General features: G+C 45.0%; 202 protein-coding genes, 4 tRNA genes and 2 pseudogenes. 76 read left to right on the forward strand and 132 right to left on the reverse strand.

What is annotated here, in order from left to right; translation table 11 throughout:
* A partial coding sequence (locus LJ740_RS01240; RefSeq protein WP_229527227.1) for a pirin family protein occupies positions 1 to 626 on the forward strand: 626 nt, incomplete at its 5' end.
* Between the two features lie 67 nt (positions 627 to 693).
* Here the strand turns inward: LJ740_RS01240 and LJ740_RS01245 are convergent.
* A complete protein-coding gene (locus LJ740_RS01245) occupies positions 694 to 1,305 on the reverse strand; it encodes a hypothetical protein (RefSeq protein ID WP_229527228.1) in 612 nt (203 codons plus the stop codon).
* A gap of 333 nt (positions 1,306 to 1,638) precedes the next feature.
* Between LJ740_RS01245 and LJ740_RS01250 the strand changes: the two genes are divergently transcribed.
* Genes LJ740_RS01250 through LJ740_RS01260 form a run of 3 tightly spaced genes read left to right on the forward strand, consistent with a single transcriptional unit; the run spans position 1,639 to position 3,896 of the window.
* On the forward strand, positions 1,639 to 2,448 hold the full coding sequence (locus LJ740_RS01250) for a DUF2189 domain-containing protein (RefSeq protein WP_229527229.1): 810 nt from the start codon (positions 1,639 to 1,641) through the stop codon (positions 2,446 to 2,448).
* On the forward strand, positions 2,441 to 3,268 hold the full coding sequence (locus LJ740_RS01255) for a glucosaminidase domain-containing protein (protein ID WP_229527230.1): 828 nt from the start codon (positions 2,441 to 2,443) through the stop codon (positions 3,266 to 3,268). Before LJ740_RS01250 ends, LJ740_RS01255 begins: the two co-directional genes overlap by 8 nt.
* Complete coding sequence (locus LJ740_RS01260; RefSeq protein ID WP_229527231.1) at positions 3,255 to 3,896, forward strand: DUF2987 domain-containing protein; 642 nt, start codon at positions 3,255 to 3,257, stop codon at positions 3,894 to 3,896. The genes LJ740_RS01255 and LJ740_RS01260 overlap by 14 nt, the downstream gene beginning before the upstream one ends.
* Positions 3,897 to 4,026: 130 nt before the next feature.
* Here the strand turns inward: LJ740_RS01260 and LJ740_RS01265 are convergent, their stop codons facing one another.
* From LJ740_RS01265 to LJ740_RS01280, 4 genes are all read right to left on the reverse strand, one after another.
* Complete coding sequence (locus LJ740_RS01265; protein ID WP_229527232.1) at positions 4,027 to 4,638, reverse strand: MlaC/ttg2D family ABC transporter substrate-binding protein; 612 nt, start codon at positions 4,636 to 4,638, stop codon at positions 4,027 to 4,029.
* 88 nt (positions 4,639 to 4,726) lie between these two features.
* Entirely contained in the window at positions 4,727 to 5,761 is a 1,035-nt protein-coding gene (locus LJ740_RS01270) for an alpha/beta hydrolase (protein ID WP_229527233.1), read from the reverse strand.
* A 164-nt stretch (positions 5,762 to 5,925) separates the two neighbouring features.
* Positions 5,926 to 9,009, reverse strand: a complete 3,084-nt coding sequence (locus tag LJ740_RS01275; protein WP_229527234.1) for an efflux RND transporter permease subunit — start codon at positions 9,007 to 9,009, stop codon at positions 5,926 to 5,928.
* A 2-nt stretch (positions 9,010 to 9,011) separates the two neighbouring features.
* On the reverse strand, positions 9,012 to 10,163 hold the full coding sequence (locus tag LJ740_RS01280; RefSeq protein WP_229527235.1) for an efflux RND transporter periplasmic adaptor subunit: 1,152 nt from the start codon (positions 10,161 to 10,163) through the stop codon (positions 9,012 to 9,014).
* 203 nt (positions 10,164 to 10,366) lie between these two features.
* Between LJ740_RS01280 and LJ740_RS01285 the strand changes: the two genes are divergently transcribed.
* The 6 genes from LJ740_RS01285 (at position 10,367) to LJ740_RS01310 (ending at position 16,287) form a co-directional block, all read left to right on the forward strand.
* Complete coding sequence (locus tag LJ740_RS01285) at positions 10,367 to 11,011, forward strand: MBL fold metallo-hydrolase (protein ID WP_229527236.1); 645 nt, start codon at positions 10,367 to 10,369, stop codon at positions 11,009 to 11,011.
* Between the two features lie 142 nt (positions 11,012 to 11,153).
* Entirely contained in the window at positions 11,154 to 12,194 is a 1,041-nt protein-coding gene (locus tag LJ740_RS01290) for an MBL fold metallo-hydrolase (RefSeq protein WP_229527237.1), read from the forward strand.
* An 83-nt stretch (positions 12,195 to 12,277) separates the two neighbouring features.
* Positions 12,278 to 13,084, forward strand: coding sequence for a MipA/OmpV family protein (locus tag LJ740_RS01295; RefSeq protein WP_229527238.1), 807 nt, complete (start codon positions 12,278 to 12,280; stop codon positions 13,082 to 13,084).
* 323 nt (positions 13,085 to 13,407) lie between these two features.
* Positions 13,408 to 14,259: a MipA/OmpV family protein gene (locus LJ740_RS01300; RefSeq protein WP_229527239.1), complete on the forward strand. Its 852-nt coding sequence runs from the start codon at positions 13,408 to 13,410 to the stop codon at positions 14,257 to 14,259.
* Positions 14,259 to 14,927, forward strand: coding sequence for a response regulator transcription factor (locus LJ740_RS01305; RefSeq protein WP_229527240.1), 669 nt, complete (start codon positions 14,259 to 14,261; stop codon positions 14,925 to 14,927). The genes LJ740_RS01300 and LJ740_RS01305 overlap by 1 nt, the downstream gene beginning before the upstream one ends.
* On the forward strand, positions 14,914 to 16,287 hold the full coding sequence (locus LJ740_RS01310) for a sensor histidine kinase (protein WP_229527241.1): 1,374 nt from the start codon (positions 14,914 to 14,916) through the stop codon (positions 16,285 to 16,287). Before LJ740_RS01305 ends, LJ740_RS01310 begins: the two co-directional genes overlap by 14 nt.
* A gap of 87 nt (positions 16,288 to 16,374) precedes the next feature.
* Here LJ740_RS01310 and ttcA read toward each other — a convergent pair whose 3' ends face one another.
* From ttcA to bfr (LJ740_RS01375), 13 genes are all read right to left on the reverse strand, one after another.
* Entirely contained in the window at positions 16,375 to 17,307 is a 933-nt protein-coding gene (ttcA, locus tag LJ740_RS01315; protein ID WP_229527242.1) for a tRNA 2-thiocytidine(32) synthetase TtcA, read from the reverse strand.
* Positions 17,308 to 17,419: 112 nt separating this feature from the next.
* A complete protein-coding gene (gene uspE / locus LJ740_RS01320) occupies positions 17,420 to 18,352 on the reverse strand; it encodes a universal stress protein UspE (RefSeq protein WP_229527243.1) in 933 nt (310 codons plus the stop codon).
* Between the two features lie 110 nt (positions 18,353 to 18,462).
* Complete coding sequence (gene fnr, locus LJ740_RS01325; protein WP_229527244.1) at positions 18,463 to 19,191, reverse strand: fumarate/nitrate reduction transcriptional regulator Fnr; 729 nt, start codon at positions 19,189 to 19,191, stop codon at positions 18,463 to 18,465.
* A gap of 35 nt (positions 19,192 to 19,226) precedes the next feature.
* Positions 19,227 to 19,889: a sulfite exporter TauE/SafE family protein gene (locus LJ740_RS01330; RefSeq protein ID WP_229527245.1), complete on the reverse strand. Its 663-nt coding sequence runs from the start codon at positions 19,887 to 19,889 to the stop codon at positions 19,227 to 19,229.
* A 7-nt stretch (positions 19,890 to 19,896) separates the two neighbouring features.
* Complete coding sequence (gene ccoS, locus LJ740_RS01335) at positions 19,897 to 20,082, reverse strand: cbb3-type cytochrome oxidase assembly protein CcoS (RefSeq protein WP_229527246.1); 186 nt, start codon at positions 20,080 to 20,082, stop codon at positions 19,897 to 19,899.
* 1 nt (position 20,083) lies between these two features.
* The gene (locus LJ740_RS01340; protein WP_229527247.1) at positions 20,084 to 22,486 is read right to left on the reverse strand and encodes a heavy metal translocating P-type ATPase; all 2,403 of its coding nucleotides are present in this window, start codon (positions 22,484 to 22,486) and stop codon (positions 20,084 to 20,086) included.
* Positions 22,486 to 22,965, reverse strand: coding sequence for a FixH family protein (locus LJ740_RS01345; RefSeq protein ID WP_229527248.1), 480 nt, complete (start codon positions 22,963 to 22,965; stop codon positions 22,486 to 22,488). The genes LJ740_RS01340 and LJ740_RS01345 overlap by 1 nt, the downstream gene beginning before the upstream one ends.
* A gap of 84 nt (positions 22,966 to 23,049) precedes the next feature.
* Positions 23,050 to 24,003 carry a cytochrome-c oxidase, cbb3-type subunit III gene (gene ccoP, locus LJ740_RS01350; RefSeq protein ID WP_229527249.1) on the reverse strand — a complete coding sequence of 318 codons (954 nt, stop codon included), beginning with the start codon at positions 24,001 to 24,003 and terminating at the stop codon, positions 23,050 to 23,052.
* Positions 23,996 to 24,181, reverse strand: a complete 186-nt coding sequence (locus LJ740_RS01355; protein WP_229527250.1) for a cbb3-type cytochrome oxidase subunit 3 — start codon at positions 24,179 to 24,181, stop codon at positions 23,996 to 23,998. Before LJ740_RS01355 ends, ccoP begins: the two co-directional genes overlap by 8 nt.
* Before the next feature lie 8 nt (positions 24,182 to 24,189).
* Entirely contained in the window at positions 24,190 to 24,795 is a 606-nt protein-coding gene (gene ccoO / locus LJ740_RS01360) for a cytochrome-c oxidase, cbb3-type subunit II (RefSeq protein WP_229527251.1), read from the reverse strand.
* Positions 24,796 to 24,804: 9 nt separating this feature from the next.
* Entirely contained in the window at positions 24,805 to 26,247 is a 1,443-nt protein-coding gene (gene ccoN / locus LJ740_RS01365) for a cytochrome-c oxidase, cbb3-type subunit I (protein WP_229527252.1), read from the reverse strand.
* A 643-nt stretch (positions 26,248 to 26,890) separates the two neighbouring features.
* Positions 26,891 to 27,358 carry a bacterioferritin gene (gene bfr / locus LJ740_RS01370; protein WP_229527253.1) on the reverse strand — a complete coding sequence of 156 codons (468 nt, stop codon included), beginning with the start codon at positions 27,356 to 27,358 and terminating at the stop codon, positions 26,891 to 26,893.
* On the reverse strand, positions 27,358 to 27,831 hold the full coding sequence (gene bfr, locus LJ740_RS01375) for a bacterioferritin (RefSeq protein ID WP_229527254.1): 474 nt from the start codon (positions 27,829 to 27,831) through the stop codon (positions 27,358 to 27,360). Before bfr (LJ740_RS01375) ends, bfr (LJ740_RS01370) begins: the two co-directional genes overlap by 1 nt.
* Before the next feature lie 251 nt (positions 27,832 to 28,082).
* Here bfr (LJ740_RS01375) and LJ740_RS01380 point away from each other — a divergent pair, with 251 nt between their 5' ends.
* Positions 28,083 to 28,664, forward strand: a complete 582-nt coding sequence (locus LJ740_RS01380) for a hypothetical protein (protein WP_229527255.1) — start codon at positions 28,083 to 28,085, stop codon at positions 28,662 to 28,664.
* Between the two features lie 14 nt (positions 28,665 to 28,678).
* On the opposite strand, the gene LJ740_RS01385 is transcribed toward LJ740_RS01380, so the two are convergent.
* The gene (locus LJ740_RS01385; protein ID WP_229527256.1) at positions 28,679 to 28,954 is read right to left on the reverse strand and encodes a DUF6150 family protein; all 276 of its coding nucleotides are present in this window, start codon (positions 28,952 to 28,954) and stop codon (positions 28,679 to 28,681) included.
* Between the two features lie 287 nt (positions 28,955 to 29,241).
* Here LJ740_RS01385 and LJ740_RS01390 point away from each other — a divergent pair, with 287 nt between their 5' ends.
* Positions 29,242 to 29,676: a hypothetical protein gene (locus LJ740_RS01390; protein ID WP_229527257.1), complete on the forward strand. Its 435-nt coding sequence runs from the start codon at positions 29,242 to 29,244 to the stop codon at positions 29,674 to 29,676.
* Positions 29,677 to 29,705: 29 nt separating this feature from the next.
* On the opposite strand, the gene LJ740_RS01395 is transcribed toward LJ740_RS01390, so the two are convergent.
* From LJ740_RS01395 to LJ740_RS01500, 22 genes are all read right to left on the reverse strand, one after another.
* On the reverse strand, positions 29,706 to 30,209 hold the full coding sequence (locus tag LJ740_RS01395) for a GNAT family N-acetyltransferase (protein ID WP_229527258.1): 504 nt from the start codon (positions 30,207 to 30,209) through the stop codon (positions 29,706 to 29,708).
* Positions 30,206 to 31,066: an esterase/lipase family protein gene (locus LJ740_RS01400; protein ID WP_229527259.1), complete on the reverse strand. Its 861-nt coding sequence runs from the start codon at positions 31,064 to 31,066 to the stop codon at positions 30,206 to 30,208. The genes LJ740_RS01395 and LJ740_RS01400 overlap by 4 nt, the downstream gene beginning before the upstream one ends.
* Before the next feature lie 15 nt (positions 31,067 to 31,081).
* Entirely contained in the window at positions 31,082 to 32,197 is a 1,116-nt protein-coding gene (gene tssA / locus LJ740_RS01405; RefSeq protein ID WP_229527260.1) for a type VI secretion system protein TssA, read from the reverse strand.
* A complete protein-coding gene (locus LJ740_RS01410) occupies positions 32,197 to 36,171 on the reverse strand; it encodes a type VI secretion system protein (RefSeq protein ID WP_229527261.1) in 3,975 nt (1,324 codons plus the stop codon). Before LJ740_RS01410 ends, tssA begins: the two co-directional genes overlap by 1 nt.
* 1 nt (position 36,172) lies before the next feature.
* A complete protein-coding gene (locus LJ740_RS01415; protein ID WP_229527262.1) occupies positions 36,173 to 36,961 on the reverse strand; it encodes a DotU family type IV/VI secretion system protein in 789 nt (262 codons plus the stop codon).
* A gap of 11 nt (positions 36,962 to 36,972) precedes the next feature.
* Positions 36,973 to 38,361: a type VI secretion system baseplate subunit TssK gene (gene tssK / locus LJ740_RS01420; protein WP_229527263.1), complete on the reverse strand. Its 1,389-nt coding sequence runs from the start codon at positions 38,359 to 38,361 to the stop codon at positions 36,973 to 36,975.
* A gap of 2 nt (positions 38,362 to 38,363) precedes the next feature.
* A complete protein-coding gene (locus LJ740_RS01425; protein ID WP_229527264.1) occupies positions 38,364 to 38,858 on the reverse strand; it encodes a hypothetical protein in 495 nt (164 codons plus the stop codon).
* On the reverse strand, positions 38,855 to 39,256 hold the full coding sequence (locus tag LJ740_RS01430; protein ID WP_229527265.1) for a DUF4150 domain-containing protein: 402 nt from the start codon (positions 39,254 to 39,256) through the stop codon (positions 38,855 to 38,857). Before LJ740_RS01430 ends, LJ740_RS01425 begins: the two co-directional genes overlap by 4 nt.
* Before the next feature lie 3 nt (positions 39,257 to 39,259).
* Complete coding sequence (locus LJ740_RS01435; RefSeq protein WP_229527266.1) at positions 39,260 to 39,817, reverse strand: DUF3540 domain-containing protein; 558 nt, start codon at positions 39,815 to 39,817, stop codon at positions 39,260 to 39,262.
* A 1-nt stretch (position 39,818) separates the two neighbouring features.
* Entirely contained in the window at positions 39,819 to 40,865 is a 1,047-nt protein-coding gene (locus LJ740_RS01440) for a pentapeptide repeat-containing protein (protein WP_229527267.1), read from the reverse strand.
* On the reverse strand, positions 40,843 to 43,461 hold the full coding sequence (locus LJ740_RS01445) for a DUF2169 family type VI secretion system accessory protein (RefSeq protein ID WP_229527268.1): 2,619 nt from the start codon (positions 43,459 to 43,461) through the stop codon (positions 40,843 to 40,845). The genes LJ740_RS01440 and LJ740_RS01445 overlap by 23 nt, the downstream gene beginning before the upstream one ends.
* Before the next feature lie 5 nt (positions 43,462 to 43,466).
* Entirely contained in the window at positions 43,467 to 46,265 is a 2,799-nt protein-coding gene (locus LJ740_RS01450) for a contractile injection system protein, VgrG/Pvc8 family (RefSeq protein ID WP_229527269.1), read from the reverse strand.
* Positions 46,262 to 47,278 carry a type VI secretion system baseplate subunit TssG gene (gene tssG, locus LJ740_RS01455; RefSeq protein ID WP_229527270.1) on the reverse strand — a complete coding sequence of 339 codons (1,017 nt, stop codon included), beginning with the start codon at positions 47,276 to 47,278 and terminating at the stop codon, positions 46,262 to 46,264. Before tssG ends, LJ740_RS01450 begins: the two co-directional genes overlap by 4 nt.
* Positions 47,242 to 49,071: a type VI secretion system baseplate subunit TssF gene (gene tssF / locus LJ740_RS01460; RefSeq protein ID WP_229527271.1), complete on the reverse strand. Its 1,830-nt coding sequence runs from the start codon at positions 49,069 to 49,071 to the stop codon at positions 47,242 to 47,244. Before tssF ends, tssG begins: the two co-directional genes overlap by 37 nt.
* Positions 49,071 to 49,487: a GPW/gp25 family protein gene (locus LJ740_RS01465; RefSeq protein WP_229527272.1), complete on the reverse strand. Its 417-nt coding sequence runs from the start codon at positions 49,485 to 49,487 to the stop codon at positions 49,071 to 49,073. Before LJ740_RS01465 ends, tssF begins: the two co-directional genes overlap by 1 nt.
* Positions 49,487 to 50,032, reverse strand: a complete 546-nt coding sequence (locus tag LJ740_RS01470) for an Hcp family type VI secretion system effector (protein WP_229527273.1) — start codon at positions 50,030 to 50,032, stop codon at positions 49,487 to 49,489. The genes LJ740_RS01465 and LJ740_RS01470 overlap by 1 nt, the downstream gene beginning before the upstream one ends.
* Positions 50,033 to 50,055: 23 nt before the next feature.
* Positions 50,056 to 52,149, reverse strand: coding sequence for a type VI secretion system contractile sheath large subunit (gene tssC / locus LJ740_RS01475; protein WP_229527274.1), 2,094 nt, complete (start codon positions 52,147 to 52,149; stop codon positions 50,056 to 50,058).
* Positions 52,150 to 52,195: 46 nt separating this feature from the next.
* Positions 52,196 to 52,435: a hypothetical protein gene (locus LJ740_RS01480; RefSeq protein WP_229527275.1), complete on the reverse strand. Its 240-nt coding sequence runs from the start codon at positions 52,433 to 52,435 to the stop codon at positions 52,196 to 52,198.
* A gap of 678 nt (positions 52,436 to 53,113) precedes the next feature.
* Entirely contained in the window at positions 53,114 to 54,436 is a 1,323-nt protein-coding gene (locus LJ740_RS01485; RefSeq protein ID WP_229527276.1) for a sigma 54-interacting transcriptional regulator, read from the reverse strand.
* Positions 54,437 to 54,691: 255 nt separating this feature from the next.
* Positions 54,692 to 55,354: a peroxiredoxin-like family protein gene (locus LJ740_RS01490; protein WP_229527277.1), complete on the reverse strand. Its 663-nt coding sequence runs from the start codon at positions 55,352 to 55,354 to the stop codon at positions 54,692 to 54,694.
* A 77-nt stretch (positions 55,355 to 55,431) separates the two neighbouring features.
* A complete protein-coding gene (locus LJ740_RS01495; protein ID WP_229527278.1) occupies positions 55,432 to 55,842 on the reverse strand; it encodes a hypothetical protein in 411 nt (136 codons plus the stop codon).
* Between the two features lie 237 nt (positions 55,843 to 56,079).
* Positions 56,080 to 57,213 carry an endonuclease/exonuclease/phosphatase family protein gene (locus LJ740_RS01500; RefSeq protein WP_229527279.1) on the reverse strand — a complete coding sequence of 378 codons (1,134 nt, stop codon included), beginning with the start codon at positions 57,211 to 57,213 and terminating at the stop codon, positions 56,080 to 56,082.
* A gap of 166 nt (positions 57,214 to 57,379) precedes the next feature.
* Between LJ740_RS01500 and LJ740_RS01505 the strand changes: the two genes are divergently transcribed.
* The 6 genes from LJ740_RS01505 (at position 57,380) to LJ740_RS01530 (ending at position 61,367) form a co-directional block, all read left to right on the forward strand.
* A complete protein-coding gene (locus LJ740_RS01505) occupies positions 57,380 to 57,793 on the forward strand; it encodes a putative RNA methyltransferase (protein WP_229527280.1) in 414 nt (137 codons plus the stop codon).
* Positions 57,762 to 58,250 (forward strand): methyltransferase domain-containing protein, encoded by a 489-nt coding sequence (locus LJ740_RS01510; RefSeq protein WP_229527281.1) that lies wholly within the window; start codon positions 57,762 to 57,764, stop codon positions 58,248 to 58,250. The genes LJ740_RS01505 and LJ740_RS01510 overlap by 32 nt, the downstream gene beginning before the upstream one ends.
* A 140-nt stretch (positions 58,251 to 58,390) precedes the next feature.
* Entirely contained in the window at positions 58,391 to 59,041 is a 651-nt protein-coding gene (locus LJ740_RS01515; RefSeq protein WP_229527282.1) for a YceH family protein, read from the forward strand.
* Between the two features lie 17 nt (positions 59,042 to 59,058).
* Entirely contained in the window at positions 59,059 to 59,475 is a 417-nt protein-coding gene (locus tag LJ740_RS01520) for a hypothetical protein (RefSeq protein ID WP_229527283.1), read from the forward strand.
* Between the two features lie 232 nt (positions 59,476 to 59,707).
* A complete protein-coding gene (locus LJ740_RS01525; protein WP_229527284.1) occupies positions 59,708 to 59,968 on the forward strand; it encodes a helix-turn-helix domain-containing protein in 261 nt (86 codons plus the stop codon).
* A 502-nt stretch (positions 59,969 to 60,470) separates the two neighbouring features.
* Positions 60,471 to 61,367 (forward strand): AraC family transcriptional regulator, encoded by an 897-nt coding sequence (locus LJ740_RS01530; protein WP_229527285.1) that lies wholly within the window; start codon positions 60,471 to 60,473, stop codon positions 61,365 to 61,367.
* Here the strand turns inward: LJ740_RS01530 and LJ740_RS01535 are convergent.
* Complete coding sequence (locus LJ740_RS01535; RefSeq protein WP_229527286.1) at positions 61,364 to 61,756, reverse strand: hypothetical protein; 393 nt, start codon at positions 61,754 to 61,756, stop codon at positions 61,364 to 61,366. The genes LJ740_RS01530 and LJ740_RS01535 overlap by 4 nt on opposite strands.
* Positions 61,757 to 61,887: 131 nt before the next feature.
* Here LJ740_RS01535 and LJ740_RS01540 point away from each other — a divergent pair, with 131 nt between their 5' ends.
* Together LJ740_RS01540 and LJ740_RS01545 are read left to right on the forward strand one after the other, a co-directional pair.
* A complete protein-coding gene (locus LJ740_RS01540; RefSeq protein WP_229527287.1) occupies positions 61,888 to 62,262 on the forward strand; it encodes a hypothetical protein in 375 nt (124 codons plus the stop codon).
* Between the two features lie 131 nt (positions 62,263 to 62,393).
* Positions 62,394 to 63,365: a hypothetical protein gene (locus LJ740_RS01545; protein ID WP_229527288.1), complete on the forward strand. Its 972-nt coding sequence runs from the start codon at positions 62,394 to 62,396 to the stop codon at positions 63,363 to 63,365.
* Between the two features lie 88 nt (positions 63,366 to 63,453).
* Here LJ740_RS01545 and LJ740_RS01550 read toward each other — a convergent pair whose 3' ends face one another.
* Both LJ740_RS01550 and LJ740_RS01555 read right to left on the reverse strand, forming a co-directional pair.
* Entirely contained in the window at positions 63,454 to 64,386 is a 933-nt protein-coding gene (locus LJ740_RS01550; RefSeq protein ID WP_229527289.1) for an aldose epimerase family protein, read from the reverse strand.
* A 168-nt stretch (positions 64,387 to 64,554) separates the two neighbouring features.
* Positions 64,555 to 66,396 carry an FAD-dependent oxidoreductase gene (locus LJ740_RS01555; RefSeq protein WP_229527290.1) on the reverse strand — a complete coding sequence of 614 codons (1,842 nt, stop codon included), beginning with the start codon at positions 66,394 to 66,396 and terminating at the stop codon, positions 64,555 to 64,557.
* Positions 66,397 to 66,503: 107 nt separating this feature from the next.
* On the opposite strand from LJ740_RS01555, the gene LJ740_RS01560 reads away from it, so the two are divergent.
* Positions 66,504 to 67,109 (forward strand): hypothetical protein, encoded by a 606-nt coding sequence (locus tag LJ740_RS01560; protein ID WP_229527291.1) that lies wholly within the window; start codon positions 66,504 to 66,506, stop codon positions 67,107 to 67,109.
* Positions 67,110 to 67,111: 2 nt separating this feature from the next.
* Here LJ740_RS01560 and LJ740_RS01565 read toward each other — a convergent pair whose 3' ends face one another.
* The gene (locus tag LJ740_RS01565; RefSeq protein WP_229527292.1) at positions 67,112 to 67,720 is read right to left on the reverse strand and encodes a MarC family protein; all 609 of its coding nucleotides are present in this window, start codon (positions 67,718 to 67,720) and stop codon (positions 67,112 to 67,114) included.
* A 232-nt stretch (positions 67,721 to 67,952) separates the two neighbouring features.
* Here LJ740_RS01565 and LJ740_RS01570 point away from each other — a divergent pair, with 232 nt between their 5' ends.
* Positions 67,953 to 68,330: a hypothetical protein gene (locus LJ740_RS01570; protein WP_229527293.1), complete on the forward strand. Its 378-nt coding sequence runs from the start codon at positions 67,953 to 67,955 to the stop codon at positions 68,328 to 68,330.
* Positions 68,331 to 68,517: 187 nt separating this feature from the next.
* The gene (locus LJ740_RS01575; RefSeq protein WP_229527294.1) at positions 68,518 to 70,365 is read left to right on the forward strand and encodes a methyl-accepting chemotaxis protein; all 1,848 of its coding nucleotides are present in this window, start codon (positions 68,518 to 68,520) and stop codon (positions 70,363 to 70,365) included.
* Between the two features lie 73 nt (positions 70,366 to 70,438).
* Here LJ740_RS01575 and gpmA read toward each other — a convergent pair whose 3' ends face one another.
* From gpmA to LJ740_RS01590, 3 genes and pseudogenes are all read right to left on the reverse strand, one after another.
* Entirely contained in the window at positions 70,439 to 71,185 is a 747-nt protein-coding gene (gene gpmA / locus LJ740_RS01580; protein WP_229527295.1) for a 2,3-diphosphoglycerate-dependent phosphoglycerate mutase, read from the reverse strand.
* A gap of 220 nt (positions 71,186 to 71,405) precedes the next feature.
* Entirely contained in the window at positions 71,406 to 71,699 is a 294-nt protein-coding gene (locus tag LJ740_RS01585) for a cation:proton antiporter regulatory subunit (RefSeq protein ID WP_377307058.1), read from the reverse strand.
* Between the two features lie 9 nt (positions 71,700 to 71,708).
* Positions 71,709 to 72,632: pseudogene (locus LJ740_RS01590) on the reverse strand (ATP-grasp domain-containing protein); the annotation flags it as partial.
* Positions 72,633 to 72,789: 157 nt separating this feature from the next.
* Between LJ740_RS01590 and ppk2 the strand changes: the two are divergent.
* On the forward strand, positions 72,790 to 73,557 hold the full coding sequence (gene ppk2 / locus LJ740_RS01595) for a polyphosphate kinase 2 (RefSeq protein ID WP_229527296.1): 768 nt from the start codon (positions 72,790 to 72,792) through the stop codon (positions 73,555 to 73,557).
* A 146-nt stretch (positions 73,558 to 73,703) separates the two neighbouring features.
* Here ppk2 and LJ740_RS01600 read toward each other — a convergent pair whose 3' ends face one another.
* Entirely contained in the window at positions 73,704 to 76,628 is a 2,925-nt protein-coding gene (locus LJ740_RS01600; protein ID WP_229527297.1) for a TonB-dependent receptor domain-containing protein, read from the reverse strand.
* Between the two features lie 543 nt (positions 76,629 to 77,171).
* Here LJ740_RS01600 and LJ740_RS01605 point away from each other — a divergent pair.
* The 5 genes from LJ740_RS01605 (at position 77,172) to LJ740_RS01625 (ending at position 81,178) form a co-directional block, all read left to right on the forward strand.
* Positions 77,172 to 78,272, forward strand: coding sequence for a sensor histidine kinase (locus LJ740_RS01605; RefSeq protein WP_229527298.1), 1,101 nt, complete (start codon positions 77,172 to 77,174; stop codon positions 78,270 to 78,272).
* The gene (locus tag LJ740_RS01610; protein ID WP_229527299.1) at positions 78,265 to 79,017 is read left to right on the forward strand and encodes a LytR/AlgR family response regulator transcription factor; all 753 of its coding nucleotides are present in this window, start codon (positions 78,265 to 78,267) and stop codon (positions 79,015 to 79,017) included. Before LJ740_RS01605 ends, LJ740_RS01610 begins: the two co-directional genes overlap by 8 nt.
* A gap of 219 nt (positions 79,018 to 79,236) precedes the next feature.
* Positions 79,237 to 79,743 (forward strand): hypothetical protein, encoded by a 507-nt coding sequence (locus LJ740_RS01615; RefSeq protein ID WP_229527300.1) that lies wholly within the window; start codon positions 79,237 to 79,239, stop codon positions 79,741 to 79,743.
* A gap of 34 nt (positions 79,744 to 79,777) precedes the next feature.
* Positions 79,778 to 80,596 carry a hypothetical protein gene (locus tag LJ740_RS01620; RefSeq protein WP_229527301.1) on the forward strand — a complete coding sequence of 273 codons (819 nt, stop codon included), beginning with the start codon at positions 79,778 to 79,780 and terminating at the stop codon, positions 80,594 to 80,596.
* A gap of 12 nt (positions 80,597 to 80,608) precedes the next feature.
* Positions 80,609 to 81,178, forward strand: a complete 570-nt coding sequence (locus LJ740_RS01625; protein WP_229527302.1) for a hypothetical protein — start codon at positions 80,609 to 80,611, stop codon at positions 81,176 to 81,178.
* A 12-nt stretch (positions 81,179 to 81,190) separates the two neighbouring features.
* Here the strand turns inward: LJ740_RS01625 and LJ740_RS01630 are convergent, their stop codons facing one another.
* Entirely contained in the window at positions 81,191 to 82,267 is a 1,077-nt protein-coding gene (locus LJ740_RS01630; RefSeq protein ID WP_229527303.1) for a hypothetical protein, read from the reverse strand.
* Positions 82,268 to 82,876: 609 nt separating this feature from the next.
* Between LJ740_RS01630 and LJ740_RS01635 the strand changes: the two genes are divergently transcribed.
* From LJ740_RS01635 to LJ740_RS01655, 5 genes are all read left to right on the forward strand, one after another.
* Positions 82,877 to 83,197, forward strand: a complete 321-nt coding sequence (locus LJ740_RS01635; RefSeq protein ID WP_229527304.1) for a hypothetical protein — start codon at positions 82,877 to 82,879, stop codon at positions 83,195 to 83,197.
* A gap of 59 nt (positions 83,198 to 83,256) precedes the next feature.
* Positions 83,257 to 83,481 carry a hypothetical protein gene (locus tag LJ740_RS01640; protein WP_229527305.1) on the forward strand — a complete coding sequence of 75 codons (225 nt, stop codon included), beginning with the start codon at positions 83,257 to 83,259 and terminating at the stop codon, positions 83,479 to 83,481.
* A gap of 126 nt (positions 83,482 to 83,607) precedes the next feature.
* Entirely contained in the window at positions 83,608 to 83,904 is a 297-nt protein-coding gene (locus LJ740_RS01645; protein WP_229527306.1) for a hypothetical protein, read from the forward strand.
* Between the two features lie 5 nt (positions 83,905 to 83,909).
* Positions 83,910 to 85,211, forward strand: a complete 1,302-nt coding sequence (locus LJ740_RS01650; protein WP_229527307.1) for a hypothetical protein — start codon at positions 83,910 to 83,912, stop codon at positions 85,209 to 85,211.
* Positions 85,208 to 86,008, forward strand: coding sequence for a tetratricopeptide repeat protein (locus LJ740_RS01655; protein WP_229527308.1), 801 nt, complete (start codon positions 85,208 to 85,210; stop codon positions 86,006 to 86,008). The genes LJ740_RS01650 and LJ740_RS01655 overlap by 4 nt, the downstream gene beginning before the upstream one ends.
* A 128-nt stretch (positions 86,009 to 86,136) precedes the next feature.
* Here the strand turns inward: LJ740_RS01655 and LJ740_RS01660 are convergent, their stop codons facing one another.
* From LJ740_RS01660 to LJ740_RS01675, 4 genes are all read right to left on the reverse strand, one after another.
* Entirely contained in the window at positions 86,137 to 86,742 is a 606-nt protein-coding gene (locus LJ740_RS01660; protein ID WP_229527309.1) for a hypothetical protein, read from the reverse strand.
* Positions 86,743 to 86,828: 86 nt separating this feature from the next.
* The gene (locus LJ740_RS01665) at positions 86,829 to 87,209 is read right to left on the reverse strand and encodes a hypothetical protein (protein ID WP_229527310.1); all 381 of its coding nucleotides are present in this window, start codon (positions 87,207 to 87,209) and stop codon (positions 86,829 to 86,831) included.
* Positions 87,210 to 87,266: 57 nt separating this feature from the next.
* Entirely contained in the window at positions 87,267 to 88,046 is a 780-nt protein-coding gene (locus LJ740_RS01670; protein WP_229527311.1) for a hypothetical protein, read from the reverse strand.
* A gap of 1,016 nt (positions 88,047 to 89,062) precedes the next feature.
* On the reverse strand, positions 89,063 to 89,494 hold the full coding sequence (locus LJ740_RS01675) for an acetyltransferase (RefSeq protein ID WP_229527312.1): 432 nt from the start codon (positions 89,492 to 89,494) through the stop codon (positions 89,063 to 89,065).
* 378 nt (positions 89,495 to 89,872) lie between these two features.
* On the opposite strand from LJ740_RS01675, the gene LJ740_RS01680 reads away from it, so the two are divergent.
* Positions 89,873 to 90,919 (forward strand): NAD(P)-dependent alcohol dehydrogenase, encoded by a 1,047-nt coding sequence (locus LJ740_RS01680; RefSeq protein ID WP_229527313.1) that lies wholly within the window; start codon positions 89,873 to 89,875, stop codon positions 90,917 to 90,919.
* A gap of 198 nt (positions 90,920 to 91,117) precedes the next feature.
* Here LJ740_RS01680 and LJ740_RS01685 read toward each other — a convergent pair whose 3' ends face one another.
* Positions 91,118 to 92,014 (reverse strand): HD domain-containing protein, encoded by an 897-nt coding sequence (locus tag LJ740_RS01685; protein ID WP_229527314.1) that lies wholly within the window; start codon positions 92,012 to 92,014, stop codon positions 91,118 to 91,120.
* A 289-nt stretch (positions 92,015 to 92,303) separates the two neighbouring features.
* Here LJ740_RS01685 and LJ740_RS01690 point away from each other — a divergent pair, with 289 nt between their 5' ends.
* The 3 genes from LJ740_RS01690 to LJ740_RS01700 all read left to right on the forward strand — a co-directional run bounded on the left by LJ740_RS01690 (position 92,304) and on the right by LJ740_RS01700 (position 102,105).
* Positions 92,304 to 97,448: a diguanylate cyclase gene (locus tag LJ740_RS01690; RefSeq protein ID WP_229527315.1), complete on the forward strand. Its 5,145-nt coding sequence runs from the start codon at positions 92,304 to 92,306 to the stop codon at positions 97,446 to 97,448.
* A 154-nt stretch (positions 97,449 to 97,602) separates the two neighbouring features.
* Positions 97,603 to 99,843 carry a TonB-dependent receptor gene (locus tag LJ740_RS01695; RefSeq protein WP_229527316.1) on the forward strand — a complete coding sequence of 747 codons (2,241 nt, stop codon included), beginning with the start codon at positions 97,603 to 97,605 and terminating at the stop codon, positions 99,841 to 99,843.
* 123 nt (positions 99,844 to 99,966) lie between these two features.
* A complete protein-coding gene (locus tag LJ740_RS01700) occupies positions 99,967 to 102,105 on the forward strand; it encodes a lipoxygenase family protein (RefSeq protein ID WP_229527317.1) in 2,139 nt (712 codons plus the stop codon).
* A 37-nt stretch (positions 102,106 to 102,142) separates the two neighbouring features.
* Here the strand turns inward: LJ740_RS01700 and LJ740_RS01705 are convergent, their stop codons facing one another.
* From LJ740_RS01705 to LJ740_RS01720, 4 genes are read right to left on the reverse strand one after another with little or no spacing between them, the layout of a single operon-like run.
* On the reverse strand, positions 102,143 to 103,015 hold the full coding sequence (locus LJ740_RS01705) for a substrate-binding periplasmic protein (protein WP_229527318.1): 873 nt from the start codon (positions 103,013 to 103,015) through the stop codon (positions 102,143 to 102,145).
* A 10-nt stretch (positions 103,016 to 103,025) separates the two neighbouring features.
* A complete protein-coding gene (locus LJ740_RS01710; protein ID WP_229527319.1) occupies positions 103,026 to 103,478 on the reverse strand; it encodes an SRPBCC family protein in 453 nt (150 codons plus the stop codon).
* A gap of 21 nt (positions 103,479 to 103,499) precedes the next feature.
* Positions 103,500 to 103,892 carry a hypothetical protein gene (locus tag LJ740_RS01715; protein WP_229527320.1) on the reverse strand — a complete coding sequence of 131 codons (393 nt, stop codon included), beginning with the start codon at positions 103,890 to 103,892 and terminating at the stop codon, positions 103,500 to 103,502.
* Positions 103,885 to 104,733, reverse strand: coding sequence for a mechanosensitive ion channel family protein (locus LJ740_RS01720; protein WP_229527321.1), 849 nt, complete (start codon positions 104,731 to 104,733; stop codon positions 103,885 to 103,887). Before LJ740_RS01720 ends, LJ740_RS01715 begins: the two co-directional genes overlap by 8 nt.
* A gap of 260 nt (positions 104,734 to 104,993) precedes the next feature.
* On the opposite strand from LJ740_RS01720, the gene LJ740_RS01725 reads away from it, so the two are divergent.
* On the forward strand, positions 104,994 to 105,683 hold the full coding sequence (locus tag LJ740_RS01725; RefSeq protein WP_229527322.1) for a PAS domain-containing protein: 690 nt from the start codon (positions 104,994 to 104,996) through the stop codon (positions 105,681 to 105,683).
* A gap of 195 nt (positions 105,684 to 105,878) precedes the next feature.
* Here LJ740_RS01725 and LJ740_RS01730 read toward each other — a convergent pair whose 3' ends face one another.
* The 5 genes and pseudogenes from LJ740_RS01730 to LJ740_RS01745 all read right to left on the reverse strand — a co-directional run bounded on the left by LJ740_RS01730 (position 105,879) and on the right by LJ740_RS01745 (position 110,354).
* On the reverse strand, positions 105,879 to 106,769 hold the full coding sequence (locus LJ740_RS01730; RefSeq protein ID WP_229527323.1) for a hypothetical protein: 891 nt from the start codon (positions 106,767 to 106,769) through the stop codon (positions 105,879 to 105,881).
* 461 nt (positions 106,770 to 107,230) lie between these two features.
* Entirely contained in the window at positions 107,231 to 107,527 is a 297-nt protein-coding gene (locus tag LJ740_RS01735) for a type II toxin-antitoxin system RelE/ParE family toxin (protein ID WP_229527324.1), read from the reverse strand.
* The gene (locus LJ740_RS01740; protein ID WP_229527325.1) at positions 107,520 to 107,771 is read right to left on the reverse strand and encodes a type II toxin-antitoxin system ParD family antitoxin; all 252 of its coding nucleotides are present in this window, start codon (positions 107,769 to 107,771) and stop codon (positions 107,520 to 107,522) included. Before LJ740_RS01740 ends, LJ740_RS01735 begins: the two co-directional genes overlap by 8 nt.
* Before the next feature lie 628 nt (positions 107,772 to 108,399).
* A pseudogene (locus LJ740_RS23410) lies at positions 108,400 to 109,134 on the reverse strand (abortive infection system antitoxin AbiGi family protein).
* Positions 109,135 to 109,664: 530 nt separating this feature from the next.
* Complete coding sequence (locus tag LJ740_RS01745; RefSeq protein ID WP_229527326.1) at positions 109,665 to 110,354, reverse strand: phospholipase D family protein; 690 nt, start codon at positions 110,352 to 110,354, stop codon at positions 109,665 to 109,667.
* A 616-nt stretch (positions 110,355 to 110,970) separates the two neighbouring features.
* Between LJ740_RS01745 and LJ740_RS01750 the strand changes: the two genes are divergently transcribed.
* Entirely contained in the window at positions 110,971 to 111,159 is a 189-nt protein-coding gene (locus LJ740_RS01750) for a hypothetical protein (RefSeq protein WP_229527327.1), read from the forward strand.
* A complete protein-coding gene (locus tag LJ740_RS01755) occupies positions 111,149 to 111,340 on the forward strand; it encodes a hypothetical protein (protein ID WP_229527328.1) in 192 nt (63 codons plus the stop codon). The genes LJ740_RS01750 and LJ740_RS01755 overlap by 11 nt, the downstream gene beginning before the upstream one ends.
* Here LJ740_RS01755 and LJ740_RS01760 read toward each other — a convergent pair whose 3' ends face one another.
* The 13 genes from LJ740_RS01760 to LJ740_RS01820 all read right to left on the reverse strand — a co-directional run bounded on the left by LJ740_RS01760 (position 111,341) and on the right by LJ740_RS01820 (position 118,041).
* Positions 111,341 to 112,510, reverse strand: coding sequence for a zonular occludens toxin domain-containing protein (locus LJ740_RS01760; RefSeq protein ID WP_229527329.1), 1,170 nt, complete (start codon positions 112,508 to 112,510; stop codon positions 111,341 to 111,343).
* On the reverse strand, positions 112,507 to 112,821 hold the full coding sequence (locus LJ740_RS01765) for a hypothetical protein (protein WP_229527330.1): 315 nt from the start codon (positions 112,819 to 112,821) through the stop codon (positions 112,507 to 112,509). The genes LJ740_RS01760 and LJ740_RS01765 overlap by 4 nt, the downstream gene beginning before the upstream one ends.
* A 4-nt stretch (positions 112,822 to 112,825) precedes the next feature.
* Positions 112,826 to 114,250 (reverse strand): hypothetical protein, encoded by a 1,425-nt coding sequence (locus LJ740_RS01770; RefSeq protein WP_229527331.1) that lies wholly within the window; start codon positions 114,248 to 114,250, stop codon positions 112,826 to 112,828.
* 79 nt (positions 114,251 to 114,329) lie between these two features.
* Positions 114,330 to 114,542: a major capsid protein gene (locus tag LJ740_RS01775; protein ID WP_229527332.1), complete on the reverse strand. Its 213-nt coding sequence runs from the start codon at positions 114,540 to 114,542 to the stop codon at positions 114,330 to 114,332.
* A 23-nt stretch (positions 114,543 to 114,565) separates the two neighbouring features.
* Positions 114,566 to 114,997, reverse strand: coding sequence for a hypothetical protein (locus LJ740_RS01780; protein ID WP_229527333.1), 432 nt, complete (start codon positions 114,995 to 114,997; stop codon positions 114,566 to 114,568).
* A complete protein-coding gene (locus tag LJ740_RS01785; protein ID WP_229527334.1) occupies positions 114,994 to 115,431 on the reverse strand; it encodes a hypothetical protein in 438 nt (145 codons plus the stop codon). The genes LJ740_RS01780 and LJ740_RS01785 overlap by 4 nt, the downstream gene beginning before the upstream one ends.
* Complete coding sequence (locus LJ740_RS01790; RefSeq protein WP_229527335.1) at positions 115,424 to 115,684, reverse strand: hypothetical protein; 261 nt, start codon at positions 115,682 to 115,684, stop codon at positions 115,424 to 115,426. The genes LJ740_RS01785 and LJ740_RS01790 overlap by 8 nt, the downstream gene beginning before the upstream one ends.
* Positions 115,684 to 115,929, reverse strand: a complete 246-nt coding sequence (locus LJ740_RS01795; protein ID WP_229527336.1) for a hypothetical protein — start codon at positions 115,927 to 115,929, stop codon at positions 115,684 to 115,686. The genes LJ740_RS01790 and LJ740_RS01795 overlap by 1 nt, the downstream gene beginning before the upstream one ends.
* A 2-nt stretch (positions 115,930 to 115,931) precedes the next feature.
* Entirely contained in the window at positions 115,932 to 116,201 is a 270-nt protein-coding gene (locus tag LJ740_RS01800; protein ID WP_229527337.1) for a hypothetical protein, read from the reverse strand.
* 2 nt (positions 116,202 to 116,203) lie between these two features.
* Complete coding sequence (locus tag LJ740_RS01805; RefSeq protein ID WP_229527338.1) at positions 116,204 to 116,536, reverse strand: hypothetical protein; 333 nt, start codon at positions 116,534 to 116,536, stop codon at positions 116,204 to 116,206.
* Positions 116,521 to 117,618 (reverse strand): replication initiation factor domain-containing protein, encoded by a 1,098-nt coding sequence (locus LJ740_RS01810; protein ID WP_229527339.1) that lies wholly within the window; start codon positions 117,616 to 117,618, stop codon positions 116,521 to 116,523. Before LJ740_RS01810 ends, LJ740_RS01805 begins: the two co-directional genes overlap by 16 nt.
* Positions 117,611 to 117,811 (reverse strand): hypothetical protein, encoded by a 201-nt coding sequence (locus LJ740_RS01815; protein ID WP_229527340.1) that lies wholly within the window; start codon positions 117,809 to 117,811, stop codon positions 117,611 to 117,613. The genes LJ740_RS01810 and LJ740_RS01815 overlap by 8 nt, the downstream gene beginning before the upstream one ends.
* Positions 117,808 to 118,041: a regulatory phage cox family protein gene (locus LJ740_RS01820; protein ID WP_229527341.1), complete on the reverse strand. Its 234-nt coding sequence runs from the start codon at positions 118,039 to 118,041 to the stop codon at positions 117,808 to 117,810. The genes LJ740_RS01815 and LJ740_RS01820 overlap by 4 nt, the downstream gene beginning before the upstream one ends.
* 110 nt (positions 118,042 to 118,151) lie before the next feature.
* On the opposite strand from LJ740_RS01820, the gene LJ740_RS01825 reads away from it, so the two are divergent.
* Positions 118,152 to 118,568 carry a helix-turn-helix domain-containing protein gene (locus LJ740_RS01825; RefSeq protein WP_229527342.1) on the forward strand — a complete coding sequence of 139 codons (417 nt, stop codon included), beginning with the start codon at positions 118,152 to 118,154 and terminating at the stop codon, positions 118,566 to 118,568.
* 660 nt (positions 118,569 to 119,228) lie between these two features.
* Here LJ740_RS01825 and LJ740_RS01830 read toward each other — a convergent pair.
* A complete protein-coding gene (locus LJ740_RS01830) occupies positions 119,229 to 119,402 on the reverse strand; it encodes a hypothetical protein (protein WP_229527343.1) in 174 nt (57 codons plus the stop codon).
* Between the two features lie 119 nt (positions 119,403 to 119,521).
* Here LJ740_RS01830 and LJ740_RS01835 point away from each other — a divergent pair, with 119 nt between their 5' ends.
* Positions 119,522 to 120,532, forward strand: a complete 1,011-nt coding sequence (locus LJ740_RS01835) for a phage integrase (RefSeq protein ID WP_229527344.1) — start codon at positions 119,522 to 119,524, stop codon at positions 120,530 to 120,532.
* Between the two features lie 87 nt (positions 120,533 to 120,619).
* Here the strand turns inward: LJ740_RS01835 and LJ740_RS01840 are convergent.
* The 7 genes from LJ740_RS01840 to LJ740_RS01870 all read right to left on the reverse strand — a co-directional run bounded on the left by LJ740_RS01840 (position 120,620) and on the right by LJ740_RS01870 (position 124,873).
* Positions 120,620 to 120,706, reverse strand: a tRNA-Leu gene (locus LJ740_RS01840).
* A gap of 42 nt (positions 120,707 to 120,748) precedes the next feature.
* Positions 120,749 to 120,822, reverse strand: a tRNA-Cys gene (locus LJ740_RS01845).
* Positions 120,823 to 120,828: 6 nt separating this feature from the next.
* Positions 120,829 to 120,904, reverse strand: a tRNA-Gly gene (locus LJ740_RS01850).
* A gap of 163 nt (positions 120,905 to 121,067) precedes the next feature.
* On the reverse strand, positions 121,068 to 121,622 hold the full coding sequence (gene pgsA / locus LJ740_RS01855; RefSeq protein WP_229527345.1) for a CDP-diacylglycerol--glycerol-3-phosphate 3-phosphatidyltransferase: 555 nt from the start codon (positions 121,620 to 121,622) through the stop codon (positions 121,068 to 121,070).
* A gap of 32 nt (positions 121,623 to 121,654) precedes the next feature.
* Entirely contained in the window at positions 121,655 to 123,502 is a 1,848-nt protein-coding gene (gene uvrC / locus LJ740_RS01860; protein ID WP_229527346.1) for an excinuclease ABC subunit UvrC, read from the reverse strand.
* A gap of 5 nt (positions 123,503 to 123,507) precedes the next feature.
* Positions 123,508 to 124,152, reverse strand: coding sequence for a UvrY/SirA/GacA family response regulator transcription factor (gene uvrY / locus LJ740_RS01865; protein ID WP_229527347.1), 645 nt, complete (start codon positions 124,150 to 124,152; stop codon positions 123,508 to 123,510).
* Between the two features lie 629 nt (positions 124,153 to 124,781).
* Positions 124,782 to 124,873 (reverse strand) — tRNA-Ser (locus LJ740_RS01870).
* A gap of 561 nt (positions 124,874 to 125,434) precedes the next feature.
* Between LJ740_RS01870 and LJ740_RS01875 the strand changes: the two genes are divergently transcribed.
* From LJ740_RS01875 to LJ740_RS01895, 5 genes are all read left to right on the forward strand, one after another.
* Entirely contained in the window at positions 125,435 to 126,103 is a 669-nt protein-coding gene (locus LJ740_RS01875; protein WP_229527348.1) for a Bax inhibitor-1/YccA family protein, read from the forward strand.
* Positions 126,104 to 126,187: 84 nt separating this feature from the next.
* Entirely contained in the window at positions 126,188 to 126,568 is a 381-nt protein-coding gene (gene tusD / locus LJ740_RS01880; RefSeq protein WP_229527349.1) for a sulfurtransferase complex subunit TusD, read from the forward strand.
* Position 126,569: 1 nt separating this feature from the next.
* Complete coding sequence (locus LJ740_RS01885) at positions 126,570 to 126,926, forward strand: DsrE family protein (RefSeq protein ID WP_229527350.1); 357 nt, start codon at positions 126,570 to 126,572, stop codon at positions 126,924 to 126,926.
* A complete protein-coding gene (locus LJ740_RS01890; protein WP_229527351.1) occupies positions 126,923 to 127,192 on the forward strand; it encodes a DsrH/TusB family sulfur relay protein in 270 nt (89 codons plus the stop codon). Before LJ740_RS01885 ends, LJ740_RS01890 begins: the two co-directional genes overlap by 4 nt.
* Before the next feature lie 11 nt (positions 127,193 to 127,203).
* The gene (locus LJ740_RS01895; RefSeq protein WP_229527352.1) at positions 127,204 to 127,542 is read left to right on the forward strand and encodes a TusE/DsrC/DsvC family sulfur relay protein; all 339 of its coding nucleotides are present in this window, start codon (positions 127,204 to 127,206) and stop codon (positions 127,540 to 127,542) included.
* Between the two features lies 1 nt (position 127,543).
* Here the strand turns inward: LJ740_RS01895 and LJ740_RS01900 are convergent, their stop codons facing one another.
* The 7 genes from LJ740_RS01900 to lrp form a co-directional block, all read right to left on the reverse strand.
* The gene (locus LJ740_RS01900) at positions 127,544 to 127,681 is read right to left on the reverse strand and encodes a hypothetical protein (protein ID WP_229527353.1); all 138 of its coding nucleotides are present in this window, start codon (positions 127,679 to 127,681) and stop codon (positions 127,544 to 127,546) included.
* Positions 127,682 to 127,730: 49 nt separating this feature from the next.
* Entirely contained in the window at positions 127,731 to 129,026 is a 1,296-nt protein-coding gene (gene serS, locus LJ740_RS01905; protein WP_229527354.1) for a serine--tRNA ligase, read from the reverse strand.
* A 9-nt stretch (positions 129,027 to 129,035) separates the two neighbouring features.
* Entirely contained in the window at positions 129,036 to 129,416 is a 381-nt protein-coding gene (gene crcB / locus LJ740_RS01910; RefSeq protein ID WP_229527355.1) for a fluoride efflux transporter CrcB, read from the reverse strand.
* A complete protein-coding gene (locus tag LJ740_RS01915) occupies positions 129,409 to 130,692 on the reverse strand; it encodes a replication-associated recombination protein A (RefSeq protein WP_229527356.1) in 1,284 nt (427 codons plus the stop codon). Before LJ740_RS01915 ends, crcB begins: the two co-directional genes overlap by 8 nt.
* A gap of 33 nt (positions 130,693 to 130,725) precedes the next feature.
* Positions 130,726 to 131,340, reverse strand: coding sequence for an outer membrane lipoprotein chaperone LolA (lolA, locus tag LJ740_RS01920; RefSeq protein ID WP_229527357.1), 615 nt, complete (start codon positions 131,338 to 131,340; stop codon positions 130,726 to 130,728).
* 3 nt (positions 131,341 to 131,343) lie between these two features.
* The gene (locus tag LJ740_RS01925; protein ID WP_229527358.1) at positions 131,344 to 133,890 is read right to left on the reverse strand and encodes a DNA translocase FtsK; all 2,547 of its coding nucleotides are present in this window, start codon (positions 133,888 to 133,890) and stop codon (positions 131,344 to 131,346) included.
* 62 nt (positions 133,891 to 133,952) lie between these two features.
* A complete protein-coding gene (lrp, locus tag LJ740_RS01930; RefSeq protein ID WP_229527359.1) occupies positions 133,953 to 134,438 on the reverse strand; it encodes a leucine-responsive transcriptional regulator Lrp in 486 nt (161 codons plus the stop codon).
* 131 nt (positions 134,439 to 134,569) lie between these two features.
* Here lrp and ald point away from each other — a divergent pair, with 131 nt between their 5' ends.
* Positions 134,570 to 135,700: an alanine dehydrogenase gene (gene ald / locus LJ740_RS01935; protein WP_229527360.1), complete on the forward strand. Its 1,131-nt coding sequence runs from the start codon at positions 134,570 to 134,572 to the stop codon at positions 135,698 to 135,700.
* Between the two features lie 69 nt (positions 135,701 to 135,769).
* Here the strand turns inward: ald and LJ740_RS01940 are convergent, their stop codons facing one another.
* The 14 genes from LJ740_RS01940 to yceD form a co-directional block, all read right to left on the reverse strand.
* Positions 135,770 to 136,018, reverse strand: a complete 249-nt coding sequence (locus LJ740_RS01940) for an EF-hand domain-containing protein (RefSeq protein ID WP_229527361.1) — start codon at positions 136,016 to 136,018, stop codon at positions 135,770 to 135,772.
* Positions 136,019 to 136,111: 93 nt separating this feature from the next.
* Positions 136,112 to 137,098 carry an oxygen-dependent tRNA uridine(34) hydroxylase TrhO gene (trhO, locus tag LJ740_RS01945; RefSeq protein WP_229527362.1) on the reverse strand — a complete coding sequence of 329 codons (987 nt, stop codon included), beginning with the start codon at positions 137,096 to 137,098 and terminating at the stop codon, positions 136,112 to 136,114.
* A 122-nt stretch (positions 137,099 to 137,220) separates the two neighbouring features.
* The gene (locus tag LJ740_RS01950) at positions 137,221 to 137,994 is read right to left on the reverse strand and encodes a TatD family hydrolase (RefSeq protein ID WP_229527363.1); all 774 of its coding nucleotides are present in this window, start codon (positions 137,992 to 137,994) and stop codon (positions 137,221 to 137,223) included.
* 26 nt (positions 137,995 to 138,020) lie between these two features.
* A complete protein-coding gene (locus LJ740_RS01955; protein WP_229527364.1) occupies positions 138,021 to 138,902 on the reverse strand; it encodes a DNA polymerase III subunit in 882 nt (293 codons plus the stop codon).
* Position 138,903: 1 nt separating this feature from the next.
* Positions 138,904 to 139,896, reverse strand: a complete 993-nt coding sequence (gene mltG / locus LJ740_RS01960) for an endolytic transglycosylase MltG (protein ID WP_229527365.1) — start codon at positions 139,894 to 139,896, stop codon at positions 138,904 to 138,906.
* 4 nt (positions 139,897 to 139,900) lie between these two features.
* Positions 139,901 to 140,722 carry an aminodeoxychorismate lyase gene (gene pabC / locus LJ740_RS01965; protein WP_229527366.1) on the reverse strand — a complete coding sequence of 274 codons (822 nt, stop codon included), beginning with the start codon at positions 140,720 to 140,722 and terminating at the stop codon, positions 139,901 to 139,903.
* A gap of 48 nt (positions 140,723 to 140,770) precedes the next feature.
* Complete coding sequence (fabF, locus tag LJ740_RS01970) at positions 140,771 to 142,012, reverse strand: beta-ketoacyl-ACP synthase II (protein ID WP_229527367.1); 1,242 nt, start codon at positions 142,010 to 142,012, stop codon at positions 140,771 to 140,773.
* Between the two features lie 101 nt (positions 142,013 to 142,113).
* Positions 142,114 to 142,350, reverse strand: coding sequence for an acyl carrier protein (gene acpP / locus LJ740_RS01975; protein WP_229527368.1), 237 nt, complete (start codon positions 142,348 to 142,350; stop codon positions 142,114 to 142,116).
* 166 nt (positions 142,351 to 142,516) lie between these two features.
* Positions 142,517 to 143,254: a 3-oxoacyl-ACP reductase FabG gene (gene fabG, locus LJ740_RS01980; RefSeq protein ID WP_229527369.1), complete on the reverse strand. Its 738-nt coding sequence runs from the start codon at positions 143,252 to 143,254 to the stop codon at positions 142,517 to 142,519.
* Positions 143,255 to 143,278: 24 nt separating this feature from the next.
* A complete protein-coding gene (gene fabD / locus LJ740_RS01985) occupies positions 143,279 to 144,202 on the reverse strand; it encodes an ACP S-malonyltransferase (protein ID WP_229527370.1) in 924 nt (307 codons plus the stop codon).
* Positions 144,203 to 144,211: 9 nt separating this feature from the next.
* Positions 144,212 to 145,174 carry a beta-ketoacyl-ACP synthase III gene (locus LJ740_RS01990; protein WP_229527371.1) on the reverse strand — a complete coding sequence of 321 codons (963 nt, stop codon included), beginning with the start codon at positions 145,172 to 145,174 and terminating at the stop codon, positions 144,212 to 144,214.
* Complete coding sequence (gene plsX / locus LJ740_RS01995) at positions 145,175 to 146,203, reverse strand: phosphate acyltransferase PlsX (protein ID WP_229527372.1); 1,029 nt, start codon at positions 146,201 to 146,203, stop codon at positions 145,175 to 145,177.
* Between the two features lie 9 nt (positions 146,204 to 146,212).
* Positions 146,213 to 146,383 (reverse strand): 50S ribosomal protein L32, encoded by a 171-nt coding sequence (rpmF, locus tag LJ740_RS02000; protein WP_229527373.1) that lies wholly within the window; start codon positions 146,381 to 146,383, stop codon positions 146,213 to 146,215.
* Between the two features lie 3 nt (positions 146,384 to 146,386).
* The gene (gene yceD / locus LJ740_RS02005; protein ID WP_229527374.1) at positions 146,387 to 146,914 is read right to left on the reverse strand and encodes a 23S rRNA accumulation protein YceD; all 528 of its coding nucleotides are present in this window, start codon (positions 146,912 to 146,914) and stop codon (positions 146,387 to 146,389) included.
* A gap of 315 nt (positions 146,915 to 147,229) precedes the next feature.
* Between yceD and LJ740_RS02010 the strand changes: the two genes are divergently transcribed.
* The gene (locus LJ740_RS02010; protein WP_229527375.1) at positions 147,230 to 147,859 is read left to right on the forward strand and encodes a Maf family protein; all 630 of its coding nucleotides are present in this window, start codon (positions 147,230 to 147,232) and stop codon (positions 147,857 to 147,859) included.
* Between the two features lie 4 nt (positions 147,860 to 147,863).
* Here the strand turns inward: LJ740_RS02010 and LJ740_RS02015 are convergent, their stop codons facing one another.
* Together LJ740_RS02015 and rluC are read right to left on the reverse strand one after the other, a co-directional pair.
* On the reverse strand, positions 147,864 to 148,514 hold the full coding sequence (locus tag LJ740_RS02015; protein ID WP_229527376.1) for an HAD family hydrolase: 651 nt from the start codon (positions 148,512 to 148,514) through the stop codon (positions 147,864 to 147,866).
* Positions 148,504 to 149,457 (reverse strand): 23S rRNA pseudouridine(955/2504/2580) synthase RluC, encoded by a 954-nt coding sequence (gene rluC, locus LJ740_RS02020; protein WP_229527377.1) that lies wholly within the window; start codon positions 149,455 to 149,457, stop codon positions 148,504 to 148,506. Before rluC ends, LJ740_RS02015 begins: the two co-directional genes overlap by 11 nt.
* A 429-nt stretch (positions 149,458 to 149,886) precedes the next feature.
* Here rluC and rne point away from each other — a divergent pair, with 429 nt between their 5' ends.
* Positions 149,887 to 152,652, forward strand: coding sequence for a ribonuclease E (rne, locus tag LJ740_RS02025; protein ID WP_229527378.1), 2,766 nt, complete (start codon positions 149,887 to 149,889; stop codon positions 152,650 to 152,652).
* 90 nt (positions 152,653 to 152,742) lie between these two features.
* Here rne and pyrF read toward each other — a convergent pair whose 3' ends face one another.
* From pyrF to gyrA, 8 genes are all read right to left on the reverse strand, one after another.
* Entirely contained in the window at positions 152,743 to 153,435 is a 693-nt protein-coding gene (gene pyrF / locus LJ740_RS02030) for an orotidine-5'-phosphate decarboxylase (RefSeq protein ID WP_229527379.1), read from the reverse strand.
* Positions 153,436 to 154,608: a lipopolysaccharide assembly protein LapB gene (gene lapB, locus LJ740_RS02035; protein ID WP_229527380.1), complete on the reverse strand. Its 1,173-nt coding sequence runs from the start codon at positions 154,606 to 154,608 to the stop codon at positions 153,436 to 153,438.
* The gene (locus LJ740_RS02040) at positions 154,608 to 154,868 is read right to left on the reverse strand and encodes a lipopolysaccharide assembly protein LapA domain-containing protein (protein ID WP_229527381.1); all 261 of its coding nucleotides are present in this window, start codon (positions 154,866 to 154,868) and stop codon (positions 154,608 to 154,610) included. The genes lapB and LJ740_RS02040 overlap by 1 nt, the downstream gene beginning before the upstream one ends.
* Before the next feature lie 65 nt (positions 154,869 to 154,933).
* A complete protein-coding gene (gene ihfB / locus LJ740_RS02045; protein ID WP_267498149.1) occupies positions 154,934 to 155,254 on the reverse strand; it encodes an integration host factor subunit beta in 321 nt (106 codons plus the stop codon).
* 43 nt (positions 155,255 to 155,297) lie between these two features.
* Entirely contained in the window at positions 155,298 to 156,971 is a 1,674-nt protein-coding gene (gene rpsA / locus LJ740_RS02050) for a 30S ribosomal protein S1 (protein WP_229527383.1), read from the reverse strand.
* A 96-nt stretch (positions 156,972 to 157,067) separates the two neighbouring features.
* Positions 157,068 to 157,757, reverse strand: a complete 690-nt coding sequence (gene cmk, locus LJ740_RS02055; RefSeq protein WP_229527384.1) for a (d)CMP kinase — start codon at positions 157,755 to 157,757, stop codon at positions 157,068 to 157,070.
* Between the two features lie 153 nt (positions 157,758 to 157,910).
* Positions 157,911 to 159,191 carry a 3-phosphoshikimate 1-carboxyvinyltransferase gene (gene aroA, locus LJ740_RS02060; protein ID WP_229527385.1) on the reverse strand — a complete coding sequence of 427 codons (1,281 nt, stop codon included), beginning with the start codon at positions 159,189 to 159,191 and terminating at the stop codon, positions 157,911 to 157,913.
* Positions 159,192 to 159,193: 2 nt separating this feature from the next.
* Complete coding sequence (gene gyrA / locus LJ740_RS02065; protein WP_229527386.1) at positions 159,194 to 161,890, reverse strand: DNA topoisomerase (ATP-hydrolyzing) subunit A; 2,697 nt, start codon at positions 161,888 to 161,890, stop codon at positions 159,194 to 159,196.
* A 192-nt stretch (positions 161,891 to 162,082) separates the two neighbouring features.
* On the opposite strand from gyrA, the gene ubiG reads away from it, so the two are divergent.
* The 5 genes from ubiG (at position 162,083) to yfaE (ending at position 167,745) form a co-directional block, all read left to right on the forward strand.
* A complete protein-coding gene (gene ubiG / locus LJ740_RS02070; protein ID WP_229527387.1) occupies positions 162,083 to 162,838 on the forward strand; it encodes a bifunctional 2-polyprenyl-6-hydroxyphenol methylase/3-demethylubiquinol 3-O-methyltransferase UbiG in 756 nt (251 codons plus the stop codon).
* Complete coding sequence (locus LJ740_RS02075) at positions 162,835 to 163,500, forward strand: HAD family hydrolase (RefSeq protein WP_229527388.1); 666 nt, start codon at positions 162,835 to 162,837, stop codon at positions 163,498 to 163,500. Before ubiG ends, LJ740_RS02075 begins: the two co-directional genes overlap by 4 nt.
* Positions 163,501 to 163,933: 433 nt before the next feature.
* Positions 163,934 to 166,261, forward strand: coding sequence for a class 1a ribonucleoside-diphosphate reductase subunit alpha (gene nrdA, locus LJ740_RS02080; RefSeq protein WP_229527389.1), 2,328 nt, complete (start codon positions 163,934 to 163,936; stop codon positions 166,259 to 166,261).
* A gap of 68 nt (positions 166,262 to 166,329) precedes the next feature.
* Positions 166,330 to 167,460, forward strand: coding sequence for a class Ia ribonucleoside-diphosphate reductase subunit beta (gene nrdB, locus LJ740_RS02085; protein ID WP_229527390.1), 1,131 nt, complete (start codon positions 166,330 to 166,332; stop codon positions 167,458 to 167,460).
* A gap of 18 nt (positions 167,461 to 167,478) precedes the next feature.
* On the forward strand, positions 167,479 to 167,745 hold the full coding sequence (gene yfaE / locus LJ740_RS02090; RefSeq protein ID WP_229527391.1) for a class I ribonucleotide reductase maintenance protein YfaE: 267 nt from the start codon (positions 167,479 to 167,481) through the stop codon (positions 167,743 to 167,745).
* A 58-nt stretch (positions 167,746 to 167,803) separates the two neighbouring features.
* Here the strand turns inward: yfaE and purC are convergent, their stop codons facing one another.
* From purC to dapA, 3 genes are read right to left on the reverse strand one after another with little or no spacing between them, the layout of a single operon-like run.
* Positions 167,804 to 168,517: a phosphoribosylaminoimidazolesuccinocarboxamide synthase gene (gene purC / locus LJ740_RS02095; RefSeq protein ID WP_229527392.1), complete on the reverse strand. Its 714-nt coding sequence runs from the start codon at positions 168,515 to 168,517 to the stop codon at positions 167,804 to 167,806.
* A 17-nt stretch (positions 168,518 to 168,534) separates the two neighbouring features.
* Positions 168,535 to 169,647 (reverse strand): outer membrane protein assembly factor BamC, encoded by a 1,113-nt coding sequence (gene bamC, locus LJ740_RS02100; RefSeq protein WP_229527393.1) that lies wholly within the window; start codon positions 169,645 to 169,647, stop codon positions 168,535 to 168,537.
* On the reverse strand, positions 169,647 to 170,525 hold the full coding sequence (gene dapA, locus LJ740_RS02105) for a 4-hydroxy-tetrahydrodipicolinate synthase (protein ID WP_229527394.1): 879 nt from the start codon (positions 170,523 to 170,525) through the stop codon (positions 169,647 to 169,649). Before dapA ends, bamC begins: the two co-directional genes overlap by 1 nt.
* A gap of 116 nt (positions 170,526 to 170,641) precedes the next feature.
* Here dapA and LJ740_RS02110 point away from each other — a divergent pair, with 116 nt between their 5' ends.
* Positions 170,642 to 171,166: a glycine cleavage system protein R gene (locus tag LJ740_RS02110; protein WP_229527395.1), complete on the forward strand. Its 525-nt coding sequence runs from the start codon at positions 170,642 to 170,644 to the stop codon at positions 171,164 to 171,166.
* Positions 171,167 to 171,175: 9 nt separating this feature from the next.
* On the forward strand, positions 171,176 to 171,646 hold the full coding sequence (gene bcp / locus LJ740_RS02115; protein WP_229527396.1) for a thioredoxin-dependent thiol peroxidase: 471 nt from the start codon (positions 171,176 to 171,178) through the stop codon (positions 171,644 to 171,646).
* A 20-nt stretch (positions 171,647 to 171,666) separates the two neighbouring features.
* Here the strand turns inward: bcp and LJ740_RS02120 are convergent, their stop codons facing one another.
* Complete coding sequence (locus tag LJ740_RS02120) at positions 171,667 to 172,749, reverse strand: AI-2E family transporter (protein WP_229527397.1); 1,083 nt, start codon at positions 172,747 to 172,749, stop codon at positions 171,667 to 171,669.
* Between the two features lie 279 nt (positions 172,750 to 173,028).
* On the opposite strand from LJ740_RS02120, the gene LJ740_RS02125 reads away from it, so the two are divergent.
* Together LJ740_RS02125 and bepA are read left to right on the forward strand one after the other, a co-directional pair.
* Positions 173,029 to 173,613 carry a hypothetical protein gene (locus LJ740_RS02125; RefSeq protein WP_229527398.1) on the forward strand — a complete coding sequence of 195 codons (585 nt, stop codon included), beginning with the start codon at positions 173,029 to 173,031 and terminating at the stop codon, positions 173,611 to 173,613.
* A 72-nt stretch (positions 173,614 to 173,685) separates the two neighbouring features.
* The gene (gene bepA / locus LJ740_RS02130) at positions 173,686 to 175,128 is read left to right on the forward strand and encodes a beta-barrel assembly-enhancing protease (protein ID WP_229527399.1); all 1,443 of its coding nucleotides are present in this window, start codon (positions 173,686 to 173,688) and stop codon (positions 175,126 to 175,128) included.
* Here the strand turns inward: bepA and LJ740_RS02135 are convergent.
* A complete protein-coding gene (locus LJ740_RS02135) occupies positions 175,114 to 175,581 on the reverse strand; it encodes a TlpA family protein disulfide reductase (RefSeq protein WP_229527400.1) in 468 nt (155 codons plus the stop codon). The genes bepA and LJ740_RS02135 overlap by 15 nt on opposite strands.
* A gap of 61 nt (positions 175,582 to 175,642) precedes the next feature.
* Here LJ740_RS02135 and arsC point away from each other — a divergent pair, with 61 nt between their 5' ends.
* The 4 genes from arsC to LJ740_RS02155 are packed head-to-tail and all read left to right on the forward strand — an operon-like array spanning position 175,643 to position 178,915.
* A complete protein-coding gene (gene arsC, locus LJ740_RS02140) occupies positions 175,643 to 175,996 on the forward strand; it encodes an arsenate reductase (glutaredoxin) (protein WP_229527401.1) in 354 nt (117 codons plus the stop codon).
* A complete protein-coding gene (gene wrbA / locus LJ740_RS02145) occupies positions 175,996 to 176,562 on the forward strand; it encodes an NAD(P)H:quinone oxidoreductase (RefSeq protein ID WP_229527402.1) in 567 nt (188 codons plus the stop codon). The genes arsC and wrbA overlap by 1 nt, the downstream gene beginning before the upstream one ends.
* Positions 176,559 to 176,972 (forward strand): DUF2069 domain-containing protein, encoded by a 414-nt coding sequence (locus LJ740_RS02150; RefSeq protein WP_229527403.1) that lies wholly within the window; start codon positions 176,559 to 176,561, stop codon positions 176,970 to 176,972. Before wrbA ends, LJ740_RS02150 begins: the two co-directional genes overlap by 4 nt.
* Before the next feature lie 11 nt (positions 176,973 to 176,983).
* Entirely contained in the window at positions 176,984 to 178,915 is a 1,932-nt protein-coding gene (locus tag LJ740_RS02155) for a PKD domain-containing protein (protein ID WP_229527404.1), read from the forward strand.
* On the opposite strand, the gene hda is transcribed toward LJ740_RS02155, so the two are convergent.
* Entirely contained in the window at positions 178,908 to 179,621 is a 714-nt protein-coding gene (gene hda, locus LJ740_RS02160) for a DnaA regulatory inactivator Hda (protein ID WP_229527405.1), read from the reverse strand. The genes LJ740_RS02155 and hda overlap by 8 nt on opposite strands.
* Positions 179,609 to 180,643, reverse strand: a complete 1,035-nt coding sequence (locus LJ740_RS02165) for a DUF2066 domain-containing protein (RefSeq protein ID WP_324255583.1) — start codon at positions 180,641 to 180,643, stop codon at positions 179,609 to 179,611. Before LJ740_RS02165 ends, hda begins: the two co-directional genes overlap by 13 nt.
* A 229-nt stretch (positions 180,644 to 180,872) precedes the next feature.
* Here LJ740_RS02165 and purM point away from each other — a divergent pair, with 229 nt between their 5' ends.
* From purM to LJ740_RS02180, 3 genes are read left to right on the forward strand one after another with little or no spacing between them, the layout of a single operon-like run.
* Positions 180,873 to 181,907 (forward strand): phosphoribosylformylglycinamidine cyclo-ligase, encoded by a 1,035-nt coding sequence (purM, locus tag LJ740_RS02170; RefSeq protein ID WP_377307041.1) that lies wholly within the window; start codon positions 180,873 to 180,875, stop codon positions 181,905 to 181,907.
* Positions 181,908 to 181,917: 10 nt separating this feature from the next.
* Positions 181,918 to 182,559 (forward strand): phosphoribosylglycinamide formyltransferase, encoded by a 642-nt coding sequence (gene purN, locus LJ740_RS02175; protein ID WP_229527407.1) that lies wholly within the window; start codon positions 181,918 to 181,920, stop codon positions 182,557 to 182,559.
* On the forward strand, positions 182,549 to 183,331 hold the full coding sequence (locus tag LJ740_RS02180; protein ID WP_229527408.1) for a DUF3108 domain-containing protein: 783 nt from the start codon (positions 182,549 to 182,551) through the stop codon (positions 183,329 to 183,331). Before purN ends, LJ740_RS02180 begins: the two co-directional genes overlap by 11 nt.
* A 62-nt stretch (positions 183,332 to 183,393) precedes the next feature.
* Here the strand turns inward: LJ740_RS02180 and LJ740_RS02185 are convergent, their stop codons facing one another.
* Together LJ740_RS02185 and LJ740_RS02190 are read right to left on the reverse strand one after the other, a co-directional pair.
* Complete coding sequence (locus tag LJ740_RS02185) at positions 183,394 to 185,232, reverse strand: DUF885 domain-containing protein (protein ID WP_229527409.1); 1,839 nt, start codon at positions 185,230 to 185,232, stop codon at positions 183,394 to 183,396.
* Positions 185,233 to 185,382: 150 nt separating this feature from the next.
* On the reverse strand, positions 185,383 to 186,165 hold the full coding sequence (locus LJ740_RS02190) for a class II glutamine amidotransferase (protein ID WP_229527410.1): 783 nt from the start codon (positions 186,163 to 186,165) through the stop codon (positions 185,383 to 185,385).
* Positions 186,166 to 186,312: 147 nt separating this feature from the next.
* Here LJ740_RS02190 and fadE point away from each other — a divergent pair, with 147 nt between their 5' ends.
* The 5 genes from fadE to LJ740_RS02215 all read left to right on the forward strand — a co-directional run bounded on the left by fadE (position 186,313) and on the right by LJ740_RS02215 (position 196,311).
* On the forward strand, positions 186,313 to 188,769 hold the full coding sequence (fadE, locus tag LJ740_RS02195; RefSeq protein WP_229527411.1) for an acyl-CoA dehydrogenase FadE: 2,457 nt from the start codon (positions 186,313 to 186,315) through the stop codon (positions 188,767 to 188,769).
* Between the two features lie 191 nt (positions 188,770 to 188,960).
* Entirely contained in the window at positions 188,961 to 190,793 is a 1,833-nt protein-coding gene (locus LJ740_RS02200) for a two-component system response regulator (protein WP_229527412.1), read from the forward strand.
* 22 nt (positions 190,794 to 190,815) lie between these two features.
* Complete coding sequence (locus LJ740_RS02205; RefSeq protein WP_229527413.1) at positions 190,816 to 191,409, forward strand: PilZ domain-containing protein; 594 nt, start codon at positions 190,816 to 190,818, stop codon at positions 191,407 to 191,409.
* 13 nt (positions 191,410 to 191,422) lie between these two features.
* The gene (mfd, locus tag LJ740_RS02210; protein ID WP_229527414.1) at positions 191,423 to 194,902 is read left to right on the forward strand and encodes a transcription-repair coupling factor; all 3,480 of its coding nucleotides are present in this window, start codon (positions 191,423 to 191,425) and stop codon (positions 194,900 to 194,902) included.
* Positions 194,903 to 194,949: 47 nt separating this feature from the next.
* A complete protein-coding gene (locus LJ740_RS02215; RefSeq protein ID WP_229527415.1) occupies positions 194,950 to 196,311 on the forward strand; it encodes a CsiV family protein in 1,362 nt (453 codons plus the stop codon).
* A 13-nt stretch (positions 196,312 to 196,324) separates the two neighbouring features.
* Here the strand turns inward: LJ740_RS02215 and LJ740_RS02220 are convergent, their stop codons facing one another.
* Positions 196,325 to 197,704, reverse strand: coding sequence for an SLC13 family permease (locus LJ740_RS02220; protein ID WP_229527416.1), 1,380 nt, complete (start codon positions 197,702 to 197,704; stop codon positions 196,325 to 196,327).
* On the reverse strand, positions 197,694 to 198,701 hold the full coding sequence (gene nagZ / locus LJ740_RS02225; RefSeq protein ID WP_229527417.1) for a beta-N-acetylhexosaminidase: 1,008 nt from the start codon (positions 198,699 to 198,701) through the stop codon (positions 197,694 to 197,696). Before nagZ ends, LJ740_RS02220 begins: the two co-directional genes overlap by 11 nt.
* A 267-nt stretch (positions 198,702 to 198,968) precedes the next feature.
* Here nagZ and LJ740_RS02230 point away from each other — a divergent pair, with 267 nt between their 5' ends.
* Entirely contained in the window at positions 198,969 to 199,232 is a 264-nt protein-coding gene (locus LJ740_RS02230; RefSeq protein ID WP_229527418.1) for a GrxA family glutaredoxin, read from the forward strand.
* Between the two features lie 86 nt (positions 199,233 to 199,318).
* Here the strand turns inward: LJ740_RS02230 and LJ740_RS02235 are convergent, their stop codons facing one another.
* Together LJ740_RS02235 and LJ740_RS02240 are read right to left on the reverse strand one after the other, a co-directional pair.
* Positions 199,319 to 200,452 carry a DNA alkylation repair protein gene (locus tag LJ740_RS02235; RefSeq protein WP_229527419.1) on the reverse strand — a complete coding sequence of 378 codons (1,134 nt, stop codon included), beginning with the start codon at positions 200,450 to 200,452 and terminating at the stop codon, positions 199,319 to 199,321.
* A 57-nt stretch (positions 200,453 to 200,509) separates the two neighbouring features.
* Positions 200,510 to 201,136: a TetR/AcrR family transcriptional regulator gene (locus tag LJ740_RS02240; RefSeq protein ID WP_229527420.1), complete on the reverse strand. Its 627-nt coding sequence runs from the start codon at positions 201,134 to 201,136 to the stop codon at positions 200,510 to 200,512.
* A 212-nt stretch (positions 201,137 to 201,348) separates the two neighbouring features.
* Between LJ740_RS02240 and LJ740_RS02245 the strand changes: the two genes are divergently transcribed.
* Positions 201,349 to 203,181: a M2 family metallopeptidase gene (locus tag LJ740_RS02245; protein WP_229527421.1), complete on the forward strand. Its 1,833-nt coding sequence runs from the start codon at positions 201,349 to 201,351 to the stop codon at positions 203,179 to 203,181.
* A gap of 519 nt (positions 203,182 to 203,700) precedes the next feature.
* Here LJ740_RS02245 and LJ740_RS02250 read toward each other — a convergent pair.
* Both LJ740_RS02250 and LJ740_RS02255 read right to left on the reverse strand, forming a co-directional pair.
* Positions 203,701 to 205,026 carry an IS4 family transposase gene (locus tag LJ740_RS02250; RefSeq protein WP_229527422.1) on the reverse strand — a complete coding sequence of 442 codons (1,326 nt, stop codon included), beginning with the start codon at positions 205,024 to 205,026 and terminating at the stop codon, positions 203,701 to 203,703.
* Positions 205,027 to 205,143: 117 nt separating this feature from the next.
* Positions 205,144 to 207,750: a VolA/Pla-1 family phospholipase gene (locus LJ740_RS02255; RefSeq protein WP_229527423.1), complete on the reverse strand. Its 2,607-nt coding sequence runs from the start codon at positions 207,748 to 207,750 to the stop codon at positions 205,144 to 205,146.
* A 248-nt stretch (positions 207,751 to 207,998) separates the two neighbouring features.
* Here LJ740_RS02255 and LJ740_RS02260 point away from each other — a divergent pair, with 248 nt between their 5' ends.
* A complete protein-coding gene (locus LJ740_RS02260) occupies positions 207,999 to 208,742 on the forward strand; it encodes a YciK family oxidoreductase (protein WP_229527424.1) in 744 nt (247 codons plus the stop codon).
* A gap of 106 nt (positions 208,743 to 208,848) precedes the next feature.
* Here LJ740_RS02260 and glnS read toward each other — a convergent pair whose 3' ends face one another.
* Entirely contained in the window at positions 208,849 to 210,510 is a 1,662-nt protein-coding gene (gene glnS, locus LJ740_RS02265) for a glutamine--tRNA ligase (RefSeq protein ID WP_229527425.1), read from the reverse strand.
* 367 nt (positions 210,511 to 210,877) lie between these two features.
* Between glnS and LJ740_RS02270 the strand changes: the two genes are divergently transcribed.
* A partial coding sequence (locus LJ740_RS02270; protein ID WP_229527426.1) for a LacI family DNA-binding transcriptional regulator occupies positions 210,878 to 211,684 on the forward strand: 807 nt, incomplete at its 3' end.

Consider the following 211,684-nt stretch of genomic DNA (forward strand, 5'->3'; position numbering starts at 1 on the left):
GCTTTGAACACCAGGACCAGATGGGCAACAAAAAGGCAATCAAAGCCGGAGACGTGCAGTGGATGAGTACCGGTTATGGGGTAATCCACTCGGAGATGCCACTGGCAGATAGCAAAGAAGGTATGCACGGCTTTCAGATTTGGCTGAACATGCCGGCAAAGGACAAGTTACGTCCGGCCCGTTACCAGGACAGTAGCGACATCCCGGTTCCAGAATTTAGCCTGTCACAAGGGATAGTGAAAATACTGGCGGGACGTTGGCAACTGAATGGTGAAAGCTATGATAGTCCACTGGCAGATCTGGCGGCTGATAGTGCGATTGCAGATTTGCAACTTAAGCCAAACTCAGTGTTGAATATCGATGCCAAACAGGCCGGATTTTTGGGGGCTTATCTTTATCAGGGCAGTATTTGGGGAGCTACGGAAGGAGAATTTGTGAGCCTTAATGCCAGTCAAGTTAACAGCATTGAAACCGGTGAAGACGGTGCCGGGTTATTGCTTTTTAAAGGCAATCCTATCAAGGAGAAAATTGCGCACATGGGCCCCTTTGTCATGAATACTCAGGAAGAATTACGTCAGGCGGTCAGGGATTACCAACAAGGCAGATTTGGTACCATCAATCATTAGTCAGAAAAAGCCCCCTAAGAGGGGGCGAACTACGCTAAATCAGCGTATAACGGGAGAGAAATTACTATTATTCCTGAACGTTGATTTCACCCACACCCACTTCAATTTCAAGATCATATTCGCCTTTCCCGCGCCAGCGAATCGATTCGTTTACCAGATTCCGTTCCCGATCAATATTGTTAAACCCCCGCAAATCAACGTCACCCACGCCGGTTTCCAAATCAATCAGGCGGTAGTTGTCATTTTCTAAATCAATATCAACTTCACCAACTCCAACATCGATGGTTGCAGTTCTTTCAAAATCGTCAATTTCAACTTCACCAACGCCGAGGTCGATATCAAGGTGTATGTTTTTTGGGATGCGTACTGACCATTTTTGTACAACATCTTCCATGTCAATTTCTAATAAAACGGCGTTGTCCCGTTGATCAATGGTTAGTTCCACATCTTCCAAATCTGCAGAGCTAAACCAGTCGCTGTCGGCTTCTTTTACTTCTATGTCTAATTCCAGGGTGTCACCATTGTAGGTTTCGATGTTCAGGCTACCTACCGGTACGTCAAAATGGACTGTGCTCTCCGCCGTGAGTTTTATGCTTTGTTGCAAATTCACTTTGTCTTTTGCAAAGCTCGTTTGAGTGACCAATGTTGCGGCGATAATCAGGGCGATTTTAGTTTTCATTTATTTCTCCGATGTGGCGGTTCTGCTAGTACATTTCCAATGGCATAGCAGATTTGTTATTGCTCTATGAGTAACAGCGTTATTTGCGATTAACATTATTTTTAATAATGGCAATTACAGTGCCACGTTAAAAATATAGTAAAAACAACGGCTTATATTTATCTTTAGTTGATGGCTAGTTTTCACGGCCTATTAAATGGCGAATTTGACTAATTCTCTGCAAAAATTACCAATGCAAAAACTTGCGTTAAACCTTGTTACTTCAAACCTTCAATGCATTCCAAATACATGCTGGTATACTAGTCGCGTTTTAATTACTCAAGGTTTAAATCGTTGTCTGAAAATCAGTTTAAAAAGCCACAGGGAAAGTTGCAGTCAGCTCTTAATGGGGATTATCACTTTGATCTAAAACAAGTTTTGCGCAGTGGTTGGGAGTTGACGCAAATTGATAAAGCCTCCATGGTACAGGGAGTAATTATCATGATTGTGGTGGCCTTAATGGTTATGAGTGCCGGGCGGTATATTTCCGATTTAAAGGGCATCGATCCGAACGACCCTGGCTTCAGATTGGGATTGGATTTGCTTATGGTGATACTGATAACACCGTTAGCAGCAGGGTTAATGATGATGGGTATTAACGCCAGTGTTGGCGGAAAGAACAAGCTTTCAAATCTGTTTGAGTTTGTTAACCGCAGCCTGACTATTACGGTCACTGCTGTTATGACGGCAGCATTGGTTCAAATTGGTTTATTGCTGCTAATAGTGCCAGGATTGTATTTGATGGTGGCAACCGGATTTGCGATACCTTTGGTGTTGGAAAAGAAAATGTTACCTGCACGAGCTATATTTACTTCTATTAAAGTGGTAAATCATCAATGGTTGAGCTTCGTTAAGCTTTACGGCGTTTTCGCCGCCTTGTTTGTGTTGGTGATTATTACTTTTGGTATTGCCATCATTTGGGTTTCACCTTTTTACTACAATGTAAAAGGGATACTGTACAGAGATATCTTTGGTGTGGAAAACCAGCAAGCGGGAGAAACAGTGAAAGAATTCGAGGTAACTTCTAGTCCGGCTAATGTAGCAGCCCAGCGTGAAGTCAGATCGGACAGCCGCACCGGCCGGGACGAGCATTTCGATGCATAAATCGCTTCGAACCCGTTTGTGGACAGGTGGTGTGACCTTAATCGGCGTGGTGTCCTTTTTGTATCCTTTTTTTATCCCACCCAAAGTGCCGGTAGTAGAAACCAACCCTTTGCCGGTTGTCGCCGTTACCGTGCCAGATTTTAGCAAATTTAAAAATGTTACCGAAAAGAAAAGGGCATTTTTTGAATACCTGAGTCCGGAAGTTGACCGACAAAATGAAATCATCCTGTCACAACGCACATTAATCCTGGCCTTGTATAGCCAATGGCAAAGCCAGGGGCGCGTGACTCAGGCGCTCAGTGAAGCACAGCTTGACAGGTTAACTGCGCTGGCAAAAACCTACGGTGTGCAATTCAAAAAGTTAGATGACACTTTTTTTGAAAAATTATTGATTAAAGTGGATGTCATTCCCAAAGAACTGGTTCTGGTCCAGGCGGCGAATGAATCTGCCTGGGGAACATCGCGTTTTGCCCGCCAGGGCTTCAACTTTTTTGGTATGTGGTGCTACCGCAAAGGCTGCGGTTTTGTGCCGCGTCGCAGAGATGATGACATGAATCACGAAGTGGCTAAATATACTAACCTGGCGCAAGGGGTCGCTAAATATTTAAACACCCTGAACCGTCATTTTGCGTACCGTGATTTGCGCTACATTCGGGCGATATTACGGCAAACACAGCAACCTATTACCGCTGAGATGTTGGCCGAAGGACTTTTGCATTATTCCGAGCGAGGCCAGGCTTACGTCGAGGAACTACAGGCAATGATCAGAGTTAATCGCAAACATATTCATTCACAGGAAAGAAAAATTGAAAATAGTTAAATGGCTTACAGCAGTATGTGTGGCTTTTCCATTGTTAGCCGCACAGGCCGGAGAGTTGCATCTGGATTACAGTGATTTTTACAGCCATTTAAGAAAACTGGATGATGAAGAGTTACAACCGCTGCATTTTGCCTTTGGTTTTGTGAATGTGCAAAGCAAGGATCTGTGCCAGGTTCAGAGCGTTATGATCAATACTGACAAAATGGACATTCCGGTGGATGTGATGGCCAATAATCGTTTTGTGCTGCCCACTGAAAAAGCGTTAAAGTTGGCTAAAGCTAGGTTGTTTATCAAATTATCGGAACCCGAAAACCGCTGTGATTTATCGGTATTACTGGAAGCCAAACCAGCACTATTTCAGGACGGGGTGGATGCTGCGGAACTGGGCATGTTGATGGCCGCGTTTCAACGCTTTTTCGACAAAATGGGGAGCTTTTTGTCTTTTATGATGCCCTCAGCGACGGGGCTGCAAATTACCGTTGCTGACGATAGCCTTGTCCCCGAAGCCTTTAAAGCACTGAGTACCTTTAATAGTGGCCACTGGCATGTGGAGGCCGCGAGTCTGCCTAAGCTACCTAACGAAATTCGTTTAGAGGGTGTACAACGTATTACTGCATTAACCCAATAATGGCTACCCGAATGATTAAACAATTTTAAAATCGCCAATTTTGGCTCGCCGCATTATGCGTATGAGTCCTTGAACTAATTCAGGTTTTGCTAAAAAATCATGATTAGCGCAATTGGTGCTATTACCATAGCTAATGTTCACGGCTTATCATTACTTGCATCAGGCTGTCCAAACCTTCTTTTCGTAAAATAGGGGAAAATTGACTTTGAAGGCTGGAAATCATACTGATTCCTTCGGCGTTTATGTCATAAACATACCAGTGTTGCGATTTATTGTCTTTTCTGACACTAAATGCCAGTTTTGTGGTTTTGGTACCTTCTTTTAGCAACGCGCGAACAGTTACATACTTTTTGCCGGAGAAATCTTCATTCGTTTCAAATTCAATGTTTTGGTCATTATAAAAACGTAAAGCATTGGAAAACACAGAAGTTGAATAGTTTCGGAAAACTTCCATATATGCGGCTATTTTTTCTTTTTCATAATCTTTAAAGTGTTTACCAAGGACTTTTAGAGCTGCAAATTTGTAGTCGACATAAGGCAATAGTTCCTGTTCCACGATTTCATCGATCATACCCGGATTGGACTGAATATCTGCTCGTTGGTCTTTTATTCGCATAAAGGTCTGGTTTGCGACCTGGCTAATCATTGAGTATGGGTCAGTTTGATCTATGTCATTTGCTTGAGAATATGCATGCGTTGTGGCTAATATCATGCAAAAAAGATGGATAAGTGCCTTGTTCATGGGGGTCTCCTACAGTTGTTAGGGAGACAGCTTATCCGCCTTTAACTTACTCAAATCTTACGATGAGAATTAACAGTTACCCTCATACTTATTTATCGTTTAGCACTTCCAGTAATACCGAAGTTTGCCACTGAAAGTAAGGGTTGTAGGTAAGCCTGGCATGTACCTTGTCTTTCTCCTCATATCCCCATGCAGAGAACCAGACTTCAGCGCCGTTTTCACAGGCAAGCCTGGATTCACTATTCATACCGTTCAGGCAAATCCGTTGTGTTCCATTTCTTCCATACAGAGGATTTTCATGTGAAAACAGTAACCCCATATGGGAGAATTGACTAATACGTTCTTCGGGCAAGTTGTCGTCACGCACCAGTATCCTGTTTGGAGCAGAGATGTTTTCAGGTTCTTTGCCGTACCAGATTAGTCGACTCTTAGGATGCATAAAGCGATTCTGAAACGTTTTAAGCAGATAGTTTGTATCCAGCACAGAATCGTGTTCAGCAACGGCCATAAACACCGGTCTATCGTATTTGTGTTCCAGCAATCTTCTGGCATTGACACTTGTTCGATAGAATTGAGTGTAACCATTGGTTGGAACGTTCATGTACCTGATGGGCGTTTGCATCGGTATATTCTCCCCTGGTTCAATTATCCAGGGCATCACTTTTGACACCAATGGAGCCAGCCAGTCAAAGGGCATACTTTTAAAACCCGGCGAAAAAAATATTAATCCGGCAATTTCAGGGTGTTTGTAAGCGTAATCCAATACGATATTTGCGCCAGTAGAAAAACCTCCCAGAAATACATCCCCTTCAACATCTTCAGTTAGGCGTTTAGCTTGTTCATAAACTATTCTAATCCATTCTTCTGCGGTGACATTTAGCATGTCATAAGGGCTGGTGCCATGGCCCGGCAATAACACGGTTCGAACCAGGAAACCTTGTTCGGCAAGTTGCTTTCCCAAATCAGTGAAAGACCATGGGGAATCGCCTAAGCCATGAACGAACAAAATGCCCCGTTCAGGTTTTCCGTTTACACCGAGAGACTCAGGAGTCCATTGTTTCGGCGCATTCCACTGAAGTTCGGACTCTGTATCTACAAGTTGAAATTTGCGAGCTTCACGCATATAGGTCAGTGTCTCGTTCCGATATTCTTCAAAAGACTTTGGTTCAACCGATGTTTCGACTCTCTCTATTGTTGCACAAGCACAAAGTAAACAGATCGTGTTCATCATAATGAATTGGATGAATGCTTTTGCGTTTTTGCAATATGAAATGGGGTCCAAAAAATTCATGATGTTATTTCCGTCGTGCTCACATTTTCATTATGAGATTTACTGAATAGTGTCATTAAGCGCCTTTCCAGACTATTTACGTAGGTGAATACCACCGGTACAACAATCAGACTAAGGAAAGTAGAGGTAAGCAGACCGCCGATTACGGCCATCGCCATAGGACTTCGGAAACTGGAGTCTGCGCCGAATCCCAGGGCTATAGGCAACATACCGGCGATCATAGCGATGGTTGTCATTACAATTGGTCGTGCTCTTTTATGACAAGCATCGAACAGTGCTTCGTTTAATGACAGTTTTCTATCTTCGATACCTAAAACTGCATACTCCACCAACAATATAGAGTTCTTAGTTACGATACCCATCAGCATCACCAGGCCAATCATCGAAGGCACATTTAGCTCACTACCGGTAACAAGGAGTGCCAGAAATGCCCCCCCAATTGACAAGGGTATGGCAGAAAGGATGGTTACTGGTTGGAAAAAATCTTTAAAAAGCAGAACCAATACTGAATACACGCAGAATATACCGACCAATATTGCCATTCCAAAACCAAGTGCGAACTCTGCGGCAATCTCAGCATCACCATCTTGAATTAGCTCCACTGTAGAGGGCATATTTACAACACTTGGCAATTGCATAGTTTCTGCAAGCGCTTCGCTTAAAGGCATGCCGCCGCGGTCGGCACTTATGGTGATATATCGTTGCCGGTCATACCGTTCAATTTTAGTTGGGCCACTTTGTAGAGAAATATCAGCAATACTGGAAATTGGAATAAGGCCAAACGCACTGTGGACTCTCAGGTTCGATAACGCCTCGATACTTTCACGCTGAGTGGAAGGCATCCGGGTTCGAATATAGACTTGTCGATTGTCGAGGTTAAGCCTTGCAACCTGATTATCATAGTCACCATTCGTCGCTACTCGTATAACCTCTGCTAAATCCGAAGTTGTCACGCCAAGTTTTGCAGCGCGATTCATATCTGGTGTAACGACAATCTCACCACGTTCAAGGCTCGCGGTAGAGGTGATGTTGGAAAGTTGCTCAATTCCTCGTAACTCTCGCTCCAGTGCACGTGCACTAGCTTTTAACGCGTGTTCATTATCACTGGCCAGAATAATTTGCAGTTTTTCGCCCGGTCCACCACCACTCATACTAAATCGTGCTCCGGGGACATGAATGAGTGTTTTTCTAACCGCGTTTTCAATGTCTATTTGCCGGGGCCTTTGGCTTCTGGGTTGCAAAATCAGAGTTAGAGTACCGTTTCGCACATCACCTGCCTGCACTGTACCTGGACCGGCTTGTTGTGCTAATCCAACAGTGGTAAAAACGTCTTTAATATGCGGGATCTCATGCAACGCTGTGCGCACTTTTTCTGTCACGTTTAGGGTGTTAGCCAGTGTACTTCCCGGCGGCAGTTCAACATTAATAGAGGTATAACCACTGTCAGATGGGGGAACAAATCCTGACGGTAAAAAAGGGACCAGAGCCATTGAAGCAATGAAAAAAAGTGTGGCTCCGGCAAGCGTTGTGCGCCTGTGTATCAAACACCAATTTGCCACCAACAAATAGAAGCGCATTACTTTTCCATCTGATTGTGGTTGAGTCGGTTCGCTTTTCAACAAATGTACAGCCATCATAGGCGTCAGTAGTCGAGCGACCAACAATGATGTCAGGACGGCAATGACTGCCGTCCACCCAAATTGTCTGAACATCATACCTGGAATTCCAGACATCAAAGCAGTTGGCATGAACACAGCAACCAGACAAAGGGTGGTTGCAATGACAGCTAAAGCAATTTCATTTACTGCATCTTCAGCGGCTTGGCGAAGTGGTTTCCCCATATGGCGATGGCGTTCAATGTTTTCAACTTCGACAATTGCATCATCAACCAAAATGCCTATCACAACGGCAAGAGCAAGCAACGTGACAGTATTCAGTGAATAGCCCAATAATGCCATCGCCCCAAATGCAGGGAGAATGGACAGAGGTAACGCGGTGGCCGAAATTATTGTGGCCCGCCAGTCACGCAGGAAAAACCAGACCACGAGGATTGCCAAAAGTGCACCTTCATACAGCATGGTCATAGAGGCTTTATATTGCTCTGTGGTTTCATCTACAGATCCGGAAATGAACGTCAATTTGAAAGTTGGGTCATCCAACTGAAGCTGTGCCAGGGCTTTGCGCACGTTTTGTGCAATTTTAACCTCATCAAACCTTTTTGCACGATACACGCTAAACCCGACAACAGAATCGCCATTAAGCCGAGCTGTCTGAGTGCGCTCGGCGATACCATCAGATATCGTTGCGACTTGGTCCAGTCGCAAATGGCGCCCATCGTATAAAGTTACAGGCAATTCACGTAACTGTTGGGCTTGTTGAACGGTAGCGATAACTCTGACAGATTGTTCTTCTTCTCCGATTTGGGAGCGACCACCCGACAATTGTTGCTGTGCGTTTCGAAGGGCTCGGGAGATATCAGCTGCTGTTACGTTTAGACCAGCCATTCTTACTGGATCTAATTCAATCAATATTTCCCTGGTAACGCCACCAACTCTTTCGAACCTGCCAACACCAGATACAGACATAACGGTTTTAGCTAAAGTGTCATCTATAAACCAAGACAAGGCTTCTTCATCCAACCTAGAAGAAGACACTGCATAAGTGAGAACAGCACCACCAATACTCCTGCGCGCCGAAACGGTAGGTTCCTGAAGTTCTGTTGGCAAATTAGAGCGAACACTGTCGACTGCATTTTTTGTTTCAATAAGTGCATCAGACAGACTTTTTTCCAGTACGAACTCTACCTGAATAGAGATCGCACCATTGGTAATTGAGGTCCTTAAATGTCTTAGCCCACTGAGCGTAGCTAAAGAGTCTTCTACCTTTCTCGCTACCTCTGTCTCAAGCTGTGCTGGTGCGGCGCCTGGTTGAGTTAACGATACAGTAACCATCGGTAAATCGAGGTCTGGTAGGTTCTGAGTAGGTAGACTGTTAAATCCCCAGAAACCAGCAAAGGTCAGAAGAATAAATAACAGAATGGATGGGATTGGGTTTCGTATTGACCAGGTGGCAAAATTCATGTCTATTGCACCTCAACCATTTCTGCTTGTGAGACGATCCGAACAATATCGCCTTCAGAGAGAAAACCCGCACCTTCTACAACGATCTTTTCGACGTTTTTAAATGACGATATTATTTCTACATCACTATCTTTTCTTCGCCCTGTTTCTACAAAATGAAGCGAAACTTTAGTGATGTCTTTATCTTCGTTTATTGCTAGCACATAAGTGCGACCATCCCGAATTACGACGCTTTTAGCAGGTACTATTAAGGCTTCGCTCATTCCAAGCGATACATTCCCCGAAACAAACATCCCTGCGACCGCATTGCCATTTTCTGGTATATCAGCAAAAACAGTGGCCAGCCGTGTATTGCTATCAAAGTACGGTGATTTTTGTCGGATGATGGCACTTGTGGACGTGTTATCGGGCATTAGCAACGTTACACGTTGACCGGGTTTGATGAGGTTAAATTGCTCAGGAGTGACTTCTCCTCGCCATTCAAGTCGTTGTTTGCGGATCAATTGGAAGAGCTCCTGTCCGACAGAAATAGTAGCTCCCAGTGTTGCCGAACGGGAAGTGATAACCCCATCATCTGGCGCTATCACGTCTGTAAACTTTAGTTGCAACTGATTTTTTATCAGCTGAGCCTCTGAAACTTTTGCTTGAGTTTCGGCCTGCAGGAGATCTTGCTCACTGACAGCTTTACTATTTTTTAACGCTTTCAATCGAGTTAACTCCGCTTTGGCCTGCTCAAAACCAGCCACAAGCTCAGCCTGTTCAGCAAGTAGTAAGGAGCGGTCAAAACGGGCCAGTATTTGCCCTTTTTTGACTATGTCACCAATATTTACTGATACGTCCACGAGCTGATAACCACCGATTTGAGAGCTGATACTGGCGTTTTGCCATGGAGCAATGTCACCATAAATAGTTAGCGTGTTGGGCCATACCACAGTACGGGGTGTTGAAGTAGTTACTGTCATTGATGGAACTGTGTTTTGCGTTTTTTCATCTGCCACTAGTTGTCCGGTTGGCAGGATAAACAGCAATATTACAGGGCTTAAGATATGCAGCTTCAAATGGTGAAGATAGCACTTTAACTTTTCTATTCCCGGAAGCCCGGGGTTTTTAAGAGCAGCTGTACTTGATTTTAAAAATGATACTGTATTTGTCATTCATAGACTCAATAGTTAATCAGCCCAACTGAAAGCGGGCAAAATAGGTGGTTAAGACGTTGAGGCTATAATTGCAAAAGGAAACTTACTGCATTCTTACCCGTTCCTCACAGTAAGCTTTCCGTAAGTATTCTCTTTTAGGCTATGTGTTATCTGTTTAATTTAACTGGTGATCAGTAAAACAGCTCCTGTGGGAGAAGCGCATGCGATTTTTAAAAGAGGTCATTTATGCAATGACGCCATTGTTTGTTCCCTTTTTGCTGGCAGCAAGCGTACTGTGCTTAACAAAAACAGTTTTTTCAAAGGGGGCCGCAAGGTGCTACCCGTCGGGAAGTGAGCAGAGTATTGCATGCAATGGTGCGGTTCCTATATACACCAATAAAGTATGGCTGCTGTTATTTGAATCAAAACGAGAGGTATTTCACGAAGTTACATTAAGTACTATGGATAATAGTTTAATATTGCCTAACGATGATACCTATTTAGTTAAAGTAGGTGACGCTAATATTATTGTTAATCCCTATTTTCCAACAGACACCTTTGTTCAATATTCAGTGCTTAGCGGCCAAATAATCCAGGAGAAGAAGTCATTAGAGGATTTACCAGAAATAGACATCATTATTATAAGCGAGTGCTATTCTGATTATCTCGATAATGATTTTTTGAGTGAACTTAAGCGTCGTTATTCGCCCGTTATTATCACTCGAATAGGAAACGGAGACAGGATAAATACAAACGGATATTTTCCAATTTATGAACTCGCTCTATGGGAGGAAATTCAACTTGCAAATAATCTCTCAATATCCATTTCTCCCTCATATTATCCGCTTTTCCCGGATAAATTTTAATGGATATACGATGTTCACGCGTTAGCTCACCATTCTTAAAATCGTACCTGTAAGTTTTCAGTAAGAAATCTCAATCAATAATATAAATTGGTTCTGAAAAACTGTTGTGCAGAAAAGTTTTCAAAGAGTGGTTGAGGTTAAAGTGTTAAATAAAATTTGCAAAATATTTCTTCATATCTTTTGTTTAACGCCTTTAATCGGGTGTGACGGGAATGAGAGAAAGAGCCGTTCTGACCATTTTGATGGGAAAAAGTATTACAACCCGACACTTCAAAAGCAGTTTTCGCCGGGGCTATCTGATATATATCAAATGATGCGTGAAGGCAGACCTGATTGGCCAGATAGGATAGAGAACAAAGGCGTATCTCAGCTTGATGCTACTCTTGGGCCTGATGATTTCAGTTTGACCTTTGTTAACCACGCAACATTTCTGATCCAGTTTGCAGGGGTTAACGTCTTGACCGATCCGGTGTGGTCCGAGCGCGCAAGCCCGGTAAGTTGGATTGGACCTAAACGGGTTCGAAAGCCGGGAATCCCAATTAGCAAGTTGCCCAATATTGACCTCATTCTAATCAGCCATAATCACTATGATCATCTGGACATCAAAACTCTGAAGCTATTGAGCGATAAGTTTAACCCCGTGGTTGTCGTACCAATTGGAGATAAAAAGCTGCTTAATTCAGTCGGCATAAGAAACGTTAAGGAGCTTGATTGGTGGGAAAGTATTTCAATGGAAGAGGGGAGCACCATTACTTTTACCCCAACACAGCACTCGTCTGCCCGAGGTTTGTTTGATAGGGATAAAAGTCTTTGGGGAAGTTATTTCATTAAATACCGGCAAAGAAGCATTTATTTCGGGGGAGATGCTGGATATTCAAGCCACTTTTCGGAAACCCGAAAACGCTTAGGACCTCCAGATGTTGCTTTGCTGGGGATTGGTGCCTACGCCCCTCGATTTTTTATGAAGTCCATTCATATGGACCCTGCTGAAGCCGTGCTGGCGCATAAAGATCTTGGCGCAAATCAAAGTGTTGGAATGCATTTTGGTACTTTTCAACTTTCATCCGAATCGTTTGATCAGCCACTAAAAGAATTAGGTATTGCTCTGCTCGAACAAGGAGTGAAAGAAAGTGCCTTTACAACCTTACAGGATGGAGAGACGAGGCTGTTTTTAAACAATTGATATATTCGTACAATATCAATGATGTCGCGAGAATATTAGTTATATGGAAAATCAATCATCTAAATTTTTGTTAGAGAGGGCTGATGTTTAAAAAGACCTTAAGCCTGTTTTTTGCAATTTTGATAATTTCACCAGTATCCGCTGAACCTGTTTATGAGTTTGGTATCGGAGTAGCTGCGGCTAGTCTGCCCTCTTATCCAGGCTCTGATGACCAGGTTTATTATGCACTGCCGCTACCTTACTTCTATTATCAAGATGAATACATAACGGTGGATCGAGAAGGGCTAATCGGCAGTATTTTTGAGTTTGAACATTGGGGGTTAGATGTATCATTCTCTGGCGGAATACCAGTGAACAGCGATGATTCAACGGTGCGTGAAGGGATGCCTGATTTAGACTGGACATTAGAGGCTGGTCCAAAGCTAGAGTATTATTTTACAGATAAAGACAATACAGATGGCTACCTGCGCACCCACATTTATTTGCGCAAAGTCTTTGCTACTGACCTAAGTTACCTGTCGTCTGTAGGTAACCGTATGGGATTGGGATTTGAACATAAAAGGATAATTCTTGTATCAGACAATTTACCAATGACCTGGACTTCTCAACTCACCCTGAATTGGGCTGATGGGGGAGCTCAAGATTACTTTTATGGTGTTTCAAGTTTATATGCCAATGAAAATCGACCGGAGTACATTGGTCAGTCAGGCTATGCCAGTACGGAGCTTTCTGGAGGGATTACGGTAAACATAGAGCAATTAGTGATAGGGGCTTTTGTTCGTTATCAAAACTTTTCAGGCGCGGCTTCCGTTAACAGTGCTCTCCTTCAAGGTAATTCTAACTTCAGTTTTGGTATTGGTGTTATTTGGGTACTTGGTTCGAATAGATAACTTTTCAATATTGATGATAGATATTCATTACTGAGCGAGGTCAATGATTACGGCCAGTAGAGTAATGACGATAAAGGCAATAATTACAGCACTGGTTACTAATGTAAGATTTCGCCACTTGCTTTTCACTAGTAAAACTCTCCTTTATTACATTTATGCCATTGAGTAACAGTGTACAAACTGTCGGCTCTCGTTTGGGGCAAGGAATACTCTACTTGCAATAACTTTCAGGAAACTTACCGAAAAATTTTTAATACAGTAAGTTTCAGGTAAGTGAATACGCGTGAAGCTGCGGTTAACTTGTTTTATGTTGGTGAATATTAATGAATTTAATACCTTGCTTGAATCAATACCAAAAATTGTCTTTTGATGTCACAACAGGTGTCGTCATTCTTGGGCTAGTTATTTCTTGCAGCGTATCGTCGCAGCCGCTCCATCCATCGAATCAAGACGACAGCGCTAAACAGGTTGGTAGTCAGAATGGCTGGGGGGTAGGCCTGGCAGCTATCAGCAATCAGCAAAGTATTGAGGGCATCGACAGAGATACAATGCTAATACCAATCGTCACTTTCGAAAACGAATATGTACGTTGGTTTGGACCAAATATTGATATTAAACTGCCGGAGTTTAGGTTGAATGATGAACAACACCTGGAGTTTAGTTTAACTGGCGGGTTCGACTTTGGTGGATACGATGAAGATGAAGCCGAAGATACTCCAATTCTACAGGGAATGGAGGAACGTAAAGGAAGCTTTGCCATTGGAGCTGGCGTTAAATGGAATAATCCGTGGGTTGAAGTTGAGGCTAAATGGCTGACTGACATTTCAGGTGATAGAGAGGCTAACCGCGTCACCTTGAACTTTGAAAGAAACTGGATGTTTTATAATAAAATAATACTGTCACCCCATCTGGGAATTACCTGGTTAGATGACAACTTTGTAAATTTCCATTACGGTGTCAGAAGTAATGAGGTCAGAAGTGATCGCTTAGCCTACACAGGAGAAGCAACGGTGAATTTTGAATACGGTCTGCGCACCGCTTATTTGATCGACCAGAGTCATTCGGTAATGCTGGATTTCAGTGTAACCAGTTTGGGTAATGAAATAACTAATAGTCCTCTGGTAGATAGTTCAACAGAGAACAATTTATTAATTTTCTATATGTATAAATTCTAATGAGCCGTGTTTTATTGGTTGAAGACCATGAAAGGTTAGCGTCAATTATTGAAACGCAACTGTCTAAATCTGGAATAGCAGTAGATGTTTTCTTTCGCATTGATATGGCCTGGCAAGCATTGCAGCAGATCAGCTATCAAGTTTTGATTTTAGATAGAGGGTTACCGGATGGAGACGGATTGACATTGGTAAAACGAATTCGAAGCGCAAACATAAAAATCCCCTGTTTGATATTAACTGCCAGAGATGCTTTGCATGACCGCATCGAGGGGTTAGATACAGGTGCTGATGATTATTTAACAAAACCTTTTGCGATGGAAGAGCTGGTTGCAAGAGTCAGAGCTTTGTTAAGAAGGCCAGTGGAAAGCATCGCACTACAACCGCGTTTTAAAGACTTACAAATAAAACCTGATGAAGGTGTAATTTGCTGTGGTAATGAAAGTGTTTCATTGGCACCGGCTGAACTTCAGGTAATGTTATTGTTAATACAAAAAAAGGGAGACGTTGTACGGCGCAGTGCTCTGGAAGCAGCTGGTTGGGGGTTAAGTGATGCTGTAACACCCAATGCGTTAGATGTGGTGTTACACCGGTTGAGAAAAAAGCTTTTAGCGATAGACTCTGCGCTGGAAATTGTAAACATGAGAAGTCTTGGCTATGCGCTTAAATAAGAAAAAATGGCGTCAACGATTGAGTGCAAAAGTACTATTCGCCTTTGTGCTTGGGGTGGTACTGAGCATTGCATTGGTTGTAATGGTTATTCTTTGGCTGTCTTATTTTCATAAAAGCAGTTTGGCCATTCTCGATGTTTCTGATGTTGCTACTAAAATTGGGAAGACAATCCAGTTTAACAAATCAGGGTTACCTGTTGGACTGGATATTGCCGATGGTGAACTCAACTGGGTGTTTTCAAGTATGCCGCAGGATGTTGCCTACCGGGTATTAGACGATACCGGTAAAACGCAGTTATCGATGAACAGTTTGTGGGGTTCCGAGAACACCACCTCTACAACGCAAGCCGGGCACTTTTTCTCTGAGCATAACGGAATTTCTTATCATAATGTTATTGCTTCTGTGCTTAATGGTGACGCCACCTGGCACATTCAAATCACAGTTAGTGAGAGATTCTATTCTTTTGTACATACTGCCTTTGCTCTCCCGTTTATGATGATGGGCATTGTTGTATTTAGCATTGTTCTGTTTTTTATCTTTGGTACTTGTGCCTGGGTTATCATTGGATACACCTTAAAACCACTAAGGGAATTGTCTGAATCGGCGATTGATATTTCACCAAGTACGCTGGGAGCAAGGTTATCTCCGGACGGAATTCCACACGAAATTTTGCCGATGGTTGAGAGTTTTAACCGCGTTCTGGAAAGATTGGAACATGGCTTCCGAAATCAGCAGGAATTTATGGCACAGGCAGCCCACGAACTTAAGACACCATTAGCGTTAATTCGGGCCCAGATTGAACTGAAAGAACAGAGTGATGAGCGCGATATGCTGTTAAATGATGTTGAGCATATGACTCGGCATGTGCAGCAATTATTGATGCTTGCAGAAGTGAGCGAAGCACAAAATTACAAACCAGACAGCACAAATGTTGGTGATGTCATAAAAGAAGTCGTTGTTTATTTGCAGCCAATGATCAATAAGGCCGACGTAAGCGTGAATGTTGTCCAGACATCAACTGTTAGATGGCAGGCTGATAGTTCGGCATTATTTGTTTTGATAAAGAATCTTTTGGAAAATGCGATTCAACACGCTCCGAAGGGAACCGCTGTGGATATTTGTATCGAAACATCCCGGATAGCAATTCGTGACAGAGGCCCCGGTATTTTGAATGAACTCTTACCTCGGATATTTGAGCGTTTTTGGCGAGGTGAACACCGCCGAGACCATGGTGCCGGACTCGGGCTGGCAATTTGTAAGGAAATTGCACAGGCCCATGGTTGGAAAATAACGGCTCGTAATATTGAGCAAGGTCTGGTTTTTGAGTTGAACAACGACGTTATTGAAAGTAACGAATAATCTACTCTGTGGCACTATATATCAGTAATGCCCGGCAAATAAGTTTGGGATAAATATAAAAAACTATAGGGCTATCAGTCCAGTCCGTTACTCAACCAGCTGAATATTAACCGCGTTGTCGCTGTCCTCAGTTTCGCTGAAGTTGTCTTTAAACTCAGGAGTGTCGAAGGCAATATCGCCTTCTTCCGGGGCCTGGTCTGAGGTGGTGATACTCTGAAAGTCGTACAGGTTTGGATCGGCAAGATGTGATGGCGTGACATTCTGCAGAGCCCGAAACATATTTTCGATGCGGCCTGGATATTGTCTGGACCAGTCTTGTAACATACCTTTGATCATCTTGCGCTGCAGATTTTCCTGAGAACCACAGAGGTTGCAGGGAATGATTGGGAATTCCATTTTTTCTGCGTATCTGGCAATGTCTTTTTCGCTGGCATAGGCCAGTGGTCTGATTACAATATTTTTGCCGTCATCACTGACCAGTTTGGGCGGCATGGACTTCATTCGACCGCCATGGAACATGTTCAGCAACAAGGTTTCCAGCATGTCGTCTCTGTGATGACCTAAGGCTATTTTGGTTGCGCCTAACTCTTGTGCCGTGCGATACAAAATGCCGCGCCGTAAGCGGCTGCATAGCGAGCAGGTGGTTTTGCCTTCCGGAATTTTTTCCTTCACGATGGAGTAGGTGTCTTCATTGACTATTTTATAATCCACACCCAACTGGTCCAGATACGCAGGTAACACATGTTCGGGAAAGCCCGGTTGCTTTTGGTCCAGGTTAACTGCCACAATGTCAAAGTGGATTGGCGCAATATTTTTCAGAAAAAGCAGGATATCCAGTAAGGTATAGCTGTCTTTACCCCCTGACAGGCACACCATCACCTTGTCACCGTCTTCAATCATATTGAAGTCGGCGATGGCTTTACCAACACATCGACGCAAGCGCTTTTGTAATTTGTTAAAGCTGTATTGTTGTTTACTTTTGGTTAAGTGATTAACCGCGGTTGCTGCTTCTGCTGACATCTGTATTACTCTGAACCCGTTTGACTCAATAAAGCATCCAATATCGGTTTGCCCGGATATTAAATGGCGGCAGAGTATACATTAATTTTCTGTTTGTCGCATATTATTGCTGTCAGACTTTAACCGGTGATTCAAATCCCTCTGGCTTTAGAGCCAGTACATCACAATCCAGCATATCTATAACATGTTCTGCGGTATTGCCAATGAGTGCAGCAGATATTCCTTGTCGCCCTACAGTGCCAATGACAACCAGCTCCGCGTCCAGTTGTTTGGCAATGGCCGGGATCACATCTTCCGGTAATCCTTCCTTAACATGACAAAATTCAGCCCCAATTCCGGACTTTTCAGCGTGTTGCCGCATGTTGTCTTCATGGTGATTTTTAACCGATTGATTGTAGGTTTGCGGATCGAATTCAGGAATTTCGATGGCGATGTTTACCGGAGTGCCTGGATAGGAGTTGACCAGATGCACGTGTCCTTTGAGCAATCCTCCCATCTCAAGACTGGTGGCTGATATCCGATTGTTCAGGGAAATGTGTGCTTCGTCCTCGCTACCGACATTTACCGCGCCAATAATGGCCCCATTTTCAGGCCAGGCGTGATCCTTAACCAGTAATACCGATTTGGGTGATTTACGTAGCAGGTGCCAGTCAGTGGGGGTAAATATAACGGATTTTAGGGTATCGTGTTGTTGTGTGCCTTTGACAATCAGGTCGTAATTTTCTGCAATGGCTTCTACGATAATGCTTTCGTAGGGACGATTGTGCCAAACGACTTTGACATCCACGTGGATATCATGGGCATTGGGTTGTTGTTCAATTAATTGCACCAACCATTCAGTACGGTCATCTACCACTGCCTGGCGCATGATCTCGCGCTCTTCGACAGATAACATGGTGGTCATATCATAGGAAAAGTCGTAAATAGACAGAAAGGCAGTCACCTTACCATTACATTTATTGGCCAGTTCCAGTGCCCGGGCCAGTGATTTTTGCTGCTCTTCGGTTGGATCAACCACTGCTAAAATTTTATTAAAGCCACTCATAGCATTGTCCCAATTGGTGAAAAGAACATTATAAGTGTAAGAACAGCATCAAAGTTTTGCCAGTTTATCTATTGTTATAGATCAAAGAACCTGCAAAAAGAATTTGCCGGTTAGCGGCATTCGGGGGCAAAGGTTTTGCTCTTTTCTTCCAGAATTGCCGGGTTATTGATGTTGATTAGTTTGCCATCCACCGTTAAAACTCCTTCCTTGTTGAATTTTGACAATAGTCGCGAGATGGTTTCAACCGTTAACCCTAACAAATTGCCAATTTCACTGCGGGTCATGGTGAGCCTAAACTGATTGGCGGAAAACCCCCGTTGATTAAAGCGCAGCGACAGCGAATGTAAAAAGTAAGCTAAGCGCTCTTCAGCCGTGCGCTGATTGAGCAGCATAAACATCTGTTGATCTTGCTTAATTTCAGCGCTCATGAGCCGCATAAGTTGCTTTCTTAACGCGGGTAACTCATCAGACAGTTTATCCAGTGTGGCAAATGGGATCTCACAAACCATCGAGGTTTCCAACGCCTGAGTAACGGTTTGGTGGGCCTCTTCAGACATACTGTCGAAGCCAATAACTTCGCCGGGTAAATGAAATGCCGTAATCTGCTCTTCGCCGTTTTGGCTGATGGCATATGATTTAAATGAGCCGGAACGAACCGCGTAAAGCGCCTTCAGTTTGTCACCAGTTTCAAAAAGTCTTTCACCTTTTTGGATGGGTTTCTTGCGCTGGATGATGTCGTCCAGTTTATCCATTTCGTTGTTGCTTAAATTAAAGGGCAGGCACAACTGACTGAAGCTACAGTTTTGACAGTGAAGAGGATAACGAGCTTGACTTACCATTGAATAATACAATCCCTTTTCGCGCTGAATCGTTACTATAAATGATGGGACAGGGCTTGTGCAATGGTAAACGCCCCATAGCAAAGTAATGCGATAGCGATGATTTGCCGTACTCTGGGGGATTTGGTGAAGTTAAGCAGTTCATTACTGGAAAAGGCCAGTAATAAGGTTGCCGGTAGCGTGCCTAAGCCGAAGGCTGCCATCTGTAGCGCACTGGCAGTGGCACTACCGCTGGCGATACTCCAGGCCAACGTTGAATAAACCAGGCCACACGGTAACCAACCCCAGATTAACCCATAGGGCAGGGCGGATATCGGGTGTTTAAACGGCACAAATCGCCTGGCGAATGGCGATATTCTGCGCCAGAACAGGGCTCCGAATGATTCCAACCGGGTCAGCAGGCGCCACCAGTTACCGATATAAGCCCCCAGCAACAACAAAAAAACACCACTGATTAATTGCAATACCACCACACCACTGGCTATCTGGTGACTGAATATCTGGCCCAGTGCCCCGGCAATAAACCCTGCCAGGCTGTAACTGAATACCCTGCCCAGATTGTAGCTTAACGCATAGGGTAACAGCGGTTTTTCAGGCGGAATGGCGTAACTCAAGCCAGCAATAACCCCACCACACATTGCTCCGCAATGCACGCTCCCTGCAATCCCGATTAAAAACGCGGCAAATAGATCGTTCACGAGCAGACTATTTTTCGTTGGGTGGCTTAGGTTTAGCTTTGGAAGCGTCTTTTACGTCATCATCAAACAAGATACTGTGTCCATGACGCTCAAGGTCTTTGAACTGTTCGCTGCGTACCGCCCAAAAAAAGATTGCGATTGCGACAAGTACCAGAATGATAGCTAAAGGAATCAATACGTAAATAATGCTCATGTTACTTGTCTTTTTGTGTATTAATACGAAGCGAGTTAAAGGTCACAATTAGCGAACTTAGCGACATGCCGATGACCGCACCCCAGGGGGGAAGTAATCCACTGACTGCAAAAGGCAGTACCAGCAAATTGTAACCCAAAGCCCAGGCAAAGTTTTGCTTAATAATGCGTTGTGTTTTTAACGACACTTCCAGCAAGGTGTTAATCGCTAAAAAATTGTCTTTCAGCATGATAATGTCAGCGGCATTTTGGGCGAAATCACTGGCGCCATTCACCGCTACTGAGATATCTGCACCGGCCAGAACCGGTGCGTCATTGACCCCGTCACCCACCATTACAATGACTTCGCCTTTGGCTTGCAGGGTTTGCAGGTACGCCAGTTTCTGCACGGGCTTAACGCCATACTGATATTCCGGGATAGACAATTTATCCGCCAGAATAGCGACTTTTTGCTGGTTGTCACCGCTTAGTAAAACAGATCTGCCGCGATTTAATTGTCTGAAAAAGGGCTCGACTTGTTCTCTTAACGCGTCTTCCAGGTAAAACTCAGCTATCGGGATTTGTTCTCCGGTTAGTGTTACTTCGCACAGATAAACGTCGGCCTGCTGTACCTTAAAATTTGCTCCCGCAAAGTGACAATTACCGATGCGGTATCGCTTTTCGTGTAGCTCCCCTGCAATCCCTTCTCCCGGGAAAACTACGACCTCCTGACAGGGAAGGTTAGTGGCGCTGTCAAAGGCTTTAGCGATGGGGTGTTCTGAATAGGCTTCTATTGACGCGGCGACAGAGAGTACCTGTTCATCAGAGAGGTTACTGTGATTTTCCCAGCGCTGAACTTTGGGCTGGCCTCGGGTTAACGTACCGGTTTTATCAAAGGCAAATACGGTTACCTTGTTTAAGGTCTCTAACAGGTCGGTACGTTTGATCACCAGGCCGTTTTCATTGAGTTTGCTCATGGCTGCGGTGAAGGCGGTTGGGGTAGCCAGTCCAAGCGCACAGGGGCAGGTGGCAACTAATACCGAAACCGTAATCCACAGTGCGTCGGCCGGTGCTTTTTGATGCCAGTACAGGAAGGTAAGGGTGGCAATCAGGAGTACCAGGGTAACAAAACTTCCGGCGAGTTTGTCTGCCGCGATAGCAAATTTAGGTTTTTGTGAAAAAGCCAGTTCCTGTGCGCGACTGATCTGGTTAATGGCTGAATCTTTTAATGCTGTACTAACCGTGGCGATAATAGGCGCCGATAAATTTATCGTGCCGCCAAAAACGGGGGCATTAATGGTTTTACACACCGGTGCAGCTTCCCCTGTGAGAATCGCTTCGTCCAGCTCTGTGGTGCCCTGAGTAATGATGCCATCGACGGGCACAGTATCGCCAACTTTGATCTGAATTTGCTGTCCGGGCCTGATGGTTTTTGCCGGCACGTCCTGAATCTGGCCATCATCAGCGACGAGTCTGGCAAATTGAGGTAACTGACGACTGAGGTTATTGCCGGTAATTACCGCTTTTTGGCGGCCTTTGTGTTCGAAGTAGCGACCAATAAGCAATAAAAAGATAAACATGCAAATTGATTCGAAAAACACTTCTCCATGGTTATTGAAGGTTGCCCAGGCGCTGCTGGCCCAGGTTACTACAATGGCGATACTCACCGGCATGTCCATATTTAAGGTTTTTGCGCTCAGTCCATTTAACGCGCTGATGATAAAAACTGAGCCGGAGTAAAAAACCACAGGGGTACTTAAGATCAGACTTACCCAATGCAAAAACTGACGCGTCTCTGCATCCAGGTTCCCAAATACCCCAAAATACAGTCCAAATGCCAACATCATTACCTGCATGGTAAGCAGGCCGGCTAGTCCAAGTTTTTTAAGGAAGTTTTTGTTTTCCGTCTGGAAAATCGTTTCATGCTGGTCCGGTTGAAAGGGTCTGGCCCGATAGCCTATTTCAAAAAACAGGTTGAGTAGCTGGCTCAATGTCAGACTGTCTTTGTCCCAGCGTACTGAGGCGCGCCTGGCACTGACATCAACCCCTACCATTCGCACTGCCGGGTTGCTGTTTAGGCGCTTTTCAATAAGCCAGGCGCATGCCGGGCAATTTAACCCTTCGACGGTAAGTTGAACTTCTGCAAATTGATTGTTTTGGCTGATGTATTCGTCAGTGAGTTCTGGCAGGTCGTAAATTTGAATATCTTTGCGCAAACTATCCGGGAGAGCATCGGCCCTGGCCGCAGGTTCCGTGCGAAATTTATAATAGTCTTCCAACCCGGTAGCGACAACGGAACGTGCAACTTCGAGACAACCAGGACAACAAAATTGTCGCTGTTCATGCAAAACTTCAGTGCAAAACTGACTGTTGTCCGGGATTGTTTCGTTACAATGAAAACAATGGCCTGTTGCCACGTTGTACATTAAGGCTCCAGAATAATGTCAGAGGCAATTGGTAAAGACACGGTTTTTCTGATTTTCCACGACTCATCAAAAGGGGTCAGGGTAAGACGCCATTTGCCTTTTGTTTCATTGCGCAGTTCCCCTGAATAAACGCCTTCAGCGTTGCGGGTTAACATGACAAAAAAGTCCTTGTCTTGCAACGTGGCATGAAAAAAGTCCAGTTTTAATGCTGCAGCGTCCGGTGGCAATGCCTGTTGGAAAGTCACATAGATCCGGTTTTCTTGTAGTGTTAGCGCCGCAACGAGGTTGAGCTGTTTAGCCATACGCTTTTTACTGATGGATTGGTTTATCGCTTTCCCTTCTTTGTAGTAATCATCCGAGACCATGGAGTTTTCACTGGTGACAGCCAGATAGACGATGGTAAAACCAAGTACCATTGATATCGCCGGAATGGTGATTAAAAACCAGGGCCAGAATTGTTTGTACCACTTTTCAGCCATTTTTGTTTGCCTTGTAAATCGTCAATTGCGGTCATAAAAAAGCCCCGGGCTAAAAGCCGGGGCCTTGTTAATTATACCGTGCCTTTAAGGTTGATAAGACAGGCTGTAAACATAAGCTGCAACAACGTGAATCTTATCTTCACCTAAGCGTTCGTTGAACGCCGGCATAACGCCATTTCTGCCATAGGTTAAGGTTTCAGTTACTGCCCGATGACTACCGCCATACAACCAAATGTTGTCCGTCAGGTTAGGGGCTCCTAATGCCTGATTACCGGTGCCGTCCATGCCGTGACAGGCGGCACATACCGCAAAGCGTGCTTTACCTTTGTCTGCCAGGTCCTGATCGACACTTCTGCCACTCAGGCTTAGCGCATAAGCAACTACTTCTTCTATGCCTTTCTCGCCCATGGAATCAATCCAACCAGGCATGGCACCCTGACGTCCGTGGCGCAAGGTTTCTTTAATTTTTTCCGGAGTACCACCATACAACCAATCGTTGTCTGTCAGGTTAGGGAAGCCGGTTGATCCTCTGGCATCGGAACCGTGACACATGGCGCAATTCTGTAAAAACAGACGTTGTCCCACTTTTAACGCTTCCGGATCGTTAACCAGTTCTTCTATAGGACGGTCAGCAATCGCTTTAAAGACAGGATCAAATTTCTGAGCAGCGAATTCCAGTTCACGGTCGTACTGTACAATTTCACCCGCTTCTTTTGCGGCAATCACGGCGGCTCTGGATTCTTCTAAAGAGCGAATATCCTGGTGAGAGCTCTTCCAGCCAAGTAAACCCTGGAAGTTACCCAGACCCGGATAGAGTGCAAAATACACTAAAGCCCAGACGATAACTGCGTAGAACATGTAGGTCCACCAAACAGGTAACCCATTGTTGATTTCAAGGATGCCATCAAATTCATGATGCATATCATCGCCTTCTTCAACGCCGGTTTTGTTTTTTAAACACCAGCGTAATAACAGAAAACAACCCAGTATTGTGCCAAGTGAAATTACACTTACAAAAATACTCCAAAAGCTACTCATTGTCAGAAGACTCCCGATTTGTGCTTGATGATTTTTGTTTTGGCTCGTCGTCGAAAACTAAATTGGCCGCTTCATCAAACCCTGCTTTAGACTTTTTACTGTAAGCCCAAAGCACAATACCTATAAAAAATACAAATACCGCAACAGTGAATATACTGCCTATCGTACCGTAATCCATAATGTCACCTACTTAAGTGCTGTACCCAGTGACTGAAGATAAGCAATCAATGCTTGCATTTCAGTCTTGCCTTCGACCGCCTCCTGCGCACCGGCGATATCTTCGTCGGTATAAGGAACACCAAAGCCTTTGAAGATTTCCATCTTTCTGGCGGTGTGTTTACCATCAAGCAGGTTTTCATCTAACCACGGAAAAGCAGGCATATTGGATTCAGGTACGACGGCACGAGGGTCCATCAGGTGAGCATAGTGCCAGTCATCACTGTATCGTCCGCCAACACGAGCGAGATCAGGACCAGTACGTTTGGAACCCCACAGGAAAGGGTGTTCCCAGACAGATTCACCAGCAACTGAGTAGTGGCCGTAACGTTCTGTTTCAGAGCGAAACGGACGAATCATCTGACTATGACAGCCCACACAGCCTTCGCGAATATAGATGTCTCTGCCTTCCAGTTGCAATGCCGTGTAAGGCTTTAAACCATCTACGGGTTTCATAGTTTGTTGCTGAAACATCAAGGGAGTGATTTCAACCAGGGCACCAAAGGAAATGGCGACTAAAATAAATACGGCTAACAGGCCTGCATTTTTTTCTACGAGTTCATGTACGTTTTTCATCGGCACTCCTTACGCTGGCTGAGCTTCACTGGCAGCAGCATCTTGCGCTTCTGCTTTGTCTTCACTGGTGATGGTTTTATAGCAGTTGTATGCCATTAGCAGCATACCTGTCACTACGAAACAGCCACCCAGGAAGCGAATGAAGTAGAAGGGCATTGAGGCTTCAAGACTTTCTACAAAACTATAGGTCAGAGTACCGTCAGCGTTAACTGCGCGCCACATCAGGCCTTGCATTACACCAGAAATCCACATGGCAACGATGTAAAGCACCACGCCTACCGTTGCTAACCAGAAATGTACGTTAACCAAACGGATGCTGTACATACCAGGTTTATTAAACAGGATAGGGATCAAGTGGTACAAAGAACCGATAGATACCATGGCAACCCAGCCTAGCGCACCCGAGTGCACGTGACCGATTGTCCAGTCTGTGTAGTGAGAAAGAGCGTTAACCGTTTTAATGGCCATCATAGGTCCTTCGAAGGTAGACATACCGTAGAAAGACAAGGAAACAATCAGGAAGCGCAATACCGGATCAGAGCGAAGTTTATGCCACGCGCCTGACAGGGTCATAATACCGTTGATCATGCCACCCCAGGATGGAACAAACAGTACAACCGACATAACCATGCCCACTGACTGAGTCCAGTCAGGCAGTGCCGTGTAGTGCAGGTGGTGAGGACCAGCCCAGATATAAAGTGAGACCAGTGCCCAAAAGTGAATGACGGATAAACGGTAAGAATAAACCGGGCGTCCGGCTTGCTTTGGAACAAAGTAGTACATCATGCCCAGGAATCCGGCCGTCAGGAAGAATCCGACCGCATTGTGGCCGTACCACCATTGCATCATAGCATCTACGGCACCGCCATAGATGGAGTAAGACTTGGTTAATGAAACCGGAACCGCCAGGCTGTTGCCGATGTGCAGTACCGCAACCGTGATAATAAATGCACCAAAGAACCAGTTGGCAACATAAATATGAGACACTTTACGAATAATAACGGTGCCAAAAAAGTTAATAAGATAGGCAACCCATACCAGTGTAATGAGTATGTCGATGGGCCACTCCAGCTCGGCGTACTCTTTGGAAGACGTTAAACCCATCGGCAAGGTGATCACGGCTGACAATATAATGGCTTGCCAACCCCAAAACGTAAAGTTAGCTAACTTATCGCTAAATAGTCTAACTTGAGAGGTGCGCTGTACCACGTAATAAGACGTTGCGAACAGAGCACAACCACCGAAAGCGAAAATTACTGCATTAGTATGCAGAGGTCTTAATCGCGAAAAGGTCAGCCAGGGCGTGTCAAAATTCAATGCTGGCCAGATGAGCTGCGCGGCAATTAAAACGCCAACGCCCATACCAACGATACCCCAAATAATCGCCATAACAGCGAATTTGCGGACTACGTCGTAGTTATATTCAGAATGATCTCGGGTCATTTCACTCATTATTTACCATCTTCCACATGTGTTGAGTGTTAATTTCTACGCCTGCAACACCAGTTAAAACCAGTGTCCTCGATAACCATAGATAACTAATGTCAATTGTACAAATTATGCACATATTTGCCGAGTTTAAATGGTAGAGGATTTTCAGGCGGCCAAATGATAAGGGTTTTGGGCCCAAAAAGATAGTTTCATGGCCACTAACTTGATCTTGATCAATGAATCACTAATCTTACCTAACCTATTGATTACCTTTGTTAACTTTCTATTTACATTTGGCTGGATTTAGCCTCATTTTGATCCCGGTGGGGTTAATATTGACAGCAATTGATATTACTACGATGGCTATTTCAAATATTGATGTATATCAAATTTTACTGCCGCAGTTGGCAATGCATTTTGTTCCGGGCACAGTTACGGCAATAGATGATAGGAATCATCTGTGAAGGAGTGAATAAAAGCTTTATTGGAAACTGGCCGGGGGGTTGTAACTGCACTCTGCCAGTTTGCGGATCGGTTTTCTGATGGCTGTTATTGGTCAGGTTGACTGATTTAGATTTAATGAAATAGTTTTTTAGAAGCTTTGTCGGCAGGAACCAGAGAAAAACTGCAATTCGACCTGCAGTTTTTCTCTCGCAAATTCGTATTAAAGCTGACTCTGTAAATAATTCTGCAACCCAACTTTGTCGATCAGGCCAATCTGCTGTTCAAGCCAACGGGCGTGATCCATTTCAGTATCATCAATCAGTGTCTGCAACATATTGCGTGTCACAAAGTCTTGTTCCTGTTCGCATAAGGCCATAGTTTCTTTCAGCAATGCGTCAACCTGATATTCGATTTTCAAGTCGTTTTTTAACATCGAAGGAACGTCGGTGCCTACCAAAATAGGATCGCGCTTGGACATATCCGGTACACCTTCGAGGAACAGAATACGTTCGATCAACAGAGACGCATGTTGCTTTTCATCGTCAAACTCGTGATCAATTCGCTCATACAATTTGTTGAACCCCCAATCCTGATACATGCGGGAATGTATAAAGTATTGATCCATAGCGGTAAGTTCATTGGCTAACAGCCTGTTCAGGGCGTCGATTACATTTTGTTTGCCTTGCATTACGCTTCTCCTATTTGCGCCTGAAGATAGTTTTCCAGACCCATTTGACTAATTTGATATTGCTGAGCTTCGATCCAATCAATGTGTTCTTCTTCATATTCAAGGATTTCAGAAAGCAAATCACGAGATACAAAATCTTTGGCGGTTTCACACTCGGCTATGGCTTTTTTCAATAGCGGAATTTGTTGTGACTGAAAGCTAAGGTCACAGGACAGCATTTCTTCGCAATGCTCACCTATGAACAATTTGCCTAAATTTTGCAGGTTCGGCAGCCCTTCCAGAAACAGGATCCGCTCCATGAGTTTGTCTGCCTGTTTCATGTCTTTGATAGACTTCTTGTAGCAAACACCGTTTAGTTGCTCGAATCCCCAGTTTTTGTACATTCTGGCGTGCAGAAAATACTGATTGATAGACGTCAATTCTGCGGTAAGCACTTCATTTAACAGTGCTAAAATGTGTTTATCACCTTGCATCGTGGAATCACCTAAGCTTAAGTTGTTATCTAGTATAGTAGATATTGACTCAAAAACAAGTAAAAAACCTTATAAAACAAAGAGATAGTAATGTTAATGGTTCTTGTTTAGGCCTTTTTTCCTATTTGAATTATGGTCGTAATATTTGCATAAATTGGGCAATTTTCGCTGGATACGGGATTTTGTTTGCGCCTGTTCACACCTCAGGAGTACACTGCGATTCGAGTAAATAAATTAGCCACGTCTCAATCATGATTAAAAACATTATAATTGCCGCTTTGTTAATTGGCTTCGGTTATACCTTATCGGTGTTTTGGCCAATGGACCCGTCGTGGCAAGAGGAAGTAAAAGCCCCTTTTAAAGCTGATGGTTTAATTGGCGGTTCAATCGTAGGTGAATGGGTAGGGGTCGTGGATGAACCTGTCTCAACAGAGGCAACTGCGGCTGAAGAAGATAAGACGCAATATGCTACTCAACGCGACTTGTTGGTGAGCCCGATGGATGTGGATGTTACGTACACAGTGTTGTTAGGCGAATATCCCAATGAAGATGATGGTAACCGCCACCTGGCGTTAATCGGTATTACCGATGTTGCACCAACCTATATCCCATACAAAACTCCGTTGGGTAATAAAGCGTTATTACTTTTGCTGGGTAATTACAAAGATGAACACACCGCCCAGATTCAGGAAAAACAATGGGAGGCCGTGTATGATGTCAATCTTCAGGTTGTCAAAATGCCTGTGTTACCTGATCCCGAAGCCGAGGCAAAACAAAAACAAGCCGAAGAAACCGCTGAGGCGTTATCAAAAATCTTAAACCCGGATGCCTGAGTTACCCGGTTGTTTTAAATTTTACCCTTCAGTTTGTGATTAGTTTGCCAGCCCGCATCTGCCGGATTTTTCACAAAGCACACTTTCAGGGCAGAGCGGCCACTTTGCCCAAAATAAATGGTACTAGACGCGTCCGCTTCGTTGTCGGTGAGATACCAGCGTTCGTCAGACCAGGCCATACCAGGTGAACTGACAATAAACACACACAAATCGGCCTTGCCTTTTTCCTGAGTGATAGTCGCGATGATATTTGCTTCGCTTATATTAAATGTTTGTAATACTTTCGCCATGCACTGCTCACTATTTTGTGGTGAACATTCTATGGATTTGAGAACAAAAATCTATCTTTGATATCTGGAAATTTATTGCGCTAAAAACGGAATAAGTGTTTGCAAAACCGGCTGTTTATGCCTATGGTGAAACCTGAAGTGCAAGGAAACGCGATGGAACAGGCGAATTGCATGACATTCAAACGAATACGGATGGATTATTTGCATAAAGGATTGTGTTGTTCCCTTTTTCAATCAAATGCACATTAAAAAACGTTGCCAGAAACAGTTAGCTGTCAGAAAAATATATGAGATTCGGTGAACAAAGACTCGGAAGAAACCCGGTAAGATTGATAGGTGTTAACGCACCATTTCAACCTGCACTGCAGTTCGGTCGCGAATACGCAGCAAACGATGATCCCAGATTGCGTGCCAGTCAGTCTTGGGGAGGATCTGACATGGAAGGACGAAATGCGGCTGGTAATAGTATTAAAGAGCCACTGCCTACCCGGCAGCAAACGGCGCTGGCTCATCAATTGACGCCTCAGATGCAAAGTATGTTGCGCGGCGGCATGAGACCCATTCAGAATCGTGGCAGAAGCGCGCAAATTAAGCCTTCTGAGCTTCAATCTGTGCACCTGGGTGAGGCAATAGGGCAAAGCGAAAAACGCGCTTCTACCGTTGCTGTTGCGGCTAACCCCAATGGACCGTCAGGGCTGAGAAGAGTCGTTGGCGAAGTATAAAAGAAACGCTGTAAGGTGATTCAACAACTTTACTCTTCAACTGGCTGAATTTCCTTATACATATGAAACCAGTTTTCTCCATCAATATAACCCGATAGTTCCGCTAACAGAGTAAATCCGTTTTTCAGATAAAACTCATAAGTGTGTAAGGTACTTGTTTCCAACACCAGTGCTTTGCCGCCCATTTGTTGAGCCAGGTGCTCAGCCAGAGTAAGAATGCGTTTGCCAAGTCCAATGCCGCGCAGAGATTCGATGATAAAAAAAGAATAAATAGAGACGGCATTCCAGCGCCTTTGTAAGATTAGCCCGCCCACCAACTCATTGTGCTCAGCAAATACATTGATATAGCCTTCATATTCAATCGCATAATATCCCAGTAGATTGGATTCGTGCTGTGCGATGAGGGCTTCCAGAGGGTGGTTGCGTGGCCTGAGGGCTTTAAATCCTATATCGATGAGCAGTTGCCCCGAAGGGGCTTCGAATACTTCCTGATATTCACCAAAATACTGTTCCGAATTCTCCGGCTCGCTCATTTTTTGTGAAATACGACGTTTGAGGCTCTGTTATTTAAATTGCCATGAAACTTAGCCGTGCTGTTGTTGGCTCGCGCAGTACTGGTTTTGATCCGTTCACTGGATTTTGCATCCTGACCTAAAAGGTGATTGGTCAGTTTGCCAATCTTGGCGTCGTGCATATCTGAGTGCGCCTGTACGCTGGGTAACCAGGCGCCGGTTTCAACCCGGATATTGTTTTGCGGAGTGATGCTGTTCTTCACACTAAATTTATTATCGACAGACACCATATTGCCCGTTATGTGTTCATTGGCTCTCGCTGTCGTTACCTGAACGGCGTCTTTGTTGTCATAAATATTATGGATTTGGCCTCTGACTTTGTCCGCAGCGTTGGCAGACCAGGAGGTGTTTTTCCCCCCGCTGGACATTTGCGGGGTTCCTAACATCACAGCATTGCGAATACTGGGGGTACTTTTAGCGCCCAGTGCTTTACCCAGAACGTTACCACCATGACTATGGGCAATGGCGTTGACGTCATTGCTGGTTGAGCGGTTTATGGTAGGGCGGTTAACATCTTTCAGAAAAGCATTTAACTGTTTACCAGCTTCAACTCGCGATGCCTCTGTTTGACCACCGCTCCACTGAAAATTGGTACTGGCGGTATTGCGGGCCCGGGTGTTTTCTTTGTCAAAAGCTGAGCCGGTTTTAGTCCAGGCTTCACCACGGGCAAAGGTGCCATGAATATTAATATCAACGCCCCGTTGCCCTTGCGACTGACCGCGAAGATTAATCAGGTTGTTGACATTCTCACGGGCCAGTTGTTGATTGGTGGTGAGATTGGCCTTTCTGGCTGCGACAATGTCTTTTGCTGATGGCATAGTTGATTATTCCGGTTAGCGTCTTTGTGCCTGCTTAGGATCCAGTTCTAATCCCATGACTTCAAAGATGTTGAGTTGTCCCTGATACTGAATAAATAATTCCTGGTACAGCTCTGCGGTGTTCATTTGTCCCCATTCAATGGCTTTGTAAACCAGGTATGGAACAGGGCTGTGGGGATCGTCATGAGACAAATATTCTGCAGCTTCTGCCAGTTTGGCATAAGCTTCCTGACGATTGCGGATCGGTCCTCGACCAGACCCAGCGCTCATCATATCCGGAGACATATTGTTATCTTCGGATTCATCTTCATCAGAGGCCTGAGCGGCTTCCAGCCCGCGGTGTTTTACATGGCTATAAAGTGTGTCGTGAATATCTTCCAGCAAAGAGGTTAAGCCGGACAACGAAGGAGCATGTCGACCACACAAATCATCCAACGAGGCAGAAAACTGCTCCAGTGCCAGAATACCCAGTTTTAAATTGGTAAATACTTCTTTGTAAAACTCAATGGGGGTGGCGATGATAGAACTAACAATGGTCTGAGTTTGCAGTAAATCGTTTTGTAACTTTTTGCGCGTTTCTGCAGGCAGTTGTTCATGTTGAGCCGATAATTCCCAGTCAGACCAACTGTAATAGGCATCACCACGCGTCGCCGTAATGGACAACTGTTTAACAGTTGGCAATAACTTTTGATTGATCCAAATAATGAGGTTTGTTCGGTACTCCAGATCGTCGTCTTCGATTTCCGGGTACAAGGAGTCCCAGAAGGTTTCGCATAACTGCTGAATAAAGTAGATAATCGGACCGATGGCGGAAAAACCCCATTTATTGATTTGCGCCTCTAACAACCAAATGGCAATTTGCAAATCTTTACTTCGGGTTTCCAGTGTTTCTAATGCCAGGCGGCTCACCTCATCCCAATCGGCGGCTTTTAAATCATGTTCCCATTGCCCCATCGGCACCGAGGCATCGTCTGCGGTACGTGCGGATTTCAGCGACGCGTAAATACTGTGATGTTTTAGATATTCACCTGAAGGGTTGTCACCTGCAATAGGTTGCAACAGGGCATCTACAGGTACACCACACATTTGTCCGAATCTTTCTTGTAAAATACTATTGTGATCGGTACTCATCAGTTGCTTCCTTTTAACACTTGCGGTGCAAATTCTGGGAAATGCTCAGGAATGCTAAGCGCTATTTTTTGTTTGGATTCTGGATCTACACCATAAACGGTGAACCTGGCAAAAGCGCGCATGACATTAGGCTGAGGTGCCGGGTGTTGGCCCGATTTGGCTGACACACTGGCTTCAAATTTTAACAGTCTGGATTCTGCCACTAATGATTCGCTGTCGATTTCATTGGCTTTATAGGTATTAATAAAGCTCAATAAGCCCCAGATATCGTCAATCCGGTAATTGAGTTCGCCCTGACCACTGTTGCGTCCATCTATGGCAAAGCCGCGATAAGGGGACTGAGTCGCCCACTTTAATGACATCATGACCGGATCGTTGGGAGTCCAGAAAACCATAGTGCTGGTGCCAGGGAAACTGCTTTGATATGCCCCGGAAGCAAATGTCCAGGAAGACAGGTGTTCGGTGAACTGGGCATATTCATCCATCACGTTAAATTCAACTTCAATCTCGATACCAGATGAATCTTTGCCGGAAGCCAAAAGGATATTCTCGAACAGCAGCGCGGTGGCATCAAGTTCTTTGATAAAGTCTTGTGCGGCTTTATAGGCTTTGTCTTTCCAGGCCAATACTGCCATACGCTGTACCAGTCCATTGGCCAACGGCGAATATTGCTCCAGAAATTCCCGCATCACTTTTGGCGATACATTGCGCGCTTTGGCTTTGCGGGTAAAGGGGGCTTTATCCGCTAACAGCTCTGTAAACAACGCTGATATCTGGGCATATTCTTTTTTAATTTGGTCAGCCTTAAAGCTGTTGCAATGTTGAATGGCCCGGTTGATGATGTTTTTGTGGCCTAATGAGAAGGCATCGCTACCTTCCGGTACGACCATTTCAGCCGTTGTCGCAAAGCAATTGGACTGATCCACAACTGCTAATTGATTGCTCATGAACTGGTTTAATTGTTCCAGGCTATTTGAAGGATCTTTATTTTGTTGTTTATTTAGTTCAATCAGGGTGTTCTGCCATTTGCCAAACAATTCGTAATTAACATATTTACCTTTGGTGTTTAGCAGAAATACCACCAGCGGCTCTGCATATTCAAAGGCTATATTGTTGGCTCGCTCGGCCTGAGCCGAAAGATAATCTTGCAATTGACCATCGCCATTAATGCCAAACAAAACGGCGTTGTATTGGTGGGCGCTCCATTTGGGTTTCTGCAAGGGAGTAAATATTCGATTGTCGCGATAAAGCTTATCAACCCGCTCTAACAGCTTAAAAGCGTGATCCTGACTGAGTTTTAACAACCAGGCGTGACTTTCTTCAAATTCCAGTTTTTGGTAGGCCAGTAACAACGCCAAAATCGAATCCATGGATTTCCTGAAGTTGCCAACAGCGGCAGACAAATAGGCCTCCTGCTGGCTCACCGGTCGCAAAGACTCAGGACGGAACTCGGCGACTTCTTCTATCTGGGCCTGCAATACATGCCGGTTCATGGCAAACTGCAGCTGTTTCAGTGCAATACCTTGCGCAAAATAGGCCTGATTGTCTCGTACTTTTTTATTGGGAAGCCAAACACTTTGGTATTCGGTATTGGCAAACTGAACGTATTCGTCGTACAACTCAAGTGCGCGATTGAGCTGTTCGGTGGACCAGAAAAAGTCCTCGCCGCGATCTACATAATCGCTGCCAGCGACGACATCCATATAGCTCAACGCGTTGGTTTTTTCTACGGAAGCAAACAGTGCTTCGGCATTTTGGTTTAGGGTCATTGGATAGTCTGTATTGGCATAAATTTTCATATACAAACTTTGATTGTCGTTGTCCATGACTTGCGAAACTGCACTCTGACAGCTTTCTAAAAATTGTTTCGCTGCGCTTCGGTCCTGTCCGAAGTTATCACTGAGTGACAGCAAGGAATCATGGACTAACATGCATTCATTAGGGGAGGCATGAGAGGTAAGCCAATAGTTTTTAAGATGCGACAACCACTGATTGTACTGCTTTAAACTCTGGGCAAATTCAGGGATCTTGTTATACCAGCTAATGACTGTCGGCAAACTTTGCAACTGGGCGCTTAACTCAAAAAAGTCTTTTGGCGCTACCACCTCACGGGCAATTATGGCGATTTCCTGGTTCGCCAGCGCCATGATTTTGTTCCATTGCTCGGGGGTTTCTAAGGGTTTAATATCGCAAAAGGTATTAAATTCTATGTCATTGTTTTTGTTCGATATAGCTCGTATGTAGAGGGATGAGTGCTCGTAAAAACTATCGGGAAGTTTAGTGTCATACAGGTAGCCAACAATGTCAGTAATTTTTCGTTCGGTGTCCAGTGACGACTGATGATCATTGGTAATTAAATCACTTAGTTCGTCATATCGCGCATAGCCGACAGACAATTCATTCAGCCAGTTGGAAAAGTCCACAGACGAGCCAAGGTTTTGGATATTGTTGAGTTTGTCCTGAATTTTAGATTGCATTTTGCACTGAAAAGCAGGAAATACCACTTCGCCAAAAACATGCGACGAAAAGTAATCCATAATGCGGTCGTTAAAGGAGTTGTGCCAGGACAAAGGCATACTCAGGTAATTAATTTCACTGGCGTCCATGGAGCCTATGTGGTCCAGTACCCGGTTGACGTGGGTGAGGCCAGTTACTTCTTCAATTTTGGGCTCATTTTCGATTGCCCGCACTAAACCGGTGGTTTGTGCGTTTAACGCCATGGTGTCCATGACTAATAATGTGGTCAGCGCGCCAAACGTGATAATGGATGTATATTGATAGGCGCGCAATCGACTATTACTGGACAGCAGCTTGTTTTGAGGAGGGAAGGCCAGTCGGTTTTCTGCAAAGATCTTTTGTTCAAAAAGCTCCTGCAGGCAAATAAACTGTTTTTCAGTATCACCGGTATCGGCATTTCGCTGGGTATTTTGCCCGGTAAAATAGACACCGCGAAACATCAGCGGCATTTGTAATGCAGTACTGCCAAAAAGTTCATTACAGACAATCGTTAATGGCGCTTCAGTTGAATCCAGACTGTTGGCTAACAACAAAGCTTCAGTGGGTTTGTTTTTATCTAAAGCCTTATCGTGACTGATAATCGACATCTGTGCGCTGCGTATCTGATGCGATACTGCGGATATGGCTTCGGTGATCCAACTACTTTGGTAAGGTTGTGAATCATTATACGGGTTAGCCCAACCAAACTGTTGATTGATATAGCGCTTAACCCGATCCTGGGACCAAAACGCATCAAACCCCTGTAGTTTTTCAGCCCCGGTGACGACCAGGTAAACGGGCAGAATAAAACCGACTTTTTGCTGGGTTTGCCAGACAGATTGATAAATCTCTGTTGCCCAGTTCTCCAGCTCCAGCTTATCTAATTCAACAAACTTGCTGATGGGCAGTGTAATGATCACACCATCCAATGGGCGTTCCGGGCGGAACTGCTTTAATTCCGAGACAATTTGTGCGGTATTTTCATGGTGTACCACACACCCTTGCTGGAACAAGTACCAACTGTCGCTATCGTCTTTTTTCTGCAATAAGCGCTGTTCTTTCTTACCTAAAACGGACTCCAGTTCGCTCAACATGGCGCGATCCGGTGTGGTATCACCACCGCTAATCATCAGGTAGGTAGGGAGTTTATAGCGTTTTTCGTGACCGCCACTGAGTAGTTGTACAGCATTTACCAGGCCCCCAACAACGTTTACCTTAGGCTTTGCGACCTGGCCTTCTTTGCGCTCTTCTACGGCATCATCCGCCTTTTTCTTTAGGCGAAATAAATCGTCTCTTGAAAAGCTGATACGATTGAACCCACGAGGCAAAAAGGGAATGACAATCTTAATCTGTTTACCACTGGCAAGTATGATTAAGAACACAACAACAATAAGTAATATCAGTAACCAGATGAGGTTGTAGTCACCAAAGAACCCATCCAGTTTATTGAACATGCGCTTTAATTCATTTAAGTTCATGTTATTGATTACTCATCGTAATTACTGAGCTAAGTTCCTGACTTAAATCCATTGTCAGCACTCCCCAGATACCGGCGCCCAATGCCAGATAAATTATAAAGGCGAACAACGTAACCCGATGCCATTTCGACAAGGGTGCCAGTCGCGCGGCTTTGTCGTTGTTTCTGTTGTGTAAATAGGGCTGGTGAAACAGGTGTTTATGGGAAAGATCGACGCTGTTAAAGTCGGATATTTCTACCAGGGCATTCATCAGGTGTTCCAGCCGGGCCGTGTTATTGATCAGTTTGCCGCGAAATCCCTGCCAAAATACTGAGAGATAGATGTAGGCTAATTGTTTTAACTGCGGTGACAGGGTTTTGCCGGTGGCATCCGATTCAATCAGCTCCTCGACACGTTGCACCAGTTTGTGGCCGGCATTGCGACTTGAATACAAGGTTTTCTCTAATAACATGCCCAACCAGTCTGTTTGGTGTGGCCAGGCAACCATTCTCAGCAATTGGTCATCAATCAAGGCTACCAGCGCATATTGCGCCTGAACATAAATGATATATTGCCCTGATGAGGCGATAGTTTTTATCCGTTGCTCTTGCTCCGACAGGTACTCGGTGATTTCCCGGTGAACATAGCGCGGAACGTCTTTGATTTCTTTGCCTTCGCGATCTGACAGGCTGGTAGCTTCTTTAAAGTGTGCTTCAACATCAACACGCAACTGATTCCAGTACGCAAGGCTTTCCTCAAAGGCCCTGAGTATCAGTTGGTTTTGTTTAATTGATGCTGGTGACATGCTCATCTAGTTTTCCATTAACCCGATTTTCGCGGGATGAACCAGTTAATTACCGCAGGCTGGTGATCCGCAAGGGATTGGTCCGAGCCGCTGATCATCAATCTATGTTTAGGCGCGATAAATTCGCGATCCACTTTAATTTCAATAAAGAGCTCTTCATCTCCGGCTAACAGTTTAAGGTTTTTGAACTCTTTCACTGGGGTGCGGTCTGCGCCCAGGGTGCGCGATAACAACAGTAATTCCCAGTTGTTGTCGGTAGCAATCATGGCGTTGTCTAACCACTGTTTCAATTTGTCAGGGCTTGAGCCTGTGGCCTGTTTCAGTGACAGGTAAAAAATACCGTCCTCAGGTAATTGATCAATAGATACGGAGTATTCGTGGTCTTCATTGATTTCAAATGGAATACAGGTGAAGTCCAGCCTGATACTTTCGGTAATGTCTTTGATAAAGCTAAACAAGGCCTTAAAAGTACCGTCAATGTCATTGTGACGATATTCAGAGAATGACGGGGGCAGCAAATCAGGGTGAATGATGGCCATGTTGCCCGCTAAATTAACCAGAGCTAAATAAAGCTGTTGCGGATGTGTCATTTGACTATTTAGCAAAACTTCAACACCCGGCAGACAAGAGGTCAGGTAATGAATACGCTGTTTTTGTACCGCACTGACAATACTGTTCTGACCTTGTGTGTCAGTGAAGAAGTTGCGTAGCCCGGTAGCCTTTGTTCTGAGGTCACCTAACAGTGCTTCAATATCTTTGCCAATCTTCACCTGGTAGGGCGCATCGACTTTGGGAACATAAAGAACCGGCGGAGTGTAGTTTAAAATCTGAAAACTACCGTCGTAGGTTTTTTCCATCTTAAGAATCGGAAATGACCTAAAATTAGGGGATAACTGTGAATCCACTAAAAGTATTAAGCGGGTTCTCAAACGCACCAGATCGATTTTATTCTGGATATCGTTCTGGTCGATAACTTTGCCTTCATTAACGCTGTCGTAGCGTTTTAACTCGCTATCCACATCACTGGCGCAACCGTCGCTCAATGCCGGGATTGCAAGGTGCACATAAAACGGTTTTTGCGGTTCAATTTCCGGGATCTCTGATAACTGAATAGACAGTTGTTTTAACCCTTCGGATTCCATGGCTTGCTGTTGCGAAAGAGCGTGTTTCACCACAGTACCATCAGGCATAACGGCGTGAACTTTATTGACGATCAACTGATCGAACGTCACCGCGTCCTGGTCAATTTCTAATTCACATACCCCCCAATAAAAAGGGTTTGTGCGTTGCAACTGATGGAACATGGCCTGTTCCAGATAGATATTGTTCTGCTGAAAGTGTTGTGGGGAAAGTAACATTCCCTCAAACCACTGCACAGGATCCGGCATTACAGATATATTTTTCATTATTATTTATCCCCTGTAGAGCCGCCAGGTGCTGATGAAACCATGGTCATTTGCGCTTCGTCAAAAACTAACCACGGGGTCGCCACTTCTGTGAGGACTGCTTTGGCATTGGGATTATTTGGGTAAAAAGCGAATGCGAAAACGCCTTTTGCTAAATCGCTTCGCTCGGAAAACTGGTTCAGTAACTCGCTGTAACCTGGCACTATTTGCCTTTGGATAACATCCATATTAACGCCGTAACTGGCTATATAGCCTTGTTTCTCTTTAAACCATTGGTCAGAAGACGTGCTGGTGAGCAGGGTGACCAGGTTTTCATCATAAGCAAAAATGATATCTACAGACACCGCATACTTCATTGCAGAGCCTGTATTCACCTTGAGTCCAACACTTTCTACCTGATTGCCACTGTACCAGGGCATATACTCATTAACCACCTGAACTGTAGAGCAGGCGGTGACAAACTGAATAAGTACAGTAACAAAGATTAGTTGTTTCAAGTTAGCACCATGACCTTCACCTGGCTTGGTGATAAATTTAACCCCGGAATGTTGGACAGTAACCCGTTTTGACCGCTTAAGTCCAGCATTCTGGTACAGGGCATACATTGAAAAAACGTCTTGAAACTACCCAGTAAATTGCGCTTCGAACCAATAAACTGGTTGGAAACTACACCGCCCATCGGCGCTGACACTTCATTACCACTACTGATTGCAGTTGTGGTGGCCAAATTATGTACCGGCATTGCGGTAATAAAATGATTATAAATGGTCGGGATCGCCAACGTCGAAAAAGCAAAATTTGGCAAAGGAATAGGCACAGGCCCAACCGGTGTGACTATTTTGCACACGTCGGGAAATCCAAGGCTCAGAGCAAACATTTGAGTTTTACAAAACATTATTTACCCCATATTAATCCTGTCAGCATCCATCTTGATGTCTTTTTCAGCCGTGATAAGTTGTTGTGCAGCATGACTTTTTAACAATTTTTCGGCATGGAAATCAAGGTATTCCGACCTATTTATTAGCTGTTTTGTGCATTGCACCAGGGTACCCTGTACCATTTGGTAGATAGAACGTGCACATTCGTTCAATTTCCCTAAGGCAACATTGAGGTTGATTTCCTTGATAGCATTCATTTTTATGGAATCAGATGCATTTACTGTGAGACTGGTGGTGTTGACCTTAATACTGGCATTGTTTGGCAAAGATAATTCTCTTTCCTGATGCTTTTCACCACTTAAAACGCTGATAATCCATCCGTGATTCTGGCTGTCTTTCCAGTATAAAACGGTGTCGCCAACACAAGGGCTAATCAGGCAGCTCAGTGCTTGCTGGGTTTCAATGTGACCATTTATCAAAAAATGACCGGATTCAGAAATTGAACTCACCTGACCTGCAAACATCGGCCGTTCGAATGTGCTTTCCAATGTAATATCGTTTTTAATTTGTGTACCCATATCAGGCTGCTGCCTCCGAGTTGGCCTGTAATTTGTCCGTCATTCTTAGCATTTTTTTAATATTTTTCTTCCAAAGCGTATTATCTTCTTGCAATTTATGCCAGTTCGCAGCGGTAAAATCACAATTCTTCACAGTACTGTCGACCAAATTGGCATGGGACCAGTCACTCATACTAAGTTTTAGATCGATAAATTCGCAGCTGTTCCACTGCGAGGCCATCCACAGGCTCTTGTCTGCGGTACATTGAGAGTATTGGCTGTGCTTTGCGAACACTTCACTAAAATTACTTTCGCTGATCTCACATTGACCAAAATGGACCTGATTAAATTGCGCTTTAATAAACAGGGTTTGCTGTAAATTACATTGCGAAAACTGGCAATGGTTAAAGTGGCAGCCAATAAAATTATTTGTTTGCCATTGTGCTTCGGTGATTGTGCAGTGGTTGAATACACTTTCATTAAATGAGCAGGCCTGCCAAACCAGCTTATGCCATTGCTTATTGTTAAACTGACACTTCAAAAACAAGCCCCTTTGAACCTGGCATTGCTCTATGGCAATGGTGTCAAAGTTGCTCTCATTTAACACAAAATTATTCATCTCTGAATCAGCAAACGTCACGGCGGTGCAGTCTACCTGCATAAAGGCGCTGTCCAGCCATTGTCCGTGGCTAAAAGTACATTCTTCCAGTTGTCCCTGAGTCATGGCACAGCGCTGTACGACACATTCACTAAAGGCAATAGCGCGATTTTCACAGGCGGCCCAGGAAGACTCGAGTAAATGGCAGTGCTTAAATTCCACCTGTTGTAACGTCGACGCGTGCCAGGTGCAGGTGGTAAAGCGAGCTTTTTCAAAGGTGCAATTTATGAATTGGCAGTTTAAAAAGGTGCATTGCTCGAATTGCGTTGCGTTAAAAACCTGGTCCTCAAATATCACTTCCTGAAAGGTTGCCATAGGCAGTGTTAATCCGTTGAAATTAACGCCTGCAATTTCGTCCTGAGTAATAAGGCGGTTTAAGCGCGCCAGTTTAAGCAGCTTTTCTGTCGGCATTGCGCCACCTCCTGATAGTCAGAGGATCGAGGTTTTCAGCCGCTTTGAAGTTGCTGTCGAATACCAGAGCCGTAAGGGCATCAGCCCGGTAAAAGTTAGCGCCTTTTAGCTGACATGATTCTAACAGCGTTGTTCTTAACAAGGCGGTATAGAAATTAGCGGCTGTCAGGTTGCAATCAACAAAGCGTGATTCGGACAAAATGGATTGAATAAACTGAGCTTTTACAAAGTTTCCCCGATGAAAATCCGAATCCCCCAAATCGCACTGATTAAATGCGGCTTGCGGAGCGTGCCAGTCGCGAGCATCGACGCGTCTGAATCCCGACTGCTTCGCTTTAGCACCCGCAAAACAGGCTCCGGATAACTTTCCGTCGCCACTAAACTGACATTTTTCCAGTTCAGCTTCGGCAAAGTTAGTTACGCTAAAATCAGAATCCAAAAAGGCACAACGAAGCAATTTCACCTGACAAAACTGATTTAACTGAAAGTCAGTATTCATGGCCACAAACATTTCCGCCGTAATATGCGAGAAGTCGGAATCACGGCAGTTGCTGTTTACAATGCTTACTTTGGTAAATTGAGCAGCGTTGAAACTGCTGCGTTTCAGGTGGGATTCAAAGATCACGCTGAGGCGCATATCGGCAGCGTCGAACCGGGCATTTTCCAGGTTCATCTTCATTAACAGGGCATTGCTCAGATTGGCCTGGGTAAACGACGGGTTTATGCCTACGGTGCTGCTGAGGTTAGCCTCATGCAGATTGGCCTTGTTGAACCGGGTATGGCTAATCTTACAACCTAACAGGGCGGTTTTGTGCAGATTTGCGGTTGATAAATTACTGCTCTCCAGATTGCAATTTTCCAGGTTTGCCTGGCTTAAATCAAATCCTTGTAAATTTAAGTGAGACAGATCGGCACCTGACCAATTTCTTGCCGCAAGGGATTCGCCATTATTCATTGCCTGGATAAATATGGCGCGTTTTTCCTGTGCGTATTCATCTTCTGGCCAGTCAGAGATGGGCGTCATACTGTATTGCTGCGCTTTAAATTGTTGCTCCTGCAGCATTTTCAGTTGCTCTTCATCCAGGTCCAGGCTTTTATCTTTCGGCAATGATTGCATTTCCTCAATTTTGTCAGAAAGGTTTCCTTTTTCATTTATGGCTTTTACCTGGGCCGGATCCAATTGTTTGAGTTGCTTTTCGCGCAGTTTTTCAGCGTCGGCCAGCTGCGCTTCCATCTCTTTTTGCTGCTTTTCGGCAGCCTTTTTTTGCGCCTCGAATTCTTTAAACAGTGGTGCCGAACTAAAAGAACCACGTTTAATGGCGGCTTTGGGAATAAGCACTTTGGGTTTTTCCAGTTCCGGGGCTTCAAATCCAGGCGGTAACATACCGCCATTGGCTTCTTTTGCTTCTTCGATAAATTGTGCTTGTTGTTCCTGTTGCAGCGCTTCAGCCTCGGCTAGTTCCTCGTCGTATTCATTTTGTTCTGCCGCTAATTGCTCAGGTGTTTTAAGTGGCGACAGCGGAGATTCATCGGAAATGGCTTCAAGCGCAGTTTCAGGGTTGACTCTGAGGGCGAGGGCTTGTTGATAGTGTTCAATTGTTCTGGGTTCGTCTTTCAGCGCTTCAAAGGCCAGCAAATTTGCCTCAATATCCCTGGCATCTAATTGTTGCACTTCAAGCTGGCCGTGCCATATCAGGGCGCCAACATTGATATCGGGGAATAACCACACGGTATCCAGGTTGAGTGGTACTTCCTTAAAGTTGTTTTCGGTGTCGTTAGTTTGAATGAAGCTTCTGGGGTAAACACCCGGTAGTTTTCCTTCAAAAACAGGCTGATTTTGCACCAGATTCGCCAGAGTATAGGCTTCATCACCACGCAGGTAAGTATCCAGTTGTTGATCTTTACGAGCCGCCAGGAATAACCGGAAGTCAGTATCCGGTGCCAGATTCGGAAAATGATTTTCCAGCCAGTCTTTGGTTTTATAATTGCCATTGTATTGACTGCGCTGGGAGTGATTGATTGTCAGGCTGCCAAATCCCGCGGGTGGGTACTTCTTACCGATACGCGTAACGCTGATGTCGTCGTCTTCAATGCCGGGCGCGGCGGTGATTTTATCCTGACAGACGTAGCCTGTGCCTAAGGGGTTGTCCTGATAACCTTCACCCCCGTAGGCATTTTGTTCGTTAACAAACACCGATTCCCAGGGGGCAGACTTACTTAATTTGTAGCCCAGTAGCCCTTTGTGCCAATAACGTTCACCGTGAATTTTCAGGCGCTTTTCTTTGTTGGCGAATTTTATTCCCACTGCTATGGGCTTCGCGCTTTCCGGGTCAGTATTCCATGCGCTGCCAGCCAGCATGAATTCGGCTGTGGGTTTAGGCATTACCATGTCTAATATCTGCGTGCCCAATTGCTCCTGAACCAAAGGCCATTGCAGGTTTTCAGTGCATATTTTATACGGGTTGTGCGGATCGGCTTCGCCAGGTTGGGTGCCCAATTCAAAAAAGATTACCGGCGCGGAGACAAAATAGTGCCGAAACTTAAAACTATAAGCTTTGTGCAGTAGTCCGACTTTTTGGGGTTTAATCACTCTCATCGTCGTTATAACACCAGTTTCGCTGCGCTGAGAATTTCTAAAATTGCACCTTCAATAGATAACGTTGAACGGTTATCTATGGTAAGTGTCGCCCCTCCGCCGGTGATATTGAGATCAGTTGAGCTGCCGGTGAGATTTAACGAAGAGCTTTCCCCGGTAAGATTCAATGAAGCACTGCTACCTGTTAAGTTCAGGCTGCTGCTGGACCCGGTTAAATTCAAACTGCTGCTTGAGCCGGTGAGCCCAAGACTACTTGATGAGCCCGTTAATGATAAGTTACTGCTGCTTCCGGTCAGTGAAAGTTGCGAACTGGCGCCGGTCAGTGAAAGGTTGTCTGACACGCCTGTTAGCGATAAACCACTTTGCATACTCGTAAGATTCAGGCTGGAGGAGATACTTGTCAAATTCATCGAAGTGGACATGCTCACGATACCGACGCTATTGGACATATCCGTGACAGAAACATTATTTGACATTGTGGTAATGCCGACACCATTCGCCATATCAGTACTGGAAATACTGTTGCTCATGGTGGTTGTACTCATACTGTTGCTGGTACCAACCGTACTGGTACTATTTGAGGTGCCGACTGAGCTGACGCTATTTGAGGTACCCACTGTGCTGACGCTGGTAGAAGTGCCAACGGTACTGGTACTGTCAGTTGTGTCGATAGTGGAAACGCTTACGGAGCCCCCGGTTTGGGTGGATTCACTGTAACTCCCTCCTGTTTGGGTGGAGTAACTCTCTTGTTTACCAATGTGCAAGTTTTTACTGTAGGTATTGCCATAAATTGATGAATCACTGTAATTGACATAACTCATCATATCGCCAGGATTATCACCGGCATCCGGACCGTTACCCATACGGGAAATGGAATGACTGCGTTCAGTTACCGAAAAACCGTAAGAGCTGCTTTCTGAATAGTTAACACTGTTGTAATTGCCACTCTTGCGGTGTTTTTCCACAATGGTTCGGGCTTTGCTGAGTGGGGTGGTAATATTGGCGCCAAAGCTGATGCTGGTGTTGTCGCCGTAACTGGTGCTGTAGTTATTGCCAACATTGGTGGAGCAGGTAAAATCCTCGGGCATAATAACTTTATTGCCCTTGTTCTGCATGATTTGCGTTACTTCCGGGATTTCATTGTTGTCCTGGGAGCGTGACACGGTAACCCAGGCACCGGTTTCCGGTATGGTTTGCATGTGCTCTGCCAGTTTAACCCAGTGAACCGAATCCGGATCATCGACAAAGGTGACATAAATGCCACGACAGTTAAATTTTTGCTGCCCGTTGTCGTCAAACTGAAAATCTTTTTTATCGTAGGCAAAACCGTCTTTTTCCAGGTATTTTGCCGAGCTTCCTTCGTAATCAGTTTGTCCGCTATTGTCTACCACCAGCGCTAAGATACTGCCCTGGTTCTCATGCGGTGCGGAAAACGGCGATGCTAAGCCATTGGCATCCATGGCTTGAAAAGAATTGGAGTAATCACCTGCGGCGCTGCCCTGGTGTTGCACCTGGGTGACGACAAATTCCAGGCCATCCAGAGTAGGGCAGATAGGCATGGAGCCATCATCGTCGTACTTTTCTTTAACCACAAACTTGTGGCCCGCTTTTAGTTCCGGGCAGGTAGATGAACCGGAAAAGTCAAACCGCGAAGCCACCAGACGGTTCATATGGTTATCGGTTACCGTATTGATTTCTTTTTCAGAAGCGCCGTATTGCACCATGTTGAGAAACTCCATATTCAGTTTCTCTTTTTTATTGGTTTTATTAATGAACACCGGTGTGGCCATCGCGGTATTTTGTGACTCCCAGGTCGCTTCTTTTTGTGCTAAAACCGTTGTAATACCGGATGTCGTCAGGTTCTGTTTATAATTAAATTGCGTAATATAGTCGTCTCTTTCCCGAGTTTGCTGATGGGTATAGCTCAGGTACAACTCTTTTAAATCATGGGTTTCTTCAACATTACCATCACTGTTGACCTTTCGGGCGTAGATCCCGGTGTAGTAGGGTTGATCGGTGATAATCATCTTATGATTCTTATCACTGTGCTCGAAATAGTAGAATAAACTGACTTTTTGCATTAGTCGGTTCAGAAAATCTAAATCTGTTTCGCCTGCCTGTAACCAGTCCTGTTTTCTGTAACCCGCTAAGCCGCGAACCACTCTTGAGGGTTTCTTTTCCAGTTCATCTTTATTGAAGTCGATGCTGTTCTCGCTCAATATCTCAATGATCACTTCCAGAATGGTTTTTTGAGAAAAAAGCCGGTAGTTGTTTTGCAATGACAATTTGAAGACGGCCGGTTTCAGACTGGCGGAATAAACTCCGCGTTCAGCCATGGAAAAATTAGTGATAATACCGTTGAAATAAACCACCGGACGCGCTTCAGGGTACTCGCCTTCGAACACATCTTTTTCAGTTTCTGGCGCTCCCAGACGTATGCAGGCTTTGGCACCAAGAATTTTTTGGAAATCCAGGGTTTGGGAGGTGGCGCCACCTTCGCTTAGTAAGGTGCCATATTTGCCGGCCAGTTCTTTACCCCAGGGCTTATTGATACCGGAAGAAAAGAAGGTATTGGCCCGCAAGTTGAGGTTGAAATCGAACATTTGCGATAACGATTCCTGACCGGAAAAATTCTGTAAGCGCAAAGTCTGGTCATCAATGATGGTGCCGTCATCCAGCTCCAGGTAAAAATCCAGGCTACAGCGGGGTGATGGAGGCGTGTCTGAGCGACTGGTGCCGGGATAGTCAGTGTAACCGACTTTTTCAGCGATTTGCGTTGTATTGGTGCCGGTATTATACCTCATGCTACAGCACCCCAAAATTGATTTTTGAGTGTTGGCGTTACGGTAAACTTAGGTAAATTAAGGGTTTTTCCGGTGACATGATCGGATTTTAACCAACTGGATTGCCCCAGGAACATCGACGACTGGCTGCTCAGTTGTGATTTAGGTAAATATTCCCAGTCTAACTTCAGACGGACATCGATTTCGTAGCGCCCGTCGGTCAGGTAGGCCAACATGGATTTAAGTACTTCGTGTAAATTTCCACGTGGCATCAGTTGTCGGCACTGGTCGATATTTTTAAGTTCCAGCAATAGTCCGATTTTTGCCTGATTATCCCAGTGTTTCTTACCCAGGCCGACACCGGAGCCCAATACCGCTTTTTCACTTCCCAATCGGGTCTGCCACTCTTCTGGCAGCTTGCGCCAACCGCCTTTGCAGGGATCGATCTCAACGTTGCAGTCAAACATGCACTCGATAATTTGTTTTAACGAAGAATAGTTTTGTCTGTTACCGATTAACAGGGCGGAAAATGTCAGCAGTTTTTCCTGGGTGATCGGCAGGCGTTGAAACAAGTCAAAAGTCGCCAGTCCTGTCAGTGATTCCAAGATATTAAACAATTCACTGTTAATGCTGATGTCGTTAAACAGCATCGGATCAAGGCGTTTTTTAGTATCGTAAAGCAGGTGCAGTAGACGATTGTTAAACAGATCCAAAAAGGCTTCCGGACCGCGATTGCCTTTGGATTTTTGCTCTAACAGTAAATCATTGTAAACGTCTGGAAGAGGGCCTTGCTGTCCAGTCAATGCGTAGCCATTGACTTTTACTTCGGTTACTTTGTGATCAGAATATAAGTTGGCGATGAAATTCGGCATAAATGCCTGTTCATTGACGGCTTTGAAGCGAATTTGTGGGATACCTTCTTCTTCGCGCACGACACACTCAAGCACGCGAATGGCTTGATAAAAATTAAATTCTTCAGCCTGACCCTGTAACAGATCTAGGCTAGATATTTGTGACCGCTCAGGGGTTTCCACTGATACACCTTCTTGTTACCGACCATCAGTTCCAGCCGGACAAATGAGTTGATATGGGCGAACAGCGCCAGGAATTGGTTCAGAACAGAGCCAAACAAAATCATGCTGCTGCCCTCAAATTTTCTGCCGTACAAAGTGAGTTTAAAATTGACGCCGTGGTAATAGCCGCGCCAACCGCTTTTTTGCACCGGAAACATATCGTTTTCTGCGGTGAAGTTTTCGATACTCTCAATCTGACGCTGTGCGACGTTATTATCTTTGCCGGCATACATGGTCAAAATCGACGTTAATGAATCTTGTGCCAGCTTAGGATCGGTCAATGATACATAATACAACGACAGATGGGATAGCACTTTCCACATATGCTCCGAATTGGCTTTTTGCGAGCGATACCGGGTAGGGCGTGTCAGCAAGCGTGCGGTTTTAATTGGCGAAGAGCCAATAACGGTGAACTCCTGACCGATATTAAACAATTCGCTCCAGGTACGGTTGCAACACAGGGTTTCTGCATACAGGGTTTCGCCTATGGGGATGTCCCGCACAAACGCTTCGCTAAACACCGAAAGCCAGGTTTCGGTTCCCGGTGTTTTAGTTTTGTGACTGGCTTCGGTTTGCGCCATCCAGCGAAAGTCCGAATCTTTGTGATCGCTTTTCACAATAGAGAAGTACGGCTGAAGCTCTTTTGACTCACCACGCCGGTTCATCGAGAAGACTTTGTCTACGCGATAAATCTCCTGGCAATCGTAGTTTTCCCGGCTGGGGAACAACTTGTAACGATAGTCTTTGTGAGTCAACGGCAAAGGCTCAGTGGTTTTTTTGAACAGGTTGACGACCGGAATACAATTCAGTTTCAGACTGTTTCTGGTGAGTGTAATATTCTTTGGAATGGGTTCATCAAACACTAACATCAGACGCAACGACTGATTAAACTGCACCCGTTCCATGCCGTTGATTTCGAAAAACAGGAACTTTTCCGGGAAGTGAAAATAGTCAAATAACAGCGAATAACCCAGGTCCTGTTGATTGGTGCAGGGCATGGTGCGCTCGTCATCTTCGTAACCACAGAATTTAAGGTTCTCCTTGCTCAGGGTTGCCACCCGTTCACCATTAGCGTCGTAAACAACGGCTCCAACAAACCCTTTCGCAAGGAGATTATAAAACTGATATTTGGCGGTATCGTCCAGATTGATAAAAAAGCGAAGTGGACATTTCATTAACAGTCCATCAGCTGCGGCTTCTGGTGACGACAGCAGATTAATGTCGATAATTGATTGTCCGGTTTTAAAGTGGTTCCGCACATAATCTTCCTGATTGATGGGGAACTTAGTGATTGAATTGACTTTCAGCGGCCACAGATCAACCGGATGACAGGAAGAAAAGCGACACTGATTTAAGCGTGCTGTGGCTTCCGTCTTACCAGTCACATTAATTGGTTCGAATTGACGTTGACCTTTAAATTGATAGCCATTGTCAAAATCTGCTGAAAACCCGTCAACGTCACACTCCATAATGGCCATTGAAGGGATAGAAGAAACTAATTGCGGATAAAGCTGCTGCAGCAGAATAGCCGGAAGCTGTTTGGTTTCTGCTTCCATATTCTGGCGCAGACGACTGGTCATCCAGGCAAATGACTGCAACAGTAATTCAATATGGGGGTCGCGAGATTTGCCTTGATTCAGAGCCAGCTCGTCGGCGATCGCTGGATAGTCACGTGCAAATTCCAGTGCGTCACTGCGCAATTCAGCGAGTTCAGATTTAAAGTAATCTGTTAACTGGTCCCTTGAGTGACTCATTACTTAACTCCGGCGACGCTCAGGGTATGACTAAAGTCTTCTCTTACATCCGCTACTTTAATTTGACCTGATACCGCTATTCTTTTTGGACTTAACGGATTTCTGTTGCCTGTAAGGCTAACTTTGGGATTGATAATTCGTGGTTCGTAATTTTTAACCATTTCAAGCACTTGCTCCATTAACAGGGTACTGTCTTGATTGTTGGCTGCATAGTCTACCGGATTATCAATGCCAAAGTTAAGTATCGATTTTTCCCCTTTGTGGCCTTTTTGGATGCCATCAAACCAGGAGCGACCCGATACTAAACGTTGGAGCTCCTCTCTGATCGACTCCCGCAAGATTCTCATTTTGCCAAAGGTATCCTCTGGCATTTTGAGATCTGGCTGACAAAGCCGATCAAAGAGAAAGCGACGCATTACATTGGTCCTCTGTTACGCGCCACGCTCCAGCTGTATACGAAGCTACCGGTGATCTGAGCCTGACTATCCTGATGCGAAGTCGTCCACTCGATATCGGTAAAGTTAAGCGTAATTTGCTCAGTAGCCATGTCATTGGGATGTGACTGGGCTTCTACAGAGCTAATCATGCAGTTGTACAGCTTCACGGTCATGATGTTACCGATGATTGAGTTACCGTCTCCATCCATATTTGCGTTGCGGCAAAGAAAGATTTGAGTTGGCTCCGAACCATCATCAATCGGTGCTGCAGATAGACAGTATTTGTATAAAAGCGGCGACGTTTTATCCAGATACTTCACTGCAGTAATATCATTTAAGTTAGGACGACCTGAGGTACGCGCTGCGTTACTCACATCGGTGGTCATCTGCTGTTTCATGCCAAAGTGCATGGATACCAGCTCGATACAACCCGACAGATCATCACCTGCGTCTACCAGCTCACCATCAATTAAGCTGGCGCCAGCAAGGTCTTCCAAACCCGGTTTCAATAATACTAAATCCATAACGATTTCCTCTTAACTAGTTATCAGGAAGGAAGATCTGCCACTAGTCGAATCGACGTGGATAGTTCTTCTAACTGAAAATGGGGTTTCAGGAATACTGTAGCTCTGTAGGCGCCTGGTTTTCCTGGTACATCAGTAACATCAATACGTGCTTCACGCAGTGGATACTTAGCCTTGATGTGTTGAGGCGGCGTATCATCCAGAAGTACATATTGCGCGATCCAGGTATTCAGATAGTTCTCAACGTTTTGACGCGTCATGAAGCTACCAATCTTTTCACGCATGATGACTTTGATGTAGTGAGCAAATCGAGATGCAGACATTACGTATGGCAGCATGGATGAGATGCGCGCATTTGCAGTTGCTGAATCTGTCAGGTACATTTTCGGCTTGTTGGTACTTTGACCACCGAAGAATGCAGCCTTGTTAGTGCCTTTACAGTGGCAAATTGCCATGAAACCAAGGTCGTTTAGCTCTTTTTCACGACGGTCTGTAATAGCGACCTGAGTCGGGCAGTTTAGTTCTATATCACCGCTTTCAGTTTCGAATGTGTAAGCCGGCAGACCTTCTACCAAACCACCACCTTCAACACCGCGGATAGCTGCTGTCCAACCGTGCAACGAGAACGCGTTAGTAATACGTTGGCCTAAGATATATGCAGGGTTACTCCATAAGATCTTACGCGCGTCTACTTGTTTAAGCGTTTTCTCCGTCGCGTTGCCTTCTTCATCAGTGTCAACCAGTGTGACGGCGACATCTTCATCGAAGTAGATACCTTCAACCGGGTTGTTTTCGTGATGGTAAGGTAAACGCATCATTACTTTCGGTAATGTCAGCGTTACATAGCGCGAATCTTCACTTTCGCGGAATGAACGCCACTGGATTAACTCCGCACTTTCAAACAGCTTGCTTAAGTCGCGAGGTTTGTAAAGGTTAGAGAAATCATCCATGTCGAACAATTTCGCGTAGGCTGACGCTATGAAGGGTGCGTGAGCTGCGGCAGCAACACCTGAAATCATTTCCAGGAATTTGATATCGCGTGCTGTACGACCGAATTCGAAATCACCTAACAGAACACTGTAGGGTTCGCCACCGAAAGTACCGTATTCTTCTTCATAAATGATTTTGAATAGTGCACTTTGGTCAAACTCAACCGCTTTATCCAGGTCTTTGAACAGATCCTCATAAGATACGTTCAATAAACGGATTTTCAGCTTATTGTTGGTTTCTGTATTCATTACCAGGAAGTGTAAACCTCTCCAGCTGCCTTCCAGCGTCTGGAAGTCATCGTGGTGAATAATTAGGTTTAATTGCTTGCTGATAGTGACGTCTTTTTCCGCAATACGATGAGTTAACATACCACCATGGTTGTAGTCCGGATTGTCACCTTTGGGGATCAAATCGTCTTTTACCATGATTTGCTCAACGTATTCAGCAATCAGCTCTATCGCATAGGGCTTTTGCGAATCTTCCAGAATCATCTGGCCTTCACTAAGCATTCTGGCGATGGCTTTGCCGTCTTCCAGTTCTGCAGCGTACGCTTCCAGGATTGCGGCCTCATAAGCAGCCTGGTCCAGTTTACGTGCAGCGCGTTCAGTTCGAGCCGTTTCTACCGCCTCTTTTGCGCCTGCTACTGCAGCTTTGATGGCGTCACCTTGCTCTGCGTCTGATAACAGCTCAGACAGGATGCCGTTTAAGCCATCGTTGCCATCCAGCTTGGCGGTGAAGTCACGAAGGCGACTGCGCTCAAGGTAGATTGCATTTAATTTAGGGACTCGCTGAACAACCACAACAGGATCAAAGTCATCGATGTGCATAAAGGGCACATTGACAGACAGTTCGCCTGATTCGTCAGGAAGTGTGTTTGGTACGCTGAATTTGACACGAGGTTCAATTGAATCAAGTACCTTGTTGAAGTTATCGCGATCAATCTGAACCATTTTACGATCCCGTAATGGGGGTAAAACTTTATCAGATTTAGCAGAAAGAGGAGCAATAACACCCACGATGAATGGGATCTCCTTTTTCTCCAACGCGCCGCCCGTTTCTACGTCATAGGTAATTTGTACCCGAGGTGGGCGAACCCTGCTTAGTTTATGTTGTATGCTATTCGACATTCGACTAGCCTCCGTTGATAAAAATTAAGCGTTAATTCGTAGCTACTTAATGTAGTGCCTCTCGAACATAGATAACGCGCCCTCCATAAACTCTTTTATGTAGTTCTCCTTCGACAACTAACATTTCAAGAGCTTCCATAACCAGATCCCTGGCGTTGTTCATGCTTTGTTTGGTTATCCACCAACTCGCAATGCCTTCAACAGTATCTCCAGCATGCGGATTGCCTCGGAAGTATTCCCTGATGTCCTTGGCAATGCTTTCTACTTTGACCGGTTGTGATGCCATTTTGTAATCCACTTGTTTCGTTAAAATAGGACTTGTCCGCAGAAACTAAGCGCATTATCCGTGCCAACTTAAAAAACTTTTTAAGTCGTTGATATATATAGATATTTGAAATGTGCAGTTTTTCTCTGTAGGGGTTGTTTGCCCTGGCAAAAATTAACCAATTCAGCGCCAGGTAAAGGAAGGTATGTGCTGGCGGGTTTTTAGGGCGAAACAGACCTACGTGGCACAATGGCCCTATACAAAAATACAGGGTTATGTTTAATAAATGACCGGTTATGCGTAGTCGTTGCACAAAGAGCGTAACTCTGGTGACGGTACAACCGGGCGGATTCTGATATTTCCGCACGGATTAGCTGGGCATGGCTTAGCCAGGCAGAATTGTTTGAGTGAACTTTAATGGGATGATTGGGCGATGTATGGTTTGCTGTGGCGATAGGACCCCAATGAGCACTGAATGGTTTATCCATTCGGCCTTTAATCAGGTGCGGCCATTCAGGCGTTGGTGATAAAGATCATTTCGCATTGTAAGGAAACAGCATTAAGTGGCAGTTAAGCTGCCTCAGAGGCCACTGTCAGGGCAAGAAGTCAGGGTAAGAACAGTGAGTGTATGGTAGAGAGAGCAAACAACAAAAAAGCGCAAACAGGATGTTATGCGCCTTCAGATAAGCTTGTTTTAGTTCAGGTAGAGAATTGGGTTCTTTCCAGGCCGTGTTTTTCCATCAGCCGACAAAAGGAGCGTCGTTCCTTTTTAGCTATTCTTGCTGCTTTGGAAATATTGCCTTCTGTTTTGACTAAAATACGGGTGAGGTAGTCCCGTTCAAATTGCACGATCAGTTCTTCCTTTGCAGCCTGAAACCCGTCAAAAGCCTCCAAATCACCGTTGATGCGATTAATTACATCGTTATCCGTTGTATTCGATCCGGTTAACAAGCTGGTGTCGGAAATAATAAAGCCTTCGGTTAAGTACCAGGCTCGTTTTATGAAGTTTTCCAGCTCCCGAACGTTACCATCCCAGTTCCATGCCTGCATTGCTGTAATCATATTGGCAGACAGAACTTTAATTTGATTGTTGCTTTGCAGGCTCAGGGTTGAAAGAAAATGTTGAGCCAGTATCTGAATGTCTTCGCCACGTTTTTTCAATGGCGGAAGCGGGATTTGCAATACATCCAGGCGATACATCAAATCTTCCCGGAAGTCTTTTGCCTTAATCAGCTCCTTCATTTCTTTGTTAGAAGCAGCAATGATGCGCACATCAACGATTTTTACATCGCTTCCACCTACCGGGCGTACTTCGCTGTCCTGCAGGAAGCGAAGTAATGCCACCTGAGCTTTTGGGGAAAGACTATCCACTTCATCGAGGAATACCGTTCCCCGATTGGCCACTTCTAACAGACCGGTTTTGCTTTTCTGGGCGCCGGTAAACGCGCCTTTTTCGTGACCAAATAGTTCACTTAAAATCAGATCATCAGTAAAGGCACCGCAGTTGATTGGCACAAAGGCTTCATTAGCACGATCACTCATATAGTGTACTGCTCTGGCGGTAAGCTCTTTACCGGTACCGGTTTGCCCTTTAATAAAAACATTGGTATTTGCGCAGGACACTTTTTTAATCAGTTTGACAGCCTTTAAAAAACTTGGCGAACGGCCATAGAAGTTCAGGCGTAAAAAGGTATCGTCCAGTTCTTTAGGGTAAAAATGCTGTCGTTGCAAAATACGCTGTTCAGCGTACTTAAGGTTATCAATGAGTTGACCACCGCCGGCCTGCCAAAACAATGTATTGTCACTGAGATATGGCGGCAATATTTGAGGTTTTTGCTCGGTAATAAGGTACAGGATTTGCTCATTAGTGCCATGATATTTGCGAATATCAAGGGACTTAATCGCTTCCCATTGATTAACTAACACCAACCAGATTATGGGGTAGGTGGTATCGACTTCTTCATGACTGATGGTTTCATAGGGTCGGGTGACTATTTGCCCCGAGCCTAAAAGTTCTGCCACTGCGTAACTGGTGTATTCGTCTGTAAACGAAACTAATCTTATTTGTGTGTCCCTGATTATCATAACGACGCTAATAGTTATGTTTAGAACATTATAAGTAGATGATTATGTTATTGTTTGCAACATAGATGAGGCAAAAATTCACCAAAATTCATAATTTCCTTAAAATCGGATTAAATGTGATGGGAATAAATCTACATTGATTAAAAAACACTCACCAATATAATTTTGTTTTAAAAACATTAAGTTAATGGTTCAGTCAGTCGGGTTATTAAGCAATTTTTGATAAATTTCCAAAACTTTGGTGGGTTCAGCACGCAATGTATAGTCTTCTTCTATGAATCGAAAATGAATTTTGTAATTTTGGTCAATTACGAAGGTGGCAGGTACCGGAAGTCTGAAATTTTGTTCTTTATTGCGTTGTTCAAGATCGATTTCCCAGCGTTTTAGCAACTCAATCATTTCTGCATCCAGTTCCCATATCAACCCCAGATCTTGTGCAAACGCCAAACCCTCATCATATAAAATGGGAAACGTGATATTATTGTCTTGTTTGGCCTGCAACGTATACTCAGGTAATTCAGGCGTGATAGCCACCAGGTTAATTGTGTCATTGGCGTTGTCGCAATAGTTTTGCCAGGCCTGCATTTCAAGCATGCAATAGGGACACCAACCACCGCGGATAAAAGTAATTATCAATGGCCTGTCGTTAACTAAATGGTCGCTACTTAAAGGGATATCATACAAGGTCTTTAACTGGAACTTTGGCATAATACTGCCCACAGGAAGACAGGTAGCGCACACCGAGTGGGACTGAAATAAAGACAAGCTGCGGTTGATGGTTTCCAGTATTTCCGCAGGTGTAGAGGCATCAAACGTGCTTTTAAATTGTCTCAGCGTATCCGTTAAATCTGCCATGGTTTAAAACTCTGGTGGGCTTTATTAAAGTTATAGCTCACAAGAAAGTTTTGTGCCTGGAAAAGCGCTTTTAGAGTTTAATTACTGGTTTTCTTTTTGATTTCGCTGAGCTCTGTCAGCAATTCGTTCTCGCGAATACGCAATGCACCCAATTCAAAGGTGATTTCTTCAGAGCGGCTGGCAAAACGACCATAGTCGCTTTTAGTCACCTGATCAGATAATTCGATGGTGGGCTCTTTAGTGATTTCAATCGCAGAAGCCGTCGGAGAGTGGGATTCAACTTCGTCGAAAAGCAATTTTGATTTGCTTTTTGCCTGAGAGTCTAACATCTGTAGTTTTTCGCCAAAGCGATCTAAGGCGGGTCTGTTTACGTTCAAACCTAGTTCAACACATTCTTTATGAGTCGCTTCGTAGTTACCATAATCATACTTGCGAATGATTTTCTTAACCATTTCCACTTTTTCAACTTGAAGCTTTTTATTAAACATCGGTATTTACTTCATCTTACTAACATACAGGATAATGCCAGACCTAATAACGTTTAGATAGTTAATAGTTTATTAACATCTTAATCCGAAATAATAAGTTAAAAAAACAGCAGTTGAAAGTGAAAATGTACAAAAATTGACTTTATTTGCTGATTTTTTGTTGTATTTTCTGTACAAAATCTGCGATTCAGCAACGTAATAGGTCGCATTTGCAACGCCAATTTACGCAGCAGCCTGTCACCGTACAGTGACATCCAGCCAAACCAATCGGTGATCGGAACTACTCACGCCACGTTCATCTTCACTTACCAGTGTTGCTAATTCGCTGTCTGCGGCAGGCCAAAATACACCAGCATTATGTATATTCAGGCCAAACGCGGATGGGATGACATAATCGGCGCGCATTTTCCACGCCGCTGTATGATAACGACACCATTGAGATTGCGCATTATGAGGCACATCGCATGTTCGCTGAGGAATGTGTTGCGCTACCTGGCGTTCTGAAAATCCCGGCGCCACTTTGGGATTGTGCAGTAACTCGGTGATCGCTCGCTTGCCATTGATTTCGGTTGCATCTCCTTCAACCGTGGAAGCGTTCAGGTCGCCAAGAATAACAAACCTGTCATTGCCCTTTAACCCCGAGCTTGGTACCCCATTGTCGTTATACAACCAGTTCAGGTCTCCGTTTACATAGTGTTGCCAGAATTTGATTTCATCAAAATTTCTGCGCCCATTCCGATCTTCCTCACCATCAAAAACGGGGGGAGTTGGGTGCGAAATAAGCGCATGAACTACCTTGCCGTGGATCTTCACTGGAATATCTGCATGGGTTTTAGAAGATAAGCGAAACTGCTTTATGCCTTCGTCAGAGTACCAGGCTTTGCCATCTAATTGCGGTAGCAGCGCGCCGGGGAGATCTTTCCACAGAAAGCGTTGGAAGGTCTGAATCTGAGATTCCAGAATCGGGAATTTGGACAACAATGCCATGCAATACTGACCATCATAATGACCAAATCCAAATTTATCAGGACGTTGCTCACTGCCTCGGAAGTTGATACCGGCACTGACTCCGGTATTGCATTCTGGTTGATAAATATAGGGGTATTCCAAGTCTTGCAGGTTTGCGTGACCTCGTTTCAGATACAAGTCGAGATAAATTTGTAAGGTCTTGCCTTGGTCATTGCCGTCTATTTCGTTTAGTAAAAGGATATCCGGTGCCACACGCTGAATGATTTCAGCGGATTTTAATGCCGCCGGGTAATCACCCTTTGAAAGCAGTTGGGCTAATTCTCCCCGCTGTTTAGCCTGGTCAAGACCGATATTAAATGTGGCGACTCTTATTGCGTCTGGAGATCGGTTACTGTCTTGCATAGTTGCATTAACATAAAGGTTAAATGAGAGATAAATCAATAAGCTGTATATGAATCTAACGGTATTTTTAACCGCAACATCAGTTTGTTTCCGTAGCATCAGGAACTAATTTTTGCGAAAATAGACGGCCACAATAACTGAAGACCCCGGAGAGGAGAAGTCAAACTTGAATAAAACAACCTCTCCAGATGACAAAATGCATCCGAAATCCTCACTTTATCTCTGTCCGATATGTAAGCAGCACCTTGAACCCGTCCAGCGGTCTTTTAAGTGCGTTAACAATCACCTGTTTGATATCGCTAAAGAAGGCTATATTAATCTTTTACCGGTAAACAAAAAACGCAGTAAAGCGCCTGGCGACAGTAAAGCGATGTTACTTGCCCGGCGGGACTTTCTCACGGCAGGGTATTACCAATGTTTAGTTAAAGCACTGGAAGAGACCCTCAAAGCGCAGTGTAAGCATGATCTGACGACTGTTTTAGACCTGGGCTGTGGCGAAGGATTTTATGGTCGTGAATTGCAGCAATTGTTAGCCGACCGTTTTAATCATGTTGGATTTTGGGGGGGCGGACATTTCTAAGTTTGCCGTCCAGTTGGCGGCTAAACAGTTTAAAGCCGCCAGTTATTCTGTGGCCAGTGCTGCGAATCTGCCTTATCGCGACGGCAGCTTTGACGTAGTGCTTGATATTTTTGCGCCTTACAGTCTGCCAGAAGTTCATCGATGCCTGAAATCCGAGGGAATTTTCCTATTGGTTGGGCCCGGCAGGGAACACCTTTCTGAGTTGGCCGGTCTGGTATATGACTCAGTTAACTCGCACAAGGGAAATCCGGTCAAACAGGATGACAGCATTTTACTGTCACCCATTTTCCAGCGACGGGTCACGGAGCAACAAACCATAGCCGGTGAACAAATATTAAACTTATTGATGATGACCCCGTATTATTGGTCAATATCCGAGGATAAAAAACAACAAATTAACAGTTTGACGAGTCTGAACGTGACACTTGATTTTGAATTGCAAGTGTTTAAGAAATAGCGGTTGAATCGAACACAGGGTAATCCGCGCAGTAGATAATGGATGAAGATAATCCAACCTGCGAGCACCTTGTCACTATAACGACGAAATAAGCGAGGCAACACTCGCAAAGAAGAATTCTTACAGGAGATAGTTGGGTAATGATCAAACTAAACGACATTGAAGCACGTATTATAGGTGTCTTATTAGAGAAGGAAATTACCACGCCGGAGCAGTACCCGCTGTCCCTCAATGGCCTGACCGTGGGCTGTAATCAGAAAAGTAACCGGGAACCTGTCATGACATTGAGTGAAACCGATGTTCAGAGTGGCCTGGATTCGTTAGCCTCGAAACGACAAATTATGGAAGACACCTGGGGCAGCCGGGTTACCAAATACAAGCACAAATTTTGTAATACGGAATTTGGCAGTTACAAATTTACCGCTCAACAAACTGCCATTGTGTGTCTGTTATTATTAAGAGGGCCACAAACACCAGGTGAACTGCGTACCCGTAGTAATCGACTGGCAGAGTTTAGTAATGTCGACGAGGTTGAATCTGCGTTGCAATCGTTAATGGATTTTAACCAGGATCAGTTGGTGCAACGGTTGCCACGAGAACCTGGTAAGCGGGAAAGCCGCTATGCACATTGTTTCGCTGAGCAAGAACAAACTCCTCAGCTCATTGATGCCTGCGAAGACGTCATAGCCGATGAGGACGATTTGCTAAGTCGGGTGATAAAACTTGAAGAGCAAGTCAGAGATCTTACAGACCAACTTGCAAAATTAAACCGCGTCAATGACACGATTTAACAGCCGGAACTAACGTTATGCAAGATTCAACAAACCGTGTAACTCCGACTGGCAAATTAGCACTCTCCCTGGATGTGTCGTTACGCATTTTGTTTATCAGCGCCACCGGCCCGTTTGGCGCTGACTTTGCTGAGCGTTATCACGCCCAAATAGCGCCTTTGCGCAGCGCTTTACAGCCCATAGCCTGGGGCAGCCTGGCAACGGTGGTTGCTGGTGAAAGCCTGGCTAATGATGAGGTCAGAGATTTCTTGATCAGCTCAATCAAAGACGCCAAAAGTCTTGGGTTAAAGGTAACCGCTCTGGTGTTAGAACAAGATGCGCCGCAGGGAAATGTTCAGTGGTGGGATTCTGTTTATCAACAGACAGGTCTTAGGTACCGACTCTTTTATAAAAGACAGGAGGCGATTTCCTTTCTGATTCAGTCACTTTCATAGACAGTACAGCCTCCTCCGATTAATTTTTGGTCAATAATATTCTCCTTGGTTTTCAAATTTATCTGCCTGATTTCACTAATAATCCATTTGCAACTATATTTAAGTTAAATGGGTTACATATTATGTAAACTGTTTCACGGAATTGTTAAAAATTTGAATTTGGTGGCTCACACATTTTAAATTTAAATGATACTATTCTGACCGTTTCCATCGTGACAGAGGAATTAAACCATTGGATAAAGAAGAAAAATTTAACCCGGAACGATTGCGCAACATGCGTAAAGAGGCCGGAATTACACAAAAACAATTAGGGGATATTTTAGGACTCAGTAGAGAGACGGTGCTGCACATTGAAAATGGCGCGCCCGGTTCTATTGATACTCTTGAAATTCATGTGATCAGAAACTGGTATATCGCTTGTGAGGATAAGATTTGTCAGCCCACTAAAGATGAGTGGGCGATCTATATTAAATCGTTTTTCGATATTAAATAGGTAACTATTTTATCTTAATACAAGCATTTAAAAATGCTCAGTAGCTTAGTAACTTTGACAATTATTAACTGCTGGGCATTTTTGTTTTTAAACGCTGCTGTTTTTCTGATGTAACTGAATTTAAAACGTTTTTCATTTTATAATCATCGGTAAAAAACGCCTGCTGAAGATGGCTTTTGCCAGGACACTGAGTGAGTGTCTAATGGTATTTGACGAGCCAACAGGGTTTCTCACGGTTGTTTGTCGGTTAAGCTTCATTCTGCTATAAAAACCAGACAATATTGTTCCAGGTGAACAGCTATGTTCATACCAGACATGGCAGTGAAAGAATACATTGATACGGTGAAAGTCCTGGCAACTGGTCGTTCCGATACACAATTTCACTAATTACATGCCTAATCGTACATAATCATAAAGCAACAACTGCTCTGGCAGTAATTTTCCGGTAGAGTATTGCGCTCAAAAACTAATACCTCAGAACTCTATAGGTGTCAGGACTGTTATGGCCGGAAAGCGTGAAAAGTTAGACTTGCTCAGTGAGCAGCTAAGACAAATCGGATTGCAGGATGGGGTTAATCAAACCAAAGTTTCAGGCGTTGCCTGTTTTAAATCTTCGGTTACGCAATCCAAATGCCCCAATCTGTATGAGCCACTGATATGCCTGATAGCACAAGGTGAAAAGGTCTGTCATGTAGGATCGGAAGTATACAGGTACAGGTCCGGAAACTTTTTCATTAATTTTTTACCCCTACCGGTGCAAACAGAAGTGGTGGATGCTTCAGAACAGACCCCCTTTTTGTCCGCAGCATTAGGTATTAATTTGGTGCGTTTGGCCGAAATCATTTTACAAATTGAAAGACTGCAAAGTGACGTTGATGTTGTCGAGCACAAACCTTTGGATGCCTCATGTGTTGTTGTCGGAGAAGCTGATGTTGACTTGATTGATGCCTTTAACAGACTGTTAAAGGTCAGCGGTTCAGCGACTGAAGCGGCGATACTGGGGGATGCTATTGTGGATGAAATCTACTTCAGAATCTTAACGGGTGAACATGGCTTTGCATTGCGCGAACTATTGAACCAATACGGACACATTCAACCATTGTCGAAAGCGGTAAATTACATCCACGCCAACCTGAATAAAAGCATTCAGGTTGAACAATTGGCGAGTTTATCGAATATGAGTAAGACGGCTTTTTACAATGCCTTCAAGCGCCTGATGCATTTACCACCTAATCAGTACATCAAAGGCATAAAGTTACAAAGAGCACAAGCGCTGCTTAAACAGGGAATGCAGGCCAATGAAGCCAGCTTTCATGTTGGATACAGCAGCTTTTCCCAGTTCAGTCGCGAGTACAAGCGTTTTTTCGGTTTTTCGCCTTCACAAACTGCGGCAGCTTAAACCCGAATGAGCTTCTTGTTGAACCGATGCCGAATTAGCAGCAACAGCAACACATCTACGAGCAGGTGAACTAAAGTTGCCCCCATGGCACCTAAACCTCCTGATTGCGCAAGCGCCGGCACAAACTTTCCTGAAACTGAGGCGTTGTTAATCAGGTCAGATAATGCCAGTGCCAGCAGGCCGTATTCTTTGTGTACCGCTAATACATTGATCAGCGCGAACACGAAAAACAATCCGGAAATCGCCAGGTATTTATCTTTATTCCAGGACATGTTGTCAGAATAAATCCAGCCAATGAGCACTGCACAGGCGGTGACGTAGAAGTTCCAGAGAAAATTAATCTGGTCTCTGATTTGAAAAACGACACTGACAAGTTCTGATTCGGTCATTTATTTGCTCTTTTTATGTTTCGCTTAGTGTAAACAAAAATCCCGCCATGTGTAATTCATAAATCATTTTGCACTTACACATATCACAGAGAACTGGTAGGTGTTGCCTATAATTTGTAAGATGTCGGATTATGGCTGGATCATTTTTAAGTCCCCCTGATCATACTTCCACAGAAGAGTCCTTGTTTCGACAACTGGTTGCTCCCGCGCTGTTGCGGGCTAAGCAATTGCAACGTCAATTTGAAAGACTGGCCAGCCACGATGTCAGTGAACACCATAGATTATTGAAAGAAATTGAGCAGGCTGAGCACAATGTCTGGCAGGCCATCGCATTAGCTACTGCGGATATCAATCCTTCGTTGATTTCCGAAGTGTCCGCAGCTTCCCCAATGTCTTTGAAGCCAAAAGATAAAGAGTGGATGGAAAAATGTCTTGTGGAGTCCAGCTTGCCGTTGCTGGAAGAGGGCGATTTTACGCCTATTCGCTTTTTACAGGATCGCCGGTAGCGCGCAGCGCGTTTCGATGTTCAGAATAATCGGGGTAAAAACGGTGTTGCTCTGGATAAGGCTTAATTTTTGCTTAAAATCTGTTATTCATGTCTTCTTTGACGATCAGACACATTTTTGACGGGTGCATTATGAGCAAATATCTGCCGCTGTTGCTAATTACATTATCACTATCCACATCCACCTGCCTGGCACAACAATCTGCTGCCCTGAAACTGTACAATCTTGAACTGGGCGGTGATAAAACCCTTCAGCAACAGTTGGGAGTCAGCCCGCAAAGCTTTTTCTTATCAGATGGAAATAACCAGGAACCGGGCAAGTCCCTGTCCGTGAAAGAGCGGGCAGAAAATCAGATAGCCTGTAAACAGAGTGGTTTTGGTGTTGGTAAAGTGCTTAGCCAAATCTACCATGATCTTGCGGCACAAGACGAATATCTGGAAGCACGCAAGGAGTCTCTTAATCAACGAATCAAAGAGGACCTTAGCAACACAGAAAAAACCGTGATACACAGTGTTAGTAAACGTTTTGCTCAGCCCGTTTGCCATTGGGCATTTAACTCAGCAGAATATGTTAATAAAGAAGTACCCACCGTCGTGACTAAATTTATCAATAAGTCTGGCGTGAAAAAACTGGCCACGCTGACTTTTAGTGTCAATCATTCAGGCAAATTACTGTCACTAAAAGCGGAACAACTGGTGGAGCGGCTGGACTCCGAACGCCTGGACACTATTTTGGCGGCTATCGCAAAACGCTATAACATTGAAATTGACGCGATTGCCATGCTTAGCAAAACCAAACAAAAACAGATCCTGGACGGTAAGCAAGCTATCAGCTTTCAGGTTGATAATGCACAATGTGATATTCAGGTCAGTAATACTTATTACCGAAGTGATGCAGCGGCGCGTTTTTTCGGTGTTGAAGAGGCGCATGGCTATATCGAATTTGGTTGTCAGTTGCCAGCATTACGCGATTTTGACGATGCGAAATTGGCGGCCTATGTGACGCAGCGTGTCACCGAATCGGTCAGTCAGCTATTGGCAAAACACAAAGCCCAAATGAAAGCTGAAGGACAAAAAGAACAACATTCGGGATTTGTGTTTTAATGCCGGTTTAAAGAAACAGCTTAACTCAAGTACAAGCTGAGTTGCTCTGAAAAACCTTTAAATGACTCTTTTAAAATTAATCAAATAATCATTCGTTCACCAGCATTCGATAGCGAATTTTTTTCCTGAATGGTTTCTCTGGTGTCGTAAATTCAAAGGGAAAGTCGGGTTTATTGGGAGCATCGGGATAGTATTGGGGTTCAATGCAGATACCGTTACGCGGCACAAATGGCGACCCCATATGATCTGCAGTGTAAACCTGTACGCCGGGGTAGTCAGAATATACTTCCAGTGCAACACCGCTTTCTTTACTGCTCAAACGCGCCACAGGCACATTGTCATCGGTACGGGATACCACAAAATTATGATCAAGACTGGTGGTAATCTGTTTAGGGCTGGTGAAATCAAAGTCCGCCGGTACAGTCGCTATGTCGCCGGTGGGAATATTGTCTGCCGCAACCGGCGTGTATGTGGCGGCATTGAGTGTTAACCAGTGACTATTGATGTTCTTGTTGTGTTCAGCCAGATTAAAATAGGCGTGACCAGTTGGCCCAACCGGGACTTTACTGGCAGAAGTGGCTGAAAACTCGATGCGTAATTTATTGTTTTCTGTTACCTGATAACTCACCTCAAAATGAATAGGGCCGGGGTAACCTTCTGCTGCGCGTTTTTGATGCAGGTAAGTGAGAGTGAGTTTGTCTTTGGTTTGTTCCTTAAGTTGCCAGTAGACGTTTTGTAAGCCATCTTTACCACCGTGCAGGTGATTTTCCCCTTCATTTGCGCCCAGATAAATTGTCTGACCATCGATAATGACCTGAGATTGAGCAATCCGGTTGGCGTAGGGGCCAGCAATAGCCCCCATACAGGCGCCGTCCTGCAAATAATCTTCAATGTGGTCATAACCAACAATGACGTTCTGCCCGCGAGAAATTTGCGTACACCAGTCAATAAGGCGGGCCCCGAAGTTAAGAATGGTAGCCTGATTGCCGTTAGCGGAAGAAATTTGCCAGGTTTGTAACATATGAAAAGCTATAGCGTTAATCTTATCTGTAGCGGATTAAAACCATATTAACCGCGGGAATCAACTGTAAAAGTGCAATAAACAATTTAAATAAATGAACTGGTGAATAAAGCAAACGCCGGATTGCGCGACAGACACTGATTTTGCACCCCGCAATCCGGCTGAAGATTAAATGATGGTTTTTCGGGTTCTCAGATGATTAAATCTGTCCTCCACGTAGGTCTTTTTGATACTGACCAATTCATCATAATTGTCCTGAAAGTACACTTTTGTGGCAATACCCGGATCTTTAAAGCTGATAAACGCGCCATAAGCGCCTTCTATCTGGGTTCTTTGTGACACATCAATCCAGTCCATAGCCCGGTTGGTATCGACAAAGACCTTGTTGGTTTGAAGCTCCAGTTTGTTTTTGATGCTTTCGTTCCACCAGGTCTGATATTGAATAGTGTATTGGCAAGGGCGATACGGAAAAGCCACGCCCAGTTCCTTTGGGTTTTGCCAGGGTTTCTGACATGCAGTCTCTTGTGAAACGCCCATATCCTGATAAAAATCCCCCACAATTGCCCCCAGGGTTACATAACTAAATAAGCCCAGGTGTTCGCTTTCAGGGCTTAGTAAATTGGAGGAAAGTGTCCTGATCAACTGTTTGCGGCTGGTGTCATTCCATAGCCCTGAACTTTTGGCCGGAACCAGTTTTGAACTGATTTTATGGGGAGCAGGGGCATCATAATCTGGCGTAAACGGCGTCCCCTGCAACAAGGCGGTATTGCCCGGGCCCTGGCCAGAATAGCGACTGACATCGGCGATAGAGTTTCTTCCCCAGTCACCCATTAAATCCACCGGGTATTTGGCATCATCATCGTTTTGACCGGCGCCATTGGCCGGGTAAATCACCACTGTAGCCTTCGTGCCGCCGACACTGGCAAAAGCGCGATCAATAAAGTTCTGCAACTGGTTTTCGTTACCCTGCCAGTACCCATACATCAAACAATGGTGGTATATGCCGTTTTTGTAAGCCTTGTCAAAATCACCGTCGAAGTGTTTCGCATTGATTTTCAGGTTTGTACCCAGCAATTCAGTGTTGCTTTCGTTAATGGCGTCTTCCCAGGCTGTCAGTATTTTGTCTGTTGCGTAATCCTCAGAGGGTAACGGGCAGCTGGAATCTGTGCTCAATTGCGTGGGAGAGTTCCATTCAATGGTAAACCGGTGTATCTCATGTGGTAGCTCAAAAGTCTGGACTTTCCACTCGGTGACAATCCCATAACTCATACCGCCACCACCGCGTAACGCCCACAAAATATCGGAGTGCTGTTTTTCAGTGGCGGTGATCCGGGTGCCATCACCTAAAATGATTGTGGCTTCTTTCAGGTGCTCACAGCACATACCGTGCTTTCTGGTCCAGGGGCCCCAGCCTCCGCCCTGAATAAACCCCGATAGGGCAACGGTAGCACAGGTTCCATGCGGTATCATTCGGTCCTGTTTTGCCAAAAGTGGCGTTAGCTCATAAAAGCGGTATCCGGCGCCGATGGTCGCTATGCCATCGTCATCAATTTCAATTTTGGGTTTTAACCCGGTAATATCTATTAAAACCGTGTTGTCTCCACTGGATTCACCAGCATGGTCGTGCCCTCCGGTGCGAACTCTCACCGGTAAATTATATTTAACTGCCATATGATACGTGGTTTGTACCTCTTCGGTTGAGGTACACATAACAATTGCGAAGGGATGGTACTGATAGCGGGTATTAAACACCATGGCTTCTGTTTGATAGGTGTTTAAGCCTGGGACCTGACTGGGAAAGTGGTTTGAAGGGGTTAACAGCCGCTTTTGATCAAAACCCTGTGCAAGCATGGCATCAAAAAACAGTTTAGCATTGTAAACCATCACGGAAAAAACACCCAACACCTGCCTTCTTTGCTGCATCGGATCATTTATTTTAGGATCCTCATGTTCCACTGAGCCTAACATTGCTGTTGGCGCGCTAATATCAAACCTTTCTTGCTGTGACATAGTTATATTCCTTATAGTGTTCCTTTGCCTGGGAGTAAGATTGTAGTGGTAAATAAAATAATTACCATTATGTCGAAATAATTAAACATAAAATATCAGAGAGTGAAATGAATAACCCCGTTACCGAAAAGCCAATTAACTGTATCGTGTCCGTCGATGGACAGCCATTAAGTGCGACTCATCAAATCAGTGCGGTGCAGATGGTTTTGCATGCCGATCAGGAAAGTGTTGCGAGCATTACCATCAATGAATCTTCGCAAACCACTGATCAGATACATTTTCCAAAGCAAATTAATCCGCAGGCAAATGTAGAGGTGGCATTAGGGGATGCAGACCATTGCACCCGGGTATTTAGTGGTGAACTGATGGCGTTAGAGGCTCAGGTATCGTCAGGGGTAGGTACTCTGGTGGTTTTAAATGCGCTTACGGACATCGACTTTCCATTTGAGAACAACCCAGCGCAGTGTTTTACTTATGGCGAATCCTTACTGGACTTTAACGGCGTTGTGCATTTTGAGGACGCACCAGACGAAAACCATGACTATCCCACAGAAGTGGAGCTTACGGTTATCGGAAATGCCTCTTTAACACCGAATCAGCGAGTAAATCTGAAAAATTGCAGCCAATGGTTTGACGGTACGTATCAGGTATTGACGGTTAGCCATCGACTGGAAAACGCGCGCTGGCTAACGCAACTGGTGGTTAGCCGCTGATTTTAAAGGGGGGCTTTTTTAAGTAATCCGAAAAGCCCGTTGATAAACATTTGTACTGACATGATCAGCAACAACATCCCCATCAAGCGTTCCAAAGCTAACAGACCTTTGTCTTTTAGTATGCGCAGCATAAAAGGTGCGGATAACAAAACAACCATAGTAATTGCCCATGCAATCAATACCGAAAGGGTGAGCATGGGTAAACTCAACTGAGAGGTCTTTGACATGACCATCAGGGTTGCCAGCGCTGAGGGGCCGGCAATCATGGGCATGGCAATTGGTACTACGAATGGTTCACCTTCACCACCAAATATGCTGTGTCCTTTTGGGGGCGGGAATATCATTTTGATGCCAATCACGAACAGAATAACCCCACCTGCAATGGTTACCGCTTCAGTTTGCAATCCAAATAACTTTAAAAAATGCTCACCGAAGAACAAAAAGATCAATAACAGCGCCAGACCTATCAGAGTTTCTCTGAAGATAATTTTGCGTTTTCTTTCTTTTGGAACCTCTTTGAGTACCGATAAAATGATGGGTACATTACCAAATGGATCGATAACGAATAACAGCACCAGGGTCAGTGAGATAATTGAATCCAGAATTTCCACAATAAAGTTCCCAGAAAAAACAACTAATAATTTTTAGACTCTATTCTAGCTGATGATGTTGTTGAATTTCCAACTTCCTGAATTAGTTCATATTTTAATGGTGCGAAAGGCGTTGAGTTCAGTTTTGGTCGAAGAATGACAGGGCGGTAACCAGGTTAACATAATTTATCTATGACAGGCTTGTAACGTTACCTGTCACATGCAATCATTTGTGACAGGTAACAATTGCTATGTGAGTACCGTGATGAATGACGCTGACTTTTTCGTTGTTAAACAATATTTAATGCGCAGCATTGCGCGCCCAGGCTTTTGGCAGGGGATTAGCCTTGAGCAAAAAAATAAATCTGTAACCAGTCTCCACCAGTTACCGGATGATAAGGCGCAGTGGCTAAACTGGATAGCAGATAATTTACAGCCTGAGCAACAGCAGAAGCTGAATGCATCTGTGCGAAAATCGCGGATGCGGCAAAAAGGCAAAGACATTACAGTATCTGATGAAGCGCATCGCATACTGGTGGCGTTATCGGACAATGGCAGGTTGAGTTTTTCACAGGTAATAGAGCAAAAACTGAATCGGGCCTATTTAAACGCCATTCGCAAAGATAAGTAACGCCACATTTACAGGGAAATTCTTGTTCTGATTTAACTTTTTTGCATATAACGTCTTTTAATATGATGTTCCTTTAAGTAATCTGCAACTAATGGGTTTGGCTGCTGACGACCTCACAGTCGCTGAACTATCGAATATTTGGGATAACTGTTCAGGTTTCCTATCGTATCTAAGCTGGAATTAGTAAATGACATCTATCAGTATTCGCGCAAGATTAATGCTAAGTGTTGGCGCAGTCGTGTTTGTCCTGGTCACCATTAATGGCATGGTAAATTATCTGCAGGCACGCTCCGGGCTCAAAAGTGGCGTAACCGAAATTATCAACCGCACCGGCGAAAATACCACCCGTTTTGTCGCCAATTGGTTCAGTGTAAAAAGCCAGATGGTTTCTGGTGCCGCGGAAGCGCTGCAATTAGGAAACAGCATTCAGGATACCGTACAACAAGGTCAACTCGCGGGTAAATTCGAAGTAATGTACGTTGGAGCCGGTGACGGACGTATGTTGACCTATCCGGCAATAAACCTGCCAGCGGACTACGATCCCAGAACACGTCCCTGGTACAGGCAGGCACAGCAAGCCGCGAAACAGATAGTTACTCCACCGTATCAGGATGCCAGCTCAGGCAACATCGTTATGACGTTTGCGCAACCGGTGGCCAATGATGTTATCGCCGCGGATGTCGAACTGGGGGACGTGGTTGAAGAAGTATTAGGGGTAAAAATTGGTGAATCCGGTTATGCCGCGCTGATCGACGGTGAAGGGAAGTTCTTAGTACATCCTGACAAATCGAAGGTCGGTAAGTCATTGTCCAGTTTTGGTGGCGGAACCCGCTTAGGCAATAAAGCCAGCGAAATTGAAATAGACGGCGAAACCTGGATGGCAGCAACCTTTGCCATTGACGGTGTTGACTGGAAATTACTGTTGGCCATGGAAGAGTCAGATGCCATGTCTGGTCTGGGGATGATTGCGGTAACTAACCTGTTGATATCTGCAGCTACAATTGGTCTGGTGGTTTTGGTTTCCGGATTTATGATCTCCTTATTATTACAGCCGCTTGTGTCGCTCAATAAAGCCATGTCAGATATCTGCAAAGGCGATGCGGATCTCACCAAGCGTCTGGAAGTAAAAAGTGAAGATGAGATAGGCCGTTTAAGTCAATCTTTTAACCATTTTATTAAGATTATTCACGATTTAGTGTCAGATACTATGACCTCCGCCAGTCGCCTGACAAACTTGTCTAACTCGGCTCGCGACAACGCCCAAAATAACAATCATGCGATTCAGGTACAGCAATCAGAGATAAGCCAGGTGGCCGCCGCAATTAATCAAATGTCGACAACCTCTTCTCATGTGGCAGACAACGCCACAGATACGGCAACCGCAGCACAAAAGGCGGCTGAAGAAGGCAATAATGGCATGAAGAACGCCGGCGAAAACAAAAAACGGATGGAAAACCTGACGCGTCAAATCGATGAGACAACCGTAACGATCAATCGTCTCGATGAGCAGGCTCAGCAAATCAACAGTATACTGTCTACGATTCAGGGAATTGCAGAGCAAACTAACCTGTTAGCCTTAAATGCTGCCATCGAAGCCGCACGTGCCGGTGAACAGGGAAGAGGATTTGCGGTGGTTGCCGATGAGGTGAGGGCGCTTTCCGGTCGTACACATGAAGCAACGGGTGAAATTCAGAATGTTATTAAGGAACTACAGGAACAAACCCAAAATGCGGTGAATATCATGGAGCAAAGTAAAGCTCTGACCGCTGAAACAGGCGCCAGTGCCCAGGAAGTGACCAGCAGTTTAATGCGTATCGCAGAAGCCATTGAAGACATCTCCGGCAGGGCTAATACCATTGCAAATGCCTCCAGAGAGCAATATACCTCGACGGAAGAGATTAACCGAATTGCGACAGCGATACACGACGCTTCAAATCAGTTGGCGGAAAACGTGCACCAGGCCACAACGCAATCGGATGAATTGCATGCACTGAGTGAGCAAATTGATGGTAATCTGGCCCGGTTTAAGGTTTAGATTTAAGCTTTACGACAGGACAACAAAAAAGCCGCTCAACAGCGGCTTTTTCAATGGGCTAGCACTAAAACAATTATTTAGATTTACCCTGATTCGCTACAGCATCCATCATCTTTTTGATTTCTGCCGGATCACCCAAATACTGTTTGCTGATGGGCTTCAGGTTTTCATCTAATTCATACACCAACGGAACACCCGTAGGGATATTGAGCTCCAACACTTCTTCATCTGACATGTCGTCCAGATATTTCACCAGAGCCCGTAAGCTGTTGCCGTGCGCCGCGATAATGACTTTTTTGCCGCCGCGAATTTCAGGCACTATGGTATCGTGCCAGTAAGGCAAAACACGGTCGATAGTTAATGCCAGGCTTTCTGCTTTAGGCAGGATACGTGGATCAATGCCTGCGTAACGCTTGTCATGCGCCGGGAAGTGTTCATCAGACTCATCCACTGCCGGGGGGGGGATATCAAAGCTACGACGCCAGATTTTCACCTGATCTTCACCATGCTTCTCAGCGGTTTCTGCTTTGTTTAAACCTGTCAATGCGCCATAGTGTCTTTCGTTAAGACGCCAGTGACGAATAACCGGAGTGTAGAGTTCCTTCATTTCATCCAGTGCTATCCACAGGGTTCGCATGGCGCGGGTTAACACGGAAGTAAATGCCAGATCAAAACTGAATCCGTTTTCTTTTAACAGTTTGCCCGCCATTTTGGCCTGAGCAACACCGGTATCTGTTAGATCAACATCGTGCCAGCCGGTGAAGCGGTTTTCTTTGTTCCAGGTGCTTTCACCATGTCTGATAAGTACGAGTTTATGCATTTAAAAAGTCTCCTTAATCACTGAGAGATAGCTTGAGTGTTAAATTGGATTTATGTGCGCTTAGTAGGGGGGCAAGCGGCTGATTTTTTCCGACTAGTTTAGAACAAAGCACAAGGCAATGTCATGGCATAAATAATTATTTGTCATAACTTTGTCGGGATTGTCTTGTCGTTTGGGCATATTACTCGGGACCAGCTGATGATCCCGATACCATGTTGTACTATCTTGATTTGTGTTTATCGTCACTTGCTATCACATTGGTGACTTCTGTATCCGGCAGGTCCTGAATCTTAGGCTGACGTTTGCGTTGAGCTTTTACCGGTACCATGCCGCGCATTGATTCCAGTTTACCAAAGCACAATAGCTTGTCTTCTTTTTCCAGAACCCGATCTGAGCGCGGATTTGGGATGACTTTATGACCCCGATACAGGGTGAGCACGTTGAGATCTTTTTCTGAAAGCCCAATTTCTGACAATTTTTTGCCCACATAATTCGAGCCTTCCGGGACATATATCTCACTGACGCCATAGCCTTTGCTTACCGTTAGTCGCTGTCGAATATCGATTTCCGGAAAATCTACCTGCGCAGCAATATAGTCAATAATGGCACCTGCGATATCCAATTGGGTGCAGGTTTCAATGCCTTCCAGTCCCGGAGATGAATTAACTTCCATGATTTGCGGCCCTGAGGCACTTTCCAACATATCCACTCCCGCAACTCTTAATCCCAGTATCTGAGCAGAGCGGATTGCGGCCTGTTCATATTCTTCCGATAACTCTACCTGTTCTGCACGTCCGCCCCGGTGCACATTACTGCGGAATTCCTGACCTTGAGCGACTCTGCGCATTGCCGCCACAACCCGATCGCCCACGACTAACGCACGGATGTCTTTGCCGCGGCTTTCAGCAACAAATTTTTGTATCAGCACATTTTGCTTTTGGCTTTGCAGTAATTCGATAATAGCCTCGGCCTGTTTAACGGTGTCTGCCAACAACACGCCAATTCCCTGTGTTCCTTCGATCAATTTAATGATGACCGGTGCACCGCCTACACGTTCTATTGCAGGCAAAACATCTTTTTTATCCCGTACGAAGGTGGTTTCCGGTATGCCGATATGATGTCTGGCCAGAACCTGCAAACTGCGTAATTTATCGCGTGAGTTGTTTATCCCATGTGCTGTATTCGCACAAAATATGTCCATTTCCTGGAACTGGCGCACTACTGCCGTGCCATAGTATGTGATTGACGCCCCAATTCGCGGTAAAACGGCATCAAAATCAGAAATTTCTTTTTGTTTATAGAACAAATCCGGATCACCGCGTTTCAAATCAATGGCGAATTTTAAGGTATCCAGAATTTTGACATCAAAACCGCGGTTTTTCGCAGCTTCCTTTAATCTTCGGGTACTGTATATATTTGGAGAGCGGGATAATATTGCCAGTTTCATAGAAAACTCCCTGATTAACTTATCCTTCAATGGTAGATCAGTCAGACTTAAAAAGTTAGTCAAGAATGTGTAATTTCTCGATTAAAATGCGAAACCCTGTTAGCCAGCCTATAATTCATTAACCAAAACCGTAAGTCACAGATTTAAAAGTAAAATCATGAAAGATAGCAGGTATCAGGATGCCTTACAGAAATTGCAAATCGAGTTGGTTCACCTGCAGCATTGGGTAGTCGAACAAAGGCTCAAGGTTATCGTCGTTTTTGAGGGCAGGGATGCAGCAGGCAAAGGCGGCGTAATCAAAGCCATCAGCGACAAACTCAATCCCAGAGTGGTAAAAATTGCCGCACTGGGAAAGCCCTCAGACAGAGAATCTGGCCAATGGTATTACCAGCGATATGTAGCGCAGTTCCCCGCTGCCGGTGAAATTGTGCTGTTTGACAGAAGCTGGTACAACCGGGCAGGCGTGGAAAAAGTAATGGGATTTTGTACGGACACTGAATATCAGTACTTTTTACAAAGTTGCCCGGTGTTTGAAAAAATGTTGCTCGATTCAGGCATTATTTTGTTGAAATACTGGTTTTCTGTCTCTGACAATGTCCAGGAAAAACGTTTTAAGGAGCGACTTAAAAACCCGCTAAAGCGTTGGAAGTTTTCAGACATGGATGCCGAAGCCCGCAATCGTTGGCATGAATACTCTACGGCGAAAGATACGATGTTCAGACATACAGACACCCCTGAATCTCCCTGGTTTGTCGTCAACGCGAACCATAAAAAGGCGTCAAGACTCAATTGCATCGCTCATATTTTGTCGCAAATTGATTACCAGACTACAGATTTTAAAGCGGTGGAATTGCCTGAAATTAAGCACACTAAGACCCGGCGTATGCCCATCAATAAACTCAACTGGATCCCGGAAAAATACTAAAAAAGCCCCGGATTCGGGGCTGCCACAGACACAACGTTTAAGGTTCCTGAGGTTGAGTCCATCCTGGACTCTGTCAGGAGTTTGCTGCGCTTACCAGGGTAAGACGCAGCCAGATCAAACCTTCCTTTGTTTGAAAATCACCACACTTAGAATCGTGCTCTTGCACCCACATACCAACGGCGGCCGATTGGGTCGTAGGTACCTGCATCAGTTTCCGTCCCCGTATCACTCTCTGGTAGGCCACTGATTATTGCTGGCGGCTCTGGATCAAACAGGTTGTCAACGCCGGCAAACAACTCGACAGTCTCCGTTAGCTGATAGGTCACCTGGGTGTCTACATAAATCTCAGAACCGACACTGATAGCGCCAGGTGCCAGATCGAAGCCCGCCAGGAATTGATCATCAAGGGCCGCCGAACCTATGTAAGTGGCGCCCATAGTGACCGACCATTCGTCCCAATCGTAGGAAACGTTCAAATTGGCACGATGCTCAGAGGCTCCAATTTCGCCTACATAAGGGTCTTCCGGAGCGCCTGGTAGCGGAATAACACCGCCTTCCATTACATAGGTGTATGCCAAACGGCTATTCAAGCGGCCAGGACCGACATCACCGGAATAAGTCAGGGTCAGGTCGATACCTTCGTTTATCTCACCACCACTGTTAGAGTCAGAGCTGTTAATAAACTCTATTGAACCGGCACTATTGGTACCCAGAGGCGCAGCACGACGCGTAATAAATTGACAGAATGAAGCATCACCGCCATAGCACTGATCCAGAATGAATTGTCTTGGCGTGGGTACGATGGCATCTTCAATTTCAATGTCAAAGTAATCGATGGTCAGGCCAAAGTCTTGCAACATACCCGTTGGGGTAATAACGACGCCTATCGTGGTTGATTTACCGGTTTCTTCAATCAGATTTGGATTACCGCCATCAAAACCACTGATACCCTGAATATCCGACTGATTTAGTGTGAATGCGCCATTAGCGGCGATATTTGCAGCGATACCGGTATCAGCCCGGCATCTTTCTGCAACCGTACCAGAATCTGACGCCGTAATTCCTGTACAGGGATCGTTCAAACCCGGTGGAAATGTTTGGCTGGGTGGCGAAAACAATTCGCCAATATTCGGCGCACGGGTAGATTGCGCTTCGATGGCGCGAAAACGCATCCAGTCGGTGGCTTGCCATTCTAAACCGACGTTCCAGCTGGTTGTGCTGCCCACGGTTGAATAATCAGAGGCACGATAAGCCGCTCTGGCATTCAGGCTTTCAATGATTGGGATGTTCGTTTCAATATAAAACTCGGTTACATCAAATGAGCCCTTGGTGGCCGGGATAGCGTTCCCCGCATTTAATCCGGCTTGTTGCAATGCGTCAAACTCGTCACGGCTGGTTTCCTCACGGTATTCAAAACCAACGGCTACACCCACCGGCCCGGCAGGCAGTTCAAACGCATCACCACTGATGTTACCGCCAAATATTTCCTGAGAAATAAATGAAGACAACATGCCTGGCGCATTGATATAAGCTGCGGCTTCCGGCGTGATCGAATTAAAACCGTAGATATCAATGGGTACACACCCAAAGGATCGGGCGGTAGCGTCTACACAGATGGCTTCATCAGTTACACCATCTTCATCCAAATCCAGGGTATCCGTTACCGCTTCTAACGCATAGCGGAAGTTCTGCACATTTACCTGGCCATTAGACACCTGAGATTCTTTGGTTTGGCCATAGACATAATAAACGTCATAAAACCAATCATTGAATAACTCGCCTTCAAACCCCACGGTAAATCTGAACGTATCCCGGTCAGCTGTGTTACCACGGTTGGCAACATCCAGCAGACGTTTGGCAAAGAAGTCCAGATCTCTGAGGCCATCTCCGTTTACATCGTTGGCGGCGTTTAGAATTGTGTCCGGAACATAAGGGTTGGTCAGGATGCTGCCATTGACATTAAATTCCAAAGGTACAGCACCATCAGCATAAATATCGTCAGAGGAAAAAGGGAAGGGCTCCAACTCAGTGACTGTCTGAGAAGCAGCATAGTTACCTTCGAAAAAAACCGAGTGAGAATCACTCAGTTCATAACTTCCTTTGGCGGCAAACAAATAGCGTTCCGTTGGGATCGCGATGGTACGATACTGACTACGGTTGAAACCATCGGGCCCTATAGTACCGTCGCCATTAGTACTAAAGCCTTCCTGTAGCATGTTATTGCTGTTGAAGGTGTACGTTGTGCCACCGGCATCAAACCGACCTTGGGGTGGGAATGAAGAAAAGAACGGACGAGTGGCATCAAAGGCGTCAGCTGGATCTTCAGTAAAACGGAAAGTCGAAAACTGATCTACCGCAGAACGAGCGCGGTCGCGTGAGAAAACGGCTCCCTGATCAGTATAACCCAGGTGGAACATTAAATTGCCTTTACCATTATCGGTAGTGCCACCGGCGGTAATACTAAATTGTCTTTCTTCGTCGTCGCTTTCTGAACTTTGGCCATATTGACCCTCAAACTCAACGCCTTCAAATTCGTCTTTCAGTATCAGATTAACCACACCTGCTACGGCGTCAGAACCATAGACGGATGAGGCCCCACCGGTGAGGATCTCAACGCGTTCAATAAACTGCGCAGGTATGGTGTTTAAATCTACCGCCATTTCACCTGGCTGACCGGATACAAACCGTCGGCCATTCACCAACACCAGGGTACGAGCGGTGCCAAGGTTACGCAAATCCACCGTCGCAATACCCGCACTGGCTGTTGAGAAATTTGAATTGGTACGGCTGATAGCTGGCGTACCAAATGTTGGGTTGTCCAGCAACAGCTCCTGAATATTGGCAATACCCGATGCGTCAATGTCCCCGGCATCGAAGGTTTGTAGTGGTGAAACAGAGTTCAAATTCGCTGAGCGTATCCGGGAACCGGTTACTGAAATCTTTTCAACACTTACCGCTTCACTGTCTTCTGCTTCCTGTGCTGCCACGTTAGTTACTTGCAATGCTGTCGTCATCGCCCCTATGGTGAGGGCGAGTCGGATAGAGCTTGCGAGTTTAGATTGATTCTTCATACTGAATCTCCCTGAGATAATTATATTTTTATTAGGGATAACCGCAGTTATCTCCGCGTTTGTGCCAGCTAAAATTAAGATTTGGTTACAGTTAGCACCAGCGACGATCCGCAGTAGATGGAAAGCATGTGACAAGCGGCATTAATTCAGGGACGAATAACTTTCAGCAGGTTTGAAATGCCCGGAATTGACCATGAAATGGCGTTTCTCCGGGGTAAGTGGTGGGGCGCTGAGACGGTGAATTTATTAAATGGGGAGCGAGATAGACCAGTTTTGTGACGAAATAACGGAAATTCAGGACAAAAGGCGTGTTTTATGTTGTTACCATGGCAATAGTTAGCCTTAACAGGGGATGTTTCCCCTGTAATTTCCGGTATTTCGCCGCATTAAACTGCAACTGCAACGCATGTAAATTGCTCAAATTGAGTTCTTTGTACATAATTTCGCAATAAACACCTAAAAATAAATGAACTCTGATGCGAAAAACGCTCCTAAGCATTAGTCGCTTTGAAAACCTAACCCCATAGCGGTAGATGAAATAACTTGAAAGACGCAATTGCAAGACTAAAAAATTGGCGCATCTGGACAGGTAGTACTCTGGTATTGCTAATTCAGGCATTGTTTAGTTTTAACTTAAAATTTCACGCCGAACACATCTATTTGCAGGATCTGAACAGCTTGTTTAGTGCCGCAGGTTTAATTGGTTTGTGGTATTTGCCCGCAATGATGGTGGCTCCTTTTATCGTTGCATTCGCTCCCTTAACGCGCGTGCAGCAACAAGGGTGGTTGGTCTTTTTTGTGTTTAATGGAATTTATGTCCTGGCAACGACCATTCTGGTGCAGTTGTTGTCTATCTCCCTACTGCACTTTACCACCGGACAAGATTGGCAGCAGGGCGACATTGTCGGCATGATGGCCTATTTTTACCGCAATACTCCCTGGCATGCAGACAGCATTATGATCCTCGCGTTATTCGCTTTGGGTTATGCCCTGGATTATTCTCAGAGACTGCGCAGCAAAGAAATTCAGGCAGAAAAACTCAAGGTTGAGTTGGTCAGTGCTGAATTGCAGGCACTTAAGGCACAATTAAACCCACATTTTCTGTTTAATGTTTTGAACGGGATCAGTGGCCTGGTGCGGGTAGGGCGCAGTGATGAGGCAACCGATGCACTGAGTGATCTTAGCAGTATGCTAAGAACAATACTTGAAAACAGGGACCAGGAAATGGTAACTGTAAAAAGCGAGTTAGCCTTTATTGAGCTGTATCTGGCACTGCAACAACTGCGTTTCAATGACAAACTGGACGTTAATATTTCGGCACAGGAAGATGTTATGGCAGTACGGGTACCGTTTATGGTACTGCAACCTCTGGTTGAAAATGCGATTCATCACGGGGCACAACTGGACATAAACGGTAATCTCATTCAGGTGAAGCTATTTATTCAGGATAACAAGTTACACTTTGAGTTGCTGAATAAAGTGCCCGGAACCGCGTCTGAAAGCGGTTTTGGCATAGGTATTGGTAATAACAGAGCCAGATTAGAGAAGATATACGGGAACGATTTCAGCCTGGAGTTAAAAGCACTGCCAGAGCAGTATTTTTTAACCAGGTTGAGTGTTCCGACGGGAGAGGGAAATGCTTAAAATATTGGTCGCTGATGACGAGCCACTGGCACGCGAAAGCATTGTGGCACTACTGCACAAAGACAGTGATAGTTACGAGGTCACGCAGGCAAAAGACGGTCAGGAAGCCCTCGATATTGCCTGGCAGGAGAAACCTGATATTTTATATTTGGATATCCAGATGCCGGTTATCACCGGGATTGATGTGGCCGCCGAATTACCTGCGGAAACGATCGTAATTTTTACAACGGCCTATGATGAATATGCGGTAAAAGCCTTTGAACTCAACGCCATCGATTATCTGTTAAAACCTTTTAAAAATGCCCGTCTCTACGAATCGCTTGCCAAAGCAAAAAGGCAAATGGACGATCAAATCTATCTGGATCAACGGGCCATTAAAGCCCTGAATCAGGATTTAAAAACCCACACCAGCCAGTATAAAGATCGGATCGTAATTCGTGAACCCAAACGGGTTAGGTTTGTTGATGTTAATAACGTTAAATATATTGCCGGTGCCGGCAACTATGCGGAATTACACCTGTTTAATGCTGGCAGTATTCTTTACAGAGAAACGCTGAGCAACCTCGAAGAACTGCTCAATCCCGTCGAATTCAGACGAATTCACCGCTCAACCATCGTCCGGCTGTCAGCTGTAGCGGAGTTACAACCCAACTATCAGGGGGATTATACGGTACTGTTAACCTCCGGTGAGCAACTGATGCTTTCGCGGCGCTATAAAGACAAACTTCAGGACGTTTTAACTTAATCTGTCATTTTTTTGAAAAAATCTTCAATTTTTTTCAATCTACTAAAGTCTTCGTAGAAGCCATATCTGCCGTGGCCTGGCAAACAAATATCTATTCCATATTCAAAGGTAAGTCATTCTTTTCGCTATAAAAGAGGTTGCTTTTTTGAACGGAATATAAGATAACAAAGTGGTCAGGGATTTACATAACATTTACAAACTTCGTGTAAGGGGTTACTGATGAGACGTCTCACGCTTCTTCCTGTTTTCTTATTTTCCATGTGTTTAAACGCACAAGCCGCGAGCAATGTTAAAACTTATCCGGCTTCGCTTTGTTATCAGTCAGCTGGTCCAGCCAATAGCGTACTGGTGAATACCACGGGCAACCTGTCCAACAGTAATATTGACTCAGCTATTACTTTATTTTGCCCGGTTTTAGTTGAACAAACGGCATCTTTATCTGCTTTACAGGTAGAGGTAACCCTCATTGACGGTGGACACGGCGGTGATGAAGTGTCTTGCCAGGTGTCCGGAAGTCATTTTGGTGAACGGTACACCTCCAGATGGGGCAATGCCGTGCGCAGTGAAAAAGGTGCCGGATTACAAGCCATCACTACATCACTCTCAGAATTAAACAAGCACAATGCAAACTACGTAAAAGCGAACCTGAGCTGTTCTTTGCCCGCAGCTTCGCAGGCAGGGGACGTGTCGTTGATTTCCTACCAGGTGACAGAGCTGTATCGTTAGTCAGTGCAAGGTAAATTGGGAGTTAATCTGAAAAATGAATAACGTTGGAAGCATTCAAAAATTACTTTTACTGGTAAGTGCGTTGCTCTTTACCATAGTAGGGTATTTATTGTTTAAGCCAACCGCATTCAACACTAGTTCTGCAAGCGCCTCAGTTCAGCAACCACTGAACGAAAGCCTGCTCAAAGAACTGGCTCAGATTGAAACCAGGCTGCAGCGGCAAATCGCCAGGCTGGAAAGTGATACGATTCACAACCGCACAGGTGAGTCTGCCGTCAGCAATAACAAGGAATTGCAAACGCTGAACAGACAACTGGGCTTACTGTTACAGCGCCAGGAGCAATATGAACAGCGCTTACAGCAAATTGAAAACCGTATTAACTCCATGGCAATGCCGGCAAACATTGCACTGTCAGATCACAGAGACATCAACGTATTACATGCTGAACCTGTGGAGTTCGTAGCCCGGAACAGAGTCGCACTCTCTGTAGAAGACATGTACTCAGAGCAGTATGAGCAAAACCGTGAGGTCAGCATAGAACAACAAATTGCCAGCTATGAAGACAAGTTGTTTGAAGAAGGTATAGATTCTGAATGGACCCGGTCTGTTGAAAAGCGGGTATTGGAAGTGATCCGTGATACCAAACAACTAAAAGGCGTACACCTCCAGGAGAGTAATTGTGGTGTCAGTCTGTGTAAATTAGAAGTATATGTTGAAGAAGGTGAAAGCGTAGAAGAAAAGGTTCAAATGCTGATGGTCAACAGACCATGGCAAGGAGAGTCCTTTGTTTCTTTTGAATTTACCGGCGAGGGGGCGATATTTTTTGCCAAAGAAGGCGAACGATTACCCTAGGACGAGGCGTGTATGAAAACATCACTTTTACACTTAGTATCAGCGATCGCTATTGGAACTATTTCAACCAGCGCGGGTGCCGTGATCTGTTTGGCAAAAAATGTGCAGACACCGGCAAAACATTATTACCTGGCCAACAACTGCCAGTATTTTTCAGGTTCAAAGGCACTGCGACTTAATCGCACCGGGGCATTGTTCAATTACAACAACCGCGGAGACTACAACGATCAACTACATGGAAGCAGCTTCATTTACTGTCCGATTAGTGCAGACAGTGTTGATGCGGGACACAACGTATCAGCAGAAATCAAAGTCACCGATCTGAACAAAGAACATGACGTCATTTGTCAGATGGGAAAATCCAGTTATACCAATAAAGGCTTTGCGGCTTACTGGGGCGAAACCACTAAAAGCAGCAGTGTTGGAGAGCAAACGCTTAAAACCGTGCCCCGAAACGCTTCCGATGTCATCACAATGCCCAACAGTTTTATTACTTGTTCGTTGCCACCTCAAGACAGAGAAGATCAAAAAGCCTCGTCGTTAGTGGCGTACACTGTTAATGCCAGGCCTTTTAACCTGTAAACAGATTCGCAATTAATTGCTCAATGGAATGGTAAGAATCGGTGCGGCTTGCTGTATTGAACCGGATTGCAAGGCGAAGATTTGGGTCAATAAACTAAACGTGGATTTACTTGCAGAATCGCTATCATCAATATAAAACCAGTTGTCTCGATAAAACACCGCTACTGAAGCCTTTGCAGGTCGTTCAGGCGCACTGTACACATTGAACAATTCTTTGGTTACCAACGCCTCATTAAAACGCCGACCTTGTTCATCATTTCTCAATGGAATACGGTTTTCTGCCTGATGTTGTTCAGGCACAGTCACCGATTGCGACAAAAAGAACATGATACTATCGAAAGACCTGGCCTGAATTGTAATCACATCGGGTGCCTGCCTTTCGATGGCATTGACCAATGGGATTACCTGTAAGTCAGATTGGAGGTTTAAGGCAGATGTTAATTTGAGAAAGGCAGGGTGCTTATGTGCCGCTGCTTTAAACTGTAAAACGATTTGTCCTGACTCCGGATCTTTAGCGCCTTCAACGAGATTAGAAAGTTCAAGCTCTCTGAGCGCATAAACGACATCAATAAACGGCTGATGTGATTCAGAGTCCACGGTAAAATCGCGATGATTGGTTTTAAAGTTGTTTTCCAGATTGTTGATACGTTCAATGCAGGTTCTCAGGATGCGACTTATCGGCCATCCTGAGTTACTGAGTAAAATCAGTGTTTCCGGACTGACGGGTGTTAATATTCGCTCAACAAAGTCTTTTCCCCTTAACGGCCGATAAGTCACGGTTGGACGTTCTTCTATTGCCACGCGATTACGCAAAGATTCATTATTACCAACACCCGGTATCCAGTTCAGGCCAGGCTCCATAGACGCAGAATAAGCAAATTGAGTGGTGACAGTATCAGCTTCGAGAAAGTACATTCGATCCCGATAACGCAACCGCACGATGTTTAACAGCATTTGTTCATCTTCAGTGGTTCGAAGCGCGTTATTGTAATCAATACGACTGGTGCGCACGGCGTCTGGACCGAGGTGCACACAACCCATAATGAATATCAAAACGATAAAGGTGAAAAACTGAAGTATCAAACGCATAACATGCAACGGCCATAATTTTCTCTATCAGTAATGATAGTAAAGCTCGATAAAAAAACATCCAGGCGCTGCAAAACCGCCGCATTAAAAATCTGCTTCCGCAACAAACGATGGTAGCAATCAATAGCTGACAGGAGCTTTCGCTACGTAAATATCAGGTAACCTAACAGGCAAAATTTAATTTCATGCACGTAGCGAACGATCTGCTAAATCCAAACTAAAAGACTAAGAAAACACAGTAGGGCTGAGTAACGTATTGATTTAATTATGTTATTAACAACATGTGGATAAATATTGAATTTAACATAATATACATTATGGGAACTAACAATGAAATGTGGATAAGAATTTATAACTTTATAGTTGGTTCTGAGCTTTACGCTCACACAACGGTATTAGAGGTTTGTTTTTACAAGTTTTCATTGTGTGACGACAACTGCAAAGCTGAACAACTTTTGTGGAATGATTTAAACCTGTCAGTTGACTTTGTTTTTTCATGATATTTGTGGAACTTTCAGCATCTGTCTATTTTGCGGCTGTGTTGGAGTTGATCACGATAGATTGCTGGGTATTATTTTTTTACGCCATCTTTACAGCTGAGCTGATTAAATGTCGATTAAGGAAGTACAAACATCTGGACCTACAACTGCGGCTATCATGTCTAAATTGGGAATGATTACCGTGGATACCCGAAATCTGCCAGCAACTTACATCATGTTTGAACACCTTTTTAATAAAGGTTTTTCCAAAATTGACTTTGAACTGGCATTTAATGTTCTGAAAACCCTGAATCAATTGTCAGGCGTCAGTACAGAAATAAAGCGTTTCCTTCTATGGCTGTCGAGCTGCTCACAATTAGATATCGTGGCTATTTGCCTTACTCAAACACATGGAAAAGGTTTTATTTCGATACTAATGAAAACCTGGTAACCCCATTTGGCATCGTTACACCAGGTCAACTAGTGATGTTTCATAGGATAAAATGGTGCATGGAGCACCAACACAAAGAACGTCAAAAGCTTAAAATAACATTAGATTCTGAGTTTCAAAGAACCAGGCAAAAAGCACTTGCTCAGAAAAAGGAAGAATTACAAAAACTCATTAATGCACAGTCGGAGTCAGAAATTAAACGCCTTGGCGATGATTCACCACCACTGTCTATGCCAATAATTGTTGGAGCACTCGCCTCTCGTCCAATTGATAAATTTTGCTAATTGGATTTTTAGAATTCACCGAACACGCCTTTTTTATTTTAAAACACAAGAAAATTAAGCTATCTGCTTGATAATTATACAACTATGGATTTTAATAACAGTATTCTTATTAGAAGAGCAAGGGATATGCGTAACCTATTAATTGTAGTACTTTTGATTCATTGCCTAATGGCAGCCAAGCTTACATTAGCAAGCACAATTAACAGTGAAATCACTACCCTTCAATCGTATATTAGCCGCTCGGTAGAAAAACGTGAAAGTTCCTGCACAGAGCCTGGGATCATATTGACTAATACCTGCGCAAGCCCTGTCTGTATTATTTTTAGTAATCTTGGAGCACCTTATGAAAGAAAGGCTGTGACACCAGTGAGCGCTTTTACCGCCACCAACAATACATTTACTGGTTGTGAGGGACGAGGTTAAACGTTATGAAGAACAAATTTTTATCGGGCTTTTTGATATCATTGCTTGCTAACGCGTGGTCAATTAACTCGAAAGAGATGACGAGTACAGTGTCTACCAATGATGTAATTCACGCCAATCACACCTGGTCATCAATAGACCAGGCTGAATCAGATGTTAGAGGAAAAGCGAGAACAATCTTACAAGGTATTTGCGAACAAATGTACAGCAAACTTGGATATGTGTCTGAAAATTCAGTTAAACTTACTATCTTTGAACAAGGCCATACTTTAGATGAAACCACTTCTGGCAATATTCGTTACAAGCTGGCTTCCAATGGTGCATCAGGTACCTGTGAATATAACGAAAGAAAAAAGAGTGGAACGAACGCATCTGATGTGGACTTTTCCTGGCTAAGTGCCCCTATCATACAAAAGACTGGTTACCAGAATAAACGAGTTCAAATAGGGTACCATCAAACTAAAGGTCATCTTGGCCCTACGCGTAGGGAAATGTTTAAAAATGAATTTCGAGACGAAATAAAGGCTAAACTCACGTTAAAGTGCAACAACTTAAACGGTATCTTAGATCCAAGCTCAATCGATACTGCTGGTTATACCTATAGTTTTGATGAAAGCCTTGTAACTCATACATTTACAATTTCGTCTGCCTCGGCAAATTGTTTTGTCAAAAACGAACCTAATGTAGAAAAAAAAGACAAAGAACAAACCGAAGAAGATGACTTCTGGAGCGGCGCACAAAAGGACAAAGTGATTAATAAGTCACCGGCTAACAATAATGATTTTTGGTCTGGTAATGGGCAAGAAACGAGCTCAACTTCAAATCAACCAGATGATTTTTGGTCAGGAAATACAAAAGCAGCATCATCGTCGGCAACAAGTAATGAAAATAAGGGTTTGTGGGCAAGCAACAAGGACATGTCTGGCTCAAACGATGACTTTTGGGCTGGTTCAGGCAGCAGTAATGGAAATGTACCTTTAAAAGAAGACGAGTACAAAATTGATTCAAAGTATACAAATAATCAACAACATGAAGGCGTTATCGACGTACACGGCAGGCTTCTGTTTCCTTATGGTAATTGGGAGTTTGTTCGAGTAAACCGTTATACCGCCATTGTGAAACAAACAATCTCCATGACAACAACACAAGTAAGCAACTGCTTTCAAGACGGTATGGCTGAGCATCGTTTCAATCAAGGCACCATTGACCGAGATGGCAATTGGTTAAGCCCCCCAGTGGTTAAAACGGAAGAAAAGATCACTGTTTTTAGGGATATTTGTTTATTTACTGAAGAGAAAAACGAATGACTAAATCAATAACTATTATCGCTATTGGTGCGATACTATTACTCACTTCTGTACCCTTGGCATTTGCTCAGAGCGCAAACGAAAACAGGGCAAAAGCCTATATCGAAGCCGCTGAACATGCCTTGCAGCAAAAAGACTATGAACAAGCACTAGAAGCAGTAACAAAGGCACGGGAGTTTATTGGCCGAGATAACGCCCTGTGTAGTTCACTCAAAGTCAAAACATTAGTGGCGCTTGGTCGATACCCAGCCGCACAAAAAGAGTTGGATTTGTTTTACACGCTGCCATCATCACAAGAACTAATCAGTGAAATGGGACGCCTGCAATTAAAAATTGATAACGGGCCAACTTTTCAATGCAGTGGTAAAGCTAAAGGCGACTTTCCAAATGACTTGATGGGTTTCAAGGTAAACGATGACATATACCACACCACGAAAAGAACCGAGCCAATCGCTTTTACTGTAACTTTTTCACCAGAATCTAAAAAAATATGGAAAATAAAATCAATCTCTTTCAGTAAGAATGAACCAAAACTTGCCATTTTCTATAATACGCTATTGCGTGAGCCGATTTTATCCGACAACCCCAACTGCATCAATGTACAAAACAATTGGTTTTTAATTTCTTGCGATAAGAGAGGCTCGTCAGTTTTGGACCCTACCAACTATGATATTGCCATTTTTCCCACTAAAGAAACGGGACAATTTGGTAGCAGAAGTTACAAAGTTTTTGATCCAAAGCATGGTTACTTTTTCAATCGTATTTCTGCTAGAGATCTTACATGTAAACATATATAGCTTGAGAGTGTGACATCATTTCACAAATAACCATTGGCTGTATTGCATTAGAGCTGGCATAGTGCCATTCAGCTTCAAGCTGACACACCAATAATAGATGAAGATTTTAAAAAACTTTTTTTTTAAGATCATCTCGGTATCGTCCAACGTTTTAGGCTTTCATCAACATAGCACGCATCCGTTTCTGGTCTGGCAATACGTTTATATAACACTGAACTACACATGGTTGGGTCGGCGTTACCTACCCCGCCAAGACGGGCGAAAACCACTTCACCAGAGTCACTAACATAAGCAAGCTGCGAAAGATAATAATCTGAAATTAAAGCAATCGGCTGGGGAAATTCATTACCAGATAGGTTAATAGCCTCTTCGGTTAGATAAAACGCATAAGATGAATGACCTTCTTCGCTTATTACCAATACAGTGTATTTACCCTTTTCTGACAGCCCCCATAACCACTGAATACTGCCGTCTTCGCGCTGAACATCAAGTAAATGCAGCTGATTATATTCATCTAACTGATAAAGCAACAAATCGTTACTTGTGTTATCCACTCCAATGGTGCTGGCACTGCATAATGAGGAAGAATTTTGGGGAATAGAAAAACACTGAAGTGTTAAATCTGTTGTAAAAGCAAGGGGGTTACTACTTACACATACGCTAACATTGAATACAAAAAACATTACCCCTGGAAAGAATAACCTCATATATTTACCCTGCTGTTGCTTAATCACATCAAATTTATTTAGGCAATTTACTTATATTTTTGCCAATAAATATCTAACAAGTAAAAGCAATTAATTAACCTGCTACACAATCGCTAGCTCCCTGTTAACACTAATGTCCAAATAAACCAGCTCAATGCAAAAGTAACGCCTGTTAATAAGGCAAGAAACCATACTGAAAATTTTTTTTGGTCACGTTTTACTATAGAAAAACAAAGCGTCATTAATGGAAGTAAAATGATAGCCAATAGCAACAATGGCGGTAAGAATTTACCAACCCCAAAACGAATAGATAATACAAAATAAACACTGACAAAAAAGCTTGTAAGTAAGAAAATAACAAGGCCAGTTCTTAATTCTTGATAGGTTATCGCAATAACAACTAAGACAACGTACAAGACCAATGATAAATATGACAGGTTGAGAATACCGGGTATATGCAACACAGATTCGGGAAATATTTGCCAAAGATCCACTACTATTCCTTTTTGTAAATGAATTCAAGCAACGCAATTATGCGTTGGACTACAACATTAACATCTGGCAACTTGTGAATTCAAAAATTTTGCGTTCATAATATTAATACATAGTGACTCAGTTCGTATCGATAAACCAGAAGGACTAAGTGCCATACTCTCAGTAACTTGAAAACGAGTTATGGGAAATTTCGCTGCCTGATTTCCTTCAAACGCCACATATCCCTCGTCACAAATTCCGTCATTATTAGGACCCGGAATTACGGCTCTAACGGTACGGTGCTCATTTTCTACGCAAAATTCAATAAAGACATTTTCGTTTGGTAACTCATTGTTAATATGAAAGCTCTTTATCTGCTCTAATGGGTAGACTTCGTTCGATTCATTGATTGTTATGCTGATTTGTTTTTCTATCTCATTTGGCGGTAGCTGCTCAAAAACCTCATAAGCCGTTTGCCATTTTGCAGCCTCACCTTGCAATTCATACATCTTTAGTTTGGCAGCCAGCACTTCACGCGATTGCGTTTCCATTGCTTCTATATAGTTAAAATATCGCATTGATAACAATAATTGGCAATTGGGCGACATTAGTTCCACTCGACTACTGCAATGAGCTTCCAGTACTTTTAACTCAGCAGTATCGTCGCCGTTTAGCATTGACAATGCAATTACCTTCAGAGCCCATATGGGGTAAATGTTTCTCTGGATATTTGATAGCGTATGTGAAGAGCTTCGAATATGATCAAAAAGATCAATTACCTGCTGATATTCCTGCTGATTGAAGAGCATTGCAATTTGTTGCCTAAGCTCAGTTAGGGGTATATTTTCTACATCCATCTTGTGTAACCTAATTTCCTTTGCCAATTTACCTTATTACTACCAATAAGCGTGTATTTTCTATTTCTCTCCATTGCGAACATGGAAAGTACCTAAGAAACTCGGGCCCTACCAGAAGGCACTTTTTAATGACTGATAACGGGATAAAAGCGTGAATAATCTTTTATCTTCGTTACAATTTAGGGCATTTGGCTTAACTGCCGCGCGTTTTTTGCGTTAAAGTGAACAATCAACATTTCCTTTAAATTTTCAATATCACGCACGACATACCTATCAGCAGTTTCTGGCTGGCTAATAACCCAATCAATGTAATCGCAATGGTTTCAGGCCACCATTTTATATTCTGCTGAGTCACGCCTGACATTCAGGTGAGTTAGAATTTCATCTTCAAGGCTTTTAACAATGTCTTTACCAGTTCATTTGCATTCACCAATGTAATACACAGTGAATTACCAATCTTCTCCATCTCAGGATTCGCAGGCAAAGAGCTTAGTGCATTATTACCCCATGCGCTAACGCTTGTTAAACTAAGGAGCAAGAGTACTACGTTGATGGTTTTGTAAGCAACGTTGCTCATAGTATTATTTTTTCTTTGTGAATTGTTTTTGTTCGCTCGATTAAGCATAAACCGATTTAATCGTGTTGCAACTGATTGCGTATCACCATAGTTAAACTCACTAACAAGTAAATGAGCAACCTGTTAAATAAAACACCTGAGGTGGGTATTTAAGGATTTAGGCTACAACAATGAAGAAAACCTCATCTTGCACTACAAGACCAGGTAAAAATCCAACCTCAAATTGCATTTTCATGAAATTAGCCTTTTGGGTATCTTAAACTATTGATTTTTCGCTGTTGAAAGTCTCGATTTGTAATGCGTTGCTCAAATCTTAACTTTGCCGTTTCATTTGAATTGCTGTTACAAGGCTGTGTTTTGGCCTGTTTCAGCGCTGATTTCACCACTCATAAAAAAGCCCGGTTTCCCGGGCTCTGATTAATTTTGTTTGAGCTGTTGTTTACAAAGATAGGTGCAAAATCGGGTACGGTTTTCCCTGGCCGTCTTTTTCTGAACGTCCGATTACGTTAAAGCCAATGTGTTGATAAAAACCCAATGCTTGTGGATTTTGTTCGTTCACATCAACTTTGCTGGCTTGTTGGTTTTGAATTGCATTGTGAGTTAACAAAGCTCCGATACCTTGTCCACGTACGTCAGGAGCTATAAATAACATTTCGATATTACCGTCATGTACACCACAAAATCCGGTTATTTTTCCGGATTGACTGATGGCGCATGTTAAATCGACAGCATCAAAATAATGCTCAAGGATAAGTGGTTTTAACTCCTGAATATCAGATTCTGTCAAAAAATCATGGGTTGCTCTGACGGATGCCTCCCAAATGTCAATTAACGTTAGGTAGTCAGATTTAGTTGCGGCTTGGATTTCCATTGCTAAAGATTCCCTGGATTTTGATTTAAATATTAATCTCAATTGCTGATTGTGCCATCGTAACTGTCGGTTAAGAAGTGCCTGTATATCAATTAGATGTTAGAAAATGTGTTTTTCGGTGCTTAATTCAGCTTGTTGTTTACAAGATTTGGAGATTTAGGCAAACATCAGCCAATATTCGGCATTCAGGAAATCGCTTTTTATCATTAGTATTCTCATAACAGAGCAAACAAGCATATGCGTCGGATAACACCTGCCTAATAAGGTATTTAATAATCAGGCTGATTAAAAACCCAACATGAGCCATATTGAATAATATCCCGTAATGCCCTTTAACTTGCCCTGCCCGACAACGAATCAACTCAAACAGGAGTGACTATGAAAACTATTGGTTATGCCTCCCAAAGCCCTGACAGTGCGCTTGCACCCATTCACTTTGAACGACGTGCCCTGCGCGCGAACGATGTGGCTATGGAAGTGCTGTATTGCGGTGTTTGCCACTCTGATCTGCATACGGCAAGGAATGATTGGGGCTGGACCCAGTATCCCAATGTACCGGGCCATGAAATTGTCGGTCGCGTTACTGCTATTGGCAGTGACGTGAACCGTTATAAGGTTGGTGACACCGTCGCTGTGGGATGTATGGTAGACAGTTGCCAAACCTGTAATCACTGTCACGATGGTGAAGAACAGTTTTGTAGCAGTATGATCCAAACCTATAATAGTCCGGACCTGCATGACGGCCAGATCACGTTTGGTGGCTATTCCAGGCATCTGGTTGTACGTGAGGAATTCGTATTGCGCGTGCCCGAAGCGTTAGATCTGGCACTCGTTGCCCCGTTATTATGTGCCGGCATTACCACTTATTCACCATTAAAAACCTGGAATGTTAAACCAGGTACCCAGGTGGGTGTCGTCGGCCTGGGGGGACTGGGTCACATGGCCGTTAAACTCGCTTCAGGTATGGGCGCCAACGTCACAGTGATCAGTCGAAGCGCAGATAAACAAGCCGATGCGCTGGCTCTGGGGGCTGATTCTTTTTTGGTTTCCAGTGATGCAGATGCGATGAAAACGGCCGCGTCAAAATTCGATATCATCATCGACACTGTACCGGTAAAACACGATCTGAATCCATACATGCCGCTGCTGAATGTAGATGGTACGCTGGTACTGGTTGGTCAGGTTGGCCCGGTAGCTGAAACCAACACGACACCGATGATCCTGGGCCGACGCCGCATAGCGGGTTCATTGATCGGTGGTATTGCTGAAACTCAGGAAATGCTGGAGTTTTGTGCTGAAAAAGGCATTTTGCCTGAATGCGAAATGATCCGCATGGATGAAATAAACCATGCCTTTCAGCGTATGGAAGCCTCTGATGTACGCTATCGCTTTGTTATTGATATGTCATCTCTGGATGTCGCCTAACATCTCAACTGAATGCAGGCCTGCCGCCTGCATTTTTTTAAAAAAGTGCCGCCTCGTTTAGCTTTTCATTAATACAAGTCAATATCTCTCGCGCATTCATTGTTTTATTGCGCCTTGTTTATTTTAAAGGTGCCTGTTAAGTACGCGTAACTGCCTTTTTGGATTTGACAGGCTTATTTTAACAGCGATATATTGCGATTACCCCGTGGTTAGTGAAGCTATACGTTGGTCCGTTGAAAGCACCAACTCAACCAGTTTTTCCTGACTGTAATCGGCTTTTTTCATTAACGTTTTGATTTCCGGACCCAGCAATCGCAGGTTTGTGCGGCGCTTATCTGAAAACAAAAAAGCCGCAGCCCTGGTATAATACCCACCTAAACTTGTAAAAAACTGACGGGTAAACTCAACACCTGTAGTTTCAAACTCCGACATTGCAAACAGGTCCAGTTCCAACCATATTTTGATGGATTCAGTGGCAAAGTTATTCACATCATAAAAGCCAGGATTACTCAGATCCGCATCAGATAGGATTTTAGCCTCGCGCGACCCCACTTGTCGTTTTGCGATATTGTCTTTGTAGTCGATTGCCGTGCTATAGATACTACAGGCTACGCTATCGATTACCGACTGACTGTAGCCAAGTTCAACCAGTTTCTTATAAGAGACATCAATACTGATCTGTTCGTGCTCCTGGCGCTGGATAATATTGCCGATATCATGCAGTGCCGCTGCTAAGCCTATACGTTCGTAACATTGGTCTGTGGGCGAAATACCATCAATAATGGCGAGTTTTAGGGCTACTGAAAGTACCCCTTTAACCGGATGAAAAGTATGGCAGACATTGTGAAAAAACAGCTTTTTTAGTTTGTCTTCGTCCTGTTGCAGATAGGTCTTTGCAAAGGCTACGATTTCTAAAAAGGATTCTGACTGAGGCAGATACTGACCATTGTTGTGGCTAAAGATATCCAGCGTCATGAATTCGTGCAAACTGGCGACGGGGTCCTGATTATTGGCGACGTAGTCTGCTGGCAGGAAAAAGCATGTTTCTTGATCTATCACTACGGGGCGCAGTGGGTAGGAAATATCTCCGAACATCTTTCTCCGCTGGGTTTAGTCAGAATTCGTTCTATTAATCATAGAGTTACCTCTCCGGTGTTGCAACATTTTGTTTACAAACCGGGTTAGCTGCAACGCCCTTATAAGCGTTAGTTGCACAGCAAAACAACAAATGGCCACAATCTTCGATTTTTAGCAGCTAAAACGGCCTGACAACATAGAATTAAAGCAGGTTATTTGCTAGGTTTAACACAGAAGTGTGTTGACCTTTACCGTACAAATTTACGCCAAGGCGCAGCTCCGAGTAGGCAAGTCATAGCGCTCTTGTATGCCAGAACTGCTTAGCGATAAGGTTAAGACACTGACTTTAATGCCCTATTTTAACAATTTCATCAGGCATTTAACGGATCTCACAAACATGTTCCAAATTGGCTGCTACCTAATCCAGGAAAAACTTTTCGAAAGTTCAGGGACCATTGTTTTTCGTGCGAAAAATACCCATTCCGCAAAAAATGGCTTTCCCGAAAGCGTTGTACTGAAGCAACTTAAATATGACTACCCTACCGCTGAACAGTTAGCCCGGTTCAGGCGCGAGTTTGAATTGACCAAAAAGCTTTCCGGTGCCGGGGTTATTGGCACCCACGAGTTGATCCGCCACGAAAACACGCTGGTTATGGTGATAGAAGATTTTTATGGGGAATCGTTAGCAACGGTATACAAAGAAAGGGCGATGCGTTTACCTGAATTCTGGCGTTTTGCCCTCAAGGTGGTGGATTGTCTGGCTGTCGTGCATGATGCCAAAGTTATTCACAAGGACATAAACCCTTCCAATATCCTGCTGAATACTCAAAACCAAAAAATAAAGCTCATTGATTTTGGTATTTCTATTGAACTGGCGTCGGAAAGCATAGACGCCGAAAAACCCGGTGTGTTGAAAGGTACATTAGCCTACATATCGCCGGAGCAAACCGGCAGGATGAACCGGGTGCTGGACTATCGCACGGACTTTTATTCTCTGGGTATTAGCTTTTATCAGATGCTGACCAATACACTGCCGTTTGATGCAGACGATCCCATTGAGTGGGTACATGCCCATATCGCGAAAGTGCCAAAATCGCCTCATGAGCACAATTCCCGTATTCCCAAGCCCTTATCCGACCTGGTAATGAAGCTCATCGCTAAAAATGCCGAGGATCGCTATGTCACGATTGCCGGCTTAAAGCGGGATCTGGAAATTTGTCGCCGGGAACACAGTACAACCGGTGATATCGGGCAATTTGTGTTGGGCGCCAACGATCATTCCGGTGAATTGAATTTATCGCAAAAAATATACGGTCGTGAACTGGAATTAGCCACCATGTTGGGCCTCTATGACAAGGTTGTGAATGGTCGCAAATCGCTGTTAACAGTATCAGGGGCTTCGGGAATTGGTAAAACCTCATTAATCCGGGAAATTCAAAAACCCGTAGTGTCACGGCAAGGTTATTATACCGAAGGCAAGTTCGATCAGTTTGAGCGCTCTACCCCCTACTCGGCCATTGTTCAGGCAACGACGTCTCTGGTCAGACAAATCCTGACGGAAAACCAGGAACAAATCGAAAACTGGAAATACCGTTTCCTTCAGGCCCTGGAAGGAAACGGACAACTGGTTATCGATGTCATCCCGGAGATGAAGCACATTATTGGTGAACAGCCCACCTTAGCTAACATTCAGGGAACTGAACTGGAAAACCGGTTTCATCGCACCTTTCAGCGATTTATGCGGGCAGTTTGTGACACAGAACGCCCGCTGGTTATCTTTCTCGATGATATGCAGTGGTGTGATCTGGCCACCTTAAAACTGGTTTCGCTGTTACTCAACGATAACCACATTAAACATCTCTATCTGGTTCTGGCCTGGCGAGACAACGAAGTACTTGCAACACATCCTCTGGCACAATCGTTGGATGAGTTAAACAGTACCGATATCATTCGCAGCAACCTAAAATTAAGCCCGTTATCGGCGCAGGGTATGAACCGCTTTATTGCCGACTCCACCGGCCTGGATTTGCAATCATGTCGACAACTGGCCTCTTTGTGCTTTGACAAAACGCTGGGCAACCCCTTCTACCTGAATCAATTTTTATTGTCGCTTTACGATGCAGGACAAATACGATTCAGCCATGAGCGCATGCAGTGGACCTGGGATATTGCAACATTGGTGTCTGCCGACAGCACCGACAATGTGATTGATTTGATGTTAAAAAAAATGAGTAGCCTGTCAACCGACACCCAGGCCTTACTGCAGCGCGCGGCGTGCATCGGCAATCGTTTTGAGTTAAATACGCTGGCGACCATTAGCCACCAAACGCTGCAACAGGTGGCAAAGCAATTAATGGAAGCCCTTAAAGCCGGGTTCCTGGTGCCGGTTGATGAGGCATGGCAGTGGGCACAGTACCTGGACACAGATGTTCCCTTCTCCACCACTACAGAGCTGAAAAATCGGGCAGAGTATCGATTTTTGCACGACCGGGTGCAACAGGCTGCTCATGCTTCCATGTCGGAAGAACAGCGCAGCAAATTACATTTGCAAATTGGCCGCATTTTGAGTGAAAAACTGTCTGGTTCTGAACTCAATGAACGTATTTTTGAGGTGGTTAATCATTTCAACGTCAATATCGACGCCCTGAAAAACAGCCAGGAACGGCTAAATGTCGTGAATATGAATCGCCTGGCCGGTGAGCGCGCCCGTGCCAGTGCGGCATTTGCGACAGCGGCCGATTACTTTTCGGTAGCGCTCGGATTAATTAACGATAACGACTGGCAAACTAAAACCGATATTATCATTGGTATTTATCTGCAGGCTGCAGAAATCAGCTGTATCAATAACAGTTATGATGAAATGGCGGAAATACTGCTGGAATTAGAGCAACGTACCGCAGATAAATTTGCCAAACTGAGTGCCATGAAAATCAGAATTTTGGCACTGATTGCGCAAAACCGTTCTGATGAAGCGGTGGATGTTGGCCTTGCTGCCATGTCTTTGTTTGATATAGACATGCCCCGTCACCCCACTCAGCAAGACGTTGAACAAGCTATTACGTCTACCTTGCTGTCATTATCAGCAGTTGAGGATCATTTTTTAATAGCAGAAAACAACGCGCAGGGACCAGAAACACAAATTGCCCTGGATGTATTAAACGTGTTTGCGGCAGCGGCGTTTCGCAGTCAACCCATGCTATTTGCGTTGCTGGTTTGCAAAATGGTGCAATTGTCGGTAACCCGGGGCTGTACCGGTACCACCTCTTTTGCGTTTGCTACCCTGGGTATCCTGCTCTGCGGTTTAGTTGGTGATATCGACAAAGGGGTGCGTTACGCCAATGTTGCGCAACAGTTGGTGGCACGATTCTCTGCCACAGACATTGAAGTTCGCACCTTCTATGTTATCAAAACCTTTGTCGAAATTTGGAAAAAGCCCCTTGAGCATTCTATCAGAGACTTGCGCAGCAATTTTCAACTGGCATTAACCCGGGGCGATTTAGAATACGCTTCCATGTCAGCCATGATGGAGAAGGTGCATAGTTTTTATATTGGCCAAAATTTGCCGGACTTGCTGCAAGGTACAAAAGCCTATCTGGACAGCATTGAAGAAGCCGGGCAAGAGGTATTTCACTATTACGTTGCCATGCTGTGTCAGACCATCACAAATCTGCGTGATCCCGGTCAGCAACCCTGGGTGTTAGAGGGCGACTTTTATCAGGAATCCAACAGTGTGCCGATGCACGAAAGTGTTGATGATCACACGGCCATGGCCAAATTGTATAGCTTTAAACAGTTAGCCGCGTTTTTATCGGAAAACTGGGCAGTAGCTGAAGACTACGCACAAAAACTGCAACCCCTTTTGCCGGGGGTCGTTTCCTCTATTTATTTGCCGCAATTTTATTATTGCACCAGCCTTAATCTGGTTATGCGCTACCGGGACACCGTGATGAGCGAAGAGCAGGTAAATGAACTTCGCCAGTACGCCAGTTTACTCAATGGCTGGGCCCAGGGATGCTCACACAATTTTGCCAGCAAAGCCTCGCTGGTAAAGGCTGAGCTAAGCCGCATCACCGCTTCATTTAACCTTAAAACGATCAAATTATACGAAAAAGCCATCGAAGAGGCCCGCCTCAGTGGCATGCTCCATGAAGAGGCCTTAAGTAACGAATTTCTGGGCCGTTTTTGGTTGCAATACAATAAGATTGAAGTGGCACAGATATACCTGAAACGCGCATTTCATCTATACGATCTCTGGGGCTGTGAAGTTAAGAAATTAAAGCTGCTGGAAAATTTTGATCAGCTATTAGGTTTTGACTCAACCATAAAAACCTGGGAGAAAACCCCGACTACCGTTACCTCTGGTTATAGTGAAAGTCAGAACCTGGATCTCAATTCGGTAATGAAAGCGTCTCAGGCTATTTCCGGAGAAATCGTCAAAGAAAAACTGATCCACACCATGATGCTATTGGTAGTGGAAAATGCCGGTGCGCAAAATGCCACACTGTTACTGCGCAACAATGGTCTGTGGCAATGGACAGCGAAAGCGACCCTGGAAGACAAAAAAGTTGAATTATTTGAAGATGATTTCAGCTTTATGACTGATGAAAGGCTGCCCCTGCAGGTATTGCAATACGTATTGCGAACACAACATGCGTTACCGATTCACAATGCCAGTGAAGATCCGCTCTGTGCTCAGGATGCCTATGTGATAAAGCATCGCCCCGAATCCATCTTGTGTGTGCCTATCTCACATCGCAGTGAAGTGTTGGGTTTGTTATATCTGGAAAACAACATACTCAGAAACGCGTTTACACCGGACCGCATTGAAATTATTCAGTTGCTGGCTTCGCAATTGGTTATTTCGATGGAAAATGCCAATTTGTATGCGGAGCTTGAAGCCAGGGTTCATGAGCGCACCCGCAAGCTGCACGAAGCCAACGAAAAACTGACGCTGCTGGCCACCCTGGACTCATTAACCGGCGCCTGTAATCGCAGACACTTTATCGAATTAGCGAATATCGAAATTGCTCGCGCCAAGCGCTCCGGGCGACCACTTGGCATAATGATGCTGGATATTGATCATTTTAAACGGATAAATGATGATTTTGGGCACGCCGCTGGTGATGAAGCGCTAAAAAAAGTAGTTAAAAATTGTATGGATACCCTGCGCCCGGGAGATTTATTTGGTCGAATGGGCGGTGAGGAGTTTGCACTACTACTGCCGGATACGGACATTGAATTGTGCCAGAATGTCGCGCACCGATTACGGACCTCCATCGAATCACTAGAGATCAATTGTCAGCCTCATCAGTTTTCAGTAACAGCCAGTATCGGCGTTTGCGGTTTTAACGGCAGCAATGATTCGTTGGAACAATTACTCCATTGCGCTGATCAGGCCCTGTACCAGGCTAAGGATAAAGGCCGCAACAGAGTTGAAATTCACCAGGCATAAATCCCCTGCTAACTTACAGGTGTGCTGGGTGGCACATTCGGGTGGGTTTTATATGCTACACTGTACAGAGTGCAAAAAAAGTTAGGATTTTTCTGTGCTAAATCCTTTGTCAGGGATTACATTTACAGTAGCTTGACAGAACACTATGATTTTAATGAAAAAAACTGCACTCTCTTGCGCAATATTCATCGCTTTTTTTAATGCCGGTGCGATTGCCGCCGATGACAATCTGAATACATCACCTGAACAATATGATATCGAAAACATTACTGTGTATGCGCAAAAACGCGCGCAAAAAACACAGGATGTCAGCGTTGCAATATCAGTGCTACAGGCAGAGCTCATTGAAAAGTTAAACCTGAAAGACACCACTCAGTTGTCGGCGCAAATTCCCAATGTAAAAATCACTGCCAACACCGGAGAAGGTGCTCCCCCGGTGGTTAATATCCGCGGGGTCGGCAGCCTGGACTACAACAATACCACCACCGCCCCCGTTGCCTTTTATGTGGACAACATTGTTGGTGGCTCGTTGAGCAATTCACTGCTTTATTTGTTTGATATGGAACGAATTGAAGTATTAAAGGGCCCGCAAGGAACGCTGTTTGGCAGAAACACAACAGGTGGCGCTGTGCTACTGACCAGTAAAAAGCCCACCTTTGACACCGAAGGCTATCTGACTGCCGGGCTGGCAAACCAGGCGCACCACAAAATTGAAGGGGTTTACAACACGGCGCTGTCAGAGCACACCGCAATCAGAGCTGGTTTTAGTCAGCAGGACTATGAGTATTCTTCACATAATCTGGAGCCCGGTTATCCCCAGGCCGGAATGCGTCAGGACAATTTCAGACTGCAATTACAACACCAAACGGAAGATCTGTCGGTACTGGTGAAGCTGCATAGCGCTGATTGGGACGGCAATGTAAAACCGGTCAGGAGCAAAGGCTATATCTCAGCGACAGGTGAAATTTGCTCACCGGAATTGGCCGGCACCACCGCCTGCACCGACAATTTTGGCTTTAACGTAGGCAGTAACGATTTTCATGCTGTGCGACTTGATGACAATAGCCCTCATACTACAGAGCGTTTGGGGGCCAGTGTTGAACTTAACTACCAGCTTTCTGCACAACGGAGCTTTACGGCGATTTCCAGCATTAATCAGTTAGACAGATTGCATACCTTCAATTGCGACGCCAGCCCTGCCCGCCTGTGCGACGGCGATCTTGGCGTTGAAAATCAGGTATTCACGCAGGAATTCCGACTGAATCAACAGTTAGGGCAGCATTATTTAATCGCCGGATTGTTTTATCTGGATGAAGATATTAAACAGAAAAACCAGATTGATTTGTTCCGCGATTTCAGAGCGATATTAAATACCGGGCCTGTTCACTTTTTCTATGATAATCAGGTTTTTACAAATTCACTGGGGATTTATGGCCAGTTGGATTATCAACTCAATGACAGCCTGACATTAACAACTGGTTTGCGTTATACCCGTGAAGATATTGACTACTTTGCGACATCTCAGCTCAATGTGCCTCTGATGGCCGGGGATTTTACCGGTATCAATGTACCGGGTTGGCAAATACCCGGGGAAATAAAAGATAATAATCTTTCCGGAAAAATCGCGTTAGTGCAAACATTGACAGCGCAAACCAGCCTGTACTACAGCGTTAATCGTGGCTTTAAAAGTGGGGGCTACAACGGCAGTCTGGCCTTTTCTGTCGATGAGGCTCGCCTGGCGGAATATGGTCCGGAGACGCTAACCGCCTGGGAAGTGGGCGTTAAATCCGGTGGCAAGGACTTCAGTCTGAATCTGGCTGCGTTTTATTATGATTACCAGGATCAGCAGGTTTTTATGAACCAACAATCTGCCGAACAATTATCAGCCCCCGCTCAGGTTTTAGACAATGTGGGTGAATCGGTGATTTACGGTGCTGAGGCAGATGTTACCTATTTACCCGGAAGTAACTGGCTGTTACAGGCTGGTATCGGCTACTTACCGGAAGCAAACCTGAAAGAGTTTATCAACATTCAGGGACAAACCATCAGGGATAACCGCCTGCCTTTCAGCTCAGAATGGAACGCCAACGGATTGGTAAATTACATTACTGATACCGAAATTGGCACTTTGAGCTTTCAGTTGGAATTTGACTATCAATCTGCCTTCTATTTTGACCAGAATCAAAACCCACTTGCCCGCCAGGGCGCTTATACACTGTGGAATGGCAGTGCGAGCTGGCAACGAGATAACTGGCAGGTGATGCTGTGGGTTAAAAACCTAACAGATGAAGAATACAGTCAGATCCACTTTGATATGGGCCCGACATTCGGTTTGTTACAGGATCTCAAAGGTGAAGCACGGCGTTATGGGGCAGAAATTAGCTATCACTTTTGATAAAAAGTGTGGCGCTGTTTACTGGTAAATTCCTTTCCTTTTGCTACATTTTCAGGAGTTAACATCACATGCCTGCGTGTTGATGTCTGCATTCCAACCTGATTATTAAGGATAAAGGTTATTATGAGTTTAGTTATTCCCTCACTTCCGCAAAAAGATTCGGCGACCCAGCAAGCGGCAAGAGCTTTTCAGCTCTCGGTAGCAGGCACATCGTTTAATTACATGAATACGTATATGTTAGGTGTAGCATTATCTGCTGACCTGCCAGAAGGTGAAGAATTTAATACTCCTTACAAACTAAAATTGATCCCAATTGTTGCGACGATGATGGCCAACCTCATCGCCAATCTTGAGGATATGCTGGAAGAAGAGAAAGCGCTCACCAAAAAACACTCAATTTTGGATCGCATCCGGGATGCAGCAAAAGAATTGATCGATTTTCAGGACACCAGCATCAGCGATAAAGTGGACGCAATCGGTGACATATTTGATGCCCTTGACGATATTCCGGAAGCGCTGGGCGTAGAGCTGCGCAGTTTGCCTTCCAAATTGCAAAGTAGCTTAAAAGCCATCAAAAAATTGGCAAAAGAAGTGGAAAAAAACGGACCCACTGCAATTTTAAAAAGCTCGATGTGGGATTTACTGTCAGCCACCGATCGGCGTGAAATCCTGGAAGCGGAAACCTGGCAGCGATATAAGCAATTGTTTCAAAAGATCCCCACCCCGTTAATGCTGCAGATTGATGATGATAGAAAGCCCTGGATGGCTGACGCGCAGTTCCAGTGTATGGAAGACTGGTTTTTGGGTTATCTCCAGGTCGGGGGCTTTAATACGACAATGCTGCGAGGTGTGCGCTTAAACGCACCAGAAAATACCGACATTGTTGATCTGGACAAGTTACTGACGAAGTTTCCGGTAACAGACAGCATATTAAAAACAGAAGTTGGTGACGACACCGTTAGCTTAAAAGCCGCTGCAGAACAAAATCGTCTCTACGTAGTGGATTACGCCTGTCTTGAAGGCGCCAGCTGTGTACCGGTGCACGGCGAAGAGCGCTTTTTAGGGGCACCTATGTGCCTGTTTTATCTGAACCCGAATCCGCCCGCCGGATATCCACAATCAGAAGGCGGAGCTTTACAGCCCATTGCGATTCAGTTGCTCCAAAGCCCTGATCCGGTAAAAGCCCCGCTGTTTACACCCAAAGATGCCGGCAATGCTAATGATGAAAATGGTTATAAATGGATGATTGCCAAATATTTTGTCAATGTCAGTAATGCCATTCAGCATGAATCGGTGGCGCACCTTGGCGATTGTCACCTGGAAATTGACCCCATGGTGGTGGCGGCAAACCGCAACTTCGCGAAGGTGCATCCGTTAATGGTGTTGTTAAAACCGCATTTTCGGTTCACCATTAATATTAACCAGAGTGCGCTGCACAGTTTGATTATTCCCGGTGGTGTGGTGGCGACGAATGTTGGCCCAAGAATTCAGGATACCTGGGATATGGTGGCTGAGGCCCACAAAAACTGGAAGTTTGATGATAATAATCCTGAGGTGCTGTTTGCACGACGTGGTGTCGATACCCTGCCCAGCTTCCCGTTTCGCGATGATACCATGCTGTTGTGGCAGGCAACCTTTAACTGGGTATCTGATTACATTGATATTTACTATCGCGAAGATGACGACGTGCGCCAGGACTTTGAATTGCAAAACTGGATCAATGAGATGGTTTCCGGAGACTATGCCGGATTTAAAGGCTTTGAACACCTGGAACAAAACCCGGAATCCAGTGGACACCCCTGGGTATTAGGTTCGGTAGATTATTTAAAACGCATTATTGCTCAGATCATTTACATTGCGGGGCCTCTGCATGCGTCTGTTAACTTTGCGCAATATCCACTCATGTCTTTTATGCCCAGTGTGGCAGGCACTATCTATGAACCGGCTCCGGGAAAAGATACCGTAATTAACAACGAAGAAGATTGTTGTAAGTACTATCCTCCATTGGATGTATCCTCGTATACCTACCTGTTCGAATACCTGTTATCCAGCCTGCAGTACGATACCTTTGGTTATTATGATGAGGGGGATGAGAAAGACCAGGGCCCCTACTTTGACGATACCCGGGTATTAGCACCGCTGACGAAGTTTCAGCAGGCGTTACAAGAGATTGAAACTACCATCACAGAGCGTAATAAGACCCGGCCAATGGAATATCCTTTCCAGGTTCCGTCTAAAATTCCGAACAGTATCAGTATCTGATACGAATTAAAAAACCGGAGAGCGCAATGCTTTCCGGTTAGTTCGTACCTGGTGTAATGTTGGTGGAGCCATTCAGGCAACGCTTCAGCGGACTGTCCGCCCAAACAGACGCATCAGGTGGAGTCACGTAGCGGGCGACGATTTCGGCGTAGGTGTTGTCTTGCAACATCCTGTCCATTGCGCTTTGCAAGGCATTTACAATAGTTAAATCGGTGCTTTTATGCAGTGCCAGGTGATTGCCGCCCAGCGCATCATCATTGAGTTCCAATACCGGCACAACATCAGCCGGCGTTAAGCCAACCCGTTTAAGTTGATATGCCAATGTTAGCGAAGAACCTATCATAAGGTCGAGTTTGTTGTGGGCAAACATCTCGCTGTCTTCATGCTTGTTGGAAAAGGTCAGGTATTCCTCGCCTTCTGTCATGCCCAAATCATTGAGAACATCCTGGTAAATATCTCCTCGAGCAATACCCACAGTGTAATTCAGTAAGTCTTGTTCGCCATTAACGATAATATCAGTACGTGACTTTAATCGGTAAAAACACGCATTGCTAAATACCAATGGGCCTGCCCAGCGAAACAGCGCTTCCCGTTTTGGGTAACGCGCAGTGGTAAAAACTCCGGTGTTTTCCTGCGACAATGCCGCGGTATAAGCCCGGTTCCAGTGTACCAGATTAAAATCACATTCAATCTCTGCTAACTCACAGGCGGTAGCCACAATTTCATAGTTGATTCCCGTTAGTTGTTCTTCTTGCAAAAAGTTATACGGAGGGAATGACTCAGTAAACAGTTGTAACGGCGTATTATGGGCATTAGCCGCCTGGCTCGCGAACAAAACGCCGGTCATTGCGGTGACGATATAACGCGCCATTTGCATCATTACTGTAACTCTATCATTGGCAACTGGCACACGGGTTTGCCTAACGATTAAAAAAGCGATAGCGGCTGGCTACGCCTTGCAACAGGTTTGAAAAGGATTTAGCCATCCTGGGACCAAAATAATTGTCCAGCATCGAACCCAATAACGGGAACTGCATCCCGAACTCTGACGTCCAGTTGACCCGGGTTTTATCGCCCTCTTCGGTAAACTCCATGCGCCCACCCGGATGATGAATGCGCAACGGCTTTGCGTGCGTGATGCGATATTCTATGACTTTATTTGGCTCAAAGCGGATGATTTCTTCCTGCAGTGTTGCGCCACTTAATTTCACTTCTCTGACAGCACCAACGCCATTGGGATCATCCTTACCTGACTTTAATAGCTGTGCAGCTTTGATGCCCGGATAAAGATTATAATTACTGTGATCAGTTAACATCTTAAATGCCGCATCAATTGGCATATCTAACAATTCTTCAACTTCTATTTTGTACAAAACAACTTCCTAAACAATGGGTTAGTCGTCAAATACAGTGCTACAACCACCGTACTCATTAAATGCTTTATCCCAACGACGAACGTCGTTAGCTCTGCGCCACCTCTGATGAAAAAACTCCATTAAACAGGGACCGCTTTCCGTCTGGATAAGCAGTGTATCATTTTCCTGTACCTTGTCGTATTCTGGATAAACTTCCTTTGCTCCCCAGAAATGACCACCGTTGTGTTGTGCATACTGCAACCAAAACGACTCAAGTGGCATCCACTGTTGCTGTTGGTTGTGCCAGGCCAGATGGTTGTCATTAAACCTCCTGACATCGCCATGGCGCGGGGTACCCTGGGCTAACAATTGCCAGGATAAACAACCTGACAACAGGATTGCAAGGCAGCGACTAGCCCGGTAATTAAGCATTGTTCCCCTCAGCCGATAACAGCGTAACTTCCCGTTGCGGAAATGGAATGGCAATATTATGGGTTTTCAAGGTATCCCAAATCATTTTATTGACCTGATATCGACAGGCAAACAATTTGTCAGTTTCCACCCAATAACGCAATTCAATGTTTACCGAGCTATCGGCAAACTCTGCAATCCCGATGAGCGGCGGCGGCTCCTGTGCGACAACATCCATACCCTGTAAGGCATCGCGTAGAAGCGCAATAACCTGATCCAAATCACTGTTATAGGCCACACCTACCTGCATTTCCGTTAATGTATACTTGCGAGAGTTGTGCAGTATTTCACCCACAATATGCCGGTTTGGGATCAGGATTTCGACCCCATCTTCATCTTCCAGTTTGGTAAAGGCCAGGGTAATTTCTCTGACAACCCCCGCAGCACCTTCAACCCGGATGGTATCTCCCACCACAAAAGGCCGGGCAAGAATAATGTTAAACCCTGCCCCATAATTAGACAGCAAACCTTGTACCGCCAGTCCAGCACCTAAACCCAATGCACCAATTGCGGCCACGAAAGGCGTTATACTGATGCCAATCATGTTTAAACAGATGATGGCTATCATTACCAGAATAGTGATCTTAACCACATTCCCGATAAACTGAGACAAGGTAATATCCAGGTTTTTACGTTTGCATAGCCCCACCACGGCAGACGAAATACGTCGGGCTATAATTAACCCCAGGATAAAGACAAAGAGCGCTCCCAGTAGCTGGAAGCTATACTCCACAAGAAAGTTAACAATAAGGCTGTAGATCTGTTGTACTTGTTCTAATTGTTGATTAGCAGATTCATTCATGGGTTATTCTCAAGTTTTGAGAGGTTCAAATATTAATACAAACAGGTGTTTATGCCCCAAACAAGCTAACCTGTATATTCTTAACTGACATACTACTACAACATCTGGCTTTGCTACACATAGGCAATTAGTCTTAGATTAAAAATTGCTCATTGTCATTGCTTCTGCTAAAAATAGGCATGCACAACACAAGTGCTGACACAAGAAGCCGATGTTTTACCTTGTTACAGCACAATTTCAAACTCATCTAAACAGCTACCATGAACAACGGACGACAGCATTCAGATATCGATGGCAAGATGGAACTAAAGGTTGCAGCTGAACTTGCGCGGGTTAAGCAGCAGGTATCAGATCTGCAACGGCAATTAAAAGAAGCTGAATCGCTGGCAAATCTGGGCCTTTGGCAGTGGCACATTGCTGAGGATATTGTGGTGTGGTCGGAAAATGCCTACAAAATATTTGAGGTTGAACCGGGTTCTCCTGTTACCTACCAAAAAGTGTTGGAAAGAATCCACCCCGACGACAGAGAAAAGCACAACCAACGCACCCAGGAATGGCTCAAAAATGCCGGGGGAGCACCTTATGAATATCGACTGCGAATTGATGAACGAATAAAGTACCTGAAAGTGTATGGTAAAGTAGAACAGGATCACGATGGCAAGCCAGTGCGATTTTTTGGGGCCATCCAGGATATTACCGAACAGGTGACGCTACAAAACAAGTTGGAAGCGTCACTGACTCATGTGATCAATGACTTTATCCCCATTTGTGCCTGGTGTCAGGCCATAAAAGATGAGCAACAAGGCTGGTTATCCATCGAAGAATATTTACACAGCAAAAATGCCGGTGCGTCTCTGAGCCATGGTATTTGCCCGTCCTGCATGCAAAAGGCAGAAGCCGATTTCGAAGCGAATATGGAAAAACTGCACAACATTAAACAAATGAAATAACGCTAATCTATTGTTTTCAACATATTTTACATTGTGCCGCGGATGGACTTGCAGGGACAAAATTAAGACACTGTCAACCAGTGGCTTCTCAACTTACGCTTTCAGGTCAATTATGGCAATTTCTGGTGCTGCGCAATTTTCCGATCGCAAAGAATTCATTTTATTTATCGCGCACTATTATAAACGTGCCACTGCTCAAAATTTTATAACGTCATCAAGACAGCTCAGGGCGTCTTCGTCAACACTTTTGAGATGCGCGGATATGCTAACGACAACACTATAATTCGAAAAAGCGGAAAATGAAGCGTTTCCGGCAACCACAATTTTTTTATCGTTGGCGAATGAAAATGCAGGAACGCCAACAACATCGATTGTTTTATACACAGACTCTGTTTCTATTGGATTGAAGTAGGTTGAGTCAGGAATAATGTAAGATTCAACGCCAATCGCAGCGAGAGCGGCCTGAACTGAACTTTTTTCATATTCAGAACCTGCAAGATGAACATGTCTGACTTCAAGTGCATTGCTATTTGCGGCACAGAACTCGACATCTTCCCAGACGGAAAAGTCTTTAAAACAAGCTGAACAATCTACCGACCAAAAATGAGTCAGGGTTACTTTATTTTCTGAGGATAAAAGATTTTGATATGCAAAGCTCTCAATAACTTCCCCATTAAAATCACGTTTAATATTGATAAGCGTCGATTCAATTTGAAAAATATTTAAGACATGCAAACCAAAAAATACCAGTAGCGACAAAGAGATCGCTGATTGAATGAAATACCTCTTGTTAGAAATTAGATGAAGAAGCAGCGACACTAACGTTGCAACGATGGGGGCAACTAAAATGACAAGGACATGAAACAGGCGATCAAATATTACAACGCTACCGAAAGTGACAAGCCAGGGGAGAAGCAGTAACGAAATCCACCACAATCGTTTTTTTAATGAGTGATTTGTTTTCAATAAGTAATATGATGAAAACAAGAACCCAAAAAACAAAATTGATAGCTGAATTCTCCAACCCAAGGCTCCTGACAGAATACCTGCCAGAAGCGCAATAATTACCACTAAGACCTTGCTCATCAATTTACTCTATACCTCTGTTTGAGCATATGCCGAGGCAAGGATATGCCCCAAATACCCTGCAAACAAGCCTTTTGTTGCGCAATTACCTGCCCTGCTTGTACAAAGCCCATCGAACCTGGTGGTTAAATTTATTAGGTTCTTAGCCGTCATGCCGATTTAAACCGCCACTTTTCAAATTTAGGTGACACGAATGCGACTGCAAAAAACAAAATGGCAGAAAGGCACTAGTGTGAACTTTCTTCAAATACGCCAAAGCCCAATTCAGGTAATACAACCTGGGTAATCAAACCCACAACAACACCCAGGAAAAGTAACGTTTCCCAATGAATTTCCGCAGTGTTAGATAGACGTCTGCCAGGCAAATAGCCCACGGTTGGTAGAAAATCTTAGCTCGATGATTTTTTATGATACTCCTGAAAGCGTCTTACTTATTTGAGACATTTGATCTGGCATAGGTTTTATTGAACCCTATGCCGAGTTATGTCCATACGTTTATGGAGAACACGAACAATTACTATGGAAGCATCATTGACTTGGTAAATAATAATATGATGATTGTATGGGTGAAGTCTTAAACTCGGTCTAATTTCATCAACTGACCTGCCCAACAAAGGGGATGATGCCAGTTTGGAAAAAGCGTTTTCCAGATCTTGCAAATAAACGTCAGCTTGAGCTGCTCCCCATTCTTGAAATGTATAATCCCAAATACCAAGCAGGTCATTCCGAGCTAGAGGTTTAATTTCAATTTTAAGCATCGACCCCGGCATTTTTTCTTGCCTCAACAATAATGCTGCTCATATCCAAGGGTATAGACGCACCGCTGTTTAGACCATCGTCAATGGCTGTTCGCAGGGCTTCCAGCTTTGCCTGATAAACTTCATCCTGTTGCATTTTTAGGCGAAGAGCTTCACGAATAACTTCACTTGCATTATTGTACATGCCTGTATCAAGTTGCTGCTTAATGTAATCTTCAAATACGGTGCTTAAGTTAACGTTCATGGTAAGTACCTCCAGAATCTAATTTACACCCATATGTCTGATATTGTCAATTTTGGACATTAAGAGAGTTGCATCCAAGGACACTCCTTAGTCGTTGTTCAATGGCGAAACAGTGATCGAAATTCAACAGCGAAATGTTGATCGAAGATCGCAAGGGGCTATGACATGCCCATTACTCGATGGGGATAACCACTATAAAGAACGGCTGAGAAGTGTCTGAGTTTTTAGTGGCGATTCAGCTTGAAGCAATCAATAAAGTAATTACTGTCTACGATGCGTCTACAAAGCGAAAGAAGATAACAAATGGTTTAGAGAGTTAAATATTAGGGGTGATTCTAAATTATTGATTTTATTGATGAATATAATGTTGCCCGGGGCCGGACTTGAACCGGCACGATCTTACGAACGAGGGATTTTAAATACTTTCCAAATCTCTTTTAAATCAGTATGCTATTGATTTTATTAAAGTTGCTCTACCTGCCTATGCCTTTTCTTACTGTCACTTTGCAGGCATTATGTAGGCAATGTTTTCAAAATAAACATCTATTGAGGCATGGAGATTTTCAAGCCTCTGGATGCCTTTACACATAAGCTATCCTTTTGTTTAACAGAACTTGCTTGTCTGCTTCTAAAAGTCCCTAGATACACTTTCCAGCGATATAACCTTTGCCTTTAGCAAGTTTAAATCTTTAACATCACTGAAATCCCCATACATCTTATCTATCATATCAAACAAGACTAGAGAGTCGGTATCATTCTTAACAATCAAATATGCTATATCTTCGAAAAGGAAGCCGAGTCTACAATTGTTAAAAGTATAATTATCAAATTGTACCTTATCTGTTAAATGAGTATTTGCAGGAATACACTTTCTCGATCGTTCCACAGAAGGGAAATATCGCCATTCACTTTCTAGACAAAAATCCTTCGATATTTCATTTCCATTTTTATCTCGCATTTTTCCCATAATAGGTTTTGTCAAAGCCAATAAGTTAAACAAGCTATCTATGTGATTTTGTTTATCACTTTCATTAACAAATTCAGTTATCCGGGCAAAGTTAAGAATACTGTGATGAAAAGAGCTATTTTCGGTTAGATATACTACGGGGTTTACCCCACACTTAACCCCTCACTCTCTAGTCATACCAATTCCAAATGAACCATAAAAATCAGTATGCTCTCTAATTCTCGTTAACGGAATATCACAGAAACTAACCATTGGATATGAGACGTTAGGAATATCTTTGTTATACCACCTAAAATCTTCCAGACAGTAGCGAGGCCAGAAACCATTAGTCATTATACTATTTAGAGTGTTTATCGAATCTGTAAAATGAAAAAGTGTATGTGACTTTGACCCCATAATTCCCTGCAATTATTATCAATGAGAAACATTCAATACTAAATGTTATACATATTGCATTCAAAGCGCATCAACTAAGTAAGTTAACCCCCGTATTACAGCAGTATTCAAACCACCAAGGTTTATCTGGAACGTGGAGCGAGTCACCTGGAAAAAATGGCGGAATTAAATCCGGTAGTTTCAAATGACCTGCTAAAGCAAGTTTAGTTTCGTAATTTTTGTAGGCATTTTGTCGACATTGGCGAGATAACATCTATTGACCAAATGAAATACATTTAGAATGTTTTTCCGGTAAGCATTTGATTTTTATGTGATTTTAAATGGTGCCCGGGGCCGGACTTGAACCGGCACGATCTTACGATCGAGGGATTTTAAATCCTTTCCCGAGGTCAGAAAACTAGATATATTTCATATAAAACAAGGGGTTAAAGAACGTTTTCAACCCCATAACTACCCCTTTTATACCCATCCATGTAAGAAGAATGTAAGAAGATTTATGTGTATGTTCACTACCAGTCGGAAGGTAACAATTAGTCTGCCACCCTTAAATCTGATGGCCAAACAAAATACTCACCAAACCTTTTGCTAATCTTTAATTCTCCGCCTGCTTCTTTACCAAGTTCAGTGAGTATATGACCATCGCCTGAAATAGAGAGATAGCCTAAATCTACAAACCTTTCAATTAGTTCACCTGTCTTTAATTTGTTATTCTTCGCAAGCTTAGATGTGGATAACGGTTGCGATTCTCCCCCAGATGACTGCTCGGAAGGATGGACTCGCTCCAAAGAGATTCTGACTTCGTCACTAATTCGAATTATACGTTGCGATTCTTCAAAAGACTCTTTATATAAGTCTGGGTCATCAAGGCGATTTATCAATACACCCATTTCATTATTATTGACCTGACTAAATTCGTACAAATTCAGACTGGTAATAATACAAGTCTCTTCATTTATATAGCACTTTGCATGAAGATTTTTGCAAAAACTAGTTCTAACAAATGACAATTGTTTTAACCAGTCTATTTCCTCTGGCTGCAACTCACTTTTACCATAAACAATACGTATATCGATTTTCAATCTATTCTTGTCTTCCAGTAACTCTCGAATGCGATCGTTCAGCTTAAGAAATGGACTAATTAAGATAAGCCTCTCAGAAGCAGTTTTAATCAACTCTTCAAGATAGTAATTAGTTGCGCTGGTGTTTAAAAACTTTGCCATAAAGTTCCTTTTTAGTTAGCTGTAGAAATAAGAATAACTAAGTTAAAGAGCAAAAGGCAAATAATATAACCCTTTATCGAAGCAAGACCAGTATAACTGGGATAGTTAACCCCCGTATTACAGCCACGGGGGTTTTTCTTTTTGAGCTTCACACTGCCTGCGCTCCCGTAGGTGCTCGGCTGTGTTCAGCTCTAAAAAGAGTTTATTTCCCTGCCGGGGGCGTCACTGGCCGTGACAGGCAGCCCTTAAAAGCAAGGCCCCTGTGACGCCTCAAAATTCGTCAACTTCCTAAATCGGAACCCCAGAGGGGACCCCCTTGCTTCGCAACCCTGCGGGCGATTTAGTCCGTTTTGACTAATTTTTCTGGCTTACACATCTTCGTTATCACTTCGGTAAGCGGCGGGTTCCCCGTCCGCTACGCGAACTGATACAAAGGGGCCAATACCATGCAGGCATTAACTTTAGATTTAGACTTCACGGGCTGTTTCCCCCTTGCCTGTCCGGTCAAAAAGAAGAGAGCTAAGCGTGATTTTGGGCCTAAACCAGTTCAATTAACTTTAATGTTGTTTCGAAAAATGGTGGCTAGATTATGGAATGTCCGGAATGTAAAAAACCAATGGTGTTCGAAAACGGAGACGACGAAGATGCACCGTATCATCACGATCCTCTCGATAACAATGTATGGGAGCATTACAAAAGCACGCACCCTGATTACTGGTATTGCGAAAAGTGCAATAGCTTTTACGAAGCAGATATTTGGACGAATAAAGTAATCGCCAGCGAGGAGGCACAAAATGAGCAATAAAGACGCAAACTATTCAGAGAAATTAAAGCGCTCAGGCATCGTTAAAATAACCCTGAGAGTGCCGGAAGAATTCAGGGACGAGTTTTTCAGAATGGCTAAGTTTTGCCGTGATTATAGGGACTATTATCCGGACATTTGTCGGAGCAAAACCAAAGGGACGATTAAAGCTATTGGAAACTGACTATATTGAAGTTTCTTGCAGCGGCTCCTGTATTTCTTTTGGTGGGCAAGTGTAGAAAGCTACATGCTCACCATAATTAAGTTGCACAAGACATTCAGAGCGCAATAAAAAGCTAATCCCTAGCGCCTTTAAATCATCAGTAGTAAAGGCCTGCTCAGTGCCGTTCTTAATGGCGGTAAAAACACCATCTATTGAGTTACTGGTTTTGGTGTAGCCACTGAAATAAATGGCGTCATATTGTTGAAGGTATTGTTGCTGAAGCTTTGTTATTAAAACAGTTTCAGCAGTAGGTTTATTACCTGAATTGTCAGATACAGTGCGAGCAACCGAAGCGCGATCACTTTTACCAGATACCTGAGCACCTTTACTACCAGGCTGTTTTTGTTCAGTCTGGCCGCTACTACCCCCCATAGCTTTAGGGGCAGGCTTAGACAATAGATAACCCCACAGACAAACGAGAAAAACCAGCATACCCAGTATTTTAGGATTCTTATAAAACGGGGTTCTTGGCTCGATATTGTTATGGTCCCCTGTGATAGTTGACGCATAAAGTTCGAAAATCTTTTTCGGGACGTACTGCCAGAAACGGACGGTTGTAATTGATGCGGCTGTTTTTCCGTTTGATTCACTGTCATGCTCCACCGTTTTATAAAAGCGCCACAAACCCATATTGACGTGACGAACTGCCACTTTAGCCATGACACGGGCCATTTCATGGACCTTTTTAATGTTGGTTGTTGTAAATACAAAATCCCAGTTGTAATGACGCTGCATATCCCATGCAACGTGGATAGTTTCCGGCCTGCGGTCAGTTTCGGGTAAATGGTCCTGATTTTCTGGATAGTCCAATAGTCTGAGGTCTTTTTCTGTCCATTTGGGCGGGAATATGCGCTGCACTTCGTCAATGACAAAGAAGGCCCCTTTCGGTGCCCAGTGAAAAAAGCGCGCCAGTTTATCCCGCCCCGCCTGTACATCAGTATCAATATGGATGACCTGAAAGTCTGGATGAACCGCATCTTCACCCAATACCCTGACCGTGTTTTCTCGAGAAAAGCCGCGAACATTGGTAATCAGTGTGCGGCCTGTTTTGATGATTTTCAGAATATCGTCTTTGATAGCGCCTGATGTTTTAAATGTTCCGTCAGGGCCATGGTGAATTTTTATGCTCATTTTTTAACAAAGCTTAATGCGAATTTTGCGACCAGTGACTGAAAGACCCAGCTCAGCCCAGTAAAGACATTAAAAAATTCCAATGATGATTTTAATGATGGTGATATATAGCCGATTGCCGCCGCCAACCTTGCAGCCAGTTGCAAATCAGCTATGAATGCGCTGGCCACGGCCCACGCTGTAGAATACAGCCAGATGGTAAATTTGATTCTGGCCCAAATCAGTTTCAGCGCCAGATACTGAATGGCATCGTTTGCCATGTTGTAAACATCGACAGTAAAGAAATCATAAATAGCCTGGAAGAAGTCCATCAGATCACCTCAATAAAATAGCAATGCTGATAACAGCAAAAATAAACAGAAATGCCACAGATACTATCTGCAGCTCATCGTGAAAATTGGTAAAGCAGGTTTGCTTTGTGGCGCCCAAAAACTGGATAATATCGACACAACCATAAAAGCCGGCCTCCGGCACATCGACAGTTAATAAGCTGCTCATTTCCGTTCGGATGCTTTCGACAAGCTGTTCATATTCGGCCTGTACGTCTGCTATTTCCTGATTGGCGTCTTCCTCAGATGTGATTGCGCCTTTTTCGTTTTCTTCCACTTCGCCTATCGTTGAAATCTCATTACGAATTTCGCCCAGCGTGTCGTCCATCTGGCTTAGTGTGGAATTGGTTGTATTGAGCTTAGAGTTCGCACTGGATAACAGGGATTCAACACCGGACAGGTCAATGTTGACGGTAATTTCTTCGGATTGAGGTGTGCCATTATCGGGATATTGCGGGTCGTCGAAACCGTCACCGTCAGAATCCAAATCCTCATTATTGGCAATACCATCCCCGTCAATGTCCGGGTCGGCATAGTCGGGAATGGTATCCCCGTCAGTGTCATTGGTGTAACACACAAAATGGGTCTGGCCGTTGGATGTAACAGTGCCACAACCCTCGTAACAAACGTCACCGGTACACATATTTTGTGGCGTTTCTGTGCATACCAGGAAACCGGAGTCAGGGACACAGTTGCCCTCTTCACCCGCCGGAACCAGTTCAGATTGTTCATACGACTCCCCCTGCTTAGCGTAGCAATTGGATTCATTATCTAACTGATAGTACCCCTGACCGGAATTGGTATAACCACAGCGTGAGCCGTCATCACGCTGTACACAGACATTCGGGGCGAAATTACTGCCAGCAGGTAACAGATAATCGTCATCGTGCGGCGATACGGGGCACGTGTCTTCATCGCCGAGCTGTTGCGGGTCGAAACAGACATTAGTTCCGTTTGAATAGCCGATTGTTGTCGTATAAAACGGGTGTTCATCTGGTGGGCATGAATAACTTGTTTCTGCATACGCAGAAACGGAGGTATCAACCTTAATACCGGTAACTTCACCACCGGCTTGCGTCTGTGATGTACATGTGCATTTTGCAGCCAGAGAACCCTGCACAAACTCCACATCTGTATAGCTCCCGTCACATATACGTTTCGGGTAGCGGTTGTCTATTGTTTTACCTAAACAATACTGAGTGAGCTTGTCGAATGCGTTGGCACCTGTGCCAACCTCCAGCATAAGAGATTCTTGTTTCTGAGTCTTAGACTTACTGATGTGGTAAATGCTGTTTTCATCTGTCATGAAATCGCTGTCTACGATGACTTGCGAATGTGCCGGAAGCACAAACGCAAACCATATAACAGCAACAACAAAAGTAATGGATATGGTTCTGTTAACGAGTCGCATAAAAGCCCAGCCCCACTCCAAGAATGAAAGATAAACCGTCAGCAATCCCGAGTAACATTCCCATATCCATTTTGGTCACCTAGATTTTGCGAACCATGGTGACAATCAGACCGATAACCACTAACGAGGCCACCGTTCCGATAACATACTCACCGGTAGTGAGCGCATCAGTTTCAGCGGCCGTGATAGCGGTCTGAACTGCGGTTGTGTCGATTGCGTAAGATACGCCAGACATCACCGTTGAGCCGATTGCAGCAGTAGCCAGTAAGATTTTTGATTTCAAATTTTTCATGGTATTTCTCCAAATATTTAAGTTTAGGTACGTCTTATTTTGGCAATCATCGCCAAAATCCATCCAATGCCCAGACCGCCAACCCACACATGCAGCATTGAGCCAAAAGCGAGGTCGTAAGCCTGTACATCGAAATTCATTTCATAGCCAGAATCTGGCTGGGTAATGTGTCCTGGCAGGTTCCAGTAATTGGTCCCGGTGTCCAAAACATCTAATTCATATGCGGCACAATCAAGAGGTGACAAAGGGATTGGTGTAAATGTGCCGTTATCCATTTCACCGCACTGGCCCGTTGTGTATGAGCCGCCAGTGTCCTGGTCATTTTCAAATTCAGCCAGCGCGTTATATTCAGAAGCCAAAGAAAGGGCATAATAAGGATCTACACATTCAGCGGCTGGTATACCTGTTAGTGTGTACGGTGTATCTGAGTGACTATCGTAACTGTAACAATTCATGGTCTGTGCTCCAGTCGCTTGATTACACCGATTATCAGGCCGATACCCGCGCCAATGGTCCACATCATGATTGTAGAATCCACACCAAGCTCATAAAGTGCGGCTGCAATTTGCGTGTCAGTTTCAGTTGTCTGTGGCTGTTCAGCCTGATAGTTCAAAAGGTCGTTATAGGTAGCAACCTGCAAAATGATGAATTCGTTTGCCGCAGTGCATTCTGAAAAGCTGTTGTAATCAATGCGGGCAAAGGTAAAAAACGTGCCTGATGAATGTATCTGATTACAGCTGATGTATGACGGGATTGTCAGATGCAGTTCCAGTGGCTGCATTTCTGAATATGTAATTGCGTAATAAGTCGTGCAGTCTGCCACCGTTTGTGTCTCAGAGACTTTGAAGTGCCTGCCTGTTACATAATATTCAGCGCAGTGACTAGGCATGTTCCGGCTCCAGAATAAAGCTGACATTGCCAGCATCATCACGAACAAATTCAACAACCGGCGACACGCACAGATTGTTGAATGCATTCCTGAATGTTTCGAACTCGATTAACAACTGAAAGTGTAAGCCCCCGTTCAGGAGGCTCGTATAATGTCCGGCCTGCTGTATCCGCTCAAACACAATGACCGTGTCACCCGCCTTGAACAGGTAACAATCGCCAGCCATTGTGATTTCTGCGAAACAACCTGCCATCAGTGCACCCCGTAAATCAGTTCATAACTACCGTCGTCCTGATGCTCAAATGTGACCCGGTCAGATTGCGACAGGCGCACCATGGCATGGTCAAATTGTTCAAACGGAATCGCTACACCAAGGCCATTTTTACCGTTAGTGATAAATGTAAAATCACCGTCAGGAGCGTACGCATTAAAGACGAAACGAGTATCAAGTGCCTGAAAGACATTTACCCCACCCTCAATAAAAATGGCCTTGTCCATGGTTAAACCGCCTTATTTAAAACGTGAAGGCCAACATTAACCGCAGCAATGATTACCCAGTGGTCCGGTGCGAATGAATTCATTTCCTCGACCGTTTTGGGTAAATAATCTGGCGCTTTCGGGTCCATATTGCCTTGCGTATAGGCAGCATCCTTTATTATTTCCATGAGTTCTTGCGGAGATATGAGTGCTTCGAGTTCATCCATCTGATCTTTCATCATCAGTTGAAGATGCTTGTCGAACTGTGCGGAATAAGGGTCGTACTTATCCATGGTTACGCGTCCTTCTTAGGGGCCTGATGCTGTCTGACTGGCTCAGCACCAACAACCATGTTTTTCATGGGGTTTTCCGGGTCAGGCTCCAGTTGAACGTCCATGTGCGCGGGGTGTGCGTTGCCAAGGAACTCTTCAATCAGTTTCGGGTCAGCCTTGACCTTAAAGCCGCTTTGTTTTTCGTCTGCATGAAAGCCAGCGACGCGCTTCTCGCCGTTCTCGGTTTTCCATGGTCTTAGTGGTGTACAGCAATAGAGCGTGGCTATTTCGTAGGGTTTGCCGTTACTTTTGCCTGTGCCTTTTGAATGTTCAAATCCGGTTACGAATAATTGCATGGTTTTACTTCCTCAAGTGGTCTTAAATCAAAGTTAAGTAAGTGTTTATAGGTATCCGGCAGGCTGAATTTCCCACCGGTTTCGCGGGCGATAATGGTGTATGCACGTTCAATATCCCCGTTGAAGTGTTCGGCAACGTCTGTAAGAAGTTTGCCGACTTGCCTGCGCGCCCAGCGGATTTTTCCGGCAAATTCCAGACGGGTTTTTACCTGGGCTAACCGGACGCGTTGCAATCTGTCTGCTGAAATCTGTTCTTTGTAGGAAGCGGAAAAGGCACAAAGGGCAGCGAAGGCTGCGGGAAGGTCTTCCAGTACGGCGACCGAGACTTTTTTAAGTTCAACTTCGGTTCTGTACCATGTCTTGCCGGGTACGCCCTGCTCTAACGATTTATCATAGATGCGCCAGTAAACAGGGCTTTTGCGGCTTCCCACGTAAACGGTATCACCGAACAGTTCTTTGCTGGTGCGGGGGCGTCTGATATCCAGTTGCGGGGTTCTCCCGCCTTTGGGGTTGTTAAAGCCGTTGTCAGCGTAGGCGCTTTCAGCGTATTTAGTGCCGAAATTACCGGTGAAATCATCATAGGCAATGTCGATACGGGAAAGCCTGATAATGCTTAAAACTTTAGAGAGCCAGAAATGCAGTACAAAGGGGCGGATTTTGGCAAAGGTGTGCTGACAACCGGTGCCGGATATCTGAATGTATACAGTATCGTTGTTGCCACCATAGGCCAGAAATCCGACTTCAATTTTTCCGGTTGGGTCGTACAGACGTCTTGACTCGTTGTAACCGTGCAGGCCTTTATTGCGCGGATGGCCGACTTTGAGATTGAGAATTTTTTCAATGAACTGGTGGCAGCGCTGGTAGCAGACTTCCCTGAATTTGGCCTGATAGTCCCGAATCAGGGCTTCTTTCGCCTCCTGAGTTTTGGCTTTTCTGAAAAGCGGTTGCGGGAGTCTGACCCACTGGTTGCGTTTTGTGCTTTCCTTACCTGCCCGGTTCAGGTGGCGAAAGTCGGCAACCGGCACAGTAAACGCCAGGTGGTCAACAAACAAGGTGTCGTGAAGTTTCCATTCTTTATTCATCGAACACCCCCGCCTTGCACAGTTCAGGGTAATTCTTCGGGGTGATTTCAGTTAACTGGTATTGGGTGCCGTATTCGCTGGTTAAGAAGTCCCGCAATTCCGACATAGAGTTAAACCATTCATTACGACACGGCCAGTCTGAACATGTGGCGTTCACACCTGCTCCGTCATTGTCGTAATAGATGGTAATCATCTGAGAACACCCGAGCTTTGCATACTCAATAGTTGCTGACGAAACTTGACCATATTCACATAGCGCTTGCCCGCTTGTTTCAATTGAATATATGGAATTAAGCCCCTATCCATATCATGGGAAACAGCTTTAATAGTCTTGCCCATCATCTCTGAAAAACGCTCAGGCGTTGCTATCGGGTCACCACCCAAAGCAAGCAATTCGTCAATTGATAGATCTGCACTTTCCATTTTTGTGATAGCCTTACGACCAGAATGGTAAATTTTTAGATGGGGTTATTGTGAATATCACATTTGTGACAGTCAATATCACAATGTGTATATTTTAATATCATTTTGTTATGGATCTAGATTATAGCGGAATATTTGAAAGGTTATGCAAAATTTCAGGAACTAATAGCGCTTCTGGCCTTGCAAAAATAGCCGGGAAAGCTCCCAATGCATCAACACGGTGGACGGAGAAAGGCAAGGTTACAAAAATACCAATGGACGTTTGCGTAAAGATTGCGATTCTTTTCGACGTATCCATTGATTATATTGTTTTTGGTACAGAACCAATGGCTGAAAAATCAAAGGTTGATAAAGCTTTCTATAAGGCAATGATGATGTTAATTGGTACGAGGTGCATGAAGAAGGGGGATAAATTCAACGAAGAGCTCATAAACTTGATAGGTGATTATTTCTACAAAACGTTGAACAACGATGACATAGAAGCAGAAATAGACTCAATGGAAAAATTAATCGACCTGTCTAAGTAGTTCATCCAACTTCTGGATCCTTTGGAAATTACTCATATCCTTTAATGTTCTGAATTCCCTACCCAGTTTCATATCCTTATAAGACTGCAACTCGATTATATCGGCAGTTTTATTCTTTTTGAATCCCTTCAAAAAGGTATAGCAATAAGTTAAAAGCCCTAAACAGCTAATTATTATCAGCGGGGCCACGAAAACTTCTATATCTAACAACATAATAAACCGAGTAAAGGAAAATGCTAATGTTCATTGACGGTATAGCATAAGTGTAAATAAAGGTAAATATATGACTCTTGAACGTATAGGAGTCTATTAAAGCATAAGTATGGATTATCATCAGGCCAAAATAAGTGACCGATATCATTCTAAATAAACGCGAAATCTCATAACCTCTATCTCGGTGAATTATGGATAATAACATTATGTATAAAAGATGACACAGTAACCAAAAAGGGTGCCATATCAAAGACGCGAATTCGCTATGGATCATAACAAAACTGATTAATGGGTCTCTGATAAAAGACATGAAATATTCCAATGGGATAATAGCGGTTAATGACAGAGAGTCACTTGAAAAAGGACCTGTTGATATAAGGTAGAAGAATGCGAAGGTATAAAAAAATACCAACGCATCATCAATTGCAAAAAATAAAGAAAAATCCATCAATCAGTTGGTGGTTTCCAGCCGCCACCACTTCCCCTTGTTTCAAAGCAAATGCCGAAGATACAAAAAGTGTTAGTTGTCACAAGGTCACTTCCCTTTTCTTCCGCACTTGCAAAAACTGCAAAAAAACACGCTATAAGCGCTGATAGTAATAAATATTTTGACTTTTTCATAGTTAAACCCTTTAAACGTTACGATTATATTTTTTACCCTTTCAATATCAACAACTTAGATATAGGGTGTTTATAGGGTACACTTTATTCAAAATGTAAGGTTGAGGTTTTTTGTAATCATGGCAATTACTAAGAAAAGTGATGGTAAGTGGCTTTTAGATTTCTATCCGATAGGTAGAGCGGGACCGCAAATTAAACGAGTAAGAGATACCAAGTCTCAATGTTTAAGTTTGCAGAAAGAGATAATTGCACAGTATCAAAATGGTGAAGAATCGAAGAGCGCTGGAAAGCGTGATGTAAGAAAGTTAAGCGCCCTAATTGATGAATGGTGGAAGGCCAAAGGACAGTTTTTGAAATACAGCAAAGGACGCAAGCAAAAGCTTGATAACTTGTGTGTTGGGCTTAAGAACCCTGTAGCCTCAATAATGACTACAGAACAGCTTACAAATTATCGAGCCAAGAGAATAGAGGCTGGCATTAAGCCAAATACTGTAAATCGTGAACTTGATTACTTAAGGGCTGTTTTCAAATACCTGATTAAGACAGGTAAATGGCATCACAAGGACCCTGTTTCCCCCATTGAAAAAATCAAAGTCCCGGAAGGTACACTCACATATTTGACAAAAGAAGAGCAAGCGCGACTGATTAAGGCGTGTGAGGACTCCAACAATCGTCACTTATACCTAATAGTTTTAATCTGCTTGTCTACTGGTTCGCGTTGGAGTGAAGCTGAATCATTAAAGCGGGACCATGTTAAGAACAACGCAATTCAGTTTGGTAATACAAAATCCGGTAAGAGGCGAACCATACCAATCAGTGAGCAGCTTTTTAAGCTAATACGGGGGCATGAACCAGAAAACAAGTTTCGCTTGTTTGGTGGCGCTGTAGAAGCTTTCGAAAACGCATTAAGCAGAGCAAAAATAAACGTACCCAAGGGGCAGCTAACCCATGTGTTGCGCCACAGTTACGCAGTGCATTTTATGATGGCTGGAGGAAATATTGTAACGCTTCAAAGATGCCTGGGACATTCAACGATTATGACGACGGAAATATATTTGCAGTATGCGCCAGACCATCTTGAAAAAGTTGTTGAGTTGAATCCGGTTTCGCAGTTCGGTTTTATTGTGTAAGAAGAATGTAAGAGGTTTTTGTTTTGCTTTCTGAAAATTGATAATTGTAGGATTTGCTTAAGTTATTGATTTTATTGATGAATATAATGGTGCCCGGGGCCGGACTTGAACCGGCACGATCTTACGATCGAGGGATTTTAAATCCCTTGTGTCTACCAATTTCACCACCCGGGCTTAGGGGGTTAGTGCGATTGCACTATTGGATTTTCCAAATTATGGAGGCGGGTCCCGGAGTCGAACCGAGGTCCACGGATTTGCAATCCGCTGCATAGCCACTCTGCCAACCCGCCAGCATTTGGAGCGGGAAACGAGATTCGAACTCGCGACCCCAACCTTGGCAAGGTTGTGCTCTACCAGCTGAGCTATTCCCGCAAATACTTGCTACGTTTTAAGGATGTTTCAGTTGAGTGACAGCACCTCAAAACGTGGAGCAGGATTTTACAGTGAAGCGCCCTACTGTCAACAGAAAAAATGTTCTTTTTAAACTGACTGCTTGATTTTTGGCTTAAGTGCGTCATTTTCAAACAATTTCGCGTTATTTTGCGTATTTACGAATAGTCGTCCATGCGGCAACCGAATACTGGGCCATAGAATACACCGATAATACGGTGGCAACATAAAGCAAAATGTAGCCAAGAGTTACCCAGTACAAAACTTGGAATTCAGACAATAATCCGATTAGTGCCAACATTTGAGCCATGGTTTTTGCTTTACCCCAGAATGACACCTTTACCGTGTCAGACTCACCGTGCTTGGCCATCCACTCCCTTAACGAAGACACAAAGATCTCACGAGACATCAACAAAATAGCCGGAATAGTGATCCACAAAGTGCTATATGTATGCGTAATCATTAACAGCGCGGCTGCGACAATCAATTTATCGGCTACCGGGTCCAGGAATGCACCAAAACTGGTGGTTTGTTGTAGCTTTCTGGCCAGATAACCATCAAACCAGTCCGTGATTGCGGCTAACCAAAATATAAAGGCGCCGGCCTGATGTGCCCACTGCCAGTCCAGGTAGTAGACAACGACAAACACGGGGATGAGTAATACTCTAAAAAAAGTAAGCAGGTTGGGAATGGTGTACATTGAATTCCTGTAATCTTCTGTCTGTTTTGGTATCAGGCTGAACGGAGCCAGGCATGAATCTTTTCGGCTAATTCGCGGCTAACGCCCGGGACTTGCTCTAGTTGTTCTACGCTGGCGCCTAACACTTCCTGCAAACCACCCATATATCTTAACAGGCTTTGCCGGCGTTTAGCACCTACTCCTGGAATATCTTCCAGTTTTGAGCGTTTCTTTTCTTTCTGACGACGATTGCGGTGCCCTGCAATGGCAAACCGGTGTGATTCGTCGCGGATGTGCTGGATCAGATGTAGGGCGATGGAATCTGCCTCCAGCGGAATGGTCTCGTGGCTGCCTGCCATAATCAGGGTTTCCAGTCCCGGCTTGCGCGAAGTCCCTTTTGCCACACCAATCAATTGTGGTGTTTTATCTCCCTGCCAGTCTTCAAAAAAGGCCTCGGCCTGGGCTAACTGACCTTTACCTCCGTCAATAAACAAGATATCCGGAATTTTGGCGGGATCTGAGCCGGGCTTAAATCGCCTTTTGAGGGCCTGGGCCATAGCGGCATAATCATCACCAGGGGTAATTCCTTCGATGTTGTAACGACGGTAGTCGTTCTTAAAAGGCCCTTCGCGATTAAACACCACACAGGAGGCCACGGTTTGCTGGCCCGAAGTGTGGGATATATCGAAACATTCCATTCGCTGAATGGGCTTTTGCCATTCCAGCACCTTTTCCAACTCAAGATAGCGAGCGTGAATCGATTTTTGTTGCGATAACAAGGTGGTTAAAGTGGTTTCGGCATTGGTGGTGGCCAGCTCCAGGTAGCGCTTTTTCTCGTCTCTGAGTCCCTGGTAAAAAGTCACCTTGCGCCCTGCTTCCTGACTTAAGGCTTTTTCCAGGGCGTCTTTGTCTTCGAGTTTAAATGGCAAAACCACCTGGCTGGGAATGCTTTTTCCGCCAGACAAATAGTATTGCACCACAAAAGACTCCAATACTTCGTTGAGCTCGGAATTAGCAGGTACCTTAGGCGTAAAGCTTTTGTTGCCCAGTAATTTATTATCCCGGATGAAAAAGCCTTGAATACAGGCGGTACCATTGCGATAGGACAAACCAAATACGTCCATTTCTTCCTGCGAGCCGCTAACCCATTGCTGCTCCTGAATGCGGTTTAATATAGTGATTTGATCGCGATGAACCGCTGCCTGCTCAAAGTTCAGCGACTGACTGGCGCTTTCCATTTTATCTGCCAAAGAAGCGATAACGTCTTTGCTTTTGCCCTTTAAAAACATGCGCGCTAAATCTACCTGGTCCTGATATTCAGGATCGGAGACATAGCCGGGCACACAGGGAGCTGAACAACGCTTAAGCTGATACTGCAGGCATGGTCTGGAGCGGGCGCGATAATAACTGTCTTCGCATTGGCGCACCGGAAAGATCTTTTGCATCAGGCGCAAGCTTTCCCGCACAGACCAGGCACTTGGATACGGCCCGAAGTATTCACCGCCCTTCTCTCTTTTAGTGCCGCGAAAAATGCTCAGTCTGGGGTGTTTATGACCAGACAGGTGAATATAGGGATAGGATTTATCATCCCGCAGCAATACGTTGTAGCGGGGTTTGTACTTTTTTATAAAGTTATTTTCCAGTATGAAGGCTTCGGTTTCTGAATGCGTTACCGTCACATCCATATTGGCTATATTCTTCACTAAGGAAATGGTTTTTACGCTATCCAGATTAGTCTTAAAGTAACTGGATACCCGCTTTTTCAGATTCTTGGCTTTGCCCACATAAATCACATCCCCTTTGTCGTTATACATGCGATAAACGCCGGGTTGCTGGGTGAGATTTTTGAGAAATGCACCAGAGTCAAACGAATTACTCTGGCTTTCTTCCTTGTCTGACATGCGAATTAAAGGTTATCAGATTTTATCAGGTGATGACGTAATGCAAGGTGAGTGAGTTCGACATCGGAGCTGACATTGAGCTTTTCAAACATTCTGTAACGATAGGTATTGACTGTTTTAGCACTGATATTCAATTGCACCGCAATATCCGGAACTTTGGTGCCTTTGGTGATCATGATCATGATTTGCAGCTCACGCTCAGACAGCGACTTAAAGGGATCATCTTCATTCAGATCCAACTGACCCAACGCGATTTGTTGCGCTATCTCGGGTGCAATGTACTTCTGGCCCCGTGCCACTTTCTGAATAGCAATGATCATTTCCTGGGGATCGGCATCTTTGGTGAGGTAGCCAAACGCTCCCATCTGCATCACTTTTGCAGGAAATGGGTTTTCTTTATGTACTGACAGCGCCACAACTTTGATGTCTTCATTGATACGCAATATTTGCTTGGTGGCTTCAAGCCCGCCTATACCCGGCATGCTCATGTCCATCAATACAATATCCGGTGGATCTTTACGGCACAGTTTAACTGCCGCCTCACCACTTTGAGCTTCGGCTATTACATTGAATCCTTCAACATCATCCAAAATTCGGCGAATTCCAGTTCTGACCAGGTCATGATCATCAACTAACAGAAGTTTTATCAATCTAGTAGCTCCACTCTAACATCAGGAAGTCTCTTCTTGTTTTGCACAATACAACAATAGAATTTAATCAACAGACCGCCATTGGGCAAGTAAAAATATCCAAATTAGTCAATGACAGCCTGAGCCTGCAGCAATTTTCGAAATATTTGACCATTTATTCAACAATCTGAACCGGTTAACGGTAAAATCCGGAACTCAATCGGTTCCACCCCTTAATGGTATCGGGTAAGCCAACACCGTAATTAACTGCCTTGCATTGCTCAAAACTACAACGGATCACCCAGCGGTCCGGACAGGTTTTGGACTGCATAGGTAACATAGCTTTACAGCCACATCGACATTTCTTGATTTTTTCCATTGATTAAAAAGGTATTTTTTGTGAAACGGTAGCGGTTGGGCGGGTTCAATTCAAGTTTAATCTGATCAAGCGAGGGTATTATCTTAGGAATGTATCTGTCCCGGCATAAATTACTCCCGGTCGGCTTCAAACAAGTAGAACCGTGACTAAAGATAAACCCCGGTGTTGGCATTTTGGTATTGTCAGGTTGAATCGGAATGATTCAGCAGTTGGTAGCTCTTTTTTAAGGCCCACAAAAAAAGCCGCACTAAAGTGCGGCTTTCTTCGAATTTGGCGGAGAGAGAGGGATTCGAACCCCCGGTGGGTTTAACCCCACGCCTGATTTCAAGTCAGGTGCATTCAACCGAGCTCTGCCATCTCTCCAAATTGTGGAGCGCATATTAATGATGTTATTTAGGGTTGTAAAGGGTTAATTTCCATTAATTTGTTCGACTGCCTTAACTTTAATCAAATTGACCAAATATTAAGAGTGTGTCGAGCTTTGCTGTACTAAATTTGTTCTATATATAAGCGCTTTAATCGCGGAACAGTCCTGCAGGCCTAGTGGTTCTAAGTCAAAGGACTGTGACAAAGAGTAAAGCGTTTATATGACGAACCCTTCGGGCAGCGCCTGTGTGCAATTTATACCGCGTTGAATGCTTTTGATTTATCCCTACATGGATGTAGGTGATTAGAATAACGCAGGAGCAGTTATCGAGAACCACTAGACCTTCAAGCATTCGCCTTGTCTAAATTGCACACAGACTGCTGCAAAATTGTACCGCAAAGTTCAACACACTCTCGCTAATCAGAAAAATTCGAATATCTGGTTACGCTTTTTCGACCTCTTTACAGTGAATTTTAGTTGAAAAATGTGGTCGAAACCCTAAAACTAGCGTTAGATAATAATATCTATTTTTTGCTGACTAACTACGGAGTTTAACGATGCAACAAAATTCAGTGTATTCTGCCAGTTCAAGGCCTTCAGTACTGGAGACCAATAAGGTTCTGCGTAATACCTACATGCTTCTTGGCCTGACACTTGTCTTCAGTGCCATTTGCGCCGGTATTACTATGGGCATGAATCTTTCACCAATGGCGGCTTTAGGCATGTCTATTGGTGCATTTGTGTGTCTCTTTATTGTTAACAAACAAGCAGATAAAGCTTCAGGCTTAGCCTGGATCTTTGTTTTCACCGGTTTATTAGGCGGCTCATTAGGGCCACTACTTAACGCCTATTCCGAATTACAGGGTGGTGGTGCGTTAATCATGCAGGCATTAGGTGCGACGGCATTAGTGTTTTTCGCACTGTCTGGTTATGTATTAACAACTAAGAAAGACTTCTCATTTATGGGCGGTTTTTTGATGGTAGGTTTAATTGTTGCCATCGTAGCCAGCATTGCCAATATCTTTATGGGTATTCCGGCGCTGTCTCTGGCAGTAAGTGCAGCGATTGTATTTATCATGTCTGGCCTGATCCTGTTTGATACCAGCCGTATTATTCACGGTGGTGAGACTAACTACATCAGAGCCACTGTGTCTTTATACCTGAACATCTACAACCTGTTCACCGCAATCCTGCACTTGCTGGGTGCGTTTGGTGGTGATGATTAATCTCTGATTTAATTGCAATCTTTTATAACACCCCGCTTTTGCGGGGTGTTTTGTTTTTACAGTGCGATAAAGTAAACTATCCGTATGAAAACATTCTTGATTTTAGTAACCAGCTCACCAACTGCCTCGGCTAATTGTTATTCCGCTTTACAATTCGCAAAAGCGGCAGCTGAGCAATCCTATAAGGTGGTGCTGTTCTTTTATGGCGAGGGTATTCACAACGCCAATGCTTTTATGCAACCACCCGGTGATGAGCTTAATCTTCACAAGCAATGGGCAGAACTGGCTCAGGACAGCAATGTGGAACTGATTGTGTGTGCTTCAGCTGCGATTAAACGTGGCGTTATTACCGAGGAAGATGCACAGCAAACAAACGCCTTTAACCTCAGTGCGCCCTTTCACGCTGGCGGCCTGGCAGAGTTCAGCCAGCTAAGCCAAACTGCTGAGCATTTTATACAGTTTTAATATGACCAAAAACATCGCTTTAGTTATTACTCAGCCGCCATTTGCCAACACCTCCGGGCAAGACGCCGTGGATATGGCAATGGTGTTGGGCACCTTTGAGATCCCCACCGCCTTGTTCTTTGTTTCAGGTGGCGTTCGGCAACTGGCATCCGTGAATACCACCGGTACCTCATTAAAAGATTTTACCAAAAGCTTTGCAGCATTGCCCTTTTACGACATTGATGACATTTATGCCAGTCAATTGGATTTGCAACGGCATAATATCAACCTGCAAGAGTTACCTGATTTTGTGCAGGTACTAACCCCGGCGGATCTGTCGCTGACACTTTCAGAATATCAACGAGTCATTCGATTTTGAGCACCCTACACCTGTTAACCAACAATGCCGGATTTGACTTGCTCAGTGAGCAGGCTTATCTGATTACGCCAGAAGATGCGCTGGTATTAATGGCTGAAGCCGTTTATCTGGCCAATGACAGTTTACCCCTGCAACAGAAAGTTTATGTGCTGCAAGAAGATATGCAGCTCAGAGGCATGGCGTTGCGCAGCACCAACCTGGAACAACTTAATTACCCGCAGTTAGTCGCGCTGACAGCACAATTTGACAGAACCCTGTCGTGGTAAGGAAAACATTAATGTCCGATACATTAGAATTTAATGGTAAAAGCATTCCGTTGGACAAAAACGGGTATTTACAAAACGTTGAAGATTGGGACGCGGACATGGTGCCGCTGTTAGCGGAATCTGAAAATATCCAGTTAACTGACAGTCACTGGGAAGTAGTCTGGTTTGTTCGCGAGTTTTATCTGGAATTTAATACCAGCCCGGCAATCAGAGCGCTGGTTAACGCCATGAAAAAGAAACTGGGGGAAGATAAAGGAAACAGCCGTTATCTGCATCGACTGTTCCCTAAAGGTGCAGCTAAACAAGCGACTAAGCTTGCCGGATTGCCAAAACCGGCTAAATGCCTGTGAGTTAGTTCTTTTGGCCCATGCCTTCGTTTACTGTCACGAATATTTCAAATCCGATGTAACCGATAAAACCTATGATGGCCAGAATACATAACCAGTATATCCACTTCATCATTTGTTTGAACTCACGACTTCTTGCCATAACGACCCCTGTGATACTTTTTATCCGATAACATTGTTATCGGATAGTATTACGCTACCGAAATTTTTTCCAGTCCACCCATGTAGCCTTGCAGCACTTTTGGAATAGCAACACTGCCATCAGCCTGTTGGTTGTTTTCCAAAATAGCCACCAGGGTACGACCTACCGCCAATCCGGAGCCATTTAGGGTATGAATTAGCTCAGGCTTTTGGTTGTCGGCGGCACGATAGCGAGCCTGCATCCGTCTGGCCTGGAAGTCGCCCATATTACTGCAGCTGGAAATCTCTCTGTAAGTGTTTTGCGCTGGCAGCCACACTTCTAAATCGTAGGTTTTGCAGCTGGCAAAGCCCATATCACCGGTGCACAACAGGACTTTACGATAAGGCAGTTCCAGTAACTGCAAAATCTTTTCAGCATGGCCGGTAAGTTCTTCCAGGGCTTCCATGGATTTAGCTGGCTCAACCAATTGCACCAATTCCACCTTATCAAACTGATGTTGTCTGATTAAGCCGCGGGTATCACGCCCATAGGAGCCTGCTTCACTTCTGAAACAGGGGGTATGTGCGGTCATTTTTACCGGTAATTGTTTAGCATCAAAAATAACATCTCTGGCAATGTTGGTCAGTGGCACTTCCGCAGTTGGGATCAGCGCCAGGCCTTGCCCTTCTTCGGTGGCCGGTTTGGTGTGAAACAAATCTTCACCAAATTTAGGCAATTGACCGGTGCCAAACAGCGACTCGTCGTTTACCAGCAAAGGAACGTAGCACTCTTCATAACCGTGCTCGGCGGTGTGAGTGTCCAACATAAACTGCGCCAGAGCGCGATGTAATCTGGCAATCTTACCGTTCATCACTACAAAGCGAGAACCGGTGAGTTTGGCTGCCGTTTCAAAATCGGCACCATTGTTCAACCCAGTTGCGAGATCCACATGATCTTTAACCTCGAAATCAAACGTTTTGGGTGTGCCCCATTTGCTGATTTCCTGGTTTTCGGTTTCGTCTTTACCTGCTGGCACGGCACTGTCAGGCACATTGGGTACAGATTGCGAAATCAGCTGAATTTCTTCCAGTAACGCACTTAATTCATGCTTAGCGGCATCTAATTCATCACCAAGCTTGCCCACTTCGGCCAGCAAAGGTTGAATATCCTCACCGGATGCTTTGGCTTTACCAATCGACTTGGAACGGACGTTGCGCTCATTTTGTAGTTCTTGTGTTTTTACCTGCAGTGATTTTCTTTTTTCTTCCAGTGCAGCTAACTTTTCAACGTCAAGTTTGAACCCGCGAGCCGCCAGCTTTTCGGCGGTATCTTGCAGATCCGTTCGCAACAATTTTGCATCCAACATGGTGTTTGATTAACCCTTAATAATATGTAGTCCTACCCAGGCAGCGCCCAGGCAACAACTGAGATTCAAAAATATATTCAGAATACCTTTCAGGTAGTGGCCTTGTTGCAAAAGCAATAAGCTGTCTACGGAAAAGGTAGAGAAAGTTGTAAAAGCCCCTAAAAACCCTATGGCGATTAACGTCCGCCAGGGAACAATTTCCAGGTGGCCATGCTCGGTCAGGCTGTAAACCCAGCCCAATAAAAATGACCCCACAACATTGACCAGCAGTGTACCAAAAGGAAACCCCTTGCCAAGCCATTGCAGCATGATTTGTGAGATAAAAAAGCGCAGTGACGCACCAAACGCCCCACCAACGGCCACCAACAGATAAATATTTAAACTACTCATAGCGTTTGTTGCTGCTGTTTTTATCCAGTTCGGCTAAATAATCCAGTTTTTCGCGGATTTGTTTTTCTAAGCCTCGGGGTTCAGGGAAATAAAACTTTTGGTCACTGAGTTCTTGTGGAAAGTAGTTTTCGCCCGCGGCGTAGGCATAATCTTCGTTGTGAGCATAGCGGTATTCCTGGCCATGACCTTGTTGTTTCGCAATCTTTGTAGGCGCGTTACGCAAGTGCACCGGTACTTCGGCATCGCCGGTTTCTGCGGCCAATTGCCGTGCTGCTTTAAAGGCTTTGTAAACCGCATTACTCTTGGCCGCACTGGCACAGTACACAGTCGCCTGGGCAATTGCCCTTTCGCCTTCAGCCGGGCCTACCCGATGAAAAATATCCCAGGCATTCACTACAATTTGTAGGGCGCGTGGATCGGCATTGCCAATATCCTCTGATGCAATGGCCAGCAGGCGGCGTGCTACATAAAGCGGCTCGCCTCCGGCTTCTAAAATACGACAGTACCAGTACAAAGCGGCGTCCGGGCTGGAGCCGCGCACTGATTTATGAAACGCCGAAATTAAATCGTAAAAGTGATCGCCCTGTTTGTCGAACTGGACCACCCGTCCCTCTACGGCATATTTGATCTCAACAGGTGTAATTTCAGCTTTGGCAACACTATGAGCCAGCTCTATACAGTTCAGAGCTCGCCTGGCATCACCGGACGCAAAATTACTCAACAGCACCAGCGCATCCTCGGTAATCGACGTATTTAGGTACCCCACAGCACGTGAGATAACCTGCTGGATTTCTGTTTTACTGAGCTTTTCCAGGATGTATAAACGCACCCGAGATAGCAGTGCCCGGTTAAGTTCAAACGCAGGGTTTTCGGTGGTGGCACCAATAAATACGATACTGCCGTCTTCGATATGCGGTAAAAACGCGTCCTGTTGGGACTTGTTAAAACGGTGAACTTCGTCCACAAATAAAATAGTTTTCTGATTAAACTGGGTTCGGTTCTGCTGTGCAGTTGCCACTGCTTCCCGGATATCCTTAATACCAGAGGTAACAGCGGATAGGCGTATCAATTGGGCGTCATTATGAGCGGCTACCATCTCAGCCATCGTGGTTTTACCCGTGCCTGGTGGTCCCCAAAAAACCATTGAATGCAGGTTACCCGCCTCCAATGCAGCGCGCAAAGGCATACCCTGACCAAGCAAATGAGACTGGCCAATATAATCAGTTAAAGATTTAGGTCTGAGTTGCGCCGCAAGCGGTGAACCTGATTGTTGCATGGTATTTGTTACTCTGGATTTTGTTACCCTGAACTACCGTTGATCATCCAGGCTATAGCCCTCAGGCAACGTGAAGGTAAAACGCTCATCACTTATGGGCTGATTTTGTTTTACCTCGGAAAAGAACAACTGGTTGGTCTGTTCCATCTTATCCAGAATAGTCAGTGTCGTAAGATTTCCCTGGGTGAATGACAGGGTTAAAGAAATAAAATCGCTATCTGCCTTCAGGCTTTTCATGGTGAAGCTACCCGCAGCGGTTTCTTCAACCAGATAGTGTTGCCACATCGGTGAGTCGGGCTGAGCCAGCAGCATTACCGGATGGTCCTGCGCCGCATTTTGTTGGTTAATGGCGACCACCTGTTCCACAAAAGGGTCAACGTGCCACAAGGTATCACCATCGGCAATCAGTTGCATTTCGTTTGGCTCGTATGACTCCCAGTACAATTTCTGTGGTTGTTTTAATAACAATATGCCTTCTGCGTTTTGCAGTTCTTCACCGAACGCATCTGACACCTTTTGCTGAAATTTAGCACTGAAAGATTGCAGCTGCGCTAACTGTTTTTTTAATGCCATTTTGCTGTCATCACTGGCCATGGCAGAGTGTGAAAGCGTCAATGCCAATACCAGATATGTAAACTTTTTAATCATTCATTAGTCCTTAGGTGGCGGTGCAGCCAATACATCGCGATTACCGTTGTGCCCGGGTGGTGATACCACGCCGTTTTGCTCCATTTGCTCTACCAGACGGGCTGCACGGTTGTAACCAATTCTGAATTTACGTTGTACACCGGAAACCGAAGCACGACGGGATTCAGTAACAAACGCAACCGCCTCATCATAAAAGGCGTCGTATTCTTGATCTTCGTTTTCGGCTTGCTCACCGGGTAGCATGACATCAGCACTGGCTTCCCCGTTTAAGATCTCATCGATGTACTCAGGTTCGCCGCGTTTTTTCCAATCACCAACAACGGCATGAACCTCGTGATCATCCACAAATGCCCCGTGTACGCGGGTTGGAACACCCGTGCCCGGAGGCAAATAAAGCATATCCCCCATACCCAACAGGGCTTCTGCCCCTTGTTGATCCAAAATAGTTCTGGAATCAATTTTCGACGACACCTGGAAGGCTATCCGGGTAGGGATATTTGCCTTAATTAAGCCGGTAATTACATCCACCGAAGGTCGTTGTGTTGCCAGTATCAGATGTATGCCCGCCGCACGTGCTTTTTGCGCAATTCGGGCAATCAGTTCTTCTACTTTTTTGCCAACAATCATCATCATGTCGGCAAATTCGTCTACCACAACAACTATGGAGGGTAACTTTTCCAGCTCCGGAGCTTCTTCATCCATACTTTGTTCCGAAGACCAGAGTGGATCTTTTATCGGTGTCCCCTGCTCTTTCGCCTTCATTACTTTGGCATTGTACCCTTTCAGGTTTCGCACACCCATTGCTGACATCAACCGGTAACGGCGCTCCATTTCCCCCACACACCAGCGCAGCGCATTGGACGCTTCTTTCATGTCGGTTACCACTTCTGCCAGTAAGTGAGGGATACCCTCGTACACAGAAAGCTCCAACATTTTGGGGTCTATCATGATAAAGCGCACATCTTCCGGTGTGGATTTATAGAGTAATGATAAGATCATTACATTAACCCCAACTGACTTACCGGAACCGGTTGTACCGGCCACCAATAAATGAGGCATCTTAGCCAGGTCTACCACCACCGGGTTTCCGGAAATATCGGCCCCCAGTACCATGGTGAGGTTGGAGGGATTCGACTGGAATTTTGGTCCACCGATTACTTCACTTAAGAACACGGTTTCCCGGGTTTTGTTTGGCAATTCAAGACCGATTACCGATTTGCCCGGAATGACTTCAACTACGCGCACTGACATGGCTGACATGGCACGCGCCAGATCTTTTGCCAATCCGGTAATTTTGCTGACTTTGACGCCAGGCGCCAAATCCAGTTCAAAACGGGTGATAACGGGACCAGGGAACACGCCCACTACCCGTGCTTCCACGTTGAAGTCTGCCAGTTTGGCTTCCACCAGACGGGCGATTTGCTCTAACTCTTCTTCTGAAATTGGATTTTGCTTTTTGTTCGGTCTGTCCAGCAAGTCAAAAGACGGCACGATACCTTCGGGTACATCTTCCAGTTCTTTAAAGGTTTTTAGCGGCCTGGCGCCTGGAACACCAACCGTAACAGCAGCTTTAGTGGCTTCTTTAGGCTCTGCTGCGGGTGTTGCTTTGGCTTCTTTTGGCGCATCCTGGGCACGTGTATCGTTAGTGATTGTTGGCTCTTTGCGTTCGGTGACCTCTTCGGATACCACTTCAACCGTAACAGGCTTGGGCTTAAATAAATTGGTGATAGCAGAAAAGCTGTGGGACTTTTCGTCAGCCGATTTTCTTGCTTCGAACTTGTCTTCTTTGCGCTCAGGTACATCATAATCTTCCTGTACGACTTCCTGATTTTGATCGTCATCCAGTTCGGGCTCCGGGCGCATACTGGTGATTTCAATGTTGTGAGAACTGGCACGTGAAGTAGCAAGTTGCTTATCTTTACTTTTGTCTGTCAATCTTGGGCTGCTACTACCGTCAAACCCCAACAGCAATGGCACCTGAGTGATCTTTTTATAGGACCAAACACTGTAAAACCCTAAACCATCAATAATGGTCAGCCACGAAATGCCTGTCAGCAAAGTAAAGCCAGTACAAACAAAACACAGTAAGAGCAGATTGGTCCCTACCAGACTAAAAAAGGGAATAAGAGCGTGACTGATAGCTTCGCCTATCATACCGCCAGAGGTGACAGTCACCATATCATCGACATTGATACTTAAAATACCGGTAAGCCCGATCAGTAATGAGATGGCGCCAATCAAACGCAATCCGATGGTCAGATAATCCAGTTCGTAAACCGATTTACTGGTTTGGAAGATAAACCAGCCAACAAAGGCTGTCGCAAAGGGGATAACCCAGGCCAGATAGCCAAAGCACCAAAATAATACATCGGCAATCCAGGCACCTGCAGGGCCAGCAGCATTGCGTACATCAGAAGAAAACCCGGTCTGACTCCAACCTGGATCTGCAGAATTAAAGGTTGCGACGGAGAGGAACAGAAACAACGCAAAGCCAGCCGACACGATCATGCCAACTTCCATAAGTCTTTGCATACCACTTAAACGAGCCATTATGAAAGCTACTTTCCCTATTAATCTTGTTATTTATTATGATGACTGTTGCGCACAGCTTTTTATTTCACGTTTATCTTAACATAAGACGACTGCTTTACTTCTTCCATTACCACATAAGTGCGTGATTCACTCACCCCGGGCAATCTAAGCAGTATATCACCTAATAATTTTCTGTAACTCGACATATCTGCAACCCGGGTTTTTAACAGGTAATCAAAATTGCCGGAAACCAGATGGCATTCCTGAATATCTTCCAGCTTTTTAACCGCGTTGGAAAAATCTTCAAATATATCCACTGACGTTTTTACCAGGGTGATTTCAACGAATACCAGCATTGCTGCCCCCAGCTTTTCTGGCGCAACCTGAGCCACGTAACCGGTAATGTAGCCCTGATTTTCCAGTCGCCTGACACGCTCCAGACAAGGCGTCGGGCTCAACCCCACCCGTTTAGACAATTCTACGTTAGACAGACGGCCATCGTTCTGCAACTCAATAAGTATCTTGCGATCGATACGATCGAGGTCTTTTGGCGTTTTCACCAGCATATTTTATATCGTTATTTAAACTTTTTCAGATATATAATCTGGGAATATAGCAAAATAAAGTGATTCATTCTGCATTTTTTTACCTATACTCATCAAACATATTTTCTAACGAAATTAGGACCCTACTTGCTATGTTGATTGGTGTACCAAAAGAAATAAAAAATCACGAATACCGCGTTGGATTAACCCCAGCAGCGGTTAAAGAGTTTGTTATGCACGGCCATCAGGTGATGGTAGAAACCGATGCAGGCACGTCAATTGGCTTTACTAACGAACAGTATCAGGATGCTGGCGCAACAATCGTTGCTGCACCTGAAACCATTTTTGAAAAAGCGGAAATGATCGTTAAGGTAAAAGAGCCTCAGCCCAACGAATGTAAAATGCTGTCTGAAGGTCAGACACTGTACACCTATCTGCACTTAGCGCCGGATCCTACCCAAACCGATTTACTGGTTAAATCTGGTGCCACCTGTATCGCTTATGAAACCGTAACCGATCGCACAGGCGCTCTGCCCCTGTTGGCTCCTATGAGCGAAGTAGCAGGTCGTATGTCGGTTCAGGCAGGCGCGCACTTTCTGGAAAAAGCACAAGGTGGTAGCGGTACTCTGCTGGGTGGCGTACCGGGTGTGGCACCTGGTAAGGTTTTGATTATTGGCGGTGGCGTTGTTGGTACTAATGCTGCGAAGATGGCATTGGGCATGGGCGCTGATGTCACCATTTTAGATCGCTCTTTACCGCGATTAAGAGATTTGGACGATATCTTTGATGGCCGGGTTAAAACGGTATTCAGCACGGTTGATGCTATTGAGCATTATTCGTCTAAAGCGGATTTGGTAGTCGGTGCGGTGTTAATCCCTGGCGCTGCTGCGCCTAAACTGTTAACCAGAGAGCACATCAAAAATATGAAAGAAGGCTCGGTTGTAGTTGACGTTGCCATCGACCAGGGCGGCTGTTTCGAGACTTCTAAAGCCACCACGCATCAGGACCCGGTATATGTAGTGGATGGAGTTGTACATTACTGCGTTGCTAATATGCCAGGCGGCGTTGCCCGTACATCAACCATGGCCTTAAACAATGCCACTTTGCCATTTGGTTTGGCGTTAGCCAACAAAGGACCGAAAAAAGCCATGTTGGATGACCCACATCTGTTAGCCGGTCTGAATGTGCACAAAGGCAAAGTGACTTATAAAGCGGTTACTGATGCATTGGGTGAACAGCTGGGTCTGGAGTATATGGACGCAGCCCAGGCATTGTCGCTGTAACAAATCGCATGTGATAAAAAAAGCGCCGGGAAATGTCGGCGCTTTTTTGTTTCAGCTGAGTTTAATGGATTAGTATTCCCACCAGTTGTCCTGCCACCAGGCAAGAAACTCGTCAAAATCAATAGAACCATCACCATTTTCATCAATCAGCGCAAAACCTTCCTGCGCCTGAGATTCCTTCGCTTTGGGGGAAATAACTTTTAATAGTTCAAAAAACTCACCAAAGTCGATTTCGCCGTTTTTGTCATTGTCGAAGAAATCAAACTCTTCACGGATCTGGTTAATTTTTTCTTGATCTATTTCTTTTGTGTCGCTCATCAGTAAGCTTCCGTTTTCTGTTCTTTAACCCAGTGTAAACGCTAGACTGCGCTGGTGTCTACACTTGCGTTTTCCAAATGGACTGAGCCTCACTTAGCTTTTAGCAGCCTGGCGTTGAGCACGTCGCTCGTTGATTTTCAACTTGCGCATTTTGTTCATAACATCACGTGCTTCTGTGCCTATATGCTCTTCATTACGCTCTTTAGACAAGGCAATTTGCTTCTCTCTTTCACGAAAACGCTCTATTTGAGCATCACTGTGTTGGCCAAAACAATGCGGACAGGAAACGCCTGATTCATACTTATCGCTTTGCTTATCTTCTTCAGTAATTGGCAGTCGGCAGGCGTAACATTGGTCGTAGTGGCTTTTTTCCAGATCGTGATTAACGGCTACCCGGTTATCAAATACGAAACAATCACCTTCCCATAAACTCTGCTCTTTGGGCACATCTTCCAGGTATTTTAAAATACCACCTTCCAGGTGATACACCTCTTCAAAGCCTTGTTCTTTCATGAAAGCAGTGGACTTCTCGCAGCGAATGCCGCCGGTGCAAAACATCGCTACTTTCTTGTTTTTATTGGGGTCCATATTGTCAGCAACATACTGAGGAAACTCCCGGAAAGTCTCGGTTTTTGGATTGATAGCGTGCTTAAAAGTACCAATGCCAATTTCGTAATCGTTGCGGGTATCGATAACTGTCACATCTGGATCAGAGATCAGCGCGTTCCAGTCTTCGGGTTTAACGTAGGTTCCCACCGTTTTACGCGGGTCGATGCCTTCCACGCCCATGGTAACGATTTCTTTTTTCAATTTTACCTTGGTGCGGTAAAAAGGTTGCGTGTCTTCGTATGATTCTTTGAAGGAAATCGGGTTGATGCGCTCATCCTGATTAAGGTATGCCAGCAAGGCATCAATGGCTTCTCTGGTACCTGATACGGTACCGTTTATGCCTTCACTAGCAAGCAGCAATGTGCCCTTTATGCCTTGCTCTTCCATATAGGTTAAGAGTGGCTGACGTATTTCCTGATAGTTTTCCAGTGCCACAAATTTATACATGGCACAGATGACGACTTGATTCATATTGTTCTCCGCTATCCGGATCTTTAATCCGGTGCAAATTAAATTAACCACTGCCAGGATTTCAGGCAGTGTACAAAAAGCGCGCGGATTCTAGCTTACCGAGGCTTTTTACGCAAACCTGCTCAACCGACTCTGGCTAACGGGAAGAGTTTAAAAAAGTTATCTGTGGTGATTTTTGCCAGTTTCTCCAGCGGTATTTCTCTTAAATCGGCGATAAACTGAGCGACATCTTTGACATAAGCCGGCTGATTTTGTTTACCTCTGTGCGGTACGGGAGCCAGCCAGGGCGAGTCAGTTTCCACTAAGAGGCGATCCAGCGGAATTTTTTTCACGACATCTCTGAGTTCAGCGGCGTTTCTGAAAGTAACAATACCCGATATGGAGATATAAAAGCCCAAATCTAAAGCAGCTTTGGCCATCTCCCAGTTTTCAGTAAAACAATGCAAAACCCCACCACACTGTTCGCCGCCGTGTTCCTTCAGTAAGGCGATAGTATCTTCACGTGCGTCTCTGGTATGTATAACCAGCGGTTTGTTGAGCTGATTAGCCACCTGAATATGTTCAACAAAGGATTTGATCTGCACCGCTTTGCTTTCCGGCGAATAAAAATAATCCAGCCCGGTCTCACCAATCGCTACGACGTTTTCTGCCTGTGCCGCTTTTAATAATTCGGCCTGAGGACAGGCTTCATCCTGGTGTAACGGATGGACACCACAGGTTGCATAAACATTAGGCAAACCGTTGATCATATCCATCATACTGTAAAAATCGTTGACCGAAACACAAACACATAGAAAGTGATCAACCCCTTGTGCATTGGCGGTATTAATCACGTCTGTTAATTCTTCTTTGGTTTTATCTAATCGATCAAGATGACAGTGGGAATCCACCAACATTACACACTCCGGTATTATTTAATTGATTACAGCAGGGTCGAAAACTGACGCCAGGATTGTAACATTTTTTCGATGATAAGGGTTTTGTTAACGCCCTGCATGTTCAGGTTTTTACTGGCTGACAACAGTTCATTGTGCATAGCAAACACTTTGAGGCTGAGTTCATCTGAAATCTCGGAGCGCTTTATTTCATTGAGTTTGTAAGCCATCCAGTCCAGTAAAAGGTGATGTTCTTCCAACAGCTTGTTGGGCATAGCGCCACTACTGTTTATCTTTTGCAGATTTTTAAGCCAGTCGAAGCACTCCAGCAGCGCCTCATCTTTGAGTATAGCGTTAATGAGCAATGGCCGGGACCAGTAAAGTGCTAACAGCAATGTATCTGACGGGGCTCCCTGTGCTTGCAACCACTGCTCAACAATCGCCTTATCCGTGATCTGTACCAGTTGTTTCTCACAGCGACTCAGTATCGTTGGAAGCAATTCATTGGCACTGGTGGCTGACATCAGAATATAGGTTTTGCGGGTTGGCTCTTCCAGTGTCTTTAACAGTGCGTTAGAGGCTGCCACAGTCATCTTATGGGCATTTTCAATGATCAGTATTTTATCTAACCCTAAGTGAGAAGTTTGATTCAGTCGGCTAATGCCCTCCCGTATGACATCGACCCCAATCGTTTTTTCGTAAGGTGTCAAAATGAGATCCGGATGATTACCCGCGGCATAGAGGGTGCAGGACTGGCACTGACCACATGCACTTTTATTCACACATAACAGGTTACGTGCCATTTGTTGCAGTATCTCTGACTTCCCGGTACCCCGGCTGCCGATAAATAACAAACCATGATGCAATTTTTGTTGTTTGGCGCGGGCCATTAGCCCGTTAAACTGATTTTCGAACCAGGGATAAATCATCTTATAAACCTAACTGATACTTTCTGACTGCGGCATTGTGCTGTTGCAGGGTTTCTGAAAACTGGTGGCTGCCATCGCCTTTCGAAACAAAATAATATTCCTCTGTCATGGCCGGATTTAGCGCAGCAACGATAGACTCTTTGCTGGCCATTGCAATGGGTGTGGGCGGTAAGCCTTTAATGACATAGGTGTTGTAAGGAGTACTCTGGCGTAAATGAGCCCGGGTTAAGTTACCATCAAAATTACTTCCAATTCCGTAAATCACGGTAGGGTCGGTTTGCAAACGCATATTATCCCTGAGTCGGTTGACAAAAACACCGGAAATTCGCGGTCGCTCTTCAGCCACTCCGGTTTCTTTTTCGATGATTGACGCCAGTATCAGTGCTTCGTAAGGGGTATTTACAGGTAACATGCCTTGCCGGTTTGCCCACTGTTCCTGTAAAAAACGTTGCATATTATCGTACATGCGTACTACCAACGCTGATAGTGGCGTCTGGTAACGGACATCATAAGTTTCAGGTAACAATAGTCCTTCCAAAGAGGGATGGGTTGTGTCTAACAGGGTTAACAATTCCTCATCGGAGAGATCATTGTGAATAAAGTCCTGTTGTGATAATTCGTTGCGCCACTGTTGCCAGGTAAGCCCCTCCACCAATGTGATGCGATAGGTCTTTTCTTTGCCAGCGGAAATATCAGCCAATAACTGTTGCAGGCTGGCTCCGGGCACCAGACTGTAATGCCCCTGCTTTATGGGATATTCATCGGCCAGCAGGCGAATATGGAGTTTTAGCAGCAGGGAGTTTTCTATCAGCCCCTGTTTGTCGAGCTTGTGCAATAAGCCGGTAAGAGGTTCACCGCGCGCCACATCCAAGGTTTGTTCCTGGGTAACATTAATGGGTTGCGCCACAACAGCAAAAAACGCTTTGGATGCAAACCAAATACTCAAAAGTGCGGAGACGCCAACTACGACAATAAAAATCCTGCGTTTGAACACTGCTCTAGATTCCCTTTATAGTTAGATGTTGATTCAATTTCACCTGTAATCTGGTTACATTCTGGTTGCTTAAATGGATTGATTGCTCAGCACCCAGGCGCAAACAATTCACCGCAACAACACGCATTAAACTATTGCAGATCAGCATGTCGGTGGCCTGCTCTAAGGCATTCAGAGAGGCTCTGATGTGTGTGACCTGTTGGTTATTTGTATGTAAATACTGAATCAGATGGTTACGCATAACACCTTCAACCCCTGAAAAATGAAGGTCCGGGGTAAACCAACGGTTGTGACTTTTCCAAAACACATTGCCGGCGGTGACTTCCACAATTTTGTTATCCGTATCCAGTACCAACATATCCTGTGCAGCGTTTAGCTCTAGTTTTAACAGACTTTGCTCTAAACGATTCAGATGCTTTAAGCCCGCGAGCGAGGGCTGTTTGCTCAGGCGATTGTCCGCGACGGATAACTCAATACCTTGCTTTTGCCATTGGCTATAATCAGGTTGCCCTTCCATCACTTTAATGTAACACCTGGGCTGCATAACAGTGTCACGGGCATAACCTCTGCCACCATCACCTGCAGAGATGATGATTTTGACAACCCCGCAATGTATGGACTTAACCGCTTCAGACACTTGCCTTCTTAGCGAATCCAGGTCTTGTTCTGTTACCGGAATACGCAATTTTTGGCTGCCAGACTTAAGCCGCAACAAGTGCGCTTCCAGCAACTCTATTTCACCAAGCTCTATCGCCGCCGTAGTGAAACAACCGTCACCATAACTGGCAGCTCTGGATTCAAAAGGATAATCGAAACTTATATGCATAAAAAAAGCCTGTATAAACAGGCCTTTATTGTGACAGTTTTTGGCTGACTATGAAATACGTTTCAGTAATACAGAACCGTTGGTACCACCAAAACCAAAGGAGTTACACAAGGCGTAGTCTTGCTCAAAGCCTTTAGCTTTACCGGCCACAAAATCCAGATCACAACCTTCTCCGGGCGTGGTCAGGTTCATGGTGGGTGGTGCCACTTTATCGCGCAGCGCTAAAATGGTAAAAATGGTCTCCACTGATCCTGCTGCACCCAACAGGTGACCTGTCATGGACTTAGTAGAGCTGACCAACAGCTTTTTCGCATGTTCACCAAAAATTGACTTAATACCAGCTACCTCTGCGACATCACCTGCCGGCGTGGACGTGCCGTGAGCATTGATATAACCCACGACTTCCGGGGAAACACCGGCATCGTTTAGGGCATTTTGCATTGCCGCAGCACCACCTTCGCCGTTCTCTGGTGGTGAAGTCATATGATAAGCATCGCCACTCATGCCAAAACCAACCAGTTCAGCATAAATTTCTGCGCCACGAGCTTTAGCACTTTCATACTCTTCAAGCACTACGACACCTGCGCCCTCGCCCATGACAAAACCGTCCCGATCGGCGTCCCATGGACGACTGGCGGCCTGCGGGTCGTCGTTACGCGAAGACAGTGCTCTGGCAGCAGCAAAGCCCCCCATGCCTAATGGCGTGATAGCGGCTTCGGCACCACCGGCCACCATAGCGTCGGCGTCACCGTAGGCAATCGTACGCGCAGCAATACCGATATTATGCACACCAGTGGTACAGGCAGTTACGATATTCAGATTTGGCCCTTTTAAGCCTTCCATAATAGACAGGAAGCCAGAAATCATATTGGTGATGGTAGAGGGTACGAAAAACGGAGAAATTCTTCTGGGACCGGAATTGGTTAGCTTAGTGTGATTTTCTTCAATCAAACCCAGACCACCGATACCGGAGCCGATGGCAACACCGACTCGTGATGCATTGTCTTCGGTGATTACCAGACCAGAATCCGCAAGCGCCTGTTTACCCGCGGCAATACCGTACTGGATAAACAGGTCCATTTTTTTGGTTTCTTTTTTAGGGATATAAGATTCTACGTCAAAGTCTTTAACTTCGCCTGCAAAGCGAGTACTGAAATCAGACGCGTCAAAGCGTGTGATTTCCCCTATTCCACTTTTCCCGGCCAGAACATTTGACCAGGTAGAAGCAACATCGTTGCCGAGTGGAGACAGGATACCAAGACCAGTAACGACAACACGTCTTTTAGACATATAAGCCTCCGCTGGAGAAACTGGATAGTGTATTTAAAAATATTTTCATACAGATACAAAAAAACGGCCCTGGAGAGCCGTTTTATATTCAACTTTGACTCTTACGCGTCTTTGTTTGCGTTGATGTAGTCGATAGCTGATTGAACAGTTGTGATTTTCTCAGCTTCTTCATCAGGAATCTCAGTGTCGAATTCCTCTTCCAAAGCCATAACCAACTCAACTGTGTCCAGTGAATCAGCGCCCAGGTCATCTACGAATGAAGCTTCTGGTTTAACTTCTTCTTCTTTAACGCCCAGTTGCTCAACGATAATCTTAGTTACGCGATCTTCAATACTCATATTTTTAGTTATCCTAACTTTTAGCAAGTTGTAAAATTGCGGTTAGTCTATGCTTCAAATCCCAACCATGCAAGCATGACCATGGGTTTTTTGGCTGGTCTAACCACCAATTTAGCACATTTAATATTTATTCATAAAGCATTTGCGAAATTTTTTACAAAGTCGCTTAAACCATGAACATGCCACCATTCACATGAATGGTTTCACCAGTAATATAAGCCGCACCATCAGATGCCAGGAATGCAACTGTTGCTGCAATTTCCTCAGGTTTACCCAGGCGCTCCATTGGCACATCCTTCATAATCCCGGCTTTCTGGTCATCCGTTAACACCTTGGTCATGTCGGTATCAATAAAACCCGGAGATACCACGTTTACAGTGATACCGCGAGATGCAATCTCGCGCGCCATGGATTTACTGAAACCAACTAAACCCGCCTTAGCTGCTGAGTAATTGGTTTGACCAGGGTTACCGCTACTACCTACTACAGAACCAATATTGATGATTCTGCCAGCACGCTTTTTCATCATTGGCCGTAAAACGGCCTTAGACATGCGGAAAATAGACGTCAGGTTAGTATCCAGAATGGACTGCCACTCGTCGTCTTTCATGCGCATTAACAGGTTGTCTTTGGTGATACCGGCGTTATTGACCAGTATATCCACATCGCCATATTGCTCTTTGACTGCAGCAAGTAAGGCTTCGATGGATTCCTGGCTGGAAACGTCCAGCACTTTACCTGACCCATTCTCGCCCAGGTATTCACTGATAGCGGCAGCGCCCTTTTCTGATGTAGCTGTACCCACAACAGTCGCGCCCTGCGCCACCAAAGCTTCCGCAATGGCTTTACCAATGCCTCGGCTGGCACCGGTTACCAGCGAAACTTTACCTTCTAAGTTTGCCATTTTTACTTTCTCTCTTAGATAGTTTTATAAAAATTCTGATACCGATTCAGGAGTATTCATAGCACTCCCGGAAAGGCTTTTATCAATGCGTTTAGTCAGACCCGTTAACACTTTGCCTGGCCCCACTTCTACCAATTGCTCAATGCCGTCAGCGGCCATCCTTTGCACGGTTTCGGTCCAACGCACCGGGCTGTATAACTGGCGCACCAGCGCATTTTTAATAGCGTCTCCCTCAGTCTCCGCCGAGACATCAACATTATTAATCACCGAGATCTGCGGAGCAGATACAGTGAGCGTATCTAACTGCTCTTTGAGTTTGATCGCTGCCGGTTCCATTAATGCACAATGGGAAGGTACGCTCACCGGCAATGGCAAGGCGCGTTTGGCACCGGCCGCTTTACAGGCATCTCCAGCGCGCTTAACTGCATCTGCATTACCGGCAATAACAACCTGTCCCGGACTGTTGAAGTTTACTGCAGAGACCACCTCGCCTTTGGCTTCAGCGGCACAAATTTCTACGATTTTGTCGTCGTCCAAACCGATAATAGCAAACATCGCTCCGGTACCTGCGGGTACGGCTTGTTGCATATATTCGCCGCGGGCTTTAACTAACTTCAGGGCATCAGCAAATTGTAAAACACCGGCGCAGGTTAAAGCGGAATATTCACCCAGGCTATGACCGGCCATAACAACGGGCTTTGCACCGTTTTGCGCCAGATAATGACGCCAAATTGCGACACTGCTTGCCAACAAGGCAGGCTGCGTTTTATCCGTCTGATTTAGTTGTTCTGCTGGCCCTTGTTCAATTAATTGCCATAAATCATAACCCAGCGCATCTGAAGCCTCGGCAAAAGTTGCTTTAACTACATCAGAAGCAGCAACGAGTTCATTAAGCATCCCAACGGATTGCGATCCCTGACCAGGGAAGACAAAAGCAGTTTTAGACATAGTTTAACCTTAGTATTTGATCAGTAACGAAGCCCAGGTGAAACCTGCACCAAAAGCTTCCAATAATAAGTTTTGACCGCGTTTTATACGCCCGTCTCTAATAGCTGTATCCAGCGCTGTCGGAACAGTGGCTGCGGAAGTGTTACCGTAATGCGGTAAAGTCAGAACCACCTGGTCCATCGACATATTGAGTTTGTCTGCAGTGGCTTTGATAATTCGGAAATTAGCCTGATGTGGCACCAGCCAGTCCAGATCTGACTTGTCCATATTGTTGGCTTCCAGGGTTTTATCTACCACTTCGCTGAGTTTGGTAACGGCCACTTTAAAAACCGCATTGCCTTTCATGAAGCCCCAAGAGGAGTTGACCGACGCGGCATCGCCACGGGTTGGCAATGAAGCATATAACAGGTCTCCGTGCTTTCCGGAGGCATGTAAATGGCTGGACAAAATACCGGGTTCTTCACTGGCTTCAATAATAACGGCACCAGCAGCATCACCAAATAAGATGATCATAGAGCGATCATTAGGGTCCACCAATGTCGATAAACAATCTGTGCCTACCACTAACACGCGCTTACACATGCCGGTGCGAATGTATTGATCGGCGACACTTAACGCATAACAAAAGCCTGAACAGGCTGCGGCAACGTCAAATGCCCCCATAGTAGATTGAATTCCCAAACCTGCCTGAATCTCACAAGCGGCACTGGGAAAGGAGTTGGGTGCGGTAGTAGTACCACATACAATTAAGTCGATAGACTCAGGATCGATATCCGCCATTTCCAACGCTTTTTTTGAGGCCTCAACGCCCATCGTGGAAACTGTTTCATCCTTACCAATAATTCGACGTTCTTTTATACCCGTTCGGTCGGTAATCCATTCATCCGTTGTATCAACCATTTTTTCCAGGTCACGGTTAGTTCTTACTTCACTGGGATAGTAACTACCTGTGCCTATAATTCTTGAGTACATTTATTCTGCCTTATTCACGAGAGCATGGTTTATCTTGCTCTGAATTTTGTCGGGTACCTGTCTTTCGACTTCTTTCATAGCTTCCTGAATTGCATACATAAACGCGTCTTCAGAGGCATTGCCATGACTCTTAACTACAATGCCGCGCAATCCTATCAAACTGGCACCGTTATACTGGTCGGGGTTCACCCTGTAATAGACCTTTTTTAACACCGGACGAGCAATAAATGACAGCATTTTTGTCCAGATATTTTTGTTTGCTGCTTTTTTGCCTTCCTTTGCAATGAATTTCGCCAGACCTTCCGATGCTTTTAGTACGATATTGCCAACAAAGCCGTCGGTGACAATCACATCAACACTGGCGTTAAATAGCGCATCACCTTCAACATAACCGACGTAATTTATGTCGTTGTTAGCCAGCAACATTTTATTCGCTTCTTTGACTATGGCGTTACCTTTATTTTGCTCCACACCGACATTAATTAAAGCGACTTTAGGCCGTTTAACCCCTTCTACGGTTTCAGCCATTACTGAGCCCATGACCGCAAATTGGTAAAGCGCATTGGCATCCTGGGTAACATTGGCACCGAGATCTAACAGATAAACGCGTTTTTTGTTATTGCCGGGGATAGAGGATATCAACGCGGGACGTTTAACCCCTTGTAACGGCTTGAGAAAATATAATGATAACGCCAATAATGCGCCGGTGTTGCCCGCACTGACACAAGCATCAGACTCCCCGCTTTTAACTGATTGCAGCGCTAAGCCCATTGTTGAGTCTTGTTTATAACGAAGTGCAGATGTAGGTGCCTCTTCCATGCTAATTTGAGAAGCCACATCAGTAATGCGAATACGTTGTTTTACTTCGGGAGGTAATCCATATAAATAAGGACGAATTAAACTTTCTGGCCCGAAAAGATTGAGATACAGGTGGGCGTAATTGCGGCAAGCGCGAATTGCGGCAGGCAAAGTAATAGAGGGGCCATTATCGCCCCCCATTACATCGACTGCTAGTCGAATATCAGTCAAGCTGATACCTTACTTTTCGACGACTTTTTTACCTTTGTAAAAGCCATCTGCAGTCACGTGGTGACGACGGTGAGTCTCACCTGATGTAGCATCAATAGACAAAGTCGCACCGCTTAATGCATCATGTGAACGACGCATACCACGCTTGGAACGAGTCTTACGATTCTGTTGTACCGCCATAATCTACTCCTGGTTCCGCTTAAGTTCTTTTAACACCGCGAACGGGTTTGGTTGCTCAGTTTCCGGTTCAATTTCACCAAAACTCATTTCTGCATCAGTGACACTGCAATCTTTTTCGTCATGCATTGCTACCAATGGTAAAGACAAAATTAATTCATCTTCAAACAGTTCCAGTATATTGATTTCTCCATGCTCATTGAGCTCTACCGGATCATAAGCTTCCGGAATATCTTCAACTGATTGGCCTTCGCTTATTGGCGTATAGCAAAATGGCTGCTCAATCGGATATTCAAAAGGCTTGTTACACCTTTGGCATTCCAATGAAACTTTGGTCAGCATGTTACCGTGAAAGAAGGTAAGACCCTGCGCGTCTATTTCAAACCTTAAATCAACAGCGACATCGTCCAAAATTTCAATTACCGCTTCTTTCAGTCTAAGCATATCACCAGTCGCCATCACACCCCGATAATCGGAGCGTTTCATAGCGCACTTGGGTGGCTCAACCTGTTTTGGAAGACGGACATTGGACATAGCGCGCGCATATTATAGATTTATAACCCAATAGTCAAAGACTTAGTGTATTAATTTGCTGTTACCAATACTAAAAAATAGCAAACAGGTGACAGTATCAGCAATGATACTGGGATTTTCCAGGTTATGGTCGTTAGTTTTCAGCTTGTTGGCCTGTTACCTGCGCAAGTAGCAATTATCGCGATTAGCGCTTTATTCCCTCAATACATAAAGAATCACGCATCAACAGCGGTAACCTTGTTATAATGTCACAATCCACCAATGTTGACTTTGTCACGCTGTATACCAATCAACTAATTAAGGAAACCACAACCCATGATTTCCCCTTCCCTACCTGGCTTAATCCTGGCTTCAGGTTCGCGCTACAAACAATCAGTGTTGGCTAAACTTGGAATACCTTTCACCATAGCATCGCCTGACATTGATGAAACACCTAAAGACAATGAAACCGCGGAAAGGCTGGTATTGCGTCTGGCTCGCGAAAAGGCTCAACATATATTAAACACAGTCAATGACAGTAAACTTACTGAACACTATATCATCGGCGTGGATCAGGTTGCGCTGCACAATAACAGAATACTTGGTAAACCCCATACCCGCGAGAATGCCATTGCGCAACTACGTGAATTTTCTGCTCAGGAAGTGGTTTTTCTAAGTGGAATCGCCGTTTGCCATAGCAATGGCACTATCAAATCAAAGGTTGAAGAATACCGGGTTCACTTTAAGGCTTTGAGTGAACACCAGATTGAACGCTATATAGATGCTGAATCACCACTTGACTGTGCAGGTGCTTTTAAAAGTGAAGGGGCTGGTATCTTGTTATTTAACAATATGGTAGGTCGAGACATTAATGCCCTGATAGGAATGCCCTTGTTGGCATTTCAGGAACTCATGGCGGAATTTGATGTGGATCTGTTTGATCACATTTCTGACAATGGCCAGTGAACGTTTAGTTCAACCAGCCAATAGCCGTGCTGTAACAATCGATAATCGCTGTGGGCTGAGCTTCCAGCAGCCTCTCCCGTTGGTGTGCCCCAAAGGTGACTCCGATACTGTCCATGTTGGCATTTTTAGCCATCTTCATATCATGAATACTGTCTCCCACCATCAGACACTCAGCAGCAGAGACGCCGTAAAAACGGCTGATCTGTATCAGCATGTCTGGTGAGGGTTTACTGGCCGCCTCATCGGATGTGCGACTATAACTGAAGAAATGGCCCAATCCTGAGCGCAAAATCGCGTTGTCCAGGCCACGTCGGCCTTTACCCGTCGCTACCGCTAATTTTATTCCCTTTTCCAAAAGTCCGGTCAGTAATTCGGGAACATGGGCGAATAAAGGAGGGGTAATATCGTCATTTTTAACGTACTGATCTTTGTAGTTATCCCGAAACCGTTCAAAATCAGCGCTTTTATCTTCACCAAACAAAGTCAGAAATGCCTCAGGCAGACTCAGACCAATGATATTTCTGACACTGGCTTCATCCGGGACTGCCAATCTGTTGTCTATTGCAGCCTGTTGTACACAATGAACAATATGAGCGATGCTGTCCATTACAGTGCCGTCCCAGTCGAAGATGACAACTTTATACTTATCCAGCATTTCTAAGTCCCTGTAAGTATGCTTTTAGTTCGTCCGTAAGGGGAGCTGAATAAACCTGCCGCTCTCCTGACTCATGGTCAGCAAACGAAATCTCATGGGCATGTAAAAACATTCTGGCAAGACCACCGCGTTTAGCCTCGTCATTGCGTTCCTGAGTGCAATATTTATCATCCATTAATATAGGATGCCCGGCATGTAAACAATGTACCCGAATCTGATGAGTGCGGCCGGTTACCGGGATCGCTTCCACCAGTGTTGCCGACTCAAACCGCTCCATGACATTGTAGCGGGTCTCAGAAGGTTTACCCTGCTCAGACACTTTCACTACCCGCTCGCCAGATTGCAATACATTTTTATGCAGTGGCGCTTTGACTTTGTTGCGATGTTCAGGCCAATCCCCATCAACAAGTGCAAAGTATTTTTTAACGGTTGTTTTTTCTCGCAGCTGTTCATGCAGACTGCGAAGAACTGAACGACGTTTTGCTATTAATAAACAGCCGGACGTATCGCGATCCAGGCGATGTACCAATTCCATATAACGCTCATCAGGACGCAGACTTCTCAACGCTTCAATTACGCCAAAACTCTGTCCACTGCCACCATGCACGGCCATACCATGAGGTTTGTTCAGCACAATGAGCTTTTTATCTTCGTGAATGATTAAGGACTCTAAATTTTGTACTGCAGACAAATTTGCAGATGGCCCCTGCTTTTCTTCAGATACCCGAATCGGTGGGACTCGTAATTCATCACCCGGGCACAGTTTGTATTCGGGTTTCACTCTTTTTTTATTGATCCGAACCTCGCCTTTACGCAAAATTCGGTAAATCATACTTTTAGGTACACCTTTTAGTATGTTTTTCAAAAAATTATCAACCCGCTGGCCTTCATAATCCGGCTCAATGGTTAATATTTGTACTTTATCAAATGTGAGATTCTTCATAGCGAGCGCAATTTTACAGATTTTCTATAAATTCACACCAGTTAATCGTTATTTTCTTGCTACAGTTTCAAGATTAATGCCATAATCTAACTACGCTTGCATTTAAGCGTAATACAGGATTATGGGGTAACACTCCGGCGAAGTAGTAAAAAGCCTACAGCAACCATGAAGAGAGTAACGTTTCATGCAGATTGCAACCGGAATAAACCCAGTAAAAAATTGATTAATCACCTGTTACAATGCAAACGTGGGAAGAATTTTTAATTACGCGCTAAATAGCGTGTAATCTATGAAAGCAAGACAATTTAGACCAATTAATCACTGCTAGTATGTTAAGTCGGGAGACTTTGCGTGCCTATCGCTAGTTAGGGCATATTTGGATATATCCCCGTTTGTATTGTGACCTATTTACACTATTTGAGTCACAATATGAAAAGAATGTTAATTAACGCTACGCAGTCTGAAGAGATGCGTGTTGCGCTGGTTGACGGCCAAAAGCTTTACGATCTTGATATCGAAAGCCCCGGTCACGAACAGAAAAAAGCCAACATATATAAAGGCACGATTACTCGTGTCGAACCCAGCCTTGAAGCCGCCTTTGTAGATTATGGCGCGGAACGTCACGGATTCCTTCCTCTAAAAGAAATTGCCAAAAGCTACTTCCCAGACGGATACAAAATCGAGGGACGCCCAAACATAAAAGATGTGGTGTCTGAAGGTCAGGAAGTCATTGTCCAGATCGATAAAGAAGAACGCGGCCAGAAAGGCGCAGCCTTAACCACGTTTATCAGCTTAGCGGGAAGCTACCTGGTACTTATGCCTAACAACCCTCGTGCCGGGGGTATCTCTCGTCGAATCGAAGGTGACGAACGTACAGAACTGAAAGACGCACTAAACCGTCTGAGCCTGCCTAAGGGCATGGGGCTGATCGTGCGTACAGCCGGTGTTGGCAAATCCTACGAAGAATTAGAGTGGGATTTAAATGTCTTATTGACACATTGGAAAGCCATCGAAGAAGCCGCTGATTCGCGCCCTGCACCGTTTTTAATTCATCAGGAAAGTAACGTCATCGTTCGCGCTATTCGCGATTATTTGCGTCGTGATGTGGGAGAAATTTTAATTGACCATTCCAAGGTTTACGATCAGGCGCTAGAACACATTAAATTGGTTCGCCCTGATTTCGCTAACCGGGTTAAGCGCTATAACAGCGATGTCCCCTTATTTAATCACTTCCAGATTGAAAGCCAAATTGAGTCAGCCTTCCAGCGTGAAGTCAGACTGCCTTCAGGTGGCTCAATCGTTATCGATCCAACCGAAGCATTAACGTCCATCGATATTAACTCTGCACGCGCCACAAAAGGCGGAGATATCGAAGAAACAGCGTTGAACACAAACCTGGAAGCGGCTGATGAAATCGCCAGACAGTTAAGATTGCGCGATTTAGGTGGTCTGGTGGTCATCGATTTTATTGATATGACACCGGTGAAACATCAGCGTGAAGTTGAAAACCGCATGAACCAGGCGGTAGAAAGTGACAGAGCTCGTGTTCAGATCGGTCGTATTTCTAAATTCGGTTTGCTGGAAATGTCTCGTCAACGCCTGCGTCCGTCGTTGGGTGAATCAGCAAATCACGTATGCCCGCGTTGTTTAGGGCAAGGTACCATCAGAAGTACTGAATCTTTGGCTTTGTCGATTCTTCGCTTATTAGAAGAAGAAGGCATCAAAGAAAACACTCATCAGGTACACGCTCAGGTTCCGGTAAATGTGGCCACCTACCTGTTGAATGAAAAGCGCAAAGCGATTCAATACATCGAAAAACGTCACAATGTATCGTTACTGATTATTCCTAACGCCAATATGGAAACGCCACACTATGAAGTCATTCGTTTCCGTAAAGATGATGCCACTGATGAACTGAGCTTTAATCTGGTCAGTGAACCGGTTGATACAACCCCTGCAGTATCTGTTGGCACGCCAACTGAACAGCCTAAGCGAGAGCAACCTGCTCTGTCTGGTTTTATTGCTCCCAAAGCAGCGGCACCTGTAGTTGCACCGAAAAAAGAACCCGGTATTTTCGCCGTATTCTTTGCCTGGTTGAGCGGATTGTTCCAGTCAGACGATAAGCCTGCTAAAGGCAAAGGTAAAAACAACACTGGCAATAAGTACAACAAAAATAACCGCAATAAAAAGCAAGGCCGTCAGCGCAACAGCAACGACAGGGACAGAAACCGTCGCAGCAATGATACGCGTAAAGAAAAGGATGCTCCCCGCCAACAAAATAGAGAAGGCCAGGGCAATCAACGCAAGCGCGAAAGAGTCAGAAGCAACAATGCTGAAACAACCACCACCAGTAATAATGAGGCTCGCACCAACAACGCGGATCGCGATGACATTGCCCGTCCGCGTAAACAGGTTGCAGAACGTCGTAAACGCCGTGAGAACCGTCGAAGCGTGCGTGTTGACAACACTCAGAAAGAAGCGGCTTTAGCAAATACGGCTCAAATGAAGGAGCAACAGGCCCAGGCAGACAAAAAGGCTAAGCCAGAGGCTCCGGCGGCGGTTAAAGACGATGTCGTAAATGCACCATCAGCAAATCAGACTGCTGTTGCCGAGCCAGTAAATGCAGAACCAAAAGCTGAAAAAGCGCCAGTGACTAAAGCTGCGCCTAAACCTGCTGAGAATGACACCAACAAACAAGCCGAAAGCGCAAATGTTGAACAACAAAAAGTAGCGGAAGACAAGCAACAGCAAGTGACCAAAAAGCAGTTAAGCTTTGATGTTACAGCTGAAGCGGCAGAAAGTGCCTCTGAGAATACTGCAGCAGACACCGCTATTGTTGAAGAGCCGCAGGTTACTGGTGATGCCTCAGAAGCGCAGCAACACAAACTGGACATGGACTTCCACCATGATGTTGCCGACACGAATAACGAGCAGCCAGAAGCGAAAGACGTTGATGTTAAGGAAACCTCAACTCAACCAGCAGCAAAAGCCACTAAGCGCGCTAAAGTGCTTGTGTTAAAAGCGTCTTCACCGATGACTCGCCCTGCAGAGTTGCAGGAGAGCATTAAAGAGATAGAAATCGTTGCACGTGACGTGGCAGCACGTCCTGACATCCGTGTCAGCGGCAAAAGTGCAGCTCTGCTGAGCGCCAGCAATCGCTCCTCAGCACCAACCACTAAGCCTGTATCTCTGTAAAAATACTAAGGTAAAAAAAAGCCCTGCTAATGCAGGGCTTTTTTGATCGGTTATGCAGTCAGCATCTTCAATTATCTTCCGGCAGTTAACCTATGCGATGCTTTGATTTATTTGTTGTAGCGTCTGTAATGGATTAGCTGATTGGGTAATGGGTCTGCCAATAACCATGTAATCGACTCCGTCTGCGACAGCCTGTTCTGGTGTGACAATACGAGATTGATCTCCGGCGGCACTTCCCACCGGTCTGATACCAGGAGTCACCAATTGAAATTCTTTGCCCAGTTGTGCTTTCAGGCTGCTGGCTTCCATCGCGGAACAAACCACACCGTCCAGTCCTGATTGTTTTGTTAAGGCCGCCAGATGCTCTACATGGGCCTGAATTGACGTTGTTATCCCGATGCTCTGCAGTTGCTCGACATCCATACTGGTTAACACAGTAACAGCAATTAATTTTGGTCTGTGAGAACACTTATCCAGTGCGTCTTTGGCAGCCTCCATCATTTTGTTACCTCCAGACGCATGAACATTTACCATCCAGACTCCCAGCTCGGCTGCCGCTGAACAAGCTTTAGCTACCGTATTGGGGATGTCGTGAAATTTTAGATCCAAAAACACATCAAAGCCTCTGCCAACCAATTCTTTGACAAAATCAGGGCCAAACAAGGTAAACATCTCTTTGCCAACTTTCAGTTTGCAGGCGTCAGGGGTTACCTGGCCCACAAATTCAAGGGCGGCGTGTTTATCGTTGTAATCCAGAGCGACTATGACTTTACTATCTTGCATTTATTCACCATCTAAACCTTTAATTGGTTTCATTTCCCCCCAGGTCTTACAGGAAGGACACAACCAATGGATCTTCTTGCCCGAGAATCCGCAGCCGTTGCAGCGGTATTTCGGTCGTTGTTCAATTTGCTTTTCTATCAGTTTATTCAACAGCATTAAACTGTTCTGTGTGTCTGAATTTTCTGCCTCTTCACTGGCATATAAACTCAGTAATTTGTGAAAGCCTTTCATGGAAGGACTTTTGTTAATTTTTTCCAGAAGCAATTGTGCTGCAGCTGAAGAGGAAGTTTCCTTTTGTGACAAGGAAACCAGCGCCAGATACGCAGTAGCACATTGATTAGAATGGCTTTCCAGTATGGTTTTTAACGCCGACCAGTTACCGGTTTGTTCGGCACATTGCCACAATCCAGGTATCGCTTCACTCACCCAATCGACATCGCGATGCGGGATCTGACTGAGATAGTCGAAAGCCTGAGCAAAATTATTTTGTTTCTTTTCAATTTCGGCTAATAAAAACCAGGGACGTACACTGTGCTCATCAGACATGACAGCTCTCTGCAACCATTTTTCTGCTTGCTGATAAGCCTCTTTGTGAATGGCTATTTGCGCCTGTTCACAGTAAAAATGCGCGATTCGCTTAGAAAGATCATCGCTGTCGCCATGATTTTCCACCATGTTTTCTGCCAACTCTATGGCCCTGTCCCACTCTTTGGTGGTTTGGTAAATGTTGAACAGTTGTTGATGTGCTAACAGGTAATAATCTTTGGAGTCCATCAGACTCAGGAAGGCATTTTCAGCACGCTCCAGAAAGCCTGCCAACAGGTAATCTCTGCCAAGTTCATACATGGCGTTTTCACGTTGTGTTCCGGCAACTTCTTTTTTGTTGACCAAATTCTGGTGGACCTTAATGGCTCTGTCGATTTCCCCGCGATGCCTGAAAAAGTTGCCCATCGCTATATGGGTTTCGACGTTACCGGTATTGATATCCACCATTTTAATCAGAGTATCTACCGCTTTATCGGGCTGATCTGACAATAAGAAATTCAGGCCCTTAAAGTACTGTTTTGTCAGTATTTTCGAGGTGTTGCGCTGCTGCTGTCTGACACTATTCCTGCCCATCACCCAACCGTAGCCGGCAGCAACTGGCAATAGAAGAAAGAGGAGTTCCAGCATTAGTTAGTCTTATCTAAGGATTTGACGAATTTTTTGTTTTGGCTACGCAGCTTGAGCTTTAACTTGAGGACGTAAATGATCCAGAACAGGGAAGCGAGACAGGCGCCGAATAAAATAGATCCTGACATGAGTGCTGTAACAGAAACAGTTTGTCTGGCAATCAAGAAGTTAAAATCTGTAAGCTGTGTGTTCTGTGAGCCCAAAACAATAGCCAAAATCAGGCCAAGCAGACAGATTGAGATATAAAGAAACGCCTTCACAATTTCAATCCTGAAAATAGAGGTGTAAAAAAAGCGGTTGCCAAAGGCAAACCGCTTTTTATTTTTTAATTTGCAATCGCTTCGTTAACGCGTTCGCGAAGTTCTTTCCCGGGCTTAAAGTGCGGTACATACTTACCGTCTAACTTCACAGTCTCACCAGTTTTAGGGTTACGACCCTCTCTGGGAGCTCTGAAATGCAGCGAAAAGCTACCAAATCCGCGGATTTCGATACGCTCTCCTTTCTGTAGCGTTTGAGCCATTTGCTCCAACAGCTCTTTTATCGCTACCTCTACTTCCTTAGAAGGAATATGCCGCGCCCTATCGGCGAGTCTTTCGATCAATTGTGACTTGGTCATCTCAACCCCTTTGTCAACATGAAAAACCAGACGTTACCGACAGTTACCCGCCACAGCGTGGCGGGTACAAGTTTTACTCTTCGCCTTTTGCCGCTTTGAAGGCTTCAGCCATAGCACTTGCGAAACCAGAATCTTCTTGCTGGTTCACACGGGCCAATGCTTCTTTCTCGTCAGCTTCGTCTTTTGCCTTCACAGACAAGTTAACGATGCGGTTCTTACGGTCTACACCGATGAACTTAGCTTCTACAACATCACCTACTGCAAGTTCAGTTGAAGCATCTTCGATGCGGTCGCGAGATAAATCTGCAACGCGGATATAACCGTCAACTTCTTCAGCCAGATTGATTGTTGCGCCTTTAGCGTCAACTGCGGTAACTGTACCGTTAACGATAGCACCTTTCTTTTTATCTGTCAGATACTTATTGAAAGGATCTTCGTCAATTTGCTTCACGCCAAGAGAAATTCTCTCACGCTCTGCGTCGACCTGCAGAACAACGGCTGTAATTTCGTCACCTTTCTTATAATCACGAACTGCGTCTTCGCCCGCTTTGTTCCATGAAATATCAGATAAGTGAACCAGACCGTCGATACCACCGTCCAGACCGATAAAGATACCGAAGTCAGTGATTGACTTAATCTTACCAGTGACTTTGTCACCCTTGTTGTAAGACTTAGCAAACTCTTCCCAAGGATTCGCTTTACATTGCTTAAGACCAAGAGAAATACGACGACGCTCTTCGTCAATTTCAAGTACCATAACTTCAACAGTGTCGCCAAGGCTAACCACTTTTGAAGGATGAATGTTCTTGTTAGTCCAATCCATTTCAGAAACGTGAACAAGACCTTCAACGCCTTCCTGGATCTCAACGAAGCAGCCGTAATCAGTCAGATTAGTAACCTGACCAGTTAACTTAGCACCTTCAGGGTAACGATTTGCGATTTCTTCCCAAGGATCGTTGCCCATTTGCTTCATACCAAGAGAAACGCGAGACTTCTCTTTGTCGAACTTCAATACTTTTACATTGATCTCATCACCAACACTGACGATTTCGCTAGGATGCTTAACGCGCTTCCATGCCATATCAGTGATGTGTAACAGACCATCAACGCCACCCAGGTCAACGAATGCACCGTAGTCAGTCAGGTTCTTAACGATACCTTTAACTTCAACGCCTTCGTCCAGAGTTTGCAGCAACGTATCGCGCTCTGCACTGTTCTCTTCTTCGATAACAGCACGACGAGAAACAACAACGTTGTTGCGTTTTGCGTCTAACTTAATAACTTTGAATTCTAATTCTTTGCCTTCAAGGTGCAGCGTGTCACGTACCGGACGAACGTCAACCAGAGAACCTGGTAAGAACGCGCGTACAGAGTTAACTTCAACCGTGAAACCACCTTTAACTTTACCGTTGATAACACCAGTAACGGTAACTTTGTCTTCGTAAGCTTTTTCAAGCTCAACCCACGCTTCGTGGCGTTTCGCTTTTTCACGAGACAGGATTGTTTCACCAAAGCCGTCTTCAACAGCGTCCAGTGCAACATCAACCTCGTCACCAACTGCGATTTCCAGATCGCCTTTGGAATTTTTGAATTGTTCAGCAGGAATGGCGCTCTCAGATTTCAGGCCAGCGTCTACCAAAACAATATCTTTATCGATAGAAACAACAGTACCACGTACGATCGCACCTGGGCGTGTTTCTAATTCTTTTAAACTTTCTTCGAATAATTGAGCAAAACTTTCAGTCATAATCTTTCGTTTTTTAGTCCAAGCTTACATCCGGTAAGATGGGGTTGTTAAATTTTACGTTTCTAATCCATTAAAACGCAGTTGTACTTGGGTGAATTAAACCTCACCCTCATGCAATTTGGTCTCTACCCAGTGGGCTACTTTTTGCAACACTTCTTCAATAGAAAGTTGTGTAGAATCAACCACTAAGGCATCGGCGGCAGGAACTAAAGGAGCCACAGAACGGTTTGTATCTCGTTCATCCCGGGCCTGTATGTCCGCCAAAAGGGCGGAAATACTAACATCATGGCCTTTTTCACGCAACTCATTATAGCGCCGTGACGCTCTTTCTTCTGCCGATGCGGTCAAGAAAATTTTGGCGTTAGCTTCAGGAAATACCACTGTCCCCATGTCTCTGCCATCGGCCACCAGGCCTGGTTCCATATTAAAAGCTCGTTGACGTCGTAACAGTGCTTCGCGGATCCGGGGTAAAGAAGCCACTTTTGATGCTAACGATCCCACTTCTTCAGTGCGAATGGAGTGAGTAACATCTTCGCCTTCCAGTATGACACGTGTTTCTGCGGCTTCGCTGTAATCGAAGTTAACATCCAGACTGGTAGCCAGAGGAAATAGCGCCTCTTCATCGCTGGCTTCTATGCCATGGTGTATAGCAGCAACGGCTAAAACCCGGTAGATAGCACCACTATCCAGTAAATGCCAACCTAGTTTGGTCGCGAGTAACTTGCTGATGGTTCCCTTTCCTGCTCCGCCTGGACCATCTATGGTAACGACTGGGCTTTTAAGCATATTTTGGGCTCCCTGATTAACTGCTGTGAACAAAATGCGCGACATTATACGCGTACAAAATTTTTCTACAATGACGAGTTTGTGACATCAGGTAAATGCCACAATTGAAAAAGCCCTCACAGGAGGGCTTAACAGAAATTCTGCCAACAAGACTCAGTGGCAAATCTTTTTCAGACGATCAAAGTAGTCCGGAAAGGTTTTAGAAGTACATTTGGGGTCATTAATTACCACGGCGGTATCACTCAAAGACACCAGCGAAAAGCACATGGCAATGCGGTGATCGTTGTAAGTGTCGATAGCGGCTTCTTTCAGATTAGCCACCGGCGTAACTGAAATAAAATCGTTCCCCTCTTCCACTATGGCACCAAGTTTTTTCAGTTCCGTTGCCATAGCCGCCAGACGGTCGGTTTCCTTAACCCGCCAGTTGTAAATATTGCGAATGGTGGTGGTACCTTCGGCAAACAAAGCGGCAACAGCAATTGTCATAGCGGCATCAGGAATATGGTTCATATCCATGTCAACGGCACTTAATTTGGCCCCTTCCACTTCGATGAAGTTACTATCCCAGTTAATTTTTGCCCCCATATTTTCCAGTACATCGGCAAATCGAATATCGCCCTGAACACTGTCTTTACCAACACCGTATACTTTAACTTTACCACCTTTGATGGCACCTGCCGCAAGGAAGTAAGAGGCAGAAGATGCATCACCTTCCACCATGTATTCGCCAGGACTTTGATAAGACTGATTGCCTTTAACAATAAACTCCTGGTAGTCGCGATTTTCAACGCTGACGCCAAACTGACTCATTATCGCCAGGGTGATTTCAATGTAAGGTTTAGAGACCAGATCTCCGGTAACCTGAATACAGGTATCGCCACTAAATAATGGCGCGGCCATTAATACGGCGGTCAGGAACTGACTGGATATAGAGCCATCGATTTGTAAAGTCCCGCCTGTCAGTGCGGTGCCATTTATTTTCAGCGGTGGGTAACCGTCATTCTTAAGGTATTGAATATCCGCCCCAGCCGCTTGCAACGTATCGACCAATGAGCCAATTGGCCGTTCTTCCATTCTCGGTTCACCACCCAGAATAAATTCGCCCTGACTCATGGCTAATGCCGCGCATAAAGGCCGCATCGCGGTGCCGGCATTACCCAAATACAACTCTACCGGTTCAGCTACAGCAAAAACACCGCCATTGCCCTTAATCTGGCAAATGGTTTTACAGTCTGACAGTGAGTATTCAATACCCAATTGTGACAGCGCGTCCAGCATATGCCGGATGTCATCGCTGTCCAACAGGTTGGTCACTGTCGTCGTGCCATTGGCTAATGCTGCCAACAATAATGCACGATTTGACAGGCTTTTGGAGCCTGGTACCGTGACATCGCCATCAACCGAACCAACGGGTGATAGTTTAAGTTGCTCCACTATCACGCTTCCTTATCGTCAGATTCATTTGCATTCGGTGCACTGGATTCTGCGTCAACCGTAGCCGTCTCACCTTCAGTCTCTGCACCTTCAACAAGTTCGACTTCTTCTGTGACAACTTCCTCGATGCGTTGTAATCCAACAACTTTTTCGTCGTCTGCAGTTCTGATAATGCGCACGCCCTGAGTATTACGACCAATCACTGACACTTCGTTAGCACGGGTTCTGACCAACGTACCTGCGTCACTGATGAGCATCATTTCATCATCTTCATCCACCTGAATCGCGCCAACTACAGCACCATTTCGATCGGACACCTTGATGGATACAACACCTTGCGTTGCTCTGCTCTTCGCCGGGTAGTCATCTAATGGCGTTCGTTTTCCATAACCATTTTCAGTTACGGTCAGGATTGGAGCGTCAGTTTCAGGCACGATCAGAGATACCACGCGCTGACCTTCCTGCATTCGAATTCCTCTTACACCGGTGGCAGTTCTGCCCATTGGACGAAGTGCCAGTCTTTCTTCACCGGTTTCAGCATCAATTTTCACCGCACCTGTTTCGGCATCACGTTCTTTTTCATTAAATCTGACCACTTTACCGGCATCAGAGAACAGCATGATATCGCTCTCGCCAGATGTTAACGCAACACCGATCAGCTCATCGCCTTCATTCAAATTCACTGCAATAATACCGTTTGAACGAGGACGGGAGTATTGAGTCAGCGCGGTTTTCTTAACGGTTCCGTTGGCGGTTGCCATCAACACAAAGCGGTCGTCCACGAATTCCTGAATTGGCAATATCGCGGTAATACGCTCGTCGGATTCGAGCGGTAAGATATTAATAATCGGCTTGCCCCGGGCATTTCGACTGGCCAATGGTAACTGATACACTTTCAGCCAATACAGTCGACCTCTGGTGGAGAAGCACAGTATGTGGTCGTGGGTGTTTGCCACCAACAACTTCTCAATATAGTCTTCATCTTTCATGCGGGTGGCGGCTTTACCTTTACCACCGCGGCGTTGTGCTTCGTAGTCTGATAGTTTTTGGTACTTAACGTAACCCTCTCTGGACAAGGTCACGACCACGTCTTCCCGTTCGATCAGGTCTTCAAGGTCGATGTCGTGGGCAGCTGCCGTAATTTCAGTACGACGTTCATCGCCAAATTCGTCCCGCACCTTTTCCAGTTCTTCGCGAATGACTTCCATCAAACGATCTGGATTCGCCAGGATTTCCAGCAGTTCTGCGATCAGATCTAATAAATCTTTGTACTCAGCAAGAATCTTCTCGTGTTCAAGACCTGTTAGTTTGTGCAGTCTCAGGTCCAGAATAGCCTGTGCCTGGTTTTCAGTCAGGAAGTATAAGCCATCACGAATACCAAACTCAGCTTCTAACCATTCAGGACGCGCCGCATCTACACCAGCACGCTGTAACATTTCCTCAACGTTACCCAGTGCCCAACCCTGTGCTACCAGGCCTTTTTTCGCTTCAGCGGGACTTGGTGAGGCTTTGATAAGCTCGATAATAGGGTCAATGTTGGCCAGCGCTACCGCCAAACCTTCCAGGATGTGCGCCCGCTCTCTTGCCTTTCTGAGTTCGAATACGGTACGACGGGTTACCACTTCACGTCTGTGTCGAACAAAGGCATTTAATAACTGTTTAAGGTTAAGCGTTTTCGGCTGCCCCTGATCCAGTGCCACCATGTTAATACCAAACACGGTTTGCATTTGGGTATTAGCATACAGTTGGTTAAGCAGTACTTCGCCTGATTCGCTGCGTTTAACCTCGATAACAATACGCATACCGTCTTTGTCAGACTCATCGCGCAAGGCTGAAATACCTTCAATTTTCTTTTCTTTGACCAACTCAGCCATTTTTTCAATCAATCTGGCTTTGTTTACCTGGTAAGGAATTTCAGAAACGATAATGGTTTCTTTACCGTTTTTATCTGTTTCGATCTCGGCGCTGGCTCTCAGGTAAATTTTACCCCGGCCCGTGCGATAGGCGTCATCAATTCCTTTGCGACCACTGATAGTGGCAGCAGTGGGGAAATCCGGTCCCGGAATATATTGCATCAAGTCGTCGATGGTTAAATCCGGATTGTCGATCAACGCAATACAGCCGTTAACCACTTCAGTAAGGTTATGTGGCGGAATATTGGTGGCCATACCTACGGCAATACCTGAGGAACCATTCACCAGCAAATTGGGAACTTTGGTGGGCAACACGTCAGGGATTTTTTCTGTACCATCATAGTTAGGTACAAAATCAACCGTTTCTTTGTCTAAATCAGCCAGTAATTCATGTGCAATTTTCGCCATGCGCACTTCGGTGTAACGCATTGCCGCCGCCGAATCACCATCAACAGAACCAAAGTTACCTTGTCCATCAACTAACATGTAGCGCAATGAAAACGGCTGAGCCATACGAACAATCGTATCGTATACAGCCGAATCACCGTGGGGGTGATATTTACCAATGACGTCACCAACGATACGCGCTGACTTTTTATATGGCTTGTTAAAATCGTTCTTTAGTTCGTTCATGGCGAACAGAACGCGTCGATGCACTGGCTTTAAACCATCCCGGACATCGGGCAATGCACGCCCGACGATAACGCTCATGGCGTAATCCAGATAGGAGTTTTTCAGCTCATCTTCGATATTAATTGGAAGGATTTCTTTGGCGTTGTCAGTCATATACAGCCTTGTTGTTATTATTTTCACCGACAGTCGCCGGGAAACATCACTGTTTAATTATCTTTGCAAAGCTTTTTAGATTTAAAAATCGCAGCTTGTCAAAACAGGAAATAAAAGTGTTCAAGATTCTATCATCGAACCACAAAAATAAAAGACGTTGATTGCTGAATATATGTGCAAACGAACCTGTTAATGCGACTTTTGAAGCCGTATACTTGCCGAAACTTGTTTGGAGTCAGCATTTTGCAAGAAAACGTCGATTATTCAGAAATTCAAAAATTTGCCGATCTGGCCAGTCGTTGGTGGGATTTTGAAGGGGAATTTAAACCCCTGCATGAGATAAATCCACTGAGATTGTCTTTTATTATGCAGCAATGTGATGGGCTGCATGATCTCAAAACCCTGGATGTTGGGTGTGGTGGTGGCATCTTGTCTGAATCGATGGCAAAAGCCGGCGCACACGTCACCGGAATTGATATGGGCGCAGAACCACTGGAAGTGGCAAAGTTACATGCCCTCGAATCCGGGGTACAAGTTGATTACCGTCAAATTTCGGCAGAACAGATGGCCCAAACACATTCAGCAAGGTTTGATGTAGTAACCTGCCTGGAAATGCTGGAGCACGTGCCAGACCCGGCCTCAGTCGTTGCTGCTTGTGCCAGCATGGTAAAACCTGGCGGTTGGGTGTTTTTCTCCACCCTGAATCGCAATCTTAAGTCCTGGTCTATGGCTGTCGTAGCGGCAGAGTATGTTTTGGGTTTGGTGCCAAAAGGTACTCACGACTACCAAAAATTCATCAAACCTTCTGAATTGATGAAATGGACAGATGCTTCAGGTTTAGCTGCGCGTAAAATAACCGGGCTGCACTATAACCCTCTGGCAAAATCTTATTATCTTTCTGACAGCAATGTCGATGTTAATTACATAGTAGGTTGTCAAAAACTATGATTGCTGAACCCCGTGGAATTTTATTTGATCTGGACGGAACATTACTGGATACCGCTCCGGATCTCGGCAATGCCCTAAATCACATTTTAAAGCAACTAAACTACCCTGAAAAAAGCTACGATGAATATCGTGTCGAGTCTTCAAATGGTGCAATCGGTATGCTTAAAATGGGACTGGGAGACAACTTCGACAAATTTGACACTGAAGAACTCAGAGAAAAGTTTTTGCAAAGTTACGCAGCTAACGTCTGTCGGGATACTCGTCCGTTTGAGGGCATTGAATCTCTGATAAAGCAGATCGACGCGCAACATATTCCCTGGGGCATCGTTACCAATAAGCCCGGATTTTTAACTCAGGCATTGTTAGCCTTTTTTCCGGTTTTTAAGCGCTGTCAGGTTTGCTTCTCAGGCGATTCTTTTGCTAATCGTAAGCCTCATCCGGAACCTCTGTTAAAAGCGGCTGAAACACTCAATGTTGCACCTCAAAGTATCTGGTACGTAGGAGATGCGGAACGCGATATGGAAGCCGCCCAGGCTGCAGGTATGGTCGCAGTGCTGGCTCGCTACGGGTATCTGACGCCTGATGAACTGGCGCGCAGCTGGGATGTAGATTTAAGCGTAGATTCGCCACATGAACTCTGTGAATTGCTGCCCGGGGTATAATATCGCCCGGGTTGTTAGGTCGATTGCTGTTGAGGTTTTTGTCAATATTATCTTTAGATCGCTTCAGTCTAAACGAACTAATTTTATTACTATTTAATTTATACGAAAATTGCCCCGTAAGATCGCTGTTGAAATTCCAAATACACCTGAATGAGAATAGCTTTGAAGTTAGCTTACACTAACCGAAAAAAGCAGCGGTGATTAAAGCAACAACACACCCTATATCTTGGGTTGAAATGCAGGAAAAACCCCTTTATCTTGTGTCCCAAGGATAACCGACGTTATCTTTAAATTGGGGAATGACGAGTCGAAAACAGCATCATAGCTAGCCTGATATCTGCAGCAATGCAGTCCAGGTCATTAACAAGTGTGCGCGACAGACTACACTTAATCGACCTCGCCAACGATTTATAATAATAACAGTGGCAGCTTTATGAATAATACTTTGTACGTCACCAAGCGAAATGGTGAGCGTGAGCCTATTGATCTGGATAAAATCCACCGAGTCCTTGATTGGGCAGCCAAAGGTTTGTCTAACGTTTCTGTCTCTCAGGTAGAGATAAAAGCACATATTCAGTTTTACGATGGAATAAAAACCGAAGACATTCACGAAACGCTTATCAAGTCAGCAGCCGATCTGATATCAACAGATAGTCCAGATTATCAATATTTTGCTGCGCGCCTGGCCATCTTTCACCTTCGTAAAAAAGCTTACGGCCAGTTTGAACCACCGTCGTTGCTACAACACGTACAAAAAATGGTGGAAATGGGCAAATACGACGGGCATTTACTGGAAGATTTCAGTGCCGCTGAATTTGAGTTGATGGAAGAATACATCGACCATTGGCGAGACATGAATTTCAGTTACGCTGCGGTTAAACAACTGGAAGGTAAATACCTGGTACAAAACCGGGTCACCGGTGAAATCTATGAAAGCGCCCAGTTTTTGTACATTCTCGTGGCCGCCTGCCTGTTTGCTAAGTATCCCACTGAAACCAGAATGAACTATATTCGACGTTTTTATGATGCGACGTCGACCTTCAAAATTTCGCTTCCCACTCCCATTATGGCGGGTGTCAGAACCCCTACCCGTCAATTCAGCTCCTGTGTTCTGATTGAAACGGGTGACAGCCTTGACTCAATCAATGCCACAGCCAGTGCCATTGTTAAATATGTCAGTCAACGCGCTGGTATCGGTGTTAATGCCGGTAAAATTCGCGCATTGGGAAGCCCAATCAGAGGTGGTGAGGCATATCACACTGGTTGTATTCCGTTTTACAAATACTTCCAAACTGCCGTAAAAAGCTGCTCTCAGGGTGGCGTTAGAGGCGGTGCTGCCACACTTTTCTATCCACTATGGCATATGGAAGTTGAGTCGCTCTTAGTACTTAAGAACAATCGCGGTGTAGAAGAAAACCGGGTGCGTCACCTTGATTACGGGGTACAGTTTAACAAAACCATGTACCAACGCTTGATCAAAGACGGCCATATCACTCTGTTTAGCCCGTCAGATGTACCAGGCCTGTACGAAGCGTTTTTCGCTGATCAGGACAAATTTGACGCGTTATATACGCAATACGAACAAGATCCAACGATTCGCAAGAAACAGATAAAAGCACTTGAGTTGTTTAGTTTGTTTATGCAGGAGCGTGCCAGCACAGGTCGTATCTACCTTCAAAACGTGGACCACTGCAACACCCACAGCCCGTTCGATCCTAAAGTTGCGCCGGTTAAACAAAGTAACCTTTGTCTGGAAATTGCCTTGCCAACTAAACCATTGGCGCATGTTAATGATGAAGAAGGTGAAATCGCGCTTTGTACGCTTTCAGCATTTAATCTGGGTGCCATTAAATCACCGGAAGACTTTAAAGAGCTATCGGAGCTGGCCGTCAGAGCGCTGGACAGCCTGCTCGATTACCAGGATTACCCGGTACCGGCGGCATATAATGCCACTATGGGACGACGTACCCTCGGCATTGGCGTCATTAACTTTGCTTATTATCTGGCTAAACACGGTGTGCGTTACTCCGATGGTAGCGCCAACAATTTAGTGCACGAGACCTTTGAAGCCATGCAGTATTATCTGTTGAAAGCATCGGTTGAGCTGGCCAAAGAAAAAGGCGCCTGTCCTAAATTTAACGAAACAACCTATGCGCAAGGTATATTGCCGATAGATACCTACAAAAAGGATCTCGACGCCATCTGTACTTCTCAGCTGAAACTCGACTGGGAGTCCTTGAGAAAAGAGATACAACAGCATGGCTTGCGCAACTCTACACTGTCAGCATTGATGCCATCTGAGACATCTTCGCAAATCTCCAATGCCACAAACGGCATAGAGCCGCCGCGCGGGCATATTAGTGTCAAGGCGAGTAAAGACGGTGTACTTAAGCAGGTGGTTCCTGAATATCAAAAGCTCAAAGACAACTACGAGTTGTTATGGGATATCCCGTCCAATGATGGGTACCTGCAGCTCGTGGCGATCATTCAAAAATTCATCGACCAAACCATATCCGCAAATACAAACTATGATCCGGGTAAGTTCGACGGTGGTAAAGTGCCGATGAAATTACTGATCAAAGATTTGCTTACGGCGTATAAATTGGGTGTGAAAACACTGTATTACCACAATACCCGAGATGGTGCTGGTGATGAATCCAGTAAGCCTGAAACAACCCAAAAAGCGGTCAGCAGGCCAGCCGTCCAGGAAGTTGTGGAAGAACAAGATGATGATTGCGCAGGTGGCGCCTGTAAAATCTAAGTGTGTTAGTGGGAGCCAACAGGCTCCCACTACTTTATTGCAGACCTTCTTATAAAAAATAAAGTCAGATGAAATATACAACGTTCAATCACAACACCACTAACCCGCTCAGTGAACCCATGTTTTTCGGAAACCCGGTGAACGTAGCGCGTTATGACCAACAAAAACACCCAATATTTGAAAAGCTTATCGAAAAGCAGATCAGCTTCTTCTGGCGCCCGGAGGAAGTGGATGTCAGTAAAGACCGCATCGACTTTCAGGGATTGAGCACCTCAGAAAAACATATTTTTGTTTCCAATCTCAAATATCAAACCTTGCTAGATTCCGTTCAGGGAAGAAGCCCGAACATTGCGTTTCTCCCTATCGTTTCGCTACCCGAGCTGGAAACCTGGGTGGAAACCTGGTCTTTTTACGAAACAATTCACTCCCGTTCCTATACACACATTTTGCGGAATCTTTTCTCTGATCCCAGTGAAGTGTTTGAAGATATAGTGGTAAATGAAGAAATTAAACGCCGTGCTACTGATATCTCGAAGTATTATGATGACCTCATCTTTGTTACCCAGCTATGGCAAACACAAGGCGAAGGAACCCACGTCGTGAACGGCACAAAATACCAGGTGAGTATGCGAGAGCTTAAGAAAAAGCTGTACCTGTGTATGAATTCAGTGAATGCGCTGGAAGCAATTCGGTTTTATGTCTCTTTTGCCTGTACTTTTGCCTTTGCCGAACGCGAGTTAATGGAAGGCAACTCCAAGATTATTCGCTTAATTGCGCGTGATGAAAACCTGCACCTGACATCAACTCAGCACATACTGAATCTGTGGGCACGGGGCAAAGATGATCCGGAAATGGCTGAGATTGCAGAAGAATGTAAAGATCAGGCCGAGGCCATTTTCCTGAAAGCAGTTGAGCAAGAAAAGCAATGGGCAGAATACCTGTTTCAGAATGGCTCTATGATTGGTCTGAACAAAGAAATTTTATGTCAGTACGTTGAGTTCATTGCAAACCATCGCATGGCCGCGATTGGTCTTGGTCAACCGTTTGACGTGCAAAGCAACCCGCTGCCCTGGATGAACAATTATTTAAATTCAGATAATGTACAGGTGGCCCCTCAGGAAGCTGAGATAAGCTCCTATCTTGTGGGACAAATTGACAGCGAAGTTAATGCTGATGATTTCGGCGATTTTGATCTTTAATTAGATCATATCGTCGCAATGAAACCCTCTGATACGTTACGCATAACACTGGAAACAGGCGAAATAGTTGAACAACAGGCCGATAAAACCCTGTTAGAATCGTTAGAGGCTGCCGGACAAGAAGTCCACTTCCATTGCCGGGAAGGCTTTTGTGGAGCCTGCAGGACCAAGTTGCTTTGTGGCACAGTAAAGTACCTGACCGATCCACTGGCTTTTATCGACGACGATGAAATACTGCCCTGCTGTTGTGTCGCAGAACAAGATATAAAAATTAAGTTGCTCTAAACCAACAAAAAAGCCACGCTGATGCGTGGCTTTTGTTTTCGTATAAGCGCGTTTCGGATTAATCCAGGTTAACGCCCAGGCGTTTAGCGACTTCTTCATACGCTTCAACCACACCACCGAGGCCTTGTCTGAAACGGTCTTTATCCAGCTTTTCACGGGTTTCTTTGTCCCACAAACGGCAGCCATCTGGCGTGAACTCATCACCTAAAACAATTTCACCGTTTGATACACCAAACTCCAGTTTATAATCAACTAACAACATGCCTGCATCACTGAATAGCGACTTGAGGACATTATTTACCTGAAATGTCAGTTCTTTCATGCGATCTATCTGTGCTTGCGTCGCCCAACCAAAAGATAACACATGGTATTCGTTAACCATTGGATCGTGAAGTTCATCGTTTTTCAGGAAAAACTCAAATGTAGGCGGATTTAATTCCATGCCTTCTTTCACGCCAAGGCGTCTTACAATCGAACCTGCAGCAAGGTTTCGCACAACGCATTCTACCGGTATCATATCCAACTTTTTAACCAGTGACTCATTGTCTGATAGCAGCGCTTCAACCTGAGTTGGTATCCCGGCTTCTTCCAGTTTAGACATTATAAAATGATTAAACTTGTTGTTTACCATGCCCTTGCGAGCCAACTGTTCGATTTTTTGCCCATCAAAAGCAGAGGTGTCATTTCTGAATTCCAATACTAATTTGTCGGCGTCATCGGTTAAGTAAACCGTCTTTGCTTTACCGCGATAAAGTTCTTTAGTTTTTTGCATGATAGCTCTTCAGTAGATTAAATATCTAAATCATTGGTGGTCATAACCTGCTGAAACGCAGGGTACATCTCGCTAATTTTACTGGCCGATAAGGGATTATCTTCCGCATCTCTCAGCGATAAACTGGTTTTTTCTCCCTGCTCTTTTACCACAACCCGGTAATCATCCTGTTCGATTTCGAGTTTATTGTTAGAGCTAAATAAACTGCTCCACCACCCTTCATCCACGCCGGCATAGGTGGCAAAAATCAATCCGGTTGATTGATCTAAATCTTTAACATTAAAGCCCAACTTACGCAGCACCAGTAATAATCTTGGCCAGGTGACATCGTAACTGGCAGAAACCAGGTATGCAGCATTACCATCGGCATCAAATCCTAGTTCCATCGGCAAACCAGTCATCACCTGGCGCGCCTTTCTTATATCCGCCAACGTTAACTGCTTTTCATAATGACTGATGACGTCATTTAAGACTTCAACTTCGTTCTTCCTGACCTGGTGTTCAGAAATTTCATCCACTATTTTTTCATCTATGGTTTCGAGATAATCCACCAGTTTGGTGTAAAGCGTGGCGGACCGGCCATGGGCTTTGATATCCAGTGTAAATTCGAAACGTTGTCCTACTTTGCGATCAGTTTTGGTCCAGCTATACCAGGGACTATCACCGTCGTCTTCGATAATCATCCAGTCGGTTTTCAGACGCTGTTGTGATTTATCAAAATCCACTACAGCGATACCGCGCTCATCCAGGTAGCTGATCAACGAATTCCAGATAGCGGTATCCAGCGCTACGTCATCCCGCACCTGATCAAACTGCACAATGGCTTCGCGGGAACCCTCTAAAATACGGGAACCGGTAACTACCGGTAACACTAGTCTTGGTGAACTGATATCTAGTTTTGCGCCCAGTTCACCAGATTCTGCATTAGCGCCAACATTGGGAATGTCATATTCATCACCAAATTGCGGCGTATCTTTTCCTTGTGGAACCTTTACCTTCTCAGTTTGTCTGGAATCCAGATAAGGGTATGAGGGATCCGTTTTCTGTTCGTCTTGCCATAAGGCACAACCGCTTAACCCAACTGACAAAACCATTGCAACCACAGGTGCACTTTTACGTATTTTTTGCATTAAACCAACGCCATTTGTTTTAATAATTTTTCGAGACTTTCCTGACTGCTAATGTCAGGCTCCACCATGGGCAATCTCAAAAACGGGCTTTGCGAATATCCCATTTTGTACAACGCCCATTTTGGCATAACTGGATTAGGTTCGATAAACAATTTCCGATGAAGTTCCGCAATTGATGCATCTATTTGTCTGGCTAATTCCGGATCGCCACCTGTCGCGGCTTTACACAAATCAGACATGAGCTTAGGCACAATATTTGCCGTCACTGAAATAACACCGTGACCGCCCTGAATCATAAATTCACAGCCCGTTGGATCGTCTCCACTTAACAAGGCAAAATCTGCTGGCACCCGATCGCGCAACTCCGCCAAACGCCCAAGATCCCCGGTGGCATCTTTGAGCGCGACAATGTTTTCGTGTTGTGCCAGCTGGATCACAGAATCTGCTTCTAGATCAGCAACGGTTCGCCCCGGTACATTATAAAGAATAACCGGAACAGTTGCAGCATTGGCAATCGCCTGAAAGTGCTTAACCATGCCCTTTTGTTGCGGCTTATTATAATAAGGCACAACGCTCAGCATGGCGGAGATTCCGACACTTTGCATCAAGTCACCCAATTCGATCGCTTCGGAAGTCGAGTTTGCCCCAGTTCCGGCAATCACAGGTATCCGACCATCGGCATATTCTACCGTCTTTTGAACGACGGCTACGTGCTCATCCACTGGCAACGTAGCAGACTCTCCTGTAGTGCCGACTGAGACGATGGCATCAGTACCATTGTCAATGTGGAATTGCACTAGTTTTTGCAATGAAGCATAATCGACGTCACCTTCAGGTGACATTGGCGTAATCAACGCTACAATACTGCCTTTAATCATATGGGCTCCCAGAAAAATAGCGCTTAATGGTAATGACCTAAGCCATTAAAAACAAGGTATCCGCGAGTTTTATCTGGCTACATAAAAAAAACAAAGGAGCGACGCAGGAAAACTGTATGAAACATCAGCTAATTGTAACATTCCTAGGTGCTGATAAAGCGGGGATTTTAGGAGAAATTGCGACACTGGCATGTTCTCTTAACTGTAACATCTTGGACAGTCGTCTGGCTCACTATGGACAAGACTTTTCCTTTAACATGATTTTAGAGGGGACGCTGTCGTCCATCACTAAAGCTGAGTTTAATTTGCCAAGTCTGGCTCAAAAACTCGATCTTCTTTGCATGGTCAAACGTACCAGCCATCACACCAAGCAACACCTGGTTCATTTGGCAGATGTCGAATTCAATGGTAAGGATGCGGTCGGTATCATCAAAGATATTACGACGTTGTTTACCCACCACGGAATACACATTAATGCGTTCCGACAAAAGACGGTGGATATAGAGCAGGAACACACCAGAGTCGAGTGTAAAATGGTGGTGAGCATGCCACAGGAATTAAAAATTGATACCATTGAACCTTTGTTTAATGACTTTATTAGACAACATAACCTGCAAGGGTCAATGAAAGAGAAAACATAGGATTTTATCATGAATACGATTTCCGAAGGACAACCCGTCCCGCAATTCAGTATCCCTAATCAGGATGGTCAGTTAGTCAATTCAGCTGACTTTAAAGGCCAGAAAACCTTAGTGTACTTTTACCCCAAAGCCATGACACCGGGGTGCACTGTGCAGGCACAGGGTCTCAGAGACAGCAAAGCCAAACTCGATGCATTAAATGTAAAAGTTTACGGGGTCAGCATCGACGCCGTTAAACGCTTAGGCAAGTTTATCGAACGAGACCAACTCAATTTCGAATTGCTTTCGGACGAAGACCACGCGGTTGCGGAACAATTTGGCGTTTGGGGTTTAAAAAAGTTCATGGGCCGGGAATTTGATGGTTTACATCGCATCAGCTTTCTCATCAACGAAGAGGGTGTGATTGAAAAAGTGTTTAACAAGTTTAAAACTAAAGATCACCACGAAGTGGTGCTTAATTATCTGCAACAAGCCAACTAACTTATTGCGCAAAGCCGCACCTATTGTGCGGCTTCTTCTTCCTTTTGATAATTCATAACGGGTGACGACCAGGCGTTAACCAATGCCTTAACCAACGTCGCCAATGGGATCGCAAAGAATACTCCCCAGAACCCCCACAGGCCGCCAAAAAACAACACTGCGACTATGATATACAGTGGGTGCAGACTGACCGCTTCAGAAAACAGAATCGGAACCAAAACATTACCATCGAGTACCTGAATAATGCCGTAGGCAACCATGACATACCAAAATTCCGGGCTTATACCCCATTGAAACAACGCTACAACGGCAATAGGCAATGTAACTACAGCTGCGCCGATAAACGGGATAAGCACTGAGAATCCCACCAACACCCCAAGCAATACGGCATAGCGCAGGTCCATGACCAGAAATGTGATTACGGATACGGTTCCTACTATGATGATTTCAATCACTTTACCGCGAATGTAATTGACGATTTGCTGGTTCATTTCCTGTGCCACCTGCACGATTAACCGTCTTTGCGTAGGTAAAAAGCCTGAGATTTGGGTGAGTAGCAGGTTTTTGTCCTTAAGCATAAAAAACACCATTAACGGCACCAAAATGCAGTAAATCAACAATGCCGCAAATCCAAACAAAGAACTGAAAGAAGCGGATATGATTTTTTCACCCAGGGACACCACCTTGTCATCCACACCCACGAGCAGTTCCTGGATTTGATCGGTTTTAATTAAATGCGGATAAGTGTCGGGTAAACTCAGTAGCCATACCTGGGCTTTTTGCCAGATGTCGGGTAGCTCACCAATAAGATTGACACTTTGTTGCCAGATAACGGGAACCAGGCCCAGAGAAACTAAAATAGAAAGCCCAATAAAACTGAGTAGTACCAGGCTACTGCCCCATTCTCTGCCTACCTGTGCCTTTTCCAGTTTGACAACCGGCCAATCCAACAGATAGGCCAGTACTACGGCGACAATCACGGGAGTCAGAATGCCGCCCCAGAAAAGCAAGAAAACACCAGATAATACCAATAGCAGCAATAACATAGCTGCGTCAGGATCTGAGAACTTCCTTTCGTACCAACGACCAAACACTCCAAACATACACAGACTTCCGTTACAGTATTCCTTGGCGCATATTATCAGACTCATTCTGTCAAAACGAGATTTGCATGATATAGTCTGTATATTGTTGTTGTGGCCTGATTATCATTTAGCCACGCGAATGATTGACGCTCTGGTGGCCTGAATTGCCGCCCAACAAATCAGAAATGATAAACAGGTACAGCCCAAGCCATTCGCCAAAAATGCGTTTTTACAGAACAAACTGACATACCAAAGGTCAAACAGGCCCAAGGTACCAAAATATTCAAGGAATCCCCGGTGACTGAAAGCATCACGTTAAAATCCATTAGTCAACAGCGCAAAAGTTCTAACTGGGGAGAAATTCCACCATTTTTTCATTTAGTTGCCAGTTCAATTGCCGAGCTTGAAGGCATGAATATTCATGGCTTTGACAATGCCTTTAAACGCCTCGTTAAAAGAAACAACTGGAATCTGGAGCGTCTCGGCGGTGAAGAGCAACTCAGTGGCAAAATCACGGTAAAGAGAAAGCCGCAGTTAATTGTTCATCGTCGCTTTGTTGGCAACAATTATGAAGTGCATTGTATGCCTGAGGTCAATGAAGAGCCGGTGGTTTTGTACAGTAAAAACAATCCCAAGATTGACTTCACCGTTTGGGACCCAAGCACCATGCAATGTTTGATAAAACTACCGGATTTTATTGAGTTTATTCGCTTCGCGTTTACCCGTGGTGATGAGATAGATCAAAAGCTGGTGAAGTTTGCAGCAATGACGGTTGATAATATTTTAAAAGATCTTGCAACAGAAATTGATATCGTCGGTCTAAAAGGCTACTCCATTAACCACATCATTGAGCGCATTGAAGAAGAAGGTTCGGTGGAATAACCACCTGTCAACCAGATTAGCCGTTCAACGTTATCAATTTTATACCTTTAAAAAGAGCAAATAATTAACGATATGATGAAAAAGCTGTTCTGTTTATTGCTGTCAGTCAGTGCTTTCTTAGCCAGTGCCCAGGTTGGGCAAGATAAAAATTCCTTACCCGAAATCGGAGTCGTAGCCTCTGATGCAATTACCATTGGCAAAGAAAAAGAAATTGGTGAACTAATGATGAAGCAGCTGCGTAGTCAGGCGCCTGTCATTTCTGATCCACTACTGGAGGAATATTTAAGCGATATTGGCAACCGACTGGTGGTTAACGCTGACAATGTCAAATTTCCCTTTACCTTTTTCTGGATCAATAACGACGCCATCAATGCCTTCGCATTCTTTGGGGGTCATGTTGGTGTGCATACCGGTTTAATTTATCAGGCTGACAACGAAAGCGAACTGGCTTCAGTGCTGGCTCACGAAATTAGCCACGTAACACAACGTCACATTGCGCGTCGCATTGCGGCACAAAGCAAGGCTGCACCTCTGGCGCTGGCCAGTATTCTGGGGGGTATTCTGCTCACTATGGCAGATCCTGAAGCCGGGATTGCTGCAATTTCCGCCAGTCAGGCAGCATCTTCGCAATTTGGCATTAATTACACGCGCTCTAACGAACAGGAAGCTGACCGGGTGGGATTTGATATGCTGGATAAATCTGGCTTTGATGTCAGTGGGGCTGCTTCATTCTTTGGCAAACTGGTCGAAAAGAGCCGCGGCCAGTCTAAGCAGTTGGCATTTTTACAAACTCACCCCCTGCCCGAGTCCAGGGTTTCCGATGCAAGGGCGCGCCAGGCCTATTACCAGCGCAAAAACTTGCCAGACAGTCTGCCGTTTCATCTGGTAAAAGCGCGGATTCAGGCTCGTTACATGTTTGATGCCAAATACAACATTGCAGACTTTGAAAATAAGCTCCGCAATACCCAGGGCGTACAACAAAAAGCAATGCATTATGGTCTGGCATTGTCATACCTGGCCAATGAGCAACCATTAAAGGCAGAAAAAGCGCTGGAAGTGTTGTTAAAAGAAGATCCTGAAAATCTGTATTATATCGATCTCGCCACCGATATTTCACTGGCCCTTAATCGCAAAGAACAGGCAATACGCAATCTGGAAAATCTGGCCAGTAAAATCCCAAGAAACAGGGTGATCAGTTTAAATCTCGCCAATGCCGCCATCGAAAATGGCGACTATGATAAGGCAATTGAAGTTTTAAACGATTACTTGTTGCTAAATCCCAACCATGTTCTGAGTTATCAGATGCTGATAGACGCCCATGGTAAAAAACAAGCTTTCTTGCAAATGCATCAGGCCAAAGCCGAGTATTTTTCGTTACTCGCCGCCTACCCCAATGCGATTGACGAATTGCACACTGCCTATAACTTTGCTGAAGGTAACAACCTGGAACGGCAGCGAATCAGAGCCAGAATTGAACAGTTACGGGAAAGTCAAAAGCGTTTAAAGTCCCTTTAGTCGGGTGATTGCTTTAATAATATTGTCGCTGCTTTGCTCCCCCATCAGACGTTGTCTGACTACTCCATGGTCATCGATGATGTAAGTGGCAGGCAATGCTTTTGGCGGCTCCATGGGAAGCTTTGCCGGAATTGCCGTACTGATCACCGGGAAACGCATGTCATATTTATTGCGAAGCTGCTGCATATGTTCGTCGGTTTCATTATCGAAACTGATGGCGAACAGTGGATATCCTGACGTGTTGTGAAACTTATTGAGTTCCGGTACTTCTTTCAGACAGGGTGCACACCATTCCGCAAAGTAATTAACCACCACCCATTGCCCGCGAAGTTCTCCCCAACGATAAGCCTGTTGGTCAATGGTCACGAAGTCAGCCTGGTTGTGTTTGAATGCAACAATCCCGGCAGAAAGCGAGACCAGTCCTATCAGAAAAAAAATAATATTTTTGCGCAATTTTGTATTCTCTGAAGCGTTGTATCGTTAGAATAGATGTTTTTAGTTTTTCGAGATTAGCATGTCAAACGTCACCATTCTACATAACCCTCGCTGTTCTAAAAGTCGTCAAACTCTGGAATTACTCACCAATGCCCAACACAGCCCCGAGGTGGTTGAATATTTGAAAACACCGCTGACAGGTGAGCAACTTACTGAGCTGAAAAATAAACTAGGGCTCAGCTCATTTATTGAAATGATGCGGGTGAAAGAGCCGGAATTTAAAGAAGCGGGACTGAGTAAAAGTGATTCTACCGAGCAGCAACTTCAGGATGCCATGGTGAACTTTCCCAAATTGATGGAACGTCCTATTGTCATTACAAGTAAGGCAGCTCGTATCGGGCGGCCCCCTGAGTCTGTGTTAGAGCTGTTCTGATGGCCTACATTCTGGTGCTTTATTACAGCCGTCACGGCGCCACTAAGAAACTGGCAGAACAAATTGCTTTAGGTATCGCCAGTGAAGAGCTGGAAGCCCGCATAATGACGGTTGCGCAGACAACAGATGACACCGGCAGCGAATATGCCAGCCAGCAAGACCTCGCTGATTGTGCGGCACTGGCAATGGGCAGCCCAACCCGGTTCGGACAAATGGCAGCGCCATTACAACGCTTTTTACAGGACTCCACAGCACTGTGGCTGAAAGGAAGCCTGGTAGATAAACCAGCCATGGTATTTACTTCATCATCCTCAATGCATGGTGGCCAGGAGTCGACCCTGCTCAGTATGTCACTGCCATTGATTCATCAGGGAATGCTGCTGTGTGGTATTCCTTACTCAGAACCGGAGTTGCATGATACCAAAACCGGCGGAACGCCCTATGGTGCCAGCCATGTCGTTAGTAATCAGTTTGCAGATCGATTAAGCGAAGACGAGAAGCAATTGGCGTTTAAACAAGGTAAACGTTTAGCGCAAATCACAAAAAAATTAATGAGAAATTCATGACCGAAAACACGACCTCAACAGTTTCGACTATGTCGGCACAAACACGCCAATTTCGGGTGCTGGCACTAATTGGTTACTTTGGTTTGCTGGCCTGGGTAATACTGTGGCATTTTGTCTTAAGCACCAGCAACTACTCTAATCTGTTTGTATTTCTTTTCTGGGTGTTACCTTTGCTGTTTCCCCTTCGCGGACTGTTGCAAGGAAAGCCTTACACCTATGCCTGGGCAAACTTTGTTGTAATGATTTATTTTTTACACGGTCTTACTGCAATATACACAGAACAAAATTGGTGGTACGCCGCCATCGAACTGTTCTTTGCACTGCTGATGTTTATTGGCTGTTGTTACTACGCCCGAAGCAGAGGCAGAGAATTGGGGCTAAAATTGAAAAAACTGTCAGAATTACAATAGAGGAAATCGTTGTGGCCAGAGTGTTGTTGTTAGGTTCTGTAATGCTATTGTCTGCATGCGGTGGTTCAGGGGGCAGCTCGGGCGATTCGCCGTCACCAGGTACGCCAACCACTCCCGCAACCCAACTGACCATTCAGGGAGATAGCGAAGCCAATGTCAACGAAAGTGTTGGCATAGTCGCCATGTTAAATACCGACGCCTCTGCCTACCAATTTAAATGGGCACAAACGTCCGGAACGACCATTAATCTGGTAACTGAAGATAGCCAGGTGTTGAGCTTTGATGCACCGGCAGCGGGAGAATATGGGTTCAGGGTAACGGTGACGGACAATAACGGTGCCGTGCAATTTCAGGACAATCATACGCTGTTAGTGAATGACAATAACCAAAGCGCCACTGTCAGGTTGGATCACGCGGTTTCCGAAACGGCTAAGGTGTCACTTCGCGCAGACGCTGTACCCGATCGACAAATCATCAGTATTAGCTGGCAACAAACTACCGGTGTAACCGTTCCTCAAAGCAATTATACCCAGACTGAAGACAATCAGTTTTTGTTTTTCACTGCCCCGTCCGTTAGCGCCGATCAACTTTTACAGTTCCGGGCCACAATGACGTTGGATAACGGCGACAATGTCAGCGAAGACGCCTATGTTCTGGTGAAAAACGTGACCGCAAGTGACAATGGTTTTTTCCCCGATTCGGCGGAGCGCATCGTTACAACGGAAATGCATGCTTACAACAGCGACTCTCCATACGCAAATGCGTTAGAAAGCTGCGTTTACAATAATACCGTCAGCAGTTCCTGCCGGTTTTCAACTTTGCCGCTGCTGGGTCAGGTAACTCAGTCACCCAGTATTGAAGACGTCATGGACCGGGTGTTTGTATCCCACCAATGGATGGGTGACCGACTAAAAACTTACCTTGAAAACTCCGTGGCAGCCCAGGATATGTTGTTACTGTTTCGCGGCGTAACGGCAATCATTATCTCCTACGAAGTCAGACCGTCTTTTTACTGGGTCGCTACCGGCGCAATTTATCTCGATGCCAATAACTTTTGGGTAAGCCCGGAAGAACGCGACACCCTGAATGACGTGCCAGATTTTCGCAGTGCCTTTGGTGCTGAGTTACAGTTCTTTATGCCCTGGCGTTATGTGCGTAACAACCAGAGTTATTTATCAAGAGCTGCCTATCCCAGGGCACAGCGATTAAGCCGTACCTTCGAAGACGTTGAAGCCGATACCACCTGGCTGCTGTACCACGAACTGGCCCATGCCAATGACTATTTCCCACCGGACAGATGGCAAGATATCCCCTCTACTTCTGATCCGCTGACTTATTACAACCTGATGCCAGCAGACTCAACTAATTTTGCATCCTTTTATCCACTTAATTCAGATGAACTAAAGGCTTTAGCCCAGGTGAGTTTTGCCGGTGCAACAGCAACAACCGCACAGCGCAATGTCACCGATGTCGATGCTGCAGATATGTTTGAGAACGACAGAGCCGCCATGTATTACAGCTACAGCTCTATCAGAGAAGATTACGCGACCTTATTCGAACGATTCATGATGGCATATCGGTTTAATGCAGAAGCCGACACAGCGGTCATGGAGGTGGTTAGTAACAATCCTGAGTTAATCGTTACCTGGGGGCAGCGCTCGAGAATCAATGACCCGGCATTACTGAGTCGCACCCGACAAACTGTGCGCAACATTTATCCTGGTCTGGATGTTGACGCGATTCAGCCAACCTTACCCGAGCCGAAATATCTGAACCCGGGCGAAAGTTGGCAGGATAACTTAAACTTAGATGGCAATGCCGGGCGTGGTGTAGCAAGCGATTTGCAAAGTGCATCAGCGGAGCAGCGCGCTCATTATCTGCAACATGCTTTGCACCATGGCAGACCTAAATTACCCGGACAGCAAAAACCAACGCCTAACTGATCCCCAATACGTCTTTTGCAAAAGGTATTGTTAGTTTTCTTTTGGCTTGTAATGAACTCTCATCCAGCGCTTTCATCGCACGGGTGAGAGAATGTAAGTCTCTGGGTAAACGGGTTAGTAGAAAGTTTGCCAAATCGTCGGGTAATTCCAGTCCGGCATTTTTGGCCATCAGATGTAATAACTGAACACGTTCCTGTTCACCAATCGGGCGTATGCTCATACACTGCCCCCACACCAGGCGAGACGCCAAATCCGGTAACCGGAATGACATTAATTTAGGCATTTTTTGTGCAGACAAAATGATGTGCACATTGCCTCTTTCTAATATTCGATTAATCAAATCAAATACCGCCACTTCCCACTCTTTATTGAGCAATATGGCATCGATGTTATCTACGCAAACCAGATCGCAGTTTTCCAACCCATCCAGCATCCTGGGGCTGAGGGAATCCGCAGCATCCAGGTCAATGTAAACTGCTATTTGCTGATTATCGTTGGCGAGATTACAACTGGCGTTCAACAGGTGTGTTTTACCGTCACCTCGCCCACCGGTTACAAAAGTAATGACGGACTCAGAGGCATTACCTGCTGCCAGCCCTTTGAGGTGTTCGAGCAACTCGACATTATCAGCAACAATAAAGTTCTCAAAGGTATGAAATTCTGAGCTGGAAATGGGCAAGGCTAACTGCGGGGTTATCGAAGCCATATAAACTCCATCTCATTAACCACTCTGCCGAATGGATCAGTTTTTTGAGATATTTTTGCGTCCAGCTCCAGGGTATTTATCAGATCTTCCTGAACCCCCACGATATCCAATTGAAAAGTGGCATTCTGCCCCGACACATTGAGTAACCGGACACTGTTAACAATCGCCAGTGATTCCAGAAACTTTTTCGCTGACACGTAAGCCTCAATGGAATCCAGATTGATGATAGTCATGGTCACTGAGTTTTGCGTTTCATAACTACGGGATACCACGGCAAATTTCTCAGCCAGTTTATTGGCTAACATATCGATAAACTGAGTAACAACCTGATTGCGTTCCGCTGCAAACAAAGTCCCTTCCTCGATCAATTCATCATTTAATACCTGCCAGTCTATTTGCCAGCGCATTTGCTCTGATACTTCTGTGTTTGCTGTGGTTAGCTGTCGTCGGTCAAACAACCTCGCCGCAACCAGATTGTCGTTCGGGTACCGCTGGCTCGCGCGTTTAACAACGCCATCAAAACGCCCCCATACATCATAAACATGAATAATCTGTGCATCCTCTATGTCCATTAACGGAAAACTGAAAGGAATACCTCGGATTTGCGCTTGTTCTAATAAGATTTTTTTAACCTCAGGATCTGCCGTCGCGGTAACCAACTCTCTGTCGTCTCGTTCATTCAGCCAGGTAAACCACAACAGTGTATCAGGCCGCCGTTTACCCCAGATCGGTTTACCTATATCGGTTAAAAGTTGGTTGATTTTTCCTTCGTCAAACTGAGCAACCATAAACCGCTCACCATCGATAATCTCAAAGCGAAATGACTGTATTAAATCCCTCGCGTCACCGGCTTTAGACGTTAGTTCAGACACTTCTGTAATGGATTTTGAACCACTGACTTTAACCAACACCTGATAGTAACTATCGCGAATCGCGTTATTTTGTGCAGCCACAGTTTGGCTATTAACCCGCACTTTGGTCTCATAAAGGTTTTGTATCACTGCCGCAGTAACGTTAAACACGCTCAGGCAACAAATGAGTAAACATACCGTTTTTCGCAGCAAATTAAGTCAACTGTGTGATTATAATGCGTTTATTGTCCTGGAATATGAGACAAAGATCACCCCTCAGAATAAAATATTTAACTCATTTGCTTAAATTCAAGGCAATTTGAAAAGACAAATCAGTATTCATCAGGCTGTTAAATTGATAACATTAGCGCCAATTTTATCCACACCCAGAGTAGTCGTTTTGAGTAAAGAATCCCTGAGTTACAAAGATGCCGGCGTTGATATTGATGCAGGTAACGAGCTAGTAGAAAGAATTAAATCAGTCACTAAAAAAACCCACAGGCCAGAAGTTATGGGTGGGCTCGGTGGATTTGGTGCGTTGTGCTCGATTCCGGAAAAATACAAAAGTCCGCTTCTGGTATCCGGTACCGATGGCGTGGGGACCAAATTACGTCTTGCTATGGATTTAAACAAACACGACAGCATCGGTATTGATCTGGTGGCCATGTGTGTTAACGATTTAATTGTTCAGGGTGCCGAACCCTTGTTCTTCCTGGACTATTATGCCACCGGCAAACTGGATGTTGATATCGCAGCTGAAGTGGTAACTGGCATTGGTAAAGGTTGTGAACTGTCGGGTTGCGCACTGATAGGCGGTGAAACAGCAGAGATGCCAGGCATGTATCATGGCAACGATTACGATGTTGCCGGGTTTTGTGTCGGTGTGGTGGAAAAAGACGAAGTCATTGACGGTAGTAAGGTTTCCCCGGGCGATAAATTAATTGCGCTGGCTTCCAGCGGACCGCATTCCAATGGTTTTTCCTTAATTCGCAAAATTATTGAAGTCAGTGGCGCTGACACCAGTGAATTACTGGACGGTAAAACGATAGCCGAGCATCTACTGGAACCGACCCGTATCTACGTCAAAAACACCTTAAATGTGATTGAGCAACATCCTGTCAACGCAATTTCGCACATCACCGGTGGCGGTTTTTGGGAAAATATCCCCAGAGTGCTGCCCGCGTCAGCCAAAGCACTGATCGACGGAAACTCCTGGCAGTGGCCGACCATCTTTAACTGGTTGCAGGAACAGGGCAACGTTGAAACCAGAGAGATGTACCGAACCTTTAACTGTGGTGTAGGACTTATTCTGGCGGTTCCGGCGGCAGCAGCAGAAGCAATAACCAAGCAATTTAATGAACTGGGCGAAACCGCCTGGATTATTGGTGATATTGCGGCACGGGATGGTGATGAAGCCCAGGTAGAAATACGCTGAGTCGGCTTTTATGAAACGTATTGTCGTACTCATATCAGGAAGCGGTTCCAACTTACAGGCTATTATTGACGCGACGGAAAGCAACCAAATACCAGGTCAGGTGGTGGCTGTAATTTCCAACAAGGCAGATGCCTACGGATTAACCCGGGCCAAACAACATAATATTGCCCATCAGGTTATCGATCACAAAGCTTTTCCGGACCGGGAAAGCTTTGACGCAAAACTACAGGAAGTGATAGACGCCTTTAATCCGGATGTTGTGGTGCTGGCTGGCTTTATGCGCATCCTGACGCAGCAATTTGTCGAACACTTCACCGGTAAATTAATCAACATCCACCCTTCTCTTCTACCTAAATTTAAGGGTTTGGATACGCATCAGCGGGCGCTGGATGCTAAAGAAAGTTATCATGGTGCTTCTGTACATTTTGTAACACCTGAATTAGACGGCGGCCCTGTTATTGTTCAGGGACCAGTCGCTATACTTGCAGAAGACAACGTTGATTCCTTGAAAGCGAAAGTGCATAAAATAGAACATCAGATTTATCCTTATGCGGTTAAGCTTATTTGTGAAGACAAAATAACAATGACCGCTGAAGGCGTCCATTATCAACAACAGCAATTGCCAGAAACAGGGTTAGTACATGAAGTTTAAAAAACAGTTTACGATCCCGCTAACTTATTTTTTAACCACATGTTTTATCCCACAAGGTGTCGCTCAACAGGTTGATTCACCGGCAACGACGGTAGTCACTGAAGCTACAACTGAAATCGCACAGCCTCAGGCCAGTCTGGCTCCCTTTTCAGCCCGATATATTGCCTATCGCAATGGTAGTGATATTGGTCACGCTGTAATGTCGCTGGAAAAGACCGACGCAGGTTATAAGCTTTTTTACAAAAGTGATGTGTCAATTTTCTTCCTGTCAGATCGCCGTGCCGAAACCAGTTTGTTTGATGTTGTTGAGGGCCAGTTTGTCCCACAGAAATATCAATACAAGCGCGAAGGTACCGGTCCTGACAAATCCCTCAGTCTGACATTTAACGACAAAGACCAGTCTGTGGTTATTAAATCAGGCCGCAAGGATCCCGCGACCATCAACTGGCAAGGTGAATGGGACAACCAGCTTTATCGCTTCGATCTGCAACGGCAACTCAAGCTGAAGAATCAGGACATCAGTTATAACCTGATCAATTATCGTGGTCAGCTGAAAACTTACGGTTTTGAAATCGCCGGAGAGGAAGTACTGGAACTCCCCTTTGGTAAACTTAACACCATCAAAGTCAAGACCATTCGCAGCAGCAATAAGCGAGTTACCTGGTCCTGGTTTGCTCCGGATCTGAATTACCAGTTAGTTCGTTTACAACAATTTAAAGACGGTGACGAACAAGGTGACATCCAACTTTCTGAATACAAACTGCTAAATTAGATTCATTTTCCAGCAACAAAAAAGGCCGTCATCGGCCTTTTTTATTGTTGTCTGCGTCTCGCTTATTTACTGGCGATGTACTGGTCAACAAATCCGGACAGTACGTCTAATGGCACAGGCCCATTTGCCAACACAATGTCGTGAAATTCGCGAATATCGAATTTATCACCCATCGCTGTCTTCGCTTTTTCGCGTAACTCAATGATCTTATTCATACCGATTTTGTAGGCCGTGGCCTGGCTGGGCATAACGATATGTCGCTCTACCATTTTAACGGCATCGGCTTCAGCGTTAGGGGTATTACTGACGTAATAGTCTATACCCTGCTCCCGGTTCCATTTCATGGCGTGAATGCCGGTATCTACAACCAGACGACAGGCTCGCCAAAGCTCCATTGCTAAGCGACCGAAATCAGAATAAGGGTCTTCGTATAAACCGATTTCTTTTGGCACCATCTCACTGTATAAACCCCATCCTTCCGTGTAAGCCGTGTAACGACCGAATTTGCGGAACTTTGGAATGCCTTCTAATTCCTGGGCGATGGCTATCTGCATATGGTGCCCCGGGATCCCTTCGTGATAAGCCAGAGCTTCCATCTGATAAGTTGGCATTGACGCCATATCATACAGATTAGCGTAATAGGTACCGGGTCGCGTTCCATCCATAGAAGGTTGCTGATAAAAGGCCTTGCCGGCTGACTTTTCGCGGAAGGGTTCTACTGCTTTCACAATCAAATCAGCTTCGGGTTTGGTAATGAACAGTTCATCCAGTCGAAGTTTCATGTTGTCAATCAGGGCTGTCGCCTCGTCCAGATAACGTTGTCTGCCTTCTTCATTTGACGGATAAACAAACTGCTCGTTATCGCGCATATGCACGAAAAACTCCTGCAATGTGCCTTCAAAACCGACTTTTTTCATGATTGCTCGCATTTCATCATGAATGCGGTTTACTTCATCTAAACCAATTTGATGAATATCTTGTGCGCTCAGACTGGTGGTGGTAGTACGGGCCAGGGCGTTGTTATAAAAGGCCTCGCCTTCAGGAAACTTCCACGCACCATCTTTATCATCCGCCTGTGCAGCGATGTTTTGCACACCGGCAATCAAACTTTCATAGGCGGGTTTTACGGCATTGGTCAGGGCCGTTTTTGCGGCATCCAAAAGCGCTTGTTTTTGTGTTTCGTCAATTTCAAGTGCGCCAACCTTTTTCGAAAAGTCAGCCCATAACGTACTGTCATCACCCTCGTCAAATGGCGCACCACTAATGATATTCTGGCTATCATTGACAACGTATGGATAAACAAACTTGGGTGCGATGATACCTTGCTCTGCGCGCTCATTAAGATTGGCGACAAGTTGCTCGAAAAGTTTCGGTAAACCATTCAATCTAGCGATGTAGGCCTCAGCGTCAGTAACATCAGCAATGCGATGCTGGTTTATCAGCAAAGAAGCCACACTGGAATGTAAACCAAACATCTGATTAACGGGGTAGTTATAATTGCGCCATTTAAAATCATCAATACCGTTTTGCAGTTGCTGAACCATCAATTGCCAGCTTAATTTTGTCTGCGTATCTAACTGATCAACATCAATTGCTTTAACCCGCGCCAGCTGTGCCTTTTCCAGTTCATGATCTTCTAATTCGCGCTCGGCAGACAAATCGTCCCACTTATCCTGATCGGTTTTGATACCCAGATAGGATTGATACATAGGAGAGCGCATAACATTCTCCATAAAGATATCTTCGAATAACTGGTTGGCCTTTTCAGATTCAGTCATGGCGGCAGCTTCAGTACTTGCCGGGGTTTCTACCTGTGCGGATTCCTGTGTCGGTGCCTGCCCACAGGCTCCTAACATCAGTGCCAGTGAAACAGCAGTTGAAATGTACGTTAACTTTTTCATAGTTTCCTCGAAATTTTCTGTCTTATTTATAATTGTTTTACTTGCGCCCTCTATCCTGTTGGGCACAAGTTGTAATACACCTTAAACTTATCAGATTTGTTGGCAAATTGCTTTCACCCGTGCACAGAAGTGTTTTCGGGCGAGTTATCGCTATTTTACGCCTTTGAGTATGGGCTCCCCCTTTTTAAACAAAACATACTCTCCCTGGGTCATATTTTGCCAGGTTTCATCCCCTGTCAAAGGCTCTGTTGCGATAACAGATACCACATCATTAGGCGTTGTTTCCTGTTGAAAATCAATGACCCAGTCGGTATCAATTAAGGTTGCTTTTCCAAACGGTGCACGGCGCGTTATCCAATGTAGCTTTGTAGTACAGTAGGTCATCAGGTATATACCGTCAGACAGTAGCATGTTAAACACCCCCAACTCCCTTAAAGATGCCGCGAGTTTTGCCACATAGCGGAAAACCGGTTTCATGTCTTTCGGCCTGTTAGGGTACTTTTTCTTGATGTTATCCATAATCCAGCAAAACGCCATTTCACTGTCTGTATTGCCAACCGGTTGAAAAATATCTGATTGCAGTTTGTCTTTGTAATTGGATAGCTGGCCGTTGTGAGCATAAGTCCAGTGGCGTCCCCACATCTCCCTGATAAATGGATGGGTATTTTCCAGGGACACTTTGCCGCGATTAGCCTGACGGATATGACTAATCACTGAGCAGGATTTAATTGGGTAAGATTTCACCAGTTTCGCGATTTCTGAGTCACAACTGGGCAACGGATCTTTAAAGCTTCGACAGCCTTTACCTTCATAAAAGGTAATACCCCAGCCATCTCGGTGAGGCCCGGTTCTGCCACCTCTTTCCAGCAACCCACAAAAGCTAAAACAAATATCAGTCGGCACGTTGGCCGACATCCCAAGTAATTCACACATAACCAGTAATTCTTATTCTCATATATTTGCAAACAAAAAAATAATTCAAACACCTGTTTGAATTCCGGCAATTATGCTATAAATTAAACATACTATTTACATTTTAATTGTCCGGACAGATTAATCATACTGTCCTTAGGAGCCATTATGAATCTATTAATATGGTTTTTTGCGCTGTTCGCTGCGTTAGCTGCTTGCAGTTATTTAAGAATTAAACTTTTCCAAACTACGCTGGCTGTCGGTGCTATTTTTATTGTCGGTACCATGCTCAATCTGGTTGGGGTTCTGGGATGGATAGCCTTTGCCGCCATTGCGATCCCTTTGAATTCAGCTTCACTGCGCAAGCAATACTTCACGGCGCCGGCGCTTAAAATGTACCGCAAAATTATGCCGGAAATGAGTAAAACTGAGCAAGATGCGATTGATGCCGGTACTGTTTGGTGGGATGGCGAGTTGTTTAGCGGTAGTCCAAACTGGGAAACCTTACACAACATTCCTCAGGCCAGATTGTCAGCGGAAGAGCAGGCTTTCCTTGACGGCCCGGTAGAAACCGTATGCGGAATGGTAGATGAGTGGCAGGTTAACCATGAACTGGCCGATCTGCCGCCAGAAGTATGGCAATACCTGAAAGACAATAAGTTCTTTGCCATGATCATCAAAAAAGAATTTGGTGGCCTGCAATTTTCTGCCTATGCGCAATCGCGCGTTTTACAAAAACTGTCAGGTGTAAGTACCGTATTAGCCAGTACTGTTGGTGTTCCAAATAGTCTGGGCCCAGGTGAACTATTGCAACACTATGGTACGGAGCAACAACAGCAGCAATATTTGCCGGCACTTGCCCGCGGCGAAGAAGTGCCCTGCTTTGCGCTGACCAGCCCGGAAGCAGGCTCCGATGCAGGGGCAATTCCTGACACAGGCGTCGTGTGCAAAGGTGAATGGAATGGCGAAGAGGTGATTGGAATGAAACTCACCTTTAATAAGCGCTATATAACGCTGGCTCCGGTAGCTACCGTGGTCGGTTTAGCATTTAAGCTGTACGATCCCGAAGGGTTAATTGGCGAAGAAAAAGACATCGGTATTACCTGTGCATTGATCCCATCCAACACGAAAGGGCTGGATATCGGCAATCGTCATTTTCCTTTGAATGTTCCATTTCAAAATGGCCCCATCCGAGGTGAAGACATTTTTGTTCCGCTGGATTACATCATTGGTGGAGTAAAAATGGCCGGACAAGGGTGGCGCATGTTAGTGGAGTGTTTATCGGTTGGCCGTTGTATTACTTTGCCCTCCAATTCCACGGGTGGTGTAAAAACAATGGCTCTGGCCACAGGCGCCTATTCCCGTATCCGTCGCCAGTTCAAACTCCCTATCGGCAAAATGGAAGACATTGAAGAAATGCTTGGACGAATCGGGGGCAATGCTTACCTGATGGACGCAGTGACCAGCATGTCGACAAAAGGTGTTGACCTGGGTGAAAAACCGTCTGTCATTTCAGCAATTTGTAAATATCACCTGACCGAGAAAATGCGTCAGTGTGTTATTGATGCAATGGATATTCACGGTGGTAAGGGCGTAATGTTAGGCCCCAACAATTATCTGGGCCGAGGCTATCAGGGTGCTCCTATCGCCATTACCGTTGAAGGTGCCAATATACTGACCCGCAACATGATGATTTATGGTCAGGGTGCGATGCGCTGCCATCCATTTGTTCTGAGTGAAATCCACGCAGCTGCAATCGAAGACAAAAACCAGGCTATCGCAGAATTCGATAAAGCACTGTTCGGTCATATTGGATTTGCCATCAGTAACACGGTGCGCAGCAAGTGGTTGGGCTTTACAGCGGCGAAATTTATCAACGCCCCCTTCAAAGATGAAACCCGTCCTTACTACCAGTCACTGACGGCCTTTAGCGCGAATCTGGCAATGTTGTCGGATATTTGCATGGCAATGTTAGGTGGTGAACTGAAACGCAAAGAGCGCATTTCTGCGCGACTGGGAGATATTCTGAGTTATCTGTATCTGGGCTCGGCTACCTTAAAACGCTTTGATGACGAAGGTCGTTTAAAAGAAGATCTTCCCTTCCTGCACTGGGCAATGCAAGATACCTTGCACAAAACCGAGGCAGCAATTATCGAGTTACTGGAAAACTTCCCCAGTAAAGCGGTTGGTCGGATTCTGAAGTTTATGATCATGCCCTGGGGTCGTCGCCACAACAAACCTTCAGATGCACTGGAACATAAAATCGCCCTGATTTTACAACAACCCGGTAGTGCCCGTTCTCGCCTGGGTCACGGTCAATTTTTAACGCCGACAGAACACAACCCGATAGGCAAAATGGAACAGACCCTGAAAGACATACTGGAAGCCGAGCCACTGTTCGACAGAGTATGTAATGCCGCCAACGAAAAGCTGCCATTTACACAGCTTGACCAGGTGGCCATCAAAGGGAGCGAACTGGGTGTGCTGAACGAACAGGAAGTGGCACTACTTAACCGCGCAGAAAAAGGTCGCCTGGAAGTGATCAATGTCGATGACTTTGAACCTGAAGCCCTGCGAGCCGGGGTAACCAAAACCAGCCGAAGAGGCAAAGCCAAAGCCGCTTAATTGCCTATTTGTACGATTGAAACGGCCCTTAACGGGCCGTTTTTTGTTGTCTGATTTACGCTTTTATTCTTCTTAATTCTAAAAAAACTTTTTAAATTATCTAAACTTAAGCGATACTGCTAGGATTTCAGTAGAGCAAACCGGTTAAAAAAGTTTGCTGATCCGAAACGCAATCACAACAAGGTGCCTTAATGCGCGAAGAAGACTTTCCAGATACCAGAGACTTCGCCAAGATTTTGGTGGTAGATGATGACCAGATTAATCTGGAGACCATCTGTCATACATTGGAGTACTACGGCCATAATGTTTTTCCGGTTGAAGATGGGGAAACGGCATTAATGGCGGTTTTTGAGTTTCAGCCAGACCTGATCATTTTAGATATCAACATGCCAGGCATGAATGGGCTGGAAGTGTGTAAGCGACTTCAGACTGAACCCAGCACCAGCAAAATTCCAATTATTTTTCTCACCGGCAGCAAAACAGACATCAACAAAGCCTTTGAACTGGGCGGCGTTGACTATATTGTTAAACCCTTTAATACCCATGAAGTTTTGGCCCGGGTAAACGTGCATTTGCGCAATAGTTTGCTGCTCAATACGCTGGCGGATACCAACGCAGCGTTGGAGAAAATTACCAACAGCCTGGAAGAAAAAGTCAAAGAGCGCACGCGGGAATTAGCCCTGTCCAATCAGAAGCTCACTGAAGAAATTGCCGAGAGACAAAAGCTACAAAGCAAACTGGAACACCTTGCTAAATACGATATGACATCCAGCCTGCTCAACCGCATTTCAATGGAAGAACATCTGGATTTCAAATTGCTTGAAAGCCAAATGCTGGAAGATTTTACCCTATTCTATCTGTACATGGACGTCGATCAGTTCAAAGTGATTAACGATACCTGTGGTCATGCCGCTGGCGACCAATTGATCCGCAATCTTTCAGCACTGCTAAAACGCATCGCCAATAACGACGAAATTGTGGCCCGTATGGGTGGCGATGAGTTTTCAATTATTTACAACAGTCCGGACATCGAATCAGCTACCCGCCGCGCCGTTGAAATTCGCAAAGCCATCAACGACATGCACTTCGACTGGGAAAAAGAGCACCTGTTCGTTAATGTCAGTATGGGTCTGGTGGAACTCAATGCTGAATTTCAGGATGCAAACCATATCATGAGTGTTGCCGAACGCTTGTACTTCGAATCGAAGTCCCAGGGTGGCGGTGAGCTGCTAATATACGAACAAGAAAAAGAAACTGTAAACAACAATACCCGGGCTGTTCGCTGGGTGCCCGTTATCCAGCAAGCCATAGAGCAGAACAAATTCTCTTTGTTTGGTCAGGGTATTTACGCCACCCAAAAACAACAGTCTGCTAAATTTGAAGTACTGCTGCGAATGCAGAGTAGCGGCTCGGAACTGATACAACCATCGCAATTTATCAGTATCGCCGAGCAATACCATTTGATATCAGCTATCGACCAAAAAGTCCTGGAAAAAACCTGTCAGATGATGGCAGACTTCCCCAATTTTAAAGGGGAATTAGCACTCAATATTTCCGGTGAGTCTGTGTATAAAGCCAGTTTTGTTGATCAGGCTTACGATACGATTCAACGGTATGACATCGATGCCAGTAAGCTGTGTTTTGAAATTAACGAATCATCGGCACTCACCAACCTCAACGCCACCCGTCGCTTTATTGAAAAGTTAAAACAACTGGGCTGCAAATTTGCTCTGGACGATTTCGGTACGGGCACATCTTCTTACGGATTTTTACGTGAGCTAGACGTTCAATATGTCAAAATAGACGGCAGCTTTATTCACAAGATCGGTTCCGAAAAGATCAGCCGTATGATGGTAGAATCTATAGTGGCAATTGCCAGAGAGAATAACATGAGTGTTATTGCTGAGGCTGTGGAAACCGAATCCATGTTGAAAGTATTAAAAGAAATTGATGTGGATTACGCCCAGGGATTCCTGTTACACAAACCTGAAGCATTAGAAAATCTGATAAAAATGCCCCACTAATGATTAACCTGAAGTGCCCTAAATGAGTGATACAAACATTACCCAAAAGTTAGAGCAATATCATGAGTATTTCACGATAAAGCATGTCCTGAATGTAAATTTGCTGCCCGTAGAAGCCGGGTTTACAGTGCCGACATCTGAACAGTTGATTACCCATATGCCCTACGCTTTTCGCATGGCGGGTGAACTGGCGGAACTGGAAACCCGGGCGCTGAGACCTTTGCGACACCTGGGTGATCACGCACGGGAACTTGCTGAATTTCTCAATCATCAATCAAAAAAAATAGATTTGATGATGTCCTATATTCTGCATCAGCAAGATGATCAGGATAATCGATATAGTACTACAGAGTTCGGTGGCGCAGGTTTAACTGTCACCAGCAACAAAGAAATGTTGCCCGGTGGCATATATCAACTTAAAATTTTCCTGGAAGAAGAAGCCGCAGCCGTATTTTGTTATGCGGAAGCGATCCTGTGTGAACCATTGGACGAAGATCAGTTCAAAATCGCGTTCATATACAACAGTATCCGCGAACAAGACCAGGAACTACTGGTACGCGCCAGTCTGCATTTACAAACAAAGCACCTTAAGAGTCGCACAGATAAAATCGAGTAATTAACTTTCTCCAATGCAAAAAACTATTTTTTCCCCGGTATTCCCCAAAAAAGCAGGTGAACAACAACATTGGTGCAATCTTGCCGGAAGCTCATCCGCTCTGGCGATTGCAAATTGTGCTACAGAAAGCCAGAAGCGCGTTGTAGTTGTTACTTCTGACACTCCCGGCGCCTTAAAACTGGAACGCGAAATTCGCCATTTTTTAAAGCACACCAGTATCAACGTGTCTGTTTTCCCCGACTGGGAAACACTGGCTTATGACACGTTTTCGCCTCATCAGGACATTATTTCACAACGCCTTGAAACCCTGTATGACCTGACGCAAAAAGGGCGCGATATCTATATTTTCCCGGTGACAACCATGCTGCAAAAAGTCGCGCCTGTTGAGTACCTGGGAAAATACGTTTTATTCCTCAAACAAGGTCAAACGCTGGATATCGAGGCATTCCGTAGCCGCCTCAACCGAGCCGGATACAACGCAGTTAACCAGGTAATGGAGCATGGCGAATATTCGGTGCGCGGCAGTATTGTGGATCTGTTCCCCATGGGCACCCAACGTCCTTTGCGCCTGGATTTATTTGACGACGAAATTGAGAGCATTCGGGAGTTTGATCCAGATAGCCAACGCTCCGGAGAAAAGCGGGAATCCATTCGACTGTTACCCGCTCATGAATTCCCTATCAATAAACAAGGTATCGAACAGTTTAAGGAAAACTACAAACTAGCATTTGACGGCCATTATGGAAAAGGCTCCATTTTTCACGACGTCAGTTCCGGTGTTATGCCGGCAGGCATTGAATATTATCTGCCGTTGTTCTTTCAGCAAACTGCCAGTATTTTTGACTATATCAGCGACGATACTTTGTTCGTTACCCAGGGCAATATAACTCAGGCCATTGATTTTTTCCTGGCAGACGTAAATGAACGCTATGAACAACACCGTTGGGATCCCCTAAAACCCCTGCTCCCCCCACAATCTCTGTTTTTTCGGGTGGAGGAACTCAATAGTTATCTGAAACAGTGGCCCAGAATAAATGTCAGAAGCGAACAGTCTGAACAAAAGTCCGGCAGCACTGAATATGCGATTGAAAAGCTCCCTGACATCGCCATTAATGCTCAGTCAAAGAGTCCTTACACGAAACTACAGGCACAACTCAAAGCGTGGCGTGACAGTGGTACAAAAGTACTGTTTTGTGCCGAAACAGCGGGCAGAAAAGAAGCCTTGCTGGAACTTTTACTGGAAGCGTCTGTAAAACCAAAACCTTTTGAGCATACCGAAGCGTTTTTAACGGGTCATGCACAACTGGGGATTTGCGTGGGTTATGTTGATCACAGCTTTGTGATCCATGGCGCTGACGGTGCACTGGCTTTTATTACAGAAACCGAACTGTTAGGTCACAAGGTCAGTCAACGCCGATTGCGAAAAAAACAGCAGCCAACTGATGAATCGGCGGTTATCAGAAATCTGGCAGAATTACAGCCAGGCCAGCCTGTAGTGCACATTGAACATGGTGTTGGTCGTTATCTTGGCCTGCAAACCCTGGATGCCGGTGGGGTTACGACAGAGTACCTGACTATTGAATATGCCAAACAGTCTAAATTGTATGTGCCGGTCGCTTCACTCCATTTGATCAGTCGCTATAGCGGCGGTGATGATCAGGCGCCATTGCACAATCTCGGCACCGATACCTGGTCAAAGGCGCGCCAAAAAGCCGCAGAAAAAGTACGGGACGTAGCGGCGCAATTACTGGAAGTCTACGCCCAACGGGAAGCCAAACCTGGTCAGGCCTGTAAAATAGATTGGCAGGACTATCGCCAGTTCGCTGACAGCTTTCCCTTTGAAGAAACTGATGACCAACAGCAAGCCATCAATGCTGTAATCAACGATATGGGGTCTCCGAGAGCCATGGACCGACTGGTGTGTGGCGATGTGGGTTTCGGTAAAACAGAAGTTGCAATGCGAGCGGCGTTTATTGCCGCAAGCCAGGGCAAACAGGTGGCTGTTTTGGTCCCTACAACCCTGTTGGCACAACAGCATTTTGAAAATTTTCGTGATCGCATGAGCCAATGGCCATTTCAGATAGAGGTGATGTCGCGCTTTAACAGCAGTAAAGAACAAAAACAGGTGTTGGCAGGATTAGCCGGGGGCAAAGTGGATATTGTCATCGGTACCCACAAACTCATTCAAAAAGACATCAAGTTTGCCGACCTGGGTTTATTAATTATTGACGAAGAACACCGCTTTGGGGTGCAACAAAAAGAACGAATCAAGAGCCTACGTGCTGAAGTCGATATACTGACCCTCACTGCGACGCCGATTCCGCGAACACTAAATATGGCACTTAACGGCATGCGCGACCTGTCAATAATCGCCACCCCACCGGCCAAGCGACTGGCGATTAAAACCTTTGTTAAACAACGCGATAAAGCACTGATACGCGAAGCTGTAATGCGGGAAATTTTGCGGGGTGGTCAGGTCTACTTTTTACACAATGAAGTGGAGACTATCGAAAAAACCGCCAGTGAAATTTCCGAAATAGTGCCGGAAGCCAAAGTCAGCGTTGCTCACGGACAAATGCGTGAAAAAGAACTGGAACGCGTCATGTCTGACTTTTATCACCAACGATTTAACGTGTTGGTTTGTACCACAATAATCGAAACCGGCATCGATATCCCGTCTGCAAATACCATAATAATGGACCGGGCCGATCATTTAGGTCTGGCTCAGTTACATCAGCTCAGAGGCCGCGTCGGTCGTTCTCACCATCAGGCTTATGCCTATATGTTGACGCCACACCCTAAACGCATGACCAAAGATGCCACCAAACGCCTGGAGGCTATTGCTCAGTCAGACAATTTGGGGGCCGGTTTTGAGTTGGCCACCCACGATCTTGAAATAAGGGGCGCGGGAGAATTGTTAGGAGAAGAACAATCTGGGCAGATTACTACCGTGGGCTTCAGCCTGTATATGGATATGCTGGAAGAAGCGGTGGAGGCGCTGAAAGCTGGTAAAGAGCCATCATTAGATAACCTGATGGCACAACATACAGAAGTGGAGCTGCGCATCCCGACACTATTGCCGGATGATTACATTGCAGACGTCAATGTGCGACTCTCCATGTACAAAAAAATCGCGTCCTGTAAAAAACGGGCGGATTTGAAGGAAATTCAGATTGAATTAATTGACCGGTTTGGCATGCTACCCGAAGCAACTAAGAACTTATTTAAAGTTCATGAGCTAAAACTGAGCGCTAAACAAATAGGTATTACAAAAATCGATGCCAATGCACAAGGTGGTTTTGTTGAATTCAGTGAATCCACTAAGGTAGACCCAGGGTACATAATTCAACTGATACAAACTCGTCCCAACGTATTTCGCTTCGATGGACCACAAAAGTTGAAGTTTACCTCTGAAAAACCAGAAGCTACCAGGCGACTGGCTTTTATTGAAAACTTACTGACAGATTTTAATAAACAGCAGAAAGTCGCCTAAGGCTGATAACATAGTGTTTAAACGATAAATAACCAGGGAATTTCATTTTGCAGAAAGCAGCATTTTTTCTTAGCCTGATTGTTTTATTCGCTTTTACCTTCCCCCAGGTACAGGCTAATGAGACGTCAAATCCCTGGTGGTTTGAGGTTGAATTGATTCTGTTTGAACGAGATACCTCCCCGGAAACATTGGAAGAACAGTTTCCGCTGCAGGTTACACAGATTGATACTCAGGGTATGCGTGACTTTATCACAGAAACCCTGGTCCCTGATTTTGACTTTCTTCGCCAGGGAGCAAGCCTGTGCAACCAGGAAAACCAGGTTATCCCTTTTCCTGCACAAACCCGCCCCGTTGTCTTAACTGATGAGCCGCCGATTGCCACCAGTTTACTGCAAAATGCCTTGTTGCATGACCCGGAATGGGTAACCTCTACCAGACCTTCTGAGCAATTTCAAAGTCAACTTGACCGCTTTTTTGAAGTCTCAGACGAAGACCTGGGTAAGCATCGGGACCACTCACAACCTGTGTTTGATCAATTTGACAACACCAGCATTAAATCGTCGTCACCGGAAATTAAACTTCCGGATTCTTTGTATTGCCAATGGCCAACAGAATTAACTGATTTTTACAGCGATGAAGCGTATGCGCTGCGTAATAACGTAAAATTGAGCACCGTTCCCGCAACGTTACAAGGTATTGAGTACCCCTTTGCAGATAAAGCCTACACCTTACCGAAACAGCTGTTACAACTGAAAACGCTCAAAACAGACATCAATCGCACCAGAGGCTTAAACGTATTGTTGCATACAGCCTGGCGACAAAATGTAATTGTAGGCAGAGACAATGCCCCCTGGTATCGCATTTATGCGGGTGAGAACTTTGGCCAGGAATACTATTACTCCGGTTTACCTAAGCGCCATCCTGAGGCTGAAGATCGCTTTCATAACCCTACCCTTTATGAACAAATTGCAGCGGTTCTGGCAGCACAAGACTATCAAAACATTGAGGAGAGCGAGTCTCCGGCAGCGCTTTTGGCGCTACAACAATCTAAGTTAAACGATGAAACATTGCCGGTCTGGACAGTAGATGGACGACTCAAGGTCTTCATTGAATATATTGGCCGCACGCCGTATCTGCATATAGACAGTGATTTAAACTTCAGAAAACCCGTGGTCATTGATTGGAGCAGCTTTAAACATCCTGTTGAGCAAGGGTTAGAGCCCTCATCAACAACCGCAAACAATCAACTGCCCCTGCAACCCAATTTTCTTCAGGCGTTTCATTTCGATCAGTTACGCCGCATGATCAGCACAGAAATTCATTACTTTGACCACCCGATGTTTGGCATGGTAGTGCAAATCAGGCGCTACAACCGACCTGCAGCACCTGACGAGCAAATTGCGGAATGATTGCTCATCCGGTTTACTGCAGTGTCAGATAACTCACTCCGGACACAACAAACGCCACCAGTACATTCAACACAAAACCTTCCCGGGCCATGGTCTTTATTGGGAACTTGTCCGTTCCGTACACGATGGCATTGGGTGCCGTTGCCACAGGCAGCATAAAGGCACAACTGGCCGATATTGCGGCAGGTATCATTAACAGCGCCGGCTCGATGCCCATTGCCATACCACTCAACGCTAATATTGGCATCAGCAGCGTTGCCGTTGCGGTATTTGAGGTAATTTCAGTCAAAAAGGTGACAAATAAACAAATCGAAAGAATCAATACCGGTAAAGGTACGCCATCCAGAAAACTGAGCAAATCGCCCATTTTTTGGCTTAACCCCGACGCGGTAAACGCTTTCGCAATACAAATCCCCCCGGCAAACAATAATAACAAGCCCCAGGGAATATCATTGGCAGTTTTCCAGTCTAATAAATTACCGGGTTTACCATCACTATCTTTGTCGCCGGAGGGCACCAGAAACATGGCAATAACCCCTAACAGGGCAATCGTACTGTCGCCAATGGTCCCCACCCCAAGTAAATCAGACCAGTAGGGCCTGCTCACCCAGGCTAAAGCAACTAAACCAAACACAGTTACCACACGCTTTTCTGCTGGGCGCCATTGTCCTGAGGTAGGAATGTTAACGGGACCAAGTTGCCCCAAACCTCGGGTTAACCATAGCGCCATGATAGGAATCGCTATCACAACGATTGGCACGCCGGTTTTCATCCATTGTAAAAAGGTGACTTCCTGCCCCTGAGATTCCTGATAGACACTGATAAATATAATGTTTGGCGGTGTGCCTATCGGGGTGCCGACGCCGCCCAGACTGGCAGCATAAGCAATACCCAGGAGCAAAGCAGCAGCCAACCGCGGATTATCAATAGAGGACAAAATTGCCAGGGCAATTGGCAGCAACATCAAGGTTGTAGCCGTATTGGAGATCCACATACTCAGCAACGCAGCGGTAAGCATAAAAGCAAGTACCAGTCGCGCCGCACTTTTGCCACCGGTTAATTTTAACATTTGCAAGGCAAATCGTTTGTGGACGCCGGACTTTTCAATGGCTTTCGACAACATGAACGCGCCCATTAATAACACAATAACATGGCTACCTAAGGCTGATGCGGCTTCTTTATGGGACAAAACCCCTACTGCCGGAAAAGCTGCAAATGGGATCAAGGAGGTGGCGGGAATAGGTAGCGCTTCTGAAACCCACAACACGGCAGTAACCAGAGTTATTGCCGCAGTCCAGCTAATCGCTGCAGTAACGCCGATACTGTCCAGATACCATTTGAGTACCCCGGCGATGAGAACCGCGACAACAATAATCGCTTGTTTAGTGGTCATTAAAACTATCCAGAATCTGACGCAGTTCTTGCCAACGCTGCGAAGACTGACAATGGTTTAAGCCGTTGTATTTGGCCTGCTGCATAATCATTTTCAGGATTGCCGGTGACATTACTGTATCACCCTTGTAATTATCCAGAACTTCAATCGAAGCGTCTCGATTATTGCAAATCAGGGCCATATCACAACCAGCTGCCATCGCTAATTGCGCTCGCTCTGTGGGGCTACCGCATTTTACCGCCCCCTCCATCGTCAAATCATCCGAGAACACCGCGCCACTAAAGGCTAATTCTGTTCTGAGCTTTTGCTCGATCCACACTTTAGAAAAGCCCGCTGGCAAATCATCAAAGGCTGAATAAATAACGTGCGCGGGCATTACGGCATCCAGCACATTTTGTTGTGCCAATTGTTCAAACACCCAATAATCCGTTGCGAGAACCTCCACAGCAGGACGCTGGTCCACCGGTAATGCAATGTGCGAATCTTCTTTAACACTGCCATGACCAGGAAAGTGTTTCCCGGTAGTTGCCATACCGGCATCACGCATTCCCTGGCAAAATGACGCGACTAATGCCACCACATCTGACTTATTTTTTGCAAACCCCCGATCCCCTATAACCTCAGAAATGTTATTGATGTCTGCCACTGGGGCAAAACTGATATCAATACCTACGGATTGAATTTCCAACGCCATGAGTTCGGCTATGGCACGGCAGTATTTTTTTGCCAGTGCCATATCGCCTTCTGCGCGTTCCAGAATACTCGCCATAGCAGGCAGCTCACTGAAGACTTTTCTGAAGCGCTGAACACGTCCACCTTCCTGATCAACCGCAAGTAGTAACGGCTTTTTGACTGCCATTCTGATCTCTCGGGTAAGCTCTGTAATCTGTTGATGATCTTCAAAGTTACGGGTGAAATAGATCAGGCCACCCGTTAACGGATGCTCAAGTATTTCCTTATCTTCCGCCGTCAGAGACTGACCGGGAAGGTCCAACATTAAAATTCCCATTAATACCGTATTATTGTTGTTTTAAACTGGCACAACTATAAAAGATGCTAAAGGGGCATTGCAATTAGCTTTACAGCTATTTAACAAACTGATGCAGCCTGATGTTTAAATATCAGGCAATTTACGTTGATTGTTGGCCAAATAGTGCCTGGCGCTGTTCATTTAAAAAACCGATAACAGGTATCGAATCTATCAACTGTTATATTTTTAGCTAAGCACTAAACTAAGAACAAGTTCACTCATTCAGGAAAATCTATGTACGCTGTAATTTTTGGTAGAGATGGTTGCCCGTTTTGTGTCAGAGCAAAAGATCTTGCGGAAAAACTGACCCAGGAAAGGGATGATTTTAAATATCGTTATATCAACATTCACGAAGAAGGGATCAGCAAAGCTGACCTTGAAAAAACCGTGGGTAAGCCTGTGGAAACAGTGCCGCAGATCTTTTTAGATCAAACTCATATCGGCGGTTTCACTGATTTTGAAGCCTACGCCAAAGAAAACCTTGGCCTGTTTGAATAAGCCGCTGGCTTGAACTACGCCATGTTGCCAGAGAGTGTTGCCCGATGCAGCGAAGCCGCCCCCGGACAAGCAACATTCTCTGGTATTTACTTACCGGCAATTAGCTCAAATGTGACCTCAGACACCACCTGACCGTTAATTTGCAACGCAATTCTGTGTTCGCCCGGGTAATATTTTCTGGTGGTAACTGATTTAAACGAATGCTGCTTTTTTAAGGTGATAGCATCGCCACGGTAAGATTCCAACTGTTTCCACTTGAAGACTTTCGCACTGTGTGTGCCATTAGCTTTTTTATGCCAGACGATATAATCCACCATCAACTTCTGATTGCCCACTGCTAAACCATGCAATTCCACCTGCATACTCAGGACACTCTCCATTGCTACCTGCTTCTGAGCCAACCTAAACTGTACACTGCCCTGAAACGGCGTGTAGCCAAACAGGGCTAATATTTTGGGATGCCCCTGCTTAAAAAGCGTTCGGCTGGCATGTTTAAGTAAACGCAGGCGCGTCTGATCCGCATCGGGTAAATACTCAGCTACAAACTCACAAACAAATTCGGCATTGTCTTTGGCAATATCATTCAGATTATTGGCAACAGAACGACGCACATACTCTTCGTTATCGTTCAGCAAACTCACTAACAACGGCCTGATTAAATCTGGCTGCGCGATAAATTCTGGCAGCTGCTTTCCCCAGGGTAACCTGGGACGGGTGCCCTCACTGGCCAGTCGCCTGATATGTTTATCGCCGGATTTGGGCCAGTTCATAATGATGTCAAGTGCCCGCTGCCGGTCAAACAGAATGAAATCACGTATAGCAAACTCAGAACTAAAACGACTGGTTAACACCTTCAGTAGATTTAACCCTGCCTCAAAATGGTCCGGAATGGCCCGTATACTGACAAAATCAGCCAACGGCATAATTAACCAGCCTCTTATGCCTTCTTGCTCGACAATCGCCTCATTCATACTGTCTATTTCCGCAGGGTGCAGAATTTCTCTGATGATGGTTTCACAACGTTGAAAGGAGTTCGGCATAAACTGATGCAATGCCCCGGTGATCTGTTGTGAACGTTGCTTTAGCTCAAGCTCATTAAAATCAAAGGTGGCTGCTTGCACAAAAGCGTTCTGATTAAATTCCGTATATTGCTCGTGGATTTTTAGCGCTAACAGTTGCACTAACTCAAGGGAGAACTTGTTTTTAAAAGGTTCAGGCATGACAGGTGTGATGTGTTTAATCTGGGTCCACAATAATGGCTTGTGAACCCAAAACTGTCAGGATGTTTTCGGGGCGCTGAATCCCGCAGCGATATAGGTAATCACTTTTCTGATCAGATCTTCAATTTCCATGTGCTGCTGGTACTCAGCCTCTGCGATTTCGGACAACGCTTTGCTGGACACCATGGTGAAAACACAAGAGCCCAACGCAAAATGCCAACGCCAGAATACTTCACTGGGGGATAAGTGCGGTACCGCGAGATGCAATGCCTTGTTCAGATGTTTCAACTCCTGAGTGTAGTGCGTAGTGATGTAGCGTCTTAAATGTCCCTGAGACTCGTAATAGGCTCTGGCAAACAATTGCACAAACACACGGGTTCCATTGGGCCTGACTTTTTCTAACGACAACAGAGGTTCAACTAACGCACTGAACAGCCCCTCAGTACTGGCCGCCTGGGTAGATTGACTCATAGCCATTATTCGCTGATCGAGCGCCGGCATCAGCACGCTTAAATATCTGGCTAATACTTCCTGTATGAGTTGTTTCTTTGAACCAAAGTGATAATTAACTGAAGCCAGATTCACGTCAGCTTCACTGGTGATGGCTCTGAGAGAAGTATTATCGAAGCCAAAATCACAGAAGAGATGTTCGGCGGCGTTTAATATGCGATCTTTTGTTGACACGTGTACTGTTTATTAATTTTTCTTATGGTTAGGACTGTAAAGTTTCTAATTTTAAAGTTCAAGCAACAGGCCTGAATTCACGCCAGTATTTAGTAATTTATCGCATTTAGGTTGCCTGAACCGTTTAACGCTACTTATACTAGGCCCGAAAAAAATAATAGCCTTTTTGCCACCCAACCAAAAAGGTAACCGACAGATATGAGGAACACTCCATGAATAAACGTTCATTGCTGGCCATTATGGTGGCCACAGCCTTTGGCGTGTCGGGATGTAACAATGCATCCGAAACGGCAACCGTTGAAAAGGCACCCGAAAAACAACCAACGGCAGAAGATGCAAAAACTTTTATAGCCAATGCGCAAAAAGAATTAGAAAAGCTGCAGTTGCCAGCAGCCCAGGCTGCGTGGGCTTACCAGACTTATATTATTCAGGATACCGCTGCAGTGTCTGCGTATTTATCTGAAAAGCTGTCCAGTCGTGCTTCTGAACTAGCCAAAGAGTCAGCCAGATTTAATCATGTTGAAGTGGATCCCGACACCCGCAGACAACTGGATCTGGTGAGAAACTCGCTGGTATTACCTCCACCCGGTAACGCCGCAGAATCAGAAAGGCTGGCTCAAATAGGCACAGACATGGAAGGCATGTACGGTGCAGGTCAATATTGTCCTGAAGAAGGCACCTGTTGGGGTCTGACCGAAATGGGCAGCAAGATGGCAACTGAACGGGACGAAAAACTACTGTTAGATATCTGGCAGGGTTGGCGTCAGGTGTCACCGCCAATGAAAGATCTTTACATTGAGCAAGTTGACATTGCCAACAAAGGCGCGAAAGAACTGGGATTTGAGAATGTCAGCGAACTATGGCGCGGTAAGTACGACATGGAAGCCGATGCATTTGAAAAAGAACTGGACAGACTGTGGGGCCAGGTTGAACCCTTTTATGACGCCCTGCATTGTCATGTCAGAGCGGAGCTGGGTGAACAATATGGTACTGATGTCGTTCCACAAGACCAGCCTATTCCGGCTCACTTGCTGGGCAACATGTGGGCGCAGACCTGGGGCAACATTTACGACATCGTAAAACCTGAACAAGAAATGCAGGTCGCTGATGTAACCGCGGCACTGGAAGAAAAAGGCTACGACGAAATTCAGATGGTCAAGCAAGCTGAAACCTTCTTTACCTCTTTAGGTTTTGAACCGCTGCCTGAGTCATTCTGGGAACGCTCTCAGTTCACACAACCAGCGGATCGCGATGTAGTATGCCATGCCTCGGCCTGGAACCTGGACGATAAAGAAGACCTGCGCATTAAAATGTGTATTCAAAAAACCGGTGAAGAGTTTGCCGTCATACACCATGAATTGGGCCACAACTTTTATCAACGAGCCTACAATCAGCAACCCCTGTTGTATCGCGGTAGTGCCAATGATGGCTTCCACGAAGCCATTGGCGACGTAATTGCGCTGTCTATCACGCCAAAGTACATGAAAGAAATTGGTTTGATTGATGAAATCCCGGATGCCTCCAATGACATTGGTATGTTGCTAAAACTGGCTTTGGATAAAATTGCGTTTGTACCCTTTGGCCTGCTGGTAGACAAGTGGCGCTGGGGTGTATTCTCAGGTGACGTTGCACCGGAACAGTACAATGACTACTGGTGGCAATTGAGAGAAAAATATCAAGGTGTTATGGCGCCGGTAGAGCGCCCTGCTGACGCCTTCGATCCAGGTGCAAAATACCATATCCCTGGCAACACCCCCTATAGCCGCTACTTCCTGGCACACTTATTACAATTTCAATTCCATCGTGAACTTTGTAAGATTGCCGGTGATGAAGGCCCGGTTCATCGCTGCTCGATTTATGGCAACGAAGATGCCGGTACAGCACTAAACAACATGCTGGAATTGGGACAAAGTAAAACCTGGCAGGAAGCGTTAGAAACCTTGACCGGTTCGCCGCAAATGGACGCTACAGCAATTCTGGACTATTTTGCGCCACTGAAAGACTGGCTTGATGAACAAAATCAGGACCGCACTTGCGGTTGGTAAGTATCAGTCAGATTTAACTCTATGAGTAACAAAGGAGTCGCAAGACTCCTTTGTTGTTTTTGTACCTGGTATCAGATGCGACATGCTATGATGTCTCCAATCTGCAATGCGATAACGCCAATAATCGCCTGAGAACCCGTACGTTTTGACCATAGCAGTACAATATTGCACTGGCCTGGCTCAAAGCGCTCTTTGTATCAGCACCTTGCACTTAGTCGCAGTCCATTAGTTATTCCAGTATCGGGATACATCAGCGCAGCCAGCTTCACGTAAATGGCTTGCAATCCAATAATCTAACAATCTGGCATTCCAACACTCTAATAATCCAAAGCTCAATTTACTTAGCGTCTTCAGAATCCTACTCTTTTTACTGGGTGAGGTGCGCAACAAAATATGACTTCAGACATGCTTAGTGTCGGGAAAGCCCTGACCGTTTAATGGCTACGTTCCTAATTAGCCTGAAATAGCCTCATATCGTAAAGTGGGCTCAATAAAAAAGCCCGCATAGCGTAATGCCGTTCACTTAGCGTGAGCGGCTTTCTTTTTTCTGGCGATAGGGTATCGGTTTTTAGATGCTTTCAGGCATCTGGGATAGCTCCTTTCTCGTCGCCCCTCAAGTTTAAATTGAGCGGCATTTCTTTCTACATCCAGTATAATTCTCGGCACATTACCCGGTGCATAGATTGGCATCATAGTGAGCGTATGTATGATGTGAGATGACGCATCGCGGAAGCTCAGCTGATTTGGAAAGACCCCCTTTAATGAATGTGCCATCAGAATCATCTTATATCGGATAAGGTTGTAGGCCAGCAAAACGCCCCATAGCTCCTGAACAATAAGCTCAGGGTTATTACTGCGCAATGTAAAACGGCTTTCCAGCATGTGCTGCTTCATTTCACGGTAGCCCAATTCTATTTCCCAACGGTGGGAATACAGATCAACAATTTCCGCAGCCGGATACGCCATACAGTCTGTCATTGAGGTCAATATCTCAACTTTCTTGCCTTTTACGGTTTTGGTTAACAATCGAGCTTCTATGGTTTGGGGTAAATGTTCACGACGCTTTCTGGCCTGTGGTGTGGTTTGCAGGCGTACAAGCACATCTTGTTTTCCTATTCTCTTTATTACTTCATATTGCGTTCCCTTCTTTAAGGGTAACAACCAGTGAGTATTCGTTCCTTTTTCATGCCAGTCGTGAAGCAATCCCAGTGAATAAAACCCTTTATCAAACAATGTCAGGCTATTGTCTGGAATTGTGTCGATCAGCTTCGAGGCCAGATTCATTTCATTTTCTGCCACGCTGTCGAAAGCACTATTGAGGATCAGGTGGCTACTTAGTTCCATCATGCACACCATTCGTACCTGGGGATATGCCGCTTCATAGGATTTATTGGCAGTTCGGGCAAATGCCACATTATTGGCCGGAGTATCAGGTGTACGCCACACTACACCATCAACACCGTAAAGGGATAAACCGCACCATGAGGGGTGTTCCGCTCGTTCATGCCAACGCTTTGCTGATAAATGGAATACGTCTTTGACAACCTCTGCCCCCAGCTTTTTTCTTGCCTGAGTCACCGCACTGCGGGCAACATAATCAACATCTTGCGGCAAAACCACATCCAGTTTGTTGATCAACTGACATACAGACTCAATCCGGAATAGCGCCATGCCTATTACTGCCCAAATCATTGCATCCATTGGCAATTTGCGTTTGCGTAGAGTCGCAACGCCATTTGAAGCAAGACATGAATCAACAATATCTGAGTCTAAAACATCTGCCAGACAACGAAACTCGGTGAGTCGATTGATTGAAGTACGCGCGAGGGCTTCTGAAAGCTCCATAAAAAAATCCGATGACCTTACGATCATCGGATTTTGATCCTCTTGTGCCGAATGTCAACTTCTTAACTGATCGGCATTACCGCATAGCGGGCTTTGGTATTACATCGATGAGATTAACTAGTTAGCAACCACCGTCTCGTCTGTCACTACAATAGCCGTTCCCTGCGAAGCAAAGAACTGCGCCATTTGTAGTTGCATTTCTGTGGTTGCGGCAACACTGGATGAAGGATCAAACAGCGAACCATGCGAACCAGCAATAAAGCGTACCGCACCACTTTGTGGTGTTTCGCTCACAGTGGTTGAGGTTACCGTTGGCAAGCCCAGGAAGCGGATCAGCGCTTCTGTTCCAGATGTCGGCAACGCTGTTACATTGGGGATCACCGCATCGCTGGTAGCCGTGGTGCCATCATCATTAGTGCCACCACCGACAACTTCATGCAATAACACTGGTGTAGTCGCCGCTAAACGTGCTGCGTAGTTATTCGGATCACCACCTTCGATAACGGTTTGTGCGGCAAAGGCAAACTGGCTAATCAGGCCATTGTCCACTGCTGCTTGCGCCGCAGTTCTTTCGTTCAGGTATTGCAGATACGCAGGTATCAACGCCTGTTCGATAGAAACTTCATTCGCCTGTGCATAAGTCGCTAATGCCACCTGAAATGACTCTGAACCGCCGGCTAATACACTGGCAGAAACCAGCGGGCCAAAAGAGGCAGATTCAATCAGGAAAGAAGCAATACCGCCACCGGGTACTGATAATCCGGCAGAGTTGAATGCAAACATACCGGAAAACGGCGCCAGATCTCCTGTAAGCGGAGTATTAGCCGTTGCAACGGTACCAATACCGGTAATAGACCCCAGGCTTTGTCCCATGAAGTGCACATTACTGGCGTCGATAGGTGCAGTACCGGTTACGTCAACCCAGGCGTTAAGACCAAGACGCAGACCCATAGTATCGACAATACTCTGTCTTAAATTGTCACGGGCAGACAGCAAGCTACCTAAATTCAGGTAATGGGTAGGAGAACCACCAAAGCCACTTGAAGCGTTGATAACCTGACCGTCAATTTCAAAGCCACGGCTACCATGTAACGGATGATCAATTGCGACAGTTGCAAAGCCAGCCATTGATAACGCACCTGTAACCGCAAGTACGTCTTCTTTCTTAGAGGTAATACCGTGCTGAATGATTACCACAGGCCAGCCATTTTCAGGACGCGTTACCGCATTGACCTGCGGGTTAATCGCCGCTAAAAACTGAATCAGGGTTTCATCCGGAACCGTAACCTGAACCTGAATGGTTTCCGTGCCGTCAGAGTTTGAACCGTTTGCAGCCGGGATTGGCGCAACCTTGGTCAGGTGACGACGGTCAGTAATATCCAGATTTTCGATAACATCAAGGTTAAGATCATACAACTGGCCACCAGAAGCCGCCTGACATAAATCATTGTTTGGACCGATGGCTTGTGCCTGAATCAGCGCTGCCACCGTGCCTGGTGCCGCACTTTCTATCCCCTGTACCGCTGCACCTGATGTACAAGCACTACGCCACCAGTCACCTAACGGATTTTCCGGATTCAGATAGTAAGGTAAGTTAATTTGACCCGCTTTAAGACTAGACGCACAGAAAGGTGCAACACTTGGAAACAATGAGGCAACCGTAGGATTCAGTGGATTGCTCGGATCGCTCAGTACCGCCACCATACTGCTACAGGTAGCAATACCCAGCGCCTGCAATTGGCCGTAGGTCTCGGCACCTAACAATCTTGGTGCAAGGACATCAAACGCGGTTTCGTTTTCCGCATCATTCACCAGAATAGCAGGCAGATATTGCGCTGCCTCAGCTTGTGCAGAAGCCATATCGACACCTTGTGCCAACAACGCGCCTAACGCCTGCGCGAATGGACCTACCTGCAACTGTTTAACAGTAGCAGTTACAGTACCCGCAGAGCCTGTTGAGAAATAAGCTGCATAACTGGTTTGTTGCGGATCAAGACCTACACTGGCACCTGAACCCAATATCAGATTTGCCAACCCTTGAAGTTGCAGCTGATCCGGCGTGGCAAGTGGTAAGTCATTGATATCTTGTCTGGCCAATTCCCAGGTAGTAGAACCCAGAACACCACGACCTTCTGAGTCTTTCAGATCTTCAGTAACAACCACCATGTATCCCTGACCGGGTTTTAGCGGTTTAAGGGGAATAATGGCAATAGTATCGCTATCACTTAACGTAACCGCATAGTCTTCATTTAAGGTTAACTGCGCACCAATTTCGCACGGAATACCCGGTGCCACTACCTGTGCCAGTACAGCCTGACACGCAGCTGAAGAGCCTTCTAATGCCTGGGTGGCTTCAAAAATGCGAATTGCGCTAGGTACCTGCAGAGAAGAAAGTGGGATCTGAACGTTGGCAGGTAAATCGACATTAATTGTCAATGGATATTGGGTAGACCATCCATCCAATGCACCTACGGCATCAAGCGGATTTCCGCCATTAAAATTAACCTGGTTTTCTGACTCAATGGTGAAATCAAAAAGGTCCGTGGCTGGAATCATTGCGGCATCATTAGGCAATGGTATTGTGCCAGGTGGATCAAAAACAATTCTCGCAAATGGTTTATCGACCGTGGCATCGGCCTGGATTTCAACCAGGTCCTCACCGCCCCCACAGCCTGAGAGGCCTAGTGATGCGGCAATTGCGGTGCAGAGTAGCAGTTTTTTCATATGTATCCCCAAAATCCTATTCTAATTATTGTTCAACCATGTCGGTTTAATGTCCGCATTTATCGTGTGTAGTTAAAATGTGTGCATAACTTGTACGACCAGTGACAACTCCCCCAATATTATGGGCAAATAAAATTATTTGCAAAGATTTGTTAACTGTTTGTAAGTATCTTGTTTTTCTCAATAAACTATCCAAAACATAGGACAGTCAGTGTTAAAATCCAATTTTTTTTATGAATGGAAACTATATGCTTGATTTTCAGCCAAATTCAGAGGCCTTCAAAGGTAAGACAATCCTGGTAACAGGGGCCGGTGACGGTATCGGCAAAGAGGCAGCGAAACAGTATGCACAGTATGGTGCAAATGTAATTTTACTGGGACGCACAGTAAAAAAACTGGAAGCCACCTACGATGAATGCGTAAAAAACAGTCATGCTGAGATGGCAATTGTGCCATTGGACATGGAAGGAGCGACAGTAAAACACTATCAGGACATGGCTACCACTATTGAAAGTCAGTTTGGTAAATTGGATGGGCTACTACATAACGCCAGCCTGCTGGGTCAATTACAACCTTTTGGTCAAATCTCACCCGAAGAATATCAGCAAGTAATGCAGGTCAATGTGAATGCCACATTTTATATGACACAAGCAATGTTACCGGTATTGAAAAAAGCCCCACATGCTTCCGTGATATTTACAACCTCAACAGTGGGTAATAAAGGCAGAGCTTACTGGGGAACCTATGCGATTTCCAAGTTTGCTACCGAAGGCATGATGCAATGTCTGGCAGATGAATACTCCAATACTCACCTGCGTTTCAACTGCATTAACCCAGGTGGCACCCGTACCAACATGCGGGCCAAAGCGTTTCCTGCGGAAAACCCGGACAACCTCAAAACCCCGGCGCAAATCATGCCTGCTTATTTATATTTGATGGATGACGCCAGTATCAATACCACCGGCGAAACGCTGATCTGTCAGCCTAAATAAACTGCGACTATGCTGCTTTGACGCGGGGATAAGCCGCGTTAGCGCAATAAAAAAGCCTCCGAAGAGGCTTTTTAAATCGAGTTTATCTGAACCGTTAAAATGGCAATTAATCGCCTATTTTCGCCCAGGTATCTCTGAGTGCTACGGTCCGGTTAAAGACTAACGCACCAGCTTTGCTCTCTTTATCCAGACAGAAATATCCCGTTCTTTCGAACTGAACGGCTTCCCCGATGGCCTTATTTGCCAGTCCAGATTCAACCACACCATTTAATTTCACCAGTGAATCCGGATTATAAGCTTCCGCCAATTCCAGAGCGCCCGGGTTTGGCTCTTTGAACAAACGATCATATAAACGAATTTCTGCTTTTTCATGACGTAGCGCCGACACCCAATGAATCACGCCTTTGACTTTACGCCCGTCGGCCGGATCTTTGCCCAGGGTATCTGCATCATAGGTACAGTATATTGTTTGAATATTACCGTCCTCGTCTTTTTCTACCCGCTCGGCTTTTATCACATAAGCATTGCGCAGGCGCACCTCTTTACCCAGTACCAGTCGCTTGTACTTTTTATTGGCCTCTTCTCTGAAATCGTCACGTTCAATGTAAATTTCTTTATCAAACGCCAGTTCCCGTGAACCCAGTTCAGGTTTATTGGGGTGGTTTGCCGCAGTCAGGGTTTCACCCTCGCCCTGTGCATAGTTTTCGATAACGATTTTAACCGGATCCAGGACGGCCATTGCGCGCGGCGCATGTTCGTTCAATTCATCGCGAATACAGGCTTCCAACATGGACATTTCTATCAGATTATCCATTTTGGTGACACCAATGCGCGAACAAAATTCTCTGACCGACGCCGGCGTGTATCCACGACGTCGCAATCCGGCAATAGTTGGCATACGTGGATCGTCCCAGCCGTCTACGAACCCTTCGGTGACCAGTTGAATCAGCTTGCGTTTGCTCAGTACCGTGTACTCCAGATTAAGACGAGAGAACTCATACTGTCTTGGCTGCGTTGCAATGCTGATGTTATCAATCACCCAGTCGTATAACCGACGGTTATCCTGAAATTCCAGGGTACACAAAGAGTGAGAAATTCCCTCAATGGCATCAGAAATACAATGGGTAAAGTCATACATTGGATAAACACACCACTTTTCACCTGTCTGGTGATGGTGTGCGAATTTGATGCGATAGATGACCGGATCTCGCATGCACATAAACGGCGATGCCATATCAATCTTGGCACGCAAACAACAATGACCTTCGGTGTATTCACCTTGAGTCATTTTTTCGAATTCTTGTAAGTTGGTCGCCACATCAGTATCGCGGTATGGGCTATGTTGCCCAGGTGCTTTCAACGTACCGCGCATTTCCCGGATCTGCTCCTGGGTGCTGAAGTCAACAAATGCCAGTCCCTTTTCAATTAACTCAACAGCATAACCGTGCAGGCTATCGAAATAATCTGATGAATATCGCACCTCACCGTCCCAGTGATAGCCCAACCAGCTAACATCTGATTTTATGGCATTGACATAATCGATACTTTCTTTTTCCGGATTGGTGTCGTCAAATCTCAAATTACAAGTGCCCTGATAATCCTCTGCAATACCAAAGTTTAGGCAAATCGACTTAGCATGACCGATATGCAGGAAGCCGTTCGGTTCTGGCGGAAAACGGGTATGTACGGTGGTATGCAAACCAGACTCGATGTCGCGGTCTATGATTTGTCTGATAAAATTGGTCGGACGCTTTTCTGTCTCGGCCATTGGTCATCCTCTTACTGGGTTTACTGATCTCCTCAGTGCCATTGCAGGCCTGATTTCTCAGTCTTATGGCAACTGGATTGTGCGGAGAAATACAAAAGCCAGATGATAACTTTTTGCTTAACGTTAAGGAAGTCTGTAAACCGGATATCCAGTAAATATCCGACACCGACAGTTACCCAATGGATTATTATTTTGACAAATCTTGGGTAGGCGCGAGTTTACCCGGTGACAAATTGTTCATTAAACCGACAAAAAACCGTTAATCTATTGTTTTACAGCATCAAAACGCAATAAAACTTGTGTCAATCCACCTGGGCAGACTACTATTTTCCAGTGACCATTAAGGCAACGTGCTGTATTTATAACAATGAAAGAAAAAGCCACATCATTTGATATTGCCCATCGCGCTGGCGTATCTCAATCTACTGTATCAAGGGCGCTTAGAAACAGTCCGTTGGTGAGCAAAGAAACCCGCGATAAAATTAAGAGTATCGCCAGGGAGCTCAATTACAAAGTAGATAAAAACGCCAGCAACCTGCGTCAGCAACAAAGCAAAACCTTAGCACTATTGTTATTTGAAGATCCGACTTCAGATGATTCCATGATCAATCCTTTCTTTCTTTCTATGTTAGGTAGTATCACCCGCGCCACTGCCAATGCCGGTTATGATTTGTTGGTATCCTTTCAGCAGTTCAGCGATGACTGGCATGCTGATTTTGAGGATACACACAAAGCCGACGGGATTATATTACTGGGGTACGGGGACTTTCTGGAATATCAGGAAAAGTTACAAGCTTTAGAAGAACAACAAACACACTTTGTACGTTGGGGAGCGATCAACGAAAGCCACCCCGGCATTGTGATCGGCAGCAACAATTACCAGGGGGGTAAGAACATCACCCAACACCTGTTAGCGCTGGGGCACAGAGAGTTCGTTTTTGTAGGCGGGGCGGATAACAATAGTCCGGAGTTTCTGGAGCGTTTTAATGGCTTTAATGACGCCTTAATTGATGCCGGCATTGTTCAAAAGCATCAGCGGGCCAAACATTGGGATGCGATATCTACTGAGCACTCCGGATATAATGTGGGTAAAGCGTTAGTGGAGTCCGGTGCAAAAGTCGATGCCATACTGTGTGCTTCAGATTTGATTGCAATTGGGGTACTCACTGCCTTA

The sequence above is a fragment of the Planctobacterium marinum genome (assembly GCF_020687805.1).
In the GTDB taxonomy this organism is placed as follows: Bacteria; Pseudomonadota; Gammaproteobacteria; order Enterobacterales; family Alteromonadaceae; genus Planctobacterium; species Planctobacterium marinum.

Excerpts from the sequence above, each read along its gene's own strand:
- ubiG (WP_229527387.1), top strand. The coding sequence starts at position 162,083 with ATGCGACTTTTGAAGCCGTATACTTGCCGAAACTTGTTTGGAGTCAGC.
- LJ740_RS01410 (WP_229527261.1), bottom strand. The coding sequence starts at position 36,171 with ATGAACTTAAATGAATTAAAGCGCATGTTCAATAAACTGGATGGGTTC.
- LJ740_RS01620 (WP_229527301.1), top strand. The coding sequence starts at position 79,778 with ATGAATAACGTTGGAAGCATTCAAAAATTACTTTTACTGGTAAGTGCG.
- LJ740_RS01470 (WP_229527273.1), bottom strand. The coding sequence starts at position 50,032 with ATGGATTTAGTATTATTGAAACCGGGTTTGGAAGACCTTGCTGGCGCC.
- wrbA (WP_229527402.1), top strand. The coding sequence starts at position 175,996 with ATGGCCTACATTCTGGTGCTTTATTACAGCCGTCACGGCGCCACTAAG.
- LJ740_RS02255 (WP_229527423.1), bottom strand. The coding sequence starts at position 207,750 with ATGAAAAAACTGCTACTCTGCACCGCAATTGCCGCATCACTAGGCCTC.
- LJ740_RS01825 (WP_229527342.1), top strand. The coding sequence starts at position 118,152 with ATGGATCTAGATTATAGCGGAATATTTGAAAGGTTATGCAAAATTTCA.
- LJ740_RS01745 (WP_229527326.1), bottom strand. The coding sequence starts at position 110,354 with ATGGCAAAGTTTTTAAACACCAGCGCAACTAATTACTATCTTGAAGAG.
- crcB (WP_229527355.1), bottom strand. The coding sequence starts at position 129,416 with ATGAGTAGTTTAAATATTTATCTGTTGGTGGCCGTTGGTGGGGCGTTT.
- LJ740_RS02230 (WP_229527418.1), top strand. The coding sequence starts at position 198,969 with ATGTACGCTGTAATTTTTGGTAGAGATGGTTGCCCGTTTTGTGTCAGA.
- LJ740_RS01730 (WP_229527323.1), bottom strand. The coding sequence starts at position 106,769 with ATGAGCAAGGTCTTAGTGGTAATTATTGCGCTTCTGGCAGGTATTCTG.
- LJ740_RS01560 (WP_229527291.1), top strand. The coding sequence starts at position 66,504 with ATGAATAACCCCGTTACCGAAAAGCCAATTAACTGTATCGTGTCCGTC.
- LJ740_RS01610 (WP_229527299.1), top strand. The coding sequence starts at position 78,265 with ATGCTTAAAATATTGGTCGCTGATGACGAGCCACTGGCACGCGAAAGC.
- LJ740_RS01640 (WP_229527305.1), top strand. The coding sequence starts at position 83,257 with ATGGAGCACCAACACAAAGAACGTCAAAAGCTTAAAATAACATTAGAT.
- bfr (WP_229527253.1), bottom strand. The coding sequence starts at position 27,358 with ATGCAAGGCAAACAAAATGTAATCGACGCCCTGAACAGGCTGTTAGCC.
- rne (WP_229527378.1), top strand. The coding sequence starts at position 149,887 with ATGAAAAGAATGTTAATTAACGCTACGCAGTCTGAAGAGATGCGTGTT.
- LJ740_RS01575 (WP_229527294.1), top strand. The coding sequence starts at position 68,518 with ATGACATCTATCAGTATTCGCGCAAGATTAATGCTAAGTGTTGGCGCA.
- LJ740_RS01670 (WP_229527311.1), bottom strand. The coding sequence starts at position 88,046 with ATGGATGTAGAAAATATACCCCTAACTGAGCTTAGGCAACAAATTGCA.
- rpmF (WP_229527373.1), bottom strand. The coding sequence starts at position 146,383 with ATGGCGGTACAACAGAATCGTAAGACTCGTTCCAAGCGTGGTATGCGT.
- nrdB (WP_229527390.1), top strand. The coding sequence starts at position 166,330 with ATGAAATATACAACGTTCAATCACAACACCACTAACCCGCTCAGTGAA.
- LJ740_RS01430 (WP_229527265.1), bottom strand. The coding sequence starts at position 39,256 with ATGTTTTGTAAAACTCAAATGTTTGCTCTGAGCCTTGGATTTCCCGAC.
- tssK (WP_229527263.1), bottom strand. The coding sequence starts at position 38,361 with ATGAAAAATATATCTGTAATGCCGGATCCTGTGCAGTGGTTTGAGGGA.
- lapB (WP_229527380.1), bottom strand. The coding sequence starts at position 154,608 with ATGCTGGAACTCCTCTTTCTTCTATTGCCAGTTGCTGCCGGCTACGGT.
- LJ740_RS01510 (WP_229527281.1), top strand. The coding sequence starts at position 57,762 with ATGTTGGATTTTGGGGGGGCGGACATTTCTAAGTTTGCCGTCCAGTTG.
- LJ740_RS01540 (WP_229527287.1), top strand. The coding sequence starts at position 61,888 with ATGGCTGGATCATTTTTAAGTCCCCCTGATCATACTTCCACAGAAGAG.
- LJ740_RS02250 (WP_229527422.1), bottom strand. The coding sequence starts at position 205,026 with ATGGAGCTTTCAGAAGCCCTCGCGCGTACTTCAATCAATCGACTCACC.
- LJ740_RS01435 (WP_229527266.1), bottom strand. The coding sequence starts at position 39,817 with ATGGGTACACAAATTAAAAACGATATTACATTGGAAAGCACATTCGAA.
- LJ740_RS01950 (WP_229527363.1), bottom strand. The coding sequence starts at position 137,994 with ATGTTGGTGGATTCCCACTGTCATCTTGATCGATTAGATAAAACCAAA.
- LJ740_RS01465 (WP_229527272.1), bottom strand. The coding sequence starts at position 49,487 with ATGCGTCGCTTTCTCTTTGATCGGCTTTGTCAGCCAGATCTCAAAATG.
- LJ740_RS01395 (WP_229527258.1), bottom strand. The coding sequence starts at position 30,209 with ATGAGCGAGCCGGAGAATTCGGAACAGTATTTTGGTGAATATCAGGAA.
- LJ740_RS01270 (WP_229527233.1), bottom strand. The coding sequence starts at position 5,761 with ATGCGTGAAGCTCGCAAATTTCAACTTGTAGATACAGAGTCCGAACTT.
- LJ740_RS01740 (WP_229527325.1), bottom strand. The coding sequence starts at position 107,771 with ATGAACGTTAACTTAAGCACCGTATTTGAAGATTACATTAAGCAGCAA.
- LJ740_RS01675 (WP_229527312.1), bottom strand. The coding sequence starts at position 89,494 with ATGGAAATCCAAGCCGCAACTAAATCTGACTACCTAACGTTAATTGAC.
- LJ740_RS01545 (WP_229527288.1), top strand. The coding sequence starts at position 62,394 with ATGAGCAAATATCTGCCGCTGTTGCTAATTACATTATCACTATCCACA.
- LJ740_RS02190 (WP_229527410.1), bottom strand. The coding sequence starts at position 186,165 with ATGTGTGAATTACTTGGGATGTCGGCCAACGTGCCGACTGATATTTGT.
- LJ740_RS02185 (WP_229527409.1), bottom strand. The coding sequence starts at position 185,232 with ATGAAAAAGTTAACGTACATTTCAACTGCTGTTTCACTGGCACTGATG.
- LJ740_RS01735 (WP_229527324.1), bottom strand. The coding sequence starts at position 107,527 with ATGCTTAAAATTGAAATTAAACCTCTAGCTCGGAATGACCTGCTTGGT.
- LJ740_RS01615 (WP_229527300.1), top strand. The coding sequence starts at position 79,237 with ATGAGACGTCTCACGCTTCTTCCTGTTTTCTTATTTTCCATGTGTTTA.
- LJ740_RS01310 (WP_229527241.1), top strand. The coding sequence starts at position 14,914 with ATGCGCTTAAATAAGAAAAAATGGCGTCAACGATTGAGTGCAAAAGTA.
- LJ740_RS01810 (WP_229527339.1), bottom strand. The coding sequence starts at position 117,618 with ATGAATAAAGAATGGAAACTTCACGACACCTTGTTTGTTGACCACCTG.
- bcp (WP_229527396.1), top strand. The coding sequence starts at position 171,176 with ATGAATACGATTTCCGAAGGACAACCCGTCCCGCAATTCAGTATCCCT.
- LJ740_RS01790 (WP_229527335.1), bottom strand. The coding sequence starts at position 115,684 with ATGGCAGGTTGTTTCGCAGAAATCACAATGGCTGGCGATTGTTACCTG.
- LJ740_RS01480 (WP_229527275.1), bottom strand. The coding sequence starts at position 52,435 with ATGGCATCACAACCGGTCAAAGTAGAAAGCATTGCCAAGGACATCAGG.
- uvrC (WP_229527346.1), bottom strand. The coding sequence starts at position 123,502 with ATGTCAGACAAGGAAGAAAGCCAGAGTAATTCGTTTGACTCTGGTGCA.
- LJ740_RS02010 (WP_229527375.1), top strand. The coding sequence starts at position 147,230 with ATGATTTCCCCTTCCCTACCTGGCTTAATCCTGGCTTCAGGTTCGCGC.
- LJ740_RS01720 (WP_229527321.1), bottom strand. The coding sequence starts at position 104,733 with ATGAATGAATCTGCTAATCAACAATTAGAACAAGTACAACAGATCTAC.
- yfaE (WP_229527391.1), top strand. The coding sequence starts at position 167,479 with ATGAAACCCTCTGATACGTTACGCATAACACTGGAAACAGGCGAAATA.
- LJ740_RS01755 (WP_229527328.1), top strand. The coding sequence starts at position 111,149 with ATGAGCAATAAAGACGCAAACTATTCAGAGAAATTAAAGCGCTCAGGC.
- LJ740_RS02235 (WP_229527419.1), bottom strand. The coding sequence starts at position 200,452 with ATGCCTGAACCTTTTAAAAACAAGTTCTCCCTTGAGTTAGTGCAACTG.
- LJ740_RS01300 (WP_229527239.1), top strand. The coding sequence starts at position 13,408 with ATGAATTTAATACCTTGCTTGAATCAATACCAAAAATTGTCTTTTGAT.
- fnr (WP_229527244.1), bottom strand. The coding sequence starts at position 19,191 with ATGGTAAGTCAAGCTCGTTATCCTCTTCACTGTCAAAACTGTAGCTTC.
- LJ740_RS01280 (WP_229527235.1), bottom strand. The coding sequence starts at position 10,163 with ATGACAAATACAGTATCATTTTTAAAATCAAGTACAGCTGCTCTTAAA.
- LJ740_RS01795 (WP_229527336.1), bottom strand. The coding sequence starts at position 115,929 with ATGGACAAGGCCATTTTTATTGAGGGTGGGGTAAATGTCTTTCAGGCA.
- trhO (WP_229527362.1), bottom strand. The coding sequence starts at position 137,098 with ATGAATCAAGTCGTCATCTGTGCCATGTATAAATTTGTGGCACTGGAA.
- gpmA (WP_229527295.1), bottom strand. The coding sequence starts at position 71,185 with ATGCATAAACTCGTACTTATCAGACATGGTGAAAGCACCTGGAACAAA.
- LJ740_RS01690 (WP_229527315.1), top strand. The coding sequence starts at position 92,304 with ATGCCAGAACTGCTTAGCGATAAGGTTAAGACACTGACTTTAATGCCC.
- LJ740_RS01515 (WP_229527282.1), top strand. The coding sequence starts at position 58,391 with ATGATCAAACTAAACGACATTGAAGCACGTATTATAGGTGTCTTATTA.
- ccoO (WP_229527251.1), bottom strand. The coding sequence starts at position 24,795 with ATGAAAAACGTACATGAACTCGTAGAAAAAAATGCAGGCCTGTTAGCC.
- LJ740_RS01495 (WP_229527278.1), bottom strand. The coding sequence starts at position 55,842 with ATGTTTAATAAAAAGCTTCAAGTTGAAAAAGTGGAAATGGTTAAGAAA.
- LJ740_RS02120 (WP_229527397.1), bottom strand. The coding sequence starts at position 172,749 with ATGTTTGGAGTGTTTGGTCGTTGGTACGAAAGGAAGTTCTCAGATCCT.
- LJ740_RS01380 (WP_229527255.1), top strand. The coding sequence starts at position 28,083 with ATGATTAAAAACATTATAATTGCCGCTTTGTTAATTGGCTTCGGTTAT.
- LJ740_RS01385 (WP_229527256.1), bottom strand. The coding sequence starts at position 28,954 with ATGGCGAAAGTATTACAAACATTTAATATAAGCGAAGCAAATATCATC.
- hda (WP_229527405.1), bottom strand. The coding sequence starts at position 179,621 with ATGGCTTCGATAACCCCGCAGTTAGCCTTGCCCATTTCCAGCTCAGAA.
- LJ740_RS02205 (WP_229527413.1), top strand. The coding sequence starts at position 190,816 with ATGAGTGATACAAACATTACCCAAAAGTTAGAGCAATATCATGAGTAT.
- LJ740_RS01680 (WP_229527313.1), top strand. The coding sequence starts at position 89,873 with ATGAAAACTATTGGTTATGCCTCCCAAAGCCCTGACAGTGCGCTTGCA.
- bfr (WP_229527254.1), bottom strand. The coding sequence starts at position 27,831 with ATGCAAGGTGATAAACACATTTTAGCACTGTTAAATGAAGTGCTTACC.
- lolA (WP_229527357.1), bottom strand. The coding sequence starts at position 131,340 with ATGATTAAAAAGTTTACATATCTGGTATTGGCATTGACGCTTTCACAC.
- purC (WP_229527392.1), bottom strand. The coding sequence starts at position 168,517 with ATGCAAAAAACTAAAGAACTTTATCGCGGTAAAGCAAAGACGGTTTAC.
- pyrF (WP_229527379.1), bottom strand. The coding sequence starts at position 153,435 with ATGCAAGATAGTAAAGTCATAGTCGCTCTGGATTACAACGATAAACAC.
- LJ740_RS02245 (WP_229527421.1), top strand. The coding sequence starts at position 201,349 with ATGAATAAACGTTCATTGCTGGCCATTATGGTGGCCACAGCCTTTGGC.
- ccoP (WP_229527249.1), bottom strand. The coding sequence starts at position 24,003 with ATGAGTAGCTTTTGGAGTATTTTTGTAAGTGTAATTTCACTTGGCACA.
- arsC (WP_229527401.1), top strand. The coding sequence starts at position 175,643 with ATGTCAAACGTCACCATTCTACATAACCCTCGCTGTTCTAAAAGTCGT.
- LJ740_RS01820 (WP_229527341.1), bottom strand. The coding sequence starts at position 118,041 with ATGGAAAGTGCAGATCTATCAATTGACGAATTGCTTGCTTTGGGTGGT.
- LJ740_RS01770 (WP_229527331.1), bottom strand. The coding sequence starts at position 114,250 with ATGCGACTCGTTAACAGAACCATATCCATTACTTTTGTTGTTGCTGTT.
- LJ740_RS01285 (WP_229527236.1), top strand. The coding sequence starts at position 10,367 with ATGCGATTTTTAAAAGAGGTCATTTATGCAATGACGCCATTGTTTGTT.
- LJ740_RS01765 (WP_229527330.1), bottom strand. The coding sequence starts at position 112,821 with ATGGACTTCTTCCAGGCTATTTATGATTTCTTTACTGTCGATGTTTAC.
- LJ740_RS01520 (WP_229527283.1), top strand. The coding sequence starts at position 59,059 with ATGCAAGATTCAACAAACCGTGTAACTCCGACTGGCAAATTAGCACTC.
- LJ740_RS01800 (WP_229527337.1), bottom strand. The coding sequence starts at position 116,201 with ATGGATAAGTACGACCCTTATTCCGCACAGTTCGACAAGCATCTTCAA.
- LJ740_RS01805 (WP_229527338.1), bottom strand. The coding sequence starts at position 116,536 with ATGCAATTATTCGTAACCGGATTTGAACATTCAAAAGGCACAGGCAAA.
- tusD (WP_229527349.1), top strand. The coding sequence starts at position 126,188 with ATGAAAACATTCTTGATTTTAGTAACCAGCTCACCAACTGCCTCGGCT.
- LJ740_RS01490 (WP_229527277.1), bottom strand. The coding sequence starts at position 55,354 with ATGGCAGATTTAACGGATACGCTGAGACAATTTAAAAGCACGTTTGAT.
- LJ740_RS01415 (WP_229527262.1), bottom strand. The coding sequence starts at position 36,961 with ATGAGCATGTCACCAGCATCAATTAAACAAAACCAACTGATACTCAGG.
- LJ740_RS01775 (WP_229527332.1), bottom strand. The coding sequence starts at position 114,542 with ATGAAAAATTTGAAATCAAAAATCTTACTGGCTACTGCTGCAATCGGC.
- LJ740_RS01245 (WP_229527228.1), bottom strand. The coding sequence starts at position 1,305 with ATGAAAACTAAAATCGCCCTGATTATCGCCGCAACATTGGTCACTCAA.
- serS (WP_229527354.1), bottom strand. The coding sequence starts at position 129,026 with ATGTTGGATGCAAAATTGTTGCGAACGGATCTGCAAGATACCGCCGAA.
- LJ740_RS01345 (WP_229527248.1), bottom strand. The coding sequence starts at position 22,965 with ATGGCTGAAAAGTGGTACAAACAATTCTGGCCCTGGTTTTTAATCACC.
- dapA (WP_229527394.1), bottom strand. The coding sequence starts at position 170,525 with ATGATTAAAGGCAGTATTGTAGCGTTGATTACGCCAATGTCACCTGAA.
- LJ740_RS01700 (WP_229527317.1), top strand. The coding sequence starts at position 99,967 with ATGAGTTTAGTTATTCCCTCACTTCCGCAAAAAGATTCGGCGACCCAG.
- acpP (WP_229527368.1), bottom strand. The coding sequence starts at position 142,350 with ATGAGTATTGAAGATCGCGTAACTAAGATTATCGTTGAGCAACTGGGC.
- LJ740_RS01600 (WP_229527297.1), bottom strand. The coding sequence starts at position 76,628 with ATGAAGAATCAATCTAAACTCGCAAGCTCTATCCGACTCGCCCTCACC.
- LJ740_RS01635 (WP_229527304.1), top strand. The coding sequence starts at position 82,877 with ATGTCGATTAAGGAAGTACAAACATCTGGACCTACAACTGCGGCTATC.
- nagZ (WP_229527417.1), bottom strand. The coding sequence starts at position 198,701 with ATGTTGGACCTTCCCGGTCAGTCTCTGACGGCGGAAGATAAGGAAATA.
- uspE (WP_229527243.1), bottom strand. The coding sequence starts at position 18,352 with ATGAGTGGCTTTAATAAAATTTTAGCAGTGGTTGATCCAACCGAAGAG.
- LJ740_RS01305 (WP_229527240.1), top strand. The coding sequence starts at position 14,259 with ATGAGCCGTGTTTTATTGGTTGAAGACCATGAAAGGTTAGCGTCAATT.
- fabD (WP_229527370.1), bottom strand. The coding sequence starts at position 144,202 with ATGTCTAAAACTGCTTTTGTCTTCCCTGGTCAGGGATCGCAATCCGTT.
- LJ740_RS01400 (WP_229527259.1), bottom strand. The coding sequence starts at position 31,066 with ATGCCATCAGCAAAAGACATTGTCGCAGCCAGAAAGGCCAATCTCACC.
- LJ740_RS01785 (WP_229527334.1), bottom strand. The coding sequence starts at position 115,431 with ATGCCTAGTCACTGCGCTGAATATTATGTAACAGGCAGGCACTTCAAA.
- fabF (WP_229527367.1), bottom strand. The coding sequence starts at position 142,012 with ATGTCTAAAAGACGTGTTGTCGTTACTGGTCTTGGTATCCTGTCTCCA.
- LJ740_RS01650 (WP_229527307.1), top strand. The coding sequence starts at position 83,910 with ATGAAGAACAAATTTTTATCGGGCTTTTTGATATCATTGCTTGCTAAC.
- glnS (WP_229527425.1), bottom strand. The coding sequence starts at position 210,510 with ATGGCCGAGACAGAAAAGCGTCCGACCAATTTTATCAGACAAATCATA.
- bamC (WP_229527393.1), bottom strand. The coding sequence starts at position 169,647 with ATGCAAAAAATACGTAAAAGTGCACCTGTGGTTGCAATGGTTTTGTCA.
- LJ740_RS01715 (WP_229527320.1), bottom strand. The coding sequence starts at position 103,892 with ATGCTTAATTACCGGGCTAGTCGCTGCCTTGCAATCCTGTTGTCAGGT.
- LJ740_RS01355 (WP_229527250.1), bottom strand. The coding sequence starts at position 24,181 with ATGGATTACGGTACGATAGGCAGTATATTCACTGTTGCGGTATTTGTA.
- LJ740_RS02075 (WP_229527388.1), top strand. The coding sequence starts at position 162,835 with ATGATTGCTGAACCCCGTGGAATTTTATTTGATCTGGACGGAACATTA.
- tssF (WP_229527271.1), bottom strand. The coding sequence starts at position 49,071 with ATGAGTCACTCAAGGGACCAGTTAACAGATTACTTTAAATCTGAACTC.
- LJ740_RS01925 (WP_229527358.1), bottom strand. The coding sequence starts at position 133,890 with ATGGCTCGTTTAAGTGGTATGCAAAGACTTATGGAAGTTGGCATGATC.
- LJ740_RS01915 (WP_229527356.1), bottom strand. The coding sequence starts at position 130,692 with ATGCAACAATCAGGTTCACCGCTTGCGGCGCAACTCAGACCTAAATCT.
- LJ740_RS02150 (WP_229527403.1), top strand. The coding sequence starts at position 176,559 with ATGACCGAAAACACGACCTCAACAGTTTCGACTATGTCGGCACAAACA.
- LJ740_RS01875 (WP_229527348.1), top strand. The coding sequence starts at position 125,435 with ATGCAACAAAATTCAGTGTATTCTGCCAGTTCAAGGCCTTCAGTACTG.
- LJ740_RS01990 (WP_229527371.1), bottom strand. The coding sequence starts at position 145,174 with ATGTACTCAAGAATTATAGGCACAGGTAGTTACTATCCCAGTGAAGTA.
- rpsA (WP_229527383.1), bottom strand. The coding sequence starts at position 156,971 with ATGACTGAAAGTTTTGCTCAATTATTCGAAGAAAGTTTAAAAGAATTA.
- LJ740_RS01440 (WP_229527267.1), bottom strand. The coding sequence starts at position 40,865 with ATGCCGACAGAAAAGCTGCTTAAACTGGCGCGCTTAAACCGCCTTATT.
- LJ740_RS01830 (WP_229527343.1), bottom strand. The coding sequence starts at position 119,402 with ATGAAAAAGTCAAAATATTTATTACTATCAGCGCTTATAGCGTGTTTT.
- gyrA (WP_229527386.1), bottom strand. The coding sequence starts at position 161,890 with ATGACTGACAACGCCAAAGAAATCCTTCCAATTAATATCGAAGATGAG.
- LJ740_RS01955 (WP_229527364.1), bottom strand. The coding sequence starts at position 138,902 with ATGATTTATCCCTGGTTCGAAAATCAGTTTAACGGGCTAATGGCCCGC.
- LJ740_RS01815 (WP_229527340.1), bottom strand. The coding sequence starts at position 117,811 with ATGATTACCATCTATTACGACAATGACGGAGCAGGTGTGAACGCCACA.
- LJ740_RS01255 (WP_229527230.1), top strand. The coding sequence starts at position 2,441 with ATGCATAAATCGCTTCGAACCCGTTTGTGGACAGGTGGTGTGACCTTA.
- LJ740_RS01550 (WP_229527289.1), bottom strand. The coding sequence starts at position 64,386 with ATGTTACAAACCTGGCAAATTTCTTCCGCTAACGGCAATCAGGCTACC.
- cmk (WP_229527384.1), bottom strand. The coding sequence starts at position 157,757 with ATGCTTAAAAGCCCAGTCGTTACCATAGATGGTCCAGGCGGAGCAGGA.
- tssA (WP_229527260.1), bottom strand. The coding sequence starts at position 32,197 with ATGAGTACCGATCACAATAGTATTTTACAAGAAAGATTCGGACAAATG.
- LJ740_RS01535 (WP_229527286.1), bottom strand. The coding sequence starts at position 61,756 with ATGACCGAATCAGAACTTGTCAGTGTCGTTTTTCAAATCAGAGACCAG.
- pgsA (WP_229527345.1), bottom strand. The coding sequence starts at position 121,622 with ATGTACACCATTCCCAACCTGCTTACTTTTTTTAGAGTATTACTCATC.
- LJ740_RS02200 (WP_229527412.1), top strand. The coding sequence starts at position 188,961 with ATGCGCGAAGAAGACTTTCCAGATACCAGAGACTTCGCCAAGATTTTG.
- LJ740_RS01885 (WP_229527350.1), top strand. The coding sequence starts at position 126,570 with ATGACCAAAAACATCGCTTTAGTTATTACTCAGCCGCCATTTGCCAAC.
- LJ740_RS01555 (WP_229527290.1), bottom strand. The coding sequence starts at position 66,396 with ATGTCACAGCAAGAAAGGTTTGATATTAGCGCGCCAACAGCAATGTTA.
- yceD (WP_229527374.1), bottom strand. The coding sequence starts at position 146,914 with ATGTCCAATGTCCGTCTTCCAAAACAGGTTGAGCCACCCAAGTGCGCT.
- pabC (WP_229527366.1), bottom strand. The coding sequence starts at position 140,722 with ATGCATATAAGTTTCGATTATCCTTTTGAATCCAGAGCTGCCAGTTAT.
- lrp (WP_229527359.1), bottom strand. The coding sequence starts at position 134,438 with ATGCTGGTGAAAACGCCAAAAGACCTCGATCGTATCGATCGCAAGATA.
- LJ740_RS01295 (WP_229527238.1), top strand. The coding sequence starts at position 12,278 with ATGTTTAAAAAGACCTTAAGCCTGTTTTTTGCAATTTTGATAATTTCA.
- ald (WP_229527360.1), top strand. The coding sequence starts at position 134,570 with ATGTTGATTGGTGTACCAAAAGAAATAAAAAATCACGAATACCGCGTT.
- fadE (WP_229527411.1), top strand. The coding sequence starts at position 186,313 with ATGAATCTATTAATATGGTTTTTTGCGCTGTTCGCTGCGTTAGCTGCT.
- rluC (WP_229527377.1), bottom strand. The coding sequence starts at position 149,457 with ATGAAGAATCTCACATTTGATAAAGTACAAATATTAACCATTGAGCCG.
- LJ740_RS01760 (WP_229527329.1), bottom strand. The coding sequence starts at position 112,510 with ATGAGCATAAAAATTCACCATGGCCCTGACGGAACATTTAAAACATCA.
- LJ740_RS01940 (WP_229527361.1), bottom strand. The coding sequence starts at position 136,018 with ATGAGCGACACAAAAGAAATAGATCAAGAAAAAATTAACCAGATCCGT.
- LJ740_RS01655 (WP_229527308.1), top strand. The coding sequence starts at position 85,208 with ATGACTAAATCAATAACTATTATCGCTATTGGTGCGATACTATTACTC.
- LJ740_RS01630 (WP_229527303.1), bottom strand. The coding sequence starts at position 82,267 with ATGCGTTTGATACTTCAGTTTTTCACCTTTATCGTTTTGATATTCATT.
- LJ740_RS01645 (WP_229527306.1), top strand. The coding sequence starts at position 83,608 with ATGCGTAACCTATTAATTGTAGTACTTTTGATTCATTGCCTAATGGCA.
- LJ740_RS01340 (WP_229527247.1), bottom strand. The coding sequence starts at position 22,486 with ATGTACAACGTGGCAACAGGCCATTGTTTTCATTGTAACGAAACAATC.
- LJ740_RS01450 (WP_229527269.1), bottom strand. The coding sequence starts at position 46,265 with ATGAGGTATAATACCGGCACCAATACAACGCAAATCGCTGAAAAAGTC.
- ccoN (WP_229527252.1), bottom strand. The coding sequence starts at position 26,247 with ATGAGTGAAATGACCCGAGATCATTCTGAATATAACTACGACGTAGTC.
- LJ740_RS01750 (WP_229527327.1), top strand. The coding sequence starts at position 110,971 with ATGGTGTTCGAAAACGGAGACGACGAAGATGCACCGTATCATCACGAT.
- LJ740_RS02220 (WP_229527416.1), bottom strand. The coding sequence starts at position 197,704 with ATGACCACTAAACAAGCGATTATTGTTGTCGCGGTTCTCATCGCCGGG.
- LJ740_RS01780 (WP_229527333.1), bottom strand. The coding sequence starts at position 114,997 with ATGAATTGTTACAGTTACGATAGTCACTCAGATACACCGTACACACTA.
- LJ740_RS01530 (WP_229527285.1), top strand. The coding sequence starts at position 60,471 with ATGGCCGGAAAGCGTGAAAAGTTAGACTTGCTCAGTGAGCAGCTAAGA.
- tssC (WP_229527274.1), bottom strand. The coding sequence starts at position 52,149 with ATGTCGAATAGCATACAACATAAACTAAGCAGGGTTCGCCCACCTCGG.
- LJ740_RS02180 (WP_229527408.1), top strand. The coding sequence starts at position 182,549 with ATGAAGTTTAAAAAACAGTTTACGATCCCGCTAACTTATTTTTTAACC.
- LJ740_RS01695 (WP_229527316.1), top strand. The coding sequence starts at position 97,603 with ATGAAAAAAACTGCACTCTCTTGCGCAATATTCATCGCTTTTTTTAAT.
- LJ740_RS01265 (WP_229527232.1), bottom strand. The coding sequence starts at position 4,638 with ATGAACAAGGCACTTATCCATCTTTTTTGCATGATATTAGCCACAACG.
- LJ740_RS01500 (WP_229527279.1), bottom strand. The coding sequence starts at position 57,213 with ATGCAAGACAGTAACCGATCTCCAGACGCAATAAGAGTCGCCACATTT.
- nrdA (WP_229527389.1), top strand. The coding sequence starts at position 163,934 with ATGAATAATACTTTGTACGTCACCAAGCGAAATGGTGAGCGTGAGCCT.
- LJ740_RS01835 (WP_229527344.1), top strand. The coding sequence starts at position 119,522 with ATGGCAATTACTAAGAAAAGTGATGGTAAGTGGCTTTTAGATTTCTAT.
- bepA (WP_229527399.1), top strand. The coding sequence starts at position 173,686 with ATGATGAAAAAGCTGTTCTGTTTATTGCTGTCAGTCAGTGCTTTCTTA.
- mfd (WP_229527414.1), top strand. The coding sequence starts at position 191,423 with ATGCAAAAAACTATTTTTTCCCCGGTATTCCCCAAAAAAGCAGGTGAA.
- LJ740_RS01725 (WP_229527322.1), top strand. The coding sequence starts at position 104,994 with ATGAACAACGGACGACAGCATTCAGATATCGATGGCAAGATGGAACTA.
- LJ740_RS02260 (WP_229527424.1), top strand. The coding sequence starts at position 207,999 with ATGCTTGATTTTCAGCCAAATTCAGAGGCCTTCAAAGGTAAGACAATC.
- purN (WP_229527407.1), top strand. The coding sequence starts at position 181,918 with ATGAAACGTATTGTCGTACTCATATCAGGAAGCGGTTCCAACTTACAG.
- LJ740_RS01625 (WP_229527302.1), top strand. The coding sequence starts at position 80,609 with ATGAAAACATCACTTTTACACTTAGTATCAGCGATCGCTATTGGAACT.
- LJ740_RS01445 (WP_229527268.1), bottom strand. The coding sequence starts at position 43,461 with ATGAGAGTGATTAAACCCCAAAAAGTCGGACTACTGCACAAAGCTTAT.
- ccoS (WP_229527246.1), bottom strand. The coding sequence starts at position 20,082 with ATGAGCATTATTTACGTATTGATTCCTTTAGCTATCATTCTGGTACTT.
- LJ740_RS01685 (WP_229527314.1), bottom strand. The coding sequence starts at position 92,014 with ATGTTCGGAGATATTTCCTACCCACTGCGCCCCGTAGTGATAGATCAA.
- fabG (WP_229527369.1), bottom strand. The coding sequence starts at position 143,254 with ATGGCAAACTTAGAAGGTAAAGTTTCGCTGGTAACCGGTGCCAGCCGA.
- ttcA (WP_229527242.1), bottom strand. The coding sequence starts at position 17,307 with ATGTCAGCAGAAGCAGCAACCGCGGTTAATCACTTAACCAAAAGTAAA.
- LJ740_RS01900 (WP_229527353.1), bottom strand. The coding sequence starts at position 127,681 with ATGGCAAGAAGTCGTGAGTTCAAACAAATGATGAAGTGGATATACTGG.
- ppk2 (WP_229527296.1), top strand. The coding sequence starts at position 72,790 with ATGAAAGATAGCAGGTATCAGGATGCCTTACAGAAATTGCAAATCGAG.
- LJ740_RS01895 (WP_229527352.1), top strand. The coding sequence starts at position 127,204 with ATGTCCGATACATTAGAATTTAATGGTAAAAGCATTCCGTTGGACAAA.
- LJ740_RS01390 (WP_229527257.1), top strand. The coding sequence starts at position 29,242 with ATGAGATTCGGTGAACAAAGACTCGGAAGAAACCCGGTAAGATTGATA.
- LJ740_RS02110 (WP_229527395.1), top strand. The coding sequence starts at position 170,642 with ATGAAACATCAGCTAATTGTAACATTCCTAGGTGCTGATAAAGCGGGG.
- LJ740_RS01275 (WP_229527234.1), bottom strand. The coding sequence starts at position 9,009 with ATGAATTTTGCCACCTGGTCAATACGAAACCCAATCCCATCCATTCTG.
- LJ740_RS02015 (WP_229527376.1), bottom strand. The coding sequence starts at position 148,514 with ATGCTGGATAAGTATAAAGTTGTCATCTTCGACTGGGACGGCACTGTA.